This window comes from Paenibacillus sp. FSL W8-0187 (assembly GCF_037969755.1).
Lineage (GTDB): Bacteria > Bacillota > Bacilli > Paenibacillales > Paenibacillaceae > Paenibacillus_AQ.
Window position 1 is genome coordinate 2,874,006 of sequence record NZ_CP150206.1, and the last position, 230,686, is coordinate 3,104,691.

Here is a 230,686-nt window from a genome sequence, read left to right on the forward strand (position 1 = left end):
GGAGAAGAAACAATTCAAGAAATGAGAAGAACGCTAGGAACGAATAAAGTTTATTCTTTACCCCTGCAATTGGATCCGTTTGAAGTACCGGACAACAGCAGGGAGGCATTTGAACAGTTATTTCAGGACTACTTGCCGCCGGCAGAAAGGAAGCGAAGATTCAGGTTTCTAAAGAATTAACCGCATTTGAACTGAAGGAGATGAAGCAATGCCGATTATCAGGAGGCGCAGCCGCAAACTGATATTTGCTGGACTTGCCGGCGCAGCCGTAACGGGTGCCGTATGTGCCGGCGCAATGATGTATTATGTGAACGGTTATAAAGAGCAGCAGAATGTAGAGCGTACTAAATACGAGCAGCGAATCACGGAGCTTGAAGAGACACAGCTGCAGCAGCTCAATTCAATGAAGGTTGCATGGGTTCCGTTAAAAGATATTCCGCCTGGTCATTTCATAGATGCGAAGGATATTAAGGAAGTGCGTTTGCCTGATGACGGTTCTTCCGGCAATCTGTTCTCGGTCAAGGAAGAGATCGCAGGGAAGGGGGCTAAGATCGAGCTGCTGCAGGGAACACCGATTACCCGCTCGATGCTCTTTGAAGAAGAGCCGACACCGTCTGATCTCCGTCATCGGGAGATGAAGTCCGTATATCTGCCAAGCAATTTACGCCAAGGGGATGTGATCGATGTGAGGGTTCAATTTCCTACCGGACAGGATTACATCATTTTATCCAAAAAGAAGATCGACAAGCTTCAAAATCCGGCGTTCTGGACGACGTTAAGCGAACAGGAGATTTTATTGCTTTCCAGCGCTTTGGTGGATGCTTATCTGCATGATGCAACGCTTTATGCACTCACCTATGTAGAGCCGGAGCTGCAAAATAGAGCGATTCCTAACTATCCTCCGAACGCTGAAGTAACGAAGCTGATTACAAGCAACCCGAATATTGTGAAGAAAGCTGAGAAGTTTTTCGAGGTTACGCTGCGAAACACGCTGGAAGAGGATTTAAAGAAGCTTCAACCGAATCAGCAGGCTCAGGTATCTGACATGCATCATAACTCGATCTTTGCTAGCGGTGCAAGGAGTCCGGACTCCTGGAGTCCTGCGTCCAACATAAGCCCCCAAGCAAAATCTTCAACGGATACGGAATGGAATAACGCTGACATCCGTTCTGACGATGAGACAAATACAGGGACTCCGCTTCGTGAAGAGCGGGATTCAGAAGCAGAGCAGATTTTGGGATCATCCGGCTTGCCAGAATCCCAGAATAGCAGTGATAAGGAATCACCAGAAGCGGAATTGATATTCTCAAGTCCTTAGTAAGACAAGGTGAACCCCGAAGAACAGATGGTAAGTGAAGGAGTGTAATCAAAGTGAAGACGTGGATATTTACAGGCATCTGTGATAAGAGCGACATGCTCCTCTATATGTGCAAAATATTAGCGAATGGAGACAACAGAGTACTGCTTGTGGATGGTGCGATTGATGCGAAGTACAAACATTGCATAGGCGTGATACATCCACAGCTGCCGGTTATGGAGTTTGCCGGATTCGACGTGGCAACCGGATTTGAGAACTATACGTCGCTGATGGACTATTTGGAGGAAACAGACGAGAAGAAATATGACTATATCGTCATGGACGTGGAGAAGACGGAATTCCTGGACAAGATGCAGTGGGATACAGCAGATGCCCATGTTTGGGTTAGCGGGTTTGAGGTAACAGGACTGCGTAAGAGTACGGCTTTGCTTGATGAACTGAGAGCTTCAAGAACAGATGCTCCGCTACCGCCGTTCCACCGGGTATATGTTCAGGTCATTGAAGATTTGATGGATGAAACCTACATTGAAGGCTATCTGGAAGACAGCCGGATTCAGTGGCTGGGTCCTCCCGTGAAAATGCCATGGGATGAATTGTTTTTCGCCTTGAAAATAAAAAATGAACATGCAGGAAGATTGGGCATCAAGCCATTGTCCAGACAGTATAAACGATCGCTTACCGAACTTCTCCGCCTTTTAACGGAAATGGAGCAGCGGCATATTCGCCGGGCGCTTCGGCAAGCAGGAAGGAGGCATGCATGAGTCTGATTGCTGTATGGAGTCCCTTGAAGAGCGGCAGTGGCAGTACGATGTTGGCTTCGAGCTTACCTATCGTATTGGCGCTTGAATATCAGGTTAAAGTGCTCCTCGCCCATGGTGGACATGCAGGGGAACGAGTGGAGCAAGCCTTTACCTATAAACAGGAAACATTAGATTATATGACGGCATTTCAAGATACCGGAATGGATGCCTTGGAACGGCTTCGTGCAAGCGGGCGACTGAGCCCAGAGAATGTACGCAATTATACCTTGCCGCTCCTGTCTGATCGGCTCGATCTTTTATGTGGACCGAAACCCATGTCTGCCGATGCTATACATACAACAGGAAACGCGGAGGACAGGAAACAGGCAGAACTTATGACCAGAGTTATGGAGTCCTCCAAGCGAAGTTACGACATCACGGTAGCCGATGCAGGAAATGGAGTTCCTGGTGCGGCAGATCGGGCGATACTTCAAGCGGCAGACTTAATCGTAGTTGGTTTGAATCAGAATTTACATATCCTGGAGAGTGCGATTGAACAGGAGAGGTTGCCTCCAGAAGTGAGTGACAAGGCATGCTTGTATATCGTCGGCAAATACGACCGGGATAGCCATTGTACACTGCAAAATATCAAGCGCCGCTTTGGCATCAAGACGACGGTACTCGGTGTTCCGTATTGTTCCGGAATGACGGATGCATGGAATATGCGCTCAGTTATGCCCTACATGCAGCGAAGCCGGGGAGGCGCTGACCTGAAACGCATGAGCTCACTGTATAATGCGGTTCGTAATCTGGCGGATGCCGTGGCTGAACAGCTTGGTCTTCCTGCTGGCGGTTCGAAACTGGGAGGCCTGCATGCTCTTGGGTAATTCCTTGAATACGATATGGATCATCGTCATGATTTTGTTTGTATTGCTGTTTGTATATCTGCGTTATTTGGATACCCGAAAACCGGTGGCTACGATTTCGCGGGGATCGGACCCCTATTCTCTTGAAGCTATGACTGCGTTTGTTAAAGAAAGCCTCCATCAGCTGACGCACAGCCAGTTGTCTGATTTAGGGTTGCACGAAGAGGAGTATCGCCGCAGGCTGAACAAGCGAAGCGAATTGAGAAGTGCCCTCAAGGGCTGCGTTTCCGGAGATGTGCTGGATAAGGCGTATGTAAAGGATTTTTTAAAGCAGATCCTGGTAAGAGACCTAGGTTTGAACGAGTCCAACATTCATGCAGCCATTCCGTTCGAAAACCTGACCGAGTTAACAGCCCAGGATCAATTCGAGATCATATTATACCTGTATAAGCAGAGGCACGGAGAGGATGCTCTATCCGTACTTCTTGAAACGTATGATCTTGCAGAGCCGCGCGTGATTCCAGGTTATGGAGAGGGCAGCGTCTATGCGGTTACTGCGGAAGACATCGCATATATCTATGAGTCAGAGCAGCGTCCGCTCTTGTTTCCTGAGAAGCTGGACATCGTCGTTCAGCGCATATATCAGCAGTACAAAGGCTTTTCCGTTGTGGATGAAATCAGGGATCAACGGATTGACGGGATCAGTGGCGGCGTTAGTGGCATTCCTGTTAATCGTGACAGCGGGCAGGACATTTTTCACACCGAGGATGAGTTTCTGGGGCTAAGTTTTTCGCATCCCGAATCGCCAGCAACAGGCTGTGAGAGTGTGTGGATTTTTTATCGAGGGGTGTCGCTGCATCTAGCTTTTTTATCATTTGGTTCGATGCTGGAACTTAAGAGGGTATGTCAAAACATATACAAATACAATCATCCTGGGCAGCTTTCGGAAGCCAGCGGTTATAAAGTGAATGAAATGAAGGATGGCTCCAGGGTCGTTGTGGTCCGGCCCCCATTTGCCGAGTCCTGGGCGTTCTTTGTCCGCAAGTTTGATCTGCCCAAGGCTTCGCTGGATCAGTTAATTACGGGAAACGGCTCCGAATTGGTGATCGGTTTGTTGAGGTATTTAATGAAAGGCAGCCGGATTACGGCAATCACCGGTGCTCAGGGATCCGGAAAAACAACGCTGCTCATGGCGATGGTGGGTCATATTTATGCGTCTTATACTCTTCGGGTTCAGGAGATGGCCTTTGAGCTGCATTTAAGGAAAATCTACAGCCGCAGGAATATTCTCAGCTTCAGGGAAACCGAGCATATTAGTGGGCAGGCAGGTCTGGATCTGCAGAAGAAAACGGACGGTACCGTTAATATTCTTGGTGAGGTTGCCAGTGACGAAGTAGCGTCATGGATGATACAGATGTCTCAAGTGGCAAGTTTGTTTACCGTGTTTACCCATCATGCCAAGACATTCAAAGACCTTGTACAATCCTTGCGCAACTCCTTACTCAAGAGCGGCGTTTTCAGGCAAGAGCATATTGCTGAGCAGCAGGTGGTCAGCGTGATCAACTTTGATATTCATCTTAGAAGAGACGCTGACGGTAACCGTTACATAGAGCGTATTACAGAGTCCATCCCGGTTGAGAAGGGATCCCTGCCACCATTCGAGGGAACTTCGGAAAAACGCTGGAAGAGCAGCATGGAGGAGTATTTTCAGCTAAGTGCAGAACATCTGCGGAGATTGAACGAATTAAGTTATTTCGTATCCCGTAATGTAATTGAATACCGGGACGGTGCCTATATCGCTGCCGCCAAGTTATCCGAAAGCAGTGTTCGTGAAATGTCCGAGCAGATGCATCCGGAAGATGCCGAAGAATTCAGAGTGTTTCTGGCTTCGGGTTGGGGGGACAAAAGTGACCTCTAAAGATGTGTTAATACTGATTTTAATCATATCTCTGGCACTGTTTTCCATCACATTCGGTATCATGTCGTGGATGAACAGGGGACGAGGGGATCGTGAGGTAACTTCCGTCAAGGTGGATGCGGGCGAGGTGAGATCCTTGCGGGGGATGTACCGGCAATGGTTTCAATTGGCCTATATGTATGGGATGAAGCTCCCGCTAATCAAAACCTATCTTAAACGGATCAGACAGCGGATCGCGATCATGCATCCTTACGACGAAATATCACTCCGGTTTGAAACAGTGAGGCTAGCCTTGGCGATAACCGGCACGATCGGGTTAACCGCCATGCTTCTTATATGGAGTCATCCGGACTTGGGGTTTATTATCATTGTTATTCTCGTAGCAACGGTTATTAACAATATGCTCATTGAGATGTTCATTAACCGACTGGAACGAAAAATACTTATCCAATCGGTTGAATTGTTCTCCTCCGTCCGTCATCACTATCAGCAGCATGGAATGGTAGAGGAAGCTTTGTACGAGGGGGCGGAGACTTCTGGACATGAAATCTCTATGCATGCCCATCGGATCTACAATGCTTTGGTATCCCACGATCCAGATGACGAGTTGGAGAGGTATTATGAGGTAGCGCCGAACCGATATCTTAAAGCGTTTGCGGGTATTTCACATCTGGTCATGGAGTTTGGCGATCATGCGAGAAAACAAGGCTCTATCTATCTGCATGGACTAAGTGGATTGACCAAGGAGATCCAACTGGAAATATTGCGCAGAGACAAGCTGGATTACTTAATGAAGGGCTTGAATGTGATTGCGTTGACGCCGGTCTTTTTCACCAAACCGATTGAACGCTGGGCCAGAAGCAGTTTTCCATCGATGGATGTGTTTTATATGAGCAAGCTTGGGTATATGACCAAGATATCCATTTATGTCATTATTCTCATTTCTTATATCTTGCTTCAGAAGCTCCAGCAAAATCGAGAAACGGATTACCGCGCTCAGGTTCAGAAAATGACCTTGGAAGAAAGGATGTACCGAATTCCTGTTATGCGCTGGCTTGTGAAGGTGATGGCTCCGACACCCGGTACAGTGAAATATGACAGGCAGATACGGTTACTAAAGGAAAGCAACGCGAGAATCAAGTTCGAATGGCTCTATATCAGAAGGGTGACGTTTTTCCTCCTGGCTTTCTTCCTGTCGTTATCGCTGGCAGCAGGCCTGCATGTGCAGGCAAAACATCATCTGCTGTATGTCCCCGTTTCCCTGAACCATTCCCTGTTCGGCCAGATGAATGAGATCGAGCGTCGGCAGGCAGAAGAAACGGTTGAGCGTGATCGGCTGCTAATGGAACAATTGCATATGTCGCCGGATGTAACTGATGATCAGATCAAACAGATGGTCAGTGAGACAGACCCTATTGGATTGACCAAAGAACAAGTTGAAATCACAACCGATCGAATTATGACTAAACTGCAGCGCTATGATAGCGAGTATTTGAAATGGTGGGAGTTGCTCCTATCCTTTCTGGCAGGTGTGGCTGCATATGCGGCGCCATTATGGCTGCTGCATTTTCACCGGAAAGTTCGCAATATGGAAATGCGGCATGAAATTTATCAATTTCAGACGGTCATCTCTATATTGCGTGGAATGGAGCGAATTTCGGTTGAGGGCATATTAGAATGGCTTAATCGGTTTGCCGTTATTTTTAAGATTCCCATTCAAAAAAGCTTGCTTCATTACGAACATGGCGCACAGTTGGCTTTGCTGGAGTTGAAGGAAGACGTCTGGTTTCCTGAATTTCAGCGGCTCGTGGACAAGCTGCTGCTTGCGGTGGATAAAGTACCGATCAAGGATGTTTTTGATGATCTCGATGGAGAAATGATATTCAGTTTCGAGCAGCGCAAGCAGGAATATGAAGCGATGATCGACACGAAGGCCGCATGGGGGCGAATGATCGGTTTTACTCCGATGTATGCGCTGATCTTTATGTATCTTGTCATTCCGCTAATCGGCATGAGTTTCTCCCAGATGGAAACGTACTATGAGCAAATTCAACGATTATAACGACACGAGGATGGGTCAACTGGAATTAGATCAGCAGATTTAAAAAATAAATAAAAGAATGAGGGAGATTTCAATGAATAATGCATCATCCGCTTTAAAGGTTGCAGCAGGTATATTTCTGACCATTGCTTTGATTACCATTGTTGTTATTTTGTTTATCTCGGCGCAGGAGGCAACCAAAACCGCTCAGAACAACTTTTCAGATATTCAGACAGAGCTGTCCCAGGCAGCATTTACCGTATATGACGGAACAACCATCAGCGGTTCTCAGGTGACAAACGCACTGCGCAAATACAAAGATAAGGATCAATTTGGCGTTTTCATAGCAACAGGCAAAAATAAAGCAGGGCAATGGTACGGCAATGTGTTGGAGAAGGACGGTTCGATTCCCAATCCGGATTCAAGACAGGGAAATATCGAACACGTTATGGATGAGAAAAGCCCGGAGTACGTCAATCCAAGCGGGAAATTCAAGGCCACCATCGTTAAGGATGATTCCAACGTGATCAGAGGCATCAAGTTTGATCAATAGTTATGAATGGAAAGGTGACTTGCCTTGCGTGAACAAACGATAAGCGCGCTGGAAATGGCAGCAGGGGTGGCATTATTTCTTGGCGCAACCCTGTATGCATTCCATATTCAGACGATGGTTGATGGCGGTATATCAGCCGCAGGGAGAATGACTCAGGAGCAGCATGCGGGTGTGATCACCGTAGAGATGACGAACGAGAACAGGAAGCTCATTTATAAGGGGAGCGAAGTATTATTCACGCTGCGAGAGGTTCAAGCAGGCAGCTTTAATATGTATGTGGATGGAGCACTGTTCCGATCAGGAAGTAATCCGGAGGAACTGGATCTTTCGATCATTGATATGAACGCCCGTTATGCTACGGAGTACGTTCGGAGAATCAATGGAGATGTGGAAAGCATCCAGTTTGTTAAAGTGAGGTAACAGCAATGTCAAACTCGGTTTCGAAATGGTTTGCTGCCTTTCTGGCACTTCTTCTGCTGTACTTGGTTCCCGCAGGTGAGATGGCCAGAAGACAGGATGATCTGTCACGACTTGTTGTTTATCAATCCGTCACCAAATTCGTGGACAGTGTTCGTACGAAGGGGTATATTACTCCGATCATGTACAATGACTTCCTGCAAGAGCTGGCAGCCACCGGGAACATTTACAATGTGGAGATGGAGCACCACCGCAAGAAGTACCACCCGGAATATGGGGATCCTTCAGATCCTGGTACATTCCTGAACCGTTATTCCGTCGTATATGATGCTTACTATCAGGAAGATGTTATGGGATATTTGTTCCCGGAGTCGAATGTTGATAAACACGATGATAGACGCCGATATCGCTTAACGGCCGGAGATCACTTCCAGGTAAGTGTCAGTTCTCTGAATCGAACACCCGGACTGATCATGTTCGATGCGCTGACCGGATCAAATTCAGGTGGAAAAGCAGCAATCGCATTCCCATACGGAGGCTTGGTTCTGAATGAAGATTACTGATCTTGCCATCGTATTCACCGCCGTGTTTTTCCCCATGTTTATTATTCTGGGCATTCGTGCCGAGAGTCTGGAGGATGTCCGGTACGTAGAGATGAAATACTCGGCAGCTCTGCGCACAGCCGTCCAAGACGGTGGGATGATGCTGAACGATAATGAGACCCAGGACAAAGAGTCGGCATATGATTCTTTAAAGTTCATGCGTGCGGACAAAGAGCGAGCGCTGGAGTCCTTTTCTCAGACGCTGTACATCAATATGGGGATCGCGGATGATCCGGCTGCGCAGACTGCCCTGTGGTGGTATATTCCTGCTATCGTTGTGCTGGATTATGACGGGTATTATATGTATGTTTCGCAAACTTTCACCAACGCGTATGGGGAGGAGCTCATGGAGCACAGATGGACACCCAAAATCCCTTATGCCTGGAATGATGGCAGGGGCAACAGCATCCGGTTTACATTGGATTCCTTCGTTCAGGTGTATGAATCAGGTGGAGGCTCCTCCATCTGGCACTCTGGCTTTCGGGAGGATCTGACTGGCAGGACGGGTGTAGCTTTGCTGGAAGATAAAGATAGGTTTGAACAAGTTAGGCGGATCACGATTGTGAATACCGTTCAAGATCATCTGGCTTATTACATACAGCGGCACAACCAAGTGGCGCTCCGAAACGGAGTATCCTATACGTTCGCACTTCCGTTGATATCCCAGGAAGAGTGGGTGAATACGATTGATGATATCGGTATGATGGCATTTATTCAAGGTATTCCCCTGGGCGATCAGTATTATAATAACTATGCCCTTGGAGGCGGCAGACTCGTTAAAGCTCCGGTTTATTTCGGAGGTGTGGATAGCAGGGGGCTCAAATATTATTATCGCGATGTCTGCCAATACAACTATCGCGTGAAAGAAGTGTTTCCGAGTGCCAAGGAGGCAGCGGCAGCAGGTTATCAGGAGAAAAGCTGTTCTAATCCCGGTGTTCTATAATCTCTGAAAGTTATGGTTTCTGCCGGACTCCAGGATGTGATACAATAAACTCTTGACTGTGTATATTTCGCTAAATTAACATGAAATAAGTTCATTTTATACAGACAGGAGTTACTATAGCCATGAGTTTATTGACTGTAGAGAACGTATCACATAATTTCGGGGAACGTACTCTATTTAAGAATGTATCCTTTCGTTTGTTGGCAGGCGAACATGTTGGTTTGGTTGGAGCAAACGGCGTAGGCAAATCAACACTAATGAATATTTTGACCGGGCAGCTGTTAAAAGACAGCGGCAAGGTGGAGTGGACACCGAAGATCCGGTACGGATACCTGGATCAGCACACCAAGCTGACACCTGGCAAAACGGTTCGTGATGTGTTGAAGGATGCCTTCCTGCCTCTGCTGGAGCTGGAAAAAGAAATGATGGAGATCACCAATAAGATGAGCGATGCTTCTCCCGAAGAGTTGGAGCTGCTGCTCGAACAAATGGGTGAAATTCAGGAGCAGCTGGATATCGGGGATTTCTACATGTTGGACGTAAAGGTTGAAGAGATGGCGAATGGTCTTGGGTTATCCGTCATTGGCTTGGATCGCGATGTAGCAACATTAAGCGGGGGACAGCGTACTAAAGTATTGCTTGCAAAGCTTCTTCTGGAGAAGCCCAATGTACTGTTGTTGGACGAGCCCACCAACTATCTGGATGTTGAGCATATTGATTGGCTCACTCAATATTTGAAGCAATACCCATATGCTTTCATCTTGATATCCCATGATACGGAATTTATGAACCAGGTGGTGGATGTGATCTATCATTTGGAATTTGCAAAATTGACTCGCTATACAGCGAACTACGAGAAGTTCCTGGAAATGGCCGATATCAATAAGAATCAGCATATTGATGCTTACGAGAAGCAGCAGGAATTCATCAAGAAGCAGGAAGACTTCATTCAGCGGAACAAGGCCCGTTACTCCACCTCTGGCCGAGCGAAAAGCCGGGAGAAGCAGCTGGATCGTATGGAGCGGATTGACCGCCCCGAGGAAGCAGCTAAACCTGTGTTTAACTTCAAGGAATCCCGTGCTAGTGGTAAAACGGTATTCGAGGGGATCGATTTTGAGATCGGATATGATCGACCATTGCTCCCCAAAATGAATATCCTGATCGAGCGAGGAGAGAAAATTGCCATTGTTGGCTGTAATGGCGTAGGTAAATCAACGCTGCTGAAGACCATATTAGGCAAAATCCCGGCGCTCTCCGGGAAGACGTATCAAGGGGATTTCCTGGTGCCTGCTTATTTTGAGCAGGAAGTACGTCCAGGGAATATTACGCCGATTGATGATGTGTGGAACGAATTCTCACACTTGAACCAGCACGAGGTTCGTGCAGCGCTTGCTCGCTGCGGGCTCAAAAACGAGCATATTACCCGTCCATTGAAGGCACTTAGCGGCGGAGAGCAAGCCAAGGTCCGTCTGTGTAAACTTCTGATGCGCGAGAGCAATTGGATTCTGTTTGACGAACCGACGAACCACCTTGATGTTGTGGCTAAGGAAGAACTAAGACGTGCTTTGAAAGAATATAAAGGCACAATCCTGCTGGTTTCCCACGAACCTGAGTTTTATGAGGATTGGGTGACCAAGATCTGGAACGTCGAAGACTGGTCCAACCAGAATTCCTGATTCATATCAGGATCAGAATCCAGCTCTCTGCCAGGACAAATGAAACTTTGATTATCATAAATTTATTGGTATTCCATAAGGAGGATGGGCAGATTGCTGCCTGTCCTCCTTATGTATATCCGCAAAATGGGGCGTACGGTTTATTGGTTTTATGTTTTATGTTTTATGTTTTATGTTATATCGTATATCGTTCGTATGCCTTATGCCTTATGCCTTATGCCTTATGCTTTATACTTTATGTTTTATGGTATAAGTGCATTTATGATATGCTAGAAACAACCTGAAATGAACGGAGGAGATGTTGATGGAAGACATGGACTTATCCATCGGGGCATCATTATATGAAGGGGATTCGCATCCATAGCCCCATGAACCCGTGTAATTCCCTTCTGAAAGGGAGTCGTACTAAAATGAATTGGGAAAATAACTTAAATCAGGGAGAAGACGTCATGCTCTCTCCCGAGAAGTCGGTTATACGGCGGGGCCAGATTGTGTACCGCCCAGCCGGAGCTTGGACTCCGGCCGTACACTCTTTGTTGAGGCATTTGAGGCAATCAGGGTTTACATCAATTCCGGAAATTATAGGTTCAGGATGTAATGAGAAAGGCCAAGAGATGTTAAGTTATATCGAAGGCGAATTTGTTCATCCCGGGCCATGGAGCGACGAAGGCATCATCGAAGTAGGACAATTATTACGGCAGCTTCATGACGCTTCTGCTACATTTAAACCCCAACCCGGGCTTGTCTGGAAGCCATGGTTCCTGCGTAAACTGGGTGACACCAGGGGTGTATACAGCCACGGTGATATTGCCCCTTGGAATATGGTTACCCGTGATGGGAGGCCGATTGCATTAATTGACTGGGAATACGCTGGCCCTGTACATCCGTTTCTTGAACTAGCCCGCGTATGTTGGCTATTTCCGCAGCTGTATGATGATGATGTAGCTGAAAGGGTTGGTTTGCCAAATGCAGAGGTTCGTGCAAGGCAGCTCCGCTTATTGGTTGACGCATATGGCCTCGATCCAACTAGTAGGGCCGCCTTCTTTGAGATGATCGTTGAAGTGGTCGTAAGGGAAACGGCAGAGGAAGCGATCGAGTTACAGGTCACGCCGGAAACGGAAGGCCTTCTATGGGGGATTGCCTGGAGGGCGCGGAGTGCGGCCTGGATTCTGCGTCATCGCAGTATAATGGAGAAGGCGCTAAATACTAGGTTGCAATAGTTAAACAGCCCATCCTCTTCGTGGGATGGGTATTTTCAATCATGGGTCGTCGTCAAAAAACTTCGTGAACGTCATCTTTTGTTAGAAGATTTGCAGATATTGATCGGAGGAAAATTCATGTCTGATTTAAGCGATAACAGGGAGGAAGTAAATCGTACACAGTCTCTTTTCGTGGCAGCCTCGGGGTCCCCGGACTGTGATGTAACAATGAAAAGGGAACGAGAGGATCGGTATTCTAGGCAAGAGCGCTTTACGCCATTTGGAAAAGAGGGCCAGCTCCGCCTCCGGGACAGTCACGTGCTCGTTCTTGGTGCTGGGGCGCTGGGAAGCGCTATAGCTGAAACTTTGGTTCGCGCAGGTGTCGGGCATGTAACGATCGTGGATCGGGATTACGTGGAATGGAGCAATCTGCAGCGTCAGCAGCTGTTTACCGAACAGGATGCGATCGATCGATTACCGAAGGCCGTAGCAGCGGCTAAACGGTTATCCGAAATTAATTCGGATGGTATCGTGGATGGTATCGTTATGGATGTACGTGCCCAGGAACTGTCGGTACTCTGTCAAGGCGTTGATTTGATGATGGATGCTACCGATAATTTCGGGACCCGGCTGATTCTGAACGACATCGGTTTTAAGCATGGAATCCCGTGGATTTACGGAGGCTGCGTGGGAAGTTCAGGCATGAGTTACACATTCTTGCCGGGAGAAACGCCATGCTTGAACTGTCTGCTTGGAACGATTCCCTTGGGTGGTGACACCTGCGACATTAACGGAATTCTTCCGCAAGCGGTACAGATGGTCGTTGCCCATCAAACGATGGAAGCGATGAAGCTTTTGTCAGGACACCGACATGCTCTTAGAAAAAAGATGCTGTCGTTCGATTTATGGCGTAATGAACGGGTGGAGTTTGGCGTGGACCGAGCCAAAAAATCGGACTGCCTCACATGCGGGGAGCATCCGAAATATCCTTACTTGACGGCTGAACACGCGGATAAAAGCGAGGTGTTGTGCGGCAGGGATACGGTACAGATTAGGCCAGCCAGACCGCTGCAGCTTCAGCTGGATGAAATGGCCGATCGATTGAACAGGCTCCATCATGGAAAAGCAACCGTAACGCCGTATATGATCATCTATCAGGTGAATCCACATCGTTTGGTTATATTCCGGGACGGCAGAACCCTGGTGCATGGCACATCGGATATCGCCAAGGCCAGGTCGCTGTACAATCAATACGTTGGTGGATAATTACAAGGACAAGAGCAAAAGCGTTTCATCAATAATCGTAAACGCACAAAAGGAGTGGGCCTCACAGGCCCACTCCTTTTCATGTTGATCCCCAATCCTTAATTCAAAATTAAATTAAAGCCGTTCTGAATGAAATACAGATCAGGATGAGCGATATTTTCTGTTGTCAGATTGTTAAATGTTGCCGACCCATTGCCCGTATAGGTGTAAATCGCCGCACCTGGATGAGGATTCGAGAATCTTGAGGATGTGATCCCGTCTAGCCCCGTACCGTCAATATGGATGTTGTTAAATACGATGTTCTGAAAACCGCCGCCATAACCAAGCTGAACGGCACTGCGCTGGGTGTTCAGGATATCGATGTTGGTAAACGTGACATTGCGGATTGCATCTTTCGATGCTTCCAGATCAATTGCGCCGCGCTCCCCATCATACAGGTCTTTACTGGTTCCACTCCCAATGATCGTTGTATCGGAGAACAGAATGCCGGTATTGTTCTGGAAATGGTATCCCGGGAACACGGTATTCATTCGAATACCGGAACCGCCTACGGTGTCAACAATCAGGTTGTGAGTAGCCTTATGTCCGCTTCCTCCAAAGAATGCGATGGCTGCTGCGCGCCAATTATTTTCGATGGTGTTGTAGGAGAAGGTGTTGTTAACGCCCGCAGGTGCGCCATTCACGTTACTCGTCCATACGGCGAGACCATCGTCTCCGTTATTTCGAATGCTGCTATTGCGGACAGTTGAATGGCTGGTTCCTTGGGCAAAATTGACCCCGTCCGCGAGATTATTGCGGATTCGGCTGTTTTCAATGATCAGACCCTCCGCAATAATGGCTGGGGTATGTGCATAATCGCCTACCCAGAATCCACACTCAAAGTGCTCGACCCACACATTGTGAATTTTGGAGTTGGTGCCGAAGTTATCCATAAATCCCTTGTAGATTGCATTTTGATTATAACGTGACCGCAGATTTGAGTTGAGGTAGATATGGCTGAAATCAAGCTGGCCCGTAATCCGAAGCGAGATCCCGCCAGAAGCGGCATTCGGGTTGGTAAATTGAATATTTGTATGCCAGATGCCTGCACCCATAATCTTGATGTCATCAATCATATTCCCAACCGAACCGATCTTCCACATGTTGCCCAGATGGAATGTCCCTTCGGGAATGTATAAGGTCTTGCCGGTAGAAGCGGCAGCCTGCACAGCAGCTTCAAACGCTGATAGGTCATCTTGGCCGTCGTTCGGGGTTGCACCGAAATCCGTTACGGATACCGAATTTGCCGGACGGGCGATTGCCGCAGGGACCGGCTCGATTTCGATAAAATCAACGCCATATTCCAGGTTATCGGCATTGGACTTCTGAATACGAATTTTGTCTCCCGGCTGAAGCGGCGTATCCATCTTCCAGTGTACTTCATCGAACCGGAAGAGAGGGCGTCCCCCACCAGGCGCATCTGCAGGATGATCGCTGGAGAAGTATTGCCAGTTGTAGTAGGAGGTCAATGGAATGGTCTTTTTCTTCGTGCCATTCACATAAACGTCGAGTGAGCCAGTCAATCCCATGCCGTCGGGTGAGTCCGGCATCGTATAGCGCATAGTTATGCCAGCCCCGCCTTCCCCTGGCCGAACTGTCCATTCGAGATTGGACCCGTTGGAAGGTAGCGCTACATAACGTTGGCCGGATGCTTCTGATGCTGTGAGCGCTTGATCGAAAGTCGGTGCCGACTTTAGCAGAGCCCCGCCACCGCGTAATGCATCATCCGTATCGTAACGGGTATATGGCATGCTGGCGCCGCGGGAGGAATATACCGTGAGATTGGCCTGGCTGACGTTGTTCTCCCGTTTAACGGGTAGTTCGTTTGCATCCGGTGCCACGGATGTTGTTAACGTGTAGCTGCCATTTGCCGCTGTCCATGTGCCCGGAATATGGACAGCGGCGGAGGAACCTGCAGCAAGCGCGCCATCATAACTTCCGGTGAAGGTTTGAATCGTTGAACCGGCCGGATTCTTCAGAGCGACGGAAATTGTGTGGGATCCGCTTGCCGTGGCTTTATTGCCCTGATTCTTAAGATTTACGGTAAAGGATACTGCATTCCCTGCGACAGGAGTGGCGGGTGTCCATTGTACCGTTCCTATCAAATCAGAACTTGCGAGCGCACCAATAACCAGAGGGGATGGATGCGAATAGCTGTTGTTTTCGTTATTCTGTTCCATGATTTCATTATCCTCATCGACCTTGGCACTGACGGAATAGGATCCAGCGGCCTTGGTTCCGGCTTGTAGCGTTACCGTGTTGGAAGCACCTGCCGCAAGCGGAACTACCGGGGAAGAGCCTGCTTTAGAGCCGTTCAAATAAAAATTGACCGTCGTAGCCGCGGCTTCCACGTCCCCGATGTTTTTGACTGTAGCACGCAGTGTAATGTCATCGCTTTCCAACGGAGAAGAGGGAGTCCAGGACATATCCGTAATGGTCAGGTCCGGGTTCTGGGCGGCTGTGCCGTAAACTTCGAATTCCGCAATCTGCCCTGCCGGTGCGCCGGAATTGGACGTTATGTTCAATTGAAGGCGTTTCACGGTTGCCGTTACGGGAATTGTCACAAAGTTGCCGGACGCGGGGTTGAACGTGTAGGACTGTGCCGATACCAAATTGCTAAAATTTGTTGTGCTCTGGTCATGTCCCAGCACTTGTATGGTTTGGGTTCGCGTACTCCATAATGGTGACGGATTCAGCTTCAGTACGATGGAGGTGATATCGTGATTCGTTCCCAAGTCGAGCGTCAGGCTGCTTGGATTGCTTCCGCCTTCCCAGTAGGTTTGGATGTCGTTGTCGTTAGCATGGGTTGCAGCGTACGTAAAGGTGCTTGAGGAGGCGGTAATCGGTTTGCCGCTGGCGATATTGTTTCCCGTTGGAGGTGTTGGCGGGGAGAACGATGGTCCATAAATCTCGAACTCAGACAGCTGCGCAGCCGGCCAAGTCGTGTTGCTTGTCATGATCAGGCGAACAAATCGCGTGCTCGCTTCGTCAAAACGGATAGTCACCGAGTTTCCTGCTGTAGACGGGGTGAATTCATAATCGGCCAAATCCACGATATTTGAGAATGTTGAACCGTTCGAGCTGCCTTGTACCATTAACGTTTGTGTCCGTGATTCCCAAGTGGCAGGTAGTTTAAGGACGATCCGGTTGATGCTGGTGTCATCACCGAGATCGACTTGAATCCACTGCGGAAAGGCATGATTGGTGCTTTCCCAGTACGAACCTTGATTGCCATCGTTAACGTTAGCCGGCTCGTAGGTTTGGGATTGACCACTTGCTGTTACGGCTTTGCCGAGCGAGAGGTTTGTTTCGCCTGCGGCTGAAACCGGTGCGGGCGGCCCTGCGGCCGTGCATACGATAGATATCAGCATAGCCATGACAAGTGGCCATACCACGAGTTTGTTGCGCATGTTATTTTCCTCCTCCAAAGTGTTCACATACTTTCCCATTAAACATGAGCTAATCGGTGAAGATATCCCCCTTTCCTAATCCTACATCCCATTATAAAAATGGCGCCGCTGCAGAGATAAGATGTATTTCTACGGAAATCGTATGTGATCCCAGCATCTTTTGGAGTGAAAGCAGGATGAATCAGCCATACTTACATTATTAAGTGTTGAAAGCGGGGGGGAACCCGTGGAGAAAGTAATTCTGATCGCGGCAGACAATCAAGATCGGGCCCAGACCGTTATGGAGATTTTAAAACAAGCGGGCTATGAGGTTAGGCATGCCATGAGTTATTCGGAAGTGGTCGCCATTTTACAGCGCTCAGGCGCAGACTTGCTGCTCATCGACAGCAGACTGCCGGGTATGAACCATTTTAATCTCATGGAACGGCTGACGGGCAAAAAGGAACAGATCCCGATCATCGTCATCGGAAATGACGGTTCTGATGAAGCCATTCAGGCATTGGAGGCAGGTGCCCATGACTATATCCCTGATGACAGAGATGCAAGGGAGCTGTTGGCGCGGATTGCCAATTTGCTGAAACTTTTTCAGACAGGTCGCATGGAACAGGAGGAAGTCATCCAAATCGGAGATCTGGTGATCGATCCTCTGAGCCGGAATGTATCCCGGGAAGAAGAAGCCATCGAGCTGACTCATCGCGAATATGATCTGCTGCTGTTTTTGGCTAGAAGGCAGGGACAAGTATGCACCCGTGAGGATATTTTAAAACAGGTGTGGGATTACGATTTTCATACGGGTACCAACGTGGTGGATGTCTATATTCTTCATCTAAGAGAGAAAATTGATAGAGGGCGCAAACAAAAGCTGCTGCGTACGATTCGGGGAACCGGATATAAACTGGTATCGCAGGAAGAAATCAATGCTGCAAGCAAAAAAGACCGCCTTCCGTGAGTGGAAGACGGTCTTTGATTTCATTCGTTAGTAACAAGTGGAGTATTGAACTACAGCACGCGGCGGGCTTTCAGGTAAGTCTTGCTCCAGTTACCTGACAGGCTGGAGATTGTTACGCCAGGCTTGCCGTAAGTGTGCAGAATTTTGTTGTTGCCCATATAAACGGCTACGTGTGTTACGTTTCTACCATTTGCGCGGCTTCCGCTCGAGAAGAATATCAAATCGCCAGCTTTCAGGTTCGATTTCGATACCGCTTTACCCACTTTGGATTGGGCAGCGGATGTACGCGGCAGGTTCACGCCGTATTTTTTAAAGATATGCTTCGTAAAGGAAGAGCAGTCAAACACTCTTGTGGTGGACGTGGATGCTCCGAATTTATAAGGTGTACCCATATATTGTTTACCAAAGTTAACGACTTGAGATCCTTTGCTTACCGATGCTGCTTCTACAGGAGCCGGTGGTGCAACAGTAAGAACTGCTCCTACACCCAAAGTTGCGCTCAAGCTGATTACTACGGCCTTCTTAATCCAATGCTGTCGATTCATGTTGTTATTACCTCCAAGCAGTTTTTGTTTTTTGCGATGAACCGAGTATATCAGATTTGAAACCGACTATATTTTGGATAACCGGCGCAAACCCTTGGGCCCCATGAAATGAAAGCGAATTATTAAAATATCATTAAAAGTTACAAAATATTAAGAATTAGATGCAAACTATGACTTGAAAACGAGAAAAAACCCTTGATATACAAGGGTTTTTGACAATGACTTCGATTGTTAACATTGCTGCATCAAAGATGACAAAATAGTAATGATTAGTGGTCTTTACTCTGAATAATAAGGAGCAGGCCGCCTTCGATCCGGACCGTCCCTTTGTCCTCGGCCAGCTTATTGCTAACTCCGAGAGACTGCCCCAATCGCAATGTGGCATCGTGAAGCGGGTACTCAAATCCTTCGAGATTGATCCCGGTTACTTCCGTAGTCAGCGGCAGTAAGGAGACATATGTAAACCCTTTGTTCTCAACTATGCAGCTAGAGCCCGTCAGGGTAATAAAATTGTTCTCATCTAATATAGAACACGGAATATGATGTTGGAGTCCACGAATCAGCATATGGATATTAGCCAGCGTGTGATCCAGGCGCGTTCCCGTAGCCCCTAGAATCAGGATGGATTCGGGGGAATGCTCCAGTGCCATTTCGAAGGCAAGCTCGGTGTCAGTCAAATTTTTATCGATTGGATCACAGTCGATTACCTTACCGCTCATAGATCGTACTCGATCCATTTGGCCGGGCGGAATGGAGTCAAAATCTCCAACGGACAGGTGCGGCTTAATCCCATGTTCAATCAGGTAGAGGGCTCCGCGATCAGCCCCTATAATGAAGTCCCCGTTTTGAACCTCATCCAGGAAACGTGGTGACAACTCCCCACCTGTAAAGATCAGGACGCGAGTATGGCTCATTATATAAATTCCTCCTTTTTCGAGAGAATTGTCATTGTATTCTAGTATAGAGCAGTTTTCATGCTTGCACAATTTTAATAGGCACGGCTACAATGTAGTATGTAAATTGACGGGGGAGCGGGGGAACTGAATTTTGGACATGCATCTGTTTGACGTATTCAGTATCATTGGCACCATTGCGTTTGCCATGTCCGGAGCTTTTGTAGCTATGGAAGAGGAATACGATATTCTGGGGGTTGTGGTTCTGGGTTTAGTCACAGCCTTCGGCGGGGGTATTATAAGAAACGTATTGATCGGCGTGCCGGTTACCACCCTGTGGAGCCAGGGGGATTTAATCATGCTCGCGATGATTTCGGTATTTGTAGCGTTTGTGTTGCCGCTCGGTTTGATTCAGCACTGGAAGAAAACGGAGGCACTGTTCGATGCGATCGGATTATCTGCCTTTGCGATTCAAGGGGCTTTATATGCTACACAAATGAATCACCCCATGAGCGCGGTGATTGTGGCTGCTGTGCTTACCGGAAGCGGCGGGGGAATGGTCCGCGATTTATTGGCAGGGCGGAAACCGCTGGTGCTGCGTGATGAGATCTATGCGGTCTGGGCCATGATAGCAGGAGTCGCCATCGGCCTTGGTGTCGCCACCAAGACATGGGAACTGCTGGCTTTGTTTGTTGTGGTGATCGTATTCCGGATGCTGTCCGTGCTTTATAAATGGAGATTGCCTAGAAGGTCGCTGCACGAGGGTCATCCTGCGGCAGCCAATGGAAAGAAAGTCAGTTCGGGTTAATGGAAGATAGGCAACAATACTCATTAAGTTAGATTTCTCGTAAAATGACGATTTATTATAGCGTGAAGGAGAGAGGACCATGGTATCCGTCTTGTTTGTATGTTTGGGCAATATCTGCCGCTCGCCAATGGCGGAAGCGGTGCTGCGACATAAAATTGTACAGCGTGGGCTGCAGGAAAAGATCAGCGTGGATTCTGCCGGCACAGGAGATTGGCATATCGGGAATGTTCCCCACGAAGGAACCCGAAAGCTGCTGGACAGCTGGCAAATCAGCTACGAAGGAATGGTTGCTCGCAAAGTGGTAAGCGAGGATCTCGTCAAGTTCGATTACGTCATCGGCATGGATGATTCGAATGTGGCAAATATGCGCAAGTTAGCGGGCGGCGAACAGGCTGCGATTCTGAAGTTTATGGATTTGCTGCCCGATGAAAAGCTGCGCGAGGTGCCGGATCCGTATTTCACTGGAAATTTTGATGAGGTGTACCGGCTAATTGATGCGGGGTGTGACATCTTACTGGACAAAATCATGAAAGAAAAGCTATAATCGATTCGAACAAGCGGTGAGTCCACCGCTTTTTTGACGAAAATCATTGAAAGCGATACCAAGAAGAACGGGCTGCCGAACATAAAAGATGAACAATGCACATTCCATAAAAAATGCGCGGTTGTTCATCTTTTTTTGAAGTGAAGCAACAGGAGTGGCATAACTTGTGCTAACTATTGCTTCAAAGGTATTCTTTTTTGCCAACGGCTTTAAAGCGTAACGCGTGAAGTCCCGGGTGGGACAGGCAATGAATTTTGCTGTAACAGGTCATTTATATAGCCAATGGATTTTGCCAATCTATCGATTAATCAAGGAAGTACATAAGAGCAGCAGGGAGCTCTTTTTGCCAGAATCCCCAAAGGTGACGGCCGTCTTTTTCAAGATAGGATAGGGTGGCACCCCGTTCTTCCAGCAATGTCTTTGTTGAACGATTCAGTTCAACGAAGTTATAGACACCTGTATCGGTTGCGTAGTTGTCTTCTTGCAAGCCTACAATCATATAGATGTCGAGCCAGGATAAATCCTGTTCTTCCTTAATCATGTTCTGAGACTTCTCATAGAAGGCGCCGGACAAGCTGATGATTCGGGTAAAGAGATGCGGGTAACGCAAGGCCAGATGCACGGAGACGCTTCCGCCAAGGGAGTCGCCGGCGAGTACTCTTTCGGCAGGCTCTTTGCGCACAGGATATTTTTGTTCAACGAAGGGAATAATCTCTTCGGCGAAGCAGGATAGGTAAGCATTGAAACGGTTGCCGAATGGCGCATACTCCTCGGTGCGAACTTTGGTGTTCACTTCCACGCCTACAATGATGAACGGCTCCACGCCTTCTTCGAGTATGAGCTGGTTGGCCCAAGTCGCGATGCGACCAAAATTGAAAAATTCCTCTCCATCCTGACAGTAAACGACAGGATAGCTGAGAATTTCATTGTATCCGGGAGGAAGGTAAATGCGCAGCGTTCGATTCTCATGCAGAAACTTGCTTTCAATCACTTCTTTTACAATGGTTCGCTTCAATAAACGTTCATTCGTCATCATTCGTCACCTTTTTCGGGTTAGTTTTTGAAATGCGGTAAACAATAAGTTAAAATTACCCTGACATGTCTAAGTTGGCTGCTGTTCTATGATGTTTGTCATACTGTTATAGTATTTTCTATTATCTGTTATACATACAAACGTTAAGAAATATGAAATTTTATCTCGTATTTCTTTGACGAATGGAGTGAAACAGGTGTATAATAATTCTATAACAGCGGAACTTGATATTCAAATATTTATTGAGGTGAAAAAAATGACCAAGGTTCCTTATGAAGTATATACCGAGGAAGTCGATACTCTATCTGTACTTTCCCCGGATGGCAAAATCGTAAACAAAGATCTTTTGCCTGAATTGTCAGATGATCAACTGAAAGAAATTATGTACCGTATGGTATTTACCCGTACTTGGGACGACCGCGCCGTAAATCTCGGCCGTCAAGGACGTCTCGGTTTCTATGCTCCTGTATCCGGTCAAGAAGCAACAATGGTAGGTAGCGAATTCGCGCTTGAGAAAGACGACTTTGTCTGCCCGGGCTACCGTGATATGCCGCAAATCGTATGGCATGGACTTCCACTTTATCAAGCATTCCTCTACTCCCGCGGACATCAGCATGGCGGACAAATTCCGGAGGGTGTTAACGTATTGATGCCTCAGATCATCATTGGCGCGCAAATCTTGCATGCTATGGGTATCGCTATGGGTTACAAATTGAAGAAGCAAAAACAAGTTGCTATTACGTATACCGGTGACGGTGGTTCTTCCGAAGGCGACTTCTACGAAGGTTTGAACTATGCAGGCGTGTACAAATTGCCAGTTATCTTCTTCGTGCAAAACAACGGCTATGCAATCACGACTCCATTCTCCAAGCAGACTGCAGCATTGTCTATCGCACATAAAGCTGTAGCAGCTGGTATCAAGGGTGTTAAAGTTGACGGCATGGATGTTCTCGCTGTGATCAAGGCCGTTCGTGATGCTGCAGAACGCGGCCGCAATGGCGAAGGCGCAACGCTTATCGAAGCTGTGACATACCGTTTCCGTCCGCATTCCCTGTCTGACGACGCTACGAAATATCGTACGAAGGAAGAAGAGGGCGAGTGGAACGAGAAGGATCCGATCGCACGTCTTGCGAAGTACCTGGAAGCAAAAGGCCTCTGGACAGAGGAAGATACAGCTCGCGTGAGAGAAGAAGCGAAAGCGAAAGTCAACGAGCAAATTAAAAAAGCAGAACAAACGGAAAAAATGACGGTACCTGGTTTGATCGACAGCATGTTCGAACAAACACCGAAGCATCTGGAAGAGCAGAAAGCCGATTTTCAATAAAAATGACGGGCCGATGATTGTCGAAGGTTGATCCTGGATAATCATCCGGTTTGTCATGGCTGTATGCATCAGGTCTGTTTTAAATTACGTTTTGACATCGATATATAGCCGCAAGGCATAACACTGGAATTTTAGTGAACTGTATTTCTTAAGGAGGAAATGAAGCAATGGCACAAATGAACATGAAAGAAGCGATTCGCGACGCCATGCGCGTTGAACTGAGCCGTGACCCTAACGTTGTCATCTTCGGTGAAGACGTAGGTAATGTCGGCGGTGTTTTCCGGGTAACGGAAGGCCTTCAAAAAGAATTCGGGGAAGAGCGCGTATTCGATACGCCGCTGGCTGAGTCCGCTATCGGCGGTTTGGCAGTAGGTCTCGGTATTCAAGGCTTCCGTCCGATCGCTGAAATTCAATTCGTTGGATTTATCTTTGAGGCGCTTGATCAAATCGTCGTTCAAGCAGCGCGTATGCGTTACCGTTCCGGTGGACGTTACAACTCCCCAATCGTATTCCGTACGCCATTCGGCGGCGGGGTTAAAGCAGCTGAGCTGCATACGGATGCACTCGAAGGTTTGATTACACAAACCCCGGGTATTAAAGTTGTAGTACCTTCCAATCCTTATGATGCAAAAGGACTCATGATCGCAGCGATTCGCGATAATGACCCTGTGTTCTTCATGGAGCACTTGAACCTGTATCATGCGTTCCGCGCTGAAGTTCCTGAAGGCGACTACACCATTGAGCTTGGTAAAGCTAACGTGGTTCGCGAAGGAACAGACGTTACGATCATCGCTTACGGCCTGATGGTTCATACCGCAACGAAAGCGGCGGACGAACTTGAGAAGAACGGAATCAAAGCGGAAATCATCGACTTGCGCACCATTTCTCCAATCGACATCGATACTGTGCTTGCTTCGGTTAAGAAAACCAACCGTGCCATCGTGGTTCAAGAAGCACAAAAATCGGCAGGCGTAGCTGCAGAAGTTATCGCTCAAATCAACGAGAAAGCAATTCTGCACTTGGAAGCTCCAGTGCTTCGCGTGACTCCGCCGGACACGGTGTATCCATTCGCGCAAATCGAGGACACTTGGTTGCCTACTCCAGCACGGATCGTGGATGCCGTCAATAAAGTATTGAATTTCTAATAGCAGCAATATCTAGGGAGGTTTTTCAGTTGGCAAAATTTGAATATCGTTTTCCAGAGCTGGGTGAAGGTCTGCATGAAGGTGAAATCATCAAAATGCATATCAAGCCAGGCGACAAAGTAACAGACGACGACATCATCATGGAAGTACAGAACGACAAGGCAGTCGTAGAAGTTCCTTGTCCCGTGAACGGTACGGTTCAAGAAGTGTTTGCCAAGGATGGTCAAGTGTGCCGTGTCGGTGAAGTGGTAGCTATCATCGATGCTGAAGGCGACATTCCTGAGCAAGAAGCTCCTGCTGAAGAGCAGTCGGCGCAAGAAGCTGACGCAGCGAAAGGCAGTGCAGATACAACTTCTTCACCGGCTCAAAATGCTCCGGCTGACGCTAAACAAGGCGGAAACGGTGAAGCAGCAGCGCCAGCAGCACCTAACCGTGAAGTTCTGGCTACACCTAGTGTGCGTAAATTCGCTCGTGAGCAAGGCGTAGACATTGCCCAAGTGCAAGGCTCCGGCAACAACGGTAAAGTGACTCGCGAAGATGTTGAAGCCTTCAAAAACGGTGGAGGCCAAGCAGCAGCTCCAGCGCAAGAAGCGGCTTCCGAAACGAAAGCAGCTCCTGCAGCAGCATCCGCAGCGGTGGATACTCGTGCAGAAGAAGAGCGCGTACCATTCAAAGGTATTCGTAAAGCGATCTCGAACGCCATGGTTAAATCGGCTTACACAGCTCCTCACGTTACGATCATGGACGAAGTTGACGTAACCGAGCTGGTAGCGTTCCGTACTCGCATGAAACCGATCGCGGAGAAGAAAGGCACGAAAGTTACGTATCTGCCATTCATCGTTAAAGCACTCGTTGCGGCTAGCCGTCAATTCCCTGCTTTGAATGCGATGATCGACGAAGAAGCGAACGAAATCGTGTACAAAAAATACTACAACATCGGTATCGCTACAGATACAGACAACGGTCTGATCGTACCGGTTATCAAAGATGCGGATCGTAAGAGCATCTGGATGATCGCTGACAGCATCCGTGACCTGGCTGCTCGCGGCCGTGAAGGTAAACTGTCTCCTAACGAAATGAAGGGCAGCACGATTTCCATCACAAACATCGGATCTGCAGGCGGTATGTTCTTTACACCAATCATTAACTTCCCAGAGGTTGCTATTCTCGGTACTGGCCGTATCAGCGAAAAAGCGGTTGTGAAGAACGGCGAGATTGTAGCAGCACCTGTTATGGCATTGTCCTTGAGCTTTGACCACCGTATCATCGACGGCGCAACGGCTCAAAACTTTATGAACTATATTAAACAACTGCTCGCTAACCCTGAGCTGCTTGTTATGGAGGTGTAACTAATGGTAGTTGGAGATGCTTCTTTAGATATTGATACTCTAGTCATTGGTGCTGGTCCTGGTGGTTATGTGGCGGCGATTCGTGCCGCCCAACTGGGTCAAAAGGTTCTGATCGTTGATAAATCGGAACTCGGCGGTGTTTGTTTGAACCGTGGTTGTATTCCTTCCAAGGCTTTGATCGCTGCAGCTCATCAGTTCGAATCCGCTAAGCATGCCGATGCATTCGGTATTTCCGTGGAGAACGTAACGGTTGATTTCGCGAAAACACAGGAATTCAAAAACGGCGTTGTCAAAAAAATGACTGGCGGCGTAGCCGGTTTGCTTAAAGGCAACAAAGTGGAAGTTTTCAACGGCGAGTGCATGTTCATCAACGAAAACGAAGCGCGTGTATTCAATGATCATGAATCTCCGCGTTACCGCTTCAAGAACTGCATCATTGCTACAGGTTCCCGTCCAATCGAACTGAAGCCATTCCCGTTTGGCGGACGCATCTTGTCTTCTACCGAAGCATTGAACCTGCCTGAAGTACCGAAGAGCATGATCGTAATCGGTGGCGGCTACATCGGTGCCGAGCTTGGTCAAATGTACTCCAAATTCGGTTCGAAAGTAACAATCATCGAAGGTCTGGACAGCGTTCTGGCTGGCTTTGACAAAGACATGACAAGCCTCGTTACGAAAAACATGAAGAAAACCGGTATCGAAATTATCACAGGTGCTAAAGCTGAAAGTGCTGAGCAAAACGATAAAGAAGTTACCGTGAAATACTCCGTGAATGGCGAAACCAAAGAAGTAACAGCAGATTACCTGCTGGTTACAGTTGGCCGTCGTCCGAACACGGACGGAGAGCTCGGTCTGGACCTGATCGGCCTCGATATGGATGAGCGCGGATTCGTGAAAGTTGACCATCAAGGACGCACAAGCATTCCTCATATCTTCGCAATCGGGGATATCGTGTCTGGTCTGGCGCTTGCACACAAAGCTTCCTATGAAGGTAAAGTGGCTGCTGAGGCCATTTCCGGAATGCCTTCCGTCGTGGATTACAAATGTATTCCAGCGGTTGTGTTTACAGATCCAGAATGCTCCAGCGTAGGTTACACCGAAGCTCAAGCGAAGGAAAAAGGCCATAAAGTGAAAGCTGGCAAATTCCCTTACGCTGGTAACGGACGTTCCGTATCCTTGAACCATCCTGAAGGCTTCGTGAAGATCGTGGCTGAAGAAGGAACAGGACTTATTCTTGGAGCGCAAATCGTAGGTCTGGAAGCTTCCAACCTGATTGCAGAGCTCGGTCTTGCGATTGAAATGGGTGCTACGCTTGAAGATGTAGCCTTGACGATCCATGCGCATCCGACGCTTGGCGAAATCGTAATGGAAGCTGCGGAATTGGTTATGGGTCATCCGATCCACATCATTGCCCGTTAATCCAAACGACGTTTTTCGAGTCATTATATATTCGGCCAGGAGGCAGAGAACGCGCAGGCGGTTTCTGCCTCCTGTTTTTGTGTGTGGATATCGAACATGGTAGACTGTTGATATGAGATTCTAGTGAGGTGACTATACATGAAACAATACTTGGAGCTGCTGCAAGACATTCTTGATCATGGAGTAGAGAAAGGGGACCGTACGGGGACGGGAACGTTATCCGTATTTGGAAGACAGCTGCGTTTTGACCTTTCCAAAGGCTTCCCTCTGATGACAACCAAGCGGATTCACCTGAAATCGGTGATCCATGAGCTTCTGTGGTTCTTAAGCGGGGAAACGAATATCCGGTATCTGAAAGAAAACGGCGTGCGGATATGGGACGAATGGGCGGATGAGGACGGCAATTTGGGACCGGTTTATGGCTCGCAGTGGCGAGCATGGGAAACGCCGGATGGACGCTATATCGATCAGATTGCCAATGTCATCGATTCGATTAAAAACAATCCCGACTCCCGGCGGCATATCGTCAGTGCCTGGAACGTGGCAGAGATCGATAACATGAAGCTGCCTCCATGCCATTTTGTATTCCAATTCTACGTGGCGGGCGGGAAACTCTCCTGTATGCTTACCATGCGTTCTGTGGACAGCTTCCTTGGGCTGCCGTTCAACATTGCGAGTTATGCGCTGCTCACCCATATGGTTGCCCAGCAGTGCGGCCTAGAGCCGGGTGAATTCATCTGGTCCGGAGGCGATGTCCATATCTATTCCAATCATATGGAACAGGTCAGAACGCAGCTTGAACGTGAGCCTTATGAGCTGCCGAAGCTGGTCATCAAGCGCAAGCCGGAGAGCATCTTTGATTATACATTCGAAGATTTTGAATTTGAGGGTTACCAGTATCATCCAACCATTAAAGCAACCGTAGCTGTATAAATAGAGTTCAAGCGGGTTTGCAGTGACATCACATATATAGGAAGGAGAGACTGGAGTCATGATATCCATGATATGGGCAATGGGCAAGGATCAGGTGATCGGGCTGAATGGTACGATGCCGTGGCGTTTGCCGCGGGATATGGCCTTTTTTAAGGAGACGACCCTGCACAAAACGATTCTGATGGGGCGCAAGACCTGGGATTCCTTTGGCAGTAAACCGCTGCCTCACCGAAAGAACATCGTGCTTACGAGAGACAAAAGCTTCACGCTGTCAGAGGATCAAGGCATCGTGATCCATGATATCGATGAAGCCCTTCCCTACGCGGAGAACGGAGAACTGATGGTGATCGGCGGATCGCAGATCTATGAATTGATGCTGCCGAAAGCGGATCGTCTGTACTGCACATTTATTGATGAGAGTTTTGAAGGGGATACGTTCTTCCCTGAAGTGAACTGGGATGAATGGAGGATTATTGAAGAAGTTCCCGGCATAACAGATGAGAAAAATCCATATGCCTACCGGTTTGTTACATTTGAACGAAAATAAAGAGCTTGTTGGTGAGCTTAAACGGGATAGACATCCTCCAATCCATTCATGTTGACAACACTTTGATAGTAGGATAGTACAAATGATCATGCATATAGTCCATTTAACAGGAGAAAAGCGAAATGCTACTATATTTTTAATGTTTATTCAAATCGCAGCTTAAATAGCCGCTAATCGTGGGGATTCATGCTCTGATAAAAATTTTTTTAGCATAAATAGAAAAAATAAATCAGGCTGAAACCTGTTTCTTGGGTCATCTGAAGATCGATGTCGGATGATTTATGATATGATAAATTGTACATGGTAACCAGCATGGATAGAACGGATGGGGGTAAAGCAGTATGTCTACACCAACAGGATTTATGGAATATCAGCGCCAGCTTCCGGCAGATCGGAGCCCGGCAGAACGAGTTAAAGACTGGGAAGAGTTTCATAAACATTTAGAAGAAGAAGAGCTCCAGACCCAGGGAGCACGCTGCATGGACTGCGGTACGCCATACTGCCATACAGGGATCGATATGCTCGGCGGCACTTCGGGTTGCCCGATTCACAATCTGATTCCGGAATGGAACAATCTTGTGTATCGGGGCTTGTGGAGAGAAGCCTTGGAGCGTCTCCATAAAACAAACAACTTCCCTGAGTTTACCGGACGCGTATGTCCTGCCCCTTGTGAGGGTTCCTGTACCGTCGGTTTGATTGGGGAGCCGGTCACGATTAAATCCATCGAGCAAGCGATCATCGACAAGGGCTTTGAAGAAGGCTGGGTCGTTCCCGAGCCGCCGGCAAAGCGCACGGGACGTCGCGTAGCCGTTGTCGGTTCTGGTCCGGCAGGGCTGGCTGCTGCTGCTCAACTGAACAAAGCAGGCCATTCCGTAACCGTCTTTGAACGTGCCGACCGCATCGGCGGCCTGTTGACGTACGGGATCCCATCCATGAAGCTGGACAAGGGCATTGTTCAGCGCCGTGTCGATCTGCTCGCGGCTGAAGGCGTCGAATTCGTTGTCAACACCGAAATCGGCAAGGACATTCCCGCCAAGCAGCTGATGGAAGACTACGATGCCGTCGTACTGTGCGGCGGTGCAACAAAGCCGCGCGAATTCAACATTGAGGGCAGTGATCTCAAGGGCATTCATTACGCGATGGATTATCTGAACGGAACCATCAAGAGCCTGCTGGATTCCGGTCTTGAAGACGGCAATTACTTGTCGGCAAAAGACAAGGACGTTATCGTCATTGGCGGCGGCGATACCGGCTCCGACTGCGTCGCGACAGCGCTTCGTCACGGCTGCACCAGCGTCACTCAGTTCGGTACGCATAAGCAGGCTCCGCTGCAGCGTGATCCGATTGCGAACCCTTGGCCACAGTTTCCGAACGTGTATACGCTTGATTACGCACACGAGGAAGCCAAAGCGCTGTTTGGCAACGATCCACGCGAATTCTCCATTATGACTACGAAATTTGTCGGAGATGAAGAGGGCAATCTGAAGGAGCTTCATACCGTTCAAATCGAGCGTATTGTAGATGAAACGGGTCGTAAAGTGTATCAACCGATTCCGGGCACAGAAAAGGCATTTCCTGCTCAAATGGCGTTCATCGCCATCGGTTTTGACGGACCGGAGCATACGCTGGTCGAGCAGCTGGGGCTAGAAACGGATCGCCGTTCCAATGTGAAAGCACCGTATGGCAAATATACGACCAATGTGGATAAAGTATTTGCCGCCGGAGATATGCGTCGCGGTCAAAGCCTCGTGGTATGGGCCATCAACGAAGGACGCGAGGTGGCACGCGAGGTAGACAAATATTTGATGGGTGCGACCGTACTGGTTTAATCCTTCTCCTAAATATGCTATCATACTAATAGTAGTTAAAAGGACTTCGCGAGAGCGAAGTCCTTTTTGGAGTTAGCCACCGCGCCATGGTGACTCATCGGGGAGGAGAATGTCATTTGAAAACGTTGGTCATTGCCGAAAAGCCGGATATGGGACGGAACATCGCTGCGGTCATCGAGCCGAGGGCTAAGAATAACCGTACATATCTTGAAGGTGAGCAATATATCATAACTTGGGCTATCGGACATCTGGTTGGGCTAGCGGAGCCGGATGCATATGATCCGAAATACAAACGCTGGAATTTACGGGACCTGCCTATCATTCCGGAGCAATTCAAAATCATCCCGAATCCGAAAACCAAAGATCAGCTGAAGGTCATTGGAGAGGTCGCCAAACGCTGCAGCCATATCGTAAATGCATGTGATGCGGGACGAGAAGGACAATATATTTTCGCTCTTATCCAACAGCAATTAAAATTGAAACAGCCTGTAAAAAGACTATGGATTTCGGATTTAACGGCGGAAAGCATTGCCCGTGGCTTCGCGGAACTGAAGGATGGGGTTGAATTCGAGAATTTAACGCAAGCTGCGCGCGCACGCAGTGAAGCTGATTGGTTGATCGGTATGAATGCATCGCGTGCCTTTACGACCCGTCATCAGACATTACTGTCGGTTGGGCGGGTCCAGACGCCGGTTCTGGCTCTGATCTATGACCGGCAGAAGGAAATCGAAGCCTTCGAATCGCAAACGTTTTATGACGTGAAGGCCGTGTTCAAACAAGAACAGTTGGAGTATACCGGAACATGGCAGGGAGAGCGGCTGACCTCGCAAGAGAAAGCAGAGACGATTGCATCCAAGGTCAATGGGAAGAATGGGGTCATCACTAAATATGAAGTCAAAGAAACGAAAGAATATCCGTTCAAACTGTATGATTTGACCCTGCTTCAGCGTGAAGCCAATGCCAAATACGGATATTCTGCCAAAAAAACGCTGGATCTTGCGCAAGCGTTGTATGAGCGTCACAAGGTGATTTCATATCCGCGTACCAACTCCAATTATGTGAATGAACAGAACATCGAGGGCATGCACAAGGCACTTCATATGTTGAAATCGACCTCCTATGCATCGATGGCTGAAGGAGCGGATCCTAGCCGGGTGCACATAAATAATAAAGCGGTTTGCAATCCGCAGCGGGTTGAGGATCACCATGCCATCTTGCCGACGTTAAAGCGTCCGGGCACACTCAGCAAGGAAGAGCAGCATATTTACGATCTGGTCATCCTCCGGTTTCTGTCCCATTTCTACCCGCCGGCGATGTATAAGCAGCATACGGTGCTCACCGAGGTCGAGGGCGAAACGTTTAAGACGGGAATCAAGGAATTGCTGTCGCTAGGCTGGAAAGTGCTGATTGCCCAGGACAAAGAGCAGAAGAAAGCCAAGTCTTCTAAAAAGGGGAAAGAGGACGAGGAAGAAGAAACTCAGGAATGGAACGACCGTTCCTTCGATCTGTCTCCCGATGAGCCGGTACACTGCAAAAAATCCGAAGTGAAAGAAAAGGCAACCCAGCCGCCAAAGAGTTATACGGAAGGTACCTTGCTGAAGGCGATGGAGAGTGCCGGAAAATCCATTGAGGATGAAGCGCTTCGGGATGCGATGAAAGACAGCGGTCTGGGAACGCCGGCAACCCGGGCAGCGACCATTGAACGCTTGAAGAAGGTCGGATATATTACGATGCAGGGCAAAAGAATCACCGTTACCCAAAAGGGAAGGACGGCGGTGGAGTTGATCCGGCATGCTGGCGTAGAATTACTCGCTTCGCCTGAGATGACTGGTCAATGGGAACGGCGTCTTCACCAAATATCCAAGGGCGAGGCTTCCGCTGACGTGTTCATGCAAAACGTGCAGAAGTTTACCATTTCGATCATCAATAAGGTATCCTCGCAGCGTCAGGCCCCTTCGTCATTATTCGGCGGGGACGAGGACAAGTCCAAAGGCAGAGGGAAGCGAAGCACGGGGAAAGTTGCCGCAGCCCCACGCGACAAGGAAGAACGTACGGATAAGCGGACTCCGAAGTCGGATGCCTCCACTTCAAGTGAAGCACCGTCCGTACGCTCTTCATTAGGCCGATGCCCTAGACCCGGATGTGAAGGGCATATTATTGAAGGACGCAAAGGCTATGGCTGCGCAAATTTCAAAACCGGCTGCAACTATGTCATCTGGAAGGAATTTGCCGGTAAACAAGTTTCGCATGCGATGCTGAAATCCTTGCTGCTTCAAGGAAAGACTCAGCTATTATCCTTTAAAAACGAGGACGGCAGCACGTATAAAGGCAGGATTGTCCTAGCTGCTGAAGGGAACGGAAAGCTTGCCGTTCAGGCAGAGGACTCGAATGAAGCCGTGAAATCGTGAGGCGACACCGTTAAATAAAAAAAACCGAGCCAACCAGGGATACCCTCCTTGATCGGCTCGGTCTGTTTTGATTAATCTAAGTGATCTTCTATGACCTCGGGCACTTCGGTCAGCGCCGAAACGGTATACAGCACATTATGCGGCTCTTGCTTCAACTCGACCAGATTATATTGCCATTCGCGCTGCTGCTTGATATAGATGCTGTTGATGCCGGCCGTCAGCGCCGGAACGACATCCGTGCGAAGTGAGTTGCCGATCATCCATGTATCGGAGCGGGAGAATGTCCCCAACGTGAGGATTTCTTCCAATGCCGTAATATTTTTATGCTGGCGAATGTAGATTCGGTCATTGAAGTAATCGGCCAGCTTCATCTGTTTGATTTTCCGCTTCTGAATTTTAGTCTCGCCTCCTGTGTAGAGGTGGAGGCAGTGTCCATCTTCCTGAAGCTTCTCGAGCGTCTCGACCATGCCGGGGTAGGCTTCGATTTCCTGCTCATATACACTGAGCCCTAACTCGTAGAGAAGCTCTTCTTCCTTGCGCGAGTTTTCTCTTCCATGAATGCGGCCGAAATAATGGTACGTATCAATTAGGGATTGCGGGAAGTTCGCACTTGCAAATCCCAGCTTATCTACGCCGGCTACGTCGATTTCCATCTGCTTGGCCCGGACTTCTTCAGTAGTCAAGCCAACATGTTGAAACCATTCGGTCATACACTCGAAGTAATCGCCGAGAATCAGATTGAAGTATTTGTTGCAATGTATTAATGTGTCATCCATGTCGAAGATAATATGTTGCGATGTTTTACTCATGGTATACTCCTTCTTGCTATGAAAGTCGAATGTAAGTTTCCAGAAACATTTGAAGCTCGGCAGCCCCATCCGGCCGCAGACTGAATCTTTCGTTATTCTCGGACTTCAGATGGGAGCGCAGCAAGCCCGCTGCTCTCAATATCATCAAGTGGTGCATCAATTCCTCATAGGGCTGACCCAACTCGGACGCCATTTCGGACACGGCCTTCGGCTCATCTGCAATATAACGCAGGAGACGCAGGCGTTTCGGGTCGGCGAGAGCCTCGGTCATGCGGAGGAGAACGACGGGCGGCTCATCTTCCTCTTCTTCCGGGATATCGATAGGATACTGGAGCAGGAGTACGTTCTCATAGAAGCAATAGGTATTGATCGGCCGGAAATGCGTGCCCGGGAACAAAACGACGTTTTCTTGAGGCACATCGTCCAGTATAACCCCGCTTGAGGCATATTCGATCAAATTTTCGTCATCCATTTTCGGAAGGAGCATTCGTTTCTCTTCGGCATCGTCTTCCAGGAGCTGATATAGGTCAGGCTCCACTTCCGAGAAGTAGTGCTCATGCCACAGCTTCATCAGCGGTGTGTAGTTTTCTCGAATTCTAGATGTTTCATCCCGCGAGAGGGAGGGCAAGTGAGGCTGAAGCAGGTCATGCAGCTCTTCCACGGCGGAAGTTTCAATCCAATTCAGAAAATCCGGGATTTCAAGGTGTTCTCCTCGAAGCATGATTAAGGCGTATAACACATCATAATCCGCGAGCGGCCATGATCGGGCTCGGCTGAACTGGACGCGAACAGGCTGAGGTAAACGCTCGTCCATCTCTGTTATCAGCTGTTTTCCGATATCCAGGTTATCGGTCCATTTCCTTGTTGCATATATCATGAAGCTGCCCAGCAGCTCGTAGACCATAGATACATCGATACTAACTTTATATTTCATTAACGGATACCCTCCCAATTGATGGCATTGTTATTATTATGGCTTGTATGGATTGGGCTTGTCCACTATAATGTTCATCTGACTGTTTAAATTCATCGTTTTTTCACATTAGAGGAGGACTATATTTCAGTGACAGAAGCTGTAACCCCCCGTCAGGGGAGAACTCATTATTTCATTTTAATTGCCGTCGTCGTTGCGGCTGGTTTAAGCCAGGGACTGTTATTGCCGGTGCTGGCTATATTTTTGGAACGGATGGGCATTTCATCCTCCATGAACGGATTGAACGCGGCTGCCTTATATGTAGGCTCATTTGCCATGACACTTGTTGCGGAAAGACTTCTCGGCTGGGTCGGTTTCAAAAAACTGATCATTTCGGGACTGGTGCTCGTGATGCTGTCGCTGGTTGCTTTTCCGTTGATTCCAAGCGTGGCCGTCTGGTTTGTACTGCGTGTGCTCGTCGGTATAGGCGATAGCGCACTTCATTATGCCGCCCAGCTATGGGTGCTGATGATGTCAACGGTTAAGAACCGGGGGCGAAGCATATCCTTTTATGGCATGTCCTACGGCTTAGGATTCAGCATAGGGCCGCTGGGCATTCCGCTGCTGAAGTATGGCGAGGCGGTACCCTTTATAATTCTGGCCGTGCTGTTCTTGTTCATTCTGTTGGTCGTGCTCTTCAAACTTCCGAACTTGAAGCCGGAAAAAAGCGAGAATGGGGATCAGCAGCCAGCTGGACGCTATCTCAAAAGCTACCGCCTGGCCTGGTTTGCGTTGATTCCCGCGTTTCTCTACGGCTATATGGAAGCAGGAATTAACAGCAACTTCCCGGTCTACGGGTTAAGAAGCGGATTTACATTGGGCGAAATTTCGGCGTTGCTTCCTTTTGTCGGCATCGGCGGTCTGGTGCTGCAGCTTCCCCTCGGCATGTGGAGTGATAAATTCGGACGCAAACGGGTGCTGACGATCGCCGGTATTGTGGGCGGCTGCTGTTTCTTGCTCATTCCTGCAGCAGGAACGAATTTCTGGGCAACCTTAGTATTATTAACGCTGGCCGGTGGCCTGGTTGGTTCTTTCTTCTCCCTCGGTTTGGCTTATGCGGCGGATATCCTTCCCAGAGTGCTGCTGCCGGCGGCCAACGTCGTGGCTTCCTTCCATTTTAATGCGGGCAGCATAGCAGGTCCGAATGCCGGGGGCGCCATCATGGAAACGGGGTGGAACGGAGGGATCTTCGTACTGCTTGGTGGATTGTATATTCTGTTTGCCTGTACGGGATTATGGTTTAAAGTCAAAACCACATCAACACAAGAATAGAAACATGCGTTCTCATGGCAATTGCTTTCGCTTTCTTCTAAACTAGAGAGTAGGAATATGCACTTGACGGGAGAGACGATAACATGATTAAAGTGGATCGGCTGAAGAAAACGATGGGTCCTGAACGCACACCGGTGTTAAAGGATATCACTTTTCAGATGGAGCACGGGGAAATGATCGGTCTGATCGGTGCTAGCGGAAGCGGGAAAAGCTTGTTAATGAGCTGTCTATCCATGCAGCAAAAATGGGACGGCGGCAAATTAACGATTGATGGCGAAGATATGATGAATCCTGCGGGAAAACGGAGAATTCGCCGGGAATGGGCTTATCTTGAGCAGAACCCGTCCTTGAATGTGAATCGAACGGCACTTAAGAATGTATTGATCGGACAATCCAGCCAAACACCGCTGTGGCGGATGGTAACCGGGATGGTCCGGTCTGATGATTATATGGGAGCTATGGACACGATCGAGCACCTTGGGTTGTTGGACAAGGCCAAACGAAAAGCCGGCGAGTTAAGCGGCGGCGAGAAGCAGCGGATTGCTATTGCCCGCGCACTTGTTCATGGTGCCAAGGTGATTTTGGCGGACGAGCCGGTCACGGGACTCGATCCTGCCTCGGCTGAGCACGTATTGAAGACACTTAAAACCTTGTGCGAGGAAGAACGTTTAACCGTATTTACCGTTATACCCTTGGAGCTAGCCGAGAAGTATTGCACACGGATCATGGGTCTATCCGGCGGAGAGCTGGCCGTGGATGTGACCGGAAGACGTTTAACCCATGGGGAGAAGTCAAGACTGTAATTATCGATCACCAAAGACGCCAGGTGAATGTATAGAAATGAGTTGATCTTATTGAAATATAGAGTGATGCAAGCCCTCTTGGCAGGCTTGTTACTATGGATCATAAGCGGCTGCACCTTTATTCAGGACCCGGTCTCTTTAATGAAGAAACCGGATTTGCCGACGGATAAAGCGACGCTGAATGGCGCCATCCAATCTGCGCTTCTGAAGAATAAGCTGGATAATGCCGCCATTATCCGGCCGCGAAGTGACGTGGATAGCAGTTCCATCCGTATTCAGGACCTGGACAATGACGGAATTTTGGAAGCTGTCGTCTTCTATCAGACGCCGGACGATGAAGTGAAAATCCATGGCATGATCATGCAGCAGCAAGGCGACACATGGGTGAAGAATCTTGATTTCGACGGAGAAGGGACGGTATTGGAGTCGTTTGATTTCGTTGATTTTACGAATGACGGCAAGGTCGACATCGTAGCCGGCTTCTCACGCGGAGAAGAGAATCTTCAGAACCTGCTGGCCGTGTATTCATTCTCCGGGAATTCGCTTGAAAAAATACCGGCTTTGCCATACACACACTTTAATATCGGAGATATGAACGGGGATAAGATCAACGATATTACGGTTGTCTATCTTCAACAGAAAGAGCTCTCGTATATCAGCACCTATCAATACGATAAATACGAGGACGCCTTTGTCGAGCTGAACAAGCTGGATCTGGGACCGAATATCGAAAGTTATTACAATGTTGTCGCAGGTAAAGTGGCCAAGGACAAAGAAGGTATCATCTTGGACGCTTCAGTTGTATCCAACTCTTCTTATTCCAAACTCATCATTATGGAGGATAACCAGTTTATTGACGTCCTTCAGGATGAATTGCTTACCTACAAGGAACTGCCTGTAGAGAGCGAAGATGTGAATGATGACGGTATTTTAGAGTTTGGTGTTCTTACGAGACCGAGCGGTTGGGAGGATCGGCTTATTCTGGAAGAGATCCCGTTCTTCACCACGTACTTCCAGTGGGACGGAGTGGTACGGGAGAACAACGAAAAAGAAGGGCTTCAATTCGTGCTCCAAAGGTACTACGATATGAACAATCGATTCTATCTGGACTTTCCGCCAGACATGTATAATAAGATTACCATCACGCCGGAATCCAACAAAAATGCTTATTTGAATTTTGTGACGACCGACACGGGAGAGTCCGTTGCCGAGATTAAATTCTTTTCAAAGGCCCAGTGGGGAAAAGCCGAATCCGATTGGGAGATTCTGGTGAAGGAGAAAAACCGCGTAATTGCTTATCGCAGTCATGGCGATCTGAAATTGAGTAAAAAAGATAAAAAGCCAAACAGCAATAATGTGGCTCCTATCGAAAGAAAGGGGAACTAGACCTTGAGTAAAGTGCTCATATTAGAAGATGAAGAATCTATCCGCAGTTTTATCGTAATTAATCTGAAACGAAACGGCTTTGACGTCCTGGAGACTGGGGATGGCAACGAAGCCCTTCGTTTGCTGCAAACGACGCCAGATATCGATATCGCCTTGCTTGATGTCATGGTACCAGGGATTGACGGATTTGAAGTTTGCCGCAGAATTCGGGAAACGAACGAGCGGATCGGTATTATTTTCCTGACGGCAAAAGTTCAGGAGCAGGATAAAGTGTATGCCCTCTCCGTTGGTGCCGATGACCACGTAAGCAAACCGTTCAGTCCGACGGAGTTAATCGCCAGGCTGCAATCTTTACTGCGGAGGGTGAATGTCCAGCGTGCGGGAACCGCCAAGGTATCGTTTCAATCAGGTCCCTTTACGCTGGATCTGATCTCCAAGCAGTTTAAGAAGAACGGGCAGCCGGTGGAGCTGACGCCAACAGAATTTTCGCTGGTGCAGTTTTTCCTGGAGAAAGAAAACACGCCGCTTAGTCGTGATGTGCTGCTCGATCATGTATGGGGCAAAGAATATATGGGTGACCCCAAAATCGTGGACGTGAACATTCGGAGACTGCGCCAAAAAATCGAAGGCAATCCTTCCGAGCCGGAATACCTCCAGACGGTATGGGGACACGGCTATAAATGGAAGGGTCAGGGACAATGATCATCAAAAAAGGCATTCGGCGGCAAATCGTGCTGCACTACTTCCTGGTAGTGTTCATCGCCTTGCTGCTGATTGAGGTTATTTTTCTAATCGCTTTACGATCGTATTATTACGATACGGTACGCAATCATATTTTGAATCACATTAATACCGCCGACGCCTTTTATCAGCCCTTCCGATTAACCTCGTCGGAGAACGCTAACCAGTTGAGCGAGATGGTTCGCCATTTTGAATTGTATACAACGGAGCTTCAAATTTTGAATCCGGGTGGTCAAGTTCTCTCCACATCCACCGGTTTCGAAATAGAGCAGACCATCAAGACCAGTGATGTCACCCAAGCGCTTGCAGGAAATACGGGCCGTTGGATTGGTAAGCAGCAAGGTACGGGGCAGATCGTAATGGCTGTATCTCAAACCGTTTCGAACGGATTTGAGAAAACGTACATTCTTCGCTATGTGACTTCGCTTGAGTTCATTAACGACAAGCTGATGAAAATCACGCTGTTTGCCATCAGCATCGGTGGGGCCGTGCTAGCGCTCGTGCTTGCCTTCAGCATTGGGCTGGCCAACTCCATCGTAAAGCCGCTCAACAACATTACCACGGTATCTGCGCAGATGGCCAAGGGCAGGTTTAACGTGAGAATCAAAGGCGATTATAAATACGAGCTTGGTGAGCTGTCGTCAACCCTGAACTACATGGCGCAGGAGATTGTACGAAGCAATCAGGTGAAGGATGATTTTGTTTCATCCATTTCGCATGAGCTGCGGACTCCGCTCACAAGCATTAAGGGCTGGAGTGAAACGCTCGACTCCGGTGGCTATGATCCGGAAGAAACGAAGATTGGGATGCAGATTATTTCTAAGGAAACCGATCGTTTGATCGGTCTTGTAGAAGAGTTGCTCGACTTCTCCAAGCTCCAGCAGAATGAGATGAAGCTTGTGAAGGGTATCGTGAATTTACGGGAGCTTCTGCAAGAGATTATGCTCAATCTGTGGACCAAGGCCGAGAAGAAGGGCGTCCAAATCAAACTGGAGACCGATGAAAAGCCGATTATCTATGGGGATGCCAACCGCTTGAAGCAGGTGTTTCTGAACATTGTGGATAATGCGATTAAATTCTCGCATGAGAACGGCGTGATCAACCTGTCCTTCGCTATGGAAGACAAGTTTGTGATCGTAACCGTGGAAGATCACGGTATTGGCATATCGGACGAACATCTGCGGCGGGTAAAGGATCGATTCTTCCAGGTTAATCCGCTTAATGGGGGAACGGGACTGGGCCTTGCGATTACGCAGCAGCTCATTGAGCTCCATGGGGGCACGATGGAGATGGAAAGCGAACTCGGGCACGGAACATCCGTTATCGTCAAGCTGCCGCTGCCTGAAGGGAAAATACCGATGGCCGGCGGATTAGAGAACGGTGAGGATGACTTAGCCGGACCGACCGTATAAGCTTTGCCGGGTTACCGGCAAAGCTTTTCTCAAGAGTACAGAATTGTTAAGTTTTCAGCGAAGCGTACTGTATTCGCAATTATATGTTGTGGGGCAGTGTTTTGGGATCCCCGCAAAGTATTCGGATGAAGCATCGAGGTATAGGCTCCACTTTGTGGGGTATTGTATTGGGGCTCCCCGCAAAGTATTTGGACTAAGCATCGAAGCATAGTCTCCACTTTGTGGGGCTGTTTTGAAAGGGGGAGTGCGGAATTGGGACACACAGCAGCAACGTTTTCTACTGAGCAAGGTCTGTTTGAATTAAAAGTGGCTGAGGCAGAACAGGCAGGAGTGATGCTGTCGCTTCTCAAGGAAGCGGCAGAGATGATGGAACAGCAAGGGCGCAAGCAGTGGAGTCCTTCTATCTTCTCCTTCGACTTGATGGAGCAGTACCTGGCGGAGCGTGAGGTGTTTATCCTCTGGCATAAAGATGTCGCCGTCGGCATGTTCACGTTACAGTATGGAGATCCAGCTTATTGGGGAGAGCGGGATGATCCGGCATATGGTTATCTGCATCGGCTGACCGTACGCGCCTCCTATCGGGGACTGGAGCTTGGAACCAAGATGATTTCCTTTGCGGAATCGTATTTGTTATCCATGGGTAAGCAGGGTTTCAGACTGGATTGCGTAACTCATCTGCCAACGCTGAATCAATTTTATCAGCGCCAAGGATTTCAGTTCGTGGCTGAGCAGGATATGGGTGGTCGTGTCGTGAATTTATATGAGAAGCGTTTTATTTCATAATTTTACAGTTTTATAAAACCTAAGTCGCATGCGCTTGAAACACAGTCAGCAGGGCACGATACATGAGAAAAAGCGATCCGTGACGGATCGCTTTTTTGTATAAAAGTCTGAAGAAATTGATCTCTCAGAGGTAATATGTTGTTGAAGAACTCGTTTAGGATGAAGAGACATTCGCCCGCAAGCGTCCTTTTTCGTATACATCCTGAAGCAGTCGGGACGGCTGGGTACGAATGGTTGGCTTCGGAAGTACGGTCTCATAAGGTCCAACAACCACTACGTTGCCGGGAGTTCCTTTTACAATCGCTCCATCCTTGATGATTGCTCCCTCACCGATAATGGCATGCTCGATATGAGCGCCCTTGCCGATTTTGACATTCGGCATGACCACACTGTCTTTAACGATGGAGTATTTGCCGATCTCCGCACCGCAGAATATAACGGAACTCTTGGCTTTTCCTTCGAAGGTGCATTGGTCATGAATCAAGCAGTCTGTGTGTTCCGTATTCCGGTTCCGCGCTGCCGAAAGTTTGGTCTTCCATGCACGGGTATACATGGGCCAATCGGATCTTTCCAGAACAAGCTCGTTTTGGCTAAGCACATCCATATGGGCTTCCCAGAGGCTTTCTACAGTACCCACATCGCGCCAGTAGCCCTGGAAGCGATACGCAAGCAGCGACTCTTCTCCGGACAGCATCTTAGGGATGACATCCTTCCCGAAGTCATGGCTGGAGTTGGGATCAGCCGCATCCTCAATGAGGTGCCGCTTCAGATAGTCCCAACGGAACAAATATATGCCCATCGAGGCGAGGTTGCTTTGCGGTTCTGCCGGTTTTTCGGCAAATTCAATGATATTGAGATTGTCGTCAACGCTCATGACGCCAAACCGGCTGGCGTCTTCCCAAGGCACTTCCATCACGGAGATCGTGGCAGGTGCCTCCTGCTGTATGTGGGCTTCAAGCATTTCGCGGTAATCCATTTGATAAATATGGTCCCCGGATAGAATAAGGACATGTTCGGGATTTTGATCATCGATGTATGGAATGTTTTTATAAATGGCGTCTGCTGTACCCAAGTATCCATCTTGGTGTGTGCTGTTGGATGGAAGCAGAGCGATGCCTTCACGTCCTGTATGTGTTAGTCCCCAGGGTTCACCTTCACCGATATGTTCGTGTAATGATTCTGCCTCATATTGTGTTAGGACTCCAACCGTATCGATTCCGGAGTTCACACAATTGCTGAGAGGAAAATCGATTATACGATAATGTCCGCCAAATGGAACGGCGGGTTTTGCCAGCTTGGACGTAAGGGGAGCTAATCGTTTACCCTCTCCACCGGCCAGAAGCATAGCAATGCAGTCTTTTCTCTTCATCACGTTTCCCTCCCAATGTATTTTCACGTTGTACATTACATAAACGACATTCCCGGGGTTTGAAACGATTATATTGAAAAAGTAAAATGAAAATTACAAAATTATTTTTCAGGGACATTTTTTATTTTCAACATGGTTAGAATGGGGTAATAGCACTAATAATATTTGGATTTATAAAGAAAAAGCGGGTGACGATGATTGAACCAAGCAGTTAGGGAAGGAAACATGACTCCGGAACAATTGTATTTATTTCATGAAGGAACCTGGTTTCACAGTTACCAATCCATGGGTGCACACCGTGCTACGGAAGATGGAGTTGAAGGCGTGCGTTTTACGGTTTGGGCTCCGAATGCAAGGCAGGTGGGTCTTGCCGGAGACTGGAACGGCTGGGACGGTTCCCAGGACACGTTATATAGGATACCCGATTCGGGAATTTGGAGTCGGTTTTTCCCTGGGATGAAGACTGGAACTTTTTACAAATATCATATCACGGGACCGTATGGAGAAACGTTCTTGAAGGCGGATCCGTACGCGTTTCACGCCGAAGTTCGACCTGCAACCGCATCGGTTGTGACCGATCTTTCTGGATATCATTGGAACGACGCAACATGGAGAAGAAAGAACAGATCCCCCTACACCAAGCCGATGAACATATATGAGATGCACGTTGGAACCTGGCGGCAAAAAGAGGACGGTTCGTTCTATACATATCGCGAACTGGCGGACCAGCTGATCCCCTACTTGCTGGAGATGAGCTATACCCACGTGGAATTCATGCCCTTGGCTGAGCATCCGTACGACCTTTCATGGGGGTATCAGGGAACCGGATTCTTTGCGCTGACCAGCAGATACGGAAGTCCCCATGATTTCATGTACCTTGTTGATCAGCTGCATCAAGCTGGTATCGGCGTGCTGCTCGACTGGGTGCCCGCACATTTTGCCAAGGATGCCCACGGGCTTCGACTGTTTGACGGGGCGCCTCTTTATGAGTACGCAGATTCGCAAAAAGCAGAGAAACCGGGCTGGGGAACACTGTCTTTCGATTATGCCAAGCCTGAGGTGATTTCATTCCTCATCTCCAATGCCTTATTTTGGATGGATATGTATCATATTGATGGTCTTCGTGTGGACGCTGTGACAAGCATGATCCGGCTCGATTTTGAGAAGCGCGAAGGTCAGTATAAACCTAATGAACATGGTGGCTTGGAAAATCTCGAAGCGATATCCTTTCTGCAGGAATTGAATAAAGCTGTGTTTCGATATTACCCGAATGCTTTGATGATGGCCGAGGAATCCAGCGCATGGGCAGGAGTTACCGCACCTGTGCATGAAGGGGGCCTTGGGTTCAATTACAAGTGGAACATGGGCTGGATGAATGACACGCTGTCCTATGTGGAGCAAGAATTCGATCAGCGGCCTACCCATCATAATTTACTAACATTCCCCATTTGTTATGCCTATTCAGAAAATTTTACATTACCGCTGTCACATGATGAAGTTGTCCACGGGAAGAAATCACTGCTTAATAAAATGCCGGGGAGCTATGAACAAAAGTTTGCAGGACTCCGCATTTTGCTTGGATATCAGATCACCCAGCCTGGCAAGAAGCTGCTGTTTATGGGGGGAGAGTTCGGCCAATTCATTGAATGGAAGGATCAGGAGCAGCTGGATTGGCTGCTGCTTGATTACGAAAGCCACCGGAAGCAGTTGGCTTATACGGCAGCGTTAAACCGCATGTATGTGGAGGAGAAGGCGCTATGGGAGCAGGATCACAGGTGGGAAGGCTTTGAGTGGCTTAGCGCTGATGATCATGAGCAGAGTGTCTTATCGTACATGAGAATGGGCACAAAACCTAGCGATACACTAATCATCGTCATTAATTTTCAGCCCTGGGCATATGACCAATATCGGATCGGCTTACCGAGAGCGGGACAGTACGTGGAAATATTGAATTCCGATCATACCGATTATGGCGGCTCCGGACTGGTTAACAACGAAGACTTAAAAGCAGAGAAGAAGACCTGGCATGGTCAAACCCACAGCCTGGAGATCAAGCTGCCTCCACTAGGCATGGTGGTGTTAAAGAAAAAGCCGCGTTCCAGAAAGTTGCAGGCACAAGAGGACGTTTCACTGAAGGCATCAGTAGTAAAAGAGAAGACGGCACGGAAAACCAAACGAATCCAAAGGGGGAAGCAGGATTGAAATTGTTATTTGCAGCTTCAGAATGTGGACCATACATCAAGACAGGCGGATTGGCGGATGTGATCGCTGCTTTGCCGAAATCCCTTCGCGGCATGGGCGAGGATATTCGGGTGGTTCTGCCCAAATATCGCGGCATTCCTGACGACTACCGGGAGCGCATGGCGCATGTCGGGGAAACCCGGGTACGGGTAGGCTGGCGCGAGCAGTATTGCGGCATCGAGTCCCTGGTTGAGGACGGAGTCACGATTTATTTTGTAGACAATGAATATTATTTTGGCCGCGAAGGTATTTACGGCTACATGGACGATGGCGAACGCTTTTCGTTCTTCAATCGCGCCGTTCTCGAGATCTTGCCGGTAATCGGTTTTCAGCCGGACGTGCTTCACTGCCATGATTGGCATACGGCGATGATTCCGCTGCTCCTTGAAGATGTCTACCGACATGATCCTTACTATGCGGGAATTCGAACCGTATTTACAATCCACAATTTGTTGTATCAAGGCGTATATCCGTACGAGGTGCTGGTCGATCTGCTCGGAATCCACAGCCGTCATTTTACAGCGGAGGGCGTAGAATATTACGGAAACGTGAATTTCATGAAAGCGGGAATCGTGTATGCAGATCATGTAACGACGGTTAGCCCGACTTATGCTTCGGAGATCCAGACCGGTTATTACGGATACGGACTCGACGGGCTTTTGTCAGCCCAAGGTTCGAGATTGAGCGGCATTGTGAATGGTATAGATACTAAGAGCTACAACCCGGCGACCGATCCGCACATCGCGATGAAGTACCGGAGCGGTCTGAGTAAGAAAACGCAGAACAAAATTGCCTTGCAAGAAGAGTTGAACCTTCCGGTAGCACCACATATTCCGTTGATGTCGATGGTGACGCGGCTGGTCGATTCGAAGGGGCTCGATCTGCTCATCCGGATTCTGGATGAGCTGCTCTACTATGATGAGATTCAATTTGTCGTTCTGGGAACGGGTGATCCGTCTTATGAACATTGGTTCAAGGAAGCGGCGAATCGGTATCCCAATAAAATGTCGGCCCAGATTCGGTTCAATGAACCGTTATCGCGGCGCTTCTACGCTGGAAGCGATCTGTTCCTGATGCCTTCCAAATTTGAACCGTGCGGTATCAGCCAACTCATCGCCATGCGTTACGGCAGTGTGCCGATTGTCCGCGAAACAGGCGGACTGAATGATACGGTTCATGCATATAACGAGTATACGGGAGAAGGGAATGGATTCTCTTTCAAGGATTACAATGCCCATGATATGATGAACACGATCCGGCGCGCGACCTCGCTTTACCGCATGCCTGAGCACTGGCGTAAAGTGACTAAGAACGCATTGGGCGGGGATTATAGCTGGAACGTTTCGGCCAAGGAATACCAGGAGATATACCATCAAATCACCCAATCTCAGGCTTGAACCATAACAAGACACAGGGGTGCAAGGATAGCCAAATTATGCGCTGTCCTTGCACCCCTGTGCTCGTTAAAGTTCGGTATAGATGTATGGCGCAGTTGGTCTGATCACATAAGATGAGTTTACTAATGTTTCAATCGCCGGCATAAAATTCGATATGCATAAGGCTCTAAATCGATATGCATTGTCCCGTTTACCGGTTTTACGGGCTCTTTTGTCTCGGCATCAATCCAATCGGTCGTGACGATAGGATGCGATATGGTGCGTGCCGAGTTGCTGTTGTTCATCCAGACGATAAAATGCATGGTTTCGTCCGCACGCTCGTACACAATGCAAGGATCATGGAGATTCGCTTGCAGGAAGCGGAAGCGTCCCTGTCTCAGCGCCTTATGCTTTTTCCGAAGCGCGATCATCCCTTGATAAAACGTATACAGCTCTTGGTTTCGTTTCTTTGGATCCCATTCCATGCATTTGCGGCAATCGGGATCTCCGTCACCGGTCAATCCGATTTCGTCGCCATAAAAGATGCACGGCGTACCCATGAATGTAAACAGAAATACAACCGTAAGTTTCATACGACGGATATCTTCTCCCACACGGGTAAGCAGCCTCGGCGTATCGTGGCTGCACAGCAGATTAAAGACCACTTCGTTGGTCTGCTGCGGATATCGCATCAGGATCGAGCCGATACGGTTGGCGAACGTGAGGCCATCCATGTTGCCGTTGAAGAACTCCAGCACCTTATCGGCAAAAGGATAATTCATTACGGAATCAAACTGGTCACCTTGCAGCCAGATTAAGGAGTCCGACCAGACCTCGCCCACGATATAAGCCTCAGGGTTGGCCTTCTTGACGACCTGTCTGAAATCCCGCCAGAAGTGATGATCAATTTCATTGGCAACGTCCAGGCGCCAGCCGTCGAGATTGATCTCCTTGATCCAGTATTCGGCTACACCCAGCAAATACGCCTTCACTTCGGGATTGGCGGTATTGAATTTCGGCATATTTCCGAAAAAACCAAAGGTATCGTAGCTGGGAATGCCATCCTTGACCTCGCAGGGAAACTGGTTCACATGAAACCATTTCGCATACTTGGATTTCTCGCCGTGCTTCAGCACGTCCTGAAAGGGCGGGAACTCCTCGCTGCAGTGATTGAATACCGCATCGAGAACCACTCGGATGCCTTTTGCGTGACAAGTATCTACTACTTTTTTCAACAACTCATTATCGCCAAAGTGCGGATCCACCTGTTTATAATCAACCGTGTCATATTTATGATTGGAGGGGGAGAGGAAGAGAGGAGTAAAATAAATGGCGTTGATACCCAGGTCAACGAGATCATCGAGATGATCCAGTACGCCCTGCAGGTCACCGCCGAAGAAATTATCCACCTCCGGCTTGCCGCCCCAGGTCTCGGTTTTTTCTGGATTGGTGGCTGCGTTTCCGTTAGCAAAGCGCTCCGTCATAATTTGATAAAACACGGCTTCCTTGGCCCATTCCGGTACTTTGAATACATCGACTTCATGTATGTACGGAAATTCAAAGTAACCTGCAGGCGGATAAGGATAGTCCCATCCGATTCCGCTGTCCACCATATAAACCGTTTCATCTCCGGCATGAATTCGAAAGCCGTAGGACAGTCTTTTGTATTTCGGCCTGACTCCGCATTCCCAGTAGTCAAACATGTCATCCGAGGCGGCCTTTTCCATGGTGATCTCGAAGTACGTACGGTCCCAATCGTATTTGTCGCCGGTCATGGCAACAACAGAATCAATGTCGTTTTTCTTGGTTCGAATCCGAAGATGAATGGTTTTCGTATCATATGCATAAGCCCATTTATCTCTTGGAACATGATACAGTGCTTCTAACAGCATGGTTACACCTCCTATATGAGTAAAGCTATAGCTAATTAATAACCAACTGCTGGCTTGCATGAATCATGGAGTGAAAGAGACCGCCCGGCTAGCCTTCCTATTTATCAAGTACTGCATGTTATGCGCAATTATAAGATGGGAAGGGGACGGAGAGATTATGCATCGTCGAAAGATTGCTTACCATAGATCCTCGTATCACTTTCTGGATGATGCTAAAGTCCTGTATTTACATTTATATGTAGGAAAAATTGAACGGCCCGTAATGGTTAACATAGCGAAGTGATTTCCACAATATGGACTCTCAATCGATTCACCCCTCTAATTTATTTGTTTAAATGATTAAAAGAATCATGAGTAACATAATGCTAAGGGTATGATGAATTGACCGTTGTATTAAAATAGTGGAGTAGACGCCATATGTAGGGTTTAATATAAGGGTGCTGTTCATGAAACCCATGAATTTTCATTGCATATTCATGCATCCTGTTTTATAATGACTCAGTTGCATTTTTTCTGTGGTTGAATTTATTTGTAACAGTTAGGGGAGAAACGAGACATATGAAACGTAAATTTACAGCGTGGATGACCCTGTTCATGGTGGTCGTGCTGTCATTTGGCAGTATCGTTCATGCGGAGGGTGAGAAGAAAACGGTGATTCTCGGCACGAGTGCCGATTATGCACCTTATGAGTTCCATAAAACGATAGATGGCGTGGATACCATCGTCGGATTTGATATCGATATTGCGAAGGAAATCGCCAAGGATCTTGGCGCCGAGCTCATTATTAAGGATACCTCCTTTGATGCTCTCTTGCCGGAGCTGACGAGCGGACGCGTGGATTTTGTCATATCGGGCATGAATCCGACAGAAGAGCGCCGAAAGAGCATCGATTTCTCCGAGCCTTATTATGCTGCGGAACAATCGGTTGTCGTTCGTAAGGAAGATGCACTCAAGTTCAACACGCTTGAAAGCCTGGAGGGAGCTCGCATTGGGGTTCAGAAGAGCTCCATTCAGGAGTCCATTGCAAAAACAATTCCGAAAGCCAACGTGATATCACTGGATAAAATCCCGGACTTGCTGCTGCAACTGGAATCCGAGCGCGTGGATGTTGTTCTCGCTGAGTATCCAATCGCGAAGACCAATATGAATGAAGCGACCATGGTGATCACGGACGCTAAACCGACGGCTGAGAACGACGCTTATGCCATCGGGGTTCGTAAAGGGAACGAAGAGCTGCTGAAGAGCATTAATGCTACACTTGAGCGTTTGAAGGAGAATGACCAGATCCAGAAGTTTGTCGACGAGGCCAGCGACCTGGCTGCAGGCCGTAAAGCAGAGAATCTGAACACATTTGAGTTCTTTTGGAAATATCGCGATTATTACGCCAAGGGAATCCAGTTTACGTTGCTTATTTCGGCTCTTGGTGTATTTTTCGGTTTCATTCTCGGATTGATTATCGCTTTAATGCGGATGTCGGGTGTTAAAATCCTTAAGTTGTTGGCTTCCGCTTATATCGAGATCATCCGTGGTACACCGATGCTGGTCCAGTTGTTTATTATCCATTACAGCTTGGCAGCGTTTGATATTAAACTCTCACCGATCCAGTCGGGTATTTTGACGCTTTCTATCAACAGCGCTGCCTATCTGGCTGAAATATTCCGTGCCGGCATTCAAGGCGTGGACCGCGGTCAATTGGAGGCTGCACGCTCCCTCGGAATGACCAAGGGCAAAGCGATGCGCCACATTATTTTGCCGCAAGCGCTAAAAGGCGTTTTGCCTGCAATCGGTAATGAGTTTGTTGTCATCATTAAGGAATCCTCCATCGTCTCCTTCATCGGTGTGGCGGACATAATGTATCAAGCCCAGATTTTGCGCGGCAGTACCTATGCGGCATTGAATCCGCTGCTTGTGGCTGCCCTGATCTACTTTATACTGACATTCGTTCTTTCGAAGTTTCTGGGTGTCTGGGAAAGGAAGTTGAGTGCAAGTGATAACCGTTAAGGATCTTCATAAATCGTTTGGCAAGCTGGAAATCTTGAAGGGCATTGACATTGAGATTGCAAAAGGAGAAGTGGTGGTTATCATCGGACCGAGCGGCTCCGGTAAAAGTACCTTCTTGCGATGTCTTAATTTGCTTGAAGTGCCGACCAGCGGCGAAATTTCGTTCGAGGGTGAGCTGATCACCGCCAAGAATCACAATATCAATGCAACCCGTGAGAAAATGGGCATGGTATTTCAGCAGTTTAATCTGTTTCCTCACAAGAAGGTCATCGATAATATTACGCTTGCTCCAATTCAGGTGAAGGGTGTTTCGGCAAAGGAAGCCGAGGCTACTGCAGACGAGCTGCTTAAGTCGGTTGGACTGCAGGACAAGAAGGAGTCTTATCCTTCCCAGCTGTCCGGTGGACAGAAGCAGAGAATTGCCATTGCCCGCGCACTCGCGATGCAGCCGCATGTCATGCTGTTTGATGAGCCAACCTCCGCACTGGACCCTGAGATGGTGGGTGAGGTACTGGAAGTAATGAAGAAACTTGCCGAAGGCGGTATGACGATGGTTATCGTCACCCATGAGATGGGTTTCGCCCGGGAAGTGGGAGATCGGATCCTGTTCATGGATGGCGGTAAAATCGTAGAGGAAGGCACGCCGGACCAGTTGTTTGGCAATCCGACTCATCCTCGTACGCAAGAGTTTTTAAGTAAGGTTTTGTAACTTTTATTTCTACATTGTAACAAACAAAAACAGCGCCATACCTGATCGTTTCAGGAATTGGCGCTGTTTTTGTTTGCTTATTGGTAACAATTGCTTGCAGTATAGGTTACAAAATTGTGATATATTGATGTTCGTTGACATATTACATCCGAATTACCAGGCTACATAAAAGGAGGCATCTATTAGATGTTACAACAAATGAAATCATGGACTAGAAATTATGGACTTAACAAAAATAATAAGATCGCTGGAAAAACAGCAAAATGGTTTACCGTTACAGCCGTTGTACTCGGCCTGACTTTCGCCGGAGGGGGACTGCAAGCCCATGCAAGCTCCGTGCATGTCGCGAAGAACGGCGATACCTTCTACTTCTTATCTAAACAGTACGGCGTTAATATGGACAAGCTGATAAAGGCTAACCCTGCGATTAAGGCAACGAATATATACCAGGGACTAAAAATCACCATTCCAGGGACGGTATCGATGAACTCGACGGCATCTGCTGCACCTATCGCTCCAGGAACCACCGGATTTACGCCCAGCTTGAGCGTTTCCCCTGAGAAGAACGTGGTGGAAGCATGGGGCAAGACGTTTAATTACAGCAAAGCATTGTCGGTCAAGGCTACTGCCTATTCTTCTGCAGCAAGCGAGAACGGTGGTTGGGGCGCGGTTGATTACTTCGGAAATTCCCTTGAGCTCGGCACCATCGCTGTCGATCCCAAGATCATTCCGCTCGGTACCAAGGTGCTTGTAACAGGACATGAGCATCCAGGACTGCCGAAAAAGGCATTTGTGGCAGAAGCTCGTGATATTGGTGGAGCTATTAAAGGGAATAGGATTGATATTTTCATCCCAGGTTCAAAATCATCCGTGAATCAATTCGGCATTCAGGATATCAAATTGTTCATTATCGAATAATTTAATTCATCCTCATGAAATAATCATTCTAATACGGAAGACGGCTAGACTGGATCCAAACTCCAGTTAGCCGTCTTTTTTTGTTATTCAGATCTATCTCGACTCTGACACGCCTAACATCTCCGGGAGTGTGACGAAGCTATATCCCTTACTCCGCAGCTCGGTAATAATGTCCGGGAGTGCTTCGATCGTTCCGGTTAGGTTGGATCCCACGCCACCTCCGGCATGTTGGAGTACGATCGAGCCTGGCCCGACCGCTGATAAAATGTTGCTTTTCACCTCTTCCTTACTCAGCCCTTTCCAATCGAGGGAGTCGACATTCCAATTCACGACTTTGTATCCGTTTTTACGTGCCCACTGAAGCTGCTCTTCATTGATATCACCATAAGGCGGACGGATTAGCCGAGGGTCCACTCCGGTTAGGGATTTCAAGATCGTGTTGGTACGTTCGATTTGGCCTTTGAATTTCTCCAGGCTCAACTTGTTCAGCTGGGCGTGATTATAGGAGTGATTGCCAATGGCGTGACCTTCATCATGGATTCGTTTCGCGAGATCGGGATGTTTTTTGGCCCGTTCCCCCACTGCAAAGAACGTGGCTTTTACCTGAAACTTTTTGAGGACGTCCAGTACTTTTCCGGTAAATCGGGGATCCGGGACATCATCAAAGGTCAGAGCGATCTGTTTGATCCGGGGTCCGCTGGAGCGAAAGGTATCCGGATATTTTCTCAGTAATTGACTTAAAGACGGCGCATCGTCTGAATTTTGGGTCTTATTGCGCTTGGCATGATCCAAGATTTGGCCGGATTCCGACATGACAGAAGTGTCCTGGGGTTGAAGTGACAAACTATGTACATCGGATGCGTGTGCCGAGATGTCCGGCACCATGAAAAAGAATAACAGGATACACAACAGGCAGCTTCCTGCACGGTATCGATTGAACATCACGATCGACCCCTTTCGCTTTTTAATATGGTATGCCCAGTTGATCGTGCGATTATCCTCAATATGGGAATGCGATGTTTTTTAGTTTTCCCTCAGAAAGGTGTATAATAACCGGTAACAGATTGGTTATTACATCTTGATCATTTGGATATGGAAGGAGATAATCGCTTGGCAGACTTGTTTACACCTTACAATTTCAAGAATTTGACCCTCAAGAACCGCATTGTTATGCCACCGATGTGTCAATATTCCGTTCAAGCTGAGGACGGGATTCCGAATGATTGGCATTTTGTTCATTACGTCAGCCGTGCCGTTGGAGGTACTGGCTTCATTATTGTAGAAATGACAGGTGTCCATCCTGATGGACGCATAACGAATCAGGACACGGGGATATGGGACGATAATCAGATCCCAGCCTATCGCCGTATTGTGGAGAGTGTGCATTCTTATGGAACCAAGATTGGTATCCAGCTTGGGCATGCCGGAAGAAAAGCGCAGGATGCAGAACCGTCAGTAGCCCCTTCTGCGATTCCGTTCAGTTCCCATTACAAAATGCCCAAGATGCTTTCCGGGGCGGAAGTGGAAGAGATCATTCAAGCCTTCAAGGAAGGCGCGCGTCGAGCTGTTGAGGCCGGGTTCGATACCGTTGAGATTCATGGCGCCCATGGTTACCTCATTCATCAGTTCCACTCGCCGCTAACGAACCAGCGCAGTGATGAATATGGTCAAGACCTTCCTCTGTTCGGAGAGCGGGTTGTTCAAGCCGTTAAGGAAGTCCTGCCCGAAGGCATGCCGATCATAATGAGAGTATCTGCAAAAGAATATGTGGACGGCGGCTATGATGTGCAATACTGTGCGGAGATCTGCAAACGTTACCGCGATGCCGGCGTCGATATTTTTCATATCTCCTCGGGGGGAGAAGGCCAGGTCGGCGCCAATGGAGGTCCGGAAGCGAAGCCCGGTTATCAGGTGGATCTGGCAGCAGAGTTCAAACAGCTGTTAAAGGTGCCTGTTATTGCGGTAGGATTGCTGGATGATTACCATGCCGCGCAAGAGGTGATTTTGTCAGGCAAAGCGGATCTGGTAGCGATTGGCCGGGGCATGCTCCGCGATCCCTACTGGGCTGTTCATGCAGCCAAGGCGCTTGATGGAGGACAGAAAGTCCCCAAGCAATATGAACGAGCATATTAAAAAATGCGTGTTCCAAAATTGTGAGTTTTGAACAACTTCTAAAAAAATTTTGAAACGTTTGGGAACATGCAACGTAAATATTAATCATATACCAGTATTTTAAAGTGAAAGCGAGAGGAAGAGAACGATGTCCATATTTAAAAGATTGCGCGATTTGACCATGTCCAATATTAACGCCATTATCGACAAGGCGGAAGACCCGATTAAAATGACGGATCAGTACATTCGAGATATGACGGAAGATCTTGAGGATGCTGAGAAAGCGGTAGCTTCACAAATTGCCATTGAGAAACGCTTTAAAGCACTTTATGAAGAGCAAGCTGCGCTTGTGGAAAAACGCACGCAGCAAGCGCATACCGCAGCACAAGCTCAAAACGTTGATCTTGCCCGCCGCGCGCTGGAAGAGAAGAAGGCCGCCGAGGCCAAGCGTGATGAGTACAAAGCCAGCTACGATCAGAACAAACTGGCAGCCGACAATCTGCGCGGCAAGCTGGAAGAAATGCGCAAGCAGCTTACAGCGATGAAGAACAAACGTGAAACTTTGGTCGCTCGTTATAATGCCGCTAAAGCGCAAACCGAGATCAACAAAGCGATGAACGGGTTTGGGACTGATACAGCATCGGCCGGATTGAAACGAATGGAAGAGAAGATGCTGGCTATGGAAGCTCGTGCGGAAGCAAGCAATGAAATGTCGTCAAGTGAGAAATCCCTTGATGAAGAGTTTGAGAACCTTGGCAAGGACAAAGTCGTTGAGGATGAGCTTGCAGCCTTGATGAAACAATACGAGAACAAGTAATAATGGATTTTAGCGGTCTAACAGTTATATTGTTCAGGGGGCGAGGGAGAAACAGCAGAGCTGAATGCAGCTGAGCTTCTCCTTCGCTTTTGTTTGATCGTAGATATAAGGGAAGATCCTTTTATTAGACGTCTGTCTTCAATTGAGGCAGCCCGGGTTTAAGGGAGTTTTTTGTATGTTGAATGTGGAGGCTTAGAGATGGATTTTGATATGATCTTGCGTGTATTGCTATGGACAGCTGTCGGTGGGCTGCTGTTGTTTGTTTTGATGTTTGTGGATTCCCTGTTCACGAAATATAACGATCTTGAAGAAGTGAAAGCGGGTAACATGGCGGTAACCACAAGACTGATATTGAAACTGTTCGCACAAGGGTATATTTTATCCGTGTCGATTGGTACGTCATATCATCTACTTGAGGCGATAGTGGTATCAATCATTTCGTTTATCATATTGCTGATTCTCGAATCGTTGACAGAGCTCATGCTGCGTAACTTCGGCAAGCTGAACCTTGACAAAGGAACCCGCGAGGGAAAGACGGGATACGGTTTATTTGCAGGTTCGCTGCATGTAGTTGGAGCGTTAATTATTACCGCTTGCCTATAGAACGCATAATGGAGATAGGGGACAGGAAAGATGAGTATGTGGAAAAGAATCAGCAATTTATTTAGTAAGCCGGAGCCGCCCAAGGTAGAGAAAAGCATGCTGCAGCTGGCTCCCGGCGATATTTGTGAAGTGTCTCTAGTCACTTATGAAGTCACGGGTCGTGTGCACAATCGCGGTCGTAATGCGGTCGTCTTGACGCTTCAGGATGGCAGCACCATTGCTTATCTGCATATTGAGGAACGCGAGACGGTTCAGTATGCGTTATACGCTCCGATCGATGGACGGCTGGACTCTCCGGATGAGGTACCGTCCATCATCGATTTGGACGATCATGTCTTTCATTTGGAAGAGGAATACAGGGGACATGTATCGATTACGGGTCGTACTGCGTTTACGCAAAGTGGGGAGCAGCATGTATGGCAATACCAATCGGATGATTACAAGCTGCTGCGAATTGAATGGCAGAACGGGCGGTTTATGTTGTATGAAGGCGAGAAAGTGATACCGGGGGACGTTCGAGTTATCCGGGCGACTTAGGAGTGGTGGCATGAAGGAACGCTCTTTTATATCAATAAAAATCATATTGGTGCTGAGTTTATTCGTATCATTATTGAGTGGATGCGGAGCGCCGAATATCAAGGATACCTATCCGCTGGAATCCGTCAATCGAGACGGAAATGCAACGTCCTATGTATACCGGGCAGCTGATAAAAGCGTTCCCGATGTTGCAAACGAGCTCACGGCGGCAAACACGCCGGATCAATCGTCTCCTGCGGATACCGAGCGGATGTTTCTGGTGTATGGGGATGAGTATTACCATTTGCAGCAGGACCCCCAGAAGCCAACCGATACGCTGATCGAGATCGATTCCAGGGAGTATGTTCAGCGCAATTATGATTCAAGTTTTTTGCAAGGTTACTTAACGGCAGTTCTGATCGGAAATTTATTTGATTCGATGGGCGGCGGAGGTTACCGGGGGTATACAAGTAAAGATGTGTATAAACCGGCACAAGGTAACTATAAGAAGCCGACAAGCAAGGATAAGAAGATCGCTCCGCCGTTGACGGTGGACCGGAGCGGGAAGATTACTCGGCGCGGTCAGGATTCTGCCGGTACCGGTGGAGGCCTATTCCGACGAAATCCGGATACAAGCGGAGACCGCGGCACGATTAAGCGCGGCGAAAGCGGCGGGGGGCTGTTCGATTCGCCTACGAAATCGTACAAGAAGCCGAAGACCCGAATCGGATCTGGCAAGATCTCGCGAAGGGGACGAAGGTAAAGCAAGGAGTCTATAAGCGCATGGTCTGGTGACCATGCGCTTTTTTGTACGAGCAGAAGGGTTTCATATGAGCCGAAGGCTCGGTTTGAAGATTGCTCAGAATGTAGTACAGTAAGAATGTCAGGTTTCTTTGAGTCAGAAAGTGAGGAATGCGTTGTGAAGGATAATCATTCGATATCGCCTAAGAAACAAAATCATAAATTTGATCGGCGCGCTTTACAGGTAGCGGACGCGCAAGCGCTTGCCGCTTCATATGCAGGGCTTGGTCAGGAGGAGTTCATTCGGCTGCAGGATAGTGATGGACGTGTGCTTGCTTCCGATGTCATCGCCCCTCACCCGTTTCCGGCTTTTGCACGTTCGGGCATGGACGGTTATGCTGTTCGCTCAGCGGATTTGGCAGCATGCGATCTAGGGGGAAAGGTGTGGCTCGAGGTTGTAGACCAGATCCCGTGCGGATATGTGTCTTCAATCCCGATCGAGCAAGGCAAGGCTTCCCGCATCATGACAGGCGCTCAAGTCCCGGAAGGGGCGGATGCTGTCGTTATGCTTGAAGCGACGGAGCTTCGAATGGAGGATGGCTTAACCCATGTAGGCTTCAAGAGGTCCATCGAGAAGGGGAAGAATATCACTCCCCTCGGATTCGAGCTTCAGGAAGGTGATTTGATCCTCCGCCGAGGAACTCTGATCGGGCCTGGAGAAATTTCAGTTCTGGCTACCTTCGGCATACATCAGGTTGAAGTGTATCGTCAGCCAGTGGTAGGAATTTTCTCGACGGGCACCGAACTACTGGACATCACCGAGCCGCTTGAACCCGGTAAAATCCGAAACAGCAATACCTATATGCTCGCATCGCAAATTCGGGAAGCTGGTGGTGTGCCAGTGATTATGGAGGCGATCCCGGATGATATCGAGCTTGCCCGCCAGAAGGTGGAGGAAGCGCTGCAGGTGTATGATATCGTGGTTACGACAGGCGGCGTTTCAGTAGGCGACTACGATATTATGGGGGAGCTGGTGACATCCGGCGGTCTGGACATGCTGTTTAATAAAGTCACGATGCGTCCCGGAAGTGTTACAACCGCGGCTGTTAAGGATGGTAAACTGCTCTTCGCGCTATCGGGTAATCCGGGGGCATGTTATGTGGGATTTCTGTTGTTTGTCAGACCTGCGATCCGCAAGATGCTTGGCATGGAGCAGTTGTTCTTAACCGAATGGACGGCAGAATTGGGTTCGGATTACTCGAAAGTGAACAACTTTACCCGTTTCGTCCGGGGGAGCCTTAAGGTGTCAAACGGCAAGCTTGTAGCCACACCTGCATCCCTTGATGAATCGAGTGTCATGATCACGATCAAAGACAGTGACTGTTTAATCGTGATCCCGCCAGAGCTTCGAGGTGCAGTTAAAGGCCAAGCCGTACAGGTCCTCGTTCTGCCAGGAACCTGGACATGAAGGTTTTCCAGGTATGCGGTTATAAGAACAGCGGCAAAACCACGTTGATAACCGCCTTGATTCCACTGTTGAAACGGCATGGCATTCGGACAGCCATCATCAAGCATGACGGGCACGGATTCGAAATGGACCACGAAGGGACAGATACGTACAAATTCCGTGAGGCGGGAGCCGAGGGGATTGCTATCGCTTCGCCAGGGCGTACGGCGATGCTGATGGAAACGGAGCTGGAACTTGCGTCGTTAGTCCATTTGTACAGCGATTTTGAGCTGGTGCTTGTTGAGGGCTATAAGATGCAGCCTTATCCGAAGCTCGTACTGCTGCGAGGAACGGAGGATATTGGGCTAGTGGATCAAGTTGAAGAGATCAGGGGTATTGTGGTGCGTCCTGAAATGCTGAAGGAACCGTCAGCCCTGCATGAGATACAGCAGCGGCTAGCGGTTCCCCTATTTACTTGGAATGACACAGAGCGGATTACGTCGGTGCTGCTGTCATTATAAAGAAGTTGTGGTTAATCATCGGAGCGGCGTTCAATCGCCTCGGACATCGTTTTGTCCGTTAAGTGGGCGTACACTTCGGTTGTCTCGGTGGATGCGTGACCCAGTTGTTCTTTGGTTTTGTAAATATCATTTTGCAGATAATAGTCGGTTGCAAACGAATGCCGCAGCTTATGCACGGTTAGGGCTGGCTTGCCAAAACGCTTGGCGTATTTGATGATCATCGCCTGAATTGCCCGCTTGGTCATGCGCTGCCCTTCGTTCTGGCCGTTACGCAGTGCAACGAACAGAGCCTTTTCTTTTTTCGGCACCTTGTAACGGGCCTGCCGAAGCTGCAGGTAATATTCAAGATCGTCTTTGGCTTGCGCACGGAAGTAGACCGGGGTTTTAAAGGTTTCGTCGTTATTACCTTTACGATAGACATGGAGCATTTTATTGTTCAGGTCGATGTCTGCCAGATTCAAATTGACCACTTCGGATACACGAAGGCCGGAATTTAATATGAGGCTGGCGATACAGGCGTCTCTGACTTTATTTTGCTCATGCGCGTAGAGCGCCTGTTTGTTCTGCTCCACATCCAGCCCATAACCTTCGTGAATGTAAGTAATGAAATCCTGAAGCTCTTCTTCTTCCAGTATTTTTCCTTTTAACTTGGCAGCCGTATCTTTGGGTTTATGAATTCGCTTAATTTCCACTTTAGCCATGATGTTACGCTTGAGAAGCGGGTAAAAGTCCTCGTCCTCTGCAATCTGGCTTAAATAATGAAACAGGGAGCGCAGCGATGAGAGCTTGCGGGAAACCGTGATTCTGGAGTTGGTCCCTTCCCGGCGCGTAGTCAGATATAATCGATAACTGGTGATGCTGTCCATGCGCAGCGTCTCCAGCTCGAGCAGCGTCACCTCTCGATTAGAGGTTGCTTGGGACAGCCCCTCCGACCGGAGCCAATTAAAGAACGTTTCATAATCCCTTACATATTCGAGCAGGGTGGAGGGGGAGAGATCCGGGAGCTTGTAGTCGATAAATTGCAGTACGAACCAAGGCATGTCCGGCGATTTCTCATCGAGTCTTGCACGGTCGATATCTTTTTGTATATTCATGTTCCACCTCGAATAATTGTCTTTATAGCGATGACCTGTGTCATTAATTACTAGTGTAACATATGGAAAGTCTATCGTGCTTGCAGGTGTCAGATCACGGTGCTCACTGATCCGTTATTGCGCTTGTGTTTCACTATGAGCGGATACTATGATGAAGATATGACGCGTTAAAATGATAGATGATATGCCAGGGAGGCGGCAGCATGATTTCAGAACGAGCGGAACGCATGGGAATTGAGCTGGTTCCGAAGCGGAAACAAGCCGTTATCGTAAACTTAATGCAATTGTACCTATATGATTTCACCAAGTATCTGGATATTTCGGTAAATGATCAAGGGTTGTTTTTACCCTATCCGGATCTGGATGAGTTCTGGAAAAAGCGGGAACGGAAATACCCTTATCTGATTACGTTTGATCAACGGCCAGCCGGGTTTGCTTTGATCGAGCGAATGGATGACGCCGCAGAAGCGGACTATTACATGACGGAATTTTTTGTTATGCAAAAATATCGGCGAACGGGATTGGGGACTTGGGCGGCGACCTGTCTGTTCGATCAGTTCCAGGGACGCTGGAAGGTGACGCAAGTGAGCAGCAATATACCGGCGCAGGCGTTTTGGCGAAAAGTCATTGAATCTTATACGGGCGGTCGATATGAGGAATATATTGATCCGGTTCGTCATAATCCTTCGCAATATTTTAATTCCTAGTATTAGCCTGTCGAGAGATCTCGACAGGCTCTTTTTTGCTGCTTAGAAGATTGCAAACCATGACTGTAAATGATGATGTTATTTCAACATACGAAAAATTCATAATAGAGAAATGCCCATCCATTTCCTGATCTAACCACTGCATTATTTTCATCTGGCTTCCTCTATACCTAGCACATTTTCCTAGTTTAAAAAGGGAGGCATGAAGCGAAAAAAGTTGACATGGAAAAATTTCCCCCTGCAAAAGATGAATGTCCCCCTTTGAAACCAGTAGGGCTTGGAATAAAATTCTGGTAGACAGCAAGTATTTACATAAGGTTCTGAAAAAAATACTTAGGGGGATTAGAAATGAAAAGGACTTCCATGTTACTCATGAGTGTCATGTTGTTGCTCTCCATGTTCCTAGCAGCATGCGGTAACAGCAGTGGCACCAACACTCCTGCTGCTGAAGGAGATACTCCGAAGACGGAAACGACTCCGCCGGCAGATGAGAAGAAGGATGAAGCCGCTCCGGTTTCACTCCGCGTGTTCTCGACTTTCGGAGGAACTGACGCAGCTCGCGAAGCCTTCCAGGCAGCGTTGGATGAATTCACGAAGGAGCATCCGAACGTGAAGATAGACAACGATACCATGTCCGCAAATGATGACGGTTTCAGAACGAAAGTTAACACCGACATGAACAGCGGCAACGAGCCTGACTTGCTGTTCTACTTCATCGGGGCTGACGCAGAAGGATTCGTCAATGCCGGTAAAGTTGTGCCGCTGAACGAAATTCTCGACGCTGACGCTGAATGGAAGAACGGCTTCATTCCTGACGCGCTTGAGCTTGCCAAGCAAAAAGACGGTAACATTTACGCTGCACCATTGACCGGTTTCTATGAAGGCTTGTTTGTTAACAAAAAGATCTTTGAAGAAAATGGTCTGGAGCTTCCAACAGACTGGGCGAAATTGACCACAGCTGTGAAAACGTTATCTGACAAAGGCATTATTCCTTTGTCCGTACCATTTGACCAATCCCACTACCTGATCGAGCATACGATTTTGTCCGCAGCAGGTCCTGAAAGCCAAAGCAAAGGTCTGCTTGATGGCATCGATCCAAACTGGGAAAAAGCGTATGCGGCTATGAAAGAATTGTATGACCTGGGCGCATTCCCTAAAGATGCAGCAACGATCGACCTGAGCATGTCCGGCAACTACTATAGTGAAGGCCTGGCTGCTATGACCATCGAAGGATCTTGGGCAGTTGGCGGTTGGAGCGATGATACTCGTGACAACTCGACAGTTCTGCCATTCCCTACGGTTCCTGGTGGCGCTGGTAGCGGTAATGACATCGTAGGCGGTTTCGGTTCCGGTTTCTACCTCTCCAAAGCCACTTATGATGATACAGCCAAAAAAGAAGCGGCAATCGCTTTGCTGAAACACCTGACTTCCCCGGCATCTATTCAAAAAATCGCTTCAGCGAACGGTGGTACACCAGCTGCTGACGTTGAAGTGACTGGATTGCCGCAAGTAGCTCTTGACGGTTTCGCTATGGCAGCTAAAGCAGCTACCATCGTTGCACCGGTTGACAGTAAAGTTTCGCAAGAAACGTTTGGTAACCTTCGTGCTAATGTTCAGCCTGTAGTGGAAGGTAAGAAGACTCCTACTCAAGCTATCGAAGAAGCGAAGAAAACCGAGGATGCCAACAAAAAATAGTTTTCATCAAAAACGGTAGAATTAAAAGTGATGTTACGCCGCCCCTCTGCTTTCATTTGGGCGGCGTAGTCATTTCGGCAAGGACGATGAAGAAAAATAAACATCAAGGGTGATTAATATGAAGGGTGATCGCAAGTACATTGTGATGTTTTTATTACCCGCAGCAGCCATCATGACAATCTTTCTATATTATCCGTTCTTCAAGAGTTTGTATCTTAGCTTTTATCGCACAAGCGGCTTTTTCGATAAAAAGTTTGTGGGATGGGCTAACTATGAGAGACTCGTTACGGATAAACTACTTGGCGCTGCAACATTGCACACGCTGGAAATCATGCTCTATGTTATCGTGTTTCAGGTTGGGATCGCACTTGTGTTGGCCGTCCTGGTAGATAACATTTCCAAGCTCAAAGGGTTTTATCGAACTGTCTTTTTCTTCCCGGTTGTCATATCCGGTACGGCCATTTCCTTATTATTTGTATTGTTCTACAATTACAACTTTGGTTTGCTGAACAATTTGCTGGCGAATTTCAACATTGAGAAGATTCTGTGGCTGGATGCGAAGAATGCGCTTAAGGCAGTATCGATTCCAACGGTATGGCATTATGTGGGCTTTTATTTCGTCCTGTTCTTGACCGCCATGTCCAAAATACCCGCGGATTATTATGAGGCTGCAAAATTGGAAGGAATCACCGGGTTCAAGAAAACAACGATGCTTACAATTCCGCTCATCATGAGTGACATTAAGGTTGTTATCACCCTTGCCATTACGGGAACGTTGAAGGTGTTCGAGTTCATCTGGGTCATTACAAGCGGCCAGAATGGAACGGAAGTACTGGGAACGTATATGTACAAAAAGGCCATGGTGGATCAGAACTTTGGTTACGGATCGGCGGTTGCTATATACATGGTGATCTTTGGCGTACTGCTTGCATTGATTGCCAACCGTTTGATGAAAAGAGACGAGATTACATACTAAGCATTATAGGGGTGTACTGTTATGGAGCCAACCATCGTCGTTGAACACAAAACTCAGCGCGTTAGGAAAAGTCGGTTTAGTTTAGGCACCACGTTGATGTACGTGATTTTGACAGCGTGGTCCTTAACAACCATCTATCCGTTATTCTGGATCGTGAATAACTCGTTCAAGGTTTCTCGCGATGTGATGAATAATTCCTTTGGTATCGCATGGGAACCGGTGTTTGTTAACTATCAGAACGCATTTGACCGCATCAATATCGGAAGAAGTTATATCAATAGCTTGGTGATGTCCTTCAGTACCGTATTGTTGGTGTTATTGCTCGGAGGACTAGCCGCTTATGTGCTGTCCAGATTCAACTTTAAAGGCAAGCGCACGATTTATTCCATTCTGTATGCGACACTTTTGATCCCGGCGTTTGCTACCGTAGTTCCGGTATATGAGCTTCTTATCAAAACCAGCCTGGTCAATACGTACTGGGGCCTGATCTTCCCGCAAACGGCAGGCAATCTGACGTTTGCGACCTTGGTTATTGCCGGTTATATGGCAACGATACCGAAAGAGCTTGAAGAAGCTTCTTTTATGGACGGATGCAACCGATGGCAGATGTTTGTTAAGATATTCGTTCCGATCTCGCAGCCTGTATTTGCATCGACAAGTATTTTTGTATTTATGTGGTCGTACAATGACTTGTTCTCAGCGTTGATCTTTGTAAACAAAGAGAATGTCCGTCCGATCGTTGCCTTGCTTAATGAGATCAGTTCCCAATACGGAACAGACTTTGGCCTGATGGCTACGGCAGTATCTCTGACCGTTATTCCGGTGCTGATTGTGTACCTGTTTATCTCAAAGTATATTCAAAAAGGTTTGACCGAAGGAGCCGTCAAGGGTTAAGGAGACAGCGAATTCAACGAATAGGCAAGTCAAGAGGGGACGCTTTCGTCACCTGTTTGACTTGCCTATTCGTTGTTTATATTCCGTTTAGTATTTTAATCTGAAGCAAGAGTCAAATCAGCATTTTAAGCAGTGGGGCGATTATATTTGACTAAGCGTGAGAAGCTATCTTCTCCTTGACCGGTATGGATTGCTCTTTGGGCAATCGCTTTTGCTGCATTTAAGACACTGCTATCGATGCCGTGATGTTCGGACACGTGGATGATATGCTCCATACTTGTCATGTTGGAGATGAGAGTTGTGCCCTCGCCAGGGTAGACGACTTGATCCACATCTTGTGCGATATAGGTTTTTTTAATTATAAAAATAAGGTGATTATTTCAATATATGAAAAATTCATAACAATGAAGAAAAGCGCTCCCTATCTCTCAGGCAAACTATATACGGTTTCACCCGTACCTAGTTACGACGAAAAGGATAAAATCAATCATCAAACTAACCAAAAGAAAGTTATTGACAAAATATTAGCTTCGTGTTAATTTGTATATACAAATGAGAGGTGACTGGTTATGAACATCGATGATTCCATACTAAGCTCATGCTTGTTTTTTACATCGAATCGGTTTGCTCGTTCGATGACCAAGATGGCGGAGGAAGCTTTTGCCAAAGCTGGTTTATCGCCAACATATTCCTATGTTCTGGTGGTAATCCATCAATATCCCGGCATAACGCAGAAAGAGCTAAGCGATAAGTTATCGATTGCTCCATCCACAAGCACCCGGTTCATTGATAAGCTGGAGGAGAAGCAGTTGGTACTGCGCCAATCCGAATGGAAAGAAACGCATATTTTTTTAACGGATGAAGGGAAGTTGTTATATCAGGAGCTGAACCAATATTTTGAACAGCTGTATGGACAGTATGTTTCCCTCTTGGGGAAGGAACATAGCGAACAATTAACTAAACTTCTCCATGAATCCAGTGAAATATTGAAAAAGGGAATATAAAGCCTCTTTTTCACCCCTCATTTGTATATACAATTGATAAAGGAGAGATTCATCATGAAGATTGGTATTATCGGTGCAACAGGGAAAGCGGGAAGTCTGATTCTCAAGGAAGCACAAGCACGCGGTCATGAAGTAACGGCAATTGTACGTAATGCATCCAAGGTCTCCGATTCCAGTATTAACATTTTGGAGAAGAACGTGCTGGATTTGACTAATGCCGATCTTCAAGGCTTCGATGTTGTCGTGAATGCTTTTGCGGCGGTGCCTGGGCAGGAAACTCAATATGTGGAAGTAGGCCGAGTATTGATAGAAGCTCTGAAAGGCACGAATACCAGACTGTTTGTGATGGGCGGTGCCGGAAGCCTGTTTGTTGATGAAGCCAAAACCTTGCGACTCATGGAAACTCCTGATTTTCCTAAGGAATATTATCCGACAGCATTCCACGCCGGTGAGAATTTGAAAGACCTGGAGCAAACTTCTGATGTGAAATGGACGTTTCTTAGTCCGGCAGCCTTCTTTAATCCGAAAGGTCAACGCACTGGCAGCTATCAGGAAGGCAAGGACCATGTCATTGTCAATTCGAGCGGTCAAAGCTATGTCAGCTACGAGGATTACGCGATTGCGGTATTGGATGAACTTGAACAGCCGAAGCATATCAATGAGCGTTATACGGTAGTATCCGAGGCTTAATAAACCCGGCAACGACCTCCATATAGATTTTTAAATAAGCTGATTTCATCATGAAATCAGCTTATTTTAATGTAGAAAAACGGCCTTAATAAGTGAATAATACATCATATGAAAAATTCATAATAAGCAAATAACTTCAATTTATCTAGCTAACTTCGATCTAATACACCCCAACCTCCTATATAGTCCCTACACAAAAGTGAAAATGGTGGGGAGGGAAATATACATATTATAGGAACTATTCTTCATTCCGTTAAAATGTATAAGTTATGCGTATGGTTGCATCATCCAGTGACCTGCATACAACATTGGTTGTACGCAGGCTGAACCGGAGTAAAGGACAGTAGGAACCGTTTTTGGTTTGTGACGAAACATCGCAAGATATAGGAGTTCATAAGAAACGAATATTGATATCACGAAATCGGCCTGTAGACATTTTTGGCATCTTAATTTGAAGAGTAGGCTGTTTATAGGTCGCAATGCTTTGTGCAGGAAGAATGGGAACGGGTAAGACGATGGTCTGGCTTTGTTCTTTTGGCAAACCTTGGATTTTAATCTGTGTCCGATTTAGCTTAATCCATAAGTTTTCCGGATGGACACGTTTGGGGATATAACATTTTACAACAAGAAAGTTATGGGTATCAAAAGTTTCATATCGAAGTGTATTAGGGTTAGGCAGCATTTCATTTCCGGCGGTTGCTTGTTTTATCGTATCCTTTACATAATCCTCAATTACGGTTGGATCCAGCTGGAAATCCTCATTGAGATCATTAAGATCTTTGAATGGAAACGAATTGTTGTTGAAAAAAGAGTCCTTTGACAACCAGTCAGGCCGTTTGGATCTTGAGTTCATTCTATATCCCTCCTTCGTTCTGTAAATTCATTATATGGGCGAAAGAATGTTAGAGTGACATCTGGGCTTCCAACTACATAGAATAAATCCAAGCGTATGATTTTGAATGAAGAGGTGGAATTGTGGTTTCGATTATCGGCAATATGAAGATTGTAAACGTGGGCCCCAGTTCTACGGTCTTGGTTGGAAATACAGGCGTCATTGATTTAGACAGTACCTCAAAAGCTTATTCCGGCGCCAACTCGTTCACCACTGGCGATAGTATTGGTACGAATATTACAAACAACCAGGCCAGCAGCACGAATACATTCGATCCGGACTTGATCGATTCACCTAATGCTTAATTAAGGTTGTGATCCACTGTGAATCTAACAGTACATCAATGTATTAATATACAGCAGCTTCGGGTGGGAGCGGTGACTAATTCTTCGGTGCTGCAGATTGGAACCGCCGGAGAGATCCGGGCATTATCCAATATATATAACACAGGTGGGTTTACAGGCCCTGCTCCGGAATTCGAGCCTCAGAATAGTAGCAATAACCCCTTGGTCCCATTACCTGCGCCAATTGAAGGACTGTATAGGCAAGAATGAGGTGAATCACCTGTGCATAGATTGTATAAGGAGCAGGGGAGGCGGTTCCATGTATGATTATTATATACAGCAATTGTTCTATATTCTTCAAACCCAGTCAGAGCAGCTGAGTAGAATGGAACAAATGCTGAAGGAAATGCGCAGTCAAATAGATCAATTAAAACCGGGAAGCGAGAAAACGATAGATCGGGTGCAATATAATTTTGATTTATTGAAGATTGAAAAATTGGAAGGCACCTTAAATATTGGATTGATGCCTAAGGCTGGGCAATCCCTGGACGATATTACCGTGAATGGTCAGCCGTTAGAACAGTCTCAGACGGGAAATACAGGCGGCGAACTACACTCGAACATATATCAGAATGTATCACGTTATCTAGAAGATATCGTACCTAAGCAGATCGAGCGCATGCTTCCCGAATCCAAGCTTGTAGTTGGTGATGAATATGCTGGGGTTATTATCGAGGATATTCGTAAACAACTCGGAGACCGTATAACAGTTTATCTGAGGCAATATCAAACGAATAGGGAATCTATGAACCCGCAAGATGTTGAGCAATCGATCATCAAACAAGTGAAGAGTGAGATCGTTACTGCAGTTGAGCAGCACCTTCTTAATTTGCAACGAGGGAAGTGAATTCAAATGAAAATGACAGTCGTCAATAAAGAGCTTCAGGTTGGTTCGATCCGCATTACAGCGATCTCAAGTTCATCGGTACTGTTGATTGGAGATACCCATGTCATGAATTGCTCCTCCATGTATGATACGCCTTCCGAATCACTGCAAATCACCCCGCTTGTTCCGTTATCTCCGGGTGCCGCATCATGAAGCGTCATTCACACGTTGATAACATGTATATCATCAATATTTCCAATAGCTCCGTATTTGTATGCGGTGAATCGGGACATATCGATGCCGATACGCGTGCATTGGCGGTTCAGCGGCAGGTGCCGGTGTTCTTTGAAGACGAGGGACAATATGAGGATTACCCGATATTCTCCAGGTTGATACCCATATGGCCACCGTACTCAGACGTAGAACTAAATATTATACAAGATTATAAAAAGATTCATGTGGGATGCGTCGATATTATAGCCACTGCATCTGCATCGGTTGTACAGGTGGGTCCGAACGATACTATGGATTTGGAATCCAGGGTGAAGGCGATCAGACACTTTATTACGGATGCACCCGAGTATTTAAAGGATTATAAGGGAGTTATCGTCAAATAGAATTTCGTGAACCGGTACTGAACGAAAAATCACTATGTTACCTTCGTTCACAGTGACCCTGACGATTCACCGATTGGTAGGAGATATGTGCAAAACAGGAGGAGCGCCATGCGCTCCTCCTGTTTCTATGTGATCTACGGATTATTCTCCTTGCTGATGGGCAGCTTCGTCTTTGATCTCTTCTCGGAAGCCGGAAATACTCTTTTCGCGACGAGCATTACGATCTTGGATCTGTTCTTTCTCGCTTGCTGGAATCTCATCCCCGAACTCCTCGAGATAATCTTCGGCTTCACGGTAGTTCTCAATCGTGTTTTGGACGGCCTGTTGCAAATGTTCTACATTGTCTTCGCGATTATCGGGTTTAGCCATGAGTTGTCACCTCCTTAAATTCAACTGCCTTGCTAAAATTTCACACCTCAAGAGTTTTCCATAATAAAAACATCCTTATGCATACGAGACTGACACTATCAAAAAAGCTACAGTATTGTAAATATTGCAAGTCACATCTTTACATATCCGCCCGACGGAATATGTTATAATGTCGAAAAAGCAGACTTGCAGCATGACATCGAAATAAGAGGGGGAAGAATTCTTGAAATCAAGTCGTTTTATATTCTGGCTCAGTATGCTAATGATGATGGCATTGATGTTAGCAGCCTGTACCTCAGAACCGATAAAACAACAGCAAACTTCTACAGTAGAAGACCCTCCTGAATCGGTTGAAGAAGAAGAAGGTCAGACCATTACACTAGTAACGCCGGATACGGCGATGAAAGCGCCCGAGGAAAAAAGTAAATATCAGATACATACACGGTTGACGGATTTCCAACTCATAAATGAGTCAACAGGGATTGCTTGGGGGATAACGAACACGGAGCTGCGCCTTTACCAGACGCAGGATTATGGCGAAACGTGGGTTGATATCTCTCCATCCTCGAATGTACAGTTCGTTGATAAACTGGAGTATGGGAAAGACATCGTGTTCACGGATAAGAAACATGGTTGGATTATACGCAACAAGCAGAGATCAGCTGAAACGATCCTGCTCAATACGACGGATGGAGGAGACTCCTGGAAGCTTTCTTCGCTGCCGGAGACAGGTATCGTCACGGCCATGTCCTTCGTATCATCTCAGCAGGGATGGATTATGGCAAAAGGCAACCTTTCCCGGGGCTCTGAGGAGAAGTCGCTGTTTCGAACCAGCAATAATGGCGGATTATGGGAAGAGGTCATGCAGAATACAGAGTATCCTACATCTCGCGTTCCCGGCAGCGTGATCCCACGAACAGGGTCCATTATTGGCTTAACCTTCACGGATTCGCTTGTCGGATTTGCGACCATCCGTGAAATGCAATCCTCCAAATTGTATATTACCCGTGATGGAGGTCAGAAGTGGAAGTCCTCCGGACAGATATTCAAGAGCAAACTGCTGGATCCGTGCGGTTCGGTCTTTGCAGGTGCCCCCAAGTTTCTGGGCAGAGGCAGTAGTGGAAGTGAGGTTTATATACCGATTACCTGCGTGAAGGAGGATCAGGCGAGCTATTTGGGTTACTTTACTGCCGACACGGGGAAATCATGGAATCTGGTGTCATTCCCCATTTCTGGTGATACCGGTCAGGGGTCTATTCAGCCTGTTTTCCGGCGGCTTCATGATGGGTGGAGAATGGTGAACGGTATTGTTTATCATACGAATGATATGGGCAAGACCTGGAAGCCATTTCCAAGGAGTAAGCTGCTGAACGATAATCTTGCCAAATATCCGAATGTGGTAAAACTGCAGTTTACCTCTTCAGATGTCGGTTGGATGCTGATTGAAACATCGGACAAGAATCGATCGCGTCTGATGAAGAGCAGTGACGGCGGGGCAACCTGGCAGGGTCTATAGTTTTCGACGAGAATATATGATCTGAATATGCCGATAAAAAAAGCAGATTGAAAAAGCTTTATCGAATGTGACCATCAGTTCGGATAAAGCTTTTTTTCGGTATATATTGTGAAATAAATCACAAAGAATAACCTCTACGTATGCTACTATAAAGGTGTAATCAGATACTCCAAATTGTTTAGAAGGGGACGATCCTCATGCATACCGATCAAATGACGATAAATTTCCTCCGCCTTTGCTACCATTGTGATGATGCTTGTTTATGCGACACCGAGGAGCAGTGTCTGGCCTGCTGGAATGAGCAGGAAATGACACCGCAGGAGCATGAAATGACAGGACAAGAAGAAACGATGAAATGGATGAGATTGGCTTACGATTGAATGGACATGAAGACAATGAAGACAATAAAAAGAATGAGTGAAACAGGACGTTCTAGTCCCGGGAAGAAGCTGATGACTGGCAAAATGCAGACATCAGCTTTTTTTGGTGCTCCCAGAAAGGGACAAGTTCTTTAAAATTTCAATCAAACTTTCCATAAGGATGAGTTAAATTGTCCGAATTAAAGCATATACATATTTCAAGACAAGGTGGAGGGGGGAGCCGTATGGGATCGGGGTCAGTGTGGATGTTCGATTTTTTCGGCAGCGTTATGCCCGTGTTTTTCATCGTCGTCATCGGGATCATTTTGCTGTCGGCCGGTAAGGGAATCTTGCAATGGAGTCAGAATAACCGACAGCCTTTGCTATCGGTCGATTCCAAGATTGTGAGCAAGCGAACGGAAGTGAAACACACGCAGCAGACAGATGATACGATGTCGAGCCGTACTCGTACCACCTATTATCTGACATTTGAAGTAGAGAGCGGAGACCGCATGGAGTTTGTAGTAAATGGCGAGGAATTCGGCATGTGCGCAGAAGGAGACGAGGGACTGCTGCGTTTTCAGGGAACCCGGTATTACGGTTTCGTTAGGCACCCCAGAGCGCATCTTAGCGTGGTTCGAGGTTATGATCATCCGAAATAAGAGACGGATTTGATTTTTATATGCACCTTCTCTTGTGGTATATATGAAGGAGAAGGAGGGACAGCATATGAAATTTCAGGATAAAACGGTTGTGATCACGGGCTCTGCCAATGGGATTGGCCGCGGATTGGCTGAGGCTTACGCTCTAAGCGGAGCTCGAGTGATATTAAGCGATGTTCATGAAGAGCAGGGCAACCTGACGGCAAACGCCTTGAAAGAACAAGGATTGAACGCTATCTTCGTCCCTTGCGATGTAAGGAAGGAAGAAGATATTAAACGCCTGATGAACCAAGCCGTTCAATATGCCGGCACCCTCGATATTTTGATTAATAATGCCGGGGTCTCCCGTTGGAAATCGCCATATGAGCTTACGGTTGAAGACTGGGACGATGTAATCAACACGAATGCCCGAAGCTGTTTTTTGGCTACGCGTGAAGCGGCGGTACATATGAAAAAGGCTGGAAATGGCGGGGCTGTTGTCAATATGTCATCCACGCGTTCGATTATGTCCGAGCCGAATTCGGAGGCTTATGCAGCTTCCAAAGGAGCTATTGTCGCGTTGAGCCATGCCATGGCCGTCAGCCTGGGACCTGATGGGATTCGGGTGAATTGTATAAGTCCTGGCTGGATTGAAACTGGAAACTACGATGAGCTCCGTTCAGTTGACCATAAACAGCACCCAGCCGGGCGGGTAGGGACCCCAGCTGATATCGCCAAAGCCTGCTTCTATTTTACCGATCCGGACAATGATTTCGTGACGGGGGCCCATCTCGTTGTGGATGGCGGCATGACCCGCAAAATGATATATGAGCCTTAGTTATCTGAATATGAAGAGCGTCTTCCCATGGAAGACGCTCTTTTTCTTGATGGTCATAGGGCCAGAGTCTACCATATGATACAAATTCGTGATGCATTAACATTTTTGAAGAAAACCTGTTCATGATAAATAAAAACAGTATGATGTAATTAATGTAAGTACGAAAAAGCCACATCTAAAGAATGGGAAGGAATGAGGGTATGGGGAAATTGACGACAACCAGCACAAAAAATGAGCGTTCCAATCGAGTGTCCGTGTTCGTTACGCTGCTCATGTCCTATCTTGTGATACTGCTGATCCCGGTCATCGTGTTCTGGGGACTGTATACGCAAATCGAGCGGATTATGATCGAAAATGCCAACAACTCCAACATGGCACTGATTGAGCAGGCGAAGCAGGTGGTGGACAGCCGATTGGATGAAATGCATCTGATTTCCCGGAACATCACTTCACATCCGCGACTGGATGGGCTGCTAAAGGCAAAATCCCCTCAAAATGGAACCGAGAACTACAATTACTACACTTTCATGCAGGAGATGCAGCGATACCGCAACAGCAGCAGTTTTATCACCGATTTTTATGTATATCTACGGGAGAGCGATACGGTTCTCAGTCCCACCTTAAAGACAACGTCCAGTGTCTTGTTCTCCGATATTTACGGATATGAAAAATTAACCTATCAACAGTATCAATCAGATATTCTGCACGGCATCCACTTTAACCGGTATTTGCCAGTGACTGAAGTCGGTAAAGGATTAAATCAGAAACGCATGCTCACATATATGCAAACGCTTCCATTTGGAGAGAAGGCCAATCCCAAAGGCGCGCTTGTTATGCTGATTGAGGAGAGGCAGATCGCAGGATTGCTTGATGAGATTGTGAAAACAAACCACGGAACCATTTATATCAAGGATGCCAGCGGCCAAGTGATTCTTAGTGCCGGTGAATCAGAGGTTCGCAATATGGGTAAAACCACGGATCATCCGCGTGTGTTGACAGTATCGACAAGATCTGCGAGGAGCGGGTGGGAGTACGTATCGGCCGTACCGGAAAAAGTGTTTATGGAAAAGGTCAATATGGTCAAACGAATGGCCGTTGGTGTTATGGCTATCTGTCTTGTCGCTGGGATTGCGGCCTGTGCCTTCATGACCTACCGCGCGTATTTCCCTTTGCGCGACATCATCCGCTTCATCCGGCAATCCCATCCGGCTAAGGAGGGGAAGGTACGTAACGAATATGATTTTATCAAATCGACGATGGCTGATTCCTTCGGTAAGCAGACAGAGATGAAGGAACAATTGTCCAGGCAAACCCCTGTGATTCGGTCCAACTTTTTGCAGCGATTATTGAAGGGAAACGTGGATACAGCGGATATGTCCGATCATGCTCTGGACTTCATGGGGATCTCGTTCCCGTATTCCAGTTTTGCCGTTGCCTTGATCGAGTTGAGGGATGCCAGTGGGTTCATACATAATGAGCGGGAAAGAGAATGGGCCCTGATCCGTTTTGTCACCGGGAAGGTGGCGGAAGAAATTCATCCCTTTACCGCATATTCCGTGGAGCTGGAGAAGAACCTGGTTGCGATTATTCTAAACATGCCAGAGCCGCTGCATGACAAGGCAGGCCAGCTGTACGATTGGGCAGAGCAAGTGAAGCAGGTGCTTGAACAGCGCTTTAAATCCGAAATAACGATCGGGATCAGCGATATCCGTACAGGTCTTGGATGCTTGGCGAGCGGCTACACCGAAAGCTTGAAGGCTTTGGAATATTCCATTTTTACTGCGTATAAACCGATTTTATTGTACGAAGAAATGAAACAGAAAACGGGGGTGTATTATGATTTTCCCATTGAGACGGAAATCCAGCTCATTAACGCTATGAAAAGCGGGGATACGGATAAGGCGCAGGATATCATCCAGTGTCTGTACCACAATAACTTCAACGGACAATCCATCTCGCCTGAGCTCGGCAGACTCATGTTCGCTAACTTGCTCAGCACCATGTTTAAGCTGCTGAATGCTTTGAATTTGAAGTACGAGGATATATTCGGCGAGTCAGGCAAATCGCTTGAGGAAATTACGGAGGGGAGTACGGTAGAGGAGCTCTACCGGGAGGTGAAACGGATGTTCGGCATGGTTTGCCTCTACGTAAAAGATCAAAGGGGCGATTCCTCTTCGCTGCTGCTTGAGAAGATCAAGAGCTACATTGAGGATCATCACGACGATTCCATGATCAGTTTGGCTTCCATTGCCGAGCAATTTGATATTACACCGCCGTATCTGTCGGCTTTCTTCAAGAAAAACAGCGGCACCAATCTCACAGATTACCTGGCCAAGATTCGGATCGAACGCTCCAAGGAAATGATGCGGGATGCTAAAAATACGATTTCGCACATTGCCCGGTCCGTCGGTTATACCAGTGACGTCGGTTTTATCCGGGTATTTAAGAAATACGAAGGGATCACCCCGGGAAAATACAAGGATACCCTGCATTCCCTATCATCGACCTTAAGAAATGATCATCTCAATTCTTAATCCCTGTTTATGCATGTTGAAACTGTACGGTATACGATGTAAGCGTTTCAGCATTAATATTTGGGGCAGGGCTGGTTGGAATCTTCTAAGCCTGGTCTTATCTCGGATGATCATTCTTTAGGAAAAAAGGGAGGCGTCGTGAATTGAAAACAAACCGGAAACGTGTAGCGAGACTTGCGATTTTTATGCTGATTGTGGCTATGATTGCCGGATGCAGCGGAAAAGGCTCGGGGGCCGAGAAGCCTGCCGGCGAAAAAGGTAAGGAAGGAACAGGCGTGGCTGCTAGCGGTGAAACGGGATATCCTGGGCAGCTTACCTATTGGGTATCGCTAAATGGAAACGCTTCAGCAACAATGCAGGATATGAACGGAATTGCTGCATATCAGGAATTGGAGAAAACGACGGGCACCAAAGTGAAGTTCCAGCATCCACCGGCCGGTCAGGAGGCAGACGCCTTCAATATCATGGTCTCGTCAGGCAATTTGCCGGATGTTGTGGAGTACGGATGGGCTAACGTATCAGGAGGACCGGATAAAGCAATTTCGGACGGTTCGATTATTCGCCTGAATGAGCTGATTGAAGAGCATGCTCCAAATGTATCGAAATTGTTGAACGAGCATCCGGAATACAAAAAGCTGATTACGACAGACGGAGGCAACATTTACGTATTTCCGTTTATCCGCGGGGACGAGTATTTGCTGACCTTTAACGGCCTCATAATCCGCCAGGATTGGCTTGATCAGCTAAAGTTATCCGTGCCGGAGACGATAGATGAATGGTATGAAGTATTAAAGGCATTCAAAACCAAGGATCCCAATGGAAACGGGCAGGCGGATGAAATCCCGCTCCTGCTTGATATGGATATGACGGCAATCAATCATGCGTTTGTCGGTGCGTGGGGGATTACGACTGGTTTTTATCAGGTGGACGGGAAGGTGAAGTATGGTCCGATCCAACCGGAATTCAAATCATATTTGGAGACGATGAGCAAATGGTACGCCGAAGGTCTCATTGATCAGGATTACGCGGCAACGGACTCTACGCTAAAAGACGCCAAAGTGACCAACAATCAAGTGGGTGCCTTCTCCGGTTACATGGGCAGCAGCCTCGGCCGTTATTCTGAGCTCATGCTAAAAAGCAATCCGAACGTAGATCTGGTAGGTGCTCCGAATGTTGTATTGAAAAAGGGAGACACTCCAATCCTTGGACAGAAGGATTCGCCATTCAACGGATTTGGCGCGGCCATTACAAAAGCGAACAAGTTTCCAGCGGAGACGGTGAAATGGCTTGATTATAAATACGGTGAAGAAGGGCATATGCTGTTTAATTTTGGGGTCGAGGGAGTCAGCTACGATATGAAGGATGGATACCCGACTTACACAGATGAAGTGATGAAAAATCCGGATGGCCTATCGATCACCCAAGCGTTGTCGAAATACAATCTGGCCAGTTATTCGGGACCTTTTGTCCAGGATCGCCGTTACATCGAGCAGTATTCCGCGCTTCCCCAGCAAAAAGCTGCCATTGAGACATGGATGAAGGCGGAGAATGACCGTTTGATGCCGATTATTTCACCAACGGCTGAGGAAAGCACGCGTTATGCCTCGATCATGAACGATATTAATACCTACTACGAAGAGATGGTCAACAAATTCATTATGGGCGTGGAGCCGATCAGCGGGTTTGATCAATTTGTCCAAACGGTTCAAGGTATGGGCATTGAGGAAGCGCTCCAGATTCAGCAAGCCGCGCTGGACCGGTTCAACAGCCGTTAAGTTGTAGGTGCATGAAGAGGGAGAAGACTTCAGGATTCTCCCTCTAACTGTGAATGATTTTTGTCAGAGGAGGGCATAGGGTGCAGCTTAAGGAAGAGACAAACCACGTTATGATACACAGCAAGCCAGAGAACTTCAGCACAAGAGTTGCGAAGGACTTTCGCCGAAATTCCACAATCTACCTGATGCTGCTGCCGGTGGTAGCGTTTTATGCCGTGTTTCACTACGGACCTTTATATGGACTGCAAATTGCGTTCAAAAACTTCTCGGCAGGGCTCGGCATATGGAACAGCCCGTGGGTTGGATTTCAACACTTCAGCGATTTCTTTAACGGATTTTTCTTTGAGCGGGTGGTTTCCAATACCATCATCCTGGGTGCGTACGATCTCATATTTGTTTTTCCCGCCTCCATTGTGCTGGCGTTAATGCTGAACGAGGTTCGGCATCGCATATTTAAGCGGACGGTCCAATCCATTACGTATATTCCCCATTTCATATCCGTTGTCGTGGTTGTCGGGATGCTGGTGGATTTTTTGTCGGTAGATGGTTTGATCAATCACATCATCACCTACTTCGGCGGAAAACCGATTTCGTTCATGCGGCTGCCGGAATGGTTCCGCACCATATATACCTCATCTGCCATCTGGCAAGGGATTGGATGGGGATCTATCATTTACCTCGCGGCCATTTCCAATATCGATCCATCCCTTTATGAAGCGGCTAAAGTGGACGGTGCCGGCCGCTGGAAGCAGATGCTTCAAATTACGCTGCCCGGCATTTTGCCAACGGTCATCATACTGCTCATCTTGCGGATTGGTTCCTTTATGGCGCTGCAGGATGAGAAAATTCTGATTATGTACAATCCGGTTATCTATGAGACGGCGGACGTTATTGGTACCTATGTCTATCGCAAGGGGATACTGGAAGCGAGTTACAGCTATAGTGCTGCTGTCGGCATGTTTAATTCCCTAATTAACTTTATGCTGCTCATTGGAGCCAATTATCTCAGCAAGCGGTTTACCGACACGAAGCTGTGGTAGAAAGGGGGCATCTCATGCGAACTTCAAAATCTATCAGTGAAGTCCTGTTTGATTCTGCGAATGTCATTCTCTTGTGCTTGCTATCGATCGTCACGTTATACCCTTTCCTATATGTATTGTTTGCTTCGATCAGTACACCGGCCGAATTCGTTCAGCACCGGGGTATCCTGCTGTGGCCCAAGGGCTTCTCGCTGGATTCTTATCGAATGGTATTTGAGAACCCCAATATCATCCGTAGTTACATGAACACGATATTTTATGTGGTGGTCGGCACGACCTTGAACATTCTGATGACGGCTCTCGGGGCTTATGGCTTATCCAGGAAAAACGTGATGTGGAAGAGCACCATCATGATGCTGATCGTAATGACGATGTTTTTCGACGGTGGGCTTATCCCGAAATACCTGCTCGTGAAAAATATGGGTCTGATTGATACGTACTGGGCTTTGATTATTCCAAGCGCGATGACGACATGGAACTTGATTATTATGCGAACGGCATTTCAAGGCGTACCGGATGCGCTCGAGGAATCCGCACGGATCGACGGAGCCAGCGACTGGACCATTTTGTTTCGGATCATTATCCCGCTATCGCTGCCGGTCATTGCGGTGATGGTTCTCTTTTACGGGGTATGGCACTGGAATAAATGGTTTGATGCCCTCATCTATTTAAGGGATCGGGACCTGTTTCCGCTGCAGCTGATCCTGCGCGAGATTCTGATCCAGAACGATACCAGCAGCATGATGACTTCGGTAGGCGGGGGAGACCGGATGCCGGTTGGCGAGACGATTAAGTATGCAACGATTATGGTGGCTACGCTGCCGATTTTGTTTCTATATCCATTTTTACAGAAATATTTCGTGAAAGGCGTCATGATCGGAGCCATAAAAGAATAAGGAGGTAGTTGACTCATGTGGGAGCAAGCCATTATGGATGCGGTAGAAAAAACAAAGAGGAATATTGAACAATTCCCGATGAAGTTTCCTCATATTACGGAAGAGAAGCGTTACGAGTGGGGAGAAAGCAATGACTGGATTGAAGGATTCTATACCGGAATGATCTGGCTGTGCTATGAATATACGAAGGACCCGCTGTTTAAGGAAACAGCAATAGCCCAATTGCAGGATTACAAGCTGCGTCTTGAGGAGAAGCGACATCTCGATCATCACGATATCGGATTTCTGTATCTGCCCTCTGCCTTGGCAGCGTGGATTGTGGATGAACATGAAGAAGGTAAACAACTCGCTTTGGAAGCTGCGGATCATCTGATGCTGCGCTGGCGGGAAGAGGGACAGTATATTCAGGCCTGGGGCCGGAAGGGCGACGAGAAGAACGGTGGTCGCATTATCATCGATTGCATGATGAATATTCCGCTGCTGTATTGGGCGTATGAGCAGACGGGTGATGAGCGATACAAGCGCGTGGCCGTGGCGCACGCGGACAAGAGTCGACGCTACTTAATGCGGGGGGATGATTCGTCGTATCATACCTTTTACTTCAATCCGACAGATGGAACGCCCATCCGAGGAGGAACGCATCAAGGATATCATGACGGCTCAACATGGACGCGCGGCCAGGCATGGGCCATCTACGGATTTGCGCTCTCATACCGCTATACCCGTGATCCGAAATATTTGGATACGGCTTTACGTGCTGCCCGTTTCTTTATCGAATACCTGTCGGAGGATCATGTCGCGTATTGGGATTTTGACGTTCCGATTGAAGAGGGTACGCCTCGCGATAGCTCCGCTTCCGCCATTGCGGCGTGCGGCATGCTGGAGATATTGGAGCATCTGCACGGAGAAGATGACAATAAAGGGCTATTGACAGAAGCCGTTGAGAAGTCGATGATATCTCTGGTAAACCGATATTCTACCATCGGTGAGGAGGGTGAGGAAGGCTTGATCAAGCATGGTTCCTATTACGTCAGAGGTGGTGCGGGGCCTGATGATTATATGATCTGGGGCGATTACTATTACCTCGAAGCCTTGCTGCGACTGACCAAAGGGATACCCGGCTATTGGTATGAGAGAGGTTAGTATAATTGAATCTGTGAAAACTTATTGGGGATGCCGTGCGCTATGCGGCACTCCCTTTTTTGTGTAAAATATCAGAGGATCATTGTTCACAATATACTCATTAGCATTGTCAGAATGTCTTTGTTATGATGAGGAAGATTCAAATTTGAGATAAATGGTTTGGAGGAGATATGTGTGTTGAAACATGTGAAAGCTTCAGTCTTGCTGACCTTGGGTCTGCTGCTAATACTGGTGTTCCCGACTGCAACGTGGGCCCATTCCAAGCTGGAAACCAGTACGCCCGCAGCAGATGCCAAGCTGACGGAAAGCGTGCAGGAAGTAAGCCTGTCATTTAATGAAAATATCGATGAAAACTTGAGCACGCTCAAGATTAAAAATGCACAAGGCGAATCGGTTGAAGTAGCGGAGGTCAAGATCAACCAGAATACCATGCTGGGCACACTGGCTGCACCGCTTCCATCCGGCTCCTATACGGTCGAATGGAAAATCGTGGGCGGCGATGGACATCCCGTGGATGGAACATACGCCTTCGAGGTAGATGCCCCGGAAGCGGAAGTTACCCCGGAGACACCAGCAGGTACTGAAGAAACACCTGCGGATACAGGAAATACACAGGATGAAACAGCACCAGCAGATAACACCGCTGCGGACAACACGGATCAGACGGCTGACCAGAATCAGCAGGCAGACAACACTTCTGCTACCGATACCGAACAATCGGCAGGCAGTGGGTCAACCGTGTGGATCGTCGTCATCGTGATTGTAGCGGTTGTTGCAGGATACTTTGGAATTAGAGCATCACGGAAGAAAAAATAAATGTCTTACTATTGGTTAGGTGAGCCGTTTCTATATTTAGCCTACGCCATGCTGGCAGGCATCACGGTATTGTCCCTCGTACCGAAAGCATATAAGCCGGAAATTTCAGTTCCGGCCTGGCTTGGTCCAGTGGCAGCAGCAGCCATCATCGTATTCGGATTTGTGCCGCTGCTGCAAATCATCATGTTTTTCAAGGATGATATCGGGTTCTGGAAGTCCTTTAACAGCATCATGTTCAAGTTCAGTGAGGGCGAGCGTTACGCCTGGATTCTGGTTCTCTCGATCCTATTGGCGATTCTGACCATGATCGTCCGCCGGAAACCCGGTTCTGTATTACGCTGGCTTATGCCTATTGCCTTGCTGGGCATTGCGGTGGCCATGTCCTCGTTTAACCATGCGGCATCCCTGTTCGATGGCATTGGGCAGCTTGCCTTTTTCGGCCATTTCACCGCGATGGCGATATGGACGGGGACGTTGCTGCTTACAGGATGGTTCAGCGCGGATCAGGAGCGCTGGAGCGCGTTTCTCAGATGGTTTCATCCATTAGCGGTCATCTGCGTCATCGTTGTGATCGGATCGGGTCTGTTCCTGATGACGGCGGTGACGCCGGAGCCCATAAACAGCTGGACGCTGTCCTATGGGCAAGCTCTGCTGGTTAAGCATATTCTTATTCTGCCGCTATTGGTGTTTGCCTTTGTTAATGGTTATCTCGTAAAGCGCAAGCTGCGCCGGGATTCCGGTTATCGTCCAGCGGCATGGGCACGAAGTGAAGGAATTCTGATCTGGTTGATCTATATCGTCACCGGATATATGAACCAGCAACCGGCTCCGCATGAGGTAATCGATACATTGGCCTCCTATGGTCCTGCTGCAACCTTTGTTTGGTTCCATCCCGGGTTTACGATTGGTGAACTGGCATTTACGTGGAGCTGGATAGGAATTCTTAGTCTGTGTCTCGGCCTTGCTCTTCTGTGGAATGTCGTGAACGTATTTCGCAGAAACCAGGCAGCTGCCGTCGGACTGTTAAGCGGCTTAGGCGCAGTTGTGTTGATCTATTGCGGCCTGATGTTCTCGGTTATCGCTGTTTAATATTTTGGAAGTTAACAAGGTCCTTGCTGTTTATGCAGCGGGATCTTTTTTATTGTTGAAAGTGCCCAGTCTTTTCAATCCTTCTGTTACCGGGAGCTGATCGGTGAGATTACGGAAATGTATATTCAGGAGCGGGCGAGAAGGCAGGGGCTGGCGGGCTTGCTGATCGCTTTCCTGGAAGAACAATTGATTGCGCGTGGGGTTAAGACCGTAAAGGTACTTACGGGTCATGATAATCATGCGGCCATTGGAGTTTATGAGAAATCGGGTTATAAGCGGGAGGATGAAGTGTTTCTGGAGAAAGAGCTGAAGTAAAATGATGCACGACTGTGAAATTATGAATTTTATCCATCTTAAGCATGTTGACCCTAGCTTACATCAGGATCATCATGCTTTCTTTATTTGCTGGAATATCTGATCGCTTTACTCAGGATGCTGAACATCGTTCCGGTATTGACCAGGCGTGAGCCCTGTATTTCTCTTAAACACCGAATGGAAAGAATGCATGTCCTTATAACCGACCTTCTCGGCAATTGTACTGATTTTGTCGGGGGTGGTGCGCAGCAGCTCGCGGCTCATTCGAATGCGTACGGTCTGCAGATAGTGATGCCAGCTCTGGCCTGTATACCGGCGGAATAACCGCTGCAGTTGGCGTTCGCTGAATCCGCTGATCTGTGCAAGCTGCGTCAAAGTGAGCTCTTGCATGTACTGCGCCTCCACGTATTGAAGAACATCATGAAAGGAGTAGTGTTGAGGCTCTGATGTCATGGGTTGTGAATGTTCAATGACCCGGTTGAACTCTATGATCAGCTGTAGCAGCAGCGTGTGCAGATAAATGACAGAACCGCTGCCTGGCATGGCATTTTGCTCATAAAGGGAGCCAAAGAGCCTCTCAAAGCGATCATGACGGTCCATAATCGCGTGGTATCCAAGGGATCCATCTTCCATACGTTTCAAAAAGGCTGCCGTATCCGAACCTGATGCAAAAGCAATCAATTTGGGCAGCAGCTGTACGGAGAATATGCAATTGTTCACAATGAGCGGTTTCCCGTTCGCAGCGGTGGGTCTAAATACGTGAGGCATTCCGAGTGGTATATAAAACATTTGACCTTTGCGTACGCGCTGTACCGAGTTCTCCAGGTGATGAAAGCCTTCACCCTCCGCAATATAAGCAATCTCCAGAAAATCATGGTTATGATAAGAGCCTGTAAAATTCTCCACGTTGCGATTCACATACATCAAGGTGTCGTCCTGGAAAAAGGTATCTCCGTAATAGGTTTCCATCGGTCGTTTCATCTTACATGCTCCTTATCGTTAATCGTAGGATAGATGTCCGTTATGCCACATCGAATTGTCCGTTATCCCCATAATTCCACGTTCAGGTTCACTTATAATAATAGTTGAAATAGACACGGTTAGGGAAGCACATATCCCGGATTGCGACCTATAAAACTTGATTGTTGAGTTAACCCTTAATGAAGGTGAACGGAGGAATGTTCTATGTTCAGCGTAACGGATCTACGATGTGAGTATCAGCATAATCCGATAGGAATCGGCGAGGAGCACCCGCGTTTTTGTTGGAAGTTGGTCTCGGACGAAAGAGCAGTCAGTCAAACGGCCTATGAGATTGAGGTTTCGAATGATGATACCTTTGCCAAGCCCCTTTGGACCTCAGGGAAAGTGGCTTCAACACAATCGGTTCATGTGGAATTAAGCGAATGGGGTGTATCGTCTTGCAAGCGCTATACTTATCGAGTCCGCGCATGGAATCAAGCCGGGGAAATATCGGAATGGTCGGATGCAGCCTATTGGGAGACGGGGAAACTGCAAGGGGAGAAATGGGCAGGGAAATGGATTTCGGCACCTAGGTCTTTGCTGCCTGCGGACTCTGCTCATCTACCGCTGCTTCGCAAGAGCTTCAGCTTAAAGTCGCCCATTGCGAAGGCAAGAATATACGCCTCGGCCTTAGGGCTTTATGAACTGGAGCTGAACGGACAGCGGGTGGGAGATGGTTATTTCACGCCCGGCTGGACGAGTTACGATCATACGATTCAGACACAGACCTATGATGTGACGGAGATGCTGCATTCAGGCCAAAACGCGATCGGCGCTTGGCTCGGAAATGGCTGGTACAAGGGACAATTGGGGTGGGAGGATCGGAGAGCGATCTATGGAGAGTGTTTAGCGCTTCTGCTGGAGCTGCATATTACGTATGCAGACGGGAGCGAAGAAGTAATTGCAACCGATTCAAGCTGGCAGTCGGCCAAAGGCCCGATCAAGATGTCGGAACTTTACCATGGTGAAACCTACGATGCGCGACTGGAACTGGAAGGGTTCAGTTCAGGAAATTATAACGCAAATGATTGGTATGGTGTCGAGTTGATCGATCACGTTTACGATAAACTGAAGCCTCAGATTAACGAGCCCGTGAGAGCCGTTCAAACGGTGCAGCCCGTTGAATGTCTGACCACGCCAAAAGGTGAAACCGTCATCGACTTCGGACAGAATTTGGTGGGCTGGGTCCGATTTAGCGTGTCTGGTGACGAGGGCACTGTCTTGACGCTACAGCATGCGGAGATACTGGACTCCGATGGTAACTTTTATACGGAGAACCTCAGAACCGCTAAACAAACGATTCAGTACACGTTAAAAGGCGGCGGGAAAGAAACCTATGAGCCTCATTTTACATTCCAAGGCTTCCGATATGTCCGTTTAGACGGTTTCACGGAGGAGCAGCTGGACCCGGTGGCTTTCGAAGCGGTTGTGCTTCATTCGGATTTTGAAGAGACCGGAACATTCCAATGCTCGGAACCCATGGTGAATCAATTGCAGAGCAACATTCGGTGGGGACTCAAGGGGAATTTCCTGGATGTGCCCACGGATTGCCCGCAGCGCGATGAGCGGCTTGGCTGGACCGGTGATGCACAGATGTTTATTGGTACGGCGGCCTATCTTGCCAATGTGGCACCTTTCTTCACAAAATGGTTATCGGATCTGGCTGCAGAACAGCGCGATGACGGAGCCGTTCCATTCGTTGTCCCGCATTTGCTTGGTGATGAAGCATATGCTTCGGCCGCATGGGGAGATGCGGCAGTCATATGCCCGTGGACGGTATATGTCAATTATGGCGATCGACGGATATTGGAGCGTCAATATAGGAGCATGAAGAGCTGGGTCTCCTACATTAAGGCTCAAGGAGAGAATGAGTATTTGTGGAATACCGGCTTTCATTTTGGCGATTGGCTGGGGCTGGATGCAAAATCAGGCGACTACGTGGGTGCTACGGAACGGGATTTAATAGCGTCGGCGTTCTATTGTTATTCGGTAGAGCTGCTTAAGAAAACAGCCGTCGTATTGGGACAAGAAAAAGATGCTGCCCTGTATACTGAGCTTAAAGAAAAGGTTGTTGCTGCATTTCGTAATGAATTTGTGACCCCGTCCGGAAGGCTAGCGGCTTCGACTCAGACCGCGCATGTGCTTGCCCTTATGTTTGGGTTGCTGGATGAAGAGGCAGAAAAACGGGCAGCGAAACGTCTCTATTCGCTGCTGGAGGAGAGTAGATTTCATCTAACGACAGGCTTTGTGGGCACACCCTATATGAACCATGTATTAAGCCAGCATGGCATGCATGACGCGGCATATAAGCTGCTGCTGCAACGGGACTATCCATCTTGGCTGTATCCGGTTACGAAAGGCGCTACCACGATATGGGAGCATTGGGACGGTATTAAGGAAGACGGCAGCTTCTGGAGCCGTGACATGAATTCGTTTAATCATTATGCATACGGAGCCATTGGCGAGTGGCTGTATCGTACGGTTGCCGGTATCCAAACCGTAGAGGAAGCGCCGGGTTATAAACATATTGTGATTGCGCCTGTGCCGGGCGAAGGATTGACGTGGGCTGAAGGCAAAATCGATACGCTGTACGGAACCGTCCGGTCAAGTTGGGGAATGGAAAGTGGTGGAGCGTTTCAACTGGAGGTATCCATCCCGCCAAATACAACGGCGGAAATCCGTCTGCCAGGTGTTTTTAATGCATCAAGCATTACAGAAGGAGAGGGGATACCTGTAGGCCAAGCGCGCGGGATTCAATCTGCATGTGGTGGGGAAACGGGTGTTGTGATTCAAGCGGGCTCAGGAGAGTATTCGTTCAGATATGTTTATTCCGATCATGCTGTGAAGTCATGAATAGAAGCAGGGAGCTGAGGTTCCTTACCGTGCTGAGTTGTGGTAAGGAACTTTTTTTCTTCTCATATAGTCACATTTATGGGCGAATGCACATACAAATACAAAGTGATCTTAAGGAAGCGAGGGGAACTCTGTGGCAGTCATCAAAACGAATTCGAGTGATGTGGATCTTCTGGCAAGATTGATCCGCGCAGAGGCAGAAGGTGAGGGCGAGCAGGGCATGCTCATGGTCGGGAATGTCGGCGTGAATCGGATACTGGGCAACTGCTTGGATTTTCGAAACATTCGTAACATGAACGATATGGTTTTTCAGAGTCCGGGTGGTTTTGAGGCAACACAGAAAGGCTATTTTTATCAACGGGCCAGGGATCGGGATCGTCAGCTTGCCCAAAGAGTGATCAATGGGGAGCGCATATGGCCGGCGAGTAATGCTCTTTGGTTTTTCCGCCCGGCAGGGGATTGCCCGGCTACCTGGTACAATCAGCAGAACACAGGCCGATTCAAAGCACACTGCTTCTTCACCCCGACATATGCCGATTGCCCGACTGTTTTTTGATTCATGTTATACAACCGCTTAGGCGGGAGTTATAAATTAAAGGAGGAAATTACTTATGTACAATCAAGGTGTGCCGCCTGTGAACTTCATGAATGGAGTCCGTTATCCGGGAGTGCCGAGCCGCGGGACGGCTGGTTATACGGCGAACGTTCCACCGCAGGTGCCTAGCGGAAGCCCAATGACTCCAGGAGGCACTGTTGTTCCGGCCCCGCAATTCGAACAATCTTACGTTGAGAATATTCTTCGACTGAACCTGGGCAAACAGGGAACCTTCTACATGACATATGAAAACAATTCGCAATGGAATGCCAAGGTGTTCACAGGCGTGGTCGAAGCCGCTGGACGCGATCATATCATTATCAGCGAACGGTCGACAGGACGCCGTATCATCCTGCTGATGGTAAACCTGGATTATGTCGTGTTCGACGAGCCGCTTCATTATCAATATCCGGGTGTTATCGGCAACCCGCCTCCGACTGGAAGATAACTTCTAGCAGCCAGCATATGCATAATAACCTTCGTTTACTTAGGCGTAGACGGGGGTTATTTCATTATGTTTTAGATGGAAAATATTCAATTTCGTGCGTTTTTTTCCACAAAGGTGCGTAAATACATCGAATTCTATTAACATGTTGAATGTTTATTCATAGAATATATCAATTCATCGAAAAACGAGTGCTAACGGCTGAGAATCAAATTAAAGCTTATAACAACGCTGATTAATGTCATAAGACAACGTTTGACTGTGTATCGTAGTACTATATAATTACTTATATAGCTTGATGAAGTCGGAATAAGATAAGGAGATGAGACCATTGGGAAGTTGATGCGTAGTCCGAACACGTTGTTATGCTTGATGGCACCACACATTTTTAATAACCGAAGGAGGTGTTCCTATTCGTCATAGCATGCTGTATGGCGGGTAGGAGATCGATTGAGTGACCCCTTACCGAGTTTGATAAGTTTAACCTTGGTATTGATTCTCGTCCTGTTAAATGGATTTTTTGTATCGGCTGAATTAGCTTTCGTTAAAGTGAAAAGCAGCCGCATTGACGCTCTGGTCGAAGAAGGACATAGACGTGCAAAATTTGCGCAGAATATACTGAAGAACCTGGACGGATATATATCCGCATGCCAGTTAGGTATTACCATCGTGTCCATTGGACTCGGATGGATCGGCGAGAGAACGATATCCGCCATGATTACGCCTTGGTTTAATGACATTGGCTGGAGCAATACAGCTGTTCATGCCATGTCCTTGGTATTAGCCTTCATCTTGATTGCACTCATGCACATTGTATTTGGTGCATTGGCGCCTAAGACGGTGGCTGTTCGTAAAGCGGAACAAATAACGCTGTTATCAGCAGGTCCACTGCGGGTATTTTACACCATCATGTTCCCGTTTATCTGGTTTGCCAATGGGCTCTCCAATAACGTTCTCCGCCTATTCCGGATGCAACCGGTGGTTGAGCGGAATGTGCATACCGAGGAAGAACTGCGGGATATGATGAAAGAGAGCAGTGAGAGCGGCCTGATGGATAGCACAGATATGGTATTGGTAGACAACATTTTTGAATTTGCCGATACGACGGCAAGGGAGATTATGATCCCCAGAACAGAAATGATCTGCTTATACAACAATCTTTCATTGGAAGAAAATCTGAAGATCGCAAGCGAGGGGATGCGAACCCGTTATCCAATCTGTGACGAAGACAAGGATCATATCATTGGCTTTATTCACATTAAAGATCTGATGCGCGGATTCGTTCATGACCAGCTTTCCTTGATTCGCCCGATCATTGCTGTTCCTGAGTCGATCAAGATCAGTGATCTGCTGCGAAGAATGCAGCGGAGCAAGACGCAAATTGCCATTCTTATTGATGAATACGGCGGGACTTCAGGACTCGTAACCCTGGAGGACATTATGGAAGAAATCGTCGGTGAAATTCAAGATGAGTTTGACGAAGAGCGCCCGGGCATTGAAAAGGTGGGGGAGGATGAATACTCCATTGATGGATTGATGCTGATCGATGAAATTAATGACCAATTTGGTCTGAACGTGGATACAGAAGACTATGATACTATCGGTGGATGGCTGTCCTCACGTCTTGAGGTGCTGCTCCCACATAAAGGTCAATCTGTCATGTATGAGGATTATCGCTTTGTGATTGAGGAGACCGAGAATAAACGGATCTCGCGGATTCGTCTGATCAGGCAGCAGCAGCAGCTGATTCAGGAAGAAGCAGGTGCGTAAACTGGATATTAGAAGAAGTAGCGACATATTATGCCGCTACTTCTTTTTATTTGCAAAGAGGTTTCAATAATTATATCAAACTGTGAAAAATTAGATACTTTTATGTCGAAACCATGTGTTAAAATATGGATGTTCCTAATATATTGAAAGAAAGGTGATATGATGTCAAAAGTACGCAGTCCTAAACGTATAGCTTCAGCGCTTGCAGTCAGTGTTCTATTAAGTTTATCTCTAGCGGGAGGGGCATACGCGGATTCCGCTGCAGACATTGCACCCGGTGCTTTAACAACTCCGCCTCCAGTGGAATTGAATCTGAATTCTTCTATCAATATTTTAGCCAATAAATATTTGATGAATTATTTTTCTTCAATTGGGAAAGTAAGCAGTACTCAAGTAGGCATAAGCGGTACTACCAGTGCTTCTCAAGCTGTTGATTCTCTGGGAATCAATTATGTTCTTCAACGCTGGACGGGCTCTGCTTGGGTTGATGCGGGAGCTTCATACGACAACGGAACGAATAAGGCCTCGCTGAGCGGAAGCAAAACTTTCAATGTGCAGGCGGGTTATTATTATCGAGCTAAGACGATTCACTGGGTCAATGAGAGCGGTACATATGAAGAAGGGACTTATCACACGAGTTCGGTTTTGGTGGAGCTATAATTCGAATACGGATTTATGAAGGAGTGTCCCAAAAGATCATAGATCTTGCGGGGCATTTTCTTTTTTTTCGTTGAAAGACGCTCCGTGAAGAATCGTCTCACCCATCGATGGCTTATCATCTGCTCATGGGGACAATCATAAAATAAAAAGGTCGAAGACCAGCCCTCAATTTGAGCCTGTCTTTGACCTTTTTACGGTGCATGAGTGAAAATCCAGGCTGTTTTTCAAAGAAACCATATACTTTGGGGGCAGCCAGTTCTTTTTTTAGATCATCTAAAAATCATTGTATGCTGTTTGCGATTTTTATGAATTCTTCTTCCGTGAAGAAGCCGCTAATGGATACAACCACTTGATCATTATCGTATAAGAAGCGCAGGTTATTCTCGGTTAAATAGGCTTTCGCTCCGGATTCAAGAACAATCGTCTTCTTGATATCTCCATTGAGATTAATCATTTTGCCAAGTTGCATCCCGATGAGATCAATATAGAAAAACTTATCGTCCGAATTTTTATATTGAAGATGAAGCTCGTCAAAATCTGCATTTTCATCCTTTGTTAATGCGGTAGCCTCATGGAATTTGTAATCTTCCGGAAGATAATTGATTTTTGGGATTTTAAATACGGCACGCTTTTGTGACTCTGTCAGAGATTCATCGGTATCTGTGAAAGGAACATATTCGGTGTCCACTAATTCAGCTGGCTTTACATACTCTTCTGGCTCTATTCCTTGTTCCGGTGGGGGAGCAGTTAATGCCTTGCCCTCATCAACAGGCTCTCGCATACCGAATATTTGAGTAACCACACCATTTCCCCAATCCTTGATCTCCTGATAAACCGGTGTTACCGCTTGAGTTACAGAGGATGGAGAGAATATCAACGCACCAAAGGCCATCGATGCGGCGATGACTCCGGCTAACTGAAATCTGCGTCGACGCTGTTTCTTTTTGTTTACCTGTTTGATTTGCTGCTGCACCTGCTGCCAGGATTGCCGTTTGGATTCGTTGTCAGTAGGGAGTGAGGAACGTGATGCTGCACGATCAAAGGCTTCGTCAAAGGCCTCATCAAACCAATCATCGTATTTTTCGTTGCTCATCCAATTCACCCCACTCTCTATACAGCATTTTTTTTACGGATTCTCTGGCTCGAAACAAGCGCTGCTTCACGATCTCTTCACGAGTATTCAGCAGCTCAGCGATTTCCCTGTACGTCAGACTATGCTTCCAACGGTACTCAATCAATAGCTTGTATTCAGGCTTCAATTGGTCGAGATAATGCTCGATGGATTCCTCCAGCATATTCGACTCCACCTGATGTTCCACGTTTGTGGAAGAAACTGCCACGTCCTCTTCATTAATAAAAACACTCTCAACATCCACTTGGTTACGGTATTTTTTATTTTTTCTTAAATAATTCATGGTTGAGTTTTTGGCGACGACTCGGAGCCATCCCCGCATCTTGCTTTCCGTTTCAAAATTCGGCTTACTTGTGATCACTTTTATAAAGGACTCCTGAATGATATCCTCAACAGCAGCATGATCCCGTACGACATACAGTATCTGTCCATAAACGAGGTCATAAAATTCATAATAGATTTCTTCCTGAATAGGTTCGCTCAGATCAGCGAAATCTGCTGCAAGGAGGAGCTGTAATCGGTTGGACACGCGATAATCCCCTCTCTGGTGTAACCATCCTATTTCTCTCATCATTTTACAACATATCGGGTAAAAAAGCCCTATTAATTCTAATAACAGCCAGCTCTGAAGACTGTTTCCGGAAAATGGGTCTATCCTTATGAAGTCATGTGTTTGAAGCGCTTAGCTTATGAGTTAAAATGGCAAGTCATAGACATGCGTCCATCTCTTCATCATATGCTCGGTAACCTATCGGTATTAATCGAAATGGGGTTGAAGTTGTATCAGGAAGGGCGTAGAAAGTCCATTATGATAAAAAAACAGAGCAGCCTTTGTTTAAAGGGCTGCTCTGTAGTATAGTTCCGATCTCATTACGATGTGCTTGTCGTGCACATAGCGGAATTGTAGCGGATTAAGCCCAATTCCCGTCGATGAATACAGGCTCCTCCGTACCATAATGAGTGATACCGGTAATATTAAGCTCTTTGGAGCCCATCATGAAGTCGACGTGGGTAATGCTGGTGTTCAGACCGCTTGCTTGAAGCTGTTCGGACGTCATGGTCTTGCCGCCTTCAAGGTTAAAGGCATACGCGCTGCCGATGGCCAGGTGACAGGAGGCATTTTCGTCAAACAGCGTGTTGTAATACAAGATGCCGCTTTCCGAGATCGGAGAGCGATAAGGCACAAGCGCAACTTCGCCAAGATAATGCGAGCCTTCATCCATGGAGATCAGGCGGGTTAAGGTATCCTCGCCTTGTTCCGCGGAGAAATCAACGATGCGACCCTTCTCGAACGTAATCGAGAAATTGTCGATGATGTTGCCGCCGTAGCTCAAAGGCTTCGTGCTGCGTACCGTGCCGTTCACGCCGGTTTTGAGCGGAGCGGTGAATACTTCCTCCGTCGGAATGTTGGCAACGAACCGCTCACCTTTCTCGTTGTGGCTGCCCGCCTGGGCCCAAATATGCCCCTCCGGAAGCTCGATCGTAAGATCCGTACCCGGTGAAGTGAAGCGGAGCTTATGATACTTCTTGGCATTGAGCTCATCCGATTTGTGCTGGAGGGTCGTGATATGCTCCTCCCATGCACCAATGGGATCTTCGAGATCCGCGCGAACGGCGTGGAAAATCGCGTCCCACATTTTGTCCACCTGCTGGTCGGCCGGAACGTCAGGGAAGACCTTGGCAGCCCAATCAGGGGAAGCGTAGGCAATGCCGGTCCAGCTCATTTTATCGGCTTGCTGATACTGCCGGTATTTCGCCATGGCTGCGCCATATGTACGCTGGTAATTGGAAATGCGCTCCGGATCCACGCCTTTAAGCAGGTCCGGGTTCGAAGAGAGAATCGTCAAGAAAGCAGCTCCTTGCTCGGCAAGCTCGGTCACTTCCTCCGCATAATATGTCGGCGGCTCCAGAAAAGCTTCGTCTGGTGCCAGATCATACCGTATGCGGTTCACAACCTCATCACTGTAATTCACCTTAACTTGCTTGGCGCCCGTTTCATAAGCTTTTTTCACGATAAGACGTACTAGCGGCGCGGCATCGATCATTGCGTTAACAACCAGCGTTTGTCCCGGCTGCACATTGGCACCCACCTTGACTGCAAGCTCCGCATAGCGTTCCAATTTTTGTTCAAAGCTGGACATGACAGACCCTCCATTTCTTTTATGCTACCATTAAAGGTTGTTCAAAAAGTTGTCGTTTGAACACGCATTTTAAGTATCTTCGTTCGCTTTCTTGATTATCGCACAATTATTCTGTTTGTAAATCAACCTCAGGTCAATTAATGGCCGCAAAATTTCAAAGAAAGCAGCTACTTCCTAAGAAATAGCTGCTTATTCTGTATCGTTTCTTAAAATGCCCAGTTTCCTTTCAGGAATACCGGTTCTTCCTGGCCATCTGCCGTCACTCCGTAAATATCCATTTCGCCGGAGCCGATCATGAAATCGACATGGGTTACGCTCGTATTAAGACCGTTTTGAATCAATTGCTCCTGATTCATATCTTTTCCGCCTTCTAAGCAGAAAGCATAAGCGCTGCCGAGTGCTAGGTGGTTGGAAGCATTCTCGTCAAACAATGTATTGTAATACAGGATGTTTGACTCCGAGATCGGGGATTGATGCGGCACCAGCGCCACTTCACCAAGGTAACGGGCACCTTCATCCATGTTCAGGAGACGCTCAAGGGTCTCATAACCTTGCTCTGCCGTGAAGCTGACCACTTTACCTTCTTCAAAAGTAAGGGAGAAATTGTTCACGATGTTTCCGGCATAACTCAATGGCTTCGTACTGTGTACGGTTCCGTTGACGCCTGTTTTAAGAGGAGCGGTAAATACTTCTTCTGTTGGCATGTTAGCCACAAAGGAATGTCCTCGCTCGTTAATGCTGTCGCCTTGGGCCCAAATATGCCCTTCCGGCAGCTCGATGGTAAGATCGGTTCCCGGTGCGATATAGTGGAGTTTCTTGTATTTCTTAGCGTTCAGCACGGAGGATTTCGCTTCAAGCACTTCGAGGTGCTTGTTCCAGGCTTCCACCGGGTTATCCTGGTCCACGCGTACGGTGTGGAAAATGGCATCCCACAGTTTGCTAACCTGCTCGGACTCCGGCGCATCCGGGAACACCTTGGCAGCCCAAGTAGCCGAAGGCACAGCGATCAGGCACCAGCTAAACTTGTCGGACTGCTGATAGGCACGGTATTGCTTCAATGCCTCCCCGCGCGCTTTGTAGAAGTTTCCGATACGCTCGGAATCAATGCCGCTGAGCAAATCGGGATTTTCGGCAAGCACATGCAGAATGGCTGCGCCGTTCTCCACCAATTCCGTCATTTCGCCGGCATACCATTTTGGCGCTTCGGTAAAGACGTCATCCGCAGCCTTTTCGAATTGAAGTCTTGTTATCGTTTCGTCGGTCCACAGGATCTTAACCAGGCGGGCACCCGCTTCGTATGCCTTTTTGGCAATCAAGCGAGTGAACTCTGCGGAATCAACAGGAGCATGAACCACTAAAGTTTGTCCTTCCTGTATGTTAACTCCAACCTTTACAGCCAACTCGGCATATTTGTCCAAGTATGTATTGAAATCGGACATTTGGTACCCTCCAATGCAATTTAATTTAACAACCCATATTATACTAGATCAAGCCGCATAAGAAAAACAATAATCAGCTGCCAAGAAAAGTGATATACTGAGTCTTGTGAGTGCTTTACAACGTAATGAAGGAGCGTGGAAACGTGTCAGAAGTCCGAATCGAGCGTGCGGATATGAAGCGGGATGATAGCGATCAGTTCGTAGGATATACCGTATTTTCTATAAATGGACATGCATCAGCCTACGAGATCACATTCCTGAGCAAGAATGGCCGGGACTGGGACTATAGCCTGAACTTTGCAGGCGAGCCAGGAATCGAAGAGCAGTTTCTTCAGATTGACGAGCGGATTGAAGCCGACAACGAGCTGTTTGATGATTTGCTGGATGCAGCCATTGATGCCAGCGAGTTCGGCGAATAAAAGACGAATCAGAAATGGATACCAATGAAAACAAACCGTACACCTCCCATGGAAGGGAAGGGTACGGTTTGTTTAAGATTAAAGAATTTATAAGCTTTCAGCGGATATGAACAACCTACCCTATCGTAATTCGGCCTTCCGGATGGCGGAACAGTTCTTTATTATTCTTACGACTAAGCGCGTAAGCAAGGGTTAGCGGACCTAACCGGCCAAGGAACATGAGCAGGGCGATGGTGATCTTGCCAACCCCGGACAGCTCGGTTGTAAGTCCCATGGATAACCCGGCTGTACCGAACGCGGATACGGCCTCGAACAGAATTCTTAAGAATTCGCCAGATTCCGTAACAGACAGAAACATGGAAGCTCCTACCAGTAGCAGCAACGATAAAATCGTCAGCGTAATGGAACGGTAAACCAGGGCTTGGGAGATTCGATTGCGATAAAGAACAACATCACGTTTTCCCTGGATCATCGTAACGACAGCACCAATGAGCACGGCGAAGGTGGTCACCTTAATGCCGCCACCAGTCGATCCGGGTGCTGCCCCGATGAACATCAGGAGAATCATGAAGAATTGGGAGGATTGCTCCAGACTTGCGATGTCCAAGGTGCTGACGCCACCGGAACGCGGAGTGATCGATTGGAATAGGGAAGCCATGATTTTTACCGGGTATGAGAGCGGCCCTAGTGTTTTGGGATTGCCGTGCTCCAGAATAAAGATCATGACAGCCCCGATTACGATTAACAGTGAAGTCACGGTCAATACAACCTTGGAGTGAAGCGACAGTTTCCTGCATTTCGGATATTCAATAAGATCAAAGATGACGATGAAGCCGATTCCCCCAAGGAAGATTAAGAACATCACGACGATATTGACAAAAGGATCCGCTACATAGGTTGCAAACCCTGAGAAAGGTCCGTGAATTTGGCCAAAGAGATCGAAGCCTGCATTGTTGAATATGGAGATGCTTTGGAATATGCCAAAGTAAGCCGCATCGGAAAGCGGCATAATGGCGGAGAACCTGAGCGTCAACAGCAAGGCGCCTGCCCCCTCAATGATCAGAGCGTATATGAGCACTCTGCGGATGAGATCCACAATCCCTTGAATTTGGTATTGTCCCATCGCTGCCTGAAGGATCATGCGCTCGCGAAGCGAGATTCTGCGATTGAACATCAATGCAATCCAGGTGGCTGAGGTCATAAAGCCCAATCCGCCAAGCTGAACGAGCATGAGCATAACAATTTGTCCAAACATGGACCAATGAGTCCCTGTATCCACAACGGTTAAACCCGTTACACTGATGGCGGAAACCGCTGTGAATAGAGCATCTACAATCGAGGTAGAACTCCCGTCTGCCGTAGCGATGGGAAGTTTAAGCAGGAATGTCCCGATCAGTGTAATCGAGGCAAAGCCGATCGCCAGAAATTTGGGAGGGGTCATTTGGTTGCGAAGGTCTTTCTTTTTCATGCCAATTATCCTTTTCCGAATGTTATAATTTTAAAATCATTCTCTAATATAACACGAAAGGTGAATCATTTAACCATCATGAATTCGAACCGAGCACCGATTCCCGTATTTATTCCTCTGTTTATCGGCATCATAGCTATTTCTTTTTCCTCGATTTTTGTAAAATGGTCCAGCAGCCCCGTATCCATTCAAGCGATGTACAGACTAGTGATCACGTTCCTGATCATGCTGCCCTTTGCGGGAAAATATGTGCCGGATATCAAATCGCTGAAGCGAACAGATCTGCTGCTGCTCCTTCTATCCGGAGCGATGCTGGCTCTGCATTTTTTGTTATGGATGGGCTCCTTGAAGTGGACGAGCGTAGCCAGCTCCACGATTATCCTTGCTCTTCAGCCGGTATTCGTGATGATGGGTGCTTACTTCTGGTTTAAGGAGAAAACATCGCTGGCGGCAATCGGAGGCATGGCCATCGCCTTCCTCGGTGTCTTTCTTCTCATTGGAAGCAGTGGGCTTAGTGGGAGCAAGGGTCATTTGACAGGTGATATCATGTCTTTGCTGGGGACGGCTGCGGTTGCTGTCCATATGCTGCTGGGTCAATTGCTGCTGCGCCGTCTGCCATCATTCCTATACAGCTGGCTTGTCTTTGCGGTAGCAGCGTCCGTACTGGCGGTGTATAACGTGGGCATGAACATTCCGATGACGGGGTATTCCGGACGAGAGTGGGGGATATTTGCCTTACTGGCTGTCGTGCCAACGGTATTCGGCCATTTGTTATTTAACTGGTTGATGAAGTATGCCACAGCCTCAACCGTATCAATGAGCGTTCTCGGAGAGCCGGTTGGAGCGAGTGTACTGGCTTTTCTCCTATTGAATGAGTCGATGAATTCCCTGCAGGCGGCAGGGGGAGCGCTTGTGCTGTTAGGGCTGGTATTATTCTTGAAAGTCGGGAAATCAAAAAAGCAGCCGGTAGACATTCAACCCGAAGCGCTGGGGTGAACTTCGCTTTATTTTTGCCCTGACAGAGTAGTTATGATTGAATTTGCGTACACTGATCCTAAAAAAAGTCAAATAATTACAAAAATGGATATTGACTTGAAAAGGGGTTTCGTGCGTGAAAGCAGTCACTTATCAAGGCAGACATCGGATCCAAGTGAAGGAGATGAAGGACGCCGTTCTTCAGCACAGCGAGGATGTCCTGATCCGGGTCACCACCACGGCCATCTGCGGATCGGATTTGCATTTATATAACGGTGGATTACAACAGCTGACCGATGATTACATTATCGGCCATGAGCCTTTGGGAATCGTTGTGGATGCAGGTCCGGAAGTAAGCAGGGTCAAAGTGGGTGACCGTGTAATTATTCCTTTTATCATATCTTGCGGAAAATGCCTCTTCTGCCAGAATCACATGGAGAGCCAATGCGATTATGCGAATGAAGCCAAGAATACCGGCGGTTTTTTTGGATATAGTGACGCGTTCGGCGGTTTTCAAGGTGCCCAAGCAGAGCTGTTGCGCGTCCCTTATGGAAATACCATGCCCTTTGTTATTCCTGAGGACGCCGAGATGGAAGATGAGAAGCTGCTCATGCTCTCCGATGCGCTGCCCACAGCCATATGGAGCGTGGAGAACGGAGGAGTTAAACCGGGCGATGTCGTGATTGTTCTGGGCTGCGGTCCGATTGGATTGCTGACGCAGAAGTTTGCCTGGCTAAAAGGCGCGAAGAAGGTAATTGCGATTGATCATGTGGATTACAGGCTGGCGCATGCGAAACGGAGCAATCTTGTGGAAACCTACAATTTTGAGAAAATCCCCGAAATCGAGCATTATATCCAAGAGATCACCAAGGGCGGCGCAGATGTTGTCATTGATTGTGTTGGTTTGGACGCCAAACGGACCCCTACTGAAATGCTGGGCAGCATGCTGAGACTGCAGGGAGGCTCATTGGGTGCTTTCCGCATGGCTGTGAGTATGGTACGTAAATACGGGACCATCCAGCTAACCGGCGTGTATGGGCTTGTTTATAATGCATTTCCGCTTGGAGAGCTGTTCGAACGCAATATTACGTTAAAAATGGGACTGGCACCCGTCATTCATTACATGCCGCACCTATATCAAATGTTGAAAGAGGGGACTATAGATCCTTCGGATATCATCACACACCGGCTCCCGATGGAGAAGGCTGCCCATGGCTACGATATCTTCAATGAACGAAAGGATGGCTGTATCAAAGTCATCCTGAAGCCTTAAGCAGCTAAATAAACCGAATGAAGAAGCGTTCTTGGCGAATGAGGAGCATCCCGGGACGCTTTTTTTGATGGACAAACGGTGTAACAGCGTTGACAAGACAGCAGGAAGAATTCATAGTAATTAAAAATAGAATTGTAGAGTAAGAGAGGAATCGAACACAGATGAGCACCAAGTCAGAACGGCTTCCCGCAGGTATAGAGGGAAACCAAGGAAGCCAGGGAAACACCTACCTTCAAGGCTTTAAAGATTGTATTCCAACCCTCCTGGGCTACCTGAGCATCGGTTTTGCGGCAGGTGTTGTCGAGCGCACCGCAGGTTTCAGCCTGCTCGAAATTACGCTCATTTCGCTGCTGCTCTATGCGGGCTCCGGGCAATTTATTGCTGCAGGGATGATAGCGGCTGCTAGCCCGATCCTATCGATCATTGTTACGATATTTTTTGTTAATGCCAGGCATCTACTGTTAAGCGCCGCGATTGCCCCGTATTTTAAAGGGCTTTCCTCAGGAAAAAGCTTCTTTATCGGCTCCCTGTTAACCGACGAGACATTTGGTGTTGCGGCAGCCAAGGCCACCGAGCAGAAGAGACTCGGCTATCAATGGATGGTCGGCCTGAATATCACGGCATATCTGTTCTGGTGTGCAGCCAACGTAGCGGGGGGGCTAGTTGGGGAGTGGATTCCGGATCCGGAGAAGTTTGGCCTGGATTTTGCATTGCCCGGGATGTTTATCGGTTTGCTGGCTTTGCAATGGATCAGCCGGAAGAAGTATAAACTTGACTTCATGGTGGTTATGATTGCCGCCGTTTCGGTAGTAGCAGTCAGTACGATTCTGCCGGGAAGCGCGGCAGTGATTGTCGCAATTATGGTTGCGGCTACTGCAGGGATGGTGATCGAACAATGGAAATAAGATGGCATATCGCCATACTGATTATCGGTTGCGCTGTCGTAACCCTCATTCCAAGGGTTTTGCCGCTTATGATCCTGAGCAAGCTCCGCATTCCGGAGATGATGATCCGGTGGCTCAATCATGTGCCGATTGCCGTCATGGGAGCTCTGCTAGCCCAGGAGCTGCTCCTATCGGATGGACGTGTAGATCCAGGTGGGCATACACTCGAATTGATTGCGGCCGTGCCCGCATTCCTCACCGCTTTTCTCACGAAAAGCCTGTTTGCCACCGTCATCGTCGGGATCCTGACTTTGGTGGGACTTCGCCTGTTTTTCTGACAAAACGAAGCGCTATGTTTGGGATGTTTTTCGTATCCCTAACCGGAACGATTAAAAACAGCCATATTCCTTGGAATGACGAGGAATATGGCTGTTTCTATGTTCATTTGCTACCGTTCATTTGGGAAACTAGGATGTGCCAAGCCAGTGTCTGTAGGTTTCTTCCACTCCTTCTTCCAGGCTAAATAACGGGCTCCACTGCAGCAATGCCCGGGTTCTCTCATTATTCAGGCAGCTATGCCGAATATCGCCGTTCTTCGCAGGCAGATAGTTGACATCAATGCGGTTAGGATGCAGCCTGCTGATGTGATCGACGAGTGAATTGACGGTATGGCCAGTGCCGGTGCTAACATGAAGAACGCTCTCATCCCCGTGTTGGATGGAGGCGAGGGTCGCTTCAACCACATCTTTAACATAAATGAAATCCCGGGTTTGTTCGCCATCGCCGTATATATGAAACGGAGCGCCTTGACGCAGGCGGTCACCAAATACAGCCACAACACCGCCTTCCCCATTCGCAGTCTGACCCGGTCCGTAGACATTCCCATAACGAAGAATGGTGTACTGCAGGCCGAAGAAGCGGTGGTATAAACGGATATATTGCTCACCTACCACTTTGGAAAGTGCATAGAAGGAGATCGGATTAACCGGATCATCCTCCGTCAGCTGAGATTTTTCCAGGTCCCCATATACGCCTGACGTCGAAGCAAACACAATCTTACGGACCCCAGCTTTACGACATGCTTCAAGTATATTGATGGTGCCCATAACATTCGCATCCGCATCAAGTCGAGGCTCCTTGATCGATCGCTGCACGTCGGCCTGTGCGGCCAAGTGGAATACGACGTCCGGCTTCAGCACGGAGATATATGCAGTTGTCTGCTGACTGTTTACATCGGCTACATGTAAAATTGCCTCGCTGTGCAGGCGACCTGGATCTCCGGTTGTCAGGTTATCGATCACATGGACTTCATAGCCTTGATTAACGAGTCCGTTCACCAGGTGGGAGCCGATAAAGCCTGCTCCGCCGGTTACAACCATCTTCATGTCTTAAACCCTCCAGCCTTTTGATTGGGATGCTTTATCCTACGTGATACGTAAGGATCATGCATTGGACAATTGACCAGGGGGGGCGAAGGAATGGGCAGATTAGATTGACGTTTACATTCCTGTTATAATGGAAGCTGAAATTTAACATTATATTTACACAAAAGAGGGAATGGAAAATGGAACGCTACCTTGAACAAAGGTTGAAATTAAGCATACTCGTTTTTTTGACGCTCTTATTGAAGTTGATCCTTCTAAGAGTGTTTCTGTTTAATGGGGTCGTATGGGGGAAGGTGCTCACCGACGCGCTGTCCCTGTTGGTCCTGATTAGCTTACTGGAGCTGATCCTGCCGGTAAGAGGGAAAAAGATGGTCTATGTGATCCTAGATGTCGTATTATCTTTTATCATGTTTGCGTCCGCGGTTTATAACGTTCATTTTGGGTCTATACCGACGTATACCGCGCTTGCGGGTATTGGTCAAGTAAACCAGGTAAGAGCCAGCATTACGGCTTTGCTAGAGCCGGAGCACTTTCTCTTCTTCCTGGACCTGCTAGTCCTATTGGTCATATGGGCGGTTCGAAAAATTCGTTCGCGCTCGCGAAGAGGATTGCATTTTGGTGGAGTCCGTTCCAGTTATTCCGCATCCTATTCGCGCAGACCTGGAATGAAGTGGCGCATCTCCATGACGGTAGTGCTGGTCATTACGAGTGTTCTGTCCGGACTTATTATCCGGAAAGAATGGGGAATCGAGAATGAAATCGTGCGCGCGGAGCAGATGGGCTTTATGAATTATCAGGTATCGGCCGTGATCCGGAATTCGCAGGAGAATCGTGCCTTAGCTGAAGGGAGTCTGCAGGACACCATTCTGCGGTCCCAGCAACTGCTGGCGACCTATCCTTATGTTAAGGAAGCAAAGGACAAGCCGGACTATTTCGGCGCTGCCAAAGGCAAAAATCTGATTATCGTTCAGATGGAATCGCTGCAGAACTTTCCGGTGGGTCAATCCCTGAATGGCCAGGAGCTGACACCGGTGATGAACCAGCTTGCAGATGGCGGTCTGTATTTCCCGCATGTCTTCCAACAGATCGGACAAGGCAACACTTCGGATGCCGAGTTTGCGGTCAATACTTCGATTTATCCGACCGGAACGGTGGCGATGTCCACCGGGTTCGGAAATAAAGAGCTGCCGGGTCTGCCACGGCTCTTGAACAAGCAAGGTTATGCTACAACGACATTCCACGTGAATGATGTTAAGTTCTGGGATCGAAGCAAAATGTACCCTGCACTTGATTTTCAGCATTATTACGACAAGCCGTACTTCACGAATGATAACTTCAATGAATTCGGTCCTTCCGATGAAGAGCTGTTCCGTGTCGGCGTGGACAAGCTGCTGGAGAATGAGCAGCAGAACAAGCCTACTTATGCTCATTACATCACGGTATCCAACCATTCTCCGTATCATGTGAAGGATGAATTTGCTAAGATCACCCTGCCGGCTGAGTTGGAAGGGACCCATTTGGGGAATTACCTGAAGTCGGTGAATTATTCGGATTATGCACTCGGAACTCTGGTTGACCGTTTGAAGCAGAACGGATTGTGGGATGATACCGTATTGGTGGTGTACGGGGATCACTTCGGCATCAATCCAGCAGAAGCGGACGCCGATCTAATCTCGTCAACACTGGGCATTCCTTACCATGAGCGGGTCAGCCGATTTAATATCCCGCTTGTCATTCATGTACCCGGCATGAAGGAAGGAAAGGTCATCGAGCAGGTGGGGGGTCAGGTCGATATTCTGCCAACCGTCGCTAACCTTTTAGGCGTATCGCTTGACGACGAAGGCTTTAACGCATTTGGGCATGACCTGCTGAATGTAGATCGCAATGTAATCGGGATGAGATATTATTTACCGACAGGGTCTTTCTTTAATAATGACATTCTGTTCGTGCCTGGAGACGGATTTGAGGACGGCATGGCGGTTTCCTTGAAGACGCTGGAGCCCGTAACGGACATCACGCCGTATCGCAGCGATTATGACTATATTCTGCAGTTAATGAAGCTGTCCGATGAATATGTGAAAATGCTGCCCAAGCGAGCGCCATAAAGCCAGCAGTAGTTAACGAGGAAGAGGATTGTTTCATCAAGCCTGACGCAGGCATGGATGAAGCAGTCCTTTTTTTTCTTGCAAAAGCTGCGCTGGAGGATTGTCACTGTTTTGTCATCTATGCTATTATTACTCTTATTGTTAACCTATTTTTTATTTAAAGAGGTTAACATTTAAAACGGAGAGGGAGAATGAAGATATGACGACTCAAATCCATTATGATTGGGCTACGCTGGCTGACCATGTTGTGCAAGGGCATGATATTACGCCGATTGAGGCCTTGGCCATTCTGAACAGCGAGGATCAGGAACTGCTGACGGTTATGCAGGCTGCATATCGCATCCGCCGCGAGTACTACGGGAATAAGGTCAAGCTGAACATGATTGTAAACGCTAAATCCGGTTTGTGTCCTGAAGATTGCGGATACTGTTCCCAGTCCATCGTTTCGGAAGCGCCTATCGATAAATATGCATGGCTTACCAAAGACAAAATTCTCGAAGGCGCGCGTGAGTCGATTCGCCGAAAGGCGGGCACCTACTGCATCGTGGCTTCCGGTCGCCGTCCTACCAATCGAGAGATTGATCATGTAGTCGCAGCGGTGAAGGAGATTACACAGACTACTCAGCTGAAGGTGTGCTGTTGCCTGGGTTTTTTGAATGAGGACCATGCGCGTAAGCTCGCCGATGCTGGTGTGCATCGATATAACCATAATTTGAATACTTCCAAAGATAACTATGAACAGATTACGACCACGCATACATACGATGACCGGTTAGATACCGTGAAGCAGGTAAGCTCTTCCGGAATGTCCCCTTGTTCCGGAGCTATCTTCGGGATGGGCGAGAGCCTGGAAGAACGGGTGGAGATTGCGTTTGCTCTGAAATCGCTTGGAGCGGATTCGATTCCTTGCAATTTTTTGAATGCGATTGAGGGCACTCCTCTTGAAGGGCGCAAGGAATTGACCCCGACGATGTGTTTGAAGATTCTTGCCATGATGCGGTTTGTTAACCCCACGAAGGAGATTCGAATTGCAGGGGGACGCGAAGTCAATCTGCGTTCCTTGCAGCCGCTGGGATTATACGCAGCCAACTCGATTTTCATCGGCGATTATTTAACGACAGAAGGCCAGGCGCATACCGCAGACTGGGGATTGATTGAAGACCTGGGCTTTGAAATTGAAGAATGCGCTTTGTCATGATGTATTGACATTTAAACATGAAGCACATACTATATACCCGTAGGGGTAGGGCTGGGGGTTGAATGTCCCGTGCTCTTTCCACCAAGCATCAAGCTGATGCACATGACAATGATGGGGGAATGCTGCGTGCTGATTGCATCTGTCGCTCTGATTATATTTATATTCAGTATATATTACCGGAGGTATGTACCTATAACTGGCCTGCGGTTCATGAAGTGCAGTGAACTTCGACAGGCTCAGAAGGAATGTCCGAATCTGAAAGTGCTCGATGTACGCGATGTAACCGAATATATGGCCTGTCCGCAGAAAGAGACGATTAACATCTCTCTCGGAAGATTGCCGTATGTGTGGGAGCAGGAGCTCAGACCCGATGACTCCGTGGTCATTGTAACACCGAAGCGTTCGGATGGTATCCTGGCTGCGCGCAAGCTGAAGAAGGCTGGCTTTACTTCGCTTTTTTATTTACAGGAGGATTGCACGGCTTGTAATTCCATGCAACATGTTTCACTGAATTAATAATGATCTGATCAGCAGGCTGACGCTGGTCAGATTTTTTTTGTTTATCGAGTGAAAGGATAGAATTTGACAATGATAATCGTTATCATTTAGAATGGAAGAATATCGTTCATTTTACGGTTATTTTCGCTAAGGGAGTGTTCGTTCAATATGTTGATCGAGACGAAAACGATTATTGTTAAAGCAGGCACATCCAATTTGGTTGTTGAGCGTTTTAGCAAGCCGGGACCCATTGAAGAAATTGAAGGTTTCATCGATCTGAATGTCCTTGTTAAGAATGCAAAGCGTACCGACGAAACAGAAGAAGTCATCGTCATGATTCGCTGGGAATCCAAGGAAGCTTGGAAACGCTGGGAAACCAGTCCCGCACATATTCAAGGACATCGTGATAAACGCGGCAAGCCGCAGCCTGAGCATGTGATTAGCTCCAGCCACGGCATGTATGAGGTTATGGCATCCAAAGGACCGAGACCTGTTCAACAGGCATAATATTTTATTATCCCAAAAAGAAGCGGCTGCTAAAGCCGCTTCTTTTTTTGTCCCATTGTAACGTCGGATGGGGCTATCAGGGGTTAAAGCGATAGATTTTAGGGAACCGTAAAGGGATGAAAGACAGAATCAGCTAATCATTCCACCTACTGTTTGGAGGAAGTCACCAATGTATCATCTATACAGCCATAATGATCTGGATGGTGTCGGATGCGGCATTATCGCCAAATGCGCTTTCGCCGAAGGAATTGATGTCCGTTACAACTCCATTCACGGTTTGAATCAGCAAGTCGCAAGGTATCTGAACCGGACTTCCGTGCAGGAGAATCCGTATGATGTGTTGTTTATTACGGATTTGTCCGTCGCTCCGGATATGGAGAAGGAACTGAACGTGTTTGTCGAAGAGGGAGGGCAGGTGCAGCTTATTGATCACCACAAAACGGCTCTTCACTTGAATGAATATAGCTGGGGGCAAGTGGATGTCACGCATCGGGACGGCCGCCCAGCATCGGCAACCTCACTATTCTATGAATATTTAATTGAGCATGGACATCTGGGCAGAAGCGAGGCACTGGACGAATTCGTAGAGCTGGTCCGCCTCTATGATACATGGGAATGGGAAGAGAATCAGAAGATTGAGGCTAAACGTCTGAATGATTTGTTCTATATGTTGTCCCTTGACGAATTTGAGAGCAAGATGACGCAGCGTCTGCGGGAGCAGGGGGGCTTCTTCTTTGATGAGTTTGAAAAAAAAATATTGGACATGGAAGAGAATAAAATCGATCGTTACATCCGCCGTAAGCAGCGGGAACTCATTCAGACCTTCGTGGGGGAGCACTGCGTAGGCATTGTATATGCCGAATCCTATCATTCTGAGCTTGCCAGCGAGCTGGGAACGACATATCCTCACCTGGATTACATTTCTATCTTGAACATGGGGGGAAGGAAAATGAGCCTTCGTACGATTCATGATCACGTGGATGTGTCCGAAGTGGCGATGCGATACGGGGGAGGCGGTCATCCCAAAGCAGCGGGGTGCACGATTAACGAGGAAGTGTATCAATTATTTGCTGCTGACTCGTTTGAGCTGGAACCGATCCGGTTCGACGCTTCACGGAATCAATTCAACATGAAGGGGACGGAGTCCGGTGTTCTATACGAAAGCTGGAGTGAGGATCTGTTGTTTGTTTATGCCCACGCCGGGGAATGGATTGTCGAGTGGAACGGGGAACCCCTCCCATTCCGGTTCAGATCGTTCGAGGAGGCGGAGCGGCACATGAAGCGGCAGTATGGCGCCTGGCTCTCCAGGGATGACGTGTTTGTGAAGATGCTGAAGGAGCAATGGAGACGAAACCGTTCCAATGACCGGCCGGGACTGCCGCCGGATATGGATGAGGAGAAGTTAATGGAAGATCTGTAGAATTAACAGCATCAAGGGTGGAGGATATCTATCCTAGAGACGCTTTATTGTGAGACAGGAGGAATATACGGTGAAAAAAATGATCGCCGGCTGGGCTCTTGCCCTGTTAACGGCAGGCATCCTCGCATGGAGTCAGACTCAAAGTCATTCCGAGCCCTCCATTCCCTCGGCTGTTCACAGCAAGGAGCTGCTGAAGGATGTTCCTGTACCTTGGTCCGCTACGAAGAACACCATTCGATTGAATACATCCGATCCAGTAAGTGCGGCTGTACTGACCTCCAAGACGCTGTGGCAGTCCACGAATGAGCATAGTCGTCCGCAGGCGGTGATTCTGGTGGAATTGGCTCAATGGTCCATTGCGGCTGTTAGCGTCGATCTGACCCAGCTTAGCGAAGGGCCTCTACTGTTTGTGGAAGAAGAGGGGATTCCCAAGGAGACACTGGAAGAGCTGAGACGGCTGAAGCCAAGGGGAGCGGAGCATAACAAGGGCATTGAGATTATTACTGTCGGCCCGATTTCGGATAGGGTGATGAAGGAGCTACATGGGCTTGAATATAAGACCGATCACATTGCTGCCGGGGAGCCAGCAGAAGCAGCAGCCGCTATTGATGAATACGCTGCTAAGGTATCCGGATCTGTACCCACCTCGGTTATTGTCGGATCGATGGATCGTCCGGATTATACGCTTCCTGCGGTAAGCTGGATTGCCCATATGCCGGAAACGATGCTGTATGTTCGCCAGAAGTATGTGCCTGAAGTGACGGCACAGGCGCTTCATAAGCGGAAAGGGAAAGCGAATATCTATATCATCGGTCCCGAAAAGGTGGTATCCCGGGCAGTCGAGGACGAGCTGCGGCAATATGGGAAGGTGACGCGGATATCCGGGGATGACCCGTTCGAGAATGCCTTACATTTTGCTCAGTTCAATGATCCCGTTACAGGCTTTGGTTGGGGCGTTCAATCGCCGGGTTACAGCCTCTCGTTCTCAACCACAGATTCGCCCGTATTGCCCATTGCAGCCGCTCCATTGTCCCATATGGGTAAGCATGCACCTTTATTGTTTACGGACCGCGACGGGGTGCCACGCTCCATTACGAAGTATGTAGACTCGATACGGCGTCAGAGCGGCACGTCCCCTAAGGAAGCTCCTTATAATCACGCCTGGATTATTGGAGACGAACAGACCCTGACTACGAAGCTCCAGAGTGAGATTGATGAAATTCTAGACATGGATGCAGGGCGTGACTAATGTCGTCCTCCAAGTCCATTGGCTGGTAAAGTTGATCTATCGTGTATTGAATGTAAAGAAACCGTTCCTTTCGTAAATGGTGGTAGCACATCCATTTTACCAAGAAACGGTTTCTTTCCGTATGTCTGAAGGATGGGAGGAACGATTCGTACACGAAGCGTCGTATAAAAGAAAGAGGGCATCCCGCTAGATCTAGGATCTTTTGGGATACCCTCTTTGATATTGGATGATAGGTTCAGCATGCGAACATTCATCGCCATATTTTAAATTCAAAGATATTCGCAGGGATTAAGCATACCAGCCCCATACGAAGATGAACAGCGTTCCGAAGATCGTGACAAGGCCAACGAACAGAGCGTAGGCAATGTTGATGTAAACGGATTTTTTGTCATCACTTTCCCCGACGTGCATGAACAGCATGAGCTGAACGGTTGCCTGCAGGATAGCGGTAACCAGCAGAACGGCCAATTTCGAAGCTGCCGGCATATCCAGCAGAACGACGAGTGCAACCGCTGAAAGGACGAGAGACGATATATAACCCGCTACATGCTTAATTGGAAATAGCTGTTTTAACATGTCACATCAGTCCTTTCAAGTATACAAAGCTGAAGATGAAGATCCACACAACGTCCAGGAAGTGCCAGTAGAGCGAGAAGATGAAGGACTTGTTGGCTGTGGAATGATCCAGTCCATGCTTTTTAATTTGAAGCAGAATGCCAGTTCCCCACAGGAGACCGAAGGTAACGTGAGCTCCGTGGGTGCCAAGCAATGTGAACAAGCTGGAGGAGAAGGCGCTGGTTGAGAGTGTTACTCCTTCATGCACATAGGTGAAGAATTCGAAGATCTCGATCCCAAGGAATCCTGCACCGAGCAGCAGGGTGATGACCATAAAGATCATCATCTGCTTTTTCAGTCCCAGACGCATCGCATGAACAGCCAAACCAATGGTGAAGCTACTCGTTAAGAGCAGGAACGTTTCAAGTAATACTGGTGTAATTTCAAAGATTTCTGCTCCGCTCGGACCACTGGCAAAGCGGTTCACGAGAACGAAGTAGACGGTAAACAAGGTTGCAAAGAGCGCAATTTCAGCTCCAAGGAACAGCCAGAAGCCAAATATACGATTACGGTTTTCCTCTGTTCCATATTCCAGCGGCTGAGTGGCATCTATTTTCATACCGTATCACCCCGCAGTTTCTGTTCGGTTTGAACAATCTCTTCAACCGGGATGTAGTATCCGTGATCACGGTCAAAGGACATGGTTGCCAAAATAATCAATACCGCAATACCGGCAACGATGGATGGAATCCACCAGCTGAATACCAGGAAGAAGCCAAGGAAGAAGAAGGCGATACCCAGTATAAATGGTTTTCCGGTGTTGCTTGGCATGTGAATCTTCGTGATTTTCTCATCCGAAAGCGGCTCGTTGTTTTTCTTCGAGAACCAGTGGGCGTCGCGGCCTTTGACTTTCGGCGTTACCGCAAAGTTGTATACAGGAACCGGACTTGGCGTAGACCATTCCAGTGCACGTGCATCCCATGGATCTCCTGTTTTGTCGCGCGGCTCGTAACGTGTACTCCAGTAGATGTTGTATACCAGAATGATGAATCCGATCGCCAGGCCAATTGCGCCGACCATCGACAGCATATTCAGCGGGCCAAAGCCGGTTTCAGCCGAATAGGTGTACGTACGACGGGTCATTCCCATAAGTCCCAGGAAGAACATCGGGAAGAACGTAACGTTAAATGAGATGGCAATGAACCAGAATGCGATTTTGCCAAGCTTTTCGTTCAGACGGAAGCCGAACACTTTAGGGAACCAGTAATGGAAACCGGCAATGACGGCGAATACGGCGCCTGGAATGAGCACATAGTGGAAGTGGGCAACCAGGAACATCGTATTGTGATACTGATAGTCGGCACTGGCCATCGCCAGCATGACGCCGGTAACGCCACCGATCGTGAAGATCGGAATAAAGGCAAGCGAGTAGAGCATCGGCGTCGTAAAACTGATTCGACCCTTTCGAAGCGTGAAGAGCCAGTTGAATATTTTGATTCCGGTCGGTACGGCAATCGCCATCGTCGTGATGGAGAAGAAGCCGTTAACCATAGCCCCTTGACCCATCGTATAGAAATGGTGGGCCCATACCAGGAAGGACAACCCGGAGATAATCACCATACTCAATACCATGGAGCTGTAACCGTACAAGTTTTTTCTGGAGAAAGTCGAGATGATCTCACTGAAAATACCGAAAGCTGGCAGAATGACAATGTATACCTCAGGGTGTCCCCATACCCAGAACAGGTTGGCCCATAGCATATCCATGCCGCCGTTGGCCATCGTGAAGAATTGCGAACCAAAGACGCGGTCGAACATCATAAGCAAGAGCGCAATCGTAAGTACAGGGAAAGCAAAGATAATAATGACGCAAGTGATCAATACAGACCACGTAAACATCGGCATGCGCATCAGGGTCATGCCCGGAGCACGCATCTTCAGAATCGTCACGATAAAGTTCAGACCTGTCAGCAAGGTACCAATCCCTGAAATCTGAAGCGCCAGCGAGTAGTAGTTATTGCCGACCGTCGGACTGAACTCGATACTGGCCAGCGGGAAATAGGCGGACCAGCCGGCATCCGGCGAGCCTCCGATAACGAAGGAAATGTTGAACAGCATCGCGCCGGCAAAGAACAGCCAGAAGCTGATTGCGTTCAGTTTAGGGAAAGCTACGTCACGGGCACCGATCTGAAGCGGAATGATGACGTTCATCAGACCGAAGATAAACGGCATCGCCATAAAGAGGATCATGATGACCCCGTGAGTCGTGAATACTTCATTATAATGCTGACCGTTCAGAAACTTCATGTCCGGCGCAGCGGTTTGCGCACGCATCATGATAGCGTCCACGCCTCCGCGGAACAGCATGATCAATGCACAGATGATGTACATGACCCCAATTCTTTTGTGATCCACGGTTGTGAGCCATTCCCGCCAGAGATAACCCCACTTCTTGTAAAAGGTTAAACCGAAGAGGATTGCAAGCGAGACGAGAACAATACTCACCATGGCACCGTAAATTAACGGATCACCGGTAACGAAAAATTCGTCCCATTTCATAAAGGCCTAGCTCCTTTCTAGATGTATGAAGTAGATCAGGTGAAGAACGTTTTCCTCACCGATTTAATGTCCTTCATGTTGATGATTTGGACTTTCTTCAGCCGGGGAGTCCGGCAGCGGTTCGTTTGGATCCACGTTCGTTTCGCTGTCAAATTCCGTTTCTTCCGTTGTTGCAGGGTCCGGGTGGACCTCTTTATGGTTCTGATGCTCCTCATTGCCGTTGACATCACCGCCATGGTGATGGTCTTCGGATGGCGGCGGGCTGAATTCCAAATGCGTGTTGGAGAAGGTCATTCGTCCGACATGCGCGGTATCCAGAAGCTTCTTGAACTCATCTTCCTTCAGTTCAGGCGCGGTATCCTTTACATCCTGAACCCACTCATCGTACTCGGCAGAGGTCATGGCAAGGGCTTCGAACTCCATATGGGCAAAACCTTCGCCGTTGAAGTTCGCGTTACGGCCCATCATCGAACCTGGTACGTCGGCAACCATGTTCAGCTTGGTGATCATGTCGCTCATCGCATACTTCTGCCCGTGAAGCTGAGGGATCCAGAAGCTTGTGATCGGACCGAAAGAGTAGAGACGGAATTCGATCGGACGGTTGGTTGGAATGTTGACGTAATTGACGGTCTCAATTCCTTCTTCCGGATAGCTGAAGTGCCATTTCCAGTTCGAAGAGGAAGCGTAAATGACCAAAGGCTTTTGGTTTTCGTATCCTTCAGGAACGTTCTCGACGGCGACCGTCGTTTTGACGGTTACCACAGAGAGCACGGCAACGATCAGAATCGGAATGGCAGTCCACAGAATTTCCAGCCATTTGTTGCCCTCTTCATGAGGCGGTTCGTAACCTTCGTTGGATTTCTTGGCTCGATATTTTGTGAGCATGTAGATATAGAGCGCGTAAACAACCGCTAGTATTCCGACCATCATGAGAATGGAGAATATGATTGTATCGGATAGGGTTCTCGCAGCCGGTCCTTTCGGATCTAATACCGTGATCGAGCTGCAGCCCGATAAGAGCAAGGTAAAGCATAAAAACAATGCAAATAACGGCCCTCTTTTGTTCATGATGTACCCCTTTCCTTGAAACGTTCGTTCGATTCAATGTTACTAACACATCTATAGTAGAAAGTTCCGGTCGGCTTTGCAAAACACATAAATTTGTATAATTAACAGATAAACCCACATTCGTGTCAATGTATGTAATTTTATGTGTTCAATTTGTTACAAAAGGGGAGGGTTGTGAGCGAAATCATTGTAGTGGCGCGGTTCTGGGGCAGTTCATACTTTGTTCAAACATTCACGAGAGTTACCAGTTTCGTCACAATTCCGGGCCTGTTTTTCGCTGTATTTCCCTTCTGGGCTTGCCGAATAAATCCCAGTATTGATAAGGGTTTAAGCGTGTATGTATATTTTTTCACAATAATATCGATGCGATTTTTTTGTTTCCAGTTTACTTATTTCCCCAAAAGTACCGAAGAGGCTTGTGATAGGATATAACTAAAATTTGGAACGTTATTTTATACGGGGAGCCATGAGTTTACTTGAGTGGAAAGAGAGGGGACGATGTGCGGTCGTTCTGGATATGGTTTATATTTCTTGGTTTGAGCTGGATTTTTGCCTTCCTCCCTGTGATCCAACATGGCAATCCTGACCAATTGCCTTGGAGATTGGGGAGCAGCGCCATTTTCTTCACGGCCTTTTTTCTATCGCCGTTATACCACGCCAAGCCTGCAATGCTATTTGTCACACTGCTCGTTGCGTCTTTATTCTCCTTTACCATCGTCGCTTTATCGATGCTCTTGGTCGGCATATTGCAGTCACCTGAGCAATTTGGAACGTTGTTTCCGTCCATCATTCCAATCATGCCGCTCATTAGTGGGGTATATATGCCGCCAGGCACGATCACGAATCCGATTCTGCTTGGCATTGCGGAGGGTGGCACACTGACAATAGGAATGGGCCTTCCTGTGGATCAAAGTCCGGGGGAGGGCCCTTTTTCTTATGATACCGCATGGAGGCGGATAAGCTCCGCAAGCCGGATAAGCCCGCTCTCCAGCTGATCGTACGAGGCGTAAGCATAGGATAGGCGCAGATGCTGCTGGTCGTTACGATCATATATATTTCCCGGATTAAGCAGAATACTCTCCTTCAGCGCCTGCTCAAATAAAGGGCGAATGGAGAGGGGGTTCTTGATGCAAAGCCAAATATAGAACCCGCCTTGAGGGATATTCCAGCGTGCGATATCGTGGAAATATTGCTCCAATAACGCTAGGGTAAAGTCTCGGCGTCTCATCAGCTCTGCCCGGATCTGAGCGAGATGATTCTCATATAACCCACTGGAGAGCCATTCGGCGACGGCATGCTGGGAAAGGGAGCTGGAGCCGTAATCGGTTTGCATTTTGATATCGGACAGCCGGTCGATGACCGGCTCAGGCCCGACGATCCATTCGATGCGCAGCCCAGGACCCAGGGTCTTGGACATGCTGCCCATATAGAGCACTAGGCCTTGTTTATCCGAAGCTTTCAGAGGGAGGGGTGAGGGGGTGTCTAACCATAAATCCCCATACACGTCATCCTCGATTAAGGGCAGCCTTTCTTGACCACAAATCTGGAGCAGTTCTGCCCGCCTGTCGGAAGACATTAGCGTTCCGGTAGGGTTATGAAAGGCAGGGATGGTATACAGCAGAGCAGCCCTGTGTTGGCGCTTAAGTCTCCCGATGGCTTCCGTTCGGATCCCGTTCTCATCCATAGGGATGCCGTGCAAATGCATGCCGGCGGATTGAAACACATGGATCGAGTTCAGGTAAGAGGGATTCTCTACCAAAATGGAGGAACCGTGATGCAGCAGTCCAAGCGAGATCAGCTGTAAGCCTTGCAGCCCGCCGGAGACGATGAGTATGGAAGCAGGGGAGGCCATAATCCCTTTCTTTTTCAGATGATCGCTGATGATTTCCCTTAAGTATAGGCTCCCTTTCGGTTCCGAGTAGCCCAAGGTGAAGCGGCTGGACATCCTGCCGCTAAACGTCTCCCGCATTTGGTCAGCCGGAAGGAGATCAGGAGAGAGCTCGCCTGTTCCGAGACGGATCATGCTAGCATCGGCTTCCGCACGATTGATTTGCTGGATCATATGGATGTTGGGCTGATAGGAGCCGGATTTCACGTATTGATTCCAATCAGGCGGAGGTGTGGCAGCAAGTAAACTCCATGTATTGTTAATAATTACGGTCCCTTGTCCCACGCGGGATTCGATTAAACCGTCTGCGGCGAGCTCCCCGAGTGCATACACAATGGTGCTGCGGTTCACTTGAAATTTGGCAGCCAGATCTCGCTGCGTTGGAATTCGGGTTCCGACCGGCCATTCCCCGTTCATGATTCTGCGCTTGATATCATCATAGATTTGCTGATGAAGCGGCACATCGGAGTGCTTATTCAATTTCCAATCTTCAGCCATAGGTAGAGGTAAACCCGCTTTCATGTAGGAATATGCCTCAGTATAACTCATTGGTTGGGTCAAGCGCCAACCAATTGGTTGGAGACGCAAGCGAAAACCTCCTTTACAATGGTGAAAATATTCGCTGGAGGTTTGGTTTCATATGATAGGCGTCATCGTTCATGGATTCATTCTAGCTTTAGGTCTTATTCTTCCTTTGGGCGTGCAGAACGTGTTTGTATTTAATCAGGGAGCGGTACAACCCCGCTTCATCAAGGCACTGCCCGTCATGATTACCGCATCGCTATGTGATACGCTGCTGATCTCATTAGCGGTTCTGGGGGTATCCGTTGTTGTTCTGGAATATGAATGGATCCGAACCGTGCTGTTTTCATTGGGGATCTGTTTCCTGGTCTATATGGGAAGGGTAACCTGGAAGAGTAAACCTTCGGATCAAGCGCAAGAAGAGACTCGTTCGTTTACGCCGAAAAAGCAAATTGTATTTGCCATGTCTGTATCCTTGTTAAATCCGCATGCTGTTCTGGACACGATCGGGGTCATTGGCACAAGCTCGCTCCAATATACAGGGATCGACAAAGTGGTCTTTGCCGTTGTATGTATCGCAGTTTCGTGGTTGTGGTTCTTGGGTCTTGGAATAGCGGGCAGGACAGCGGGAAGGATGGATCCATCAGGGAAATGGTTGTCCACGTTGAACCGAATATCAGCGTTGATTATGTGGGGAACAGCGGGGTATCTGGGGGTTAGCCTGATTCTATCCTAGCCGAAACGGTATGTGTGATTTTTTTATTATAGAAGATAAATCCCTTTGCCCACTCCTCTTCCAACCTATATAATGGGCCTAATTCAAAAGGGTATGAGGAGGGGGACTTATGGAATACAGATTAATAAAGGCGGATCCCAAGATGTTCTCGAAATATTTTGCTACCTATTATAAGAATAATTGGTTTAGACCGAGCTGGGGTGATTTAACCAAGGTTCTAGCGGATTCGGACGACGGTTACTGGGTTGCCTTAGGTGAAGATAAAGTGGCGGGAGTTTATTTGTCTGACCATTCCATCGGACTTGTGTTTGGTATCCCCCCATATTCTATTACCACAAAGATGATTGATTACGTGAAGAGCTATACCTTAAAATCCTGGAATTTGACAGAGTCTCTGCATACTCATAATGTTCTGGTTGAGCAGGAGATCGCTTTTCGTGAAAATGGTTTCGTTCAGGTTGAATCCAGGCAATGCATGATGCGGCCTACCGAACAGCTGGAAACATCGATGGATCTCCATTATATGGATAGAAGACCCACAAAAGAAGATATGTCTAAGATTGTAGAGGTGTTTAGGGAAGCGTATGCAAATGGCCCGGATGAGCGGGAAGTCCAGGTTTATGCGGATGATGCGGCCCGATATTTTGACATAGTGGACCCCAAGCTGTTGGAAGCCTCTTCAGTAGTATATGACCGAACAACGGAAGAAATCGTCGGTGTATGTTTGATCTCTTTATGGGAGGGCCTGCCACTCGTTTATAGCATCGCAGTATTACCCGAACATCGAGGAATGAGGTTGGCGAGCGCGATGCTGGATAGGGCATTAACGGCCTTGGAGCCTGATTACCCTGTGCTGCGCCTCTTTGTAACGACGGGGAATCAAGCGGAGCAACTGTATAGGAAGAAAGGTTTTCTCTCCGGCGGGGAATATCATCATCTTAAATACACCATAGAGTAAGATATGCTGCGCAGGGTGTTTGGTAGTGTGATAAACGGAAGATCGTGCTTTGATCTATTCTCTAAGGGGGCATTCAGGTGAATATTTCGATTGGCGGCTATTCTTTTTATAATACGTTTCTGGATGGAAAAATGGATGTGTTCGGTTATTTGGAGACGGTGAAGTACCGGTACCGAATGGATGCGGTTGATTTGTGGAACGGTTTTTTCATCGATCGGAGCGATAGCGTATATAAGCTTGCTGATAAGAGTTACATCCGGAAAATCAGAGAGGCACTGGATGAGAAAGAGATGAGGGTGGTTAACTTTGCTGTGGATGGAGCGCACCTATGGGATCCAGACCCGGATATCCGGCAGAGGCTGTACGAGAACGCGCTGGTTCATCTGGATGCCGCTGAAATCCTGGGCGCCGAAACCGTGCGAATCGACACCGGCGGCAGTTATAAGGAATCGGAGCCGGTGACTTACGAACAATTCGAGTATACCGTTAAACGTTATCGGGAATATGCGGATCGTGCAGCGGATGGCGGTTATACCATTGGTCCGGAAAATCATATGGGCGCATCGCTGCTTCCGCGAGAAATGAAACGGCTTGCGGAGGAAGTCCAACATCCGGCTTTTGGTTTTCTCCTTCATCTTGGCAGATGGAAGGCAGATGAGGCTGAAGGTGATGAGATGGTTGCCCCATGGACGGTACATACTCATTTTGATGCAAAAACAGCAGTCCATCCCGAAGCGGAGGAGAAGGTACGGAGCCTGCTCGCAGGCGGATACAAGGGTTACTGGGGCGTCGAATACAATGCGCCGGGTAATCAATATGTGGAGATGGAAAGGATTATCGGTGCCGTCAAACGGATCGTGAGTAATGCCAGTCGAGTTGAGTTGGAATGATGAAATCGTGCGAGATGGTTGCTTTGTATTGCAATGGAAGTGCGTGCGTTTGAAGAGCGTTGGAAGGGCGTTTGTATTGCGTTTGAAAGGCATTTGAAAGGTTATATTGCATTGTATTGCATTTGCATTGCATTGTATTTGTATTGCGTAGTATTGTATTGTATTGTATTTGTTTTGCGTCGAATTGCATTTTATTATATTTGCATTTCTAACGGACTGAGCATCCGTTATTTAGTTAAAAAAGATGAGTTTAACTAGTTTAGCGGACATGAGATACGTTATTCGCCGTAAAAGTGTGATTATCGCCCTATGTTAACTGAAATAACGGATCTGGTGTCCGTTCGATTCGCGAAATGAGCAATTCTGAACGAAATAACGGACCTGGAGTCCGCTCGATTGGCGAATTCAGCGATTTTGATGGAAATGAAGGTGCTATTGTCCGCTCGATTCGCGAATCGAGTTATTTTGATCGAAATAAAGGCGATCAGGTCCGGTAGCGCCAAATGGGAAGAATAATCCGTGTTCGTCTTAGACTGATACTGATTCAGATATTGCTCTGTAGTTATAAGGGGAAGGAAGTTGTGTGGTACGCTGCGCTCAGTTCGCTGCGCTTTGTACGCAGATCATTTATCCTTATAGCAGAAAAACAAGAGAGCGGGTTCCATGGAACCCGCTCTCTTGTTTTTTGTCAGCGGCCTGTAAGAAAAATGTCGAAGGCCATCTTAACTGGTTAACTTAAACTGGCTGTTGTATAACTCGTAATAAAAGCCGCGTTTGGCCAGGAGTTCTTCGTGTGTGCCACGCTCCGCGATACCGCCTTGATTCATGACGAGAATCTGGTCAGCCTCGCGGATCGTGCTTAGACGATGAGCGATGACAAAGCTCGTTCGGCCCTGCATCAGGGTGCGCATGGCGGTTTGAATATGCATCTCCGTCCGCGTATCGATGCTGCTGGTAGCCTCGTCTAGAATCAGTATGACCGGATCGGCAAGCACCGCACGCGCGATCGTCAAGAGCTGCCGCTGGCCCTGGCTCAGGTTGCCTCCGCCCGAGAGAAGCTGCGTATCATAGCCTTCGGGCAGCTTCATGATGAAGTCATGCGCATTGGCAAGCTTGGCGGCAGTTTCGATCTCTTCGTCCGAGGCATCAAGCCGGCCGTAGCGGATGTTCTCTCGAATCGATGCCGAGAATACATAGGCATCCTGCAGTACGATTCCCAGCTTGCTCCGCAGATTGTCCTTATCCAACTGACGGATGTCGACCCCATCAATGGTGATGACGCCAGAATCGATTTCATAGAAACGGGTGAGCAGATTGATGATGGTGGTTTTGCCGGCACCTGTCGGACCGACGAGCGCAATGGTCTCGCCCGGCCGAGCGGTGAGTGATACATCCTTCAGAATCGGGACGCCCTCCTTATAACTGAAACAGACACGGTCAAATTGTACCTCGCCATACATGTCATCCGTTGTATTATCGTCTTGGTTGTCTTGGTACTCGGACTCGGTATCAATAATCTCAAAGACCCGTTCAGCACCCGCCACAGCAGATTGCACCAGGTTGAATTGATTCGCTAGATCGTTCAGCGGCCGTTGAAACTGCTTCGAGTAGTTTAGAAATGCAACGACAACACCCACGGTAGTATAATCCTTGAATGCCATATACCCGCCAACCGCCGCAATTAAAGCAAAGCTGACGTTATTCAGCACGTTCATAACCGGACCGACGGTACCCGAATAGATCTGAGCTTGAATGCTGGCATCGGTCAACTTCTTGTTCATGACATCAAACTGCGCAGCGGCATGCCGCTCCCGGCGATATACCTGTACAACCTTCTGACCGGAGACGGTTTCCTCGATAAAGCCATTAAGCTCCCCCAGCGTGCTCTGCTGCTTGGAGAAATGCTTCCTTGTTCGGCTTGCTACTGTCTTCGTAAACAGCATGACAAGCGGAATGGTCACCATACTGAGCAGCGTCAGCCATACGTTGAGGTACAGCATGATGGCAAGCGATCCAACCAGGGACAGCACGCTTGAGATTAGCTGGGTTACGCTCTGATTCAATGTCCCGGAGACGTTCTCGATATCGTTGGTCGTGCGGCTCATCAATTCGCCGTGCGTCTTGCTGTCGAAGAATCGCAGCGGAAGAATTTGAAGTCTTACAAAAATATCCCTCCGCATGGCCTGAATAGACAGCTGGGAGACCTTAACCATGACATGCTGTTGTAGCCATGCCGTGAGCGCGGTACCCGCGTAAACGGCAAGAAGCACCGCACACAACCCCATGAGTCCCTCGAAATCTCCTGGAATGATGTAATGATCCACCGCGTTTCCCAGCAGGAAAGGAGCCACCAGGGACAGAATCGTCGCGATGAGCGTGAATAAGAAAACAGCGATCATACCGCCCTTAAATGGACGAATGTAACCCCAGATCCGGCGAAGCGTTGCCATCGTATTTTTGGGCTTCGCCTTGGCCATCGTCATTCCACGCATGGGGTTACCGCCGCGCATGCTAAAGTCCGGAGCGTCCGCATGGCCTTGCTTGGTTTCCTGATCCGCTTTAACCATGGGAAGACACCTCCTTACCGAATTGCGATTGATAAATATCCTGGTATAACTCACAGGAAGCAAGCAGCTCGCTGTGCGTACCCTCCGCTACCAATTTTCCATCATCCAGCACCAGTATAAGATCGGCATCGATCACGGAAGAGATCCGCTGGGCAATCATGAGGCAGGTACGACCGTTCATCAGCTGGGCTAACTCTTTCTGAAGCCTGGACTCCGTCCCCATATCGATGGCGCTTGTGCTGTCGTCAAGAATAAGAATGGCGGGGCGAAGCAATAATGCCCGTGCAATGGAGATCCGCTGCTTCTGGCCGCCGGAGAGGTTCACGCCTCTTTGTCCAAGCACGGTATCGTACCCTTCCGGCATGGACGAAATGAATTCATGCGCCTGCGCAGCCTTAGCTGCTGCCATCACTTCTTCATCGGAAGCATCCGCTTTCCCGTAGCGGATATTGTCCCGGATCGTGCCTGTGAAGAGGATGGATTCTTGAAGGACGATGCCAATGCGTTCGCGTAACGCCGATAAGTCGATCTGTCGCACATCGGTCCCATCGATGAATATCCGCCCGGATGTTACATCATACAGGCGGGGGAGCAGGGATACCAGCGAGGTTTTTCCCGAACCGGTTGCTCCCATAATTGCGACGGTCTGCCCTGGCTGAACCTTGAAACTGATATTATGTAAAACGGGCTTCTGTATTTCCGGTTTATAGGAAAAAGTCACCTGGTCAAATACGATTTCTCCCTGCTTGCATACATTCGTCGTCGGCTGAGCAACGTTTACAATCTCGGATTCCGTATGCATGACTTCTTGGATACGATCAGCGGAAACCTTAGCTGTAGAGATTCGGACCAGCATCATCGCGACGGAGGATACGGAGAATAGCACCTGCGTCACATAGTTGATAAAGGCTACCAGGCTTCCCACCTCGAAAGAGCCATCGATCGCGTTCTTCCCGCCAAGCCATAGGACAACCACGATACTGATGTTCAGTATCATGGTGAGGATGGGCATATTGAGCGCAACGATCCGTTGTGTTTTAACCGAAACTTGCGTGAAGTCGGTATTCGCTTGATGGAATCGATCCTTCTCATACCCGGCTCGCACGAATGCTTTGGATACCCGGATGCCAGCGAAATTCTCCTTCAGGACCGTATTCACCTTATCGAGTTTCTTCTGAACGGTGGCGAATAAGGGGAGGGTGGCGCGGATCAGGAAGAACATCACAACGAACAACAATGGAACGGCAATGGCCAGAATGATGGCAAGCTTGGGGCTAATGATCACCGCCATAATAATGCTTCCAATCGCGAGAAACGGAGACCGAACGAAGATGCGCAGCAGCATCTGGACCATGGTCTGAAGCTGAACGATGTCGCTCGTCAGCCGGGTGATAAGTGAACCGGTCGAGATGTCGTCCAGATTACGGAACGAGAGGGTTTGAACCTTGCGGAACAAATCCCGGCGCAGGTCGGCACCGAAACGCTGCGAGGCAACGGAAGAATAGATCGTACATCCGAGACCTCCAAGCAGCCCGATGGCAGCCGCACCCAGCATGATAAGACCTGTATGGAGAATGTGTGAAGTATCGTTCTGCATGACACCTTGATCAATAATGCTGGCCATGAGAATGGGCTGAAACAAATCCATGGCGACCTCCAGCAGCATGAGCAGCGGCGCAAGCAGGGCCGCAGCCCAGTGGGGACGTAAATAACGAAATAATTTGAGCAAGAATAATGGCACCTTCTTTATTCTTTTTAGTCTAAATACCAAGTTAAGCCATAGGCTTCAACCTTGTCAAAGGGAAAAGGGATAAGCGCAACTTTCATCTCTTAAGAAAAACTTTATCTTTTCCCTACTTTTCCTTAAACTCTATTTATTAATCTGGATAAACCAAGCTAGAGGGAGTTGTTGAAGTTGAAAAAGGGTTTGATCATGCTCGTTATATTTTTGTTAGTCGGATGCGAGTCGATAATGACGGAGACGCCTAACGTGAATGATAGGGTAGAGAGTAGAGATGGACAGGAATCAAAAGCGGGTTCCGACACGCAATCGAATCCTCCATCAGCTGTGCAAACGATCCGTGTAACAGATGAACAAGTGACACGTGGAAATTTGGTCCTGGTCAACAAGGATCATCCGCTTGATCAGGGAGCGGTGCCGAAGGATATCGTAACATTGTTTGAGAATAAAGACTTAATGCATGGTTATGTGGTTCTGGACAACACAATCCGGTTATCGCGCAGTGTGGCAGAGAAATTCGGTGATATGGTTGAAGCCGCCGGAGAAGACGGAGTCAATCGCTTCATGATCAGCAGCGGGTATCGGGATGAGGGCGAGCAAGAACAGCTTTATCGTGAAAAAGGTTCCGATTACGCCTTGCCTCCAGGCTACAGCGAACATAATCTCGGGCTCTCGATGGACATCGGATCGACACAGCAGTCGATTGATCGATCGCCCGAAGGGAAGTGGCTGAAGGAGCATGCATGGGCGCACGGTTTCATTCTGCGATATCCTGAGGACAAAACAGAGATTACAGGCATTCAGTATGAACCGTGGCATTTTCGTTATGTTGGGCAGCCGCACAGCATGATCATGAAGGAACTGAATCTTACATTGGAGGAATATTTGGATTACCTGAAGGAACAATCCAGCTATAGAACAACCGTAGATGGGAAGGAATACGAAATAGAGTATGTACCCGTGACGTCCAAAGACATGGAGATTGAGATACCGGCGGGAAGCGAGTATGAGATATCTGGAAACAATATCGACGGAATCATTGTGACGGTACTGCTAAACAAGGATGATGAGGAATGAAATTATCGTATAAATGGATGCTTGTATTACTATATGCGCTGTATCTCTATGTCTTACTCAAGGTGATTTTATTCAAGTTCGGTTCCGTAGATATATCAGTTCTGTGGCAGCAGCTGCATCGAGCCACCGAGCTCCCGGATTATGTACAAAATCGATTGCAATTTGCCAATTTCACACCCTTTGAATCCATTCGTATGAATATCAAGCACCTTTCGAGTACGCATGACGTGGTCAATCTCTTTGGCAATATCGCCATATTCATGCCCAATGGCCTATTCGTCGGTCTTATGCTTAGGAACAAGTTCCTCGGATTCATTGGCTCCTTCACGACATCCCTGGGGTTGAGCCTGGGACTGGAATGCTCCCAGCTCTTTTTTTCAATGGGAAGTTTTGATGTGGATGATTTAATCCTGAATACGGCCGGTGGTGTGCTTGGGTACGGCATGTTTCTTGTGCTTAAACTCACCTTAGCGGGAACAACTCTTCCTACTGATGAGAGAAGAGGAAGAACGGATAAGCCTTTAACTGGGAACGAATAAGTAAGCAATCACGCGACCCGGCCGGAACTCGACCCGTTCTGTAAAATGCCCGGTTTTAAGACATCCGCTGTCCGGATACGGTCTCTGAAGTGACACGTGATTGGGAGTAGTAGGAAAAGGTCGTGGTTTAGAGAGCTGGGAGCCATGGTATCATGCGGTTGGTGACGTTTCCGAAGCTCGCCAAGGAGTGGTGGAACAAAAGAATAAGTATGTTTTGACGGTTGGCCGCTGTGAGGCTGCTAATAACCCCCTTAGACAGATGTGGCATGGAAGATCTAATATGTACCTGGATAACCCGCAGACAAAGGTGATTTCCCATGTCGTGCTGGGCCGGTATGGATAACGAGAATGGCAAACGTATGGAGATAGTGGAAAACCCGGTCCTGGACCGGGTTTCTTTTGACCTAAACAAGCTGATCTTGGAGGGCTTTCGCCCACTGTTCATGAAGCTTTTCTTCGGAAAGATGGAAAATGTCGTGATAACCATCCGGGTTGCGGATGATTTGATTTAATGGACCTAGCCCATATTTTTTAATGATGAACTCAACCATCAGATAGGAGAACTGAAATCCCGTTTTGCCGAAATCCCAGGAATCATCATTGAGATCCTCGAAGCTTGGAATTGCATGATTGCTGATGGCTGCCGAAGTCGTGCTTCGAATGAAATCTTCGGACATTTGCTGCGCTTCGTACCCGCCAATGCCCTGCCGGATCCATTTGGGGGCAAGGGGGTTGATGTCGCTGATCAACCACATGGTATACAAGTGCAGCGTGGACCGGAGGATCGATTGATACGTATGCTCGGGACCCGGGTTTAAGGGTGAGACGATTTTTAACGTGTTGTTCTCGAACGTGCCCATGAACCAATCAGGTGCATCCGATTCTCCAGCGGCTTGATGGAATGTAGGCAGATCGGGATAGATTTCAATGACGATTTTGCGTGAAGGCTGATGATTATATTTCGCTGCAATCTGTTCTACATTGTTCTTTAGTTCTTGAAACAGGTCCTGATGCACGTTGCTCTGATGATGACTTGCATCACTTTTGCTTTCAAAGGATATCAAATCTAGAATTGACATAATGGTGATGTCACCCCATTCTTTTAATTCTTTCTTTAGCTTCTCTAAGGATCGGTACAATCGATTTTTCACCGCACTCTCGCGCATGCCCACGATCCTGGATATTTCCGACAGCGTACAATCCACGAAGAATCGTAAGGATATAATCTGCTGATCAAGCTCACTCAGCTGCTTAAGTGCCGCGCTAATATCGATTCGAATATCAACATATCTGGCAAAATCAAGGGAGATGGACTGTGATTCATAACTTGTAAAGTCATAAGGCATCTCATGTTTACGTGATATACTTCGATATTCATTTTTAACCGTGTTCTGGGCGATCTTGAAGATCCAGGTGAACAGACTGGAGTTCCCGTTAAACTTATCGAGGTTCTCCATGGCCCTTAAGAACACTTGTTGTGTTAAGTCATCTGCAGCCATCGGATTCACTTTCAGTGCGAGATAATGGCGAATCCTCGGGCGGTATTCATCATACATATCTTCAAATGTGCGTTTGGTTCCCTGGTTATCCGGATAAACAGGGAGATTGTCTTGAGCTCTTGACACGGATAAGAACCTCCTCTTGACCTTACAATTCATTAGACACCGGAGAGAGTCAAAAAGCCACATTTGGCGGAAATAATTTTTGCTCATTTTTTTATGTTGACGGGCTGGTAAATCTAGGTTGTTGACGCATTTGTATCAATCATCCTATAAAGGCACAAGAATGAAAGACGGCTCTGCATATGATGTCATCATGATGAATAGGGAAGCGAGGTGATCCTAATATGCCATCGAAACGCGCAAGGAAGTCCAGAGCTGTTTCGAAGTCGAGTCCTCCCCAGCATTGGGTAGGTCAACCGGTCGTGGTCGTTCTGAAGGACGGCAGCTACTATATCGGAGAACTAAATCAGATCCAAGGCCAGGAAGTGACGCTATCAGGACTTCGTGCTAACCAAAAAATGTCGGCTTCGATTGCACGGAGCGGGGATAAAACACAGATTTCCGGATTTTTAAGCGGCTTGTTTGGAGGTCCTCCAAACGCTCCGGCAGTCGAAGGGGCTGAGCGAGGAGAAGGAGTCGCGGCTGTTGGCGGATTGGGCTTCTTGGGACAAATCGTGCCTCACATTACACTGGGCATGAATGTGATAAAAGCCATTATGCCATTAATGGGAATGTTAAAAATTTAACGTTACAAAAGCGTCAGGCAAATCACGAGACTAAGAAAAAGAAGCTTGAAGGTTTTTTCAAGCTTCTTTTTGGATGCGATATGATTCAGCCATATAACTATCGAACCATTACGTGGCGATAGCACGCTGAATAATCGATTTGGCTTCCAATGCAATGGCTTCATCCTTTTCGTCAATGGCCTGGATAAATATTAACATGGGGATATATACGGCGATCATTCGGGCCAGAATCTTGGTTTCTTCGTCCACTTCGCCATAGATATCATAGAAAGCTGCTCGGGAGGCCGATGGCAGGAAGCTGTAAACGATACTCAGGTCACAGGCAGGATGGCCAACGTTGACGTCACCCCAATCAATAATACCTGAAAGCTTGCCGTCTTCATCGACTAACATGTTTTTAAAATGGAGATCCCCGTGGATTAGAACATGTCGATGCCTCGCCTGATCCAAATGGATGCCCCGCAAATAGTCCTCGATCTCATTTAATTCTTCTTGCGTAATATAGTGGGTAAGATTGGAGAGGAGATTCAGCATTTTGTCTTTCCGGCCGGCCAGATCGGTCAGATTACGCTGGTCAGACAATACACCCGCTTGCTGTGCTATTTCTACGGGAAATGCATGCAGGTTCTTCAGGAAGCGGGCGAGCGTTGCCGCCGACTGCATCCGCGCTTCATCTGATATTCCAATCGGAAATTTCCCTGGAAGATAGGTATACCCCAGAAAAGGTGCAGGATAGTCTTCGCTTTCTTTTCCGAAGAAAAGGGGTTTCGCATAAGGTACTGTTATGTAGTTTGCAAGCTTGGGCAGGATTTTTGCTTCGGTATTTAGTAAATTTATGGCAATATCTCTTCGGGGGAAGCGAAACACATACTCATCGCCAACGCGATAAACGGTGTTGTCCCATCCGTTGCCAATCTCCTGGACCTTGAGGGTGGACAATTGGGGAAATTGACGGTTAAGTAATAATCGGACTAACGGCTCGGTTACTTCCCATTCGGCATCCCATAGATTTCGGCCCATGATGACCTTCACCTCCATAAGAATTTCTCGTATGATGAATCGGATGTTATCAAGTCTAACGGAAATGCTCCGTAAAGGGCAATTGAAAGGATAACTATAATTGAAATTCACCTGCGAATATGTGCATCTGAATCATAGTGATTCCTTTCACAATAACAATATTGTATAGTAGAAGAGAGATAAAAGTCACTTGGGGACATCTATAAGACAATAATTTGACGAAATGAAGGGATACGAGTGCCATATTTACGCTTTAAAGGATTTACCGAAGTTTTTCTTGAAGAAATCACACCACAGGTCGTTGCCGAATTCGCCGGTATTGTTCAAATACCGCAGGAAATTGTAAAGATTGAACTGCTTCCTTATCAGATCATAACCAATACGCCGTTATCCGTGGAAATCCTCATGTTCCAGAGAACTCAGGAGATTCATGATGCTGTCGCAGCCCGCATTCACGACATCTTGTCGGAACACGGGTACCGAAACGTACATATTTTCTTCGTGATTCTTAAGCGGAATCTTTATTATAAAGAAGGCAGGCCATTAGAATAAAAACAAGATGAAGCAAGCAAGAACAAGGATGCTGAAAATGCACCCTTGTTTTTTATATGAGGTAAAACAGGATCAATTCTTCTTGGATGCTGTCATAAGCCTGGAATCATTCTAGAAGGAATTCTCCATCCGTTTCATAAACGTACGAGCTGCTGCACTTAAATATTTGTCATTGCGATAGTACATCTCCAAATCCCTGGAAGGAGGGTGTTCGATGGCAACTGCCTTTAAACCGAGGGACTGAAAGCTGTCGATCAGTTGACTTGGTTGAATGGTCGCACCGATTCCTTCTCTCACAAGCTGAAATATGGAGGTAGCCGAGCCGGTCTCCATCAGGATTTTGAGTTCAATCGCGAGCTCTTTGCACCATGCGTTGATCAGTTCGCGTCCATAAAACCCATTCGGATACATCACAAATGGAATACGTTGAAGTTCTTGAGGCTCTATTAGCTCACGGCTGGCTAAACGATGCTGTTCATGAACATAGAGACTATAGGTTTCTGTGTAAAAAGGTAGGCGGTTTAACCGGCTGTCAGGCTTAATGGCAAGACCCACCCCGATATCGACCTCATTGTTTAGCACTTGGTTCACGATATCAATGGAAGGAATGATCTGCACTTGGGTATTCGGAAACTCCTTGTGAAACTCAACAAGCAATGAAGTCAGTCGATAATCCAAATCGGAGGGAAGCACGGCTACCCGTAAACGGCCTGTGTTTAAATGGGTCAAGTCCGCAATTGCTCTCTTTGCATTTTCCATTTGCTGAATCATCTGTCGGGCATAGTGTTCCAGGATCGCTCCAGCTTCCGTCTGAACGGTTTTTTTCCCCATGCGATCAAATAACGGAACCCCGACTTCATCCTCCAATACCCGTATTTGTTGACTTAAGGTGGGCTGGGAAATACCCAGTTTATGTGCCGCTTCGGAAAAATGAAGTTCCTTGCACAGCATCAAAAAATAGTGCAGCTGTCTGATCTCCATTCGATTCACTCCGTATCATATAGTTATAAACTATTGTTTGTATAGAAAATATAGTATTGATCTATTATTGTTCAAAAACTACAATGAGGTCAAGTTAACTGCAGACTACAAGCAAGACAGTAATGAAGAAGGGGTGGTCCATATGAATATATTGAAAGTTGAAGTACGGACGAAACAGCTGGCTATGATCAAGAAATTCTATGTAGATCTTTTGGAATTTGAAGTCAAGAAGGACGCGGATGAACGATTGGAGCTCCAAGCTGGTCGATCAACCATCGAATTTGTTCAGGATCATGACTCCCGCGCCTTTTATCATATTGCCTTCTCCATCGCCGTTAACCAATTATCCGAAGCCATGAAGTGGTTGGAGAATAACGGGATCGAGCTGATTACTCAAGATGGCAATCAACCATTTGAATTTAAGGATTGGCCGGCATCGGCTTGTTATTTTTATGATCCTGACGGCAATTTGATTGAATTCATTGCTCATCATGCGACGGTTCACGAGCAAGCAGATTCTTTCCATGCGAAGCATATTATAGCGATTAGCGAAATCGGTCTTCCGGTGGTTGATGTCCGTGAAGAAATCCGTCGACTGCATGAAGTCTTCGGTTTATCGCTATGGAGAGGTGATGGCAAACAATTTGCAGCGATGGGTGATGAGAACGGGTTGTTGATAGTCATTGATAAACATCGGCCTTGGTTCCCTGTACACATTAAGCCCGGCATGTTTCCGACAGTGGTGTCAATTCAGGGACTAGCCCCTGAAGAACAGCATCTTGTCGTGAATGATGGACTTTATATCATATCTTCACTATCGTTATGATAAAGTGAAAGGGAGCACCAAGATTTATAAGAAGGTTGATAGGAGGACCCATGGACCGTTTACAAAACATGTTGAAGGATTATTATGGCTTGGAGCATACCGAAATTTCACCACAACAGGGTGGATGGGCTGCTCTGGCATTCAGGGTACGGGATGTCAAACATACCTATTTCCTGAAAGTATATGAGAAAAGCCGTGCATCCACCCCGAAGTGGACTGCGCTGATTGATGATTACGTGCCGATATTGCTGTGGCTTGAAGAGCATAGCCGTTTGAAGGGCAAGATTCCAGCCCCCATTCTCACGACGGACGGCAGTTGTCAATGCGAGGATGACGAAGGGATCTATCTGCTGTATGAATATATCGTCGGAGACACGATTGCCGATCAAGAACTGACAGAGGATCAGGTACGGCAGCTAGCGGAGATGATCGCAGAGCTCCATCGCTATGGGGAAGAGGTTCCGCTTGTGACAAGTGCCATGACGGAAAACTACACGGTGCCGTTTCTTGGGCAGCTAAAGAGCACGCTGGACGGGGAGTTGCCGTATGACCTCGGGGAAGTGCTGCTGCTTTATATCGATAGATTGAAGGAAATCATGCTTAAAGTTGAAGAGTTGTCCGAAGCGCTGAAGAATCGTGATCTGCGAATGGCATTATGCCATACCGACGTACATGGATGGAATCTGATGTCTACGGGGCAGCAACTGAAGCTGATCGATTGGGAAGGACTGAAGTTGGCACCGGTTGAGGCGGATATGATGTCTTTTGTGGATGAGCCCTATTTTGAACTATTTATGAGGGTTTATAAAGAAACGCACAGTCATTATGAAATAAACGCTGAGGCGTTGCAGTTTTATCAAGGCAGACGCAAATTGGAGGATGTCTGGGAGTTCATGGAGCAACTACTCTATGATGTCCAGCATGACAAAGAGCGTACGTTAACGCTCCAGAGTCTGAGAAAAGAGCTGGAAGAGATCGCTTCTTCCCATCGGGACTGATCTCCTTATACATGAAAAAAGCCAGCCAGTAGAGTGAAGCACGCTTCAATCCTACCAGGAGGCTTTTTTCCTTGCTTGTCTATTTCGGTGTTTCACATCACATACTTTGCAAGTACCCAACAGAGAAGAGCCATAAACCAGGAGACAAAACCGAAGATCATAACGATTTTGTTCTCGCTCCAACCATACTTGAGGCTAAAGTGATAATGGATGGGTGCCATACGGAACAGACGCAACTTGGTCCGTTTGTAGTACCATACCTGCAGGATAACCGAGAGCTGCTCGGCCAAATAGATCATGAACAGCAACGGAATCAGAATTTCGACCTTCTCGATCACCGCTAAGAATGAAAGGGAACCGCCAATGGCAAGGGATCCCGTATCCCCCATAAATGCCCGGGCCGGATAAATGTTGTAGAGCAGCAAACCGAGCAGACAGCCGATCATGACCAGCGAGAACATCTGAACCTCCGGTTTGTCGGAGATTAAGAAGAAGAAAAAGTAGGTGGGTATGGCCACATTGATCAACAGTCCGTCCAAACCGTCGGTAAAGTTAATGGCATTCGCCGAACCCACAATGAATAACAGCATGATGATGACATAGACGCTTACCGGCAATTGGAGATGAAATCCGTTGAAGAGCCGGATATCACTTGTCAGTGAAAAGGAATGGAACAGCACATATAGTAATGCGCCGGTAAACAGGAACTGAAATACAAGCTTCATGCGACCGGAGATTCCGGACGGGTCCTGCCACGCAGCTTTTTTGAAGTCATCCATAAACCCGATCGAGCTGAACAAGAGGAAGGTCGAGCATAAAAAAACGGTAAGCGGCGCAGGATGAAATTGCAGTGACATGGCAACGCCAATCAGCAATATAAGACCTGCCATTAACGGCGTCCCGCGTTTGGCCTGATGATCGGGAGGCAGCTCGGTCCGGATTGGCTGCGTAAGCTTTAACGTACGCAATCCCCAGATAAGCAGTGGTGTGAATAGTGTCACCAGCAAGAACGATAGTCCGGATACACCCAGAATTCCATTCATCTCATACACATCTCTTTCTATCGATTTCGTGTTAGTACATTGTATTTCGATGAAATGGACAAATATTCCTTCAAATTTCTAGAATTGATAGGGTCCGTTAATGGACAAGCGTAATGCCATGGCCGTCATTTCCCGTGGAGTGTAGGGATATCCTTTTAACATCCACCACAAGATGGTCTCGTGAAACGCACCCGTCATAAAGTTGATCACCACGTCGGACGGGACGCTGATCTCGGCGCCTGTCTCGATAGATGCTTCAAGCCCGACATTTACAAAATGGTATAGCGTGGCTTTGAAATAACGCGTAAATGGCGTGTCCGGTTGGATTAAAATGAGCCAGCACATGGTTGAATAAAGCGACCATATTGGAAGTCTTCGTAGTAAACTCTTATACAACGTGCCAACATTTAATAATATCCCTCTTAAAAAATCATCAGCTTTCGGAGACCACTACATCATAACACACCAGCTAACCAGGTACCCATTGAAATGGAACAACTTATGCACTGGTATGAGACGAACAAAACGATTATCCATCCCATACAAATCGCCGCAACGATCCATCACTAACTTGTAGCCATTCATCCGTTTACAGATGGAAATAGAAGAGTTAGTAGACTGGCCATGAACTTTATTTTAATGAAGAATGGATATCCCCCGGCCTAATTCGTAACGAAAATCGAGAAGCCTGCTATGCTACGCTTGAGAAAGCGGACAATGGGGATATTAGCCTCATCATTGATTTAGTTGCAGCAGAGGTGAAAAACAATCTCGACCTGATGCTATCCGCACAGTGATCATTATCTAAGACATACTGCTCCAATTATAAAAGAGAAGAGAATCCGTAGTGTAATTTGGTATTATCCCCTCATGGTAGACAGTGAAAAAAGAGATCATGTTAAAATGAACTCAACACTGGAACCGGAGGGGATTTTTGTTATGTCAGCGAAGAAAGGTCAAACTTTTAATCGATATAGCGAAGAAACGAAGAAAGAGGCTGTTCGTCTTAGAGTGGAAGAAAATTGGACGTACAGCCGGATCATGGAGAAGTTGGGCATCAAGAGCGAAAGCCAAATCATAGCATGGGTACGTAAGCATCAAAACGGGGAAAGTTTCGAGGATTACCGAGGACGCTGGACCAAGAAGCATTTTAGTAGTGCAGAAGAAGAGAATGCCTATTTGAAAGCGCAGGTGGAGTACCTAAAAAAGCTCAATCCGAACTTGCACGGGGAGGGAAGCTGGATTTCGAAGCCCGGTGCAAGTCCATTCAAGAAATAAGCAAGCAGGCTCCCGTGACTTGGCTTTGCAGGATCGCTGAGATTTCACGTGCAGGGTATTACAAATGGAGAAGGACACTCGCCAGCAGAATGAAACGAGCAGACCGGGATGCGGTTCTGAAATCACACATTCTAGGCATACATCGAATCCGCCCTTATTTTGGTTACAAGCGTATGCGAACCGCTTTAGGGAAAGAAGGCTTGGTGGTGAATCACAAGAAGGTACGTCGCTTAATGAGAGAGCTGTGCATTCGTTCCGTGATTCGCAAGAAGCGTCCATTTGCTGGCCGGAAACCGTCAGTACTGTTCCGTAATGTCTTAAATCGGGAATTCCTGGCTACGGCTGCCCGGCAGAAGCTCGTGACAGATATTACGTATGTCCGAATTGGACATGAGTTTGCTTATCTTTCGGTTGTGATGGATCTGTATAACAATGAAATTGTGTCCTGGGAACTCTCCGAGCGAAATGACTTGAAACTCGTTACGGACACAGTAAAGAAACTAAAATGTGGGCCATCCTTGCTCCATTCAGACCAAGGGTTTCAGTATACGACACAAAGCTATGCCAAGTTGCTTGAAGAGAAGATGCTGACGGGGAGCCATTCGAGGCGTGGGAACTGCTTTGACAATGCCTGTATCGAGTCGTTCTTTTCCCATTTAAAGACCGAGAAGTTATATTTGGAGAAGCCACAGAATCTGGAGCAAGCCAGAATTCAAATTACAGAATATATTTTGTTTTATAACGAGGAGCGTTTCCAAAACAAACTCGGCGACCTCTCACCGATTGAATTTCGGGAAAAGGTCGCCGCTTAATAAATTCTCTTTTTTTATTGTCTACTTGACGGGGCTATGACCAATAGATGGATAGGTGTTGTTCTATTATCAAGCGGATTTCTAGGGATGATTTTTAAAATAAACATAGGAAAGATAATGAATAATGAGAAACAAGTTGGACTAAATAATCCGATCTCAGAAGAAGATTTATAATGAACCATTTAGCTATTAACTACTTTCAAAAAACTTAATAAAGAATTGAACTAAGAATTTGAGAAATGAATTAAGTACACAAAGGAATAGAATTTGTGAAAGTATTTCGTTGAAGTGGGGGCATCAGATAACATCATATCTAAGCAGCGTCGCTACGCTCCTTGGTCCGCCCGATGGTTTTCGAAGAAGCGAATTAGGCAGACAACCCTGCAAGGCTAAGTGGCGTAGCCACCCAGTCGCTACACTCCTTTAAGCCTTTCGGGTTCGTAGATACAGAAACGTTATAGGAAATGGCTGTGAATAATACATAGAGGATGAAAACGAAGAATGAATAAAAAAATCGCCAGTATATTAGGGAGTATTTTAACAAATGTAGCAAAGATAGCAATACATTTGCCGGGATTTCAAGTAACAATAAGAAATAAGTATATGAAAAAATAATAAAAGAATTATACGGATCAAGAGTTGAAATAGAAAGAAAGATTGAAAAGGCATATGAATCATTACATGAAACCTCAAAATTACTTTTCGAACTAGAGGACATATTAAAGAACGAACGGAAAAATTGAATTATCTCAAAAATGAATACGAGAGATACAACCAATTAGCTGGTATAGAACATAGCAAGGCTGAACCTCTTATCAATCATGTGGATACTCTTTTAGGAAAGGGAAAGAAAACAGAAAGGTGGTTTAATTTCTTTTTGGGGTTAGCTGCAGGTATTATTACTACACTATTAGGAATCATTTTCGGACCATATATTACGAATCTGTTTGCCAAGTAATTCGCTGAAGCCAGCCACATCCTATAACATTATATTCACGCGTCGGGCGTACGCCCTCGGTCCGGGAGAGGGGTTCCACAGAAGTAGAAGCAGCCGGACACATCCGACTTCGTCGAACGTCGTGAATACGGGAACGTTATACGAAAGACCCATATATAATACCATAGTAGAAGTTAAGCAACGAAGGTAATATTTTTTTAAAAAAACCTTCAATCCTTTTGTTTATTGGATTAAAGGTTTTTTATTCTAGAAAAAAAGAATTATATGGAAAAAAACGATATTTATTCTACAGCGTCCTCAATCTGATAATAATAGTTTTTTCCATCTAATTGCATAATTTTAATGAGTCCTTTTTTTGCTAAAACCTTAGATCCCCAGGCTGAAACCTTTTGCCTGCTGCAGCCAACGGCATCAGCAATTTCTTTTGCACTCATAGCTTCATCAGAAGAGAGTGTACTAATAAGTCCCAATATTTTTATTTCTACCTCAGCGTAATTTCCGTCTGTTCTTGGTGCCTCCTTATGGATGATTTCTTCTAGCTTGGTGTCATCCTCAGGACAACGTTTTACCTTGTAATTGGAAACTTGAGATTCATCGTATATTTTTTTACAATCAGGACATTTATAACTTTTCACCTTTTCATTAATAAAGTAAGGGTCATACTCCGAAAGAACGGAATCATAAATAAATCGAATAGCAGTAAATTCATCCTTTTCTTCAGCGTATTTTATATTATTTTCAAGACAAATGTCATAGTCAATCGAATATAAATTATAATTTCCACCGTATTTAGATGAACGATCCTCTTCTAAAAAGTGAAGCAAAAAATTCTCGCAGAAAACGTTGAAATAATCCTTTCTCAATGGATCTATCAGAATATGACTTGCGGGTCTATCCATTGTTTTACTCTTCTCGTTTAAAGCCTTTTCAAGAATACTATTCCACATATCCATGTAGAAGCCGGGAATTAATCTACGTTTAACACTTCCTTGAAACTGTCTAAAGTAAATTTTCCTAGTTGCAGTCATACCATAATTAACTTCACTTAGACCTATTTTTTTGTCAGGCTTAGTCTCACTTTGCTTCCATGCGTGTTGTAAAACTAAACCAATTGTTCTAGGTACCCCTAGAGCTTGTCTCGCTAGCCGATGTATTAATTCGTCTTTTTTTATTTTGAAAATTTGATCATATTTGACGTTTGGTGCGAATATTTGTAGTCTTCGAGTGATTAGCAAATCAATAAAATCTTGCATTCTTTTTAAAGATGGAACAATTCCGCCAAAGCGTTCGACATATTCGTTTAGATCAAGTGGAATTGGAAATATATCTCTTCCGATTCGTATTTTATCCCCGAAATTATACCTATCAGTAATCACGCCAATCTTAAAAAACATACTTATTTTTGAACCTAATAAGTTTCGAAGCAGATTCGAGAAGCTTGCCTGTTCATCGGAGTTCAAATCCGAATATTCGTCAAGAAAAATAAATATGCTATCAATCTTAGCCTTTTTTCTTATATCATTAATTTTATTTAAGAAGTCTTGTACATTTAATCCTCTTAATTCATTGTATTTTGTTTCTGACTCCTCTTCATTTGTTGATTTTATACCTGCATCAATACTTGCACCTGTCATTGATATTTTTGCTTTTAACTCAGCAGATTCACTTACCTTGTCTTTGTCTGTTTTACTTACTTTTCTGTCAACAAGTAGAGTTATGCCCTCAATTAAAACTCTTTCTATATATTCAAGATCATCAAGTGCAGGATTCTCTTTTTTAAATAATAGTAAAAAACTTTCATCAAACATAACTTCAAGTTGACGCTTTAGTGAGTCAATTATTTGACGAACGAAATGAATCTCAACAATATTGTTAGGTGTTTCAGAGTTGAAAAGTTCATTGCAGTTGCTTAGGTCAATATATATTGGTAATATTTTCTCGTCGTCAAAATACTCACTTTTCTTTTGTCGTAACTTTGGTGAAATGGTCTTTAAACATTCATAATATCCTCTAAGTAATAGTGCTGTTTTTCCTGATCCTCGTCGCCCAGAAATATAATTGTCCTGTTTTTGCAAAATACTACTTGTATTATTGTAAAAATCAATATAATAATTTTCTAAAGTCTCCAGCTCATCCAGTTGTTCAACTGAGATATAATCTGCACGTAGTATTGATTCAAATGCGTTTTTAATGCTTTGTTGTTCTCTTTGAAGTAATGACATAATTTATCCTCCCTAATACTTACTATCCTTTCAAAGAGGATTCGACAAGATAGTTTCACTTCCTGCATGAAATATGATATAGAGTTAGTATTTCTAGTTTTTTGACAATTAAATACTATTTAAAGCTGTTATCAACCGGACATATGTCTGGATTATAAATCTACTGAGGTGTAAACTCATTTATTGATAGTCGTGGGATAACCCTACATGTAAGTATTACACAGAAGGGGTCCTTCGTATAACAACATATCTACGCTGCGTCGCATTCGCTCCTTGGTCTGCCCGAGGGTTTTCAAGGAAGTGAGATCAGGCAGACAACCCAGCGAGGCTAAGTCCGATCGGACTTAGCCTCTCGGGTTCGTAGATACCTAAACGTTATACGGAATTATTGTAATTAATAAAATGAAAGGAATGATAGTTGAAGATGGGAATGCCTTCAAAATCAAAGATATTTGAATATTGGATGAATTGGTTAGATAAAAAGGGAATTGATTGGGGAGAGCCGTGTTGTTGGGCATGTGGTAAGTATTGGGAGGATAAATATGATATAAAGAAACCTCATGCAACTAGGGAAGAAATAATAAAGAATTGGGATAATGTCCCGTTACAGAGGTGCCATATTATTGCTAAGCAATTTGACGGTACTGATGAACCCTCAAATTTGTTTTTGATGTGCAGGGATTGTCATGATAAAGCTCCGAATACTAGATCAGTAGAAGCATTCTTAATATGGACAGAAAAGCAAAATTGGTATGAAAATTTTAGAGAAGAGGTAATGAAGGAAATAAATAATTTTGGACTTGAAGACAGAGTTGAAGAGTTGAATGAAATAATTGCAAATAAAGAAATAAAGGATAAAATCAGTGAAAATTTAGGGATACACATGAATCAAAATGGAAAAGGCGCTGAAATAACCATCTCAACATATATTTCAGCGCTATATGGATATCTAAAAGAACAAGACAAATTGAAAGCCTCTCAAGAAGACAATAACCACGCATAACAAAATGTTCACGCATCGGGCCATTCGCCCCTTGGTCCGGCATAAGTTAGAAGTAGATTCGGAGAGGTATTTCAGCAGCAGGGAAGCATATTCAGCCGGACACATCCAACTCCCTAACCGCGTCGCGGTTGCCCTTCGGGCTTAAGGGATTTGGACGTCGTGAACACAAGAACGTTATAAGAAATCGGTGAAAAAGATAAGGAGCAGAAAACATGAAATGCCCTCACTGTAACAACGAATTAAATGAACTTCCTTTATGTTACGGAATTGAAGCACCATATTATTTTTACACTGTACCAGAGGAGAAAAGAACAGAATTAATTAGAGATTTTTGTGTAATTGATTAACAACATTTTTTTATTAGAGGACATATTGAAATACCAATAATTGATAATAAAGGGAGATTTATATGGAGTGTTTGGGTTACTCTTAGTGAAGAAAACTTTTTGAAATCTAATGAATTATTGCACGTTGAAGGAAGAGAGAATGAAAAACCTTATTTTGGATGGCTATCGACTGAACTTTCAATATATCCATTAACTACATTATCGTTAAAGACAATGGTACATACGCAAGAAGTTGGTGCTGTTCCGTTAATAGAATTAGAACAAACGAATCATCCACTTGCGGTTGAACAAAGAGAAGGAATTACAATGGAGAGAGTTAAAGAAATTGCTCATTTAATAAATCATAGTTAGTAATAAGAAGAATTTGAAAGTATAGTCGAAGAAGCCACCAACATCTTATAACAAAGTATTCACGCTGTGGTCGCTCCGCTCCCTTGGTCTGCCCGAGGCATTTCGAGGAGAAGGTCAGGCAGACAATCTCTGCGAACCTAACCGCGTCGCGGCCGGGACTCTGTCCCTTAAGGTTCTCGGCTTCGTGAATACAAGAACGTTATGTGAAATCTACTAAAGGAGCCAACATGAAAAAGTCATATAATTTATATTTAGTATTATCATTATCATTTATTTTGATTATTTTTATTTCTATTTTTGTAGGTATAAAACCAGAAATTATTTTTGGATACTCAGTAGCAACTCTAATTTTTGCAGTCATTGATTTTATAATCGTATTGCAAGAAGGTAAAGATAAATTGAATTCGCTCAAAAAAGACGACATTAATAATACCTTGGGTGGGTATATAGGGATAATTGATTCACTTGTGGAAGATGCAATGGAGAATATACAAGATGGAAAAAGAGAACTGGTCAACACTAGGAAAAAGTTCTATGGAAAATTATTAGCCCAGCAACCGATTTTTAATTTAAAAAAGAAAAATGTGAAAAAAGCCATGAAACCAGCCGAGAATATAAACGAAATAAGTAAGGATTTTCAGGTTTCCAACAACTTCTTTGATAATCTCACAAGAGATTTAAAAGCACTTAACCCGTTGAATAGTGGAAGAAGATCGAGCAGGTTAGTATGGTCTTTTTCAATGATTGGTTTAATACTTGTCTTGGTTTCTCCTTTCATACCTGAGCAAGCGTACATTTTTGCTTTTGGCGAAAAATTTAATTCCATAGGAACTTATCTCGTTTTATTAAGTTTATCTTTAATTTTTTTAACGAGCTTTTTTAGGCATAAATATGAAGAACAAGTTTTAGAACTTCAAAAGGTTCAGTATAATGCTATGCTGAGCCAATTTGAAAAAGTAAAATTTCAAATGGAATTTGGTATGAAAGATTTAAATGTAGCCTTGCATGAATCATCTGAAGAATTTGGAGAAGTTTTAGAATTAATAGCTTCAAGTTTTGAAAAAGTTATAGAGGCAAAAGAAGAAAAAAAATAGACTTCACATAACATAATATTCAAGCAGCGGCTCCTCCCGGAGCCTTGGTCTGCTGGATGAAGTTCCGAGGAAGAAGAGTCAGCAGACACATCCGACTCCGTCGGACGTCATGAATACAGAAGCGTTATAAGAAATCGGCGAAGAGCGTAAAAAATCATTAGAGTTGGTGATCTCGATGAAGGATCCAGTGATTATTGAGTCGTACAGCGATAGTTGGCCAAGTCTCTTTAATGAATTAAGAGCCCAGATCGTAACGAAAATTGGCACCGAAGTACTTAGAATCGATCATATTGGATCGACTTCAGTAGTTGGTTTAGCAGCTAAGCCTATTATTGATATTCAGATATCCGTAAGGGATTTAGGTAATATAGAGACGATCATATCCAGACTTGCATCTTTAGGATATCGATATCATTCGAATAATGATGATTTGACTAAGAGGTATTTCAGAGAAGCACCCGGGACGAGAAGAACCCATATTCATGTAAGGCAAGCAGGTAGCTGGTCTGAACAATTGAATTTATTATTTCGAGATTACTTAAGAACTCATGAAGATGATAGAGATCAATATGCCAGGACGAAATATGAAATAGCAAACCGGTATAAAGATCAAAGAGAACAATATGTAGAAGCCAAGACTGAAATCGTATGGGATATTATAAAGAAGGCTAATACATGGAGTCAAAAGATCGGATGGAACCCCAGTAAAGCGGATTTGTAAGTAATTCGAAGAAGCGCCGACATCGTATAACATTATATTCACGCTGCGAATCGGCTGAAGCCGATCCTTGGTCCGCCAGGGGGGATTGGCAGGGAAGCAAATCAGGCGGACAACCCTGCGAACCTAACCGTGTCGCGGCCGCCCCCCGTTGGGGGCTTAAGGTTCTCGGGTTCGTGAATACGGGAACGTTATACGTAATTATTGCTGTTTGGAAATTCAAAAGAAGTTGGAGGTAGCATACGATGACTGAAAGAAAAAGAGGTTCTGTAACTTTCTTAGATGTTCTTGGTTGGAAGGGAATAGCCAATAGAAATAAAAACGCGATCAGTACTCTTCTTGGGATGATAAAAGATTCCCAAAATCATATAACAGAAATTTTAGAGAAAGAAATATTAGGTAACGGAGAAGGTAATGTTTTCAAAAAACTCGAAGTTAAATTATTAAGTATTTCTGACACTATTGTTCTTATAACTTATGGCGATCCTGATCCCACATTACTCTTTCATGGAGGAATTACGGCATACATTGTAAGCAAGTCAATTCAATTGGGTATTCCTGTTAGAGGAGCAACGGGCTACGGTGATTTTAGCATAGAAGAGAATATATTAGAGGGGCCAGTTGTTGATGAGGTTGCATCATGGTATGAAGTTACAGATTGGATAGGAGTAATTCAGCTTCCATCGGCATCACTAGAAGTTGAAGACTATACAAATTACTTGATCGAGATTGATGAGAAGAAATCTAAAAGAGATCATGTATTTATATCGTACCCTGTACCGCTTAAGAGGGCACCTAAGATGAAACTGCTGTCTAGTAATTGGCCGTATTATATAGAAAATATTAACGAGTTAGCAAGAGATTTAAAGAAATTGAGTCCTATATATCCAGAAGTGGCAGCTAAAATTATTAACACATTGGAATATTATAAATACGTAAAAAGCCTTAAAGGAGATTAATTTAAGGTGTTTCAAAGAAGGCAATAACTACGCATAACATAATATTCACGCATCAGGGCATTCGCCCCTCGGTCCAAGAAGCTGCTTCAAAGAGGTGGTTGCTGTGGACACATCCGACTACGTCGGACGTCGTGAATACAGTAACGTTATCGGAAATTAATGCAAAGTGAATTGGTTGTGAATGTTAAATCGGAGGTGTGAAATGAAAAGGAAAAGGGCAGACAGGTTAGACTGGCATCGAGTGCTAAAGAGAAATTTTGTAAGCAGGGTTATCGATGAAGATGGGTTTAAGGGCCATGTAACCCTGATAAGTATTCATACAGTAAAGGAACCGCTAAAAAGAAATATTAATAATCAAGAAATTTGTTTAGTTGATGATGGTTATTATTGGATGCAACACTTTCCTTCGGAATCAAATTACTGTGTGACAACGATGATTAATGAGAAGAAAGAAATAATTCAATGGTATTTCGATATAGCAAAGTGTGTTGGAATTAGTGAAGGAATTCCTTATTGGGATGATCTTTACTTAGATATAGTCGTTTTTCCTAGTGGTGATTTTTATATTAAAGATGAAGATGAACTAGAAGAGGCTTTAAATAAAAGGCACATAAACGAAGAGGAATATAAACTGGCAAAGAATATCATGAATGACCTAGTCAAAGATATTGAAATAAGGGAAAACACTATTATTAAGAACAGTATGAACCATTTTGAATACATTTTGATGGAATCTCATAGAAGGCATTAGCATCCGATAACACTATATTCACGCTTTGGGCCATTCGGCCCTCGGTCCGGCAGAAGTTAGATGAAGATTCGGAGATGAAATTAGCAGTAGCAGGGAAGCGTAATCAGCCGGACACATCCGCATCACCAAACCGCGTCGCGGCCGCCCTTCGGGCTTAAGGTGGTGGGACGTCGTGAATACAAGAACGTTAACTGAAAGTCAGCAAGAACAAAACCAAAACAAGAGGTAGTTTGTGATTGGGGGGCGTGTTTAAAGTGAAGAGTAATAGACTCATACTATTTGAAGGTATCCCCGGATCAGGGAAAACGACAACTGCACAGATATTACAACAATACATGATGTCTATTGGTATTGAAGCTAGTGTTTTTATTGAAGGGTCAGAGCATCCCATTGATCTTCCGTTTCACGCATATTTTCACAACAACGAATTTGAAGATTTGCTACATAACTATCCAGAACAAGAGGAGTGGCTTAATAGGCACTCCATTATTGAGGAGGGGTATATCTTAATTCCATATAAAACTCCAGAACCAGAACCATTCCATGCTGAACTTATAGATTTCCTGGGTGCCAAAGAATTCTGTTATTCTGATAAACCTGTTGTATCATTCACTAATTTTAAAACTGTATTTGAACGTCGATTCAAGCGATACGCTGATATTGCAATGAATAACCAAGAAGTTATTATCCTAGAAAGTGCCCTGTTCCAACATCAAATTCATGATATCAATCGATTATATCCTGAAATAGCAGCCTCTGATATCAATGAGTACATCACAGGACTTGCAGAGATCCTTCGTCCTCTAAATCCAGTTTTATTTTATTTGTCACAGAACAGTGTCAGCGAGTCATTAGAACACACAGCTCAAATACGATCAAAGCCTCATTGGTGGACTGCAGAAACAATTAAATATTATACAAACCGAAAATCGCTAGAATTAGACATTTTGAAGGATCTTCCCATCAAATCGATTATTATAGATAACACAAAACATGATTGGGACAACGTGTTTAATATAATCAGTTCTTCATTAAATCTAAACTTTCAAAAAACAATAAGTCTATTGCCAGGGTATGTGAGTTGTTCGAAGAAGTGCTGACCATCAGTTAACACTGTATTCACGCTTCAGGACATTCGTCCCTCGGTCCGGCAGAAGAGATTCGAAGAAGCTAAGCAGCCGGACACATTCAATCCCCTAAGATAAGAGCTATCTAAGGGGATTGAACGTCATTAATACAAAAACGTTAGCTGAAATTACTGGCTTAAAGGATGTTATTTCAATGAAGATAGTAAATATCTCAGAAAATGAGTATAGTTTAACTGATATTAATATCAAGGACATACATAGACAGAAGTATTGCGTGTTCGATTTAGAAGCAACTGGACCCAATGAAAATGAGGATAATATAACTCAAATTGGAGCTATTTTAATAGATAGTTCAGGAAGAATTGAAAAGACGTTTGATACGTTAATAAGACCTTTAAAACCTATACCTGAAATAATTGAACGCTTAACAGGGATTAGCAATAGGGATATAGAAAAAGCCCCGATGTTATCAGGAATTTATGAGGATTTTAGTCACTTTTGTCAAGATGCAATACTGGTTACTCAAGCGGGTTACGAATATGATTGGCCCCTCTTAGTAAATGAATGCAGAAGAAATGCTCTCCCTATGTTGACCAATCAATTGCTCGATACTAAAGCATTATTTACGTATTTACATCCTGAGATAAATGACATTGTTTCAACTAACTTTCTGATTAAACATTATACTATTGAGGATTCGGACATTAGGCGTCATAGTGCAATAGGGGATTGCGAATTGATTCGAAGAATATTTCTAGAACTATTAAAAGAGTATAGAATAAATGAAATTGATGAAATAAATATTGAGAAACCTATAATAATAAAGAAAGTTAAACTGCAAAAGCTATTATAGTATTTCAAAGAAGTCAGTAACTTCAGCTAACATAATATTCACGCTGCGGGCCGACTGACGTCGTCCCTTGGTCCGCCCGAGGCATTTCGAGGAGGATGGATCAGGCAGACAACCCTGCGAGGCTAACTGCGCAAGCGCAGCCGGCGACGTTGTCGCCTTAAGCCTCTCGGGTTCGTGAATACGGGAACGTTATACGAAAGACTGTAGAACAGTGGGAGGGAAGTGAAAATGAATATTGATGAACTGCAAAGTGTACCAATAAATGATGCTGTTTCTAATGAACTGATAAATACTGCCTTAGATTTAACTGTTGATTATAGCGAAATAGCATTGGATTCACTTTTGAGTGATGATCTTATTAGCGAAATACCAATAGTTAAGAGTATTGTTGCGTTGGGTAGATTCGGTATTTCTATTAAGCAACTTCATTTCACTAAAAAAGTTCTTTGTTTCTTAAAGGAATTTCATTCAAGAAGTTCGACCAATAATATTGTTAAATTTAAAAATAAACTCAATACAGATCAGAAGTTTAAAGATAAAGTAACAGAGCGAATTATATTAATAATTGATAGACTAAGAACGGAACAACGCGCTATTTTGCTTGCTAAACTACTTATGGGTTACATAAATGAAGAATATAATTGGGAAACATTTTGTTATTTCTCGGAATGCTTAGACTCAATGCAACTTATTGACATAGCTGTTCTTGATAACTTGCTTGCTAAAGGGTCAGTTGAAATTGAAAATATTGCAGTCCCTACGTTTGATAAATATATGTTATTAGCTTCTATTGAAAGATTAAAGTCATATGGATTTGTTGGTTTGAAAGATTTGTCTTTTATTGGTTCAAAGGGGGAATTTAAAAAGGTTGCTTACATCAGTAGCTTAGGAAAAATCATTTACAATGCAATAAAAGTTTAGAAAATTCTAGGGAGCACAGTCCTTCGTATAACAATGTATTCAAGCAGTGCGGCTTACGCCCCTTGGTCGTCCGATGTATAATCATGAGAGTACTCAGACGACACATGAGTCGGCCTAAGATAAGAGCTATCTAAGGTCGGCTCGCGTCGTGAATACAGGAACGTTATATGTAACCTACGCAAACCAATTAAATCCAAAATAAAAAATCTAGTTTTAAGGAGAGTCGCATGAGCCAATCAAAACATTTTGTCTCAGCAGCAGCAATTGTCTTAAATGTTAAAAACGAGATATTACTTATTAAAGGTCCGGATAGAGGTTGGGAAATGCCCGGTGGTGTAGTTGAAGAAGGCGAATCATTATCTCAAGCCGCAATTAGAGAGACAAAAGAAGAGTCTGGTGTAGACATTGAAATTATTAGATTCTGCGGGATTTATCAGAATGTAAAACAATCGATCTGTAATACATTATTCCTGGCAAAACAGATTGGTGGAGAACCTATAGCTACTAACGAGAGCTTAGAAAGTGGATTTTTTCCAATTGAAGATGCATTAAAGATGGTTACATTTATGAATTTTAGAGAAAGAATTGAAACCTGCTTAAAAATCAATGATTCTCCTGAATATATTGAATTCTAAGATAAAGAGATTGAAGGTATTGCGCGGGTGGCGTAAGCACCATATAACACAGCATTAACGCATTGGGGCATTCACCCCTCAGTTACTGGCGATGCTTTTGACAGAGTAGTGAATTCACGTGACAACCCTGCAAGGCTAAGTCTATCGACGTGTTGCGCTATGCTCCACTTAAGCCTTTCGGGTTCGTTAATGCAAGAACGTTATACGAAAGACTTTTATAGGTTAAGGGTGATTTCAATGTAGTTTAATGATTTACTAGAGGGCTTAGAAATGATAATAGAATACAAAGTTAGAGAAGCAATCGGAAAAACGATGAGTGATTTGAATAAGAGGAATATGTTAACTGCAGCGTTTGCCAGTGATGATATAGTAACTTCTGGATTTAAAGAACTAAACAATCAGGTTATTGAAATACCAATAATTGATAATAAAGAGAGATTTATATGGAGTGTTTGGGTTACTCTTAGTGAGGAAAACTTTTTGAAATCTAATGAATTATTGCACGTTGAAGGAAGAGAGAATGAAAAACCTTATTTTGGATGGCTATCGACTGAACTTTCAATATATCCATTAACTACATTATCGTTAAAGACAATGGTACATACGCAAGAAGTTGGTGCTGTTCCGTTAATAGAATTAGAACAAACGAATCATCCACTTGTGGTTGAACAAAGAGAAGGAATTACAATGGAGAGAGTTAAAGAAATTGCTCATTTAATAAATCATAGTCAGTAATAAGAAGAATTTGAAAGTATAGTCGAAGAAGCCACCAACATCTTATAACCAAGTATTCACGCTGTGGTCGCTCCGCTCCCTTGGTCTGCCCGAGGCATTTCGAGGAGAGGGTCAGGTAGACAATCTCTACGAACCTAACCGCGTCGCGGCCGGGACTCTGTCCCTTAAGGTTCTCGGCTTCGTGAATACAAGAACGTTAGGTGACATTACTGCGGGATGGGACAAGGACGTATTCTCGATGAGGAGAGATAAATAACTTATGGATGTTCTTGAGCGAGCACAACAAAGGAAAACTAATGGAGAAAGTATCTTAGCTGATTTGGACTTACTGAATCTGTGGCGATCAGTTGGCACCCCGATTATTGTTGGAGGACTTGCATATAATTTGGTTGTCAATCCCGACATTGATATTGAGATTTACTGTGATGAACCAGATATTAAGAGCGGAATGGCGATTTTAGCAAGTCTTGCTATCAATCCTAATGTAACCCATGCTAAATATTCAAATCATTTGGATGGACCGGATCAAGGGCTTTACTTTCAGATTAAGTATAAGGATTATGAGGGTGAAGTCTGGAAGATTGATATGTGGCTTATGGCCCATGATCATCCAGGCCCTTGTGCAATGGACTTAGTGAAACCATTAGTTGCAGTTTTGGATGAGTCCAAAAGAAGAATGATTCTTAATCTGAAAGAGAAGGCGAAAGAAGGAAATTTGAAAGTCGCTTCAATTAAGATTTATGAAGCAGTAATCGATTACAACATTGAGAATTTAGATGAATTTTTGACCTGGTACGAAAGCCAGTCGCAGGGCTTAACGTTCTGGAAGCCAAGGGATGTGTGAATGTGGATTCGAAGAAGGCAGTAACATCAACTAACAGTATGTTCACGCATCGATGGACAAGCCATCTCGGTCCCGGCAGATAAGTCGGGGAAGAAGTTGCCGGGACACATCCACACCACCTAACCGCATTGCGGCCGGCTCTTCAGACCTTAAGGTGGTGGGACGTCGTAAACACGGGAACGTTATATGAAATCAGCGCAAACTAATAAAATTATCTATCTCAAATGGAGGAAGAATGAATAAAGCAGAAGCCTCATTACCTATACTGACTGATCGTCTAATGATAAGAAGACTTACGAGAGATGATTTCGAACATATTTACGCTCTTTGTTTACAAGCGTATACAAATGATTGGCCTTCAGGATGGAAAATGAATAAACAACAAGCTTCAGACTTTTTGGATTGGCAGATAAGTAAATACAAAACTTTTAATATTGTATCTGATGCGGTTTATTTTGCAGTGGTAACAAGGGATGAGTCTATTTTTGTAGGGCATTGTCATGCCGGAGTAATTGAGGAGCTCTCTGAAACTGAAATTGGCTATGGTATTTCCAAACATTTTAGAGGTTTTGGGTATGCCACTGAGGTTGCAATAGCCTTAACCCAATGGGCTCTCAACACATTTAATATTCACTATGTAATAGCGACAATTGTGGACGATAACCCCCACTCGTTAAAAGTGATTGAGAAAGCTGGTTTCATAAACTACGGAAAGAAACAACTCGGATCCGTGGGTGAACAAATGGAATATAACTATTTTAGATATTACAATCCAAGTTATGAAAACAGATATCTGAATGTACCTCAATGAAGGCGCTTACATCAAATAACACCATATTCACGCATCGGGGCATCCGCCCTCGGTCCGGCAGGGGGATTTCGGGAAGCGGTTACAGCCGGACAACCCTGCACTGGCTAAGTCCGTCGGACCCGCGCTTGCGCGCTTAAGCCTTTCGGGTTCGTGATTATAGGAAATCAGCGCAAATCGTTCAAATCATTCAATAACTTAAATTTGAGTAGAAGGAGAATAATTCATGAAAGTTGAACTGAAATCTCCAACATATGAAGAGAAGGAAGTCTTAAAGAATTTGCTTGAACTTTATCTTTATGAATTAAGTTGCTATTCAGAACAAATCGAGTTGAATAAGTTTGGTCTGTACGGATATCGATATTTGGATCATTATTGGACAGATGAAGATAGACAAGCATTTTTGATTTTTTCGGAAGATAATTTGGCAGGATTAGCACTGGTTAGAAAATTTGATTACAGCGGGAATGATAAAGATTATAAATGGTTAATGTCTGAATTTTTTGTCTTGAGGAAATATCAGAATAAAGGAATTGGTAGATTGGCTGCTCATCAACTTTTCAGCCGGTTTTCAGGTCCATGGATTGTCGCACAAATGGAGAATAACATCCCATCGCGTAGATTTTGGGAGAAGGTCATTTACGAGTATACGAGTGGTGAATATAAACAATCTAAGTTAGGGAATCAACCTGCACAGGAGTTTATTTCTGAAGGTAATGTCACCGGAATGAAAGTAGATATATAATCTAAATAATTCGGGGGACTTCAAGAAGGCACTGACATCCTATAACACCGTATCTACACCGCGTCGCTAACGCTCTTTGGTCTGCCAGATGCTTTTTCGAAGAAGTGGAGTCAGGCAGACAACCCTGCACCACCTAACCGCGTTGCGGCCAGTCGCTATCGCTCCTTTAAGGTGGTGAGGGTTCGTAGATACAAGAACGTTATGAGAAATCAGCGGACAAGAAATAACAGAGGTGAATACAATGAAGGTCATAACACTATGTGGATCAACAAAATTCAAGAAAGAATTTGAACAAGCGAATAGATACTTAACCCTTAAAGGTAATATTGTTATTAGTTTAGCTTTTTTTGAGAAAAGCGAAGGAATTGAGATTACCAAGGAACAGGCAGAATTATTTGGAAAAATCCATTTTTATAAAATTGATATGTCAGATGAAATATTTGTAATCGATGTTGGTGGTTACATTGGCAGTAGTACAAGAAAAGAAATTGAATATGCAATTGAAAATAGGAAGATAGTTAAGTTCTATTCAAAAAGCGAATTAGTAACACACGATAAGACAAACGACTTAATTCTGGAATAATATTGGTGGTAGTTCAAAGAAGTCGCTGACATCTCATAACATCGTATCTACGCTGCGGTCCGTTCGGCCCTTGGTCTGCAAGATGTGATTCGGGGAAGTAAATTCAACAGACAACCCTGCGAGGTTAAATCCGTTGGACCCGGCGCGTTCGCGCTTTAAGCCTCTCGGGTTCGTAGATACAAAAACCGTTAAGTGAAATTACTACAGCAACATTACAGACCTTATATAAATAAAAAATAATCAATAAAACCTATAAAAGCGTTATAAATTGAGTTATACTGAGGTAAGAATAAGTAAGGAGCCGTGCTGGAACACGACTCCTAAGCACAATAACTGCATAAAGAGCAGTCGGCCACAGGAGTTAGGTCGAGAAATAGACCGTTACCTTAGCGAGGGCGGTCTATTTCTTTTTCATGTAGGTGAGCAATGCCAGAATGAACATGCCGAACATGAACATTAAGGAAAGTGCATCTTTGACCTCCATGGGCATCACCTCCCTTCTGGGAGATTAGCCCACCGCCCTTAAAGCCGTATATTGTACTAGAAAATTATAACATATAAGACATGATGAAATACCATTAAAATACTATAAATAACTAGAATACATAAGAAACAATATATATCTGTAAAACATTTATGAGAATGTAAATACAGAGAAGGCAGTAACATCACTTAACAATGCATCTAAGCTGCGGGGCATTCGCCCCTTGGTTGTCAGAAGCAAGCTCATAGTCGTAAATTCAGACAACACACGACCCGGCCTAAGATAAGAGCTATCTAAGGCCGGGTCGCGTCATCGTTAGCTGAAATTGCTGTAATAAGAAATAAATAAGAGGTGTGGACAAATGGAGGAGACTAGTCCTAAGTATGCTGATAAAGAATCAATTGAAAGTCTTATAAAGAAATTACATTTATCGCCATTTACTCCGTTTTCGCAGGACTGGGAATATACGTCGGCTGATTCTTCAAGAGTAAATGAATTTATTACATATTATGAGAAAAATAAATTAAACAACAAAGAGAAATTTACGCTGATGATAGTTATAATATCTTCTTTTGATGATTATCTTTCCAAGGGAATAGGAACGGAAGACATCAAAATTTGGAATCGAATAAAACAAAATATACTTAAGGACTATAAATTACATATCAATACCATTATCTATTGGGCACTAGAAGAGAACGACCTAGAGGATTGTTTTGCAGTCACACCTTATATACGAGAGATCTTAGAACAAAAGAGCATGTAACTAACAACAAACAAATATCACTCGAGCATCTCAATGAAGTCAGAAACTCCAGCTAACACCGTATTCACGCAGCGGGCCTGACGGCCCTTGGTCTGCAGAGGCTTTTCGGGGAGCGGAATCAGCAGACAACCCTGCACTGGCTAAGTCTTCGACACGGCTGACCCGATCGTTGCGCTGGATCGGTCAGCAGCTTAAGCCAGTGAGGGTTCGTGAATACAATAATGTTAGCTGAAATTGCTTGATTACAAAGAGAGGTAAAACCATGGTGAAAGATTCAAATTCAAGACCAAGACTTTTAAACTGGCATTTCGATGATGAGATTGGAACTGATAATCCAAAAGAATGGAATTGGATAGAGATCACGATGCATTTCACAGATGGTTCAAAAAGATGGAGTATTTTATATACACCAGAACGATTACTAAATAACTTATCCAGACCCAATATAGATCCACCTGGTCTTCATATGCAACAGCTTATTGTAGTTAGAAGCTATGAATTTAGTGATATAGACAGAATATTAAAAGCTTTAGACGAAGAGAGTAGACTGATAGAAGCATCAAAAAATTATCCCGAGTGATTCGAAGGAGCCAGCAACATTATCTAACGTAATATTCATGCATCGGGCTTGCGCTCTCGGTCCGGCTGAGGGGGTTCGGAGAGGCAGAAATCGGCCGGACACATCCGACTCCGTCGGACGTCGTGAATACGTGAACGTTATGTGAAAGACCCTAATAGCAGAGAAAGAAGGCATGAATCGGATGGCTAACGACATCTTATTGAGTAAGTTTCAAAATATAAAATTGACCGCACTTTCAGGAGGCTATACCAATAGTACTCTTCTCTTAGAAGGTTCAGATCCCCCAGTTATCGCAAAGATTTTCAAAAAGAACAGCATTGATGCAAGAACAGAGATTAATAGTTTAACTATTTTGAACAATTCCGGTGTTTCACCCGCAATTTATGATTATTTTGAAGACAACGAATCACTGTATATCATTATGGATTATATACATGGAGTCAATAGCCAGATATTTTTAGATAACGGAGATATTGATAAAGTTCGAGAAATCTATAAATTACTTGGTTTTCGTTTAGCAAATGACATTCATTCAATAAAGCGGAGAGGCAGTGGCTTACATTTTCCGGGAATAGATCTTATCAATGTTGATATTGATTCTTTTGACTTTGTACCAAGCTCTTTGAAGGACGAAGTGAAGCGGGTTCTTTCGATTTCAGTAAATGAAGAGGAAACCTTAATTCATGGAGATTTCGGACCTCATAACACAATCTTCTCTAATGATTCACTTTTCGTAATTGATTGGGAGTGGGCAGGCTGGGGGAATCCTTTGCAAGATGTTGCATGGGTAGTATGGTTTGTTCATCTACATTATCCTCACGTATGTAAGGAACTCTCTGAGAATTTCTTAAGGACATATAACTTTTATTCTAATGTGCTAATAACTTGAGAATTAGTAAAAGCGTTCTCGGTTTCAAGAGTGACTAGTATTTTGAACCGAATTAAGAATGCAAATGAAGATGTAAAGAATGAATGGCTTAGAAGATTAGAATGGACACTGCAAACCGATTTTTTGGAATAAATCATGGAAGAGGGTCCTTCACACAATGCATTCAAGCATCGGGGCTGACGCCCCTTGGTCCGCCCGAGGCAGTCCGAGGAAGTGGAATCAGGCGACAACCCTGCGAACCTAACCGCTCGCGGCCGCCCCCTTTGGGGGCTTTAGGTTCTCGAGTTTTGTGAATGCGGGAACGTTATGTGAAATCACAGTAATTTATTTAATGAAAACATCTCAAGGAGGCCTGTATGAAGACAATTATCTATATGGTTAGGCATGGAGAGTCACCATACACTCAAGGAAATGAAAGAACAAGAGGGCTTACCCCAAAAGGAAAGGTCGATATTGAAAAAGTAACGAAGTTACTTATAGGTGAAGGAATAGACATGATTATATCAAGTCCTTATACTCGGGCAATTCTTAGTGTTGAGGGATTGGCCGAGCACTTAAACTTAGATATTAAAGTATTTGAAGATCTTAGGGAACGTCATTTTGCAGCAGATATTATTGAAAATGCAGAGTTAATGTCTAGTATTAGAGAGAATTTTAATGACCCTGATTATACCTTGCCGGGTGGAGAGTCTAATGCTGATTGTCAGAAAAGAGCGATCGCAGTTCTAAAACCCATACTAAAAGAGCATAAAGGGAAGAAAATAGCAGTCGGGACTCATGGTCTTGTAATGACTTTGATGATGAATCATTTTGATCCAGCTTATGACTTAGAATTCTTGAATCAATTAAAGAAACCTGATATCTATAAAATGCTATTTGAGGACTTAGAATTAAAAGAAGTAACAAGATTGTGGAATGATTAGATTTTATAAGGTTTATCGAGGAGGACTGTGACATCACGTAACAGAGTATTCACGCTGCGTGGGACAAGCCCCCTTGGTCTGCCCGAAGCAATTCGGAGAAGTATGAGCAGGCAGACAACCCTGCAAGGCTAAGTCCGCAAGCGGACCCGGTGCTGACGCACCTTAAGCCTTTCGGGTTCGTGAATTACTTGAATGGAGATTACTATGAAAAGCTTAAAGGAATATTGGAATCATTCATTTCAAAGACCAAACATGAAGTAAATATTCAAAAGAATTCAATGAAGCTAACATGCGGATTATTGATTTAGGATGTGGTATAGGGAATAACAGCCTTTATTTATCAGAGAGAGGATTTAATCCAATAGCATGTGATATCTCTGAGGAAGCACTGAGAAAACTTAAGGGATCAATTCCTGATTGTAAGACGCATTGCTTTGACATGAGTGAGGGGATACCCTTTGATAAAGGATCCATAGACATATTAATAGCGGATCTCAGTCTGCATTATTTTGATGAAGATACGACCAATAAAATAATAAATAACATACATAGTGCGTTAAATACGAAAGGACTATTGTTGTGTAGATTAAACTCGAAAAAAGAAATAGTAAATAAAGGTGAAGTTCAACAAAGCCAAGACAAGTATCTATACAAGAATGAAGGGATTAATAGAAGATTCTTTGATCAGAGTGAGATAGAGCGGTTTTTCAACAAAGATAAGTGGGAGTACATGTACATAGAAGAATATGAACTTTTAAGGTACCAGAATAAGAAGGTCATGTGGGAAATCGCTCTGAAGCCAAGTAACGTCGTCTAACATTATATTCACGCATCGGGCCATTCGGCCCTCGGCCCGCGAGAAGCATTTGGCAGTGGAGCTGATTCAACGGACACATCCACACCTACTAACCGCATCGCGGCCGGCTGCTGACGCAGCCTTAAGTCGGTGGGACATCGTGAATACGAGAACCTTATACGACAGATACAGAGATCTAAATTCGAGGAGAGTTAAAGATGCAGGATCAACTTGTAATAAATCAAATAGTGACATTATTTTCATTTTTAAAAAGTCATGTTGACTTAAGTGCCAAAACTACACTTAATGATATTGGTTTTTCTTTAGAAACTTTCATTATGGATTTGTTCAATAAATTTGATGGTGAAGGGAGTTGGATGAATTCGAACGTAAAGACTCCCAGTCAACCAGCTATTGATTTGATTAATAGCCAGGAGAAGCATGCTATTCAGGTTACAGTAAGAGCAGACAGCGCAAAAATAAAAAACACTATGGAGCAGTATGCAAAACATAAAATTAAGGTGGATAAAATTACGATCATAGGTTTTGTTCACCATACAAGATATAAGAAAGACAATGCTCAAACAGTCGGTATTGATTATATAACAAAACGTATCAAAGGGTGTAGTTTAGAGAAAAAGGAAGAAATTTTGGAACTTATAAAAAAGAGTATTCCAGTTCATGTGTTATCGCCTCTTAGTGATGCTGACTGTTTTGATATTATTCAAAGAATGTTAGATCGGAGCGCCCTGCGGGATAATAGATATTGCGAGGGAAGCTATGAAGACATGATTCGTGGATTAAAAGAAGCAAAAGAACTAATCTTTACTGGGAGTACACAAAAATCAGGTATAGGAACTAAACCCATTTTTGGATATATGGAACCACTACAAAGTGAGCTTATCGAAATAGAATATACAATTTCTGATATTATTAGAATATGTAACAGATCCAATTACAATGGATTTGTGTATTTGTCAAGAGAGAGCATGATAGAAATCGATAAATTAAAAGATGATATTATTTTTCAAGTGAATCAGATAAGTAAAAGATTAAACAAGGATAGAAAATTAAAAAGGTAAGAACATTACAATATTAAAAATCTGTCGTATAACATCTGATTCACACAGAGTCACTTCGTTCCTTGGTCTGCCTTTGACAGACAACCCTAGCGGGTTCGTGAATCGGGAAAACGTTATACGACAGAATCAAAAACAATAGGAAAGAGGATCATATGATCCTCTAGATGTTAGAATTTTTCAATTCACTAAAGAGTTGTAGAGCGTCTTTGAAACCTTGTATGTAGATGCTTCTTTCTAAGATGGATTGGAGAGAAATTTGAGCATCTTCGTACAGAAAAACCTTATGTTGAAGTTGATCGGGTAACGCTTCGCGAAGCGTTCTAAAGTATTGATCTGTCTCCGAAGAAAGCTGATTGTACTCCATATGGTACTTCAGAAGCTCAGCAAAGAGTAATTCTAAACGTATTCTTATAAGTGGCTCTGTCAATGATTCTAATGCATTAATCATATGTATGTTGTTCCTCCTTTAATTAACTTCATAGAGTTATTATAAACTCATAGAGTTAATTACAAGGTGAATATTTGACTTTGTAGAGTTGAATCTTTGCTTTTTGTTGATGATTACTGATATGGGAGATAAGATAGAATTATGGAGGGGAAAAGATGACCGTAATCAAGTGCAATATAAGGGAACTCATGGCAGAACATCGAATAGATGATATAACAGAATTGATGGCGAAATCGGGATTGAGTCGGAATTCAATTAATAAGCTATATAGGGAAACGAATATAGAAACAACAAAGCTGGAAACTTTATTCAAGCTTTGCGATACATTTAACTGTAAATTATCTGATTTGATTGAATATCTACCTGGAGATAATCAATAGTGAGGGAAGATTCAAGAAGTGAATCCGTCGTTCATAACATAATATTCAAGCAGCGGCTCCTTCGGAGCCTTGGTCTGCGAAGTGGATTCCGGTGAGGCATTTCAGCAGACAACCTCTTTGGGGTTCATGAATACAGGAACGTTATAAGAAATCGGAGAAGAACGTAAAAAATCATTTGAGTTGGTGATTTCGATGAAGGATCCAGTGATAATTGAGCCGTACAACGATAGTTGGCCAAATCTCTTTAATGAATTACGAACTCAGATTGTAAAGAAAATTGGTTCTGACGTACATAGAGTTGATCATATTGGATCGACGGCAGTAGTTGGTTTAGCAGCTAAGCCCATCATTGATATTCAGATATCTGTAAGGGATTTAGGCAATATAGAGACAATCATATCCGGACTTGCATCTTTAAGATATCGATATCGTTCGGATAATGATGATTTGACTAAGAGGTACTTCAGAGAAGCACCTGGGATGAGTAGAACTCATATTCATGTAAGGCAAGCAGGTAGCTGGTCTGAACAATTCAATTTATTATTTCGAGATTACTTAAGAACTCATGAAGATGATAGAGATCAATATTCCAGGACGAAGTATGAATTAGCAAACCGGTATAGAGATCAAAGAGAACAATATGTAGACGCTAAGACTGAAATCGTATGGGATATTATAAAGAAGGCTAATACATGGAGTCAAAAGATCGGATGGAAACCCAGTAAAGCTGATTTGTAAGTGATTCGAAGAAGCGCAGACATCGTATAACATTATATTCACGCTGCGGATCGGCTGAAGCCGATCCTTGGTCCAACTAGCAGGGAAGCACAATCAGGCGGACAACCCTGCGAACCTAACCGCAGTCGTGGCTGGTAGCTAAAGCTGCCTTATGGTTCTCGGGTTCGTGAATACAAGAACGTTATGCGCCATTACCGGTAAATATTAAAGATAATATTTAATGAGATAATTTATGAAAGGTAAGATACTCTTATTATTTTTTATTACGATAGTGTTTTCATCTTGTCAAAATATTAGTCAATCAACTACCTTGAACAGCGAAAGTAAATCAATAATGAATTCTGAACTGCCTCCTGATGTAGTGAGTACAGGTAATGGAACAGAATCGAAAGAAATAACTGAAGGTCGATCAGATCCTTCTAACAATGAAGTGTTATCCATGAGCATTGGGGACTATAATTTGACTGGAGAATTTTATGATGAAATGCTTCGAAATCCTATAGATCATGATTATGAAGTGGAATTTAATGAATTTCAAAATTCCAAAGAGTTTTCAACATTTGGATGGGGGGCGTTGGAAAGCAAATATACAGAGATTTGGGATATAGAGTTGAACCAAATATATAAAAAGCTTCTTTCTAAGTTGGATAGAGAACCAAGAGAAGCACTAATTGAATAGCAGAAAGAATGGTTACAGTATCACTTAAGGGAAACAAAATTTGTAGAGAATACATTTATTCATAATGGTTACCTTGGATCACAAGGATCGGTAAGCCTAGGCACGGTTATACGGGAGAGAATTAGGGAAAGAACAATGCAATTATTTGAATATCGATATTTGCTAGATGGTGAAGTTGAGTTTGTATACCAAAGTAAAAAATAGAGTTGGAATCTTGATCAAAGGTTTTTAGGTGGTGCTTCGAAGACAGTAACGACGCATAACAATGTATTCAAGCTGCGGGGCTACCACCCCTTGGTTGTCAGATTTATAATCATGGAAGAACACTCAGACAACAAACGACCCAGCCTAAGATAAGAGCTATCTAAGGCTGGGTCGTTTCGTGAATACAAGAACGTTATGTGAAATTGCCAAGATCAAGAGCATTGAAACATTCAAAGATCTTCTTGCGTCGGTAATTTATCGATTTCAAATTACCAAAGTCAGGATGTGATCTTCGTGAAACACTTTATCGTAGTACTTCTTTTGGTTTTTATAACGGGATGTCAGTGGAAAACTGATCCAATTAAATTAAAGCCGATTACTTTATCTGAAGCATATCCAGAGAGCATTTTAGAAGTAGATAGGATTGAGTTATTGGATGGATCTACTGGAGAAAGAAAAGTCATAGAAGATCAACAGGTAATTATGCAATTTCTTAGTGAAGTTAAGGACATAGTATTAGAGCCAGATGAAAATCAAGAAGGAAGAGCAGGGTATGTTTTCGGAATAAGCTTATACAAAGGAAAAGAAGTAAAGTTAGGCTTTATACCTAATCAAATTAATAAAATCTATTACAAGACTAATATTGAATTTGTAGGGCATGTAAAAGCATTTTTTGAAGAGCATTTTGAAAGAGAATTCTAGGAAGTGGAAACATCACCTAACACCGTATTTACGCTGCGGGGCTAACGCCCCTTGGTCCGCCCGAGGCTTTTCCGGAAGATGGATCAGGCGGACAACCCCGCGAACCTAACCGCGCAGCGGCCGGCGCTAAAGCGCCTTAAGGTTCTCGGGTTCGTGAATACAAGAGACGTTATGTGAAATTCGGGGGAAAACATATTATAAACCACAAAAGACTAGAGAAATTAAATCCAATACGTTACAAATAATTTTTGGAAGAGGTGTTAATTAACAAGATGAAGAAAACAATAATTGGTGGAATTCTTACGTTAACAGGCACAATAATCACATTGTGTATTATTATAGCTGCAGCTATGGTTGTTCCAAGTGTAACATCATGGTCGGGGTCAAAACTTTGGTTTATGATTTTTGGTGCAAAACAATATGGAAACGATGTAGTAGATAGTTTATTTCTGGGTTTCCCATTTGTAATAGGAATGTTATTGTTCCTATCCGGATTAATAGTATTGGGGATAGAATACTTTAAAAGCGAAAATTAATTGATTGATGATATTAGAAAGATTAAAAATCGCTTGGAGATTAACAATAAGAACAAAAGACCGATTGACAGTGATTTCGATGAAGTCCCAACATCACATAACATAACATTTCTACGTCGTCGCTGGCGCTCCTTGATCGCCAAGAGGGATATTGAAGAAGCTTATTCTGGCGATACATTCAACCGGCTAAGTCTGACGACCCGGTGCTACGCACCTTAAGCTGCTCGAACGTCAGAAATGCGGGTACGTTATGTGAAGATCTGAAATACAATTAAGCGAGGGTACTATGATGTCAAAATTAAAAATAAACGATCTAAAAAAATACTTAAAACTACTTGATAGGCAGCAACTCGAGAAAGAGATTATTTCTATAGTTAAAACACATTCAGAAATACAGGACTACTATTTTGCTAAGCTTAATCCTGATAATGAAGATTTACTGGAAAAATATAAAAAAATAGTAGAAAAAGAATTTAATCCGAGAAGTAGAGAAATTTTGAGATATCCAGTTATTAAGAAAGCTATTAAAGATTTTAGCAAGTTAACTACGAATCAAGAGCAAGTTATAGATATAATGTTATTCACAGTAGATTGTGGTATAGATTTTACTAATACTTTTGGGGACATAGATCAGAAATTTTATCACACAATAGCAAGCATATATGATCAAGCAGTTGCAATAATAGTCAAACATGAAAAAGATGATTATATAGAATGGTGCCATAAGCTCATGGTTTCCAGTCAGGACATTGGATGGGGATTTGGGTTTGATATGAGCGATATATACAATGAAGCATTTGGGCATCTCGAAGAAGACAGATCCATCACATAACACTGTATCTACGCTGCGGGCTTTCCCCTTGGTTCGCGAGAAGATTTATGCAAAGAAGTGAATCAGCGAACAATCCTGCGAGGCTAAGTCCTTCAGACCCGTTCGCTGACGCTCTCTTAAGCCTCTCGGGTTCGTAGATACAAGAACGTTATACAACAGAATCTTTACATGGTTTGGAGGTGTTTCGATGGCGTTAATTTCAAAGAATACTAGAAACAGTGATAGTACAGTACATTATCTTGATTCTTTTTATGATTCTGATAAGTCCTTAACTCCTCTTTTAATATGCCCAGGTCTCTCAGAAGTTGCTGAGGAATATAAAGATTTTATTGAGTATTTGTTACCTAGAAGATGTGTTGCGCTCTCCTTCCGAGGAAGGGGAATAAGTGATACACCTAAAAATGGTTATGATTTGCAGCATCATATTTTGGATATAGAGTCTGTGGTTAAAGAAACTAGTCTAGATCACTTTTATTTGTATGGTTACTCACGAGGTGTATCCTATGCCTTAGGTTATACAAGACTGTATTCAGAACGAATTGAAAAGCTGCTTATTCAAGATTATCCACCTGAACATAAGGCGATGCCAGTCGAATGGGCACATGATTATATTGAGAACTATATAATACCCTATAAAAGGATCAATAATATTAGGCCGGAAGCAGTATATGGAATTCAACGAGAATCGACACAAGAACAGATCACATTCGAATTTTCAAAGCCAGTGCTTGTAATGCGTGGATTACAAAAGGATTCTCTATTATCGAATAAAGGATTAGAACAATACAAAAGACAATTTCTAAAAATTCAAATAGAAGAATTTAAAGAGAGTGGACATGATATAAGAAGAAATGAAAGATCAAAACTATATGAAACAATAAAAGGATTTTTAGATTAATCGAAGAAGAGATTCCGTCGTATAACATAATATTCAAGCTGCGGCTCTATTGGAGCCTTGGTCTGCTGGGTAGATTTCTTAGAAGCGTTTCAGCAGACACATCCGACTACGTCGGACGTCGTGAATACGTTGAACGTTATAAGAAATCGGCGAATAGCATAAAAAATCAATAGAGTTGGTGATCTCGATGAAGGATCCAGTGATTATTGAGCCGTACAGCGATAATTGGCCAAGTCTCTTTGATGAATTAAGAGCCCAGATCGTAACGAAAATTGGCTCTGATGTATATAGAATTGATCATATTGGATCGACGGCAGTTGTTGGTTTAGCAGCTAAGCCCATTATTGATATTCAGATATCTGTAAGGGATTTAGGCAATATAGAGTCAATCATATCTGGACTTGCATCTATAGGATATCGATATCGTTTGGATAATGATGATTTGACTAAGAGGTACTTCAGAGAAGCACCCGGGACGAGAAGAACCCATATTCATGTAAGGCAAGCAGGTAGCTGGTCTGAACAATTCAATTTATTATTTCGAGATTACTTAAGAACTCATGAAGATGATAGAGATCAATATGCCAGGACGAAATATGAAATAGCAAACCGGTATAGAGATCAAAGAGAACAATATGTAGAAGCCAAGACTGAAATCGTATGGGATATTATAAAGAAGGCTAATACATGGAGTCAAAAGATCGGATGGAACCCCAGTGAAGCGGATTTGTAAGTAATTCGAAGAAGCGCCGACATCGTATAACATTATATTCACGCTGCGGATCGGCTGAAGCCGATCCTTGGTCCGCCAGGGGGGATTGGCAGGGAAGCAAATCAGGCGGACAACCCTGCGAACCTAACAATGTCGCGGCCGCCCCGGTTGGGGGCTTAAGGTTCTCGGGTTCGTGAATACGGGAACGTTAGAGGAAATTAATGCAGATCATGGTTAACATCTTAAATTCTTATAAAAGGGGTTGTAGTATGGATACAGAAATAAGAGGAGATATTCTTAACTTAATAGAAAAAATTTCCCCACAAGGAAGGAACTGTGTGAACGAAGCATTTAATAATAACATGGTGAAAGTGTTCTATTATAATAAATCGATTGATGAACATGGTGTGTTTTGTATAGTCGAGAATAATGATTGTAATATAGCTTATTTTTCATTTTTAAATGAACCCAATAAAGAAAAATGTAAAGGTCTAATAATGGCAGATATGAAGCCATTCATTAATGAAGTGAATGAAAAAGAACTATGCTTCAATGTGTATGGAAAAAATGTCGGGGCTATAGAATTCGTACAAAGCCTTGGGTTTAAAGCGGATATGGAGGGATATCATCTATTTTATAATAGACAAGAAGCACCAGTAATATCGCAATCAGAATTGATTGAAAAACAATTTGAAGACAGCATGTTGGATCATTTAGTTGAATTATTTGACAAAGGTTATTTTCAATTAAACAAAGAAAATGGTTGGCAAACAGATTGGTACTATACCAATTCAAAAGTATTCCAAGCAGGTCTTCAGGAAAAAGTACGAGATAATGAATTCCGTTCGTTTTGGTTAGGGAACCAATTGATAGGAGCATATATAATAGATAAGAACTATATTCGGGATTTAGTTGTCTCTCCAGGATATCAGAATCGTGGATATGGAAGTATAATCTTAGCGCATTGTATTAAACACATGATTGAAAAGAAGAATGTACAAAAAGTTTGTTTACGTATTACAAAGTCTAATTTAAGTGCTAAAAGACTCTATGAAAGGAATCATTTTGAGGAATTGGCTTATCAAATATTAATACTTTAAATGAAGGAGAAATATATTAATTGAGATTCAGTAAGACTCTAGAAATTTCGAAGAAGGCATTAACATCCTCTAACATTACATTACCACAGCGGTCGCTACGCTCCCTTGGTCACCAGGAAGGAAGTATCAAAGAAGTTAATTCAGGTGACACATCCAACCAGCTAAGTGGCAGAGCCACCCGGATCTACGGTCCTTAAGCTGATTGGACGTCGGTAATGCGCAAACGTTATCAGAAATCCCCGCAAACCATACAAAAACTCAATATCTGAAGGGAGAAAGAAAAATTAAAAAATATCTTTTAATTCATTTAATTCTTCTCTTTCTAGTTGGATGTAGTGAAGAAGTAGTCAAAACAGAAAATAAGGAAAATGGAGAAACAATTGATTCTGAACAATTGGTTGAAGTAAGCAAAACAATTGAATTCATTAATGAAGACTATGATATTCATATTACTGGAAAATTATCTGAACATGGTGATAAGATTTCAGATTTTATTATTAGGAATAATGAGGGTGAAGCCGGACCCTTTCAATGGAATCAAAGTTCTTTGAGAGATCCAATAATTTACTATGAGGATATTAATCAAGATAATCAAAATGAAATTGTCTTTATCAACATTTTTGATCATGGAACTGGAATTATTCTTTCGGAAGCGCATGTAATAGCAATCAATTCGACCGAAGTCATCGTTGAACCTATACAAGAAATCATCACAGAGAACATAAGATTTTCAGGAAAACAAGTATATCTAGAGGATAGATTGATTTATGAAACATCTAAGTATGGTGACTTAAAGGCATATTATGACGACTGGATAAATTATAAGGTGGTCAATGGGAAATTAATTGGCGGCGTGAGAATTGGAGATGGAAGAACAGAACAGTATGCTGGTTATTTAGAGGTAGAGTATGCTTTTTATGAAGGGAAATATGTTGTAAAAGAAATTAGACATATTGAAGACGACGAGATGCAAACTGAAGGATTACCTTTGCCATTGACTATACGAAAGAACTATTGAGTAATGCTTCGAAAGCGGGGACATCTTATAACACAATATTCACGCATCGGGCATTCGCCCTCGGTCCGGCACGAAGTTAGAAGTGGAATCAGAGAGGAATTTCAGTAGCAGAGAAGCGGATTCAGCCGGACACACCCGCACCACCTAACCGCATTGCGGCCGTCCCTTACGGGACTTAAGGTGGTGGGGCGTCGTGAAACAATAACGTTATCAGAAATCAGCGCAAACATTATAATATTGGGGGATTGACAAATGGAGATTGAATTTGCGAGAGAATCAGATTATACATACATCATTGAAAGAGACAAACATATTAGTGAGACACTTGTAAGAGTAAAAATTAGAGAAGGTGAGATTTTCATCCTTCGAGAGTCTAATAAGGAAATTGGATGGATGAGATTTGGATATTTCTGGGACAACACCCCATTTATGAATATGATATGGATTGATGAAGAATATCGCGGACAAGGAATTGGCAAGAAAGTAGTATTATTTTGGGAAGATTTAATGAGACAACGAGGGTTCAAAGTAGTGATGACGTCTACACAATCGAATGAAGATGCGCAACACTTTTATAGAAAACTCGAATATAAAGATACCGGGTGCCTGTTGCAAGAGAATGATCCTTTGGAAGTAATACTGACAAAAAAACTATGAAAGGTCACTGTAGATTATTCGAAGAAGGCCCTGACATCAGATAACGTTGCATTCACGCTGCGGATCGGCTGTAGCCGATCCTTGGTCCGCCCAAGGGATTTCGAGGGAGCGAAATCAGGCGGACAAATCTGCGAACCTAACCGCGTCGCGGCCGGCGACTCTGTCGCCTTAAGGCTCTCGGGCTCGTGAATACGGGAACGTTATAAGAAATCCCCGCGAAAAATAAAAACTATCATAAAGAAAAGAGTTATCAATATGAACATATCAATCCGAGAGATAACTGAAAATGATCCTTTGATTATCTCAAATTCTTTTAAAGAACAAGGTTGGAATAAACCAGTATCTCTTTATGAGGGATATATTGCTGAACAAAATAATGGGGAAAGAGTCACATTGATAGCAGAAGTTGATGGGCTATTTGCTGGGTATGTGAACGTAATTTGGAAATCTTATTATCCTGCATTCAGGGACAATGCTATCCCAGAAGTTAGTGATTTTAATGTTCTATTAAAATATCGGAGATTAGGTATTGGTTCTAAATTAATGGATCGAGCCGAAGAAATAATAAGTGAAAGATCATCAGTTTCTGGAATCGGAGTAGGAGTATTTTCTGATTATGGTAATGCTCAAGTGTTATACGTAAAGCGTGGATATGTTCCAGACGGGAAAGGGATACATAACGGACAACACTGTGTTAAGTACGGGGATAGAGTTGTTATAGACGATGATATTGTTCTCTATTTCACAAAAAAATTGAACGATTAAAACTTGATGGTATTGCTTCGAAGGCAGTGACACCTTATAACAACGTATTCACGCATCTGGCTATTCGGCCCTCGGTCCGCCGCGGAGAGAATTCGGGGAAGTTAGTTCAGGCGGACACACCCCTTCCCCTAAGATAAGAGCTATCTAAGGGTAATGGGCGTCGTGAATACGAGAGACGTTATGTGAAATACCGGGAACTGACTATTTAAGGAGTGGGGGGAGATTCATGAAGCAAGTAGATATAACTAAAACCCTCGAAGAACTTGAAGGAGAGGGCTGGAGTGAACCAGTTTTTAGCTCTGGATTGGTAGTCCGTTCTCATGAATTAAGAAAGAAACCTTTAAATGAGTTCAATCTTGAAGATCTGAGACTATTAATACTACAACAAACTAGTTTAGATATTCTTTTGCCTTTAGCACTGGAGCGATTAGCTGAGACCCCTTTACAATCAGGTGAATTATATGTTGGAGATTTATTGTGTTCAATACTTAGAGTCGATAAAGAATATTGGGAAAATAACATAGAAATAAAGAACGAATTGGATGAAGTAATAAGAATTTACGAAAATGCCAGAGAAACAGTAGATAATTATATTAACAAATACAGAAGTGATAGCTTGTAAGTATATTCTGGAAGCCGGTACATCCCATAACATTATATTCATGCTGCGGGGCTTACGCCCCTTGGTCGCCAGATGTATAATAATCGAAGAAGATAACTCGGACGACACACGAGCCGACCTAAGATAGGAGCTATCTAAGGCCGGCTCGCGTCGTGAATACGGGAACGTTATACGACAGAATCAATAATAATAGAACAGCGGGTCGGAAGACCCTCTAAATGCCAGAGTTCTGTAACTCACAAAAGAGTTGTAGAGCATCTTTGAAACCTTGTATGTAAATACTTCTTTCTAGGATGGACTGGAGAGAAATTTGAGCGTCTTCGTAAAGAAAAGCTGTATGTTGAAGTTGATCGGGTAAAGCATCACGAAGCGTTCTGAAATATTGATCTGTTTCTAAAGTAAGTTGACTGTATTCGGTATGATGTTCTGAAAGTTCAGTGTAGAGTAATTCCAATCTTATTCTTATGAGTGGTTCTGCTAATGAATCTAATGTATTAACCATATGTTAGACCTCCTTTTTTAACTCTATAGAGTTATTATATAACTCTATAAGGTTAATTGCAAGGTGAATATTTGACTTTATAGAGTTAATACTTCGCTTTCCGTTGATGATTGCTGGTAAGAGAGATAAGATAGAATTATGGAGGGGAAAAAATGAGCATTATCAAGTGTAATATAAGAGAACTTATGGCAGAGCATCGAATAGATGATATAACTGAATTGATGGCGAAATCAGGATTAAGTCGGAATTCAATTAACAAGTTATACAGGGAAACCAATATAGAAACAACAAAATTAGAAACCTTATTCAAGCTATGCGATACATTTAACTGCAAATTATCTGATTTGATTGAATATGTACCTGCTGAAGATACATAGTGAAGGTCGATTCATGAAGAGATTCCGTCGTCTAACATAATATTCAAGCTGCGGCTCCTAACGGAGCCTTGTTCTGCTGGATGGATTTCAGGGAAGCGGACTCAGCAGACACATCCGACTTCGTCGGACGTCGTGAATACAGGAACGTTAAGTGAAATCTCTCCGTAAGACACTAGGAACCAAAAATAACTCTTTAGGTTATAATGAAAGCATAATAATGATTCAGAGGAGGGAAGTTCATTGAAGCGAGAAGATATTGAAAATAAATTGAGATCCGAAAAGCATTATTTGAAGGAACATTTTTATGTCGAGAAGATCGGGCTATTTGGTTCCTTTGCTCGTGATGAACAGACAGAAAACAGTGATATTGATTTGTTAGTTGAATTTTCTCGTCCTGTTGGATTTGAATTCCTGGAGCTGAAGCATTATTTGGAGACTATATTTAACCGCCACATTGATCTTGTTACTCCTAATGCCATTAAACCTTATATGAAGGATGAAATACTTAGTGAGGTACAATATCAGTGAAACGGCCAATAAATTCATTAATGGACATTTTAGAGTCAATTCATCGGATAGAATCGTATCTCTTGAACGTTGGGTATGAGGACTTTTTATCAAATCAAATGCTTTTGGATGCAGTAGTACGAAATCTAGAAATAATTGGAGAAGCGGCTAGAAACATTAATGATGAAATAAAGAAAAAGTATCAGGAAGTTCCATGGAGGAATATGATTGGGCTAAGGAACATCTTGATTCATGAATACTTCGGTATTGATGAAAGCATCATTTGGGAAGTATCTACAAGAAATTTGCAAGAAATAAAACCAATAATTATGAAAGCTATTCAGGAAGTGGGAGACTTCACTTAACATAATATTCACGCTGCGATACCTTGCGGTCTCTTGGTTGTTAGATGAACAATCGAAGGAGATGCTCAGACAATAAACGACCCAGCCTAAGATAAGAGCTATCTAAGGCTGGGTCGTTTCGTGAATACGAGAACGTTATATGCAATTGCTGCAAATCTAAAAAATTGGAGATGAGTTATGAAAGCAGTTTATCCAGGATCGTTCGATCCTTTTACATTAGGACATTTAAATATACTCGAACGAGCAACAAGAATATTTGATTCCGTGACTGTTGTTATTGCCCAGAATTCTCAAAAAAATCATATGTTTAGTGCAGAACAAAGATGCAAAATTGTATTGCTATCTACAAATCATTTGAAAAACGTTAAGATAATTCAACATAATGGAATAGTTGCTGATTTTGTGAATGATGAAAATATCGATGTAATTATTAGAGGTATTAGAGGCTCAACAGATTTAGACCATGAAATAAAATTAGAACAATACAATAGTAAAATATGCACGGCAGAAACAGTATATCTAACTCCAAAAACTGATCATCTAAATACAAGCAGTACACTAGTAAGGATGTTTATAGAATCGAAACAAGTAAATCACCTATCTAATTACGTATCTAAAGAAGCAATAGAATATATAAAATCATTGATATAAGGATCTAACTTGTTTATCGAAGATGGCAGCAACAGCATATAACATTGTAATCACGCGGCGGATCCTTAAGGCTCCTGGGATTGCCGGAAGATAAGAAGCCAGGAGCGGAGTCAGGCAATCAACCCTGCAAGGCTAAGTCTTCGACCCGGTGCTGACGCACCTTAAGCCTTTCGGGTTCGTAAATACTAAAACGTTATAAGAAATCAGCGGTATACCGTAGCAACTTCCACAAATCTTTGAGGTGAGATTTTTGAAATATCCCAAAATAGCAGTATTCCTTATAATCGTATTTTTTTCAATTTTTTTAGTGGATACTTTCTTCCTTAATGGACTTTTGCTTCAATGGGGAACATTAAATAATGAGAAAGTGTTTTTGAATAATCAATGGTGGAGAGTAATAACTGCGCCTTTATTTCATTTTGGAGTTATTCATATTTTTGCTAACAGTTTAGCGACTTATTGCACGGGGATACTTATTGAATCAAAAATTAAGAGCACCTGGTTTTTATTGATCTTCATGGTTAGTAACACATTAGAACGAATTATCTTTGTCTTTATTTTTTCACCTGGTTCGTCTGTTGGCAGTTCCCCTGGAATTTTTGGATTAATCGGTGTAATAGTAATATATTGCATAAGGAATAAATCTTTTTTTATAGAGCATATAAAAAGTCGGGAAATGGAGTATCTGATAGGTTATGGTATACTCGGAAATATTTTATTTGTTAATAGTTTGGTTGATATTATCGAGAGACTTTTTGTACATGCAGTAGGATTTATTATCGGAGTTATGCTTGGTGTAATCTTGAACTTAACTCCTAAAGAAAAAATATTAAAGAACACTTCGGTATAAGCATTTTTAGTTAAAGATGGTTTGATGCTGGTAACTCCAAGAAGTCGCTGACATCCTATAACATTGTGTTCACGCTTCGTGGTTTGCGCCCCTCGGTCGCCAGGAGATAAGTCGTGGGAGCGGATTCAGGCGACACATCCATTCACCCAACTGCGGTCGCGGTCGGCCAAGATCATGCAAGACGCACGACTATTGCAGCATAGGGTGAATGGACGTCGTGAACACGGTAACGTTAGCCGAAATTACCGAAAACAGAGAAAGGTGAACAATGTCATGGATAATCAAACCCCAATTAGGCTTCGCCCGGTAAATCTATAAACGGAGAATGGGTATCAATTGGAGATGTTACATTCTCGAAAGAGTTAATTCTAATAGTCATTGGTGATAGAAAGTCTGTTCCAGAGAGCGATCTCATCGAATGTTTCTTGTTTAAGTTTTGTGGTTACCGGTGTAGATTTGAAATAAAGTCGTACCTTTTGGAAAAAATTAGATATGATTATGTTACAATCTATTACATTTGGCACCGCGAACGGGGCATATTGAGAGTATTGTGGTGGTGACAAGAAAACAGAATGAGTAACGCTGAAAATTTAAGTTATTTACACGTTGCTACGGGGGTACTTATGAAAACTCACTATTATTTAGGTTGGTTTAACAATTTTTTTCCAGAGAATCTGGGCAGGGTGTTACAGGAGGATATAGCTGATAGAAAATCGATTGCTATGATTAGCTCGAATCCATTTTTTTATGAAGATGATGGTTCTACTGAACGCTCGTGGCTTGACCAGGCCGGTATTATGTTTGATGAATATCATTTAATTAACTATCGTTTACAGAAGGAAGATGCCCAAACGTTAATTCAAAATGCATCAGTCATTTTCTTGTTGGGTGGGAATGTTATTAAACAAAATGGGTTTTTGATGGAATATGAATTGTCGGATTTGATTAAAAAAAGCAGAGCCGTTGTGATGGGAGCAAGCGCTGGTGCGATCAATATGTCCGCTAAATGGATATGCTCGAAAAACTTAGGCTATAAAGTTGAAATAAGCTCTGTTTACGACGGAATCGGCCTTGACGATTTTTCCGTCCTGTCTCATTTTGATCTTGAAAATAACATTGCGTTGGTTCAAGGCGAACTGTCTCACTTATCAGAAGAAATGAATATTTATGCGTCGAACAAAGATTGTGCTGTACGTGTAAAGGGAGACAAAATCGACATTCTAGGCAATGTATATCTAATTTCCCACTCAAAGATTCAGAAATTGGATGAGACGCTCTAATTGCGGTGAATGGCTATGGTTTAACTGAAATAATTTCTTTATGTAATGCTTCTATTTAGACCAACAATTGTGGAGCAACAAAAAAACCATCAAACTTTTTAATAAAAAAATGAGTCAACTGAAAATATTAAGAGCGTGTTTTGATCAATCTTTTTTCCAAAATATGCTCTTTTCTTTGATCATTTATCAAGGTTATTAGTATCAATTTGATCAAACTTTATTTTAAAGCAACAAACGTTGAAGGAGTCGATGAGAGTGGGAACAAGTATAGAAGTTATAAATTAGAAATTTGAATGAAAATTAAAATATATTGCAAGTAATCCGGGGAAGTCAGTAGCTCCGACTAACACCGCATTCACGCATCGGGCTGACGCCCTCGATCGCAGAAGTACATTCGCAGAAGTGATTGCTGCGACAACCTCCTTCGGAGGTTCGTGAATGCGCGAACGTTATGCGCCATTACCGGTAAATATTAAAGATAATATTTAAGGAGATAATTTATGAAAGGTAAGATACTCTTATTATTTTTTATTACGATAGTGTTTTCATCATGTCAAAATATTAGTCAATCGACTACCTTGAACAGCGAAACTAAATCAATAATGAATTCTGAACTGCCTCCTGATGTAGGGAGTACAGGTAATGGAACAGAATCGAAAGAAATAACTGAAGGTCGATCAGATCCTTCTAACAATGAAGTGTTATCCATGAGCATTGGGGACTATGATTTGACTGGAGAATTTTATGATGAAATGCTTCGAAATCCTATAGATCATGATTATGAAGTGGATTTTAATGAATTTCAGAATTCCAAAGAGATTATAACAACATTGGCATGGGGGGCGTTGGAAGGCAAATATACAGAGATTTGGGATAAAGAGTTGAACCAAATATATAAAAAACTTCTTTCTAAGTTGGATAGAGAACCAAGAGAAGCACTAATTGAATCGCAGAAAGAATGGTTACAGTATCACTTAAGGGAAACAAAATTTGTAGAGAAGACATTTATTAGTAATGGTTACCTTGGATCACAAGGATCGGTAAGTCTAGGCAGGGTTATAAAGGAGAGAATTAGGGAAAGAACAATGCAATTATTTGAATATCGATATTTGCTAGATGGTGAAGTTGAGTTTTTATACCAAAGCAAAAAATAGAGTTGGAATCTTGACCAAAAGTTTTTAGGTGATGCTTCGAAGACAGTAACCGCGCATAACACTGTATTCACGCTGCGGGAGCTTAAGCTCCCTTGGTCCGGGCCGAGGAACTTCTGAGAAGCAGAGTCAGCCGGACAACCCTGCGAGCCTAAGTCTGACGACCCGTTCCCTGCGGTCACTTAAGCCTCTCGGGTTCGTAGATACAACAACGTTATAGGAAATCTTCGTAAATATAAATCAAATATAAGGAGAATTTCGATGAAGAATCAAAAGCCTGTAATTATTGAAGATTACAATGAAGAATGGCCAAAAGCATTCAATATAATAGAATCAATTTTATCAAATAAAATTAATGGTCTAGCATTTCGAATTGAACACGTTGGAAGTACATCGGTGCCGTATCTTGCAGCCAAGCCAATCATTGATATTGATGTAGTAATTGAATCTATGGAGTACCTGTCAGAGGTAATCAAGAAGCTAGAAGAACTGGGATATGTACACGAAGGTGATTTAGGAATTAAGAATAGAGAAGCATTTGCAAGAAAGGACGTTTATGTACCTTACAGTAGTGAGGGATATGTGAAGCACGAACATCATCTATACGTATGCAATAGAGAAAGTGACGAACTAAAAAGACATTTAATGTTCCGAGACATATTAAGAAGGCATCCCTTATTGATATCTGAATACACAGATTTGAAGATCCAACTATCAAATAAATTTAGAAACAATCGCAAAGCCTATACTGAAGGAAAGACAGAATTTGTTACGAGGATAATGAATGAGTACAAAGATGTTTTGTAGAGTATTTCAGGAAGACGAAGACATCCGATAACAAAGTGTTCCAACTTCGCGACTGTCGTCGCTCGGTCTGCATGAGGAATTTCATTGAAGCAGATTCAGGCAGACACATCGACTCCCCTAAGATAAGAGCTAATCTAAGGAGAATCGACGTCAGGAACACAAAACCGTTATGTGATATTCGGGAAACCATAAATAGACATTTACGCAAGAAACGAGCGTCCAATACATAAGCGCGAAGCGTGATTATTTCTTAACATAATTTGTACATTTTTTGTAAAGTTATATAGCTAAAAATTCTTATAATTGAAATTGAAGGAGGTGGCTAATGGATAACTTTAAAGCTTTTGAGGGTGTCGTGGAATATCTGGAGAACATAATTCCTAGCTCAGATGAAGTCGATTATAGTGTCATTTCTAAAATTGCATGCTGTCCATCTCCCTTATTCCAACGCATTTTTGCATATATTACAGGAGTAACAATAGCTGAATATTTATGGCGACGCCGATTGACTTTAGCGGGCTACGATATTAAAAATAGCAGTGATAAAATTATAGACATTGCTATGAAGTACGGGTTTAATTCCCATGCTTCATTTACAAGAGCATTCAATCAGCACCACAAGGTTTCACCTTCAGGTATGAGGAAGGTCGGAGTAAAGCTAATTGAATATCCTCGAGCCTCCTTTACAAATATAAGAATTGTTGGAGGAAAACGAATTATGGCAGAACTTTAAAAAATTGAGTATGTTGAATATGGCCCTCGAAAAATTGTGGGAATGATGAAAATGACCTCATTTCAAAAAGCTGGAGAAGAATGCTGGGGCGTAGCATTTAACGAAAACTTATTTGACAGATTTTCTGAAATCGAGAAATGGATTTGCAAAGATATTGATGATTATATTGGACTTGGACATATGAGTAATTTTGTTGGAAAAGATAATTTCCAATACATCATAGGTAAATTTGTAGAGCTTGATGCACCTGTTCCAGAAAAAATGTATGCAGAGAATACATCCCCTGGAACAGTTGCAAAAATATGGATCGAAGCTGATAATCTTAATGATATTATTGATTTTGGATACTTTATTTGTTCCGAAGCGATAGAGAAAACAGGGTATAAAATTGATCATGAGAACTTTTATTGGTGTGATATCTACACGTATGATAGATATTGCACACCACTAGAAAAGGGACAAAAAGTAATTCTTGATTATTTATTGCCTGTAATTAAAGAAAAAATAGGATAATTCTAAAATGCACTTTTGCATGCAAATTCAAAGAGGTCCGAACTCCACATAACACAACATTCACGCTGCGGGCCGGCTCCGCCGTTCCTTGGTCTACCAAGAAGCTGAAGCAAAAACAGGGAAGCAGGTTCAATTCGAAGAAGTATTTCAGCAGACACATCTGCACAGACTAACTGCCGGCAAGCGGCAGCCAGGCTTCCGGCCTTTAAGTCGGTGAGACGTCGTGAATGCAAGTACGTTATGTTAAATTATCGCTAATGTTAAAACAAGGAGGAATAATCGGTGAGTAGAAGACAAATTCTAGCTAAAATAGCAGAAGAATTAGCTTCAAGACCATTGATAGGAAATAAAGATAAATACGGTCCAGATTTAGAACCAATTCTTAGATGTTTTCCAAGAGATAACCCGAATATTGGTTTCGATTGGTGTGCTGCATTTGTATATCATTGCTGTACTGAGGCAGGCGTGAAGTTACCAGTACGATATCCAGAGCCGGTTTCACGTAATTTTGCATGGGTAGAAGCTTGGTTAGAATGGGGACAAATATATAGTTTTTATCATCATAAAAGTGATCAGTCGTTCCTTCCAGATCAAGGGGATCTTATAATATTTGATAACATTTTAGGGAATGGACTAAACGATCACATCGGAGTGGTAGTAAAAATAGAACAGGGTAAAATAATAACAGCAGAAGGGAATTATTATAATAAATCAGGAATATTTCAAAGAACTATAGAACAAATAAATGGATATATAAGAATTGACGATACGTATTAATAGATTTTGAAAGAGTATTTATAGAAGGCGATAACATCACATAACAATGCATTTCAGCATCGTCGCTGTCGCTCCTTGGTCGCCAAGGGGATTTTCGAAGAAGTGGAATCAGGCGACACATCCAACCGGCTAAGTCTGACGACCCGTTCCCTTTGGTCACTTAAGCCGCTTGAACGTCAGGAATGCCGAACGTTATATGAAAGCCAGGCATACGATTAACTGAAAGCAGGTGCAGAAATGCAGTTAGAGGAACTTTTTGAACCATTTCCGGTATTAGAAACTGAACGAACCCGATTAAGGAAAATAACTTATGAAGATCAGAATGATATGTTTAGTTACTGTAAGAATCCAGAAGTTTCAAAGTACACAGTTTGGGATGTTCATCAGTCGCTTGAAGATACTAATCATTTCATTGATTTTGTACATAGCCGGTACGAGAGTCAAAAAGTCGGCCCTTGGGGAATCGAAGATAAACTTACCAATAAGCTTATTGGCAGTTGCAGCTTTGTAAGTTGGGACAATCGAAACCAAAAAGCAGAGCTAGGATATGTATTATCCTATGATTATTGGAACAAGGGATATATGAGTGAAGTTATCAGAAGAATCATTCTTTTTGGCTTCCATGATATTGGACTGGTTAGAATCGAAGCTCGCTGCCATCCCTTGAATTTAGGGTCGGCGAGAGTTATGGAGAAGTCTGGAATGCAATATGAGGGTCTGCTTAGAAGACATATATTTGCTAAGGGCGATTTTCAAGATGTTAAGATTTATTCAATCATACGAGATGATTTTGTAAGTTAAGTCGAAGAGGGACTATCCATCATATAACACCGCATTCACGCCTCAGGGCTGTCGCCCCTGGGTCCGCGAGAAGCATTACCTAAAGTAGCTGAGTCAGCGGACAACCCTACACCGGCTAAGTCTGACGACCCGCGCTTGCACGCTTAAGCCGGTGAGGTTTCGTGAATATAAAAACGTTATATGAAAGGAATGCATATTTGGAGGTGTTACCTTGAAGCAATATCCTTTTGATTGCATTACTCAACTAGTATTTGTAAAAGAAGAAGAGCTATTACCGGCAGATGTCATCCTTGTTCCCGGAGGAAGTCATACAAAGCCGATGAAGATTGCATGTGATTTATATAAATCTGGATTAGCACCATATATACTTCCATCCGGTGGTAATAATCCTAAGTTAACAATCACTGAATGGGAATTTCAAAGAGACATCGGTTTGTCACTTGGAATTCCTAAAGAGGCAATTCTTAAAGAGGATCAAGCTAAGAACACATTCGATAATGCAAGAAACTCATGGCAAGTCTTAAAAGAACATAACATTATGGTCACTCGAGCTATTATAGTTTGTAAATCATTTTTCTCAAGACGTGCATTAATGACTTATCAAACAGTATTCCCGTCAAATATAGTTTTCCAAGTAAAGCAAGATGATTTTAGAATAAGCAAGAATAACTGGTTTTTAAATGACCAAGGTATCAAGTATGTATTAACAGAAGCTGAGAAGATTACTAAATACTTTGGTCATCACATACCAAATTGGGTAAAGCAATTGTCTTAAACTCGAAGAAGGCATTCCCATCATATAACACTGTATTCACGCTGCGGGCCAGAAAGCTGCCCCATGGTCGCCGAGAGGCATTTCAGGGAAGTGGAACCAGGCGATAACCCTGCACCGACAACCGCATCGCGGCCGCTCACCCGTTGGTAGCTTAAGTCGGTGAGGGTTCGTCAATGGGGGCACATTATATAACATACTTGCTTAGATGAAATTCATTATTATGATACAAATGGTATACCCATAATTGTGGGCTAAAATAATTAACTATCTAGGTACACGGAGGGGAAATATGCTATACGGACAACGAGTAACATTACGGCCTGTTGTTGAAGAAGATTGGGAACTACGATATGAATGGCTGTCCGATCCTGTAGTTAACCGAACGTTACCATCAGGAAGTGGTATGCCCCTAACACCGGAAGTGGTCAGAGAACGTACACGGAGGTACGCGCAAACAGATTCATCAGCTGTCTATTTTACCATAATAAAAGAAGACGGCATCCCGATTGGCAGTACCCAATTGTTTAAGATCCATCCTTGGTCCAAGCATGCTGAATTTGGTATTTGGATTGGGAACAAAATGGTATGGGGGCAAGGTTATGCAACAGAAGTGACAAGTGTTGTCCTGGATTTTGCGTTCGAGCGTTTAAACCTTCATAAAGTGTATTTGACGGTAGATGCTGATAATCCTGGTGCTATTCGGAGTTATGAAAAGGCTGGTTTCAAGAAGGATGGCATATTAAGAGACGAGGTCTATAAAAATGGTCAATATGTCGATCGTATAATGATGAGTATTTTGAAACATGAATATTTAAAGAAATCCAATTGTTCCCAATAAAAAGTGAAAGACACTAGAAAAAGGATATACAAGGTCTATTATATCAAAATTGTAAGATATTATTTAGTTGAAGGAATCCGAAAGCCAATCTTATAATTGAGATCAATGATGTCAGAGAAGTATCGTATTTCAGTGGTGATTCAGGAAGGCAAGTACGTCATATAACATTATCTTCACGCTGCGGACTCCGGACGCTGCCAACCTTAACCACATTGCTCATTTGGTACAAATGGGTAAACTCAAGCCGATCGTTAGCGAAGTGTATCCCATGTCGGTTAAGGGAGTCCAGCGTGCGCATCTCTCTAATCAAAGCGGCAGGACAAAAGGGAAAATAGTATTGGTCAACAACTAACAAAGAGAAGGTTATCTCAGTCTGCCTCTTTTATATAGTGCATCCCCACTTAAAAACTTGGCTATAAAAAGCACCCGGATATATATATCCGGGTGCTTTGTCATGCTATTCATAAATTCACAACTTGAAAATCGCTATCAGGATTTGGGCCAATACGATGATGTTTTTTCGATTTTGTGCGGCGGAAAGTGCGGTAATACGTATTCTCCTAGTTCTTGGATCACCTCATCAGCCGGACGCTTTCGAAAACCAAGGCGAATCGGTGTAGCTTTTTCATGTGGATCTTCTGCAAAGTCGAGATGCATCGGCATGGAAAATGGACCGAATTGAGTGTGATTTTGACGTTGGGCTCATGGGTTTATCGGCGAGCTCTTTATTTCCGGAAATAGATCGAAATTGAAAAGGAAACTGGTGAAAAGGGACAAGGAGCCGTTGTGGTTTTCTCCGAACTAGGCATTTGCACAGTCATTTAGTTATTCGCCTACGTATTATATATGGTCGATAAGGTGCGGTTTGTTGTACAGGGTCACCAGTCAGAGCGGTCTGCGACCGTCATTTGGGGTTCCGTCGAGACTTTAAGCTGCTCATCGGAGATGTGGAACGCGTTTCCCCTACACCCCCTTGAAGGACAAGGTAAGAATCGAACTTCTTAGAGAGAGGATTTGGATTGGGGAATAACTATTCTGCATCTTGTCTTCGATCTTTTCCCCGGTATGAAAGTGGTGTCCGTAGGGAAGAAGGCCAAATCCGCATGCCGGAAACTTCGAATCAAAACGATCAGGCATCTCAACCATCCGCGCCGGGCTGATATATTCCGGGAGCAGTTTGACTTTCTGTTTCCAAAAAGGTACGCCTCTGATCTGATGCGAACAGATGTATGGCGTAAATTGAAGTTTTGCCGCCTATAAGGCGGCGTTTTTATTTTTAGGATAATCATACTTTTTAGTTTATTTGCTGTTTTATTGCATGATTTATTTATCAACTAACGCTACATATGTTCTAGTGGATTTGATGAAACCATGGATCTTACTAAATATCTTATAAGAAATTCTTGAAATTTCAGAAATTTATCCGATAGGGGGGTGCTATTATACAACTACAAACAAAGATGAGGTGATGATATGCAAGCAAAATTGGCAGCGGACGCCATTCCCCTCTCCAAAAAGCGGAAGTCATGGATAAGGACGATACGAAAGTATAAAGTAATGTATGCTCTCTTATTGCCAGCTTTAATTTACTTTGCCGTACTCAAATACATTCCTATGGCGGGAATCATGATTGCTTTTAAAAACTATAACCTGGCTTTGGGACTATGGGATAGCCCATGGGTGGGATTTAAAAATTTTACGGATTTTATGAACGGCGTTTATTTCTGGGACATCATGGGAAATACGATTATCATATCGCTGTATAAGCTATTGTTCGGTTTCTCCGCTCCCATCGTACTTGCTTTACTCCTCAATGAAGTTTATAGCCAATGGTTTAAGAAAATCGTACAAACGATCACTTATTTGCCTCATTTTCTGTCATGGGTCATTGTTTATGGAATCTTGGTGGCATTATTAGCCCCAGGGGATGGTCTCTTTAACATGATTTTGAAGGAAATTGGTGTTGAACCCATCTCATTTCTAACGGAACCTGCCTGGGGCAGACTGCTGATCATCTTATCTGAAGTATGGAAGGATATTGGATGGGGAGCGATATTGTACCTTGCAGCATTAGCAGGAATCGATCCAAGCTTATATGAAGCGGCTCGAATGGATGGCGCTTCCAAATGGAGACAGCTCTGGCATATCACTTTACCTGGCATTCGAGGTGTCATTATTCTGATGCTGATCCTTAAATTAAGCCATATTCTGGATGCTGGCTTTGACCAAATATTCATGTTTGCCAACACCTTTAACCAGGAGAAGATCGACATTATCGACACATGGGTATACCGTGAAGGGTTGGAGCGTCTTAAGATTGGCTTGGCTACTGCTGTAGGATTGTTTAAAGCTGTCATCGGATTTGTTTTAGTGTTGGCAGCGAATAAGCTCGCCAAAAAATTCGATGGGCAAATTTGGTGAGGTGGTTTTTAAAATGATCAATTTGACAATCGGGGAAAAAGTCTGGCAAGCCGTCGTTTATGTGATTCTTATTTTTCTATCCCTACTTTGCTTACTACCTTTTCTATATGTGGTTGCTGTCTCAGTGACGCCAGAATCGGAAGTGTTAAGAAAAGGGATTGTTATTATACCAGAATCCTTTACCTTTATAGCCTATAAAGAAGTATTCATTTCTCATGGTATCGGGCAGGCGTATAAAATTACATTGTTTCGAACGATTGTAGGCACTGCGTTAAATGTGTTTTTTACGGTAATCGCGGCGTACCCGTTATCCAAAAAATATTTGCCGGGTCGCAGTCCGTTTTTACTATTCATTGTGTTTACCATGATGTTCAGTGGGGGGTTAATTCCAACTTATTTACTAATCCGCTCTCTCGGATTGCTAGACAGTCCGTGGGTATTGATTATTCCAAATCTCATTAGTGCATTTAATCTGGTGATTATTAAAGGCTTTTTCGAGCAATTGCCTGGCGAAATCGAGGAATCAGCGAGGGTTGACGGTGCAAGTGAGCTTCAGTCGTTATGGCGGATCATTTTACCCCTGTCTTTGCCCGTCCTTGCCACTATTTCCTTGTTTTACGCCGTCGGCCATTGGAACAGTTATTTCGATGCTATTGTTTACATCAATGATTCGAACCTCATGCCACTTCAAGTTGTCTTGCGCAACATTCTGCTTAACGTCGCAACACAAAGCGCTGATTCGATTGCCAATTCCGGAGCAGTTAGCACATTCGCTGTGCAAATGGCCGCTGTCGTCGTGACTACGGTTCCGATTTTGATGGTTTATCCATTTATGCAGAAGCATTTTACCAAAGGTGTGCTCTTGGGATCAGTTAAAGGTTAAAAGGAATTGCAACCTAAGTTATTACGGGGAAACCGTGATAATATATAAGCAAAAGGAGAGGTCAATATGCAGCGTAAAAAGATTTCATTTGCTATTCTGACGGCAATAGTTGGTTTAGGAACGGTATTGTCAGGATGTGGGGAACAGGGAGAAGTTACCTCGACAGCTTCGAGTAATTCGCAAGGTCAGTCCAGCCAATTTGAAACCAAAATGAAAATTTCAATGTTTAACCAAGGTACTTTCAATGCTGCTGCTCCGATACCCCCACGTGATGAAGATATTCAACGCCAAATGTTAGAAAAAGAGATGAACATCGACTTGGATATGATGATTCCTCAAGCTGGGCAGGCAACAACCAAACTGAATACGCTCATTGCAGGCGGGGATATTCCAGATTTGATCTTCTTGAAGAGCCGTGCTGATCTCGCACAATATTATGACCAAGGCGTTCTTGCGGATTTGACACCGTATCTGGATCAATTTCCTGAATTACAGAAACGTTTTAGCGACGACTCCTGGGAGGCGATGTCCTATCAAGGAAAAACCATTGGAGTTCCAGGCTATGATAATGTAAACGGTATCAGTCGAAGCTTCTTCATCCGCAACGATTGGCTGAAAAAGCTGAATATGGAAGTGCCAACGACACCTGACGAGCTGTTTGAAGTTATGAAAGCCTTTACAGAGAAAGACCCGGACGGTAATGGCAAGAACGATACGTACGGATTCATCGGCGGTATGAATAAAGAAGGCAATCTGCAAACCTACGGCTTCGATAGCTTGATGTGGATGTTTGGCGTCAATCCTCCTTCAGCCGTTGAAGTGAAAGATAATGAACCGGTATTCCTATTTATCGATCCCAAAATGAAAGAGGCGCTTGCTTACATTAATAAAATGATGGCAGCCAATGTGGTAGACCCAGACTGGGTGACGATGAATTCGCCTGAGTTGTTGGACCAGAAGTTATTTAAGGGTAAAGTTGGCTTCATGATCAGAGATGCCCGGAGGCTGGAGCCGGATTATCAGCAGAAAATGAAAGAAATCAGTGGAGAGGTGCCGGAATGGATCGTCATTCCTCCGATGAAAGGTCCTTACGGTGATCAAATTGTAGAGAGAAAATCGTTCCAAGGCAATTCATGGGCCATATCCGCGAAAGCGGATAAGGACAAAATCATTCGGATCTTGTCCATGCTGAATTATCTCTTTACGGACGAAGAAGCCTATCCGAACTTTGCATACGGAATTAAAGGGATTCATTGGGATGTGGTGGACGGCAAGATCAAAAATAAAACCTCCGAATTATCGAAGGAAATGAAGGAAAAGTACCTGTGGGTCGATCATTATAGAATGCCGCGCCGTGGTGATGATGCTGAGTATTTTAGCTTCCAGAATCCGAAGACGGCAGAAGCATTCAAGAACAATCAGCAATATGTGGGGCCAACGTTGCCCGGAAATTTATTGACCCCAGACCCCAGCGATACCTTGGATGCTGACCGCCAACGTTTCATTAATGAAAGCTTGGTTAAATTTATGACGGGCAAAGAGCCTCTTTCGAGCTGGGACAATTTCCTCCAAACGCTGGATACCAAGTTTGACATGCAGAAATATAAGGATTCAGCAATCAAGCAATTTAAAGAAGCCGGCCTTATCAAGTAAAATATAAACGAAGAGAGTGGCTATTCGTAGCCCTCTCTTTATTGTCATATGCTATTCTTAGTTTACTATGGAAGTAAAAGGAAGATGATCGATGCGAAGAAGATTCAGCTTGCCTTTAAAATTATTTTTTATCGTATTTGCATTTGTATTAAGCTGTATCATCTTGATAAGTCAATTGTCTTATCGCTATGTCCAAAAGGAAATACGAACCAATGACCTTTATTACACCAACCAAATACTTGACAAGGTAGACCAGTATTTCACCGTTAATTTTTCCTCCTTCCAGACGATCCTGTTCTCGGTCGAAACATCGGTAAAAGCCAACATTGATAATACAGAAGTGATTAAAAAGCAATTAAGAGAGCTGTATGAACTCAACAGTAATTACGTCAGTAATATTTATTTGATCAAAAGCGATTTATCCATTCTAGGGGGAAGTACACCTACCCGAATATTCGATGAACCCTTATCGGAAAGAGAGCCTTTGTTTGATGCGGCTGACAAGAACAGAAGGACTACCTTTGTTAGTGATCCTTACAAATCCAAGTATTCCGGCTGGACAGTTACGATGGTTCGATTTCTGAACGGAGCTCCGTTTCCTATGGCTATTGCGGTAGATTTGGATCTAAATGCCATTGAAGAGACCTTGTTCAAGATTAATAAACAGGAACAAATGAATCTGGCTCTGATCACCGAATCGGGTCAAATTATTGCCGGATTTTCTGAGAATAAAGGACTACTGCTGAATATTCAAGATCATACGTTTTCAATCGGAGAAACGTCAGCGGAACAAATTCTGGATACGACAGAAACAAGTCTTCAACTGCATACCAAGGATGGCGTTCCGGTCTACCTTCTGAAAAAACCGACGGAGAAATTCAACTGGACCATGATCTCGATCAACGATGAATCACGCTTGAAAGCAGCTTTGTCCAGATTGGAAACCTATTATATCGAGCTGCTAGCTGCAGGTCTTCTCTTAAGTTTGTTCATTTCTTTTTTTATTGCCAAATATATTAGGAATCCACTCTATGCGCTCAAAACAAAAATGAAGCGGGTGGAGCAAGGCTTCCTCACAACGACCATAACGATTAACCGAAACGATGAGTTTGGTGATCTTTCCCGAGCCTTCGATCGGATGCTGCAGCAAATTGTTGAATTGATTCGCCGAGCGGAGCTTCATAATGAGCTTGAGCGGAAGCTGGAGATCCAAGTGCTGCAGTCTCAAATAAACCCTCATTTTCTGTATAACACGCTTGGTTCGATCAGCAATGTTATACGTCTCGGACAAATAGAGAAAGTTGATGTTGTGATTGGGTCGCTCATTTCATTATTGGAATACGGAATAGATGACGCTTCAGAGAAGGTTTCCCTACGCCAGGAATTACGAAATGTAGCGGACTATATCGAGATCCAGAACATCCGGTATAACAGAAACTTCCACTTGATTGAACATATCGAAGCAGGGTTAATGGATTTTCCGGTTTTTCGAATGCTGCTGCAGCCCCTTGTGGAGAATAGTATCTTCCATGGTTATAACGGAGGAGAGATCGAAGGCCCGATTACAATTCATGCGTACAAGGAGGGCGGCATCGTCATCATAGAAGTCGTTGATCAAGGCGAGGGAATTCCAGCCGATCAAATAAAGCATATTTTAATTTCAGAACCGAGTGATGTGGAAGTAAAAAGGAAAAGAATCGGGTTAAATAATATTCATGGCCGAATAAGACTTCACTACGGAGAGCAATTCGGACTGCAAATCATTAGCATACCTAAGGAAATAACCCGTGTACGCGCCTTATTCCCGGCAGACTTGCAAAAAGGAGATGCATAATGGTGAGAGACTATACCTGCTTCATTGTTGACGATGAAGACCTAATCATTCAAAGATTGGAATTGTTTTTTAATGAGCTCTCCCATAGGGATAGGCGATTTGTTCTCGTGGGAAAAGCGAATAATGGGCTGAATGGGATCGAGGAGATTTTAAAACTTAAGCCGGATATCGTCATATCCGATATCGTTATGCCGCGAATGGATGGAATCTCCATGATTGAGCAGCTAAAGGTGGAGCTCCCCCATACCCAATACATACTTTTGACCGCCTATTCGTCCTTTGAATACGCCCAGCGAGCTATTCATGCCAATGTATTGGAGTACATTGTAAAGGTTCCGCTAAAGGAAGTGGATTTGGATCGAGCTTTAGATAAGGCAGCCGGAATTTTAAATGAGTTTAAGAAAAAAGAAGCGGAATTTCAATCGTTAAACGTATCCGTGCTTGAAAATAAATATAGAGTCCGCAAGCAATTTTTTAACGAGCTGATCAGAGGCGAAATTCCTTCTCATCGGGCATCGGATTTTGCCAATCGCATGCAGTTTCATTTCTTTCAAGCCAACTATTGCTGCTTCATCGTTGAAATGAATACGTATGAAAGTTTCCGAAACGAATACTCTGCCGCAGATCAAAACATCTTGAAATATGCGATTACGAATATCATCGAAGAAACGGTGATGAATGGTGGCAGTGGCGTAGCTGCGGATCTGTCCGATAATCGTTTTATTGGCTTTTTATCCTGGGAAAATAACCGCAGTGATATGGAAACGGAATATGCTTGCCAATCCTTGGGAGGGCAGATCGTCTCCCATTTGCATCAATATTTGAATCAAAGGGTATCCGTCGCTTTTGGAGGTCCGTACCGAGGCTGGGAATCGATCAAACAAGCGTACACGGAAGCTAAAAATGTGAGTGACGATTTCTATTATCATACAGAGAAAGTAGTAAAAACACCCATGCATCGGTTCCAATATCATAATGACAAAAAATCAGACTTTCAGCAGAAGCTGGCTGATTTTCTGATATGTTTGAAAAGAAAGATTTCCAAGGAAGAGCTGGACAATGCACTCGCCGAACTGAACCAATTCGTTACGGACCATAAAATCCACAAATCCATCATGGCGCCAATGATCAGAGACTTGTACAGAGACATTACCAAGAAGTTTAAATCGGGGAACAAGCTGCCCACGGAAGCAGCAGAATTCCCCATGGAATTTATGGCATTTCAGGAGCAGCTTGCCTATATTGGCGACTTCACATTCGAGTACGTACACGCTGGCCAACTATTACATCGTGCAGAAATCATGAGTGCTATGCATTTTATAGAGAAAAACCTGAAACAGCGTTTAACGCTCGAGGCGATTGCCGAGGAAGTGAATCTAGCTCCATCGTATTTTAGCAGCTTATTCAAAAAAACAATGAATGAAGGCGTGATCAGCTATATCAACCGTAAAAAAATCCAACTAGCTCTCGAACTATTAAATGCTAAGGATTATTCTTTGTTGGAATTGTGCGAGGAAGTAGGCATTGTCAATGAAGGTTACTTTTGCAAACTATTTAAAGAATATACGGGGGATACCCCTAAGCAGTACCGGATAAAAATGACACGCTATGAAACCAAATAAGGATGCTAAAAATGTATGATTTTTTCGCGAAATCCTGTAAAAAAAAGAGGACCAAAACCATTACCATGATAGAAGCATCTAATCATGGAGGTTATCAAAATGGAGCTTATACAAGCAGATGTAACCGTCGTAGGCGGAGGTATTGCCGGAATATGCGCTGCCATTGCTGCCGCACGCCAAGGGCTGCTGGTTTCACTTATTAATGATCGGCCGGTTCTTGGGGGAAATGCGAGCAGCGAGGTCAGGGTTCATATCAACGGGTCGGCATATCTCGGAAACAGTCCATCCTATTATGCTCGCGAGGGCGGGTTGGTGGAAGAACTCAAGCTCAAGATCTTTCATTATAATCCGTTATACAACAAGAAGCTTATGCTTTCGCTTTCGGATACGGTCTTGCTCGACATGGTTTATGATGAGCCTAACATTTCTCTGTTCCTAAATACATGTGTGCATGAAACGGGCATGGAGAACGGCAGAATTAAATGGGTGGAGGGCCTTCAATTAGCTTCCGAAAGAAAATTTCGTTTTGAAAGCCCAACCTACATCGATTGCTCCGGCGATGGAATTGTTGGATACCAAGCAGGTGCTCACTTCCGATGGGGAAGAGAGGCGAAGCATGAATATAAGGAGGAGTTGGCTCCAGAAGTGGCGGATCATTACACCATGGGCGATACGATTCTGTTTCAAGCCCGTGACGTAGACTATCCCGTTCCTTACAAAAGACCAGGCTTTGCGTATGACATTACGAAGTTGGCCTTTTTCGATAGTATCAGAAAAGGCTTAAACCATCGGTCTTTTCCGAGGAAAATCAACGGGCTTGGCGGACTGTGGTGGCTGGAATACGGCGGACATATGGATATTATCAAGAATAATGAAGACATCGCCTTGGAACTGCGAAAATTGGTGTACGGGATTTGGGATTATATCAAAAATAGCGGCGAGTTTGATGATGTGGACAATCTCATCTTGGATTATGTATGCCCGATTCCCGGTAAGCGGGAGTCGAGGCGGTTTATAGGGGAGCACATGTTGTCTCAGAACGATCTCACAGCAAAGCCTCATTTCGATGATGCGGTATCCGTCGGAGGCTGGTATATGGATCTGCATGCGAACAAAGGCATCTACGATGAGGGGCCGGCTACAGCGTGGAATTTTGTGCCGGGATTGTATAATATCCCTTTCCGCAGCTTATTTTCACGAAATATCCCTAATCTCATGTTCGCTGGGCGCAATATAAGCGCTACCCATGTGGCTTTTGGATCGACAAGGGTCATGGCAACCTGCGGTTGTATGGGGCAGGCCGTAGGAACGGCAGCTGCGTTATGCTTAAAATACGAGGCCGACCCCGCGGCCATAGTCAAATCCCATATGGGTGAGCTTCAAGCGCAGCTGCTTCGAGATGGGCAAACGATTGTAGGGCTTCAAGAGCAGTTGGATCCTTATTTTGCTGACGGATTAACGATGCATGCCTCGTCTCAGCGAAGCTATGATAATGTTCATCCAACCGAAGAGATCTCCTTGGAGAAAGCGTTATGTTTGGTCTTGCCGATTCAGACATCCGTGGCTGAAAGCGTGCGGATCAAAATTAAAAATAGATCCGAGCATTCGGAAAATTTGCAAGTGAAGCTGTTTGGCGGGGAGCGGAAGGAAAACTATATTCCCACAAGCGGGCTGAAAGACTACCGCTTGGTTATTTCAGGGGGTCACGATGACTGGATTACGCTGGACCTGGGCTGCGAGAAACCGGCTGATGACAAGGTCTACATCGTTTTGGAAGGCCCGGCGAGCCTTGCCGTATACGGCAATGAAGAGAAAATAACAGGGGCAGTCAGCTTTCATTATAGACCGGAAGAGCCGTCCAGGCTGAAGAAGCTTAATAAGAACATTTGCTTCAAAGACCTATTGCCATCCCAAAATATGTATAGCCCTGAGAATGTCGTCAACGGCTTCTCCAGACCTTATGGTCTGCCAAACATCTGGATTTCTGAACGTACGGAAGGACAGGAATGGTTGGAATTTGGTTTTGCAAGCCCCAAGAATCTGGATGAAATCCATCTTGTGTTCAACTCGCAGCTGAATTTGGAGCATTTCGACGATCCGATCGAGCCACTTATCCAAGATTATGATGTGACCTTAACCTTAGAAGACGGAACCGAGAGTGAAATTAATATCCGTGGGAATTATCTTTCGTTGAATAAACATCAGGTGCATGCAAAAGGGGTAACCCGAATCCGGTTTGATTTCTGTGCAACGTATGGTTCGGCTTATTATGAAGTGTTTGCAGTAAAATTTTTTGCTCCTAAAACGCTAAGTGAGGCCAGGTGAAGTCGCGATGAAGGAATTTTCCCCACGAAGAGGGCTCCCTAATGTCATTCAGAAGTTGGAAAATGGGGAAACCGTAACTATTGTCTATTTCGGTGGCAGTAATACGCGTTCTGAAGGATACAGGGTCATGACGGCGGATTGGCTTCGAGGACAATATCCCAATGCGGATATCCGCTCTGTGAACGCAGGCATTGATGGGACAGGATCGGACCTCGGCTGCGCCCGTTTGGAGACTGATGTACTGCGTCATCAGCCTGATCTCGTGTTTGTTGAATTTGTTGGTAACGATGGCGGAGTTCCGGAGTCCAAGGCGCGGATCGAAGGAATTGTCCGACAGATCCGCAAGCGGAGCCGGTTTACCGATATCCTGTTCGTATATACGCTGAAGGAGCGAGATGTGGCCCTATTTCAGTCTGGAGAATACCAGAAGGGAGCCATTATGCAAGAGGAAGTCGCGGACTATTACGGCATTCCTTCGATTCATCTGGGCGTAGCAGTCAGTCAATTAGTTTCGGATGGAAAGCTCATTTTCACCTCAAGGGCAGACGTGTCCATTCCCGGAGCCGTTATTTTTACGCATGATTCGATCCATCCGACGATTCCCGAAGGACACCAGATTTACACGGATACAATCACCCGGTCGTTTGAGAAAATCAGCGAACTTCGAGATCGCGTAGGAAAGATCGAACATCACTTGCCTCAGAATACTTTGGTCCCGGCCAATCCTTGGGAGTATGCGACCATGCTGCCATTGGAGAGTCTTACTCATTTTTCCGCAGGATGGTCTTACATGACCCCCGATAATTTTGCTTTAGTGCGCGAATACGATTGGTTGTTTCCTGGTCTATGGCGAGCAGTCGATCCCGGAGAGACGATCACAGTGGAGTTTGAGGGGACCCACATCGGATTATTCGATATCGGGGGCCCGGATTCTGGCAGATTGAAGGTGTCGGTGGATGGAGGGGAACCCTTCCTTATCGATCGATTCACACCCTATAACGACCATAATCGAAATCAGTATGTTTTCTTACCTGAGCTACCGAATGGGAAACATACGGTTCGCTTCGAAGTTGACCACAAGAAGACAGACAAAGCGGCCGTGTTTGAGGCAAGCGGCAATGAAAGAAGTATGGAGCATGTTCGGCAGCATCCCGCTTGGTATGATCAAACGGTCATTCAGATTGGAAAGCTGCTATTGGTGCAGCCGCCATTATAATTGATTTTTCCACTTGGAAGACCTACATTCTATCTGATTGCAATGGAGCGATCAATTCGAATGTAGGTTTCTTTTTTACTTAAAATCTTATAAGAAATTCTTGAAATGAAAGAAATTTCACGGTGATATGGCATGCTATGATAAAACGACGGAGCGGGATTAGCCAGAAGGATAAGGCTAATTGCTTCTTTACATCTTCGAACAAAGGAGGGCATTATTATTTTGAAAGCGTTATCAAACTAAGGGAGGCTGTGAGTTGTATGGTCAAAAGGAAGCTGTTTTTCTTCATCGTTTTCATGTTGACGATAGTAGTTCCTTTCAGCCTGATCGGAATAAGGGCCGCTTATGCGGAAACCTTACCTTATCAGACGATTATCATTGATGACGGGAGCATCACGATCAATGATGTTGTGACACCTGATGCGGGTAACGCCAATAACGGGTTCTCCGCTCCTTATTGGACCACAAGCGCAGGAGTGAAGGGATACAATAATTCCAGTTCAAAATATACGGATGCCGTAGGTAGAAGCATCACATGGAATCCACGCTTGGAAGCAGGGACGGCGAGAATATCGTTCTATAAGCTTGACTGGGCGGATAAAGCAGATAGTAATGTGAAGATTGAAATTGTTCATAACGGGATTACGGATATCAAGTTTATGGATCTTAGACCTTCGTCGGGTCCATCGGTCGGATGGGTTGATTTGGGGGAGTATGAATTCAGTGGTGATGATTCCGAATTTGTCAGGCTGACTCGAACGCAACCTACGACGGGCACGATTATTACTCGGGCCGATGCAGTCAAGTTCGAAGGAAATATCAGGCAGCAAGCACCGCCGTTGCCCCCGCTGCGGAGCCGCACATTAGCGAATCTCAGTTACACGGAAAAGGGCAGCATCGAAAATGATAACTATAAGGCGACCTTCTATGAAGCAGCATGGGATGGGGGCAAATCCATCGTTCGTGACATGTTCTACAGGAACACGGACACAGGAAACTGGATGCCAATAAATAATGTGTCGGAAAGACTTGAGGAGCAATGGGTTTTATTGGATGGGAATGCAGGGAGCCGAACCAATTACTACGATACGATGAACAAACGCTGGATTACATTCGACGGGATCACTTTTCCCGACAGCCAAACGGCGGTATTGACCGATTCTTCGCATGGCAGTGATTACGATTTTGAAGTGAACTGGTCCATGGCAGGGGATAAACCTGATGTTTCCTTCGCCTTTACGCCTCGCCGCGATGGCAATTATGTGATTGGATATCAGTCCTTCACAACAGAGGTAGTCTCTGGCATCAATGAAGTGTTAAATGGATTTAGGTCGCACGCCAAAATGGTAGGTACGGTAGAATCAACAAGCTTGAGGGAACTGAGCGCTCCAATGAGTCTGGTTGAGAAGAATGACAGTTCGGGGAATCCATTGACGTATGGAGTATTTGTACCTTCGCAAGAGCTTCCGGTTGAGTTTGAACCGACGGGAGGCGTTACGAAACAACGGCTTGGCATGAGCCTAGTCAACAATGAAGGCAGCGTGCAGCCAATCCTGTATGCTCCTCAATTAGGGACTTATTCGCAAATGACCGCAGAAAGCACCTATCAATTTCATATGGGGTTAATCGCTCAAAAAAGCAATCTTTATGAGTCCTATGCGGATATTCTTCGCAACGAGTACGGTTACTCGGCATACCGGGAAAATGTCTCAGACCAGTCGCTTACTGACGCGATGTTCAATATGATCGATCTACTTAAGATTGACCCGCAAGGGGACGACTCTGTTCAGTATGTCCCGTCACCCAGTGGGTGGTGGAGCCGTGCCAAGGGCTTTATTGATATCGAGAACGAGGATAGCGTTCGAACAAGCTCGAATGCGGTTCTTCTGGGGGCTTATTATTTGACCGGGGATGACCAGCTTTACGATACGAGAGCATTGCCCTCCGTCCAGTATGGCGTATCGCGAAATGGCATAGGTTGGTCGCCGACGCAGAAGAAAGTATACGGCGTGCCTTCGTTATGGAAAATGGCCACCCTGCCATTCGATGTTTCAAGCGTCGCCGCTGTTAATCAGATGATGGGCACTTCGGCAGGAATTGGGGCGCTGGCACAGGAAGAGTACCTCGTGCGTGATCCTGACCAGAAAGACCGCGGTCCTGTCATTCAGCCCCTGATGATGTATCGTATGACGGGAGATGCGCAGTATTTGCAGGCTGCCAAGGATGCAGCCGACAGCTATATCATGCAGCATATCGATACGCCTGCATCCGTGAATGTGAGCAAAAATGAGTTCATTTATTATTATAGCAAGCTGTGGATGGAGATTTTGGAGCTTTACGAGGAAACTCAGGATCCCAAATACTTGAATGCTGCATATAAGGAAGCCAAACGGTATGCAACCATGTTCGTTGCTCGTCCGGTTCCTGAAGGTACCGTTACAATTCCGCAGCCCGAGACGTATAATTACGCGGAATCGTTCCATTGGCCAGAAAGCGGTAAATACCAGTATCCTAGAACCAAGCTCCCAGAAGATATAGCCGGAGGCGTACAAGCGGATCGTTGGCTTGTTTCACCGAGCGGATTGACGTTTGAGGCGGGAAGTACAACCGGCTATTATCGGATGAATGCCCAGGAAGCCCCATTCATGCTGAGGTTGTCGCTCTATACAGGTGATAAACTGCTGCAGGATATTGCTCATAATGCGGTTATTGGTCGATCTTCCAGTTACCCGGGTTATTACTATAAGGGCTTCGCCGTTAGCCAACTTGAACCGGATTTTCCTCTGGAAGGCCCAAGCGGGGCTACATCCATCTATTATCACCATATACCGGGGCAGCTCGGGCAAACGATGGATTATTTGATCAGCGAACAATCGTTGAAATCGAACGGGAGTATTACATTTCCTTCCGTATTCGAAACGAATTTTTTATGGTTCAAATATCACCTCTATGGGAATAAACCAGGTCATTTTTATGGTAATTCGGACGTTTGGCTCTGGATGCCCAAGGGGATTATTAAGACTAATCATCCTCAATTGAACTGGATAACGGGTGAGAGCGGGGATAAATTCTACATCGGGCTGAGCAACGCATCGTCAGATGAAGTTCACACTCCGATCGAATTGAATGAACAAATCATTGGGTTCAACCCGGCACAAGATTATACCGTAACGATCATCCGCGATAATGGCACACCAGAACAAGCGGTTATGAGTGGCGGAATCATTCAAGCCACGGTTTCAAGCAAGGGAATAACTGCTATCATTGTAGAAGGACTCAACATTGATGTGCCGCTGCACCAGGTCAGAACTGCTGATACATCGGATGCAAGCTATTTCTTCGATATTCACAGTCCAATCGATGCAGTTAAAGGTATGCTGATCGTCAAGCCTGACGAAACGGTTTATGATGCTTATGTGCAGGCCAAAACGACGAAACCAGCGACAATTCATTATTCCTTGGATGGCGGGGCTACGTATACAACCATCCCAGATACGATCTATCCGATGGAATGGTCGATACGGGTGAACGATTTATCCCAAACCTTCACGTATTATGTGGAATCGGAAGGGAAACAGACCCGCAAGCGGACACTCTATCTGCCTGATCAGGTAACGGAAACTCCAGTCCAACCCGACGGACAGGATGGTTCATCTATCATTGTGGATAATACGGAGGCGGAGGCAGAAGGCGTCTGGATAAGGGATACGACGGCTGACAACTATTACTATGATAACTATGTGTATGCCAAATCGACGGCCGGCACAGCGACAAGCAAAATGAAATGGCGGCCGGAGCTGCCGGAAAGTGTAACTTACAGTGTGTATTACAAGATTCCGCAAATAACAGCTGCGAGTGAAAACTGGGCAACGAATGCCTCATTTACCGTTCATTATAGCGGGGGCTCCGAGACGGTTACTATTGATGAGACAACGGCAAATGGAACTTGGGTGCACCTAGGGGATTATCCTTTTGCGGCAGGCGATAGCGGCTACGTGGAACTTACCAATAAGGCCAACAAGACCAGGGTCGTTGCTGATGCGATCATGTGGGTGGACCCAAACAGAATACCGCAATTGGAGTCGGTGGTGATCCAATCTGATCGAAATGAGCTGCAGATGACTCAAAACGCACAACTGAGTGTAACCGGTTATTTGGATAACGGTTTGATTGGTGATCTGACACAGGCCAATGTGCAGTATTTCGTGGATCGTACGGATCTGGCTGAAGTGGATAGCAGCGGTAGGTTGACTCTTCTCAATCTCGATGGGGAAACGGATCACATTGAGGTATGGGCCACTGTAACGATTGACGGAGTGACCTTAACAACGCCGCCATTGACCATAACGATCAAGGACTTAACGGTTATCGTGGACAGTACAGATACAACGGGGTTATACACGACAGAAGGGTCTTGGAGTCAAAGCAATTTAGCCGGATACAAAATTGGGGTTAAGTCCCGTTACACTACAGTTCAAGGATCATCAGCAACGTGGAAAGGCCAGTTTCCAGAGGGGAAATATACGGTCTCCATCTACAAGCTCGTCCATACGACGGCAAACGATAATCATGTCAAAGTGGAAGTGAAACATCAGACGGGTACCGAGGTGACGTATATCGATGCAACGGTCGGCTCATCGGGTTGGGTTAATCTAGGAACGTTCGACTTTACGGGAGACGGTAGCGAGTATGTTCGTTTAACCAGGGAGACTCGAACAACGGTAGATCCGCCAACGCTTCCTGCCGATATGATCTATACGAGGGCTGATGCAGTCAAGTTCGAACGGCATTCTGTTAGTCCGGAGCTGCTTGCAAATGAGTCGCCAGGTAAACCAACACTTTCCGAATAATAGCGGTGTTGAGGTGAATCCCGGCAAACCTGTGTTGTCCAGCGACAACTGGGATCTTGGTGGGAACTATACCAAGTGCTCTATCGGCATTACACAAATTTCTGGGAGATCTCCTGGCATTTATTAATATCGCAGTGAGTATATGAATGAAAGTGGAACAACGGTACGTGATATTATACAAATTATTGTAAAATAACCCTAAGAGCTGAGTGGATGAGAACGATCCATTCGGCTTTTTTATTTCTTGGAATTTAGTATTGAACTATGCAAAATGCTTGTAAACGATGATGTAATAAGACAGCGCATTTTGGAACAAATGCCGGAGCATCCGACCGTGTTTAATCTAATCTTTCAAGGCTCACAAAGGCACTGAGTCAGAGGGAATATGGATGGAGGATTCATTCGAACCAAAACGTTTTTTTTGCGTCATACTCCGATGATTCACTAAGGACTCTCATAGGTCAGCATTTTGAAGAGTTCTATTTTAATGCTATACCATTAAAAAATGGTTCACTTCATTTTCAATCACTTATCTTAAAGAGGGCCTTTATTATTGGAACTTTATTCCTTCTTTCACTAAACTAAAAGAGTCGATTAAATGGAAAGGGTTTGTAGATACAGTCGTGATAGGCAAGGAACGCAGCAGCAACGCTATTCCCTTTAGTAACACCGTTACTTATACAACATATTTTACGCTTTCTTAAAACCGCCGTAATGGTGGTTTTTGTTATAATAAGATTATCTTTCAAGAAAAAGGAGTATATCTATTGAATCTTGCTGTTCCCGTTACACAGTCACAATTGATGCAGATATTGCTTAACGTTTCCGTTATTCGCCCTGTCTTTATTTGGGGTACCCCAGGGATTGGAAAATCAGCTTTAGTTGAATCATTTGCAGATCAAGTCGGACTTCCATGTGTTTCACTTTTAGGCTCTCAGCTTGCGCCAGAAGATATTATTGGCGTACCTCAGATCGTTGACGGCAAAAGTCAATTTTGTCCACCCAAAATGATTGCTCGCAAGGAACCTTACTGTTTATTTTTGGACGAACTTAATGCTTGTTCGCAAGAAGTCCAAAAAGCTTTTTACAGTCTTATTCATGAGCGTCGAATTGGTGATTATCATCTTCCAGAAGGCTCGATTGTAATCGGTGCCGGCAACCGTGCGCAAGATAGTGCAATTGTAAAACCGATGTCCTCTGCGCTCATTAATCGTATGTTTCATGTCCAACTTAATGTATCGTTTCAAGATTGGATTTCTTGGGCGTACGAAAACGAAATTCATCCGATAGTTATTGAATATTTAGAGTCTCGCCCCGACCATCTGTGGAGTGCCCCTCCGAAAACGGAAGAACCGTTCTCCACGCCAAGGTCCTGGCATATGCTATCTGATGCACTTCGCGAGTTTGGCGATAATTTATCACCAGAAGTGGTCGGTATTTTATCGGGTGGTTCTTTAACTCCTGCTCATGCAACACAATTTAAAGCTTTTTACAAAAATCTAAGTGGTAAATATCAATTAAATGCTATTTTAGAGGGCAAAATTTCATTTCCGTCTGCTGCAGAAGATCGTGATGTTCTCTATTTTCTGGCTCAATCTTTTCGAGCACAAATTATTAAAGAACTTCCTGCTCGAAAAGATGATATCAGTGGGAATCATAGGCAGTTTGCTCATACGGTGAAAAAATTGATTAAAGATTTGTCTACCATTAGTTTTGAAATTGCACAGCTCGTTGTTGCGAAAAATGAACAATCCTCTAATATTCCTGACTGGCTAATGGTGGAAATTGTTCGTGACTTACCACGGCTCGCCGTTAAAGATAAGGGGTAATGATGTCAAAAAAATCGACACCTGTAAATCCAGCTTTAAAACAATTCCAAGCAGCAGTAGAGATAATTGAAAACCATCCTATATTTTCGCCTTTATGTTCAAGAACCAGTATTGTCCATCGTGATAGGACCCCTTATCCAATAAATGGTTGGGCAACTGTTACAAAAGGTGGATATATTTACACGCACCCTAAACGCCGAGGCGAAACCTCGGAGTGGGTCTATGTGCTTGCTCATTGTTTGTTGCATTTAGGACTTGGTCATTTGAAAACGAAAGATCATCCAGTGGCATGGAATGCAGCTTGTGATTTATACATTGCCAAATTTCTTGCTGATTTAAAACTAGGAACACCTCCTTCTGATATGGAAACACGGACGGATATGACCGTAAAGGATGAGGAGTTTCTTTATGAGCAATTTTGTGCACGGGGCGTTCCGGAAGTTTTGAAATATTTTGGCACAGCAGGTGTAGCAAGTTCGGATATGGATGTTCGGGATACAGCAGCGCGTAGCTATTGGAGGGGAGAACCCGAATGGGAAAAATACTTTGCAATTGGGTTATCTAACGCGGTCACAAGTGCTGTAAGTGTTGCAGGAGGTTACTCCGCTTCCCTGACAGATTCTACGAGTGTTAAAAGTGCTGCACAGCGGGCAAAACGGTGGTTCATGGACCGTTATCCATTGCTCGGCGCACTTGCTTCCGGTTTTTCAATTATTGAAGACCAAGCTATCTGCCAAAGATTAAGCATTTCCGTTACGGCTATTGATGTTGTAGAACGCGAAATTTACATGAATCCAGCAGCTGGATTAACGGACGAAGAATGTATTTTTGTGATGGCGCATGAGTTATTACACGCAGGTCTACAGCATCATGAACGCTGCCAAGGTCGCGATCCTTATTTGTGGAATGTCGCTTGTGATTATGTCATCAACCTTTGGTTGGTTGAAATGCAAGTTGGTGAATATCCTAATATCGGTCTGCTTTTAGACCCAGAGTTGAAAGGTTTATCTGCAGAATCGATTTACGACAAAATGGTTGGCGATATTCGCTTATATAGAAAACTAGCTACGCTTCGTGGCAATGGATTAGGCGATATGATTGGCAAAGGTGATCCGTCGCTCTGGGATGTTCGAAATGGGCAAACGCTTGATGATTTTTGCAAGAATGCTCTTCAACAAGGTTTAATGTATCACGAAGAACAAGCTAGGGGTTTACTTCCTTCTGGGCTTGTTGAAGAAATTAGAGCACTTGGTCAACCACCGATTAAATGGGATGTTGAGCTTGCCAAATGGTTTGATTCATATTTTTCTCCACTTGAAAAAACGCGGTCCTATGCCCGTGTCAGCCGTCGCCAATCATCAACGCCAGATATCCCAAGACCTCAATGGGTTTACAGCGGTTCATCTGAGGATGGACGTACGTTTGGTGTGATTTTGGATACGTCTGGTTCAATGGATAAAAAATTGCTCGCTAAGGCGCTTGGTGCTATTGCTAGTTACGCGCAAGCTCGAGATGTACCATTTGCTCGTCTTGTGTTCTGCGATGCAGCTCCTTACGATGCGGGTTATGTTGCCCCAGAGACAATCGCAGATCGTGTTCAAGTCAGAGGTAGAGGGGGAACCGTTTTGCAGCCTGCGATTGATTTAATCACTCATGCTGAGGACTTTCCGAAAAATGGACCACTTTTAATTATTACCGATGGATATTGCGACAAACTGATCATTCGACGAGAACATGCTTATTTATTGCCAAAAGGAAATGAACTACCTTTTTCTCCAAAAGGTCCTGTTTTCCGTATCGATTAAGAAACAATAACAGAATGAATAATTACGCACTGAGCAAGCTGAGGTTTAAAAGTATGTTAAACACAACTCACCTCAAAAAATAGAATTCAATAAAGAGCCTCATGCTTTTTACAGGAAGTACAATGGTTTCTATTCATGACATGCCAGATAATATTACGATTACAACGGAGTACGCTCTTGAACAGTTGAAATGATAAAAAGAATTATATTTTTTTGAAAGTCGAATGCGAAAAGTTCTATTTTTACGAGGAATCTGTCTCAATATTCGTAATATCAAATTATAAATGTTTAGAGATATACGGCTACAGTGAAAGAGATATGAATAAAAGGCTGGAGACCGGAGACCTGCACGTGTCACAAATGTGATCTGCGGGTCTTTTTTTGTAGAAATGAGTGTATCAACCCGAGGAATGGATTTTCTCGGGCCAATCGCACGAAGGGCACTTGACAGAGCCTTCTGTGTGTTTTAACATGCGAAAAACCGGTCCAATGTAGCGAAAAAGGTGAGTATTCACGTGTTGTGACATTCCTTTACAAAGCATTTACTGTAAGGAGGTACGGATCCGAGGTATATACAAGAGTTACTCGGGCACCAAAGCAGTAGAACAACAGTGCGTTATACTCATGTGTCTATGAAGGACGCCAGATAGATTAAGAGCCGGCTGGATTATTGAATCGGGGTATTACGGAGAGGGAGTTCGTAGATATCCTGATGAAGGGAGTGTTTACGAAGTACGGGAATACACGTAATATGGAAGTATTCGCGAAGTTCGTAGATAAGACGTTAGATGAAATTCTACTAAGGGCGATGAAATTCTTGAAAAATAAAAAACTAAAAATAAGTGCTGCTTATTATTATCTTGGACTTGCTATTGGATTAATTAAAAGAGATCAAGTAATCGATTGGGCTGATGATTGTTTAGAAAAATATGAAGTACCATATGAACTCATTGAATTATCTTTGTCCCAGGAAAAAGGTCTTGATGAAATCCTTTCTTTACTGAAATTAATCTATAACAAATTTGAACTCAGAACACCTTTATTAATAATCCTTTATGAAATTAGGTTGAATTATCTAAAAAATGAGATTACAAAGGATCAATTGTTTTCATACATATCTAGCTTGTTAATTCAGGCAAGTGCTATTGGAGATGATGAAGAAACACTGAAATTATTAGACATTATAGAAGATCGATATTATTTAGTCTCTCAAGGAATCTATGGTAATGAAGAAGAAGTAATTGAATCAACACTTGAAGAATTGAGGATTTTCGAAACAGCATATAATGATTTTAGTGAGCTACTCAAGGAAGAGTAGAACTTCATTTAACATTATATCCACGCATCGGAGCCTGACGGCTCCTCGGTACGCCCGAAGAGATTGACAGAGAAGTAGAATCAGGCGGACACATCCGCACCGACTAACCGCATCGCGGCCGCTCCCGTTGGTCGCTTAAGTCGGTGGGACGTCGTGGATACGGGAACGTTAGACGTAATACCCAAAATTTATAGAAAGAGTGAATGGAATGGATTTACTTACCCCTATTGTTTCAGAGGAAAGAATGCACCACAATTTTAAAGTTCTCTTGGGAGAACCTGACACACATAAAGTTTTGAATAGCTGGGCGTCAGGATTTATAGATCGAGATAACAAGTTTGTAGAACAATTTCAAACAACATTCAATTCAAGTTTTTGGGAAATATATCTATATGCTGTACTGGGCAATTTAGGGTTCAATATAGACTTTTCATATAATACTCCTGATTTCATTGCCACAAAAAGCAAACAAAACGTAATTATAGAAGCAGTAACAACAAACAATCCTAAACACGGAACACCAGAGCATGAAAGAATGAAGGCTCTAGAAAGGTACGAGATAGATTCATTTACTAAATCAGGTAGGGAAAAAATCTATGGAGAAGTCGTAGCACTAGCAACTGAGAGAATTTTAAATAGTGTCAAGAATAAGTCTGATCATTATTTGCGTAAGTACTCAAAGCTTGAACACGTAAAAGGCAAACCTTTCGTTTTAGCCATAGGAGCATTTGAGCAACCTTTGTTCTACTATCAAGGAATTGGAGCAATTCAAAAAGTCATATATGGTATAAGTAATGCCGAGTATAGAAATGGATCTCCTTTTTTTGAATATGAGGAGCAAATCAAGAAGCAGAATTCTGAAGCAATGATTCCTATAGGTCTATTTAAAGATAATAAATTTAGCCATATTAGTGCTATCATTTTTAGCCCTGTTGCAACTTTTGGAAAACTCAGAGCCCTTCAGTCGAAAAAATTAAAAGGAGTACTTTTTGAAACATATAATTATAACGATTATTCTACAAAAGGAACTATAGAATTGAAAAAGCATAAAGATTACCGAGAAACATTATTAGATGGACTTTGTGTCTACCATAATCCTTATGCTGATATTCCTTTAGATTTCGAACTGTTCTCTCATCCTGATATTTATACGAACTACGATGAAGAATACAGTCGAATGAAACATGGTTTTTTGTTTAGAAGAAGGGTGATCAATAATAACAAGCTTCATATTAAGCCCTCGAGTATCACATGAAGCGGGTACTACGTCTAACATTATATTCACGCATCGGGCATACGCCCTCGGTCCGGCAGAAAGATTTCGGGGAAGCAGGGGCAGCCGGACACATCCATCTGCGGTGGACGTCGTGAATACGGGAACGTTAGGTGAAATCCCCGTAAAGATGAAATCTATAATATTAAGTCCATACAAAGGAGCTTAAATAATGAATAGAATGACACGTGATAAAGCCATGCAATATGCCAAATATCGATTGCCTTTTTCAATAGAAGCAAGTAAATATGTTATTGATATAGCGAATGTAAGTGAAGGTGTAGTTGCTGATATTGGTGCAGGAACAGGACTTTTGACAAAACATTTTGTTGGTAATGTAAAGAAGGTATTTGTAATTGAACCTGATTTTGAAATGCGTGAACTTGCAAAGGAACTGATTGGGGAAAGAGAGGATGTAGAATTCCAAGATGGATTAGCTGAGAATACAAATCTGCTTGCACATTCTATAGATCTAATTGTAGCAGCCAATGCTTATCATAGATTTCATCCAGAAAGTACAATTAAAGAATTTAAAAGGATACTTAAACCTAATGGAATGTTAGCTGTTTTTTCATATTATGATGACTCAAATTTTTTCAGGGATACATTGCGAGTATGTAACGATGAACAATATGTTAAGCGATTGACTGAGTCTAGGCACATCAAACCAGTTCAATATTTCTACGGAGACTCAACACCAAATAGATATTTGTTTAAACAAGAGCATAACGAGACATGGGATGAATATTGGGGGGCAGTTATCTCTAGCATGGAATCACCGGATGAGAGAGAGGAATAGTTCGTAACATTTCAAGAAGCACATAAACAACGATTCAATGATTTGGCAAGAGATGGTGTAATTACAGTAATGTACGATACAGAAGTGTGGCTAGGACAACCAAAATATATATAAGATCCTAGGTTTGAAATTCAATGAAGCCGGGGGCATCACCTAACATCGCATTCCTACAGCGGGGCATTAGCCCCTTGGTCGCCGGAGGCATTTCGAGGAAGAGGATTCAAGCGACACATTGATTTCCCTAAGATAAGAGCTATCTAAGGGAAATCAACGTCAGGAATGCACATACGTTATATGACAGTGCGTAGTAATTATTAAAAAAGGAGTGCGAATAATGTCCAATGATAAATTACTATCAAATAAAGAACATAAAGAACGAATTGAAAAAGCATACGGAAAGTCTTTGAAAGAAGTAATGCATGAGATGATAGTTGAAAGAAATCTTGATCAATGGGATGGTTCAGAAGTACTTGGAATATCCAAAGAATTATTTGTCACATGGAGAACTCAATTTCAACTTGGACCGATGCAAAGAGCTGCGAATATGGCAGAACAACATCGAAACGAGACTATAAAAAGATACCAGAATGAACTTGAAGAAGTTAATCTGCAAAGAGAATTCGAATATAAAAGTGAAACTTCTCTTAGGGGCTTTAAAGAAACGATTGAAAGATTGTTAGAAGTTGAAAAACAAAAAGGGATACTAAGTAATAAAGATGCCACATCTAATCTATCTATGGTTCTGCAAGTAGGAGTATTAGAAGGAGTCCTGGATTACATCAATAAATATGAGCAAGATAATTTGGAAAAACAATTTCAAACAGAAATTCATTTGTTAAAATGGCTTGAAATCGAAAGATAATGCAGGTAACTCAATGCACCGTCATATAACATTATATTCACGCATCGGAGCCTAGCCGCTCCTCGGTCCGCATGAAGCTATTGGCAGGGAAGCAGATTCAGCGGACACATCCGCACCGACTAACTGCGTAAGCACAGCCGGCTCCTGACGGAGCTTTAAGTCGGTGGTACGTCGTGAATACGGGAACGTTAGACGAAATATCACAATATTTTAAAACCCACAAAGGAGATAAATATGACATTTTCTGAGCCTACTCTATTTGAAATCGTTGAAACTCTGAAAGAAGGGCTAGTCTCATACTCTAGTGGTAATTCAACAGAATTAAATAATGATGAATATAAAAGATTAAGGAAAATCTTATTAAGCACGGAGAAACTAAGTAACAAACTCCCAGAGTTTATTAAAAAATACAGGTCATTGGATGAGTTTTGGAGCTCCATAAAGGATGTTTCGGATTCATATGCTGGACGTAGGAAATATTTGGGCGAGGTTTTTAATCCATTGCTAGATGAATTAGAGACTGGTAATGCTACAATGACAAATGAATATTCTGAATTAGAGGTAATTGGGTCAGGCGGATTCGGTGAAGTAAAAAGAATGAAACATAATCTGTTGAAGATGGATTTTGCATTTAAATTTTTTTCTCCCATCTTTTCAAATGATGATGAGAGGAACTTGGAACGTTTTTTCAGAGAGGCACAAATACTATTTAGGTTAAATCACCAGAATATAATTAAAATCTATGATGTTGGACTTTTAGGCAATAAGCCATTTATTAGAATGGAATTATTTGAAGGAAAGAATTTAAATCAAGTACTTAAAGATCATGGGAGGTTTCCCATCAATAAATCTATTGATCTTATGATTGAATTAGCAGATGCCTTAAGTCACGCACATGGGATTGGAATAGTACATAGAGACATTAGACCGAGCAATATTATGATCGCTAGACCAAGGCAAGTTAGAGTTATTGATTTTGGACTCGGCATATACCTTGAGAATGAATTAACTTCGAGACTTACAAAAACCGGACACAACATTGCGGGAGGACACTTCACTGCACCTGAGCTCATAAGTAATCCAAAACTAATAGATCCAAGAACTGATATTTATTCTCTTGGAGCAGTTTGGTACAACCTGATTACAGGAAGCGTTCCTGCTGGAAGCAAAATAAGAGAAACACTTTATTCGGTTGAGGGAATGAATGAAGAGGTTGCTGAAATAATTCTTAAATGTCTAGAAGATATTAGTGGAAGATATCAATCGATGAAAGAGCTAATCTTAGACCTAACTAAAGTAAAAGACGATTTATTTTAGTGAGTAATTCAAAGATGCGTGATACTTCGTCTAACAAATTGTTCACGCATTGGGCCATGCGGCCCTAGGTCCGCCCGAGGTATTTCAAAGAAGTAGATTCAGGCGGACACACCTGCAAGGCTAACTGCGCAAGCGCAGCCGGGGACTTCATCCCCTTAAGCCTTTCGGCGTCGTGAACACAAGAACGTTAGGCGAAACCACCTTTAAACATAGAAAGGAAAACTTCCAATGATAATCTCAAAAGAATTAGAAAAATTACTAGATGTTGAAACAGAAATCTCTAAATTCTCAGGTTCAATATTAATAAAGAGGGATGGAAATGATCTTTTTAAATCTAGCTACGATTATGCAGATCGAAGAGAGTTAATTAAAAATACAATGGACACCAGATTCACAGTGGCTTCAGGTTCTAAAATATTTACAGCAGTAGCGATATGCCAACTTGTGGAACGAGGATTTATTACTTTTGACACATTAATTAAAGAGTGCATAGATATTCTATTTCCAACATTCAGTAGTGATATTACAATCCATCATTTACTCACCCACACTTCGGGTATACCTGACTATTTTGATGAAGAATTCATGACGGATTATGAAAAGTTGTGGGAGAATTATCCGATGTATCGGGTATTTACTTCTAAAGACTTTTTACCCTTGTTTCAAGAAAAAGAAATGAAGTTTCAACCTGGCGAACGATTCTCATACTGTAATGCTGGTTTTATTCTGCTTGGCCTAATTGTTGAGCAAATAAGTGGTATGAATTTTATAACATATATCCAAAGAAATATTTTAGATGTGTGTAATATGAAAGATTCTGGATACTTCCGAATGGATCAGTTACCTAATCGAACAGCAATAGGATACATTGAGGATCAAGAGGGCAAAGAATGGAGAACGAATATATACTCAGTGCCTATCATCGGTGGAGCGGATGGAGGGGCATATACTACAACTCATGATTTAAATAACTTCTGGTCAGGACTTATGGGTCATAAATTATTAAAGGAGGAAACAACCATAAGAATGTTGTCGCCACAAGTCGAAACAGATAATTTTCAAAATTATGGTTACGGCGTTTGGATGACTATTATTGGTGACGAAATATTTAAGTATTATGTTATGGGTGGTGAGCCAGGTGCAATGATGGTCTCTTCAGTATATGTCAAGAATAGTATTAGAGCACATGTCATGAGTAATAAATCAAATGGAACAGCAGAAATACCAGGTAAAATTGATGAATTAATTTATAATTTAGAATAATCAAAGGCAAATGGCATCGCCTAACAAAGTGTTCAAGCATCGTCGCTAGTGCTCCTTGGTCCGGGCAGAAGTATTGAGAAATCTCGGAGATGAGATTACATAGGCAAGGAAGAAGAATCAGCTGGACACAACCATTTCCCTAAGATATGAGCTATCTAAGGGGAATGGTCGTCTTGAACACAAATACGTTATGTGAAATACCATGAATCTTATAAAGAAATAAAAACTATAAAATCTAGGAGGAGCGTTACTACTATGAAGTTACAAGAATTATTTAAAGAAAAGCCAACTAAACTATGGAATGAAAGAATGATTGAGTTTGGTGATGATCTATTTACACCAGAGCGCTTAGATCTTTGTGATAAGTTAATTGATAATTACTTGAACAAATTGATCTCAATACAGGAAAGTGATGATCAAGAGAAGATAATGAAATTAGTTGAAGAAATAGTAATTGCCTTTAATGAGTTGAATGAAAAGAATGATTATTTTATCGAGACAATGGAACGGGAAGAATTAGCTGAATTTATAGAGAAAGCAGCAATTCTAGCTGGACTTAAAGTAGAAGAAGATCAAGACATAACCGAAGAATGGAGAGAGTGGTAAGACCAAATAACAAAGACCATTCGGTAGAGATGTAAGGATGCCATGATACTTCACATAACACGATATTCACACATTGGGTATTTGGCCCTCGGTCCGGGCCGAGGCAACGTTATCTGAAAGATACCCAAAGATTATTTTTAGAAGGGATGATTAAATTGAAGCCAGGGATATTAGTTTTTCTAAATGGAACTTCAAGTTCCGGAAAGACCTCCATATCGACTGAACTGACAAAGCAGAAAGAGATTCCTTTTCATCATTTATCAGTAGATGATTTTTTTAATAATTACAATGATTTTATCAATAATAAATTTCCAGATATTGAACCTACAAGAGAAGTAGATGAGCAAGCTGTTGCACAAATACTTTTTGATCCCATAATCTCAGTGTACTATTCGACAATTAAATTGTTTTCAGAAATGGGTTTGAATGTAATAGTAGATACTGTAATCGACAATGATAAGAGCTTTAATGAGTGTCTTGATCAATTTTTCGATCAGCCTACATTATTTATAGGTGTATTATGCTCGAAAGAAGAACTTACAAGAAGAGAACTAGCAAGAGGAGATAGGAAGATTGGACTAGCTAATTCACAGTTCAACACAGTATATTGCTTTAATGAATATGACCTTGAAGTAAATACTGAAGAATTGAATCCAGTAGAATGCGCTGAAAAGATATTAAATTTTATTAAGTCCAATAAGGAGTACTCGGTTTTTAAGAAATTAAGTAAAAGAAATGTTAGTGTTTCATAGAAGGCGTATCCATCAGATAACACCATATTCACGCTGCGGCCGTCTGGCGCCGACCTTTGTCTGCCCGAGGCATTTTCGGAGAAGTGGAGTCAGGCAGACAACCCTGCGAAATCTAACTGCCGCAAGCAGCAGCCGGTCCTGTTGGACCTTAAGGTTCTCGGGTTCGTGAATGTCAGAACGTTATAGGAAATCAGTGCAATACATAAATACTTTTTAAATCCTTATGTATTCAACTAACGGAAAGCTTACTACGAAAAAATTTATAGAAGCAACTTTTTTTGGCACATATTGTTGCGAAGCTATTTTATGTCCCACCTATACTAAAATACGAGAGGAGGGACTGAGATGGAATGGCTAGAGCGGATGAATCGTGCGATAGATTATATTGAAACGAATCTCACCGAGAATGTCGAACTGAGCGAGGTGGCCCGATTGTCTTGCTGTTCGTCGTATCAGTTCCAAAGGATGTTTTCATTCATTACCGACGTGACGTTGTCAGAGTATATTCGGAGGAGACGGCTGACGCTTGCCGCGTTAGAGTTGCAGCACAGCGGAGCGGCGAAGGTGATTGATATTGCGTTTAAGTACGGCTACGAATCGCCTGTTTCTTTCGCACGGGCATTCAATTCGCTGCATGGGATCACGCCGGCTATGGCCCGTCAGGAAGGGATTGCGCTCAAAGCCTACCCTCGTCTGTCCTTCCTTATCACAATCAAAGGGGCAGAGGCGATGAATTATCGGATCGAAACGAAGGAAAGTTTTGAAGTATTCGGTATTGAAGGTGTATTTCCTATAAACGGGGATGGGGAGGCGACGCTGACACCTGCGAAGCTTTGGGAGCAAAGTCATTCGAATGGTGATGTGAGACGGCTTGAAGCACGTGCGGGAAATTTGCCATCGTTTGTCAGCCAGAATCTGTATCCCGTGAACGCGGTTTGCAGTTACCGGAAGACCGAACCGGATACGTTTCCGTACATGCTATGCGCCTTCAAAGACGGAGCTAGTAATGTGGATGGGTACACCTCGGTGACTATTCCATCTCATACGTGGGCGATTTTTCCCTCGGAACCGCATCCGTGGGATCAGTTTGGCGAGACGATAGAAACGCTATACAAACGTTTTTATACCGAGTGGCTCCCCACGGCCGGCTATGAACAAGTGGACGGGATAGAGTTCGAAATGTACGGCGCTAAAGACAATCTTAACTATATCGAACTCTGGTTCGCGATTCGTAAAGTGTGATTGGTGTACAGCAGGTAAGACTAGGACGGTACTCAATGAAAAGAACAACACAAGGCTGCCACGCGAAACTCTGCCGGCAGCCTTCGTTGAAGTAAGGAGAAACGTTGGTTTAAGATTATAGGGAATATATTTGTAAGTAATTCAAAGACGGGACTGACATCCTATAACAAAGTATCTACGCTGCGGGCCATGAGGCCCTTGGCCCCTCGGTTGTCAGATGTATAATCGTGGAATGAAGCTCAGACAACAAACTCCCCAGCCTAAGATAAGAGCTATCTAAGGCTGGGGAGTTTCGTGAATACTAAACGTTATCGGAAATCAGCGAAAAACTGAAATGATGAAATCATCAAATACGTTGGATTTCCTCAACTAAGATAATATAAAAAAGGTTTTTAGTAAAGAAAATCAAAAAAAGAGTGGCTCCTGAATGTATTATTTAATTGCTATAAACATTAAAGGAGTTGATAACATGGTTACAGTTAGAATTGAGAAGAAACCTTCCTTCAAAATCTGTGGACGTAAAACCTGGGTAGGGCAAGATAACGAGGCCTTTGGGCAATTTTGGGAAAAGTGCAGAAAAGAAGGTTTGATACAATTATTCGAAAGAATTCATGAGAATCGTACAGAAACTGTAACGAACAGTAATGCTATAGGTGTTTCGTGTGTAGAAAAAGATCCAAATGATAGAAATTTCTGGTTTTACGTTGCAACTGAGTGTGACCATTCTCCGGAAGGCTTCGATTTGGAAGAATATACAATTCCTGCATCTGAGTGGGTGATATTTGAAAATTACGGTGAAACCCCGGATGCTTTGATTGAAGCGGAAATGTATGCATTTGAAGAATGGCTTCCGTATTCACGCTACAATCATGCAAATATTCCTGAAATCGAGGCTTACCCACCTCGAAAAACAGATAAAGGTTTTTCGTATGAATTTTGGCTTCCTATCATAGAAAAAGAAGTTTTAATAGAGATAGAGTGAAAAAACTAATAGGATGGTTGTATGAATTATTACGAAAGAATACAAAAATCGGTTGATTACATTGAACTTCATTTAAAGGAGGATCTAAGCGTCTGTTCCATTGCAGAGCAGGCATATTTTTCTGTAACCCATTTCTATCGAATCTTTGGAGCAATGGTAGGAGTTTCGGTGAAAGAATATATTCGTAATAGAAGGTTAAGTCAGAGCGTAAATGAACTTCTTAAAAGCGAGAAACGTATCATTGAGATTGCTATTGAATATGGCTTTGAATCGCAAGAAACATACACACGGGCTTTTTCCAAACAATTCGGTATTACTCCTGGGAGGTGTAGAAGACAAGGGAAGAAAATCATTCTATATGAAAAGTTGGATGTGTGGAAAACCAAACCAATAAATGAGATTTTAGAAACATCTTTTTCATTTAAACCTCAGATTGTTCAATATAAAATAGATCAAGTCATAGGTCTCAAAGCAATCGTTAAGCCTGGATCTGAAACGATAAGAAATCTATGGGCAGAGTTCGAAAGAAGAAAGGCTGAGATTGAATGTCAGTCCCCAAATGAAATATGTTTGGGAATATGTGAGTACAACCCAAATATTACGGACGAAAGTGATTTCACTTACTTTGCAAGCATTGAAGTGTGTGACCCAAAACAAATCCCTTTCGGAATGATAAGTAGAACAATACCATGCTCAAAGTATGCTGTTTTTCCCCATAAAGGTTCAATTAATAATTTAAAAAATACATATAATTATATATATGGAGTATGGTTGCCGGGCTCAGGCTATGAATTAGCAGAACTTGATACGATTGAATATTATGATTCTAGATCAAACAATTCGAATTTTGAATTCGATATCTATATTCCAATTAAATAGAAAATTGTGTGTTCCATAGGAACTACTGTAAGTAATTCGAAGAAGTCGATGACATCCTATAACAAAGCATTACGCTGCGGGACTATCGTCCCTTGGTTGTCAGATGTATAATCATGGAAGAAGATCAGACAACAAACGCCCCAGCCTAAGATAAAAGCTATCTAAGGCTGGGGCGTTTCGTGAATACCAAACGTTAGGCGAAATTGCTTGAAAACATTAATATGTTGAGGTGAGTAATATGCTTTATCACTTTAGTGAAGATCCCAATATCGATATATTTGTACCACGTGAGAATCAAAATCGAAAGGATTTTCCGGCAGTAGTTTGGGCAATTGACAAAGAACATGAATTTACTTACTATTTCCCAAGAAATTGTCCAAGGTATCGGACCTTTGGGCCCTCGGTCCGCCGATGTGATTTCTGAGAAGTGGATTCAGGCGGACACACCTGCGAGGCTAACTGTGCAAGCGCAGCCGGGGACCTTGTCCCCTTAGGCCTCTGGCGTCGTGAACACAAGAACGTTATGAGAAATCAGCGTACAAGAAATAACAGAGGTGAATACAATGAAGGTCATAACACTATGTGGATCAACAAAATTCAAGAAAGAATTTGAACAAGCGAATAGATACTTAACCCTTAAAGGTAATATTGTTATTAGTTTAGCTTTTTTTGAGCAAAGCGAAGGAATTGAGATTACCAAGGAACAGGCAGAATTATTTGGGAAAATCCATTTTCGTAAAATTGATATGTCAGATGAAATATTTGTTATCGATGTTGGTGGTTACATTGGCAGTAGTACAAGAAAAGAAATTGAATATGCAATTGAAAATAGGAAGATAGTTAAGTTCTATTCAAAAAGCGAATTAGTAAAACACGATAAGACAAACGACTTAATTCTGGAATAAATGTTAGTGTTTCATAGAAGGCGTATCCATCAGATAACACCATATTCACGCTGTGGTCCTCCGGACCTTGGTCTGCCCGAGGCAATTCGGGGAAGTGGAATTTAGGCAGACAATCCTGCGAACCTAAGTCCTGACGGACCCGGCGCTCTGCGCTTTAAGGTTCTCGGATTCGTGAATACAAGACGTTATATGCAATCGACAAGATCATATTAGGAGTGATGGAACATCATGGAAGACTTAAAAACATTCGAAGAACTAATTAAACAAGACGATATATATCTAACAAATTTGCTATTCGGCAACGGATTTTCGATTAATTTTGGGAGTAGATTTATGTACAGCAATTTATTTGAAGAAGCAAAGCAGTTATTTTCAGGGAAAGATATTGAGCTTTTCAGTAAACTAGAAACAACAAATTTTGAACATGTACTAAGGATTTTATGTAGCACAATAGATACAAATTTAATTTATGGAATAAAACATGGAACTTTAGAAGAAAGTTATGAAAGAGTAAAAGATGCTCTAATAGAAACAGTTAGAAAAGTTCACCCTGAACCACATGAGCTTTCTTTTGAGCAAGTTAATGATCTAAAAACTATTTTTAGGATATATGAAAAAAAGGTTTTTACTACAAATTATGATCTTTTGGCTTATTGGGCCCTAAATAAAGTTAGAGGTATTAACAGAACAGTTTCTGATGGATTCGGATATGATGCTGATTCAGATATGATAATGTTTGGAGCAGGACCAGGAGTTTCAAAAGAGGATAATCCAATAAGATTGTATCATCTACATGGCTCGTTACATTTTTATATGGACGATGGAGAAATAATAAAGATAACTAAAAGTAGAAACCCCGTGGGCTTAAGTGAATTACCTTTATTAAATGTTATTACCGAGACGTATGATTCTGGATATTTTCCCTTATATATTTCTGAAGGCACGTGGAAACAAAAATTAAATAGAATATTAAATAATAAGTACTTACGTTTCTGCTATGAGGCTTTAATTAAAAGTTCTGAAGGATTAACGATATATGGTCAGTCTTTGGATAAGGAAAGTGATAAGCACATAATTGATGCAATTAAAAATTCATCCGTGAGAAAGCTTGCATTTGGAATATATGATGTGGGTAATAGTGCGAATATAATTCATGAGATTACTGAACAGTTTAAAGATAGCTCTATTAAAGTTGAATTTTTTGATGCGAGATACTTTTTTGAATCGCTCAGAAATATAGAAATGGAAATGACTTTTAAGTAACTCGTAAGAAGTGTCGACAGCATATAACACTATATCTACGCTGCGGTCTGCGCCCTTGGTTCGCAAGATGATGTAGCAGAGAAGTGCATTCAGCGAACAACCCTGCGAGGCTAAGTCCTTCGGACCTGGCGCGCTACGCCTTAAGCCTCTCGGGTTCGTAGATACAGAAACGTTATGCGCCATTACCGGTAAATTAAAGATAATATTTAGGGAGATCATTTATGAAAGGTAAGATACTCTTATTATTTTTTATTACGATAGTGTTTTCATCTTGTCAAAATATTAGTCAATCGGCTACCTTGAACAGCGAAACTAAATCAATACTGAATTCTGGACTGCCTCCTGATGTAGTGAGTACAGGTAATGGAACAGAATCGAAAGAAATAACTGGAGGTCGATCAGATCCTTCTAATAATAAAGTGTTATCCATGAGCATTGGGAACTATGATTTGAAAGGAGAATTTTATGATAAAATGCTTCGAAATCCTATAGATCATGATTATGAAGTGGAATTTAATGAATATCAAGATTCCAAAGAAAAGATTACAACACTGGGATGGGGGGCGTTGGAAGGCAAATATACAGAGATTTGGGATAGAGAGTTGAATCAAATATATAAAAAACTTCTTTCTAAATTGGATAGAGAACCAAGAGAAGCACTAATTGAATCGCAGAAAGAATGGTTACAGTATCACTTAAGGGAAACAAAATTTGTAGAGAAGACATTTATTAATAATGGTTACCTTGGATCAAAAGGAGCGGTAAGCCTAGCCATGGTTATAAAAGAGAGAATAAGGGAAAGAACAATGCAATTATTTGAATATCGATATTTGTTAGATGGTGAAGTTGAGTTTTTATACCAAAGTAAAAAATAGAGGTGGATCTTAATCAATGGTTTTTTGGTGATGCTTCGAAGACAGTAACCGCGCATAACAATGTATTCAAGCTGCGGGAGCTTAAGCTCCCTTGGTCCGGGCCGATGAACTTCGGAGAAGCAGAGTCAGCCGGACAACCCTGCGAGCCTAAGTCTGACGACCCGTTCCCTGCGGTCACTTAAGGCTCTTGGGTTCGTGAATACAACAACGTTATACGACAGAATCAATAATAATAGAACAGAGGGTCGGAAGACCCTCTAAATGCCAGAGTTCTGTAACTCACAAAAGAGTTGTAGAGCATCTTTGAAACCTTGTATGTAGATACTTCTTTCTAGGATGGACTGGAGAGAAATTTGAGCGTCTTCGTAAAGAAAAGCTGTATGTTGAAGTTGATCGGGTAAAGCTTCACGAAGCGTTCTGAAATATTGATCTGTTTCTGAAGTAAGTTGACTGTATTCGGTATGATGTTCTGAAAGTTCAGAGTAAAGTAATTCCAATCGTATTCTTATGAGTGGTTCTGCTAGTGAATCTAATGTATTAACCATATGTTAGACCTCCTTTTTAACCCTATAGAGCTATTATATAACTCTATAGGGTTAATTACGAGGTGAATATTTGACTTTATAGAGTTAATACTTCGCTTTTCATTGATGATTGCTGGTAAGAGAGATAAGATGGAATTATGGAGGGGAAAAAATGAGCATTATCAAGTGTAATATAAGAGAACTTATGGCAGAGCATCGAATAGATGATATAACTGAATTGATGGCGAAATCAGGATTAAGTCGGAATTCAATTAACAAGTTATACAGGGAAACCAATATAGAAACAACAAAATTAGAAACCTTATTCAAGCTATGCGATACATTTAACTGCAAATTATCTGATCTGATTGAATATGTACCTGCAGAAGATACATAGTGAAGGTCGATTCATGAAGAGATTCCGTCGTCTAACATAATATTCAAGCTGCGGCTCCTAACGGAGCCTTGTTCTGCTGGTTGGATTTCAGGGAAGCAGACTCAGCAGACACATCCGACTTCGTCGGACGCCGTGAATACAGGAACGTTAGGCGAAACCGCTGAAGAGCAAATACCATATAAGGAAAGAAGGATAACCAAATGATCACAATTAGGTTTGTTACAAGTGAGGATATCCCGCACGTTCAATCAATAGCTCATGAAACATGGATTTATACTTATGAAGGAATTTACTCAAAAGATTTCATTCATAAATTTCTAAGCAGGGCTTATTCTAATGAAAATTTAAGTCGAGCTGTAGAGAGAGATCTTCAAAGTCCCAAACGGAGTTTTTTGATAGCTGAATTTAATAACGAAGTCGTAGGATATGCTCAAACAAGTCAAGTAAATGAAGAAGAATATGAATTACTAAGAATCTATGTACGACCTGATTATCATAAAATTGGAATAGGAAAAGGCTTCATTCAGGAATATATTCAAGTTTTAAAGCCAATAAAGAAACTGTTTGCTTGGGTAGCGAAAGAGAACCACAGAGGAAGAGCGTTTTATGAGAAGAGCGGATTTAAAGAATTAGAAGAAAAAATTGAAACAATAGAAGGGCAGAGTAAAAAGCAAATTAAATATGTATTGGAAATCTTGAATTAATAGGGTGTAAGTAGTTCAACGCGGCATCGCCTAACAACGTATCTACGCCGCGTCTCATTCGCTCCTTGGTCTGCCGAGAAATTTTCGAAGATGCGGTCTCAGCAGACAACCCTGCACAGCCTAACCGCGTCGCGACCAGTCGCATACGCTCCTTTAAGGCAGTGAGGGTTCATAGATAAAATAACGTTATACGACATACACCAAAGGGCGGAGAGCAATGATAAAAGGTATCATATTTGATTTAGATGGAACAATACTTGATCGCGCTCAGTCATTGATCGCTTTTCTTGAAAATCAATATAATCGTATTCATGCTTTTCATAAATTTGAAAAGCATGTTTTCATTCAAAGATTTATTGAACTGGATCAGAAGGGATATGTGTGGAAAGATAAGGTCTATCAAAGTCTCATTGAAGAAATGAATCTTGAATTAACTATGGAAGAATTATTAGAGGATTATGTTGAGTCATTTCAGAATCATTTCAGAATCATTGTATTGGGTTCCCAGGCTTGATTGAACTACTAGATTACATAAAGGGAATGAATATAAAGTTAGGCATCATCACAAACGGATTCGGTCGATTTCAAATGAATAATATAAAGGGTCTAAAGATTGATCATTATTTTGATGAGATCTTGATTTCAGAAATTGAAGGTGTAAGAAAGCCTAATATTGAGATATTTATGAGAGCATTAAAACGTTTAGGAATAGAACCACACGAAGCGATTTTTATAGGAGACCATCCAGTTAACGATGTTGAAGCGAGTATAAAGGCTGGAATGATAGGAATCTGGAAGGAAGATGACTTTTTTGAAAGACCTTCAAATGAATATAGATCAATTAAGAACCTAATAGAAATTAAAGATATACTTGCAAGTATTTCAAAGTAGTGGCGTACGTCGTATAACAACGTATTCAGCGCTGCGGATTGGCTGAAGCCGATCCTTGGTCCGATCCGAGGGATTTCGAGGAAGTGAATCAGGCGGACAACCCTGCGAGGCTAACTGCGCAAGCGCAGCCGGCCACTTCGTGGCCTTAAGCCTCTCGGGTTCGTGAATACGAGAACGTTATATGAAATATCTGCAATATTTAATTAGATGAAAGAAAGGAACTGACAATGGAGGGATATACTGAAGTATCTTTTTATTTGCCGTTTTTTGATTTGATTGATGATACAGATGAGGCATTAGAAAAATTAATTAGACAATTTAATATCAAACTCGATATAACGGAATTATATAGTAAATATTTATCATACGGCGAAGGAACTTATAGTGTTGGCAAGGGGGACGTTATTGTATTTTTTAAGAGAAATGATAAGGAAAGTTTTATATTAATAGATTTGTTTCATGATTTTACCGATCAGCATAATATGGTGAAATTAGGAGTACGCAGTTCAATTGAAGATTTTGGGGCAATGAAGGATGTAATATATAGTATTCACAGAAGGGCAGAAATTAAAAGTGAAATAAATAAAAGTATTGATTTACTGAAACAGGAGATATCAGAGTATCCCATAGAGATTCGATATGGAGATCTAACGTACATAAAAAACATCTTTTATGATACTATTTAAGCATTTTCAAGAAGGCAGATACATCATATAACAATGTATCTACGCTGTGGGCTGCGCCCTTGGTTCGCAAGGAGTAGTAGGCAGAGAAGTTATTCAGCTCACAACCCTGCGAGGCTAAGTCCGTCGGACCCGGTCGCGTTCGCTCCCTTAAGCCTCTCGGGTTCCTAGATACAGGAACGTTACGAGAAATCATCGGAAAAGAAGGAGAAAAATGAAATATATTAGATATCCTAACGAAGAAGAATGGAAGAATATCTTTAATAGTAGCCCATTTGTAGGATTTAGTTTTTCATCTTCTAGCTTTTATAACAATAATCTAAATGCAATTGATATATTTGATAGTCCGATAATTAACTCATATGGATTACTGTTAATACAGAGATTTAGATCACTTGTAGAAAGTTATATTTTATTAACTTATTATTATCAACTAGGAATACCTGATGAAACTGAAAAGAGAAATAACAACGAAATCTTTAAAGATTTTGAACCACATCATTTTGGAAATAAAGAAAAGTTTGATTATTACTCGGATGTCTTTTATTTTAAAGTGTTTTCATGTTGGGAAGTAGTTGGGCACATACTTAACATTCAGTATAATTTGAAGATAAAGCAAATTGAATTTAAGAAAGTGGTTAGGCAACTAAAAGGTAAAGATGATGATATGTTCCTAAAGCTGTCTGAAATTATAAGCAATTTTGAATTTATTAATGCGAATACTTATAGGAACCACATAACTCACAATTACTCTCCGAACATGCCAGGATTAGTACGAAGAATAGATGAAAATGGGGTCGTGATAGAGTATGTACAAGAATATTTTAGCTCGTCAGTGGTGTATGAGAATATTAAATCAGTATTAGAATTATTAAAGCGCAGTATTGAAGTGATTAAAAACTAAAAGATTATTTCAGTATTTCGACGAGGTCGATGACATCTCATAACATAGTATCTACGCAGCGGGCCGTTCGGCCCTTGGTTCGCCAGATGAAGTAATCAGAGAAGCGGAATCAGCTCACAACCCTACGTGGCTAAGTCCGTCGGACCCGGTCGCGTTGCTCCCTTAAGCCTCTCGGATTCGTAGATACGAGAACGTTATAGGAAATCAGCGCAATACAAAAATACAATTAGAAAAGGACCAATAACAATGAACTATCAATACAATTTGAAATTTGAAAAATTGTGCAAAATATTGGAACTTGGTGAATTAATCAAAGCCCCTGAAGCAATAGCAGGTGGTCATTTACATAGGATGTTTGCAGTCGAAACTTCCAAGGGGAAATATGCTGTCAAAGCACTAAACCCACAGATTATGGCGAGACCTACAGCGCTTAATAATTATATCAAATCTGAAAGAATCGTGAGTATTACATCTAATCATATACCCGCTCAACCTGCAAAGATATATAATGGGGCATTTTTACAGAACATTGACAATCAATTCTATATAATTTTTGATTGGATTGAAGGCCACACTTTGAAGTCACATGAGATCAGTAAGGCTAATTGTAAAAGGATTGGATCGATACTTGCTGAAATTCATAAAACAGATTTCTCACAGATTGGCAATACTAATGAATCTTACAATGAGATACAACAAATTGACTGGAACTTCTATTTAAATAAAGGGAGAGGGATGCATTCTGTTTGGGTAAACCTCTTATCCGATAACATTGAACTGTTATTTCTATGGAATAACAAAGCAAAACGTTCTTCAAAAATGTTAGCTGCGGAAAGTGTTTTCAGTCATAGAGACTTGGAACCTAAGAATGTTATGTGGAAACAAGATAATCCTAGGATAATTGATTGGGAATCAGCTGGTGAAATAAACCCAAAACACGATTTGATTGAAACGGCTGTTTACTGGTCTTTGAATGAATCCGGTGGAATAGACAAAGACAAATTTCATGCTTTTGTTTGTGGATATCAAGAACGTTATGGAATTGTAGTTACAGATTGGAGAATTGTATTAGAACTTAAGCAAGTTAGACTGGTTGGAATATAGTCTTAAACGTTCATTACAGATTGAATGCACAGACGAAAGCGAGCAGGAAATGGGAACAAATCATGTTATAGGCACAATCAATGCACTTAAGGCTTATGAAGAAATGGTTTCAGTATTAGAAGCATGGTTAAACAATGCAAACAAAGCTTAGGTTAATTCGAAGAAGTTGCTGACATCCTATAACAACGTATTCACGAGGCGGGCCTGACGGCCCTTGGTCTGCAAGAGGTTAATTCGGAGAAGCTGAATCAGCAGACAACCCTGCACTGGCTAAGTCCGTCGGACCCGGGGCTGGCGCCCCTTAAGCCAGTGAGGGTTCGTGAATACAAGAACGTTATCGGAAATCAATGCAAAACCAAAAAAGTGATTCAACTAAAGAGGCGGTAGAGTGCAATATTACCCATTCTAGCACTGTTTTTTTAGATCAATACCAAGGAGATGATGAAATGCAAACCGTATATGAAGCAGTTGGTGGTCACGAGGGTTTGTTGAAGTTGGCGGAGGCTTGGCATGCTCGAGTACTGGAGGATGAGGTGGTAAGCCATGCGTTTAGTCATGGTTATCACCCTGAACACACGGAGCGGCTGGCGGCGTACTGGGCAGAGGCTTTGGGAGGTCCGCAACGCTATACCGAAGAATATGGTAATGAAACCACCGCTGTTCGCCTTCATAGCGGTAACGGTCCTCACAATGATATGGACAAACGAGCTATTGTCTGTTTTGATCAAGCGTTGGTCGATGTAGGCATTGCAACTAATGACAAACTAAGACAGGTACTTCACGACTATTTTGCCTGGACCACAATCAACACGATGGCAAGATATCCAGGTTCCGCCAATGACGTTCCAGAAGGACTCCAAATCCCACACTGGTCTTGGGACGGTCTTGTCGGTCATCAATAGTGCTTACCACTGTTAGAATTAAAGTAACAGAGAACGATAGTGTAATCGATGAAGGCACTGACATCCGATAACAACGCATTCACGCATCGGGGCATTCGCCTCTCGGTCCGGAGGAAGCATTTCTAGGAAGCGGATTCAGCGGACAACACCTGCGAGGCTAAGTCTTCGACCCGGCGGGGCGATCACTTCGTTTGATCACCAGGGCAGCTTAAGCCTCCCGGGTTCGTGAATGCGTAAGACGTTATCGGAAATCAGCGCAAAGAATTAATTGGCTTTAAGAAGTATGTTTTTCTAAGCCATAACGGCACAAAGTAGGTTTTTTGGTGTTGTTTAATTATATAGTATGGTTCATTATTATTTAGAAGATTTACAATAGGGAGAACCACAATGAAGAAAATACATAGTAAAACAGGCACATTAACAGTATGTGTCATCCTACTTATCGCAATCATTACTACTATAGCGTGTTGGGATGAACTTGGGGGTTTGGTAAGGACAGGGAATTATGATACTACGGATAATATGGTGGAAACCATCATGGCCAAATCGGCGACTCCAGGGGTCGCTATGGTAGTATCAGAGCAGGGCAAGACAAAATATAAGAATTACGGATATGCGGATGTTAATAATAAGAAGAGGGTGACTGAAGAGTCATTATTTGAATTGGGATCGACTACAAAGGCATTTACGGCTTTGGCCGTTATTTTATTAGAAAATGAGGGCTACTTATCTCTTACAGATTCTATTACAGACTATATTCCATCGTTTGAGCCAACCATTAAGGGGGAGAAAGTTAATATTACGATTCATCAGTTGTTAGCTCATACAAGTGGAATTCCCCCGTGGAGTATTCGGTTAATTCCTGAAGGTCCCACGGATGATATGCTTGAAAAAACGATACATAATGTGTCAGACATTGCATTAGATACTTCTCCTGGGACAGCATATAATTATGCTACAGTTAATTATGATATTTTAGCGATGATTATTGAAAAAGTTACAGGCAAACGTTATCAGGAATACATGACTGAAAACATACTAGTTCCTTTAGGAATGACTGATAGTTATTTTTCAACAGGTCAGGAAAAGGAATCTGATAAACTTACCAAAGGATATCGTGTATTTTTTGGAAGGAGCTTAGAATATGATGCCCCTAGATATTATGGGAATATCGCTGCAGGATATTTGGTAACGAATTCAAAAGATTTAGAACGCTGGATTAATGCCCAAATGGGGATAGGCGATATACCAGATAATTTATTGAAAGCAATACAACAATCACATCAAGTCGACATCAAAACGGCGGGATACGAAGGTGAAAATCAATACTATTCATTTGGATGGAGTATTCATACGAAAAAAAGAGTTGTTAGTCATAATGGATCTAATCCTAATTACTCCTCACAGGTTCTTATTGATTTGGAAAAGCAGCAGGCCATATTTGTTCTGGCTAATTTGAATTCAACTGCACCATCGCTAATTGCTAATAACATATATGAGAATATGAATGGAAATCATATGAAAAAATTTAATTATGATGACGTTAATCTATTAATTGATATAGTATTTTCATTCTTAGCAATAATAGCCGTCATTATCTTATGTGTCCAAGCAATTAAACTCGTTAGAGGAATAAAACTAAATATTAAAGATGAAAAGACAAGGTTCAGAAAAATGACAGGAAGTAGTATTGCACTAATCTTAAGCATTATGCTTTTGGTATTGGTAATGATCTGGCCCTATCTATTAGACAATAATTATTTAATGATAAAGGTGTGGATGTCGTATTCAATATTTATTTGGATGGGTCTTACTTCTATCAATTGTATTTTATCGATAATAATTAATATTAAAAAAATCGGAATTATTAGAAGCAGTTTATAAAAAAATTAAAGGTGAAATGTGAAATGTGAAGAAATCACATACAATTGTTTATCTGATCTTGAGTTCTCAAATCTTTAAAGAAGAGAAAGGTATATTTCGAAGAAGGCGCTGACATCCGATAACACAGCATTCCTACCGCGGGCATTAGCCCTTGATCGCATTCCTGTGTTGTAATATATTTCCTTTTGTCATAACTTTTTTCTTTGAGACGTTAAGGTTTGTGTTTTGATTTACAGATGGATACAAATTGTGTAAATTAATTTCAACATATACGGAATCGCCGTTGTGATCCGATAGCATCGGTAAAAAGGCTCTCCTGCAAATTGCGGGGAGCCTTTTACTTTGTCCATATGGAGTGATAGGGCGATGATAAACCATTTCCACATCGTAAAATCAGATACCGTGTTACTTGGTTAGGGGTATACCTTTCAAGGGGGGCCTCCGTGAGCAACCATATAACCAGCTTCTTGATCGTCACAATCGATATACACATGGGAATTAGACAGAGTTGCTGCATCGCTGGTGTAAATACTCACGCAGTTTGAATTTTAGTTCATATCACAAAATGAACTGAGAGAATACTGGACAACATTAAAGCTCTATAATTATAATCTTACGTTATAAGTAAGTTTCAGGTAATCCATGCAGAAAAAAACGGAGCAACATTGTTGTTTGCTCCGAGATAAAGCTATTGATTTCCATTCAATAAGGAATCTAGGCGATTTATTAATTTATCATTACTAAAGTTCTTTTTTAATGATGTAATTATATCTTTTATCTCAGGAGCATTGTGCACTGGCTGCTTATTGTTATGCATTTCTAACAATCTAGTTTCAAGCGTATGACCGTAGTGAAATTTATAGCTCGAAAAATCTGAAAGCGCAGCAACTTTACTTGCCTGGCTTAAAACTAGACTATCAGGGACGGTGTCCTCTTTAATCCCTTGTGCTAATCCGTCAAGCTCAGAAAGGAAGCTATTGTTTACGTTTGATATTGTTCTCTTGTAATTAGTAATCTGAGTTAGTTGGATAAGGTTTAAAATCAACAGAATAGCTATGACTATGGAGAATAGAACTATAATTCTTTTCTTAATTTATATCCCTCCTACCAGTTTATTATTGAGTGTCCAGTTACTTTGTCATACTTAGTAGATGGGCTAATCGTGACACTTCCGCCTCCTGGGAACGAAACAGAGGGGTTTATCGTCAATGTTGACTCATTATGAGCATACATTGAGTAGGCATCAGCAACCGTTAGGTTACTTACATTGGGTTTGAATCTATATTTCATATAACCAGCATTATACACTGAATTACTTGTTTTTGTTAAGTTCATAAAATATGAAATTCCAGCAGCAAGATCTGTATCAGGTTTAGTATAGTTTACTTCATCAGAAACTAATGTTCCACTATCTGTATAAAACTTATACTTATAAACTGCAGAAGACGATCCAGGGATTGAACTCGTATTGGCGTTTAATCCTAGTGCTAATGCATCCTTTCCTCTAAAAAATGGAGAAGTTAACCACTCAAATCGGCTGGATACTCCACCTTCAGTAGAGCTGTATTTTTCCACTGTTGTTTCTAATTTAAGCCAACTCGTGGTAACAGTAGTTGTTCCATATGGTTTAATTTGAGAATTCTGTTGTGCAGCAGCTTGTTCAGCTTCTTCTTTCGACACCTCAGTAACTACTTCTTTATAGTTTGAAGGATCAGCAATCAATTTACTACTTAGATCAGATACTGGTATATATTCAATTTTATAATAGTTATCTTTATAAGAAACTCCTTGGAGATTAGAAATGTTACTAAAGTATTCGACTAGATCATTTTGAGTGAGATCGTTCACAAAATTTGTGGAAAAATGATAACTTTCATGTACAGCGTCTTTCATTTCTTGTTCTGTGGGGGAGGATGTGTCAGCAAAAATAGCAGATTGCACACTAGTTGCTAAAATTATTGAAAAGAGTAGTCCTAATAATATCGTCTTTTTCATAACGTGTCACAACTCCTTTTGATAATTTAAGTGTTTATGCGGTTGGCCAACTATGGACAAATGTACCATACGAGTAAAAATAATGCAAATAATTACATATAAAATAGAGTGAATTTTAAAAATTCCTGTAACTTTTTAGAGTTAAATTGTTGTTATTCGCCATTTCATGTCATATCTATATCAACATCAAACTGGGGGGATTTAGGAGATTATAGGGTTGCCTACGGATTGGAACGCTAGAAGATCAGACGTGTATCATTTGGGATGACAAGTGCCTGGTCCAATCCATTAAGATTTTGCAGCGATGAGAACAGAGCAGCGAAACGGTAAAAAAAGAACGGACGTCAAGCACCACGAGTAATACAGATTACTGGACTCAGTATTAAAGGGGGCTTTATTATAGTAGTGAATATACGACTTTCAAAAAATATACATAAAGAGAGTTTGATAGTTGAAGGTGCGTTCATTCTTAGGGATAGAAGAGCTGGAAAGGAAGCGACTTATGTTTACTATTTATGATTGGTTTGGCTATCAATTGCCGAATAAGGAACGTTTTCAGTTGATAAAAGAAGTTGGATTTGATGGGGTTTTATTATGGTGGAGCGATGGCTTTGGGCGTGATTACTTTGGCCAGAAAGATTACCGCAAAGGGCCGCAAATTGCGCGAGAAGCGGGTCTTTATATAGAAAATATCCACGCACCAGTCCAAAGTGAAAACAACCTCTGGCTTGACAATCTGGACGGTGAAATCGTAACTGATTGCTATTTGCAATGTATTACAGACTGCGCCGAATTCGGGATTCCGACAATGGTGTTACACTTGCCTAACGAGGATAATCCATGTAACATATTGGGATTGGATAGAATTAAGAGAATCACTGAAAAAGCTGAACAGCTTGGTGTCAATGTTGCGCTGGAGAATTTATGGAACCTTTCCAATTTGGCATATGTGCTGGATCATGTGGATTCCCCGCGTATCGGGTTCTGTTATGACTCCGGACATCACTATCGCCATTATCCAAAAGATGATTTAATCTATATACGGTTCTCGGCTGATGGCACTACATTTACATGATAATAACGGAAGTTATGCCCAACACGGGTTACCCTTTGACGGCACGATTGATTGGTCTACAATCATGAAAAAAATTGCGGGAACAGATTATTCAGGTGCGACTGCAATAGAGGCCATGAATTGGGACTATAAGGATTTATCGGTTAATGAGTACTTACATAAAGCGTTTGAGCGAGTAAAAAGGTTGGAAACATTAAAACTCAGGTTTGAAAAATAGAATTTTAGCAATTTGATAAGGAATTTTAATAGAAAAGAATAAGAATCATAGTAGAGATAATAAAATAATTGTAGTTATTCATGATGGCAATGACATCACATAACATCGTATTCACGCTTTGAGGCTTTCGCCCCTTGGTTGTCAGATGTATAATCGTGGAAGGAAGCTCAGACAACAAACGCCCCAGCCTAAGATAAGAGCTATCTAAGGTTGGGGCGTTTCGTGAATACACAACGTTATAGGAAATCAGCACAATACAAATGTATGGGGGATAATCTGTGAAGTTAGTTAGTCAAGTTCAAGAGGAATTAGTAATAGCAGAGTTTTTATTTGCAGAGTTTAACTCTGATAGATTTAAGAACGGAATAATAGATGCTCTTGGTGATCATGATTCAAGTTTAATAACTAAACCTAATTTGAATGATAAAACTGAGAACCAATTAAGAAGAGATATTCTAGGTCAGACAAGAGGATTTGGCTGCAATACAGATTTGTTTGAGAATTTTCCTACAGAAGTTAAATGGTATAAAGCGGTTTTTCAGAAGCAAGATCTAAGCGAAGTAATGTATATTAACTATAGTTATTGGAATGAATTGTCAAGTGGTACTAGACTTCCTATGTATGCATCGAAGAATATCATTAATCAAATTGAAGTTTTTGGAGTTAGTAACCAGGGATTTATTGATATCTCTTTAGCGATCAAGTAAGGAATAGCGTTTCCAAGACTAATCTTTGTGTCAATGAATGAAAAGTCGAAAGTAGTTGTACTTGAAGGCCACGCTCGGTTGACAGCTTATTTTATTGATAGTGAATATTTACCCGATGAAATAGAAGTATTAATTGGGTACTCTGAGAAGTTTAGTGAATGGGATTTATATTAAGAACATTGTGTAGGTTGTGCATAGAAGGTAATTACATCCTATAACACTATATTCACGCTTCGGATCGGCTGTGCCGACCCTCGGTCCGCGAGAAGCGATCGGCAGGGAAGATGATTCTGCGGACACATCCGAACCGACTTTACCCTGGCGGATCCTTAAGTCGGTGGGACGTCGTTTGAATACACGTTATAGGAAATCAGTGCAAATCGTTCAAATCATTCAATAACTTAAATTTGAGTAGAAGGAGAATAATTCATGAAAGTTGAACTGAAATCTCCAACATATGAAGAGAAGGAAGTCTTAAAGAATTTGCTTGAACTTTATCTTTATGAATTAAGTTGCTATTCAGAACAAATCGAGTTGAATAAGTTTGGTCTGTACGGATATCGATATTTGGATCATTATTGGACAGATGAAGATAGACAAGCATTTTTGATTTTTTCGGAAGATAATTTGGCAGGATTAGCACTGGTTAGAAAATTTGATTACAGCGGGAATGATAAAGATTATAGATGGTTAATGTCTGAATTTTTTTTTGTCTTGAGGAAATATCAGAATAAAGGAATTGGTAGATTGGCTGCTCATCAACTTTTCAGCCGGTTTTCAGGTCCATGGATTGTCCCACAAATGGAGAATAACATCCCATCGCGTAGATTTTGGGAGAAGGTCATTTACGAGTATACGAGTGGTGAATATAAACAATCTAAGTTAGGGAATCAACCTGCACAGGAGTTTATTTTTGAAGGTAATGTCACCGGGAATGAAAGTAGATATATAATCTAAATAATTCGGGGGACTTCAAGAAGGCACTGACATCCTATAACACTGTATCTACACCGCGTCGCTAACGCTCTTTGGTCTGCCAGATGCTTTTTCGAAGAAGTGGAGTCAGGCAGACAACCCTGCACCACCTAACCGCGTTGCGGCCAGTCGCTATCGCTCCTTTAAGGTGGTGAGGGTTCGTAGATACAAGAACGTTATACGAAAGACAGAAGTTATTTATTAATTGGGGGACTATCCATGGAAGAAATTATTCGTTTTTACGATGTTGTTGATGAAGAACTACGTTTTCAAAGAAATTCTAGAAGAATTGAATTTCTAACAAGCATAAGAGCGTTAGAAGAAGTTATTCAAAATTCATCGAGGATGCTTGAATTAGGTGCGGGAACAGGAGCATATTCATTCTTCTACGCAAATAGAGGGCACGTAGTTACAGCACTAGATGTAACACCAAGCAATATAGACAAAATAAATGAGAAAAAATCTGATTATAAGAATATTAGTTTGAAGGCAATTGTCGGAGATGCCACAGATCTAAGCCGATTTGAGTCAGGGTCCTTTAATATAGTTTTATGTTTCGGGCCTTATTATCATGTAATCGACGATGTTGCGAGGCGTAAATTAATTGAAGAGTCATTAAGAGTGTTATCTTCTGGTGGAATATTAGCAATAGCCTATATTAATAAGCATTCAGTAGTTCCAATGCTTGTTAAGAAAATACCTGAATTCATTAATGAAGGCACAATTAGTAAAGTAATAGACATCGGAAATTTAAAGGCAAGAGATCCAGAATCATTCTGGACAGATTCACATTATACAACACCCATAGAAATTGAAGAGTTTATGAACCAATTTGATGTTTCAATAATAGATCATTTAGGGACAGATGGATTAAGTCACACTCTTTGTAATGAGGTAGATGAACTATCTGAACAGAAGTTTGAGATTTATAAAAACTATCATTTTAAGACTTGTAGAGAAAGAAGTATTCTTGGGATTAGCACGCACGGATTAATAATTTGTAGAAAGAATTAAGGATGAAGAGGTATCACAGAATGTCCTTCGCATAACATAGTATCTACGCTGCGGGCTACGCCCGGGTTCGTATGATGAGGTAGGCAGAGAAGTGGATTCAGCTCACAACCCTGCGAGGCTAAGTCCGTCGGACCCGGTCGGATGCGCTCCCTTAAGCCTCTCGGGTTCGTAGAAACAAGAACGTTATTCGACATGGTATAAAGACAAAAAAACTATAAAGGTGGATGAATTTTCATGAAGATTGTAAGTACTCTTGAGCATTATGAATTGCTCATAGATGAGGGGAATGATCCAGTACAAGACCCACCACAATTACAAGCATATATGAACAGATGGGATGGTCCCTCTTTTTTCAATGAACTAAATCCAAAGAAAAGTATGGTACTAGATATTGGAATTGGAACTGGAAGAATAGCAAAAACGGTATTACATGCCGAGTGTCAATTCCTTGTTGGAATAGATATATCACCGAAGACTTTAGAAAGAGCAAGGACTAATCTAAGAACTTATCCTAACCTTGAATTAGTAAATACTGATATAAACCACTTTATTCGTCCTAATACCTTTGATCTAGCTTACAGTGTTTTGACATTTTTACACATAGAGGATAAGGAAAAAGCCTTAAGTAATATTTACATATCTCTAAAGAATAATGGATCATTTGTATTATCAGTTAGTAAAGATAATGAGTGGTTTGAGTGTGATGATAGGATGATAAAGCTTTACCCTATTGGATTAGATGAATATATTCGTCTTTTCAAATCAATTGGTTTTCAAATTGAATCAATTCAGGAAACAGAAAGCAAATATGCAACAATTATTAAAGGGAAGAAGTAAATAAGTATTCCGATGAAGATGCCCACGTCGTTTAACATCGTATCTACGCTGTGTCGCTATCACTCCTTGGTCTGCCCGAGGATTTTCGTGAAAGCTGGATCAAGCAGACAACCATACACCACCTAACCGCGTCGCGGCCAGTTGCTTACGCTCCTTTAAGCAGTGAGGGTTCGTAGATACAACAACGTTATGTTATATCAATGCAAACCTAAAAAAAATGAAAATCGGAGGATTTTATGATAGTTACTCCAAGATGTAAACTAATAAAATTGGCTTCGGGAGATCTCGATGATGTGATACTGATTTACAAAGATCCTCTGGTAAGAAGATACTTAGGAGGAACAACAGACGATGAGTTACTACTTAAGAATAAGTTTTTAAGAGGTATTGAGTAAATCAAAGATGCCAGGAGTTTATTTTTGGTGTGTACGATTAATCAAGGCTGATCAATTTATTGGTTTTGTTTCGTTAGACCGTTATCATGACGTAAAGAACATCGAGTTATCTTATGAATTCCTTCCTCAACATTGGGGTAATGGATATGCTACAGAAGTTGTTAGAAAAATGATTGATTATTCATTCACAGAAATAAATCTACCTAAAATAGTGTCTGAAACTCAAATTGCCAATACTTCTTCGTGCAAGTTGCTAGAGAGGGTTGGCATGAAACTTGAGAACAGACTAATGAGATTTGGAGCAGAGCAGGCTGTATATAGAATTGAAAGAACCTGATAGTAATTCGAAGATGGCACACAATGCATTCACGCTGCGGGGCGGCTACGCCGTCCCTTGGTTGCCAGGAGCTGGGACTGAGGGAGGATTAAGCCGACAACACTGCACTGCCTAACCGCGTCGCGGCCGCCCCTTCGGGGCTTAAGGCAGTGAGGGTTCGTGAATGCGGGAATGTTAGGCGAAATGCCGATGTCAAATAAATAGTATTAATATAAGAACCTGAAAAAAATAGAGAATAATAACTACTGAAGAGGTTAGTGTAATGAAAAACCTAGAGAAATATGTCTGGATAGAAGCAGAACAGTGGGCGGAGGGACTATGGGATACTGAGAATGTAAATACAGATGTAATTGTGGTCTTTTCAAATCGAATGAAGTGGATAGCGAGTTTCTATACATATAAAAACATACAAACAATAAGAGAAAATAACAGGAACACAGGAGAATGTATGAATGGGGCCTATTTATGGTCTAGTGATATGGTATTAATTGATATTGGAAGTAGGGAGAGAATTTACGAAGTAATAAATTACTTAATTGAAGCAGATGAGTTCCAAACCGTTTTTACTAGGTACCCCGATGTTGAAATAGAAGATGATGAATACTATCCTAAAGGATTCTTTGAAAACAACTAGTCTATTAAAATGGAAGTGATAGAAAGGTTGGGGAGAATACATGGAACTCTGGACAAAAGAGCAACTGCGAGCGTTCATTAAGGAGAATAAGCTGGTCACGGCTCAAGATGCACAAAATGCCTTGAAAGAGCTGTTTGCCGAAACACTGCAGGAGATGTTGGAAGCCGAATTAGACAACACGCATTTGGGCAATGAGAAGCATAGGTCAAGGCCAAGATGACACCGAATAGTCGCAATGGCAAAAGCTAGAACCGTGGTCACCGAGTACGGGGAGCAAGAAATCACGGTTCCGCGGAATCGGCTGGGAGAGTTTGAACCGGTCGTTGTCCAGAAGCATCAAAAGAACGTAACCGGCATCGAGGATCAGATTATCGCTTTGTATGCCAAGGGTGTGAGTACCCGCGAGATCCAGGATCATCTGCAGAATCTGTATGGGATCGAAGTGTCACCTAACCTTATCTCCAATATCACCAACAAAATCGTGCCACTCATTAAAGAATGGCAGAATCGGCCACTTCAAGGTGTGTATGCTGTCGTTTATATGGATGCTATTCACTTTAAAGTGAAGCAGGATGGGGCCATTGTGAATAAAGCCGCCTACATGGTCATTGGCATTGATTTGGATGGGAACAAAGATGTGCTGGGCATGTGGATCGGCGAAAACGAATCCAACAAGTTCTACTGTATGCAGAGGTCTGACACCGTAGACTTGGAAAACTCCATGCCACAGAGTTCGTCGTTAATCTGAGTAACTTTGCGAGTGGAGACCCCGTTGATCACCATCTCCATAAGGGAGATGGTTAAGTCCCCATGATAACGAGATCTTTTCTGTTTGATTAAGACAGTGTTATTTCCACATTATTCTCATGAAAGATGATATTATCGATGATTAAGTTTGCGAATTAATTCTCGTGTAATATACTTAGTATATTAATATTATGATGTCAGGGTGGTTTTGTGGAATTGCATTTATACGAGCAGATATATATCTATATTGTACAAGAGATTAAAGAAGGCCGATTAAAAGAAGGAGATCGAGTCTCTTCTGAAAAAGAGTTGGCTGAAAAATTTGGCGTCAGTCGTATTACATCTAAAAAGGCTCTGGAGAAATTGGCGGATTCTGGGGTTATCAAACGAATACAAGGAAAAGGCTCATATGTGGCCGATGGTATAATTGGAGGACAAGAACCTAAGCACCATTCAGAGGTAAGAACGACATTGGTTCCGGAGGATGATAAGCGGTTGATCGGGTTTATTATACCGAATTTTTCTGACGAGTTTGGCTTACAACTTCTTAGATCGATGGAAAAACGGAGTGCTGAGCACAATTATCAACTCATTATCAAGCGAACTTGCGGGGATCGGGATGAGGAAAAACGCGCGATCGACTTATTTATTCGTTTAGGCATCAAAGGATTAATCGTGACCCCCATTCATGGTCAACACTATAATTCGGAGCTGCTTCGTCTTGTTTTGGATCGGTTTCCAATTGTTTTGGTCGATAGATATCTAAAAGGAATTCCGGTTTGTTCGGTTTACACAGACAATAAGAAAGCAGCCATGGATCTTACGCGCCATCTGATTAACAAAGGTCATAAAAAGATTGCCTTTTTATCTCCGCCGGAAGAGAACACTTCAACATTGGAGGAAAGGCTGCTCGGATATACGTTTGCCTTCACCCAAGAAGGAATGAACTTGAACAAAGATTATGTATTGACAAACTTGAAGGGCACCCTTCCCATGAACATAAACGGAACAGCGATTGAAAGTGATAAAGAAACAGTAAAGCATTTTTTGAAACAACACCCTGATGTAAAGGCGTTTGTCGCGTCGGAATTTCTAATAGCTACCATGCTGGCTCAGGTCATCAACTCGATGGGGAAATCTCTGGAGGAATTCGAGATTGTTTGTTTCGACTCCCTGAACGATCACCTGGGTCAACCCATCTTCACTCATATTGAGCAGGATGAGAAGCAGATGGGTGAATTAGCCGTGGATATGCTAATCTCTCAGTTGCATGGAACAGCAGTTCCCGAGCTGAACATCATTGAACATCGTATGATTGTGAAAAATAACGGATAGGATAATAAAACTGCAGTTCAACAAAAGCAAGGATATCGCTTGTTCAATGTGCCGAGAAGTCCCCGGGGGCTTTTCGGCACTTTTTTAAGTTATCAATAAACTTCGAAGCAGTCGATTTATATCGAATTATAGCCATACATCATGAATTTTTATGTCGTAATATTGCAATTGACACATCACATGATGTCATATTAACATACTTAGTATAACCGGTATATTCCTTATAACAAATTCACTTCGTTCCTCATTTTCTGTTTTAATAGTTCATATCACCAATCATGTTAACGCTTACATATATCTAAATTTGACTATGTTTCTATTATGTACATGTAAATGTGAATCAGAAAAATGAAGTGAGTTTTATAGGAATTCAAGGTGAACTAATTAATTTAACTAAGGGGGACTTTGAATGAGGAGATCCAAAAAATTCGCATTTCCAATTCTTGTTTACTTTCTGGCTATGTTATTAATTGTAACCGCTTGCTCCACGAAGGGAGGCTCAAGCGATCAGGTGGGAGAGGGGATTACAACCGTTACGATGTGGCATGGTCTTACCTCAATTGATTTAGATAATATGAATAAAGTCGTGAAGGCATTTGAGGAGAAAAACCCTACCATCAAAATGAAATTGGTTTATACAGAATCCAGTGAGGGATCCGATCAGAAGCTGCTGACTGCAGTCGCAGGCGGCAATCCTCCTGACGTTGCACTTTTCGACCGGTTTAAGGTCGGTACTTGGGCTGCGCAAGGTTCTCTGACTGACCTATCCTCGATGGCAGCAGAATCCGGAATTCGTAAGGAAATGTATTATCCATTTGCTTGGGAGGAGTCCAGTTATCAAGGAAAGCTTTATGCAATGCCGATGGATACGGACTCTCGCCTGCTATTTTACAATAAGGATCATTTCAAAGAAGTAGGGCTGGATCCCAACAAACCACCACAAACAATCGCCGAGCTTGAAGCGGCCGCCGAAAAGTTGACCATCAAGGAAGGTAAACGTTTCAAACGGATCGGGTTCATCCCATGGTATTCGCAAGGCTGGCTGTATACTTGGGGATGGGCGTTTGGAGGAGAATTCCAGGACGCTGCCACCGGCAAAATTACCGCAAATGATCCTAAAGTCGTTGAAGCGCTGCAATGGATGACCGACTTCGGCAAAAAATACAATGTCGAGGATATTGCCGGATTCACAAGCGCAGCTGGCTCGGAGGAAATGGATCCGTTCATTTCCGGTCAAATCAGCATGAAGATAAGTGGAAACTTTACGGTGAAGGGTATCGAAAAATTTAAGCCGGATCTAAATTACGGTGTTGCACCAATACCGACCCCAACAGGTACTAATTTTACGACATGGTCGGGAGGCGGGTCCGCTATTATCCCTAAAGGCGCCAAGAACGTCGCTGCTGCTTGGAAATTCCTCGAATTCTTAGGGAAAGAAGAGGGGCAAACGTTATTAAACGCTGACTCTCAAATTTCCGTGATCGATTCGGTTAACGACAAATATGGTTACAAGGACGATCCGATAATGAAAGAATTTATCAATATTCTACCCAATTCACATAACCGCCCAGTTATTCCTGAAGGACAACTGCTGTGGAATGAGTTAGCTTCCGCAACGGAAAAGGCTACCCGCGGTAACGGTACTCCGAAAGAGAATCTTGATAGAGTAACAGAGACTGTTAATAAGGCTTTAGAGAAATACGATAAATAAGATGCTTGATGGGCGGGGAGAGGATCTCTCTCCTTGCCTATTGTTGATTGACAATTGGAAGGAGGATGTACATGGCGAAACTGGCCGATTCAGTTCATGTAAATGCAATTCCATCGGCAAGGAAACAGCGCGCGCTCCGCAGAACTAACGTGATTGGGTGGCTGTTTGCTTCACCTTGGGCTATAGGACTGCTTTGCTTTTATGCAATTCCGATGCTGATGTCCATCTACTTCAGCTTCACCACGTATAGCATTCTGCAGCCTGGTGAATTTGTCGGAATGAATAATTATAGAGATCTTTTCCATGATCCTTTGTTTTGGAAATCCATATACAACACGATTTATTTTACCGTATTTTTTGTTCCATTAAGTATATTTATTGGTGTGGCACTCGCTATGATGCTGAATATGAAGGTCAAAGGGATGGCTGTATTCAGAACGATCTTTTTCCTACCTACACTTGTGCCACAAGTGGCTTTGGCTGTTCTGTGGATGTGGCTGTTACATCCAAACTTCGGATTGGTAAATGGGATGTTAGCGCATTTCGGTATCGATGGGCCTCCTTGGCTTGGTGGTGAAGCTTGGTCCAAGCCTTCACTCATCTTGATGTCGCTTTGGGGTATTGGGCAAGCCGTCGTCATCTACCTTGCTGGATTAGGAGACATCCCTGATGAGTACTATGAAGCGGCGCAAATCGATGGAGCTAACTGGTTTCAGAAAACGAGAAAGGTAACCCTGCCTTTGCTCACTCCCGTTATTTTCTACAACCTGGTCATGGGAATGATCGGTGCATTCCAACAGTTCACTCTTCCCTATACGTTGACCAAAGGGCAAGGAACTCCTGCAAATTCCATGACTTTTTACGTCATGTATTTATATGAGAACGGATTCAGGTATTTCAAAATGGGTTATGCCTCCGCAATGGCCTGGATCTTATTTATTATAGTTATGGTATTAACCGGAATTATTTTTATTACATCTAAACGCTGGGTTCATTATCAAGGGAAATAAGGAGGAGGAAGTACGGGATGAATCCTATCGCCATCAAAAGAATCAATCGTGCGTTAGCCTATTTATGTCTAATTGTTGCTTCTGCATTTTTCATTATTCCGTTCATTTGGCTGCTTTCAACTTCTCTTAAACCACTCACACAAGTCTTTACATTCCCACCAGAGTGGATTCCGCATCCAATTCTGTGGAGTAATTATTCCCGTGCCGTTGAGTATATCCCTTTCTGGACATATCTGAAAAACACGGCGATTATAACAATCGTTAGTACGCTTGGTGTGATCATATCCTGTCCCTTGGTTGCATATAGTTTTGCCAAGTTAGAGTACCGTGGGAGAGGCATACTTTTCTTTGTTACCCTCGCTGTTATGATGATTCCTGGACAGGTGACGATGATTCCTCTATTCCTGTTGTTTACTAAATTAGGTTGGGTAGGAACATCTCTTCCACTGATTGTACCCCAATTTTTTGGAGTGCCAATTTACATTTTTCTATTGAGACAGTTTTTCATGGGACTGCCTGATGCCCTGCGCGAAGCGGCCCGCTTAGACGGCGCTAGTGAGTTCCGCATATATTTACAGATCATGTTTCCACTAGCCAAATCCGCCGTTTTAGCCGTGGCATTGTTTCAATTTATGGGGAGCTGGACTGATTTCATGGGCCCCTTGCTCTATTTAACCAATGAACCATCTTACACGGTTTCGCTTGGATTGCAGCAATTTCAGAGTCAAAAGGGATCCGAATGGGGTCTATTAATGGCCGTATCCACCTTGATGACATTACCTATTATTGTTTTGTTCTTTTTTCTTCAAAAGACGTTTATTAGCGGCATTACATTTAGCGGTATAAAAGGTTGAACATCATTTGTATGAATTAAGCTCCAGCGATGCGGAACTCTGGGGATGTTAGGACGGACCAAAGGCAGAAATGGGAGGCTGAATTTGATTAAACGTAAGGGTGTGGGGCGTAAGCGGCGCGGGAACATACAGCATTTCCGGAAATACGATTACGCTCAAATTTGTGGACGGCAAAACGGAGCGGTTCGTATTCTTCGTCCAAC

224 protein-coding genes and 6 pseudogenes (1 of these 230 running past the window's edge) are annotated in these 230,686 nt (G+C 44.0%); 190 read left to right on the forward strand and 40 right to left on the reverse strand.

Annotated features, from left to right (window positions below; genetic code table 11):
* The 13 genes from MKY48_RS12925 to MKY48_RS12985 form a co-directional block, all read left to right on the forward strand.
* Nucleotides 1-180 carry the end of a serine/threonine-protein kinase gene (locus MKY48_RS12925; protein ID WP_339293077.1) on the forward strand. It extends 1,287 nt beyond the left edge of the window, so 180 of the gene's 1,467 nt are visible here — the last part of the coding sequence; the start codon falls outside the window, past its left edge; the stop codon is at nucleotides 178-180.
* Between the two features lie 28 nt (nucleotides 181-208).
* Nucleotides 209-1,318, forward strand: coding sequence for an SAF domain-containing protein (locus MKY48_RS12930; protein ID WP_339293078.1), 1,110 nt, complete (start codon nucleotides 209-211; stop codon nucleotides 1,316-1,318).
* A gap of 53 nt (nucleotides 1,319-1,371) precedes the next feature.
* Nucleotides 1,372-2,079 (forward strand): hypothetical protein, encoded by a 708-nt coding sequence (locus MKY48_RS12935; protein ID WP_076321160.1) that lies wholly within the window; start codon nucleotides 1,372-1,374, stop codon nucleotides 2,077-2,079.
* Nucleotides 2,076-2,945, forward strand: a complete 870-nt coding sequence (locus tag MKY48_RS12940) for a hypothetical protein (RefSeq protein ID WP_339293079.1) — start codon at nucleotides 2,076-2,078, stop codon at nucleotides 2,943-2,945. The genes MKY48_RS12935 and MKY48_RS12940 overlap by 4 nt, the downstream gene beginning before the upstream one ends.
* The gene (locus MKY48_RS12945) at nucleotides 2,932-4,842 is read left to right on the forward strand and encodes an ATPase, T2SS/T4P/T4SS family (RefSeq protein ID WP_339293504.1); all 1,911 of its coding nucleotides are present in this window, start codon (nucleotides 2,932-2,934) and stop codon (nucleotides 4,840-4,842) included. The genes MKY48_RS12940 and MKY48_RS12945 overlap by 14 nt, the downstream gene beginning before the upstream one ends.
* Entirely contained in the window at nucleotides 4,832-6,904 is a 2,073-nt protein-coding gene (locus MKY48_RS12950) for a hypothetical protein (RefSeq protein ID WP_339293080.1), read from the forward strand. Before MKY48_RS12945 ends, MKY48_RS12950 begins: the two co-directional genes overlap by 11 nt.
* A gap of 73 nt (nucleotides 6,905-6,977) precedes the next feature.
* Entirely contained in the window at nucleotides 6,978-7,436 is a 459-nt protein-coding gene (locus tag MKY48_RS12955) for an ABC transporter permease (protein WP_076321164.1), read from the forward strand.
* A 24-nt stretch (nucleotides 7,437-7,460) separates the two neighbouring features.
* On the forward strand, nucleotides 7,461-7,856 hold the full coding sequence (locus MKY48_RS12960) for a hypothetical protein (protein WP_339293081.1): 396 nt from the start codon (nucleotides 7,461-7,463) through the stop codon (nucleotides 7,854-7,856).
* Between the two features lie 5 nt (nucleotides 7,857-7,861).
* Nucleotides 7,862-8,416, forward strand: coding sequence for a hypothetical protein (locus tag MKY48_RS12965; protein ID WP_076321165.1), 555 nt, complete (start codon nucleotides 7,862-7,864; stop codon nucleotides 8,414-8,416).
* Nucleotides 8,403-9,398, forward strand: coding sequence for a hypothetical protein (locus MKY48_RS12970; protein ID WP_339293082.1), 996 nt, complete (start codon nucleotides 8,403-8,405; stop codon nucleotides 9,396-9,398). The genes MKY48_RS12965 and MKY48_RS12970 overlap by 14 nt, the downstream gene beginning before the upstream one ends.
* Nucleotides 9,399-9,520: 122 nt before the next feature.
* Nucleotides 9,521-11,074 carry an ABC-F family ATP-binding cassette domain-containing protein gene (locus MKY48_RS12975; RefSeq protein WP_076321167.1) on the forward strand — a complete coding sequence of 518 codons (1,554 nt, stop codon included), beginning with the start codon at nucleotides 9,521-9,523 and terminating at the stop codon, nucleotides 11,072-11,074.
* 410 nt (nucleotides 11,075-11,484) lie between these two features.
* A complete protein-coding gene (locus tag MKY48_RS12980) occupies nucleotides 11,485-12,294 on the forward strand; it encodes an aminoglycoside phosphotransferase family protein (protein ID WP_339293083.1) in 810 nt (269 codons plus the stop codon).
* Nucleotides 12,295-12,501: 207 nt separating this feature from the next.
* On the forward strand, nucleotides 12,502-13,539 hold the full coding sequence (locus MKY48_RS12985; protein WP_339293505.1) for a ThiF family adenylyltransferase: 1,038 nt from the start codon (nucleotides 12,502-12,504) through the stop codon (nucleotides 13,537-13,539).
* Nucleotides 13,540-13,637: 98 nt separating this feature from the next.
* On the opposite strand, the gene MKY48_RS12990 is transcribed toward MKY48_RS12985, so the two are convergent.
* Nucleotides 13,638-16,988 carry a discoidin domain-containing protein gene (locus tag MKY48_RS12990; protein WP_339293084.1) on the reverse strand — a complete coding sequence of 1,117 codons (3,351 nt, stop codon included), beginning with the start codon at nucleotides 16,986-16,988 and terminating at the stop codon, nucleotides 13,638-13,640.
* 226 nt (nucleotides 16,989-17,214) lie between these two features.
* Here MKY48_RS12990 and MKY48_RS12995 point away from each other — a divergent pair, with 226 nt between their 5' ends.
* Nucleotides 17,215-17,937, forward strand: a complete 723-nt coding sequence (locus MKY48_RS12995; protein ID WP_339293085.1) for a response regulator transcription factor — start codon at nucleotides 17,215-17,217, stop codon at nucleotides 17,935-17,937.
* 50 nt (nucleotides 17,938-17,987) lie between these two features.
* On the opposite strand, the gene MKY48_RS13000 is transcribed toward MKY48_RS12995, so the two are convergent.
* On the reverse strand, nucleotides 17,988-18,482 hold the full coding sequence (locus MKY48_RS13000; protein WP_339293086.1) for a C40 family peptidase: 495 nt from the start codon (nucleotides 18,480-18,482) through the stop codon (nucleotides 17,988-17,990).
* Nucleotides 18,483-18,751: 269 nt separating this feature from the next.
* Nucleotides 18,752-19,396 carry a thiamine diphosphokinase gene (locus MKY48_RS13005; RefSeq protein WP_215154976.1) on the reverse strand — a complete coding sequence of 215 codons (645 nt, stop codon included), beginning with the start codon at nucleotides 19,394-19,396 and terminating at the stop codon, nucleotides 18,752-18,754.
* Nucleotides 19,397-19,535: 139 nt separating this feature from the next.
* Here MKY48_RS13005 and MKY48_RS13010 point away from each other — a divergent pair, with 139 nt between their 5' ends.
* Both MKY48_RS13010 and MKY48_RS13015 read left to right on the forward strand, forming a co-directional pair.
* Complete coding sequence (locus tag MKY48_RS13010) at nucleotides 19,536-20,183, forward strand: trimeric intracellular cation channel family protein (protein WP_076321343.1); 648 nt, start codon at nucleotides 19,536-19,538, stop codon at nucleotides 20,181-20,183.
* A 79-nt stretch (nucleotides 20,184-20,262) separates the two neighbouring features.
* Nucleotides 20,263-20,727, forward strand: a complete 465-nt coding sequence (locus tag MKY48_RS13015) for a low molecular weight protein-tyrosine-phosphatase (RefSeq protein ID WP_339272414.1) — start codon at nucleotides 20,263-20,265, stop codon at nucleotides 20,725-20,727.
* Between the two features lie 304 nt (nucleotides 20,728-21,031).
* Here MKY48_RS13015 and MKY48_RS13020 read toward each other — a convergent pair whose 3' ends face one another.
* Entirely contained in the window at nucleotides 21,032-21,760 is a 729-nt protein-coding gene (locus MKY48_RS13020) for an alpha/beta hydrolase-fold protein (RefSeq protein ID WP_339293087.1), read from the reverse strand.
* Nucleotides 21,761-22,016: 256 nt separating this feature from the next.
* Here MKY48_RS13020 and pdhA point away from each other — a divergent pair, with 256 nt between their 5' ends.
* From pdhA to MKY48_RS13060, 8 genes are all read left to right on the forward strand, one after another.
* Nucleotides 22,017-23,084, forward strand: coding sequence for a pyruvate dehydrogenase (acetyl-transferring) E1 component subunit alpha (gene pdhA, locus MKY48_RS13025; protein ID WP_076321344.1), 1,068 nt, complete (start codon nucleotides 22,017-22,019; stop codon nucleotides 23,082-23,084).
* A 167-nt stretch (nucleotides 23,085-23,251) separates the two neighbouring features.
* Nucleotides 23,252-24,229, forward strand: coding sequence for an alpha-ketoacid dehydrogenase subunit beta (locus MKY48_RS13030; protein WP_076321175.1), 978 nt, complete (start codon nucleotides 23,252-23,254; stop codon nucleotides 24,227-24,229).
* Nucleotides 24,230-24,258: 29 nt separating this feature from the next.
* Nucleotides 24,259-25,578 carry a dihydrolipoamide acetyltransferase family protein gene (locus MKY48_RS13035; RefSeq protein ID WP_076321176.1) on the forward strand — a complete coding sequence of 440 codons (1,320 nt, stop codon included), beginning with the start codon at nucleotides 24,259-24,261 and terminating at the stop codon, nucleotides 25,576-25,578.
* A gap of 3 nt (nucleotides 25,579-25,581) precedes the next feature.
* Nucleotides 25,582-26,997, forward strand: a complete 1,416-nt coding sequence (gene lpdA / locus MKY48_RS13040; RefSeq protein ID WP_009589200.1) for a dihydrolipoyl dehydrogenase — start codon at nucleotides 25,582-25,584, stop codon at nucleotides 26,995-26,997.
* Nucleotides 26,998-27,135: 138 nt separating this feature from the next.
* Nucleotides 27,136-27,930, forward strand: a complete 795-nt coding sequence (gene thyA / locus MKY48_RS13045; protein ID WP_215154970.1) for a thymidylate synthase — start codon at nucleotides 27,136-27,138, stop codon at nucleotides 27,928-27,930.
* 58 nt (nucleotides 27,931-27,988) lie between these two features.
* Nucleotides 27,989-28,477 carry a dihydrofolate reductase gene (locus tag MKY48_RS13050; protein ID WP_339293088.1) on the forward strand — a complete coding sequence of 163 codons (489 nt, stop codon included), beginning with the start codon at nucleotides 27,989-27,991 and terminating at the stop codon, nucleotides 28,475-28,477.
* A 341-nt stretch (nucleotides 28,478-28,818) separates the two neighbouring features.
* A complete protein-coding gene (locus tag MKY48_RS13055) occupies nucleotides 28,819-30,306 on the forward strand; it encodes a glutamate synthase subunit beta (protein ID WP_339272420.1) in 1,488 nt (495 codons plus the stop codon).
* 116 nt (nucleotides 30,307-30,422) lie between these two features.
* Nucleotides 30,423-32,714, forward strand: a complete 2,292-nt coding sequence (locus MKY48_RS13060) for a DNA topoisomerase 3 (protein ID WP_339293089.1) — start codon at nucleotides 30,423-30,425, stop codon at nucleotides 32,712-32,714.
* A gap of 71 nt (nucleotides 32,715-32,785) precedes the next feature.
* Here the strand turns inward: MKY48_RS13060 and MKY48_RS13065 are convergent, their stop codons facing one another.
* Both MKY48_RS13065 and MKY48_RS13070 read right to left on the reverse strand, forming a co-directional pair.
* A complete protein-coding gene (locus MKY48_RS13065; protein WP_339293090.1) occupies nucleotides 32,786-33,523 on the reverse strand; it encodes an HAD family hydrolase in 738 nt (245 codons plus the stop codon).
* A gap of 16 nt (nucleotides 33,524-33,539) precedes the next feature.
* The gene (locus MKY48_RS13070) at nucleotides 33,540-34,457 is read right to left on the reverse strand and encodes a helix-turn-helix domain-containing protein (protein ID WP_076321182.1); all 918 of its coding nucleotides are present in this window, start codon (nucleotides 34,455-34,457) and stop codon (nucleotides 33,540-33,542) included.
* A 129-nt stretch (nucleotides 34,458-34,586) separates the two neighbouring features.
* On the opposite strand from MKY48_RS13070, the gene MKY48_RS13075 reads away from it, so the two are divergent.
* The 6 genes from MKY48_RS13075 (at nucleotide 34,587) to MKY48_RS13100 (ending at nucleotide 40,893) form a co-directional block, all read left to right on the forward strand.
* Nucleotides 34,587-35,768: an MFS transporter gene (locus tag MKY48_RS13075; protein ID WP_339272425.1), complete on the forward strand. Its 1,182-nt coding sequence runs from the start codon at nucleotides 34,587-34,589 to the stop codon at nucleotides 35,766-35,768.
* Nucleotides 35,769-35,851: 83 nt separating this feature from the next.
* Entirely contained in the window at nucleotides 35,852-36,571 is a 720-nt protein-coding gene (locus tag MKY48_RS13080; RefSeq protein ID WP_100536497.1) for an ATP-binding cassette domain-containing protein, read from the forward strand.
* 51 nt (nucleotides 36,572-36,622) lie between these two features.
* Nucleotides 36,623-37,957, forward strand: coding sequence for a VCBS repeat-containing protein (locus MKY48_RS13085; RefSeq protein WP_256720407.1), 1,335 nt, complete (start codon nucleotides 36,623-36,625; stop codon nucleotides 37,955-37,957).
* A gap of 3 nt (nucleotides 37,958-37,960) precedes the next feature.
* Entirely contained in the window at nucleotides 37,961-38,659 is a 699-nt protein-coding gene (locus tag MKY48_RS13090; RefSeq protein WP_076321185.1) for a response regulator transcription factor, read from the forward strand.
* A complete protein-coding gene (locus tag MKY48_RS13095; protein WP_339293091.1) occupies nucleotides 38,656-40,110 on the forward strand; it encodes a HAMP domain-containing sensor histidine kinase in 1,455 nt (484 codons plus the stop codon). Before MKY48_RS13090 ends, MKY48_RS13095 begins: the two co-directional genes overlap by 4 nt.
* A gap of 252 nt (nucleotides 40,111-40,362) precedes the next feature.
* The gene (locus MKY48_RS13100) at nucleotides 40,363-40,893 is read left to right on the forward strand and encodes a GNAT family N-acetyltransferase (RefSeq protein WP_339293092.1); all 531 of its coding nucleotides are present in this window, start codon (nucleotides 40,363-40,365) and stop codon (nucleotides 40,891-40,893) included.
* Nucleotides 40,894-41,047: 154 nt separating this feature from the next.
* Here MKY48_RS13100 and MKY48_RS13105 read toward each other — a convergent pair whose 3' ends face one another.
* Nucleotides 41,048-42,262 (reverse strand): glucose-1-phosphate adenylyltransferase, encoded by a 1,215-nt coding sequence (locus MKY48_RS13105; RefSeq protein ID WP_339272431.1) that lies wholly within the window; start codon nucleotides 42,260-42,262, stop codon nucleotides 41,048-41,050.
* Between the two features lie 225 nt (nucleotides 42,263-42,487).
* Between MKY48_RS13105 and glgB the strand changes: the two genes are divergently transcribed.
* Nucleotides 42,488-44,464 (forward strand): 1,4-alpha-glucan branching protein GlgB, encoded by a 1,977-nt coding sequence (gene glgB / locus MKY48_RS13110; RefSeq protein ID WP_339293093.1) that lies wholly within the window; start codon nucleotides 42,488-42,490, stop codon nucleotides 44,462-44,464.
* The gene (gene glgA, locus MKY48_RS13115) at nucleotides 44,461-45,900 is read left to right on the forward strand and encodes a glycogen synthase GlgA (RefSeq protein WP_339293094.1); all 1,440 of its coding nucleotides are present in this window, start codon (nucleotides 44,461-44,463) and stop codon (nucleotides 45,898-45,900) included. The genes glgB and glgA overlap by 4 nt, the downstream gene beginning before the upstream one ends.
* Before the next feature lie 122 nt (nucleotides 45,901-46,022).
* Here the strand turns inward: glgA and MKY48_RS13120 are convergent, their stop codons facing one another.
* Nucleotides 46,023-47,771: an alpha-glycosidase gene (locus MKY48_RS13120; RefSeq protein WP_339272434.1), complete on the reverse strand. Its 1,749-nt coding sequence runs from the start codon at nucleotides 47,769-47,771 to the stop codon at nucleotides 46,023-46,025.
* Nucleotides 47,772-48,329: 558 nt separating this feature from the next.
* Between MKY48_RS13120 and MKY48_RS13125 the strand changes: the two genes are divergently transcribed.
* From MKY48_RS13125 to MKY48_RS13135, 3 genes are all read left to right on the forward strand, one after another.
* Entirely contained in the window at nucleotides 48,330-49,772 is a 1,443-nt protein-coding gene (locus tag MKY48_RS13125) for an ABC transporter substrate-binding protein/permease (RefSeq protein WP_339293095.1), read from the forward strand.
* On the forward strand, nucleotides 49,759-50,481 hold the full coding sequence (locus MKY48_RS13130; RefSeq protein WP_339293096.1) for an amino acid ABC transporter ATP-binding protein: 723 nt from the start codon (nucleotides 49,759-49,761) through the stop codon (nucleotides 50,479-50,481). The genes MKY48_RS13125 and MKY48_RS13130 overlap by 14 nt, the downstream gene beginning before the upstream one ends.
* Nucleotides 50,482-50,667: 186 nt before the next feature.
* On the forward strand, nucleotides 50,668-51,399 hold the full coding sequence (locus MKY48_RS13135) for a 3D domain-containing protein (protein ID WP_339293097.1): 732 nt from the start codon (nucleotides 50,668-50,670) through the stop codon (nucleotides 51,397-51,399).
* Nucleotides 51,400-51,492: 93 nt separating this feature from the next.
* On the opposite strand, the gene MKY48_RS13140 is transcribed toward MKY48_RS13135, so the two are convergent.
* Nucleotides 51,493-52,341, reverse strand: a complete 849-nt coding sequence (locus MKY48_RS13140) for a polysaccharide deacetylase family protein (RefSeq protein ID WP_339272441.1) — start codon at nucleotides 52,339-52,341, stop codon at nucleotides 51,493-51,495.
* A gap of 168 nt (nucleotides 52,342-52,509) precedes the next feature.
* Here MKY48_RS13140 and MKY48_RS13145 point away from each other — a divergent pair, with 168 nt between their 5' ends.
* From MKY48_RS13145 to mobB, 7 genes are all read left to right on the forward strand, one after another.
* Nucleotides 52,510-53,532 carry an NADH:flavin oxidoreductase/NADH oxidase gene (locus MKY48_RS13145; protein ID WP_339293098.1) on the forward strand — a complete coding sequence of 341 codons (1,023 nt, stop codon included), beginning with the start codon at nucleotides 52,510-52,512 and terminating at the stop codon, nucleotides 53,530-53,532.
* A gap of 127 nt (nucleotides 53,533-53,659) precedes the next feature.
* Nucleotides 53,660-54,328 (forward strand): PspA/IM30 family protein, encoded by a 669-nt coding sequence (locus MKY48_RS13150; protein WP_215154938.1) that lies wholly within the window; start codon nucleotides 53,660-53,662, stop codon nucleotides 54,326-54,328.
* 198 nt (nucleotides 54,329-54,526) lie between these two features.
* Nucleotides 54,527-54,931, forward strand: coding sequence for a DUF350 domain-containing protein (locus tag MKY48_RS13155; protein ID WP_076321198.1), 405 nt, complete (start codon nucleotides 54,527-54,529; stop codon nucleotides 54,929-54,931).
* Nucleotides 54,932-54,961: 30 nt separating this feature from the next.
* The gene (locus MKY48_RS13160; protein ID WP_339293099.1) at nucleotides 54,962-55,468 is read left to right on the forward strand and encodes a DUF4178 domain-containing protein; all 507 of its coding nucleotides are present in this window, start codon (nucleotides 54,962-54,964) and stop codon (nucleotides 55,466-55,468) included.
* Nucleotides 55,469-55,478: 10 nt separating this feature from the next.
* The gene (locus tag MKY48_RS13165) at nucleotides 55,479-56,210 is read left to right on the forward strand and encodes a DUF4247 domain-containing protein (RefSeq protein ID WP_339293100.1); all 732 of its coding nucleotides are present in this window, start codon (nucleotides 55,479-55,481) and stop codon (nucleotides 56,208-56,210) included.
* A 156-nt stretch (nucleotides 56,211-56,366) separates the two neighbouring features.
* Nucleotides 56,367-57,656, forward strand: a complete 1,290-nt coding sequence (glp, locus tag MKY48_RS13170) for a gephyrin-like molybdotransferase Glp (RefSeq protein WP_339272447.1) — start codon at nucleotides 56,367-56,369, stop codon at nucleotides 57,654-57,656.
* Complete coding sequence (mobB, locus tag MKY48_RS13175; protein ID WP_339293101.1) at nucleotides 57,653-58,156, forward strand: molybdopterin-guanine dinucleotide biosynthesis protein B; 504 nt, start codon at nucleotides 57,653-57,655, stop codon at nucleotides 58,154-58,156. Before glp ends, mobB begins: the two co-directional genes overlap by 4 nt.
* Nucleotides 58,157-58,167: 11 nt before the next feature.
* Here the strand turns inward: mobB and xerS are convergent, their stop codons facing one another.
* Complete coding sequence (xerS, locus tag MKY48_RS13180) at nucleotides 58,168-59,250, reverse strand: tyrosine recombinase XerS (RefSeq protein ID WP_339293102.1); 1,083 nt, start codon at nucleotides 59,248-59,250, stop codon at nucleotides 58,168-58,170.
* Nucleotides 59,251-59,453: 203 nt separating this feature from the next.
* On the opposite strand from xerS, the gene MKY48_RS13185 reads away from it, so the two are divergent.
* From MKY48_RS13185 to MKY48_RS13200, 4 genes are all read left to right on the forward strand, one after another.
* Nucleotides 59,454-59,957: a GNAT family N-acetyltransferase gene (locus MKY48_RS13185; protein WP_339293103.1), complete on the forward strand. Its 504-nt coding sequence runs from the start codon at nucleotides 59,454-59,456 to the stop codon at nucleotides 59,955-59,957.
* Between the two features lie 348 nt (nucleotides 59,958-60,305).
* Nucleotides 60,306-61,652: an extracellular solute-binding protein gene (locus MKY48_RS13190; protein ID WP_339293104.1), complete on the forward strand. Its 1,347-nt coding sequence runs from the start codon at nucleotides 60,306-60,308 to the stop codon at nucleotides 61,650-61,652.
* A 118-nt stretch (nucleotides 61,653-61,770) separates the two neighbouring features.
* The gene (locus MKY48_RS13195; protein ID WP_076321207.1) at nucleotides 61,771-62,628 is read left to right on the forward strand and encodes a sugar ABC transporter permease; all 858 of its coding nucleotides are present in this window, start codon (nucleotides 61,771-61,773) and stop codon (nucleotides 62,626-62,628) included.
* A 21-nt stretch (nucleotides 62,629-62,649) separates the two neighbouring features.
* Nucleotides 62,650-63,522, forward strand: coding sequence for a carbohydrate ABC transporter permease (locus MKY48_RS13200; protein WP_076321208.1), 873 nt, complete (start codon nucleotides 62,650-62,652; stop codon nucleotides 63,520-63,522).
* Between the two features lie 125 nt (nucleotides 63,523-63,647).
* Here MKY48_RS13200 and MKY48_RS13205 read toward each other — a convergent pair whose 3' ends face one another.
* Nucleotides 63,648-63,854, reverse strand: a complete 207-nt coding sequence (locus tag MKY48_RS13205; RefSeq protein WP_339293105.1) for a hypothetical protein — start codon at nucleotides 63,852-63,854, stop codon at nucleotides 63,648-63,650.
* Nucleotides 63,855-64,091: 237 nt separating this feature from the next.
* Here MKY48_RS13205 and MKY48_RS13210 point away from each other — a divergent pair, with 237 nt between their 5' ends.
* Together MKY48_RS13210 and MKY48_RS13215 are read left to right on the forward strand one after the other, a co-directional pair.
* Complete coding sequence (locus tag MKY48_RS13210) at nucleotides 64,092-64,526, forward strand: MarR family transcriptional regulator (RefSeq protein ID WP_076321209.1); 435 nt, start codon at nucleotides 64,092-64,094, stop codon at nucleotides 64,524-64,526.
* Nucleotides 64,527-64,580: 54 nt separating this feature from the next.
* Complete coding sequence (locus MKY48_RS13215) at nucleotides 64,581-65,216, forward strand: NAD(P)-dependent oxidoreductase (RefSeq protein ID WP_339293106.1); 636 nt, start codon at nucleotides 64,581-64,583, stop codon at nucleotides 65,214-65,216.
* A gap of 391 nt (nucleotides 65,217-65,607) precedes the next feature.
* Here MKY48_RS13215 and MKY48_RS13220 read toward each other — a convergent pair whose 3' ends face one another.
* Nucleotides 65,608-66,069, reverse strand: coding sequence for an Hsp20/alpha crystallin family protein (locus MKY48_RS13220; RefSeq protein ID WP_339293107.1), 462 nt, complete (start codon nucleotides 66,067-66,069; stop codon nucleotides 65,608-65,610).
* A gap of 122 nt (nucleotides 66,070-66,191) precedes the next feature.
* Here MKY48_RS13220 and MKY48_RS13225 point away from each other — a divergent pair, with 122 nt between their 5' ends.
* Genes MKY48_RS13225 through MKY48_RS13245 form a run of 5 tightly spaced genes read left to right on the forward strand, consistent with a single transcriptional unit; the run spans nucleotide 66,192 to nucleotide 67,895 of the window.
* On the forward strand, nucleotides 66,192-66,413 hold the full coding sequence (locus MKY48_RS13225) for a spore germination protein (protein ID WP_339293108.1): 222 nt from the start codon (nucleotides 66,192-66,194) through the stop codon (nucleotides 66,411-66,413).
* A gap of 18 nt (nucleotides 66,414-66,431) precedes the next feature.
* Entirely contained in the window at nucleotides 66,432-66,662 is a 231-nt protein-coding gene (locus tag MKY48_RS13230; protein ID WP_339293109.1) for a spore germination protein GerPB, read from the forward strand.
* Nucleotides 66,663-66,711: 49 nt separating this feature from the next.
* On the forward strand, nucleotides 66,712-67,299 hold the full coding sequence (gene gerPC, locus MKY48_RS13235; RefSeq protein ID WP_339293110.1) for a spore germination protein GerPC: 588 nt from the start codon (nucleotides 66,712-66,714) through the stop codon (nucleotides 67,297-67,299).
* A 6-nt stretch (nucleotides 67,300-67,305) separates the two neighbouring features.
* Entirely contained in the window at nucleotides 67,306-67,491 is a 186-nt protein-coding gene (locus tag MKY48_RS13240) for a spore gernimation protein GerPD (RefSeq protein ID WP_339293111.1), read from the forward strand.
* A complete protein-coding gene (locus MKY48_RS13245; RefSeq protein ID WP_339293112.1) occupies nucleotides 67,488-67,895 on the forward strand; it encodes a spore germination protein GerPE in 408 nt (135 codons plus the stop codon). Before MKY48_RS13240 ends, MKY48_RS13245 begins: the two co-directional genes overlap by 4 nt.
* Nucleotides 67,896-68,036: 141 nt before the next feature.
* Here MKY48_RS13245 and tlp read toward each other — a convergent pair whose 3' ends face one another.
* A complete protein-coding gene (gene tlp, locus MKY48_RS13250; RefSeq protein ID WP_071218157.1) occupies nucleotides 68,037-68,264 on the reverse strand; it encodes a small acid-soluble spore protein Tlp in 228 nt (75 codons plus the stop codon).
* Nucleotides 68,265-68,487: 223 nt separating this feature from the next.
* Here tlp and MKY48_RS13255 point away from each other — a divergent pair, with 223 nt between their 5' ends.
* The 12 genes from MKY48_RS13255 (at nucleotide 68,488) to MKY48_RS13310 (ending at nucleotide 81,226) form a co-directional block, all read left to right on the forward strand.
* Complete coding sequence (locus tag MKY48_RS13255) at nucleotides 68,488-69,780, forward strand: YCF48-related protein (RefSeq protein ID WP_339293113.1); 1,293 nt, start codon at nucleotides 68,488-68,490, stop codon at nucleotides 69,778-69,780.
* A 197-nt stretch (nucleotides 69,781-69,977) separates the two neighbouring features.
* A complete protein-coding gene (locus MKY48_RS13260; protein ID WP_076321218.1) occupies nucleotides 69,978-70,160 on the forward strand; it encodes a hypothetical protein in 183 nt (60 codons plus the stop codon).
* A gap of 224 nt (nucleotides 70,161-70,384) precedes the next feature.
* On the forward strand, nucleotides 70,385-70,801 hold the full coding sequence (locus MKY48_RS13265; protein ID WP_076321219.1) for a DUF2500 domain-containing protein: 417 nt from the start codon (nucleotides 70,385-70,387) through the stop codon (nucleotides 70,799-70,801).
* A 67-nt stretch (nucleotides 70,802-70,868) separates the two neighbouring features.
* Nucleotides 70,869-71,618, forward strand: coding sequence for a glucose 1-dehydrogenase (locus MKY48_RS13270; protein WP_339293114.1), 750 nt, complete (start codon nucleotides 70,869-70,871; stop codon nucleotides 71,616-71,618).
* Between the two features lie 200 nt (nucleotides 71,619-71,818).
* Nucleotides 71,819-74,152, forward strand: a complete 2,334-nt coding sequence (locus MKY48_RS13275) for an AraC family transcriptional regulator (protein ID WP_339293115.1) — start codon at nucleotides 71,819-71,821, stop codon at nucleotides 74,150-74,152.
* Nucleotides 74,153-74,295: 143 nt separating this feature from the next.
* Complete coding sequence (locus MKY48_RS13280) at nucleotides 74,296-75,927, forward strand: ABC transporter substrate-binding protein (RefSeq protein WP_339293116.1); 1,632 nt, start codon at nucleotides 74,296-74,298, stop codon at nucleotides 75,925-75,927.
* An 80-nt stretch (nucleotides 75,928-76,007) separates the two neighbouring features.
* A complete protein-coding gene (locus MKY48_RS13285) occupies nucleotides 76,008-76,967 on the forward strand; it encodes an ABC transporter permease subunit (RefSeq protein WP_339293117.1) in 960 nt (319 codons plus the stop codon).
* A 14-nt stretch (nucleotides 76,968-76,981) separates the two neighbouring features.
* A complete protein-coding gene (locus MKY48_RS13290; protein WP_339272479.1) occupies nucleotides 76,982-77,863 on the forward strand; it encodes a carbohydrate ABC transporter permease in 882 nt (293 codons plus the stop codon).
* Between the two features lie 15 nt (nucleotides 77,864-77,878).
* A complete protein-coding gene (locus tag MKY48_RS13295; protein WP_339293118.1) occupies nucleotides 77,879-79,006 on the forward strand; it encodes a glycoside hydrolase family 88 protein in 1,128 nt (375 codons plus the stop codon).
* Nucleotides 79,007-79,180: 174 nt separating this feature from the next.
* Nucleotides 79,181-79,822, forward strand: coding sequence for a copper resistance protein CopC (locus MKY48_RS13300; RefSeq protein ID WP_339293119.1), 642 nt, complete (start codon nucleotides 79,181-79,183; stop codon nucleotides 79,820-79,822).
* Nucleotides 79,823-80,911 carry a CopD family protein gene (locus MKY48_RS13305; RefSeq protein WP_339293120.1) on the forward strand — a complete coding sequence of 363 codons (1,089 nt, stop codon included), beginning with the start codon at nucleotides 79,823-79,825 and terminating at the stop codon, nucleotides 80,909-80,911. It abuts the gene before it with no gap.
* Between the two features lie 117 nt (nucleotides 80,912-81,028).
* Entirely contained in the window at nucleotides 81,029-81,226 is a 198-nt protein-coding gene (locus tag MKY48_RS13310) for a GNAT family N-acetyltransferase (RefSeq protein ID WP_339293121.1), read from the forward strand.
* A 108-nt stretch (nucleotides 81,227-81,334) separates the two neighbouring features.
* Here MKY48_RS13310 and MKY48_RS13315 read toward each other — a convergent pair whose 3' ends face one another.
* On the reverse strand, nucleotides 81,335-82,207 hold the full coding sequence (locus MKY48_RS13315) for an AraC family transcriptional regulator (RefSeq protein ID WP_339293122.1): 873 nt from the start codon (nucleotides 82,205-82,207) through the stop codon (nucleotides 81,335-81,337).
* A gap of 204 nt (nucleotides 82,208-82,411) precedes the next feature.
* On the opposite strand from MKY48_RS13315, the gene MKY48_RS13320 reads away from it, so the two are divergent.
* The 5 genes from MKY48_RS13320 (at nucleotide 82,412) to MKY48_RS13340 (ending at nucleotide 88,569) form a co-directional block, all read left to right on the forward strand.
* A complete protein-coding gene (locus MKY48_RS13320; protein ID WP_339293123.1) occupies nucleotides 82,412-85,099 on the forward strand; it encodes a glycoside hydrolase family 78 protein in 2,688 nt (895 codons plus the stop codon).
* A gap of 133 nt (nucleotides 85,100-85,232) precedes the next feature.
* Nucleotides 85,233-85,655 carry a cell wall hydrolase gene (locus tag MKY48_RS13325; RefSeq protein WP_215154880.1) on the forward strand — a complete coding sequence of 141 codons (423 nt, stop codon included), beginning with the start codon at nucleotides 85,233-85,235 and terminating at the stop codon, nucleotides 85,653-85,655.
* A 55-nt stretch (nucleotides 85,656-85,710) separates the two neighbouring features.
* Nucleotides 85,711-86,142, forward strand: a complete 432-nt coding sequence (gene gerQ, locus MKY48_RS13330) for a spore coat protein GerQ (protein ID WP_339272493.1) — start codon at nucleotides 85,711-85,713, stop codon at nucleotides 86,140-86,142.
* A 447-nt stretch (nucleotides 86,143-86,589) separates the two neighbouring features.
* Nucleotides 86,590-87,909 carry a hemolysin family protein gene (locus MKY48_RS13335; protein ID WP_339293124.1) on the forward strand — a complete coding sequence of 440 codons (1,320 nt, stop codon included), beginning with the start codon at nucleotides 86,590-86,592 and terminating at the stop codon, nucleotides 87,907-87,909.
* 162 nt (nucleotides 87,910-88,071) lie between these two features.
* On the forward strand, nucleotides 88,072-88,569 hold the full coding sequence (locus MKY48_RS13340; RefSeq protein ID WP_339293125.1) for a hypothetical protein: 498 nt from the start codon (nucleotides 88,072-88,074) through the stop codon (nucleotides 88,567-88,569).
* 280 nt (nucleotides 88,570-88,849) lie between these two features.
* Here MKY48_RS13340 and MKY48_RS13345 read toward each other — a convergent pair whose 3' ends face one another.
* The 4 genes from MKY48_RS13345 to MKY48_RS13360 form a co-directional block, all read right to left on the reverse strand.
* The gene (locus MKY48_RS13345; protein WP_339293126.1) at nucleotides 88,850-89,662 is read right to left on the reverse strand and encodes a DUF4367 domain-containing protein; all 813 of its coding nucleotides are present in this window, start codon (nucleotides 89,660-89,662) and stop codon (nucleotides 88,850-88,852) included.
* Nucleotides 89,640-90,230, reverse strand: coding sequence for a sigma-70 family RNA polymerase sigma factor (locus tag MKY48_RS13350; RefSeq protein ID WP_098743387.1), 591 nt, complete (start codon nucleotides 90,228-90,230; stop codon nucleotides 89,640-89,642). Before MKY48_RS13350 ends, MKY48_RS13345 begins: the two co-directional genes overlap by 23 nt.
* A gap of 382 nt (nucleotides 90,231-90,612) precedes the next feature.
* On the reverse strand, nucleotides 90,613-91,842 hold the full coding sequence (locus tag MKY48_RS13355) for an aminopeptidase (RefSeq protein ID WP_339293127.1): 1,230 nt from the start codon (nucleotides 91,840-91,842) through the stop codon (nucleotides 90,613-90,615).
* 206 nt (nucleotides 91,843-92,048) lie between these two features.
* On the reverse strand, nucleotides 92,049-93,281 hold the full coding sequence (locus tag MKY48_RS13360; RefSeq protein WP_339293128.1) for an aminopeptidase: 1,233 nt from the start codon (nucleotides 93,279-93,281) through the stop codon (nucleotides 92,049-92,051).
* Nucleotides 93,282-93,424: 143 nt separating this feature from the next.
* Between MKY48_RS13360 and MKY48_RS13365 the strand changes: the two genes are divergently transcribed.
* Nucleotides 93,425-93,700, forward strand: coding sequence for a hypothetical protein (locus tag MKY48_RS13365; RefSeq protein ID WP_213644941.1), 276 nt, complete (start codon nucleotides 93,425-93,427; stop codon nucleotides 93,698-93,700).
* A gap of 115 nt (nucleotides 93,701-93,815) precedes the next feature.
* Here MKY48_RS13365 and MKY48_RS13370 read toward each other — a convergent pair whose 3' ends face one another.
* A complete protein-coding gene (locus MKY48_RS13370; protein WP_339272506.1) occupies nucleotides 93,816-95,168 on the reverse strand; it encodes a TrkH family potassium uptake protein in 1,353 nt (450 codons plus the stop codon).
* A gap of 78 nt (nucleotides 95,169-95,246) precedes the next feature.
* Between MKY48_RS13370 and MKY48_RS13375 the strand changes: the two genes are divergently transcribed.
* From MKY48_RS13375 to MKY48_RS13390, 4 genes are all read left to right on the forward strand, one after another.
* Nucleotides 95,247-96,164 carry a DMT family transporter gene (locus tag MKY48_RS13375; RefSeq protein ID WP_339272508.1) on the forward strand — a complete coding sequence of 306 codons (918 nt, stop codon included), beginning with the start codon at nucleotides 95,247-95,249 and terminating at the stop codon, nucleotides 96,162-96,164.
* A 115-nt stretch (nucleotides 96,165-96,279) separates the two neighbouring features.
* Nucleotides 96,280-97,416 carry an alcohol dehydrogenase catalytic domain-containing protein gene (locus tag MKY48_RS13380; protein WP_339293129.1) on the forward strand — a complete coding sequence of 379 codons (1,137 nt, stop codon included), beginning with the start codon at nucleotides 96,280-96,282 and terminating at the stop codon, nucleotides 97,414-97,416.
* Nucleotides 97,417-97,577: 161 nt separating this feature from the next.
* Nucleotides 97,578-98,321, forward strand: coding sequence for an AzlC family ABC transporter permease (locus MKY48_RS13385; RefSeq protein WP_339293130.1), 744 nt, complete (start codon nucleotides 97,578-97,580; stop codon nucleotides 98,319-98,321).
* Nucleotides 98,312-98,638: an AzlD domain-containing protein gene (locus MKY48_RS13390; RefSeq protein WP_098743408.1), complete on the forward strand. Its 327-nt coding sequence runs from the start codon at nucleotides 98,312-98,314 to the stop codon at nucleotides 98,636-98,638. Before MKY48_RS13385 ends, MKY48_RS13390 begins: the two co-directional genes overlap by 10 nt.
* A 129-nt stretch (nucleotides 98,639-98,767) precedes the next feature.
* Here MKY48_RS13390 and MKY48_RS13395 read toward each other — a convergent pair whose 3' ends face one another.
* Nucleotides 98,768-99,685, reverse strand: coding sequence for an NAD-dependent epimerase/dehydratase family protein (locus tag MKY48_RS13395; protein WP_339293131.1), 918 nt, complete (start codon nucleotides 99,683-99,685; stop codon nucleotides 98,768-98,770).
* Between the two features lie 179 nt (nucleotides 99,686-99,864).
* Here MKY48_RS13395 and MKY48_RS13400 point away from each other — a divergent pair, with 179 nt between their 5' ends.
* From MKY48_RS13400 to MKY48_RS13425, 6 genes are all read left to right on the forward strand, one after another.
* A complete protein-coding gene (locus MKY48_RS13400) occupies nucleotides 99,865-101,790 on the forward strand; it encodes an LTA synthase family protein (protein ID WP_339293132.1) in 1,926 nt (641 codons plus the stop codon).
* 199 nt (nucleotides 101,791-101,989) lie between these two features.
* Nucleotides 101,990-102,988 carry a biotin synthase BioB gene (gene bioB / locus MKY48_RS13405; protein ID WP_339293133.1) on the forward strand — a complete coding sequence of 333 codons (999 nt, stop codon included), beginning with the start codon at nucleotides 101,990-101,992 and terminating at the stop codon, nucleotides 102,986-102,988.
* Between the two features lie 69 nt (nucleotides 102,989-103,057).
* Nucleotides 103,058-103,504, forward strand: a complete 447-nt coding sequence (locus tag MKY48_RS13410; protein WP_339293134.1) for a rhodanese-like domain-containing protein — start codon at nucleotides 103,058-103,060, stop codon at nucleotides 103,502-103,504.
* 150 nt (nucleotides 103,505-103,654) lie between these two features.
* Nucleotides 103,655-103,993: an antibiotic biosynthesis monooxygenase gene (locus tag MKY48_RS13415; protein ID WP_213644932.1), complete on the forward strand. Its 339-nt coding sequence runs from the start codon at nucleotides 103,655-103,657 to the stop codon at nucleotides 103,991-103,993.
* A 169-nt stretch (nucleotides 103,994-104,162) separates the two neighbouring features.
* Nucleotides 104,163-105,413, forward strand: coding sequence for an oligoribonuclease (locus tag MKY48_RS13420; RefSeq protein ID WP_339293135.1), 1,251 nt, complete (start codon nucleotides 104,163-104,165; stop codon nucleotides 105,411-105,413).
* Nucleotides 105,414-105,492: 79 nt separating this feature from the next.
* Nucleotides 105,493-106,662: a cell wall-binding repeat-containing protein gene (locus MKY48_RS13425; RefSeq protein ID WP_339293506.1), complete on the forward strand. Its 1,170-nt coding sequence runs from the start codon at nucleotides 105,493-105,495 to the stop codon at nucleotides 106,660-106,662.
* A gap of 288 nt (nucleotides 106,663-106,950) precedes the next feature.
* Here the strand turns inward: MKY48_RS13425 and qoxD are convergent, their stop codons facing one another.
* The 4 genes from qoxD to qoxA form a co-directional block, all read right to left on the reverse strand.
* Nucleotides 106,951-107,238, reverse strand: a complete 288-nt coding sequence (gene qoxD / locus MKY48_RS13430) for a cytochrome aa3 quinol oxidase subunit IV (RefSeq protein WP_098743425.1) — start codon at nucleotides 107,236-107,238, stop codon at nucleotides 106,951-106,953.
* 1 nt (nucleotide 107,239) lies between these two features.
* Nucleotides 107,240-107,836 (reverse strand): cytochrome aa3 quinol oxidase subunit III, encoded by a 597-nt coding sequence (qoxC, locus tag MKY48_RS13435; protein WP_076321252.1) that lies wholly within the window; start codon nucleotides 107,834-107,836, stop codon nucleotides 107,240-107,242.
* A complete protein-coding gene (gene qoxB / locus MKY48_RS13440) occupies nucleotides 107,833-109,776 on the reverse strand; it encodes a cytochrome aa3 quinol oxidase subunit I (protein ID WP_076321253.1) in 1,944 nt (647 codons plus the stop codon). The genes qoxC and qoxB overlap by 4 nt, the downstream gene beginning before the upstream one ends.
* 63 nt (nucleotides 109,777-109,839) lie before the next feature.
* Nucleotides 109,840-110,844 carry a cytochrome aa3 quinol oxidase subunit II gene (gene qoxA, locus MKY48_RS13445; protein ID WP_215154828.1) on the reverse strand — a complete coding sequence of 335 codons (1,005 nt, stop codon included), beginning with the start codon at nucleotides 110,842-110,844 and terminating at the stop codon, nucleotides 109,840-109,842.
* 476 nt (nucleotides 110,845-111,320) lie between these two features.
* Here qoxA and MKY48_RS13450 point away from each other — a divergent pair, with 476 nt between their 5' ends.
* Nucleotides 111,321-111,839: a hypothetical protein gene (locus MKY48_RS13450; protein ID WP_339293136.1), complete on the forward strand. Its 519-nt coding sequence runs from the start codon at nucleotides 111,321-111,323 to the stop codon at nucleotides 111,837-111,839.
* Here MKY48_RS13450 and MKY48_RS13455 read toward each other — a convergent pair.
* Complete coding sequence (locus MKY48_RS13455) at nucleotides 111,779-113,230, reverse strand: PLP-dependent aminotransferase family protein (protein ID WP_339293507.1); 1,452 nt, start codon at nucleotides 113,228-113,230, stop codon at nucleotides 111,779-111,781. The genes MKY48_RS13450 and MKY48_RS13455 overlap by 61 nt on opposite strands.
* Before the next feature lie 142 nt (nucleotides 113,231-113,372).
* On the opposite strand from MKY48_RS13455, the gene MKY48_RS13460 reads away from it, so the two are divergent.
* From MKY48_RS13460 to MKY48_RS13470, 3 genes are all read left to right on the forward strand, one after another.
* Nucleotides 113,373-113,990, forward strand: coding sequence for a LysE/ArgO family amino acid transporter (locus MKY48_RS13460; protein ID WP_339293137.1), 618 nt, complete (start codon nucleotides 113,373-113,375; stop codon nucleotides 113,988-113,990).
* Between the two features lie 109 nt (nucleotides 113,991-114,099).
* Complete coding sequence (locus MKY48_RS13465) at nucleotides 114,100-114,948, forward strand: N-acetyltransferase (protein ID WP_339293138.1); 849 nt, start codon at nucleotides 114,100-114,102, stop codon at nucleotides 114,946-114,948.
* Between the two features lie 77 nt (nucleotides 114,949-115,025).
* The gene (locus MKY48_RS13470; protein WP_339293139.1) at nucleotides 115,026-115,838 is read left to right on the forward strand and encodes a TIM barrel protein; all 813 of its coding nucleotides are present in this window, start codon (nucleotides 115,026-115,028) and stop codon (nucleotides 115,836-115,838) included.
* Between the two features lie 722 nt (nucleotides 115,839-116,560).
* On the opposite strand, the gene MKY48_RS13475 is transcribed toward MKY48_RS13470, so the two are convergent.
* On the reverse strand, nucleotides 116,561-118,405 hold the full coding sequence (locus MKY48_RS13475; protein WP_339293140.1) for an ABC transporter ATP-binding protein: 1,845 nt from the start codon (nucleotides 118,403-118,405) through the stop codon (nucleotides 116,561-116,563).
* A complete protein-coding gene (locus MKY48_RS13480; RefSeq protein ID WP_339293141.1) occupies nucleotides 118,398-120,134 on the reverse strand; it encodes an ABC transporter ATP-binding protein in 1,737 nt (578 codons plus the stop codon). The genes MKY48_RS13475 and MKY48_RS13480 overlap by 8 nt, the downstream gene beginning before the upstream one ends.
* 186 nt (nucleotides 120,135-120,320) lie before the next feature.
* Here MKY48_RS13480 and MKY48_RS13485 point away from each other — a divergent pair, with 186 nt between their 5' ends.
* From MKY48_RS13485 to MKY48_RS13495, 3 genes are all read left to right on the forward strand, one after another.
* Nucleotides 120,321-121,223 (forward strand): M15 family metallopeptidase, encoded by a 903-nt coding sequence (locus MKY48_RS13485; RefSeq protein ID WP_339293142.1) that lies wholly within the window; start codon nucleotides 120,321-120,323, stop codon nucleotides 121,221-121,223.
* Nucleotides 121,220-121,762, forward strand: a complete 543-nt coding sequence (locus MKY48_RS13490; protein WP_339293143.1) for a VanZ family protein — start codon at nucleotides 121,220-121,222, stop codon at nucleotides 121,760-121,762. The genes MKY48_RS13485 and MKY48_RS13490 overlap by 4 nt, the downstream gene beginning before the upstream one ends.
* Before the next feature lie 100 nt (nucleotides 121,763-121,862).
* Complete coding sequence (locus MKY48_RS13495) at nucleotides 121,863-122,105, forward strand: hypothetical protein (RefSeq protein WP_339293144.1); 243 nt, start codon at nucleotides 121,863-121,865, stop codon at nucleotides 122,103-122,105.
* Nucleotides 122,106-122,166: 61 nt separating this feature from the next.
* Here MKY48_RS13495 and MKY48_RS13500 read toward each other — a convergent pair whose 3' ends face one another.
* On the reverse strand, nucleotides 122,167-123,387 hold the full coding sequence (locus tag MKY48_RS13500; protein ID WP_339293145.1) for a sigma-70 family RNA polymerase sigma factor: 1,221 nt from the start codon (nucleotides 123,385-123,387) through the stop codon (nucleotides 122,167-122,169).
* Nucleotides 123,388-123,608: 221 nt separating this feature from the next.
* Here MKY48_RS13500 and MKY48_RS13505 point away from each other — a divergent pair, with 221 nt between their 5' ends.
* Nucleotides 123,609-124,010 carry a hypothetical protein gene (locus MKY48_RS13505; RefSeq protein WP_339293146.1) on the forward strand — a complete coding sequence of 134 codons (402 nt, stop codon included), beginning with the start codon at nucleotides 123,609-123,611 and terminating at the stop codon, nucleotides 124,008-124,010.
* Nucleotides 124,011-124,118: 108 nt separating this feature from the next.
* On the opposite strand, the gene MKY48_RS13510 is transcribed toward MKY48_RS13505, so the two are convergent.
* On the reverse strand, nucleotides 124,119-125,030 hold the full coding sequence (locus tag MKY48_RS13510) for an aminoglycoside phosphotransferase family protein (RefSeq protein ID WP_339293147.1): 912 nt from the start codon (nucleotides 125,028-125,030) through the stop codon (nucleotides 124,119-124,121).
* Nucleotides 125,031-125,267: 237 nt separating this feature from the next.
* On the opposite strand from MKY48_RS13510, the gene MKY48_RS13515 reads away from it, so the two are divergent.
* On the forward strand, nucleotides 125,268-125,582 hold the full coding sequence (locus MKY48_RS13515; protein ID WP_076321271.1) for a DUF1904 family protein: 315 nt from the start codon (nucleotides 125,268-125,270) through the stop codon (nucleotides 125,580-125,582).
* Nucleotides 125,583-125,693: 111 nt separating this feature from the next.
* Here the strand turns inward: MKY48_RS13515 and MKY48_RS13520 are convergent, their stop codons facing one another.
* Complete coding sequence (locus tag MKY48_RS13520) at nucleotides 125,694-126,563, reverse strand: LysR substrate-binding domain-containing protein (protein ID WP_339293148.1); 870 nt, start codon at nucleotides 126,561-126,563, stop codon at nucleotides 125,694-125,696.
* A 142-nt stretch (nucleotides 126,564-126,705) separates the two neighbouring features.
* On the opposite strand from MKY48_RS13520, the gene MKY48_RS13525 reads away from it, so the two are divergent.
* Together MKY48_RS13525 and MKY48_RS13530 are read left to right on the forward strand one after the other, a co-directional pair.
* Nucleotides 126,706-127,389: a VOC family protein gene (locus MKY48_RS13525; RefSeq protein ID WP_339293149.1), complete on the forward strand. Its 684-nt coding sequence runs from the start codon at nucleotides 126,706-126,708 to the stop codon at nucleotides 127,387-127,389.
* Nucleotides 127,390-127,439: 50 nt separating this feature from the next.
* On the forward strand, nucleotides 127,440-128,387 hold the full coding sequence (locus MKY48_RS13530; protein WP_339293150.1) for a phosphotransferase: 948 nt from the start codon (nucleotides 127,440-127,442) through the stop codon (nucleotides 128,385-128,387).
* 92 nt (nucleotides 128,388-128,479) lie between these two features.
* On the opposite strand, the gene mraY is transcribed toward MKY48_RS13530, so the two are convergent.
* Both mraY and MKY48_RS13540 read right to left on the reverse strand, forming a co-directional pair.
* A complete protein-coding gene (gene mraY / locus MKY48_RS13535; RefSeq protein WP_339293151.1) occupies nucleotides 128,480-129,430 on the reverse strand; it encodes a phospho-N-acetylmuramoyl-pentapeptide-transferase in 951 nt (316 codons plus the stop codon).
* Between the two features lie 78 nt (nucleotides 129,431-129,508).
* Nucleotides 129,509-129,775: a TetR-like C-terminal domain-containing protein gene (locus tag MKY48_RS13540; RefSeq protein WP_339293152.1), complete on the reverse strand. Its 267-nt coding sequence runs from the start codon at nucleotides 129,773-129,775 to the stop codon at nucleotides 129,509-129,511.
* A gap of 594 nt (nucleotides 129,776-130,369) precedes the next feature.
* Between MKY48_RS13540 and MKY48_RS13545 the strand changes: the two are divergent.
* A pseudogene (locus MKY48_RS13545) lies at nucleotides 130,370-131,520 on the forward strand (IS3 family transposase).
* A gap of 1,239 nt (nucleotides 131,521-132,759) precedes the next feature.
* On the opposite strand, the gene MKY48_RS13550 reads toward MKY48_RS13545, so the two are convergent.
* Complete coding sequence (locus MKY48_RS13550) at nucleotides 132,760-134,700, reverse strand: hypothetical protein (protein ID WP_339293153.1); 1,941 nt, start codon at nucleotides 134,698-134,700, stop codon at nucleotides 132,760-132,762.
* Between the two features lie 424 nt (nucleotides 134,701-135,124).
* Here MKY48_RS13550 and MKY48_RS13555 point away from each other — a divergent pair, with 424 nt between their 5' ends.
* From MKY48_RS13555 to MKY48_RS13625, 15 genes and pseudogenes are all read left to right on the forward strand, one after another.
* Nucleotides 135,125-135,703 (forward strand): HNH endonuclease, encoded by a 579-nt coding sequence (locus MKY48_RS13555; protein WP_339293508.1) that lies wholly within the window; start codon nucleotides 135,125-135,127, stop codon nucleotides 135,701-135,703.
* A gap of 212 nt (nucleotides 135,704-135,915) precedes the next feature.
* A pseudogene (locus MKY48_RS13560) lies at nucleotides 135,916-136,401 on the forward strand (DUF2199 domain-containing protein).
* Between the two features lie 227 nt (nucleotides 136,402-136,628).
* Nucleotides 136,629-137,495 (forward strand): hypothetical protein, encoded by an 867-nt coding sequence (locus MKY48_RS13565; RefSeq protein ID WP_339293154.1) that lies wholly within the window; start codon nucleotides 136,629-136,631, stop codon nucleotides 137,493-137,495.
* A 175-nt stretch (nucleotides 137,496-137,670) separates the two neighbouring features.
* On the forward strand, nucleotides 137,671-138,216 hold the full coding sequence (locus MKY48_RS13570) for a GrpB family protein (protein WP_339293155.1): 546 nt from the start codon (nucleotides 137,671-137,673) through the stop codon (nucleotides 138,214-138,216).
* A gap of 242 nt (nucleotides 138,217-138,458) precedes the next feature.
* The gene (locus tag MKY48_RS13575; RefSeq protein ID WP_339293156.1) at nucleotides 138,459-139,172 is read left to right on the forward strand and encodes a hypothetical protein; all 714 of its coding nucleotides are present in this window, start codon (nucleotides 138,459-138,461) and stop codon (nucleotides 139,170-139,172) included.
* 202 nt (nucleotides 139,173-139,374) lie between these two features.
* Nucleotides 139,375-139,923 carry a DUF402 domain-containing protein gene (locus MKY48_RS13580; protein ID WP_339293157.1) on the forward strand — a complete coding sequence of 183 codons (549 nt, stop codon included), beginning with the start codon at nucleotides 139,375-139,377 and terminating at the stop codon, nucleotides 139,921-139,923.
* 254 nt (nucleotides 139,924-140,177) lie between these two features.
* Nucleotides 140,178-141,023, forward strand: coding sequence for a hypothetical protein (locus tag MKY48_RS13585; protein ID WP_339293158.1), 846 nt, complete (start codon nucleotides 140,178-140,180; stop codon nucleotides 141,021-141,023).
* A gap of 181 nt (nucleotides 141,024-141,204) precedes the next feature.
* On the forward strand, nucleotides 141,205-141,864 hold the full coding sequence (locus MKY48_RS13590) for a 3'-5' exonuclease (RefSeq protein WP_098743236.1): 660 nt from the start codon (nucleotides 141,205-141,207) through the stop codon (nucleotides 141,862-141,864).
* Nucleotides 141,865-142,092: 228 nt separating this feature from the next.
* Entirely contained in the window at nucleotides 142,093-142,785 is a 693-nt protein-coding gene (locus MKY48_RS13595; protein ID WP_339293159.1) for a hypothetical protein, read from the forward strand.
* Between the two features lie 227 nt (nucleotides 142,786-143,012).
* Nucleotides 143,013-143,420: an NUDIX domain-containing protein gene (locus MKY48_RS13600; RefSeq protein ID WP_339293160.1), complete on the forward strand. Its 408-nt coding sequence runs from the start codon at nucleotides 143,013-143,015 to the stop codon at nucleotides 143,418-143,420.
* A gap of 270 nt (nucleotides 143,421-143,690) precedes the next feature.
* Nucleotides 143,691-144,155 carry a DUF2199 domain-containing protein gene (locus tag MKY48_RS13605; protein ID WP_339293161.1) on the forward strand — a complete coding sequence of 155 codons (465 nt, stop codon included), beginning with the start codon at nucleotides 143,691-143,693 and terminating at the stop codon, nucleotides 144,153-144,155.
* 259 nt (nucleotides 144,156-144,414) lie between these two features.
* Nucleotides 144,415-144,999, forward strand: a complete 585-nt coding sequence (locus tag MKY48_RS13610; protein WP_339293162.1) for a hypothetical protein — start codon at nucleotides 144,415-144,417, stop codon at nucleotides 144,997-144,999.
* A gap of 235 nt (nucleotides 145,000-145,234) precedes the next feature.
* Nucleotides 145,235-145,810: a GNAT family N-acetyltransferase gene (locus MKY48_RS13615; RefSeq protein ID WP_339293163.1), complete on the forward strand. Its 576-nt coding sequence runs from the start codon at nucleotides 145,235-145,237 to the stop codon at nucleotides 145,808-145,810.
* Between the two features lie 223 nt (nucleotides 145,811-146,033).
* Entirely contained in the window at nucleotides 146,034-146,552 is a 519-nt protein-coding gene (locus MKY48_RS13620; protein ID WP_339293164.1) for a GNAT family N-acetyltransferase, read from the forward strand.
* 241 nt (nucleotides 146,553-146,793) lie between these two features.
* Nucleotides 146,794-147,135: a hypothetical protein gene (locus MKY48_RS13625; RefSeq protein WP_339293165.1), complete on the forward strand. Its 342-nt coding sequence runs from the start codon at nucleotides 146,794-146,796 to the stop codon at nucleotides 147,133-147,135.
* 400 nt (nucleotides 147,136-147,535) lie between these two features.
* Here MKY48_RS13625 and MKY48_RS13630 read toward each other — a convergent pair whose 3' ends face one another.
* Nucleotides 147,536-147,619: a putative holin-like toxin gene (locus MKY48_RS13630; protein ID WP_220687457.1), complete on the reverse strand. Its 84-nt coding sequence runs from the start codon at nucleotides 147,617-147,619 to the stop codon at nucleotides 147,536-147,538.
* A 361-nt stretch (nucleotides 147,620-147,980) separates the two neighbouring features.
* On the opposite strand from MKY48_RS13630, the gene MKY48_RS13635 reads away from it, so the two are divergent.
* The 6 genes from MKY48_RS13635 (at nucleotide 147,981) to MKY48_RS13660 (ending at nucleotide 152,655) form a co-directional block, all read left to right on the forward strand.
* Nucleotides 147,981-148,385 (forward strand): hypothetical protein, encoded by a 405-nt coding sequence (locus MKY48_RS13635; RefSeq protein WP_339293166.1) that lies wholly within the window; start codon nucleotides 147,981-147,983, stop codon nucleotides 148,383-148,385.
* Between the two features lie 262 nt (nucleotides 148,386-148,647).
* Nucleotides 148,648-148,965, forward strand: a complete 318-nt coding sequence (locus MKY48_RS13640; RefSeq protein ID WP_339293167.1) for a hypothetical protein — start codon at nucleotides 148,648-148,650, stop codon at nucleotides 148,963-148,965.
* A gap of 181 nt (nucleotides 148,966-149,146) precedes the next feature.
* The gene (locus MKY48_RS13645; RefSeq protein ID WP_339293168.1) at nucleotides 149,147-149,854 is read left to right on the forward strand and encodes an aminoglycoside phosphotransferase family protein; all 708 of its coding nucleotides are present in this window, start codon (nucleotides 149,147-149,149) and stop codon (nucleotides 149,852-149,854) included.
* A 356-nt stretch (nucleotides 149,855-150,210) separates the two neighbouring features.
* Nucleotides 150,211-150,777: a histidine phosphatase family protein gene (locus MKY48_RS13650; protein ID WP_339293169.1), complete on the forward strand. Its 567-nt coding sequence runs from the start codon at nucleotides 150,211-150,213 to the stop codon at nucleotides 150,775-150,777.
* 289 nt (nucleotides 150,778-151,066) lie between these two features.
* Nucleotides 151,067-151,594: a class I SAM-dependent methyltransferase gene (locus MKY48_RS13655; RefSeq protein ID WP_339293170.1), complete on the forward strand. Its 528-nt coding sequence runs from the start codon at nucleotides 151,067-151,069 to the stop codon at nucleotides 151,592-151,594.
* 197 nt (nucleotides 151,595-151,791) lie between these two features.
* The gene (locus MKY48_RS13660) at nucleotides 151,792-152,655 is read left to right on the forward strand and encodes an SMEK domain-containing protein (RefSeq protein ID WP_339293171.1); all 864 of its coding nucleotides are present in this window, start codon (nucleotides 151,792-151,794) and stop codon (nucleotides 152,653-152,655) included.
* 160 nt (nucleotides 152,656-152,815) lie between these two features.
* On the opposite strand, the gene MKY48_RS13665 is transcribed toward MKY48_RS13660, so the two are convergent.
* Nucleotides 152,816-153,103 carry a DUF6809 family protein gene (locus tag MKY48_RS13665; RefSeq protein WP_339293172.1) on the reverse strand — a complete coding sequence of 96 codons (288 nt, stop codon included), beginning with the start codon at nucleotides 153,101-153,103 and terminating at the stop codon, nucleotides 152,816-152,818.
* 155 nt (nucleotides 153,104-153,258) lie between these two features.
* On the opposite strand from MKY48_RS13665, the gene MKY48_RS13670 reads away from it, so the two are divergent.
* From MKY48_RS13670 to MKY48_RS13730, 13 genes and pseudogenes are all read left to right on the forward strand, one after another.
* Complete coding sequence (locus tag MKY48_RS13670; protein WP_069291285.1) at nucleotides 153,259-153,483, forward strand: helix-turn-helix transcriptional regulator; 225 nt, start codon at nucleotides 153,259-153,261, stop codon at nucleotides 153,481-153,483.
* 192 nt (nucleotides 153,484-153,675) lie between these two features.
* Nucleotides 153,676-154,221 (forward strand): GrpB family protein, encoded by a 546-nt coding sequence (locus tag MKY48_RS13675; protein WP_339293173.1) that lies wholly within the window; start codon nucleotides 153,676-153,678, stop codon nucleotides 154,219-154,221.
* A 232-nt stretch (nucleotides 154,222-154,453) separates the two neighbouring features.
* Nucleotides 154,454-155,104 (forward strand): annotated as a pseudogene (locus tag MKY48_RS13680) (lysozyme inhibitor LprI family protein).
* A gap of 294 nt (nucleotides 155,105-155,398) precedes the next feature.
* Nucleotides 155,399-155,806, forward strand: coding sequence for a hypothetical protein (locus tag MKY48_RS13685; RefSeq protein WP_339293174.1), 408 nt, complete (start codon nucleotides 155,399-155,401; stop codon nucleotides 155,804-155,806).
* A gap of 272 nt (nucleotides 155,807-156,078) precedes the next feature.
* Nucleotides 156,079-156,342: a hypothetical protein gene (locus tag MKY48_RS13690; protein ID WP_339293175.1), complete on the forward strand. Its 264-nt coding sequence runs from the start codon at nucleotides 156,079-156,081 to the stop codon at nucleotides 156,340-156,342.
* A gap of 289 nt (nucleotides 156,343-156,631) precedes the next feature.
* Nucleotides 156,632-157,174, forward strand: coding sequence for a DUF6155 family protein (locus MKY48_RS13695; RefSeq protein ID WP_339293176.1), 543 nt, complete (start codon nucleotides 156,632-156,634; stop codon nucleotides 157,172-157,174).
* 187 nt (nucleotides 157,175-157,361) lie between these two features.
* On the forward strand, nucleotides 157,362-158,072 hold the full coding sequence (locus MKY48_RS13700; RefSeq protein WP_339293177.1) for an alpha/beta hydrolase: 711 nt from the start codon (nucleotides 157,362-157,364) through the stop codon (nucleotides 158,070-158,072).
* A 187-nt stretch (nucleotides 158,073-158,259) separates the two neighbouring features.
* The gene (locus tag MKY48_RS13705; protein ID WP_339293178.1) at nucleotides 158,260-158,805 is read left to right on the forward strand and encodes a GrpB family protein; all 546 of its coding nucleotides are present in this window, start codon (nucleotides 158,260-158,262) and stop codon (nucleotides 158,803-158,805) included.
* 248 nt (nucleotides 158,806-159,053) lie between these two features.
* On the forward strand, nucleotides 159,054-159,884 hold the full coding sequence (locus tag MKY48_RS13710; RefSeq protein ID WP_339293179.1) for a GNAT family N-acetyltransferase: 831 nt from the start codon (nucleotides 159,054-159,056) through the stop codon (nucleotides 159,882-159,884).
* Nucleotides 159,885-160,086: 202 nt separating this feature from the next.
* Nucleotides 160,087-160,902, forward strand: a complete 816-nt coding sequence (locus MKY48_RS13715; protein ID WP_339293180.1) for a hypothetical protein — start codon at nucleotides 160,087-160,089, stop codon at nucleotides 160,900-160,902.
* A gap of 252 nt (nucleotides 160,903-161,154) precedes the next feature.
* Nucleotides 161,155-161,559, forward strand: coding sequence for a GNAT family N-acetyltransferase (locus tag MKY48_RS13720; protein WP_339293181.1), 405 nt, complete (start codon nucleotides 161,155-161,157; stop codon nucleotides 161,557-161,559).
* Nucleotides 161,560-161,814: 255 nt separating this feature from the next.
* Complete coding sequence (locus MKY48_RS13725) at nucleotides 161,815-162,324, forward strand: GNAT family N-acetyltransferase (RefSeq protein ID WP_339293182.1); 510 nt, start codon at nucleotides 161,815-161,817, stop codon at nucleotides 162,322-162,324.
* Nucleotides 162,325-162,550: 226 nt separating this feature from the next.
* On the forward strand, nucleotides 162,551-162,946 hold the full coding sequence (locus tag MKY48_RS13730) for a contact-dependent growth inhibition system immunity protein (RefSeq protein WP_339293183.1): 396 nt from the start codon (nucleotides 162,551-162,553) through the stop codon (nucleotides 162,944-162,946).
* 214 nt (nucleotides 162,947-163,160) lie between these two features.
* Here the strand turns inward: MKY48_RS13730 and MKY48_RS13735 are convergent, their stop codons facing one another.
* Nucleotides 163,161-163,448 carry a hypothetical protein gene (locus MKY48_RS13735; protein WP_339272634.1) on the reverse strand — a complete coding sequence of 96 codons (288 nt, stop codon included), beginning with the start codon at nucleotides 163,446-163,448 and terminating at the stop codon, nucleotides 163,161-163,163.
* Between the two features lie 152 nt (nucleotides 163,449-163,600).
* On the opposite strand from MKY48_RS13735, the gene MKY48_RS13740 reads away from it, so the two are divergent.
* From MKY48_RS13740 to MKY48_RS13810, 15 genes are all read left to right on the forward strand, one after another.
* Nucleotides 163,601-163,825, forward strand: a complete 225-nt coding sequence (locus tag MKY48_RS13740; protein WP_339272635.1) for a helix-turn-helix transcriptional regulator — start codon at nucleotides 163,601-163,603, stop codon at nucleotides 163,823-163,825.
* A 240-nt stretch (nucleotides 163,826-164,065) separates the two neighbouring features.
* Entirely contained in the window at nucleotides 164,066-164,353 is a 288-nt protein-coding gene (locus MKY48_RS13745; protein ID WP_053492195.1) for a nucleotidyltransferase family protein, read from the forward strand.
* The gene (locus MKY48_RS13750) at nucleotides 164,350-164,697 is read left to right on the forward strand and encodes a DUF86 domain-containing protein (RefSeq protein WP_082361133.1); all 348 of its coding nucleotides are present in this window, start codon (nucleotides 164,350-164,352) and stop codon (nucleotides 164,695-164,697) included. The genes MKY48_RS13745 and MKY48_RS13750 overlap by 4 nt, the downstream gene beginning before the upstream one ends.
* Before the next feature lie 177 nt (nucleotides 164,698-164,874).
* Nucleotides 164,875-165,348 (forward strand): pantetheine-phosphate adenylyltransferase, encoded by a 474-nt coding sequence (gene coaD / locus MKY48_RS13755; protein WP_339293184.1) that lies wholly within the window; start codon nucleotides 164,875-164,877, stop codon nucleotides 165,346-165,348.
* Between the two features lie 250 nt (nucleotides 165,349-165,598).
* Complete coding sequence (locus MKY48_RS13760) at nucleotides 165,599-166,198, forward strand: rhomboid family intramembrane serine protease (protein WP_339293185.1); 600 nt, start codon at nucleotides 165,599-165,601, stop codon at nucleotides 166,196-166,198.
* 623 nt (nucleotides 166,199-166,821) lie between these two features.
* Nucleotides 166,822-167,478 carry a Type 1 glutamine amidotransferase-like domain-containing protein gene (locus MKY48_RS13765; protein WP_339293509.1) on the forward strand — a complete coding sequence of 219 codons (657 nt, stop codon included), beginning with the start codon at nucleotides 166,822-166,824 and terminating at the stop codon, nucleotides 167,476-167,478.
* A 500-nt stretch (nucleotides 167,479-167,978) separates the two neighbouring features.
* The gene (locus MKY48_RS13770; protein ID WP_339293186.1) at nucleotides 167,979-168,632 is read left to right on the forward strand and encodes a lysozyme inhibitor LprI family protein; all 654 of its coding nucleotides are present in this window, start codon (nucleotides 167,979-167,981) and stop codon (nucleotides 168,630-168,632) included.
* Between the two features lie 258 nt (nucleotides 168,633-168,890).
* Nucleotides 168,891-169,436 (forward strand): GrpB family protein, encoded by a 546-nt coding sequence (locus MKY48_RS13775; protein WP_339293187.1) that lies wholly within the window; start codon nucleotides 168,891-168,893, stop codon nucleotides 169,434-169,436.
* 325 nt (nucleotides 169,437-169,761) lie between these two features.
* The gene (locus MKY48_RS13780; RefSeq protein WP_339293188.1) at nucleotides 169,762-170,169 is read left to right on the forward strand and encodes an AraC family transcriptional regulator; all 408 of its coding nucleotides are present in this window, start codon (nucleotides 169,762-169,764) and stop codon (nucleotides 170,167-170,169) included.
* 51 nt (nucleotides 170,170-170,220) lie between these two features.
* Nucleotides 170,221-170,682, forward strand: coding sequence for a hypothetical protein (locus tag MKY48_RS13785; RefSeq protein WP_339293189.1), 462 nt, complete (start codon nucleotides 170,221-170,223; stop codon nucleotides 170,680-170,682).
* 282 nt (nucleotides 170,683-170,964) lie between these two features.
* Complete coding sequence (locus MKY48_RS13790) at nucleotides 170,965-171,459, forward strand: CHAP domain-containing protein (RefSeq protein ID WP_339293190.1); 495 nt, start codon at nucleotides 170,965-170,967, stop codon at nucleotides 171,457-171,459.
* Nucleotides 171,460-171,696: 237 nt separating this feature from the next.
* Nucleotides 171,697-172,260, forward strand: coding sequence for a GNAT family protein (locus tag MKY48_RS13795; protein WP_339293191.1), 564 nt, complete (start codon nucleotides 171,697-171,699; stop codon nucleotides 172,258-172,260).
* Nucleotides 172,261-172,471: 211 nt separating this feature from the next.
* Complete coding sequence (locus MKY48_RS13800; RefSeq protein WP_076326626.1) at nucleotides 172,472-173,035, forward strand: YdcF family protein; 564 nt, start codon at nucleotides 172,472-172,474, stop codon at nucleotides 173,033-173,035.
* Between the two features lie 289 nt (nucleotides 173,036-173,324).
* The gene (locus tag MKY48_RS13805; protein ID WP_098743247.1) at nucleotides 173,325-173,873 is read left to right on the forward strand and encodes a GNAT family protein; all 549 of its coding nucleotides are present in this window, start codon (nucleotides 173,325-173,327) and stop codon (nucleotides 173,871-173,873) included.
* A gap of 220 nt (nucleotides 173,874-174,093) precedes the next feature.
* Complete coding sequence (locus MKY48_RS13810; RefSeq protein WP_339293192.1) at nucleotides 174,094-174,225, forward strand: zinc-binding dehydrogenase; 132 nt, start codon at nucleotides 174,094-174,096, stop codon at nucleotides 174,223-174,225.
* 137 nt (nucleotides 174,226-174,362) lie between these two features.
* On the opposite strand, the pseudogene MKY48_RS13815 reads toward MKY48_RS13810, so the two are convergent.
* Nucleotides 174,363-174,551, reverse strand: a pseudogene (locus tag MKY48_RS13815) (hypothetical protein); the annotation flags it as partial.
* A gap of 795 nt (nucleotides 174,552-175,346) precedes the next feature.
* On the opposite strand from MKY48_RS13815, the gene MKY48_RS13820 reads away from it, so the two are divergent.
* From MKY48_RS13820 to MKY48_RS13945, 26 genes are all read left to right on the forward strand, one after another.
* A complete protein-coding gene (locus tag MKY48_RS13820; protein ID WP_339293193.1) occupies nucleotides 175,347-176,294 on the forward strand; it encodes an ABC transporter permease subunit in 948 nt (315 codons plus the stop codon).
* A 13-nt stretch (nucleotides 176,295-176,307) separates the two neighbouring features.
* On the forward strand, nucleotides 176,308-177,177 hold the full coding sequence (locus MKY48_RS13825) for a carbohydrate ABC transporter permease (RefSeq protein ID WP_213644881.1): 870 nt from the start codon (nucleotides 176,308-176,310) through the stop codon (nucleotides 177,175-177,177).
* Between the two features lie 66 nt (nucleotides 177,178-177,243).
* Complete coding sequence (locus tag MKY48_RS13830; protein WP_339293194.1) at nucleotides 177,244-178,830, forward strand: extracellular solute-binding protein; 1,587 nt, start codon at nucleotides 177,244-177,246, stop codon at nucleotides 178,828-178,830.
* Nucleotides 178,831-178,921: 91 nt separating this feature from the next.
* On the forward strand, nucleotides 178,922-180,664 hold the full coding sequence (locus tag MKY48_RS13835) for a histidine kinase (protein ID WP_339293195.1): 1,743 nt from the start codon (nucleotides 178,922-178,924) through the stop codon (nucleotides 180,662-180,664).
* On the forward strand, nucleotides 180,664-182,286 hold the full coding sequence (locus tag MKY48_RS13840; protein ID WP_339293196.1) for a response regulator: 1,623 nt from the start codon (nucleotides 180,664-180,666) through the stop codon (nucleotides 182,284-182,286). Before MKY48_RS13835 ends, MKY48_RS13840 begins: the two co-directional genes overlap by 1 nt.
* Nucleotides 182,287-182,385: 99 nt before the next feature.
* Nucleotides 182,386-184,611 carry an FAD-dependent oxidoreductase gene (locus tag MKY48_RS13845; protein WP_339293197.1) on the forward strand — a complete coding sequence of 742 codons (2,226 nt, stop codon included), beginning with the start codon at nucleotides 182,386-182,388 and terminating at the stop codon, nucleotides 184,609-184,611.
* Nucleotides 184,612-184,618: 7 nt separating this feature from the next.
* Nucleotides 184,619-185,827, forward strand: coding sequence for a GDSL-type esterase/lipase family protein (locus MKY48_RS13850; RefSeq protein ID WP_339293198.1), 1,209 nt, complete (start codon nucleotides 184,619-184,621; stop codon nucleotides 185,825-185,827).
* 260 nt (nucleotides 185,828-186,087) lie between these two features.
* Nucleotides 186,088-190,677 carry a hypothetical protein gene (locus MKY48_RS13855; protein ID WP_339293199.1) on the forward strand — a complete coding sequence of 1,530 codons (4,590 nt, stop codon included), beginning with the start codon at nucleotides 186,088-186,090 and terminating at the stop codon, nucleotides 190,675-190,677.
* A gap of 767 nt (nucleotides 190,678-191,444) precedes the next feature.
* The gene (locus tag MKY48_RS13860) at nucleotides 191,445-192,506 is read left to right on the forward strand and encodes a MoxR family ATPase (RefSeq protein ID WP_339293200.1); all 1,062 of its coding nucleotides are present in this window, start codon (nucleotides 191,445-191,447) and stop codon (nucleotides 192,504-192,506) included.
* Between the two features lie 2 nt (nucleotides 192,507-192,508).
* Nucleotides 192,509-194,311, forward strand: a complete 1,803-nt coding sequence (locus MKY48_RS13865) for a peptidase (protein WP_339293201.1) — start codon at nucleotides 192,509-192,511, stop codon at nucleotides 194,309-194,311.
* Between the two features lie 572 nt (nucleotides 194,312-194,883).
* Complete coding sequence (locus MKY48_RS13870; RefSeq protein ID WP_237566375.1) at nucleotides 194,884-194,961, forward strand: hypothetical protein; 78 nt, start codon at nucleotides 194,884-194,886, stop codon at nucleotides 194,959-194,961.
* A gap of 167 nt (nucleotides 194,962-195,128) precedes the next feature.
* Nucleotides 195,129-195,629: a hypothetical protein gene (locus MKY48_RS13875; protein ID WP_339293202.1), complete on the forward strand. Its 501-nt coding sequence runs from the start codon at nucleotides 195,129-195,131 to the stop codon at nucleotides 195,627-195,629.
* Between the two features lie 208 nt (nucleotides 195,630-195,837).
* A complete protein-coding gene (locus MKY48_RS13880; RefSeq protein WP_339293203.1) occupies nucleotides 195,838-196,884 on the forward strand; it encodes a hypothetical protein in 1,047 nt (348 codons plus the stop codon).
* Nucleotides 196,885-197,074: 190 nt separating this feature from the next.
* Entirely contained in the window at nucleotides 197,075-197,701 is a 627-nt protein-coding gene (locus tag MKY48_RS13885; protein WP_339293204.1) for a class I SAM-dependent methyltransferase, read from the forward strand.
* Between the two features lie 334 nt (nucleotides 197,702-198,035).
* Nucleotides 198,036-198,563 (forward strand): hypothetical protein, encoded by a 528-nt coding sequence (locus MKY48_RS13890; protein ID WP_339293205.1) that lies wholly within the window; start codon nucleotides 198,036-198,038, stop codon nucleotides 198,561-198,563.
* 234 nt (nucleotides 198,564-198,797) lie between these two features.
* Nucleotides 198,798-199,880: a serine/threonine-protein kinase gene (locus MKY48_RS13895; protein WP_339293206.1), complete on the forward strand. Its 1,083-nt coding sequence runs from the start codon at nucleotides 198,798-198,800 to the stop codon at nucleotides 199,878-199,880.
* 228 nt (nucleotides 199,881-200,108) lie between these two features.
* Complete coding sequence (locus MKY48_RS13900) at nucleotides 200,109-201,143, forward strand: serine hydrolase domain-containing protein (protein WP_339293207.1); 1,035 nt, start codon at nucleotides 200,109-200,111, stop codon at nucleotides 201,141-201,143.
* A gap of 255 nt (nucleotides 201,144-201,398) precedes the next feature.
* Nucleotides 201,399-201,749 (forward strand): hypothetical protein, encoded by a 351-nt coding sequence (locus MKY48_RS13905; protein ID WP_339293208.1) that lies wholly within the window; start codon nucleotides 201,399-201,401, stop codon nucleotides 201,747-201,749.
* A gap of 155 nt (nucleotides 201,750-201,904) precedes the next feature.
* Nucleotides 201,905-202,501 (forward strand): AAA family ATPase, encoded by a 597-nt coding sequence (locus tag MKY48_RS13910; protein ID WP_339293209.1) that lies wholly within the window; start codon nucleotides 201,905-201,907, stop codon nucleotides 202,499-202,501.
* A gap of 345 nt (nucleotides 202,502-202,846) precedes the next feature.
* Nucleotides 202,847-203,743 (forward strand): AraC family transcriptional regulator, encoded by an 897-nt coding sequence (locus MKY48_RS13915; protein ID WP_339293210.1) that lies wholly within the window; start codon nucleotides 202,847-202,849, stop codon nucleotides 203,741-203,743.
* Between the two features lie 469 nt (nucleotides 203,744-204,212).
* Entirely contained in the window at nucleotides 204,213-204,725 is a 513-nt protein-coding gene (locus MKY48_RS13920) for an effector binding domain-containing protein (RefSeq protein WP_339293211.1), read from the forward strand.
* A 21-nt stretch (nucleotides 204,726-204,746) separates the two neighbouring features.
* Nucleotides 204,747-205,604: an AraC family transcriptional regulator gene (locus tag MKY48_RS13925; protein WP_339293212.1), complete on the forward strand. Its 858-nt coding sequence runs from the start codon at nucleotides 204,747-204,749 to the stop codon at nucleotides 205,602-205,604.
* Nucleotides 205,605-205,842: 238 nt separating this feature from the next.
* Nucleotides 205,843-206,028, forward strand: coding sequence for a DUF6886 family protein (locus tag MKY48_RS13930; protein WP_339293213.1), 186 nt, complete (start codon nucleotides 205,843-205,845; stop codon nucleotides 206,026-206,028).
* A 139-nt stretch (nucleotides 206,029-206,167) separates the two neighbouring features.
* Nucleotides 206,168-206,509 (forward strand): hypothetical protein, encoded by a 342-nt coding sequence (locus MKY48_RS13935; protein WP_339293214.1) that lies wholly within the window; start codon nucleotides 206,168-206,170, stop codon nucleotides 206,507-206,509.
* 228 nt (nucleotides 206,510-206,737) lie between these two features.
* Nucleotides 206,738-207,772, forward strand: coding sequence for a DUF4917 family protein (locus tag MKY48_RS13940; protein WP_339293215.1), 1,035 nt, complete (start codon nucleotides 206,738-206,740; stop codon nucleotides 207,770-207,772).
* Between the two features lie 221 nt (nucleotides 207,773-207,993).
* Complete coding sequence (locus MKY48_RS13945) at nucleotides 207,994-208,647, forward strand: lysozyme inhibitor LprI family protein (protein WP_339293216.1); 654 nt, start codon at nucleotides 207,994-207,996, stop codon at nucleotides 208,645-208,647.
* 257 nt (nucleotides 208,648-208,904) lie between these two features.
* Here the strand turns inward: MKY48_RS13945 and MKY48_RS13950 are convergent, their stop codons facing one another.
* Nucleotides 208,905-209,192: a DUF6809 family protein gene (locus MKY48_RS13950; protein ID WP_339293217.1), complete on the reverse strand. Its 288-nt coding sequence runs from the start codon at nucleotides 209,190-209,192 to the stop codon at nucleotides 208,905-208,907.
* Nucleotides 209,193-209,343: 151 nt separating this feature from the next.
* On the opposite strand from MKY48_RS13950, the gene MKY48_RS13955 reads away from it, so the two are divergent.
* The 9 genes from MKY48_RS13955 to MKY48_RS13995 all read left to right on the forward strand — a co-directional run bounded on the left by MKY48_RS13955 (nucleotide 209,344) and on the right by MKY48_RS13995 (nucleotide 216,640).
* Entirely contained in the window at nucleotides 209,344-209,568 is a 225-nt protein-coding gene (locus MKY48_RS13955) for a helix-turn-helix transcriptional regulator (RefSeq protein WP_339272635.1), read from the forward strand.
* A gap of 200 nt (nucleotides 209,569-209,768) precedes the next feature.
* Nucleotides 209,769-210,272 (forward strand): GNAT family N-acetyltransferase, encoded by a 504-nt coding sequence (locus MKY48_RS13960; RefSeq protein ID WP_339293218.1) that lies wholly within the window; start codon nucleotides 209,769-209,771, stop codon nucleotides 210,270-210,272.
* Nucleotides 210,273-210,489: 217 nt separating this feature from the next.
* Nucleotides 210,490-210,786, forward strand: a complete 297-nt coding sequence (locus tag MKY48_RS13965) for an HAD hydrolase-like protein (RefSeq protein WP_339293219.1) — start codon at nucleotides 210,490-210,492, stop codon at nucleotides 210,784-210,786.
* Nucleotides 210,783-211,163: an HAD-IA family hydrolase gene (locus MKY48_RS13970; protein WP_339293220.1), complete on the forward strand. Its 381-nt coding sequence runs from the start codon at nucleotides 210,783-210,785 to the stop codon at nucleotides 211,161-211,163. Before MKY48_RS13965 ends, MKY48_RS13970 begins: the two co-directional genes overlap by 4 nt.
* A 227-nt stretch (nucleotides 211,164-211,390) precedes the next feature.
* Nucleotides 211,391-211,849, forward strand: a complete 459-nt coding sequence (locus MKY48_RS13975; RefSeq protein ID WP_339293221.1) for a hypothetical protein — start codon at nucleotides 211,391-211,393, stop codon at nucleotides 211,847-211,849.
* A gap of 211 nt (nucleotides 211,850-212,060) precedes the next feature.
* The gene (locus MKY48_RS13980) at nucleotides 212,061-212,750 is read left to right on the forward strand and encodes a Cthe_2314 family HEPN domain-containing protein (protein ID WP_339293222.1); all 690 of its coding nucleotides are present in this window, start codon (nucleotides 212,061-212,063) and stop codon (nucleotides 212,748-212,750) included.
* A 246-nt stretch (nucleotides 212,751-212,996) separates the two neighbouring features.
* Nucleotides 212,997-213,854 (forward strand): phosphotransferase, encoded by an 858-nt coding sequence (locus MKY48_RS13985; RefSeq protein WP_339293223.1) that lies wholly within the window; start codon nucleotides 212,997-212,999, stop codon nucleotides 213,852-213,854.
* Nucleotides 213,855-214,201: 347 nt separating this feature from the next.
* Nucleotides 214,202-214,756: a group II truncated hemoglobin gene (locus MKY48_RS13990; RefSeq protein ID WP_339293224.1), complete on the forward strand. Its 555-nt coding sequence runs from the start codon at nucleotides 214,202-214,204 to the stop codon at nucleotides 214,754-214,756.
* A 387-nt stretch (nucleotides 214,757-215,143) separates the two neighbouring features.
* Nucleotides 215,144-216,640 carry a serine hydrolase domain-containing protein gene (locus MKY48_RS13995; RefSeq protein WP_339293225.1) on the forward strand — a complete coding sequence of 499 codons (1,497 nt, stop codon included), beginning with the start codon at nucleotides 215,144-215,146 and terminating at the stop codon, nucleotides 216,638-216,640.
* Between the two features lie 1,104 nt (nucleotides 216,641-217,744).
* On the opposite strand, the gene MKY48_RS14000 is transcribed toward MKY48_RS13995, so the two are convergent.
* Nucleotides 217,745-218,635, reverse strand: coding sequence for a hypothetical protein (locus tag MKY48_RS14000; protein WP_339293226.1), 891 nt, complete (start codon nucleotides 218,633-218,635; stop codon nucleotides 217,745-217,747).
* A gap of 457 nt (nucleotides 218,636-219,092) precedes the next feature.
* Here MKY48_RS14000 and MKY48_RS14005 point away from each other — a divergent pair, with 457 nt between their 5' ends.
* From MKY48_RS14005 to MKY48_RS14045, 9 genes and pseudogenes are all read left to right on the forward strand, one after another.
* Nucleotides 219,093-219,710: a TIM barrel protein gene (locus MKY48_RS14005; RefSeq protein ID WP_339293510.1), complete on the forward strand. Its 618-nt coding sequence runs from the start codon at nucleotides 219,093-219,095 to the stop codon at nucleotides 219,708-219,710.
* A complete protein-coding gene (locus MKY48_RS14010; RefSeq protein ID WP_339293227.1) occupies nucleotides 219,691-219,927 on the forward strand; it encodes a hypothetical protein in 237 nt (78 codons plus the stop codon). The genes MKY48_RS14005 and MKY48_RS14010 overlap by 20 nt, the downstream gene beginning before the upstream one ends.
* Before the next feature lie 278 nt (nucleotides 219,928-220,205).
* A complete protein-coding gene (locus MKY48_RS14015) occupies nucleotides 220,206-220,634 on the forward strand; it encodes a hypothetical protein (protein WP_339293228.1) in 429 nt (142 codons plus the stop codon).
* A 429-nt stretch (nucleotides 220,635-221,063) separates the two neighbouring features.
* Nucleotides 221,064-221,591 (forward strand): GNAT family N-acetyltransferase, encoded by a 528-nt coding sequence (locus MKY48_RS14020; protein ID WP_339293229.1) that lies wholly within the window; start codon nucleotides 221,064-221,066, stop codon nucleotides 221,589-221,591.
* A gap of 237 nt (nucleotides 221,592-221,828) precedes the next feature.
* A complete protein-coding gene (locus MKY48_RS14025) occupies nucleotides 221,829-222,623 on the forward strand; it encodes a class I SAM-dependent methyltransferase (protein WP_339293230.1) in 795 nt (264 codons plus the stop codon).
* Between the two features lie 234 nt (nucleotides 222,624-222,857).
* Entirely contained in the window at nucleotides 222,858-223,460 is a 603-nt protein-coding gene (locus MKY48_RS14030; RefSeq protein ID WP_339293231.1) for a class I SAM-dependent methyltransferase, read from the forward strand.
* Nucleotides 223,461-223,847: 387 nt separating this feature from the next.
* Nucleotides 223,848-224,192 carry a GNAT family N-acetyltransferase gene (locus MKY48_RS14035; protein WP_339293232.1) on the forward strand — a complete coding sequence of 115 codons (345 nt, stop codon included), beginning with the start codon at nucleotides 223,848-223,850 and terminating at the stop codon, nucleotides 224,190-224,192.
* A 262-nt stretch (nucleotides 224,193-224,454) separates the two neighbouring features.
* Nucleotides 224,455-224,826 (forward strand): hypothetical protein, encoded by a 372-nt coding sequence (locus MKY48_RS14040; RefSeq protein ID WP_339293233.1) that lies wholly within the window; start codon nucleotides 224,455-224,457, stop codon nucleotides 224,824-224,826.
* Between the two features lie 40 nt (nucleotides 224,827-224,866).
* Nucleotides 224,867-225,508, forward strand: a pseudogene (locus MKY48_RS14045) (transposase); the annotation flags it as partial.
* A 5-nt stretch (nucleotides 225,509-225,513) separates the two neighbouring features.
* On the opposite strand, the pseudogene MKY48_RS14050 reads toward MKY48_RS14045, so the two are convergent.
* Nucleotides 225,514-225,630: pseudogene (locus MKY48_RS14050) on the reverse strand (transposase); the annotation flags it as partial.
* A gap of 153 nt (nucleotides 225,631-225,783) precedes the next feature.
* Between MKY48_RS14050 and MKY48_RS14055 the strand changes: the two are divergent.
* From MKY48_RS14055 to MKY48_RS14070, 4 genes are all read left to right on the forward strand, one after another.
* Nucleotides 225,784-226,908, forward strand: a complete 1,125-nt coding sequence (locus MKY48_RS14055; protein ID WP_339293234.1) for a GntR family transcriptional regulator — start codon at nucleotides 225,784-225,786, stop codon at nucleotides 226,906-226,908.
* A gap of 538 nt (nucleotides 226,909-227,446) precedes the next feature.
* The gene (locus MKY48_RS14060; RefSeq protein ID WP_251035983.1) at nucleotides 227,447-228,619 is read left to right on the forward strand and encodes an ABC transporter substrate-binding protein; all 1,173 of its coding nucleotides are present in this window, start codon (nucleotides 227,447-227,449) and stop codon (nucleotides 228,617-228,619) included.
* Nucleotides 228,620-228,690: 71 nt separating this feature from the next.
* Nucleotides 228,691-229,629 carry a sugar ABC transporter permease gene (locus MKY48_RS14065; RefSeq protein ID WP_339293235.1) on the forward strand — a complete coding sequence of 313 codons (939 nt, stop codon included), beginning with the start codon at nucleotides 228,691-228,693 and terminating at the stop codon, nucleotides 229,627-229,629.
* Between the two features lie 17 nt (nucleotides 229,630-229,646).
* The gene (locus tag MKY48_RS14070) at nucleotides 229,647-230,483 is read left to right on the forward strand and encodes a carbohydrate ABC transporter permease (RefSeq protein ID WP_076326400.1); all 837 of its coding nucleotides are present in this window, start codon (nucleotides 229,647-229,649) and stop codon (nucleotides 230,481-230,483) included.
* The last annotated feature ends 203 nt before the right edge of the window (nucleotides 230,484-230,686 follow it).

Coding starts and splice junctions, on each gene's coding strand:
- MKY48_RS13690 (WP_339293175.1), top strand. CDS start 156,079: ATGAAGAAAACAATAATTGGTGGAATTCTTACGTTAACAGGCACAATA.
- MKY48_RS13835 (WP_339293195.1), top strand. CDS start 178,922: ATGCGAAGAAGATTCAGCTTGCCTTTAAAATTATTTTTTATCGTATTT.
- MKY48_RS13675 (WP_339293173.1), top strand. CDS start 153,676: ATGAAGGATCCAGTGATAATTGAGCCGTACAACGATAGTTGGCCAAAT.
- MKY48_RS13780 (WP_339293188.1), top strand. CDS start 169,762: ATGGATAACTTTAAAGCTTTTGAGGGTGTCGTGGAATATCTGGAGAAC.
- MKY48_RS13415 (WP_213644932.1), top strand. CDS start 103,655: ATGTTGATCGAGACGAAAACGATTATTGTTAAAGCAGGCACATCCAAT.
- MKY48_RS12930 (WP_339293078.1), top strand. CDS start 209: ATGCCGATTATCAGGAGGCGCAGCCGCAAACTGATATTTGCTGGACTT.
- MKY48_RS14010 (WP_339293227.1), top strand. CDS start 219,691: ATGGCACTACATTTACATGATAATAACGGAAGTTATGCCCAACACGGG.
- MKY48_RS13340 (WP_339293125.1), top strand. CDS start 88,072: ATGTCAAAAGTACGCAGTCCTAAACGTATAGCTTCAGCGCTTGCAGTC.
- MKY48_RS13150 (WP_215154938.1), top strand. CDS start 53,660: ATGTCCATATTTAAAAGATTGCGCGATTTGACCATGTCCAATATTAAC.
- MKY48_RS13310 (WP_339293121.1), top strand. CDS start 81,029: ATGTATATTCAGGAGCGGGCGAGAAGGCAGGGGCTGGCGGGCTTGCTG.
- tlp (WP_071218157.1), bottom strand. CDS start 68,264: ATGGCTAAACCCGATAATCGCGAAGACAATGTAGAACATTTGCAACAG.
- MKY48_RS13055 (WP_339272420.1), top strand. CDS start 28,819: ATGTCTACACCAACAGGATTTATGGAATATCAGCGCCAGCTTCCGGCA.
- thyA (WP_215154970.1), top strand. CDS start 27,136: ATGAAACAATACTTGGAGCTGCTGCAAGACATTCTTGATCATGGAGTA.
- MKY48_RS13700 (WP_339293177.1), top strand. CDS start 157,362: ATGGCGTTAATTTCAAAGAATACTAGAAACAGTGATAGTACAGTACAT.
- MKY48_RS13615 (WP_339293163.1), top strand. CDS start 145,235: ATGAATAAAGCAGAAGCCTCATTACCTATACTGACTGATCGTCTAATG.
- MKY48_RS13985 (WP_339293223.1), top strand. CDS start 212,997: ATGAACTATCAATACAATTTGAAATTTGAAAAATTGTGCAAAATATTG.
- MKY48_RS13630 (WP_220687457.1), bottom strand. CDS start 147,619: ATGGAGGTCAAAGATGCACTTTCCTTAATGTTCATGTTCGGCATGTTC.
- gerQ (WP_339272493.1), top strand. CDS start 85,711: ATGTACAATCAAGGTGTGCCGCCTGTGAACTTCATGAATGGAGTCCGT.
- MKY48_RS13980 (WP_339293222.1), top strand. CDS start 212,061: ATGAAATATATTAGATATCCTAACGAAGAAGAATGGAAGAATATCTTT.
- MKY48_RS13360 (WP_339293128.1), bottom strand. CDS start 93,281: ATGTCCGATTTCAATACATACTTGGACAAATATGCCGAGTTGGCTGTA.
- MKY48_RS13105 (WP_339272431.1), bottom strand. CDS start 42,262: ATGAAGAGAAAAGACTGCATTGCTATGCTTCTGGCCGGTGGAGAGGGT.
- MKY48_RS13820 (WP_339293193.1), top strand. CDS start 175,347: ATGCAAGCAAAATTGGCAGCGGACGCCATTCCCCTCTCCAAAAAGCGG.
- MKY48_RS13795 (WP_339293191.1), top strand. CDS start 171,697: ATGCAGTTAGAGGAACTTTTTGAACCATTTCCGGTATTAGAAACTGAA.
- qoxC (WP_076321252.1), bottom strand. CDS start 107,836: ATGAAAATAGATGCCACTCAGCCGCTGGAATATGGAACAGAGGAAAAC.
- MKY48_RS13940 (WP_339293215.1), top strand. CDS start 206,738: ATGGAAGACTTAAAAACATTCGAAGAACTAATTAAACAAGACGATATA.
- MKY48_RS13475 (WP_339293140.1), bottom strand. CDS start 118,405: ATGGTTAAAGCGGATCAGGAAACCAAGCAAGGCCATGCGGACGCTCCG.
- MKY48_RS13195 (WP_076321207.1), top strand. CDS start 61,771: ATGAAGGGTGATCGCAAGTACATTGTGATGTTTTTATTACCCGCAGCA.
- mraY (WP_339293151.1), bottom strand. CDS start 129,430: ATGAATGGAATTCTGGGTGTATCCGGACTATCGTTCTTGCTGGTGACA.
- MKY48_RS13655 (WP_339293170.1), top strand. CDS start 151,067: ATGCGGATTATTGATTTAGGATGTGGTATAGGGAATAACAGCCTTTAT.
- qoxA (WP_215154828.1), bottom strand. CDS start 110,844: ATGAACAAAAGAGGGCCGTTATTTGCATTGTTTTTATGCTTTACCTTG.
- pdhA (WP_076321344.1), top strand. CDS start 22,017: ATGACCAAGGTTCCTTATGAAGTATATACCGAGGAAGTCGATACTCTA.
- MKY48_RS13260 (WP_076321218.1), top strand. CDS start 69,978: ATGCATACCGATCAAATGACGATAAATTTCCTCCGCCTTTGCTACCAT.
- MKY48_RS13455 (WP_339293507.1), bottom strand. CDS start 113,230: ATGGCTGAAGATTGGAAATTGAATAAGCACTCCGATGTGCCGCTTCAT.
- MKY48_RS13370 (WP_339272506.1), bottom strand. CDS start 95,168: ATGAAAAAGAAAGACCTTCGCAACCAAATGACCCCTCCCAAATTTCTG.
- MKY48_RS13185 (WP_339293103.1), top strand. CDS start 59,454: ATGATTTCAGAACGAGCGGAACGCATGGGAATTGAGCTGGTTCCGAAG.
- MKY48_RS13605 (WP_339293161.1), top strand. CDS start 143,691: ATGATAATAGAATACAAAGTTAGAGAAGCAATCGGAAAAACGATGAGT.
- MKY48_RS13775 (WP_339293187.1), top strand. CDS start 168,891: ATGAAGAATCAAAAGCCTGTAATTATTGAAGATTACAATGAAGAATGG.
- MKY48_RS13850 (WP_339293198.1), top strand. CDS start 184,619: ATGAAGGAATTTTCCCCACGAAGAGGGCTCCCTAATGTCATTCAGAAG.
- MKY48_RS12970 (WP_339293082.1), top strand. CDS start 8,403: ATGAAGATTACTGATCTTGCCATCGTATTCACCGCCGTGTTTTTCCCC.
- MKY48_RS13135 (WP_339293097.1), top strand. CDS start 50,668: ATGTTACAACAAATGAAATCATGGACTAGAAATTATGGACTTAACAAA.
- MKY48_RS13625 (WP_339293165.1), top strand. CDS start 146,794: ATGAAGGTCATAACACTATGTGGATCAACAAAATTCAAGAAAGAATTT.
- MKY48_RS13080 (WP_100536497.1), top strand. CDS start 35,852: ATGATTAAAGTGGATCGGCTGAAGAAAACGATGGGTCCTGAACGCACA.
- MKY48_RS13555 (WP_339293508.1), top strand. CDS start 135,125: ATGGGAATGCCTTCAAAATCAAAGATATTTGAATATTGGATGAATTGG.
- MKY48_RS14030 (WP_339293231.1), top strand. CDS start 222,858: ATGAAGATTGTAAGTACTCTTGAGCATTATGAATTGCTCATAGATGAG.
- gerPC (WP_339293110.1), top strand. CDS start 66,712: ATGTATGATTATTATATACAGCAATTGTTCTATATTCTTCAAACCCAG.
- MKY48_RS13010 (WP_076321343.1), top strand. CDS start 19,536: ATGCATCTGTTTGACGTATTCAGTATCATTGGCACCATTGCGTTTGCC.
- MKY48_RS13885 (WP_339293204.1), top strand. CDS start 197,075: ATGAATAGAATGACACGTGATAAAGCCATGCAATATGCCAAATATCGA.
- MKY48_RS13710 (WP_339293179.1), top strand. CDS start 159,054: ATGGATACAGAAATAAGAGGAGATATTCTTAACTTAATAGAAAAAATT.
- MKY48_RS13240 (WP_339293111.1), top strand. CDS start 67,306: ATGAAAATGACAGTCGTCAATAAAGAGCTTCAGGTTGGTTCGATCCGC.
- MKY48_RS13705 (WP_339293178.1), top strand. CDS start 158,260: ATGAAGGATCCAGTGATTATTGAGCCGTACAGCGATAATTGGCCAAGT.
- MKY48_RS14000 (WP_339293226.1), bottom strand. CDS start 218,635: ATGAAAAAGACGATATTATTAGGACTACTCTTTTCAATAATTTTAGCA.
- MKY48_RS13165 (WP_339293100.1), top strand. CDS start 55,479: ATGAAGGAACGCTCTTTTATATCAATAAAAATCATATTGGTGCTGAGT.
- MKY48_RS13825 (WP_213644881.1), top strand. CDS start 176,308: ATGATCAATTTGACAATCGGGGAAAAAGTCTGGCAAGCCGTCGTTTAT.
- MKY48_RS13525 (WP_339293149.1), top strand. CDS start 126,706: ATGAATATATTGAAAGTTGAAGTACGGACGAAACAGCTGGCTATGATC.
- MKY48_RS13975 (WP_339293221.1), top strand. CDS start 211,391: ATGGAGGGATATACTGAAGTATCTTTTTATTTGCCGTTTTTTGATTTG.
- MKY48_RS12980 (WP_339293083.1), top strand. CDS start 11,485: ATGAATTGGGAAAATAACTTAAATCAGGGAGAAGACGTCATGCTCTCT.
- MKY48_RS13955 (WP_339272635.1), top strand. CDS start 209,344: ATGAGCATTATCAAGTGTAATATAAGAGAACTTATGGCAGAGCATCGA.
- MKY48_RS13420 (WP_339293135.1), top strand. CDS start 104,163: ATGTATCATCTATACAGCCATAATGATCTGGATGGTGTCGGATGCGGC.
- MKY48_RS14065 (WP_339293235.1), top strand. CDS start 228,691: ATGGCGAAACTGGCCGATTCAGTTCATGTAAATGCAATTCCATCGGCA.
- MKY48_RS13000 (WP_339293086.1), bottom strand. CDS start 18,482: ATGAATCGACAGCATTGGATTAAGAAGGCCGTAGTAATCAGCTTGAGC.
- MKY48_RS13510 (WP_339293147.1), bottom strand. CDS start 125,030: ATGGGCCGAAATCTATGGGATGCCGAATGGGAAGTAACCGAGCCGTTA.
- MKY48_RS14020 (WP_339293229.1), top strand. CDS start 221,064: ATGAAAGTTGAACTGAAATCTCCAACATATGAAGAGAAGGAAGTCTTA.
- MKY48_RS13725 (WP_339293182.1), top strand. CDS start 161,815: ATGAACATATCAATCCGAGAGATAACTGAAAATGATCCTTTGATTATC.
- MKY48_RS13275 (WP_339293115.1), top strand. CDS start 71,819: ATGGGGAAATTGACGACAACCAGCACAAAAAATGAGCGTTCCAATCGA.
- MKY48_RS13930 (WP_339293213.1), top strand. CDS start 205,843: ATGCTTTATCACTTTAGTGAAGATCCCAATATCGATATATTTGTACCA.
- MKY48_RS13735 (WP_339272634.1), bottom strand. CDS start 163,448: ATGGTTAATACATTAGATTCATTAGCAGAACCACTCATAAGAATAAGA.
- MKY48_RS12975 (WP_076321167.1), top strand. CDS start 9,521: ATGAGTTTATTGACTGTAGAGAACGTATCACATAATTTCGGGGAACGT.
- MKY48_RS13740 (WP_339272635.1), top strand. CDS start 163,601: ATGAGCATTATCAAGTGTAATATAAGAGAACTTATGGCAGAGCATCGA.
- MKY48_RS13210 (WP_076321209.1), top strand. CDS start 64,092: ATGAACATCGATGATTCCATACTAAGCTCATGCTTGTTTTTTACATCG.
- MKY48_RS13925 (WP_339293212.1), top strand. CDS start 204,747: ATGAATTATTACGAAAGAATACAAAAATCGGTTGATTACATTGAACTT.
- MKY48_RS13215 (WP_339293106.1), top strand. CDS start 64,581: ATGAAGATTGGTATTATCGGTGCAACAGGGAAAGCGGGAAGTCTGATT.
- MKY48_RS13015 (WP_339272414.1), top strand. CDS start 20,263: ATGGTATCCGTCTTGTTTGTATGTTTGGGCAATATCTGCCGCTCGCCA.
- MKY48_RS13155 (WP_076321198.1), top strand. CDS start 54,527: ATGGATTTTGATATGATCTTGCGTGTATTGCTATGGACAGCTGTCGGT.
- qoxD (WP_098743425.1), bottom strand. CDS start 107,238: ATGTTAAAACAGCTATTTCCAATTAAGCATGTAGCGGGTTATATATCG.
- MKY48_RS13095 (WP_339293091.1), top strand. CDS start 38,656: ATGATCATCAAAAAAGGCATTCGGCGGCAAATCGTGCTGCACTACTTC.
- MKY48_RS13730 (WP_339293183.1), top strand. CDS start 162,551: ATGAAGCAAGTAGATATAACTAAAACCCTCGAAGAACTTGAAGGAGAG.
- MKY48_RS13990 (WP_339293224.1), top strand. CDS start 214,202: ATGCAAAACCAAAAAAGTGATTCAACTAAAGAGGCGGTAGAGTGCAAT.
- MKY48_RS13895 (WP_339293206.1), top strand. CDS start 198,798: ATGACATTTTCTGAGCCTACTCTATTTGAAATCGTTGAAACTCTGAAA.
- MKY48_RS13295 (WP_339293118.1), top strand. CDS start 77,879: ATGTGGGAGCAAGCCATTATGGATGCGGTAGAAAAAACAAAGAGGAAT.
- MKY48_RS13670 (WP_069291285.1), top strand. CDS start 153,259: ATGACCGTAATCAAGTGCAATATAAGGGAACTCATGGCAGAACATCGA.
- MKY48_RS14040 (WP_339293233.1), top strand. CDS start 224,455: ATGAAAAACCTAGAGAAATATGTCTGGATAGAAGCAGAACAGTGGGCG.
- MKY48_RS13530 (WP_339293150.1), top strand. CDS start 127,440: ATGGACCGTTTACAAAACATGTTGAAGGATTATTATGGCTTGGAGCAT.
- MKY48_RS13575 (WP_339293156.1), top strand. CDS start 138,459: ATGACTGAAAGAAAAAGAGGTTCTGTAACTTTCTTAGATGTTCTTGGT.
- coaD (WP_339293184.1), top strand. CDS start 164,875: ATGAAAGCAGTTTATCCAGGATCGTTCGATCCTTTTACATTAGGACAT.
- MKY48_RS13880 (WP_339293203.1), top strand. CDS start 195,838: ATGGATTTACTTACCCCTATTGTTTCAGAGGAAAGAATGCACCACAAT.
- MKY48_RS13125 (WP_339293095.1), top strand. CDS start 48,330: ATGAAACGTAAATTTACAGCGTGGATGACCCTGTTCATGGTGGTCGTG.
- MKY48_RS13960 (WP_339293218.1), top strand. CDS start 209,769: ATGATCACAATTAGGTTTGTTACAAGTGAGGATATCCCGCACGTTCAA.
- MKY48_RS13005 (WP_215154976.1), bottom strand. CDS start 19,396: ATGAGCCATACTCGCGTCCTGATCTTTACAGGTGGGGAGTTGTCACCA.
- MKY48_RS13845 (WP_339293197.1), top strand. CDS start 182,386: ATGGAGCTTATACAAGCAGATGTAACCGTCGTAGGCGGAGGTATTGCC.
- MKY48_RS13720 (WP_339293181.1), top strand. CDS start 161,155: ATGGAGATTGAATTTGCGAGAGAATCAGATTATACATACATCATTGAA.
- MKY48_RS13765 (WP_339293509.1), top strand. CDS start 166,822: ATGAAAACTCACTATTATTTAGGTTGGTTTAACAATTTTTTTCCAGAG.
- MKY48_RS13945 (WP_339293216.1), top strand. CDS start 207,994: ATGAAAGGTAAGATACTCTTATTATTTTTTATTACGATAGTGTTTTCA.
- MKY48_RS13355 (WP_339293127.1), bottom strand. CDS start 91,842: ATGTCCAGCTTTGAACAAAAATTGGAACGCTATGCGGAGCTTGCAGTC.
- MKY48_RS13220 (WP_339293107.1), bottom strand. CDS start 66,069: ATGAACTCAAGATCCAAACGGCCTGACTGGTTGTCAAAGGACTCTTTT.
- MKY48_RS13425 (WP_339293506.1), top strand. CDS start 105,493: ATGATCGCCGGCTGGGCTCTTGCCCTGTTAACGGCAGGCATCCTCGCA.
- MKY48_RS12940 (WP_339293079.1), top strand. CDS start 2,076: ATGAGTCTGATTGCTGTATGGAGTCCCTTGAAGAGCGGCAGTGGCAGT.
- MKY48_RS13265 (WP_076321219.1), top strand. CDS start 70,385: ATGGGATCGGGGTCAGTGTGGATGTTCGATTTTTTCGGCAGCGTTATG.
- MKY48_RS13900 (WP_339293207.1), top strand. CDS start 200,109: ATGATAATCTCAAAAGAATTAGAAAAATTACTAGATGTTGAAACAGAA.
- MKY48_RS13460 (WP_339293137.1), top strand. CDS start 113,373: ATGATAGGCGTCATCGTTCATGGATTCATTCTAGCTTTAGGTCTTATT.
- MKY48_RS13785 (WP_339293189.1), top strand. CDS start 170,221: ATGACCTCATTTCAAAAAGCTGGAGAAGAATGCTGGGGCGTAGCATTT.
- MKY48_RS13635 (WP_339293166.1), top strand. CDS start 147,981: ATGGAGGAGACTAGTCCTAAGTATGCTGATAAAGAATCAATTGAAAGT.
- MKY48_RS13915 (WP_339293210.1), top strand. CDS start 202,847: ATGGAATGGCTAGAGCGGATGAATCGTGCGATAGATTATATTGAAACG.
- MKY48_RS12965 (WP_076321165.1), top strand. CDS start 7,862: ATGTCAAACTCGGTTTCGAAATGGTTTGCTGCCTTTCTGGCACTTCTT.
- MKY48_RS13030 (WP_076321175.1), top strand. CDS start 23,252: ATGGCACAAATGAACATGAAAGAAGCGATTCGCGACGCCATGCGCGTT.
- MKY48_RS13385 (WP_339293130.1), top strand. CDS start 97,578: ATGAGCACCAAGTCAGAACGGCTTCCCGCAGGTATAGAGGGAAACCAA.
- MKY48_RS13570 (WP_339293155.1), top strand. CDS start 137,671: ATGAAGGATCCAGTGATTATTGAGTCGTACAGCGATAGTTGGCCAAGT.
- MKY48_RS13620 (WP_339293164.1), top strand. CDS start 146,034: ATGAAAGTTGAACTGAAATCTCCAACATATGAAGAGAAGGAAGTCTTA.
- MKY48_RS13160 (WP_339293099.1), top strand. CDS start 54,962: ATGAGTATGTGGAAAAGAATCAGCAATTTATTTAGTAAGCCGGAGCCG.
- MKY48_RS13905 (WP_339293208.1), top strand. CDS start 201,399: ATGAAGTTACAAGAATTATTTAAAGAAAAGCCAACTAAACTATGGAAT.
- MKY48_RS13050 (WP_339293088.1), top strand. CDS start 27,989: ATGATATCCATGATATGGGCAATGGGCAAGGATCAGGTGATCGGGCTG.
- MKY48_RS13805 (WP_098743247.1), top strand. CDS start 173,325: ATGCTATACGGACAACGAGTAACATTACGGCCTGTTGTTGAAGAAGAT.
- glgB (WP_339293093.1), top strand. CDS start 42,488: ATGACTCCGGAACAATTGTATTTATTTCATGAAGGAACCTGGTTTCAC.
- MKY48_RS13395 (WP_339293131.1), bottom strand. CDS start 99,685: ATGAAGATGGTTGTAACCGGCGGAGCAGGCTTTATCGGCTCCCACCTG.
- MKY48_RS13855 (WP_339293199.1), top strand. CDS start 186,088: ATGGTCAAAAGGAAGCTGTTTTTCTTCATCGTTTTCATGTTGACGATA.
- MKY48_RS13290 (WP_339272479.1), top strand. CDS start 76,982: ATGCGAACTTCAAAATCTATCAGTGAAGTCCTGTTTGATTCTGCGAAT.
- MKY48_RS13270 (WP_339293114.1), top strand. CDS start 70,869: ATGAAATTTCAGGATAAAACGGTTGTGATCACGGGCTCTGCCAATGGG.
- MKY48_RS13950 (WP_339293217.1), bottom strand. CDS start 209,192: ATGGTTAATACATTAGATTCACTAGCAGAACCACTCATAAGAATACGA.
- MKY48_RS13660 (WP_339293171.1), top strand. CDS start 151,792: ATGCAGGATCAACTTGTAATAAATCAAATAGTGACATTATTTTCATTT.
- MKY48_RS13315 (WP_339293122.1), bottom strand. CDS start 82,207: ATGAAACGACCGATGGAAACCTATTACGGAGATACCTTTTTCCAGGAC.
- MKY48_RS13590 (WP_098743236.1), top strand. CDS start 141,205: ATGAAGATAGTAAATATCTCAGAAAATGAGTATAGTTTAACTGATATT.
- MKY48_RS13920 (WP_339293211.1), top strand. CDS start 204,213: ATGGTTACAGTTAGAATTGAGAAGAAACCTTCCTTCAAAATCTGTGGA.
- MKY48_RS12955 (WP_076321164.1), top strand. CDS start 6,978: ATGAATAATGCATCATCCGCTTTAAAGGTTGCAGCAGGTATATTTCTG.
- MKY48_RS13840 (WP_339293196.1), top strand. CDS start 180,664: ATGGTGAGAGACTATACCTGCTTCATTGTTGACGATGAAGACCTAATC.
- MKY48_RS13345 (WP_339293126.1), bottom strand. CDS start 89,662: ATGAGCAACGAAAAATACGATGATTGGTTTGATGAGGCCTTTGACGAA.
- MKY48_RS13120 (WP_339272434.1), bottom strand. CDS start 47,771: ATGCTGTTAGAAGCACTGTATCATGTTCCAAGAGATAAATGGGCTTAT.
- MKY48_RS13565 (WP_339293154.1), top strand. CDS start 136,629: ATGAAAAAGTCATATAATTTATATTTAGTATTATCATTATCATTTATT.
- MKY48_RS12985 (WP_339293505.1), top strand. CDS start 12,502: ATGAAAAGGGAACGAGAGGATCGGTATTCTAGGCAAGAGCGCTTTACG.
- MKY48_RS13190 (WP_339293104.1), top strand. CDS start 60,306: ATGAAAAGGACTTCCATGTTACTCATGAGTGTCATGTTGTTGCTCTCC.
- MKY48_RS13550 (WP_339293153.1), bottom strand. CDS start 134,700: ATGTCATTACTTCAAAGAGAACAACAAAGCATTAAAAACGCATTTGAA.
- qoxB (WP_076321253.1), bottom strand. CDS start 109,776: ATGAAATGGGACGAATTTTTCGTTACCGGTGATCCGTTAATTTACGGT.
- mobB (WP_339293101.1), top strand. CDS start 57,653: ATGAAGGTTTTCCAGGTATGCGGTTATAAGAACAGCGGCAAAACCACG.
- MKY48_RS13965 (WP_339293219.1), top strand. CDS start 210,490: ATGATAAAAGGTATCATATTTGATTTAGATGGAACAATACTTGATCGC.
- MKY48_RS13830 (WP_339293194.1), top strand. CDS start 177,244: ATGCAGCGTAAAAAGATTTCATTTGCTATTCTGACGGCAATAGTTGGT.
- MKY48_RS13305 (WP_339293120.1), top strand. CDS start 79,823: ATGTCTTACTATTGGTTAGGTGAGCCGTTTCTATATTTAGCCTACGCC.
- MKY48_RS13465 (WP_339293138.1), top strand. CDS start 114,100: ATGGAATACAGATTAATAAAGGCGGATCCCAAGATGTTCTCGAAATAT.
- MKY48_RS13580 (WP_339293157.1), top strand. CDS start 139,375: ATGAAAAGGAAAAGGGCAGACAGGTTAGACTGGCATCGAGTGCTAAAG.
- MKY48_RS13995 (WP_339293225.1), top strand. CDS start 215,144: ATGAAGAAAATACATAGTAAAACAGGCACATTAACAGTATGTGTCATC.
- MKY48_RS13600 (WP_339293160.1), top strand. CDS start 143,013: ATGAGCCAATCAAAACATTTTGTCTCAGCAGCAGCAATTGTCTTAAAT.
- MKY48_RS13665 (WP_339293172.1), bottom strand. CDS start 153,103: ATGATTAATGCATTAGAATCATTGACAGAGCCACTTATAAGAATACGT.
- MKY48_RS12945 (WP_339293504.1), top strand. CDS start 2,932: ATGCTCTTGGGTAATTCCTTGAATACGATATGGATCATCGTCATGATT.
- MKY48_RS13505 (WP_339293146.1), top strand. CDS start 123,609: ATGCCATCGAAACGCGCAAGGAAGTCCAGAGCTGTTTCGAAGTCGAGT.
- MKY48_RS13935 (WP_339293214.1), top strand. CDS start 206,168: ATGAAGGTCATAACACTATGTGGATCAACAAAATTCAAGAAAGAATTT.
- MKY48_RS13245 (WP_339293112.1), top strand. CDS start 67,488: ATGAAGCGTCATTCACACGTTGATAACATGTATATCATCAATATTTCC.
- MKY48_RS13640 (WP_339293167.1), top strand. CDS start 148,648: ATGGTGAAAGATTCAAATTCAAGACCAAGACTTTTAAACTGGCATTTC.
- MKY48_RS13520 (WP_339293148.1), bottom strand. CDS start 126,563: ATGGAGATCAGACAGCTGCACTATTTTTTGATGCTGTGCAAGGAACTT.
- MKY48_RS13140 (WP_339272441.1), bottom strand. CDS start 52,341: ATGTTCAATCGATACCGTGCAGGAAGCTGCCTGTTGTGTATCCTGTTA.
- MKY48_RS13865 (WP_339293201.1), top strand. CDS start 192,509: ATGTCAAAAAAATCGACACCTGTAAATCCAGCTTTAAAACAATTCCAA.
- MKY48_RS13645 (WP_339293168.1), top strand. CDS start 149,147: ATGGCTAACGACATCTTATTGAGTAAGTTTCAAAATATAAAATTGACC.
- MKY48_RS14025 (WP_339293230.1), top strand. CDS start 221,829: ATGGAAGAAATTATTCGTTTTTACGATGTTGTTGATGAAGAACTACGT.
- MKY48_RS13375 (WP_339272508.1), top strand. CDS start 95,247: ATGAATTCGAACCGAGCACCGATTCCCGTATTTATTCCTCTGTTTATC.
- MKY48_RS13650 (WP_339293169.1), top strand. CDS start 150,211: ATGAAGACAATTATCTATATGGTTAGGCATGGAGAGTCACCATACACT.
- lpdA (WP_009589200.1), top strand. CDS start 25,582: ATGGTAGTTGGAGATGCTTCTTTAGATATTGATACTCTAGTCATTGGT.
- MKY48_RS13540 (WP_339293152.1), bottom strand. CDS start 129,775: ATGTGCTGGCTCATTTTAATCCAACCGGACACGCCATTTACGCGTTAT.
- MKY48_RS13770 (WP_339293186.1), top strand. CDS start 167,979: ATGAAAGGTAAGATACTCTTATTATTTTTTATTACGATAGTGTTTTCA.
- MKY48_RS13695 (WP_339293176.1), top strand. CDS start 156,632: ATGTCAAAATTAAAAATAAACGATCTAAAAAAATACTTAAAACTACTT.
- MKY48_RS13200 (WP_076321208.1), top strand. CDS start 62,650: ATGGAGCCAACCATCGTCGTTGAACACAAAACTCAGCGCGTTAGGAAA.
- MKY48_RS12990 (WP_339293084.1), bottom strand. CDS start 16,988: ATGCGCAACAAACTCGTGGTATGGCCACTTGTCATGGCTATGCTGATA.
- MKY48_RS13390 (WP_098743408.1), top strand. CDS start 98,312: ATGGAAATAAGATGGCATATCGCCATACTGATTATCGGTTGCGCTGTC.
- MKY48_RS14070 (WP_076326400.1), top strand. CDS start 229,647: ATGAATCCTATCGCCATCAAAAGAATCAATCGTGCGTTAGCCTATTTA.
- MKY48_RS13890 (WP_339293205.1), top strand. CDS start 198,036: ATGTCCAATGATAAATTACTATCAAATAAAGAACATAAAGAACGAATT.
- MKY48_RS14060 (WP_251035983.1), top strand. CDS start 227,447: ATGTGGCATGGTCTTACCTCAATTGATTTAGATAATATGAATAAAGTC.
- MKY48_RS13490 (WP_339293143.1), top strand. CDS start 121,220: ATGAAATTATCGTATAAATGGATGCTTGTATTACTATATGCGCTGTAT.
- MKY48_RS13400 (WP_339293132.1), top strand. CDS start 99,865: ATGGAACGCTACCTTGAACAAAGGTTGAAATTAAGCATACTCGTTTTT.
- MKY48_RS13320 (WP_339293123.1), top strand. CDS start 82,412: ATGTTCAGCGTAACGGATCTACGATGTGAGTATCAGCATAATCCGATA.
- MKY48_RS13610 (WP_339293162.1), top strand. CDS start 144,415: ATGGATGTTCTTGAGCGAGCACAACAAAGGAAAACTAATGGAGAAAGT.
- MKY48_RS13595 (WP_339293159.1), top strand. CDS start 142,093: ATGAATATTGATGAACTGCAAAGTGTACCAATAAATGATGCTGTTTCT.
- MKY48_RS13065 (WP_339293090.1), bottom strand. CDS start 33,523: ATGAGTAAAACATCGCAACATATTATCTTCGACATGGATGACACATTA.
- MKY48_RS13020 (WP_339293087.1), bottom strand. CDS start 21,760: ATGACGAATGAACGTTTATTGAAGCGAACCATTGTAAAAGAAGTGATT.
- xerS (WP_339293102.1), bottom strand. CDS start 59,250: ATGAATATACAAAAAGATATCGACCGTGCAAGACTCGATGAGAAATCG.
- bioB (WP_339293133.1), top strand. CDS start 101,990: ATGACGACTCAAATCCATTATGATTGGGCTACGCTGGCTGACCATGTT.
- MKY48_RS13070 (WP_076321182.1), bottom strand. CDS start 34,457: ATGAAATATAAAGTTAGTATCGATGTATCTATGGTCTACGAGCTGCTG.